224 protein-coding genes, 3 tRNA genes, 1 pseudogene and 3 riboswitches (2 of these 231 running past the window's edge) are annotated in these 224,910 nt (G+C 75.0%); of the genes and pseudogenes, 123 read left to right on the top strand and 105 right to left on the bottom strand.

Features of this window, described 5'->3' with window-relative positions; genetic code table 11:
* A protein-coding gene (locus HLA93_RS02555) for a transglutaminase family protein (protein WP_222192687.1) crosses the window boundary here: on the top strand, nt 1-426 show its end. 498 nt of this gene lie to the left of the window's left edge; only the last 426 of its 924 coding nucleotides appear in the window; the start codon falls outside the window, past its left edge; the stop codon is at nt 424-426.
* Here the strand turns inward: HLA93_RS02555 and HLA93_RS02550 are convergent.
* Together HLA93_RS02550 and HLA93_RS02545 are read right to left on the bottom strand one after the other, a co-directional pair.
* On the bottom strand, nt 423-761 hold the full coding sequence (locus HLA93_RS02550; RefSeq protein ID WP_222192686.1) for a winged helix-turn-helix domain-containing protein: 339 nt from the start codon (nt 759-761) through the stop codon (nt 423-425). The two genes, HLA93_RS02555 and HLA93_RS02550, sit on opposite strands and share 4 nt — an antisense overlap.
* On the bottom strand, nt 758-1,183 hold the full coding sequence (locus HLA93_RS02545) for a hypothetical protein (RefSeq protein WP_222192685.1): 426 nt from the start codon (nt 1,181-1,183) through the stop codon (nt 758-760). The genes HLA93_RS02550 and HLA93_RS02545 overlap by 4 nt, the downstream gene beginning before the upstream one ends.
* A 154-nt stretch (nt 1,184-1,337) precedes the next feature.
* Between HLA93_RS02545 and HLA93_RS02540 the strand changes: the two genes are divergently transcribed.
* Nucleotides 1,338-1,982, top strand: a complete 645-nt coding sequence (locus HLA93_RS02540; protein WP_222192684.1) for a dihydrofolate reductase family protein — start codon at nt 1,338-1,340, stop codon at nt 1,980-1,982.
* 43 nt (nt 1,983-2,025) lie between these two features.
* Nucleotides 2,026-3,876 (top strand): ABC-F family ATP-binding cassette domain-containing protein, encoded by a 1,851-nt coding sequence (locus tag HLA93_RS02535; protein ID WP_222192683.1) that lies wholly within the window; start codon nt 2,026-2,028, stop codon nt 3,874-3,876.
* A gap of 94 nt (nt 3,877-3,970) precedes the next feature.
* On the opposite strand, the gene HLA93_RS02530 is transcribed toward HLA93_RS02535, so the two are convergent.
* Complete coding sequence (locus HLA93_RS02530) at nt 3,971-4,663, bottom strand: hypothetical protein (protein ID WP_222192682.1); 693 nt, start codon at nt 4,661-4,663, stop codon at nt 3,971-3,973.
* 144 nt (nt 4,664-4,807) lie between these two features.
* On the opposite strand from HLA93_RS02530, the gene HLA93_RS02525 reads away from it, so the two are divergent.
* The 9 genes from HLA93_RS02525 (at nt 4,808) to HLA93_RS02485 (ending at nt 14,322) form a co-directional block, all read left to right on the top strand.
* A complete protein-coding gene (locus HLA93_RS02525; protein WP_222192681.1) occupies nt 4,808-5,983 on the top strand; it encodes a sensor histidine kinase in 1,176 nt (391 codons plus the stop codon).
* On the top strand, nt 5,980-6,639 hold the full coding sequence (locus HLA93_RS02520) for a response regulator (protein WP_222192680.1): 660 nt from the start codon (nt 5,980-5,982) through the stop codon (nt 6,637-6,639). Before HLA93_RS02525 ends, HLA93_RS02520 begins: the two co-directional genes overlap by 4 nt.
* 96 nt (nt 6,640-6,735) lie before the next feature.
* Complete coding sequence (locus tag HLA93_RS02515; protein ID WP_308127907.1) at nt 6,736-9,666, top strand: Na+/H+ antiporter subunit A; 2,931 nt, start codon at nt 6,736-6,738, stop codon at nt 9,664-9,666.
* Entirely contained in the window at nt 9,663-10,190 is a 528-nt protein-coding gene (locus HLA93_RS02510) for a Na(+)/H(+) antiporter subunit C (RefSeq protein ID WP_222192679.1), read from the top strand. The genes HLA93_RS02515 and HLA93_RS02510 overlap by 4 nt, the downstream gene beginning before the upstream one ends.
* A complete protein-coding gene (locus HLA93_RS02505) occupies nt 10,187-11,935 on the top strand; it encodes a Na+/H+ antiporter subunit D (RefSeq protein WP_222192678.1) in 1,749 nt (582 codons plus the stop codon). The genes HLA93_RS02510 and HLA93_RS02505 overlap by 4 nt, the downstream gene beginning before the upstream one ends.
* Nucleotides 11,932-12,516 (top strand): Na+/H+ antiporter subunit E, encoded by a 585-nt coding sequence (locus tag HLA93_RS02500; RefSeq protein ID WP_222192677.1) that lies wholly within the window; start codon nt 11,932-11,934, stop codon nt 12,514-12,516. The genes HLA93_RS02505 and HLA93_RS02500 overlap by 4 nt, the downstream gene beginning before the upstream one ends.
* Nucleotides 12,513-12,848, top strand: a complete 336-nt coding sequence (locus tag HLA93_RS02495) for a monovalent cation/H+ antiporter complex subunit F (RefSeq protein WP_222192676.1) — start codon at nt 12,513-12,515, stop codon at nt 12,846-12,848. Before HLA93_RS02500 ends, HLA93_RS02495 begins: the two co-directional genes overlap by 4 nt.
* Complete coding sequence (mnhG, locus tag HLA93_RS02490; RefSeq protein ID WP_222192675.1) at nt 12,845-13,318, top strand: monovalent cation/H(+) antiporter subunit G; 474 nt, start codon at nt 12,845-12,847, stop codon at nt 13,316-13,318. The genes HLA93_RS02495 and mnhG overlap by 4 nt, the downstream gene beginning before the upstream one ends.
* A gap of 95 nt (nt 13,319-13,413) precedes the next feature.
* Nucleotides 13,414-14,322: a serine hydrolase gene (locus tag HLA93_RS02485; protein WP_222192674.1), complete on the top strand. Its 909-nt coding sequence runs from the start codon at nt 13,414-13,416 to the stop codon at nt 14,320-14,322.
* A 30-nt stretch (nt 14,323-14,352) separates the two neighbouring features.
* Here HLA93_RS02485 and leuA read toward each other — a convergent pair whose 3' ends face one another.
* From leuA to HLA93_RS02470, 3 genes are all read right to left on the bottom strand, one after another.
* Nucleotides 14,353-16,086, bottom strand: coding sequence for a 2-isopropylmalate synthase (leuA, locus tag HLA93_RS02480; RefSeq protein WP_222192673.1), 1,734 nt, complete (start codon nt 16,084-16,086; stop codon nt 14,353-14,355).
* A gap of 226 nt (nt 16,087-16,312) precedes the next feature.
* The gene (locus HLA93_RS02475) at nt 16,313-17,017 is read right to left on the bottom strand and encodes a helix-turn-helix domain-containing protein (RefSeq protein WP_222192672.1); all 705 of its coding nucleotides are present in this window, start codon (nt 17,015-17,017) and stop codon (nt 16,313-16,315) included.
* 535 nt (nt 17,018-17,552) lie between these two features.
* A complete protein-coding gene (locus HLA93_RS02470; RefSeq protein WP_308127906.1) occupies nt 17,553-19,142 on the bottom strand; it encodes a phospholipase D family protein in 1,590 nt (529 codons plus the stop codon).
* Between the two features lie 83 nt (nt 19,143-19,225).
* Here HLA93_RS02470 and HLA93_RS02465 point away from each other — a divergent pair, with 83 nt between their 5' ends.
* Both HLA93_RS02465 and HLA93_RS02460 read left to right on the top strand, forming a co-directional pair.
* Entirely contained in the window at nt 19,226-20,491 is a 1,266-nt protein-coding gene (locus HLA93_RS02465) for an aspartate kinase (protein ID WP_222192670.1), read from the top strand.
* Nucleotides 20,488-21,519, top strand: a complete 1,032-nt coding sequence (locus tag HLA93_RS02460; RefSeq protein WP_222192669.1) for an aspartate-semialdehyde dehydrogenase — start codon at nt 20,488-20,490, stop codon at nt 21,517-21,519. The genes HLA93_RS02465 and HLA93_RS02460 overlap by 4 nt, the downstream gene beginning before the upstream one ends.
* Nucleotides 21,520-21,536: 17 nt before the next feature.
* On the opposite strand, the gene HLA93_RS02455 is transcribed toward HLA93_RS02460, so the two are convergent.
* The 9 genes from HLA93_RS02455 to HLA93_RS02415 all read right to left on the bottom strand — a co-directional run bounded on the left by HLA93_RS02455 (nt 21,537) and on the right by HLA93_RS02415 (nt 31,074).
* Nucleotides 21,537-22,367 (bottom strand): ABC transporter ATP-binding protein, encoded by an 831-nt coding sequence (locus HLA93_RS02455; protein WP_222192668.1) that lies wholly within the window; start codon nt 22,365-22,367, stop codon nt 21,537-21,539.
* Between the two features lie 22 nt (nt 22,368-22,389).
* Nucleotides 22,390-23,442 (bottom strand): FecCD family ABC transporter permease, encoded by a 1,053-nt coding sequence (locus tag HLA93_RS02450; RefSeq protein ID WP_222192667.1) that lies wholly within the window; start codon nt 23,440-23,442, stop codon nt 22,390-22,392.
* Nucleotides 23,439-24,482 carry a FecCD family ABC transporter permease gene (locus HLA93_RS02445; RefSeq protein WP_222192666.1) on the bottom strand — a complete coding sequence of 348 codons (1,044 nt, stop codon included), beginning with the start codon at nt 24,480-24,482 and terminating at the stop codon, nt 23,439-23,441. The genes HLA93_RS02450 and HLA93_RS02445 overlap by 4 nt, the downstream gene beginning before the upstream one ends.
* Nucleotides 24,479-25,504, bottom strand: coding sequence for an iron-siderophore ABC transporter substrate-binding protein (locus HLA93_RS02440; protein ID WP_222192665.1), 1,026 nt, complete (start codon nt 25,502-25,504; stop codon nt 24,479-24,481). Before HLA93_RS02440 ends, HLA93_RS02445 begins: the two co-directional genes overlap by 4 nt.
* A gap of 153 nt (nt 25,505-25,657) precedes the next feature.
* A complete protein-coding gene (locus HLA93_RS02435; RefSeq protein WP_222192664.1) occupies nt 25,658-27,457 on the bottom strand; it encodes a S9 family peptidase in 1,800 nt (599 codons plus the stop codon).
* 4 nt (nt 27,458-27,461) lie between these two features.
* The gene (locus HLA93_RS02430; RefSeq protein ID WP_222192663.1) at nt 27,462-28,553 is read right to left on the bottom strand and encodes a hemolysin family protein; all 1,092 of its coding nucleotides are present in this window, start codon (nt 28,551-28,553) and stop codon (nt 27,462-27,464) included.
* Entirely contained in the window at nt 28,550-29,917 is a 1,368-nt protein-coding gene (locus tag HLA93_RS02425; protein WP_222192662.1) for a hemolysin family protein, read from the bottom strand. Before HLA93_RS02425 ends, HLA93_RS02430 begins: the two co-directional genes overlap by 4 nt.
* Nucleotides 29,918-30,019: 102 nt before the next feature.
* Nucleotides 30,020-30,096 (bottom strand) — tRNA-Pro (locus HLA93_RS02420).
* A 72-nt stretch (nt 30,097-30,168) separates the two neighbouring features.
* On the bottom strand, nt 30,169-31,074 hold the full coding sequence (locus tag HLA93_RS02415) for a metallophosphoesterase (protein ID WP_222192661.1): 906 nt from the start codon (nt 31,072-31,074) through the stop codon (nt 30,169-30,171).
* A gap of 68 nt (nt 31,075-31,142) precedes the next feature.
* Between HLA93_RS02415 and HLA93_RS02410 the strand changes: the two genes are divergently transcribed.
* On the top strand, nt 31,143-31,595 hold the full coding sequence (locus tag HLA93_RS02410) for a GatB/YqeY domain-containing protein (protein ID WP_222192660.1): 453 nt from the start codon (nt 31,143-31,145) through the stop codon (nt 31,593-31,595).
* A gap of 114 nt (nt 31,596-31,709) precedes the next feature.
* Here HLA93_RS02410 and HLA93_RS02405 read toward each other — a convergent pair whose 3' ends face one another.
* The 4 genes from HLA93_RS02405 to HLA93_RS02390 form a co-directional block, all read right to left on the bottom strand.
* Nucleotides 31,710-33,971 (bottom strand): transglycosylase domain-containing protein, encoded by a 2,262-nt coding sequence (locus HLA93_RS02405; RefSeq protein ID WP_222192659.1) that lies wholly within the window; start codon nt 33,969-33,971, stop codon nt 31,710-31,712.
* Between the two features lie 132 nt (nt 33,972-34,103).
* On the bottom strand, nt 34,104-35,228 hold the full coding sequence (locus tag HLA93_RS02400) for a fatty acid desaturase (RefSeq protein WP_222192658.1): 1,125 nt from the start codon (nt 35,226-35,228) through the stop codon (nt 34,104-34,106).
* Between the two features lie 175 nt (nt 35,229-35,403).
* Nucleotides 35,404-36,618: an ArsA family ATPase gene (locus tag HLA93_RS02395; RefSeq protein WP_222192657.1), complete on the bottom strand. Its 1,215-nt coding sequence runs from the start codon at nt 36,616-36,618 to the stop codon at nt 35,404-35,406.
* On the bottom strand, nt 36,615-37,571 hold the full coding sequence (locus tag HLA93_RS02390; RefSeq protein WP_308127905.1) for an ArsA-related P-loop ATPase: 957 nt from the start codon (nt 37,569-37,571) through the stop codon (nt 36,615-36,617). The genes HLA93_RS02395 and HLA93_RS02390 overlap by 4 nt, the downstream gene beginning before the upstream one ends.
* A 109-nt stretch (nt 37,572-37,680) precedes the next feature.
* Here HLA93_RS02390 and HLA93_RS02385 point away from each other — a divergent pair, with 109 nt between their 5' ends.
* The 3 genes from HLA93_RS02385 to HLA93_RS02375 all read left to right on the top strand — a co-directional run bounded on the left by HLA93_RS02385 (nt 37,681) and on the right by HLA93_RS02375 (nt 39,279).
* Entirely contained in the window at nt 37,681-37,854 is a 174-nt protein-coding gene (locus HLA93_RS02385; RefSeq protein ID WP_222192655.1) for a DUF4177 domain-containing protein, read from the top strand.
* Nucleotides 37,855-37,862: 8 nt separating this feature from the next.
* The gene (locus HLA93_RS02380; RefSeq protein ID WP_222192654.1) at nt 37,863-38,333 is read left to right on the top strand and encodes a RidA family protein; all 471 of its coding nucleotides are present in this window, start codon (nt 37,863-37,865) and stop codon (nt 38,331-38,333) included.
* Nucleotides 38,334-38,472: 139 nt separating this feature from the next.
* On the top strand, nt 38,473-39,279 hold the full coding sequence (locus tag HLA93_RS02375; protein WP_222192653.1) for an NUDIX hydrolase: 807 nt from the start codon (nt 38,473-38,475) through the stop codon (nt 39,277-39,279).
* Nucleotides 39,280-39,446: 167 nt separating this feature from the next.
* On the opposite strand, the gene HLA93_RS02370 is transcribed toward HLA93_RS02375, so the two are convergent.
* Nucleotides 39,447-40,145 (bottom strand): Crp/Fnr family transcriptional regulator, encoded by a 699-nt coding sequence (locus HLA93_RS02370; protein ID WP_439957948.1) that lies wholly within the window; start codon nt 40,143-40,145, stop codon nt 39,447-39,449.
* Between the two features lie 138 nt (nt 40,146-40,283).
* Nucleotides 40,284-40,640: a hypothetical protein gene (locus HLA93_RS20650; RefSeq protein ID WP_308127904.1), complete on the bottom strand. Its 357-nt coding sequence runs from the start codon at nt 40,638-40,640 to the stop codon at nt 40,284-40,286.
* A gap of 312 nt (nt 40,641-40,952) precedes the next feature.
* Here HLA93_RS20650 and nth point away from each other — a divergent pair, with 312 nt between their 5' ends.
* Genes nth through HLA93_RS02340 form a run of 5 tightly spaced genes read left to right on the top strand, consistent with a single transcriptional unit; the run spans nt 40,953 to nt 44,806 of the window.
* Nucleotides 40,953-41,765 carry an endonuclease III gene (nth, locus tag HLA93_RS02360; protein ID WP_222192651.1) on the top strand — a complete coding sequence of 271 codons (813 nt, stop codon included), beginning with the start codon at nt 40,953-40,955 and terminating at the stop codon, nt 41,763-41,765.
* Nucleotides 41,762-42,358, top strand: coding sequence for a TlpA family protein disulfide reductase (locus HLA93_RS02355; protein WP_222192650.1), 597 nt, complete (start codon nt 41,762-41,764; stop codon nt 42,356-42,358). Before nth ends, HLA93_RS02355 begins: the two co-directional genes overlap by 4 nt.
* Nucleotides 42,355-43,122: an NUDIX hydrolase gene (locus HLA93_RS02350; protein WP_222192649.1), complete on the top strand. Its 768-nt coding sequence runs from the start codon at nt 42,355-42,357 to the stop codon at nt 43,120-43,122. Before HLA93_RS02355 ends, HLA93_RS02350 begins: the two co-directional genes overlap by 4 nt.
* Nucleotides 43,119-43,619 carry a cupredoxin domain-containing protein gene (locus HLA93_RS02345; RefSeq protein ID WP_222192648.1) on the top strand — a complete coding sequence of 167 codons (501 nt, stop codon included), beginning with the start codon at nt 43,119-43,121 and terminating at the stop codon, nt 43,617-43,619. Before HLA93_RS02350 ends, HLA93_RS02345 begins: the two co-directional genes overlap by 4 nt.
* A gap of 5 nt (nt 43,620-43,624) precedes the next feature.
* A complete protein-coding gene (locus HLA93_RS02340; RefSeq protein ID WP_222192647.1) occupies nt 43,625-44,806 on the top strand; it encodes a MarP family serine protease in 1,182 nt (393 codons plus the stop codon).
* Nucleotides 44,807-44,895: 89 nt separating this feature from the next.
* Here HLA93_RS02340 and HLA93_RS02335 read toward each other — a convergent pair whose 3' ends face one another.
* The 4 genes from HLA93_RS02335 to acs form a co-directional block, all read right to left on the bottom strand.
* Entirely contained in the window at nt 44,896-45,825 is a 930-nt protein-coding gene (locus HLA93_RS02335) for an alpha/beta fold hydrolase (RefSeq protein WP_222192644.1), read from the bottom strand.
* 15 nt (nt 45,826-45,840) lie between these two features.
* Nucleotides 45,841-46,353, bottom strand: a complete 513-nt coding sequence (locus HLA93_RS02330) for a phage holin family protein (protein ID WP_308127903.1) — start codon at nt 46,351-46,353, stop codon at nt 45,841-45,843.
* Between the two features lie 118 nt (nt 46,354-46,471).
* Complete coding sequence (locus tag HLA93_RS02325; protein ID WP_222192633.1) at nt 46,472-47,158, bottom strand: helix-turn-helix domain-containing protein; 687 nt, start codon at nt 47,156-47,158, stop codon at nt 46,472-46,474.
* 387 nt (nt 47,159-47,545) lie between these two features.
* Complete coding sequence (gene acs, locus HLA93_RS02320) at nt 47,546-49,516, bottom strand: acetate--CoA ligase (protein WP_222192632.1); 1,971 nt, start codon at nt 49,514-49,516, stop codon at nt 47,546-47,548.
* A 114-nt stretch (nt 49,517-49,630) separates the two neighbouring features.
* On the opposite strand from acs, the gene HLA93_RS02315 reads away from it, so the two are divergent.
* The gene (locus HLA93_RS02315) at nt 49,631-50,353 is read left to right on the top strand and encodes a (2Fe-2S)-binding protein (protein ID WP_222192631.1); all 723 of its coding nucleotides are present in this window, start codon (nt 49,631-49,633) and stop codon (nt 50,351-50,353) included.
* A gap of 46 nt (nt 50,354-50,399) precedes the next feature.
* Here the strand turns inward: HLA93_RS02315 and HLA93_RS02310 are convergent, their stop codons facing one another.
* The 14 genes from HLA93_RS02310 to HLA93_RS02245 form a co-directional block, all read right to left on the bottom strand.
* Nucleotides 50,400-51,722 (bottom strand): alpha/beta hydrolase, encoded by a 1,323-nt coding sequence (locus HLA93_RS02310; protein WP_222192630.1) that lies wholly within the window; start codon nt 51,720-51,722, stop codon nt 50,400-50,402.
* Between the two features lie 76 nt (nt 51,723-51,798).
* Nucleotides 51,799-52,047, bottom strand: coding sequence for a helix-turn-helix transcriptional regulator (locus HLA93_RS02305; RefSeq protein ID WP_222192628.1), 249 nt, complete (start codon nt 52,045-52,047; stop codon nt 51,799-51,801).
* Entirely contained in the window at nt 52,044-52,898 is an 855-nt protein-coding gene (locus HLA93_RS02300; RefSeq protein WP_222192626.1) for an ABC transporter permease, read from the bottom strand. Before HLA93_RS02300 ends, HLA93_RS02305 begins: the two co-directional genes overlap by 4 nt.
* Entirely contained in the window at nt 52,895-53,833 is a 939-nt protein-coding gene (locus HLA93_RS02295) for an ABC transporter ATP-binding protein (RefSeq protein ID WP_246625486.1), read from the bottom strand. Before HLA93_RS02295 ends, HLA93_RS02300 begins: the two co-directional genes overlap by 4 nt.
* Nucleotides 53,834-53,984: 151 nt before the next feature.
* Nucleotides 53,985-55,232 carry a uroporphyrinogen-III C-methyltransferase gene (cobA, locus tag HLA93_RS02290; RefSeq protein WP_308127902.1) on the bottom strand — a complete coding sequence of 416 codons (1,248 nt, stop codon included), beginning with the start codon at nt 55,230-55,232 and terminating at the stop codon, nt 53,985-53,987.
* Nucleotides 55,229-56,269, bottom strand: a complete 1,041-nt coding sequence (gene cobT, locus HLA93_RS02285; protein ID WP_308127930.1) for a nicotinate-nucleotide--dimethylbenzimidazole phosphoribosyltransferase — start codon at nt 56,267-56,269, stop codon at nt 55,229-55,231. The genes cobA and cobT overlap by 4 nt, the downstream gene beginning before the upstream one ends.
* A gap of 44 nt (nt 56,270-56,313) precedes the next feature.
* Entirely contained in the window at nt 56,314-57,774 is a 1,461-nt protein-coding gene (gene cobC / locus HLA93_RS02280; protein ID WP_246625685.1) for an Rv2231c family pyridoxal phosphate-dependent protein CobC, read from the bottom strand.
* A complete protein-coding gene (locus HLA93_RS02275) occupies nt 57,774-58,619 on the bottom strand; it encodes an energy-coupling factor ABC transporter ATP-binding protein (protein ID WP_222192624.1) in 846 nt (281 codons plus the stop codon). The genes cobC and HLA93_RS02275 overlap by 1 nt, the downstream gene beginning before the upstream one ends.
* Nucleotides 58,616-59,347, bottom strand: coding sequence for a cobalt ECF transporter T component CbiQ (gene cbiQ / locus HLA93_RS02270; RefSeq protein ID WP_222192623.1), 732 nt, complete (start codon nt 59,345-59,347; stop codon nt 58,616-58,618). Before cbiQ ends, HLA93_RS02275 begins: the two co-directional genes overlap by 4 nt.
* Nucleotides 59,344-59,652: an energy-coupling factor ABC transporter substrate-binding protein gene (locus HLA93_RS02265; protein ID WP_222192621.1), complete on the bottom strand. Its 309-nt coding sequence runs from the start codon at nt 59,650-59,652 to the stop codon at nt 59,344-59,346. The genes cbiQ and HLA93_RS02265 overlap by 4 nt, the downstream gene beginning before the upstream one ends.
* Nucleotides 59,649-60,425, bottom strand: a complete 777-nt coding sequence (locus HLA93_RS02260) for an energy-coupling factor ABC transporter permease (protein WP_246625485.1) — start codon at nt 60,423-60,425, stop codon at nt 59,649-59,651. Before HLA93_RS02260 ends, HLA93_RS02265 begins: the two co-directional genes overlap by 4 nt.
* The gene (locus HLA93_RS02255; RefSeq protein WP_222192620.1) at nt 60,412-61,791 is read right to left on the bottom strand and encodes a cobyrinate a,c-diamide synthase; all 1,380 of its coding nucleotides are present in this window, start codon (nt 61,789-61,791) and stop codon (nt 60,412-60,414) included. The genes HLA93_RS02260 and HLA93_RS02255 overlap by 14 nt, the downstream gene beginning before the upstream one ends.
* 106 nt (nt 61,792-61,897) lie before the next feature.
* Nucleotides 61,898-62,512 (bottom strand): cob(I)yrinic acid a,c-diamide adenosyltransferase, encoded by a 615-nt coding sequence (gene cobO, locus HLA93_RS02250; protein WP_222192619.1) that lies wholly within the window; start codon nt 62,510-62,512, stop codon nt 61,898-61,900.
* A gap of 1 nt (nt 62,513) precedes the next feature.
* The gene (locus tag HLA93_RS02245) at nt 62,514-64,610 is read right to left on the bottom strand and encodes a putative cobaltochelatase (RefSeq protein WP_222192618.1); all 2,097 of its coding nucleotides are present in this window, start codon (nt 64,608-64,610) and stop codon (nt 62,514-62,516) included.
* A 46-nt stretch (nt 64,611-64,656) separates the two neighbouring features.
* A riboswitch (adenosylcobalamin (AdoCbl) riboswitch) is annotated at nt 64,657-64,768 on the bottom strand.
* Nucleotides 64,769-64,846: 78 nt separating this feature from the next.
* Here HLA93_RS02245 and HLA93_RS02240 point away from each other — a divergent pair.
* The 5 genes from HLA93_RS02240 (at nt 64,847) to HLA93_RS02220 (ending at nt 67,569) form a co-directional block, all read left to right on the top strand.
* The gene (locus HLA93_RS02240) at nt 64,847-65,293 is read left to right on the top strand and encodes a hypothetical protein (RefSeq protein ID WP_222192617.1); all 447 of its coding nucleotides are present in this window, start codon (nt 64,847-64,849) and stop codon (nt 65,291-65,293) included.
* A gap of 29 nt (nt 65,294-65,322) precedes the next feature.
* Nucleotides 65,323-65,784, top strand: a complete 462-nt coding sequence (locus HLA93_RS02235) for a hypothetical protein (RefSeq protein ID WP_222192616.1) — start codon at nt 65,323-65,325, stop codon at nt 65,782-65,784.
* Nucleotides 65,781-66,074 (top strand): transcriptional regulator, encoded by a 294-nt coding sequence (locus HLA93_RS02230; protein ID WP_222192614.1) that lies wholly within the window; start codon nt 65,781-65,783, stop codon nt 66,072-66,074. Before HLA93_RS02235 ends, HLA93_RS02230 begins: the two co-directional genes overlap by 4 nt.
* A 100-nt stretch (nt 66,075-66,174) precedes the next feature.
* Complete coding sequence (locus HLA93_RS02225; RefSeq protein WP_222192613.1) at nt 66,175-67,227, top strand: AbrB family transcriptional regulator; 1,053 nt, start codon at nt 66,175-66,177, stop codon at nt 67,225-67,227.
* Nucleotides 67,228-67,269: 42 nt separating this feature from the next.
* Nucleotides 67,270-67,569 carry a hypothetical protein gene (locus HLA93_RS02220; protein WP_308127901.1) on the top strand — a complete coding sequence of 100 codons (300 nt, stop codon included), beginning with the start codon at nt 67,270-67,272 and terminating at the stop codon, nt 67,567-67,569.
* A gap of 14 nt (nt 67,570-67,583) precedes the next feature.
* Here the strand turns inward: HLA93_RS02220 and HLA93_RS02215 are convergent, their stop codons facing one another.
* Entirely contained in the window at nt 67,584-68,204 is a 621-nt protein-coding gene (locus tag HLA93_RS02215; protein ID WP_222192611.1) for a type II toxin-antitoxin system PemK/MazF family toxin, read from the bottom strand.
* A 231-nt stretch (nt 68,205-68,435) separates the two neighbouring features.
* On the opposite strand from HLA93_RS02215, the gene HLA93_RS02210 reads away from it, so the two are divergent.
* Complete coding sequence (locus HLA93_RS02210; protein WP_222192610.1) at nt 68,436-68,636, top strand: hypothetical protein; 201 nt, start codon at nt 68,436-68,438, stop codon at nt 68,634-68,636.
* Nucleotides 68,637-69,138: 502 nt separating this feature from the next.
* Nucleotides 69,139-69,759 (top strand): nucleotidyltransferase domain-containing protein, encoded by a 621-nt coding sequence (locus tag HLA93_RS02205; RefSeq protein WP_222192609.1) that lies wholly within the window; start codon nt 69,139-69,141, stop codon nt 69,757-69,759.
* Nucleotides 69,760-70,064: 305 nt separating this feature from the next.
* On the opposite strand, the gene HLA93_RS02200 is transcribed toward HLA93_RS02205, so the two are convergent.
* On the bottom strand, nt 70,065-70,688 hold the full coding sequence (locus tag HLA93_RS02200; RefSeq protein WP_222192608.1) for an MSMEG_1061 family FMN-dependent PPOX-type flavoprotein: 624 nt from the start codon (nt 70,686-70,688) through the stop codon (nt 70,065-70,067).
* A gap of 38 nt (nt 70,689-70,726) precedes the next feature.
* Between HLA93_RS02200 and HLA93_RS02195 the strand changes: the two genes are divergently transcribed.
* Nucleotides 70,727-71,116 (top strand): acyl-CoA thioesterase, encoded by a 390-nt coding sequence (locus HLA93_RS02195; protein ID WP_222192606.1) that lies wholly within the window; start codon nt 70,727-70,729, stop codon nt 71,114-71,116.
* 146 nt (nt 71,117-71,262) lie between these two features.
* On the opposite strand, the gene HLA93_RS02190 is transcribed toward HLA93_RS02195, so the two are convergent.
* From HLA93_RS02190 to HLA93_RS02165, 6 genes are all read right to left on the bottom strand, one after another.
* Entirely contained in the window at nt 71,263-71,802 is a 540-nt protein-coding gene (locus tag HLA93_RS02190) for a hypothetical protein (protein ID WP_222192604.1), read from the bottom strand.
* Nucleotides 71,803-71,943: 141 nt separating this feature from the next.
* The gene (locus HLA93_RS02185; protein ID WP_222192602.1) at nt 71,944-72,318 is read right to left on the bottom strand and encodes a hypothetical protein; all 375 of its coding nucleotides are present in this window, start codon (nt 72,316-72,318) and stop codon (nt 71,944-71,946) included.
* A gap of 161 nt (nt 72,319-72,479) precedes the next feature.
* On the bottom strand, nt 72,480-73,991 hold the full coding sequence (locus tag HLA93_RS02180; RefSeq protein WP_222192600.1) for a cobyric acid synthase: 1,512 nt from the start codon (nt 73,989-73,991) through the stop codon (nt 72,480-72,482).
* On the bottom strand, nt 73,988-74,653 hold the full coding sequence (locus HLA93_RS02175) for a lysophospholipid acyltransferase family protein (protein ID WP_222192599.1): 666 nt from the start codon (nt 74,651-74,653) through the stop codon (nt 73,988-73,990). Before HLA93_RS02175 ends, HLA93_RS02180 begins: the two co-directional genes overlap by 4 nt.
* A 100-nt stretch (nt 74,654-74,753) precedes the next feature.
* On the bottom strand, nt 74,754-75,449 hold the full coding sequence (locus HLA93_RS02170; RefSeq protein ID WP_222192598.1) for a PAS and ANTAR domain-containing protein: 696 nt from the start codon (nt 75,447-75,449) through the stop codon (nt 74,754-74,756).
* 215 nt (nt 75,450-75,664) lie between these two features.
* Nucleotides 75,665-76,636 (bottom strand): cobalamin biosynthesis protein, encoded by a 972-nt coding sequence (locus HLA93_RS02165; RefSeq protein WP_222192597.1) that lies wholly within the window; start codon nt 76,634-76,636, stop codon nt 75,665-75,667.
* A 53-nt stretch (nt 76,637-76,689) separates the two neighbouring features.
* Between HLA93_RS02165 and def the strand changes: the two genes are divergently transcribed.
* From def to cobM, 3 genes are all read left to right on the top strand, one after another.
* Nucleotides 76,690-77,247, top strand: a complete 558-nt coding sequence (def, locus tag HLA93_RS02160) for a peptide deformylase (protein ID WP_222192594.1) — start codon at nt 76,690-76,692, stop codon at nt 77,245-77,247.
* Nucleotides 77,244-78,455, top strand: a complete 1,212-nt coding sequence (gene cbiE / locus HLA93_RS21930) for a precorrin-6y C5,15-methyltransferase (decarboxylating) subunit CbiE (protein ID WP_222192593.1) — start codon at nt 77,244-77,246, stop codon at nt 78,453-78,455. The genes def and cbiE overlap by 4 nt, the downstream gene beginning before the upstream one ends.
* Nucleotides 78,456-78,566: 111 nt before the next feature.
* On the top strand, nt 78,567-79,307 hold the full coding sequence (cobM, locus tag HLA93_RS02150) for a precorrin-4 C(11)-methyltransferase (RefSeq protein ID WP_222192592.1): 741 nt from the start codon (nt 78,567-78,569) through the stop codon (nt 79,305-79,307).
* A gap of 62 nt (nt 79,308-79,369) precedes the next feature.
* On the opposite strand, the gene HLA93_RS02145 is transcribed toward cobM, so the two are convergent.
* A complete protein-coding gene (locus HLA93_RS02145) occupies nt 79,370-80,452 on the bottom strand; it encodes a cobalt-precorrin-5B (C(1))-methyltransferase (RefSeq protein WP_222192591.1) in 1,083 nt (360 codons plus the stop codon).
* A 101-nt stretch (nt 80,453-80,553) separates the two neighbouring features.
* On the opposite strand from HLA93_RS02145, the gene HLA93_RS02140 reads away from it, so the two are divergent.
* Nucleotides 80,554-81,321 (top strand): cobalt-precorrin-6A reductase, encoded by a 768-nt coding sequence (locus HLA93_RS02140; RefSeq protein ID WP_222192590.1) that lies wholly within the window; start codon nt 80,554-80,556, stop codon nt 81,319-81,321.
* Here HLA93_RS02140 and HLA93_RS02135 read toward each other — a convergent pair.
* Nucleotides 81,284-81,682, bottom strand: coding sequence for a hypothetical protein (locus HLA93_RS02135; RefSeq protein ID WP_222192589.1), 399 nt, complete (start codon nt 81,680-81,682; stop codon nt 81,284-81,286). The two genes, HLA93_RS02140 and HLA93_RS02135, sit on opposite strands and share 38 nt — an antisense overlap.
* An 84-nt stretch (nt 81,683-81,766) precedes the next feature.
* Here HLA93_RS02135 and HLA93_RS02130 point away from each other — a divergent pair, with 84 nt between their 5' ends.
* On the top strand, nt 81,767-82,468 hold the full coding sequence (locus HLA93_RS02130; protein ID WP_308127900.1) for an HAD hydrolase-like protein: 702 nt from the start codon (nt 81,767-81,769) through the stop codon (nt 82,466-82,468).
* On the opposite strand, the gene HLA93_RS02125 is transcribed toward HLA93_RS02130, so the two are convergent.
* Nucleotides 82,465-82,839: a hypothetical protein gene (locus HLA93_RS02125; RefSeq protein ID WP_222192587.1), complete on the bottom strand. Its 375-nt coding sequence runs from the start codon at nt 82,837-82,839 to the stop codon at nt 82,465-82,467. The two genes, HLA93_RS02130 and HLA93_RS02125, sit on opposite strands and share 4 nt — an antisense overlap.
* A 103-nt stretch (nt 82,840-82,942) precedes the next feature.
* On the opposite strand from HLA93_RS02125, the gene HLA93_RS02120 reads away from it, so the two are divergent.
* From HLA93_RS02120 to HLA93_RS02110, 3 genes are read left to right on the top strand one after another with little or no spacing between them, the layout of a single operon-like run.
* Nucleotides 82,943-83,431: a hypothetical protein gene (locus HLA93_RS02120; protein ID WP_222192586.1), complete on the top strand. Its 489-nt coding sequence runs from the start codon at nt 82,943-82,945 to the stop codon at nt 83,429-83,431.
* A 60-nt stretch (nt 83,432-83,491) separates the two neighbouring features.
* Nucleotides 83,492-85,192, top strand: a complete 1,701-nt coding sequence (locus HLA93_RS02115) for a GTPase domain-containing protein (RefSeq protein ID WP_222192585.1) — start codon at nt 83,492-83,494, stop codon at nt 85,190-85,192.
* Nucleotides 85,189-86,772 (top strand): YfjP family GTPase, encoded by a 1,584-nt coding sequence (locus HLA93_RS02110; RefSeq protein ID WP_222192584.1) that lies wholly within the window; start codon nt 85,189-85,191, stop codon nt 86,770-86,772. The genes HLA93_RS02115 and HLA93_RS02110 overlap by 4 nt, the downstream gene beginning before the upstream one ends.
* A gap of 85 nt (nt 86,773-86,857) precedes the next feature.
* On the opposite strand, the gene HLA93_RS02105 is transcribed toward HLA93_RS02110, so the two are convergent.
* From HLA93_RS02105 to HLA93_RS02080, 6 genes are all read right to left on the bottom strand, one after another.
* Nucleotides 86,858-88,105: an MFS transporter gene (locus HLA93_RS02105; RefSeq protein WP_246625483.1), complete on the bottom strand. Its 1,248-nt coding sequence runs from the start codon at nt 88,103-88,105 to the stop codon at nt 86,858-86,860.
* 55 nt (nt 88,106-88,160) lie between these two features.
* Nucleotides 88,161-88,577, bottom strand: a complete 417-nt coding sequence (locus HLA93_RS02100) for a hypothetical protein (protein ID WP_222192583.1) — start codon at nt 88,575-88,577, stop codon at nt 88,161-88,163.
* Nucleotides 88,578-88,590: 13 nt separating this feature from the next.
* Nucleotides 88,591-90,084 (bottom strand): precorrin-2 C(20)-methyltransferase, encoded by a 1,494-nt coding sequence (locus tag HLA93_RS02095; protein WP_222192582.1) that lies wholly within the window; start codon nt 90,082-90,084, stop codon nt 88,591-88,593.
* Between the two features lie 37 nt (nt 90,085-90,121).
* Nucleotides 90,122-90,742 (bottom strand): precorrin-8X methylmutase, encoded by a 621-nt coding sequence (locus HLA93_RS02090; RefSeq protein WP_222192581.1) that lies wholly within the window; start codon nt 90,740-90,742, stop codon nt 90,122-90,124.
* Complete coding sequence (gene cobG, locus HLA93_RS02085; RefSeq protein ID WP_222192580.1) at nt 90,742-91,941, bottom strand: precorrin-3B synthase; 1,200 nt, start codon at nt 91,939-91,941, stop codon at nt 90,742-90,744. Before cobG ends, HLA93_RS02090 begins: the two co-directional genes overlap by 1 nt.
* Before the next feature lie 63 nt (nt 91,942-92,004).
* The gene (locus tag HLA93_RS02080; protein WP_222192577.1) at nt 92,005-92,691 is read right to left on the bottom strand and encodes a DUF4383 domain-containing protein; all 687 of its coding nucleotides are present in this window, start codon (nt 92,689-92,691) and stop codon (nt 92,005-92,007) included.
* Nucleotides 92,692-92,895: 204 nt separating this feature from the next.
* Between HLA93_RS02080 and HLA93_RS02075 the strand changes: the two genes are divergently transcribed.
* The gene (locus HLA93_RS02075; protein WP_222192575.1) at nt 92,896-93,222 is read left to right on the top strand and encodes a tetratricopeptide repeat protein; all 327 of its coding nucleotides are present in this window, start codon (nt 92,896-92,898) and stop codon (nt 93,220-93,222) included.
* A 74-nt stretch (nt 93,223-93,296) separates the two neighbouring features.
* Here HLA93_RS02075 and HLA93_RS02070 read toward each other — a convergent pair whose 3' ends face one another.
* From HLA93_RS02070 to HLA93_RS02060, 3 genes are all read right to left on the bottom strand, one after another.
* Nucleotides 93,297-94,700, bottom strand: coding sequence for an MFS transporter (locus HLA93_RS02070; protein WP_222192573.1), 1,404 nt, complete (start codon nt 94,698-94,700; stop codon nt 93,297-93,299).
* Between the two features lie 71 nt (nt 94,701-94,771).
* On the bottom strand, nt 94,772-96,361 hold the full coding sequence (locus tag HLA93_RS02065) for an alanine/glycine:cation symporter family protein (RefSeq protein ID WP_222192571.1): 1,590 nt from the start codon (nt 96,359-96,361) through the stop codon (nt 94,772-94,774).
* Complete coding sequence (locus HLA93_RS02060; protein WP_222192569.1) at nt 96,361-96,798, bottom strand: universal stress protein; 438 nt, start codon at nt 96,796-96,798, stop codon at nt 96,361-96,363. Before HLA93_RS02060 ends, HLA93_RS02065 begins: the two co-directional genes overlap by 1 nt.
* Before the next feature lie 193 nt (nt 96,799-96,991).
* Between HLA93_RS02060 and HLA93_RS02055 the strand changes: the two genes are divergently transcribed.
* Nucleotides 96,992-97,498 carry an FKBP-type peptidyl-prolyl cis-trans isomerase gene (locus tag HLA93_RS02055; protein ID WP_222192567.1) on the top strand — a complete coding sequence of 169 codons (507 nt, stop codon included), beginning with the start codon at nt 96,992-96,994 and terminating at the stop codon, nt 97,496-97,498.
* Between the two features lie 13 nt (nt 97,499-97,511).
* Nucleotides 97,512-97,949 carry a VanZ family protein gene (locus tag HLA93_RS02050; protein ID WP_222192565.1) on the top strand — a complete coding sequence of 146 codons (438 nt, stop codon included), beginning with the start codon at nt 97,512-97,514 and terminating at the stop codon, nt 97,947-97,949.
* A 10-nt stretch (nt 97,950-97,959) separates the two neighbouring features.
* On the opposite strand, the gene HLA93_RS02045 is transcribed toward HLA93_RS02050, so the two are convergent.
* Entirely contained in the window at nt 97,960-98,100 is a 141-nt protein-coding gene (locus tag HLA93_RS02045; RefSeq protein WP_222192564.1) for a hypothetical protein, read from the bottom strand.
* A gap of 25 nt (nt 98,101-98,125) precedes the next feature.
* Here HLA93_RS02045 and HLA93_RS02040 point away from each other — a divergent pair, with 25 nt between their 5' ends.
* The 5 genes from HLA93_RS02040 (at nt 98,126) to HLA93_RS02020 (ending at nt 104,012) form a co-directional block, all read left to right on the top strand.
* On the top strand, nt 98,126-98,533 hold the full coding sequence (locus tag HLA93_RS02040; protein ID WP_222192563.1) for a hypothetical protein: 408 nt from the start codon (nt 98,126-98,128) through the stop codon (nt 98,531-98,533).
* Nucleotides 98,534-98,594: 61 nt separating this feature from the next.
* Nucleotides 98,595-98,662: riboswitch (cobalamin riboswitch) on the top strand.
* 51 nt (nt 98,663-98,713) lie between these two features.
* The gene (gene cobN, locus HLA93_RS02035) at nt 98,714-102,337 is read left to right on the top strand and encodes a cobaltochelatase subunit CobN (RefSeq protein ID WP_222192561.1); all 3,624 of its coding nucleotides are present in this window, start codon (nt 98,714-98,716) and stop codon (nt 102,335-102,337) included.
* 60 nt (nt 102,338-102,397) lie between these two features.
* Nucleotides 102,398-102,607, top strand: coding sequence for a hypothetical protein (locus HLA93_RS02030; protein ID WP_222192559.1), 210 nt, complete (start codon nt 102,398-102,400; stop codon nt 102,605-102,607).
* A gap of 30 nt (nt 102,608-102,637) precedes the next feature.
* Nucleotides 102,638-103,717 (top strand): WD40/YVTN/BNR-like repeat-containing protein, encoded by a 1,080-nt coding sequence (locus HLA93_RS02025; RefSeq protein ID WP_222192553.1) that lies wholly within the window; start codon nt 102,638-102,640, stop codon nt 103,715-103,717.
* A 10-nt stretch (nt 103,718-103,727) separates the two neighbouring features.
* Complete coding sequence (locus HLA93_RS02020) at nt 103,728-104,012, top strand: MoaD/ThiS family protein (protein WP_222192551.1); 285 nt, start codon at nt 103,728-103,730, stop codon at nt 104,010-104,012.
* 3 nt (nt 104,013-104,015) lie between these two features.
* On the opposite strand, the gene HLA93_RS02015 is transcribed toward HLA93_RS02020, so the two are convergent.
* Genes HLA93_RS02015 through HLA93_RS02005 form a run of 3 tightly spaced genes read right to left on the bottom strand, consistent with a single transcriptional unit; the run spans nt 104,016 to nt 105,921 of the window.
* Complete coding sequence (locus HLA93_RS02015) at nt 104,016-104,792, bottom strand: adenosylcobinamide-GDP ribazoletransferase (protein ID WP_222192549.1); 777 nt, start codon at nt 104,790-104,792, stop codon at nt 104,016-104,018.
* 5 nt (nt 104,793-104,797) lie between these two features.
* A complete protein-coding gene (gene cobU, locus HLA93_RS02010; RefSeq protein ID WP_222192547.1) occupies nt 104,798-105,361 on the bottom strand; it encodes a bifunctional adenosylcobinamide kinase/adenosylcobinamide-phosphate guanylyltransferase in 564 nt (187 codons plus the stop codon).
* A complete protein-coding gene (locus HLA93_RS02005) occupies nt 105,358-105,921 on the bottom strand; it encodes a histidine phosphatase family protein (protein ID WP_222192546.1) in 564 nt (187 codons plus the stop codon). Before HLA93_RS02005 ends, cobU begins: the two co-directional genes overlap by 4 nt.
* A 101-nt stretch (nt 105,922-106,022) precedes the next feature.
* On the opposite strand from HLA93_RS02005, the gene HLA93_RS02000 reads away from it, so the two are divergent.
* Nucleotides 106,023-106,415, top strand: a complete 393-nt coding sequence (locus HLA93_RS02000; RefSeq protein ID WP_222192545.1) for a cupin domain-containing protein — start codon at nt 106,023-106,025, stop codon at nt 106,413-106,415.
* A gap of 52 nt (nt 106,416-106,467) precedes the next feature.
* A complete protein-coding gene (locus HLA93_RS01995; protein ID WP_222192544.1) occupies nt 106,468-107,265 on the top strand; it encodes an oxidoreductase in 798 nt (265 codons plus the stop codon).
* A 15-nt stretch (nt 107,266-107,280) separates the two neighbouring features.
* Here the strand turns inward: HLA93_RS01995 and HLA93_RS01990 are convergent, their stop codons facing one another.
* Complete coding sequence (locus HLA93_RS01990) at nt 107,281-108,147, bottom strand: HAD family hydrolase (protein ID WP_222192542.1); 867 nt, start codon at nt 108,145-108,147, stop codon at nt 107,281-107,283.
* A gap of 125 nt (nt 108,148-108,272) precedes the next feature.
* Here HLA93_RS01990 and ssd point away from each other — a divergent pair, with 125 nt between their 5' ends.
* The 7 genes and pseudogenes from ssd to HLA93_RS21755 all read left to right on the top strand — a co-directional run.
* A complete protein-coding gene (gene ssd, locus HLA93_RS01985) occupies nt 108,273-109,367 on the top strand; it encodes a septum site-determining protein Ssd (RefSeq protein ID WP_222192540.1) in 1,095 nt (364 codons plus the stop codon).
* Complete coding sequence (locus tag HLA93_RS01980) at nt 109,364-110,518, top strand: TadA family conjugal transfer-associated ATPase (RefSeq protein ID WP_222192538.1); 1,155 nt, start codon at nt 109,364-109,366, stop codon at nt 110,516-110,518. The genes ssd and HLA93_RS01980 overlap by 4 nt, the downstream gene beginning before the upstream one ends.
* Nucleotides 110,515-111,306 carry a type II secretion system F family protein gene (locus HLA93_RS01975; protein ID WP_222192537.1) on the top strand — a complete coding sequence of 264 codons (792 nt, stop codon included), beginning with the start codon at nt 110,515-110,517 and terminating at the stop codon, nt 111,304-111,306. The genes HLA93_RS01980 and HLA93_RS01975 overlap by 4 nt, the downstream gene beginning before the upstream one ends.
* Nucleotides 111,307-111,313: 7 nt before the next feature.
* On the top strand, nt 111,314-112,045 hold the full coding sequence (locus HLA93_RS01970; RefSeq protein WP_308127899.1) for a type II secretion system F family protein: 732 nt from the start codon (nt 111,314-111,316) through the stop codon (nt 112,043-112,045).
* 134 nt (nt 112,046-112,179) lie between these two features.
* Nucleotides 112,180-112,407 carry a DUF4244 domain-containing protein gene (locus HLA93_RS01965; protein WP_222192994.1) on the top strand — a complete coding sequence of 76 codons (228 nt, stop codon included), beginning with the start codon at nt 112,180-112,182 and terminating at the stop codon, nt 112,405-112,407.
* Nucleotides 112,408-112,413: 6 nt separating this feature from the next.
* Entirely contained in the window at nt 112,414-112,806 is a 393-nt protein-coding gene (locus tag HLA93_RS01960; RefSeq protein ID WP_308127898.1) for a TadE family type IV pilus minor pilin, read from the top strand.
* A pseudogene (locus HLA93_RS21755) lies at nt 112,803-113,150 on the top strand (Rv3654c family TadE-like protein); the annotation flags it as partial. The gene HLA93_RS01960 and the pseudogene HLA93_RS21755, both read left to right, overlap by 4 nt.
* A gap of 115 nt (nt 113,151-113,265) precedes the next feature.
* Here the strand turns inward: HLA93_RS21755 and HLA93_RS01955 are convergent.
* The 10 genes from HLA93_RS01955 to HLA93_RS01910 form a co-directional block, all read right to left on the bottom strand.
* Nucleotides 113,266-115,119 carry an ABC transporter ATP-binding protein gene (locus HLA93_RS01955; RefSeq protein WP_222192535.1) on the bottom strand — a complete coding sequence of 618 codons (1,854 nt, stop codon included), beginning with the start codon at nt 115,117-115,119 and terminating at the stop codon, nt 113,266-113,268.
* A complete protein-coding gene (locus tag HLA93_RS01950; RefSeq protein WP_222192533.1) occupies nt 115,116-116,822 on the bottom strand; it encodes an ABC transporter ATP-binding protein in 1,707 nt (568 codons plus the stop codon). Before HLA93_RS01950 ends, HLA93_RS01955 begins: the two co-directional genes overlap by 4 nt.
* A 298-nt stretch (nt 116,823-117,120) precedes the next feature.
* Nucleotides 117,121-117,309 (bottom strand): LxmA leader domain family RiPP, encoded by a 189-nt coding sequence (locus HLA93_RS01945; protein WP_222192532.1) that lies wholly within the window; start codon nt 117,307-117,309, stop codon nt 117,121-117,123.
* A 75-nt stretch (nt 117,310-117,384) separates the two neighbouring features.
* The gene (locus tag HLA93_RS01940) at nt 117,385-117,573 is read right to left on the bottom strand and encodes an LxmA leader domain family RiPP (protein WP_222192531.1); all 189 of its coding nucleotides are present in this window, start codon (nt 117,571-117,573) and stop codon (nt 117,385-117,387) included.
* Nucleotides 117,574-117,895: 322 nt separating this feature from the next.
* A complete protein-coding gene (locus HLA93_RS01935) occupies nt 117,896-118,066 on the bottom strand; it encodes an LxmA leader domain family RiPP (RefSeq protein WP_222192529.1) in 171 nt (56 codons plus the stop codon).
* Between the two features lie 80 nt (nt 118,067-118,146).
* Nucleotides 118,147-119,478, bottom strand: coding sequence for a M16 family metallopeptidase (locus HLA93_RS01930; protein ID WP_222192527.1), 1,332 nt, complete (start codon nt 119,476-119,478; stop codon nt 118,147-118,149).
* Nucleotides 119,475-120,728, bottom strand: coding sequence for a M16 family metallopeptidase (locus tag HLA93_RS01925; RefSeq protein ID WP_222192526.1), 1,254 nt, complete (start codon nt 120,726-120,728; stop codon nt 119,475-119,477). The genes HLA93_RS01930 and HLA93_RS01925 overlap by 4 nt, the downstream gene beginning before the upstream one ends.
* Entirely contained in the window at nt 120,725-121,369 is a 645-nt protein-coding gene (locus HLA93_RS01920; protein WP_222192524.1) for a GPP34 family phosphoprotein, read from the bottom strand. Before HLA93_RS01920 ends, HLA93_RS01925 begins: the two co-directional genes overlap by 4 nt.
* A 178-nt stretch (nt 121,370-121,547) precedes the next feature.
* Nucleotides 121,548-122,003 (bottom strand): hypothetical protein, encoded by a 456-nt coding sequence (locus tag HLA93_RS01915; RefSeq protein WP_222192522.1) that lies wholly within the window; start codon nt 122,001-122,003, stop codon nt 121,548-121,550.
* On the bottom strand, nt 122,000-122,284 hold the full coding sequence (locus HLA93_RS01910; protein WP_222192521.1) for a helix-turn-helix transcriptional regulator: 285 nt from the start codon (nt 122,282-122,284) through the stop codon (nt 122,000-122,002). Before HLA93_RS01910 ends, HLA93_RS01915 begins: the two co-directional genes overlap by 4 nt.
* A gap of 140 nt (nt 122,285-122,424) precedes the next feature.
* Here HLA93_RS01910 and HLA93_RS01905 point away from each other — a divergent pair, with 140 nt between their 5' ends.
* Genes HLA93_RS01905 through HLA93_RS01885 form a run of 5 tightly spaced genes read left to right on the top strand, consistent with a single transcriptional unit; the run spans nt 122,425 to nt 127,121 of the window.
* Nucleotides 122,425-123,372 (top strand): ABC transporter ATP-binding protein, encoded by a 948-nt coding sequence (locus tag HLA93_RS01905; RefSeq protein WP_222192520.1) that lies wholly within the window; start codon nt 122,425-122,427, stop codon nt 123,370-123,372.
* The gene (locus HLA93_RS01900; protein WP_222192518.1) at nt 123,369-124,592 is read left to right on the top strand and encodes an ABC transporter permease; all 1,224 of its coding nucleotides are present in this window, start codon (nt 123,369-123,371) and stop codon (nt 124,590-124,592) included. Before HLA93_RS01905 ends, HLA93_RS01900 begins: the two co-directional genes overlap by 4 nt.
* 26 nt (nt 124,593-124,618) lie before the next feature.
* On the top strand, nt 124,619-125,599 hold the full coding sequence (locus HLA93_RS01895; protein ID WP_222192516.1) for an LLM class flavin-dependent oxidoreductase: 981 nt from the start codon (nt 124,619-124,621) through the stop codon (nt 125,597-125,599).
* The gene (locus HLA93_RS01890) at nt 125,596-126,216 is read left to right on the top strand and encodes a flavoprotein (RefSeq protein ID WP_222192515.1); all 621 of its coding nucleotides are present in this window, start codon (nt 125,596-125,598) and stop codon (nt 126,214-126,216) included. Before HLA93_RS01895 ends, HLA93_RS01890 begins: the two co-directional genes overlap by 4 nt.
* 2 nt (nt 126,217-126,218) lie before the next feature.
* Nucleotides 126,219-127,121 (top strand): hypothetical protein, encoded by a 903-nt coding sequence (locus HLA93_RS01885; RefSeq protein ID WP_222192514.1) that lies wholly within the window; start codon nt 126,219-126,221, stop codon nt 127,119-127,121.
* Between the two features lie 37 nt (nt 127,122-127,158).
* Here the strand turns inward: HLA93_RS01885 and HLA93_RS01880 are convergent, their stop codons facing one another.
* The 11 genes from HLA93_RS01880 to HLA93_RS01830 form a co-directional block, all read right to left on the bottom strand.
* Entirely contained in the window at nt 127,159-127,911 is a 753-nt protein-coding gene (locus HLA93_RS01880; RefSeq protein WP_308127897.1) for a response regulator transcription factor, read from the bottom strand.
* An 11-nt stretch (nt 127,912-127,922) separates the two neighbouring features.
* The gene (locus HLA93_RS01875) at nt 127,923-128,696 is read right to left on the bottom strand and encodes a class I SAM-dependent methyltransferase (RefSeq protein WP_222192513.1); all 774 of its coding nucleotides are present in this window, start codon (nt 128,694-128,696) and stop codon (nt 127,923-127,925) included.
* Nucleotides 128,693-129,682, bottom strand: coding sequence for a T3SS effector HopA1 family protein (locus HLA93_RS01870; protein WP_222192511.1), 990 nt, complete (start codon nt 129,680-129,682; stop codon nt 128,693-128,695). The genes HLA93_RS01875 and HLA93_RS01870 overlap by 4 nt, the downstream gene beginning before the upstream one ends.
* Complete coding sequence (gene lxmK, locus HLA93_RS01865; protein ID WP_222192510.1) at nt 129,679-130,824, bottom strand: class V lanthionine synthetase subunit LxmK; 1,146 nt, start codon at nt 130,822-130,824, stop codon at nt 129,679-129,681. Before lxmK ends, HLA93_RS01870 begins: the two co-directional genes overlap by 4 nt.
* A 157-nt stretch (nt 130,825-130,981) precedes the next feature.
* Nucleotides 130,982-131,740, bottom strand: coding sequence for a hypothetical protein (locus HLA93_RS01860; RefSeq protein ID WP_222192509.1), 759 nt, complete (start codon nt 131,738-131,740; stop codon nt 130,982-130,984).
* Between the two features lie 180 nt (nt 131,741-131,920).
* Entirely contained in the window at nt 131,921-132,658 is a 738-nt protein-coding gene (locus HLA93_RS01855) for a response regulator transcription factor (RefSeq protein ID WP_308127896.1), read from the bottom strand.
* Nucleotides 132,655-133,953 (bottom strand): sensor histidine kinase, encoded by a 1,299-nt coding sequence (locus HLA93_RS01850; protein WP_222192507.1) that lies wholly within the window; start codon nt 133,951-133,953, stop codon nt 132,655-132,657. Before HLA93_RS01850 ends, HLA93_RS01855 begins: the two co-directional genes overlap by 4 nt.
* A complete protein-coding gene (locus tag HLA93_RS01845; RefSeq protein WP_222192505.1) occupies nt 133,950-135,605 on the bottom strand; it encodes a DUF4135 domain-containing protein in 1,656 nt (551 codons plus the stop codon). Before HLA93_RS01845 ends, HLA93_RS01850 begins: the two co-directional genes overlap by 4 nt.
* A 145-nt stretch (nt 135,606-135,750) precedes the next feature.
* On the bottom strand, nt 135,751-135,936 hold the full coding sequence (locus HLA93_RS01840) for a hypothetical protein (RefSeq protein WP_222192502.1): 186 nt from the start codon (nt 135,934-135,936) through the stop codon (nt 135,751-135,753).
* Nucleotides 135,937-136,082: 146 nt separating this feature from the next.
* Nucleotides 136,083-136,316 (bottom strand): hypothetical protein, encoded by a 234-nt coding sequence (locus HLA93_RS01835; protein WP_222192501.1) that lies wholly within the window; start codon nt 136,314-136,316, stop codon nt 136,083-136,085.
* Nucleotides 136,317-136,466: 150 nt separating this feature from the next.
* Nucleotides 136,467-139,055, bottom strand: a complete 2,589-nt coding sequence (locus tag HLA93_RS01830; protein WP_308127895.1) for a DEAD/DEAH box helicase — start codon at nt 139,053-139,055, stop codon at nt 136,467-136,469.
* 165 nt (nt 139,056-139,220) lie between these two features.
* Between HLA93_RS01830 and HLA93_RS01825 the strand changes: the two genes are divergently transcribed.
* The 5 genes from HLA93_RS01825 to HLA93_RS01805 all read left to right on the top strand — a co-directional run bounded on the left by HLA93_RS01825 (nt 139,221) and on the right by HLA93_RS01805 (nt 147,347).
* A complete protein-coding gene (locus HLA93_RS01825) occupies nt 139,221-141,512 on the top strand; it encodes a sodium-translocating pyrophosphatase (protein WP_308127894.1) in 2,292 nt (763 codons plus the stop codon).
* 138 nt (nt 141,513-141,650) lie between these two features.
* Nucleotides 141,651-141,974 (top strand): hypothetical protein, encoded by a 324-nt coding sequence (locus tag HLA93_RS01820; RefSeq protein ID WP_222192499.1) that lies wholly within the window; start codon nt 141,651-141,653, stop codon nt 141,972-141,974.
* Nucleotides 141,971-143,500 carry an alpha/beta hydrolase gene (locus HLA93_RS01815; RefSeq protein ID WP_222192497.1) on the top strand — a complete coding sequence of 510 codons (1,530 nt, stop codon included), beginning with the start codon at nt 141,971-141,973 and terminating at the stop codon, nt 143,498-143,500. Before HLA93_RS01820 ends, HLA93_RS01815 begins: the two co-directional genes overlap by 4 nt.
* 195 nt (nt 143,501-143,695) lie before the next feature.
* On the top strand, nt 143,696-146,584 hold the full coding sequence (gene topA / locus HLA93_RS01810; protein ID WP_222192496.1) for a type I DNA topoisomerase: 2,889 nt from the start codon (nt 143,696-143,698) through the stop codon (nt 146,582-146,584).
* 19 nt (nt 146,585-146,603) lie between these two features.
* Nucleotides 146,604-147,347 (top strand): class I SAM-dependent methyltransferase, encoded by a 744-nt coding sequence (locus HLA93_RS01805; protein ID WP_222192495.1) that lies wholly within the window; start codon nt 146,604-146,606, stop codon nt 147,345-147,347.
* A gap of 18 nt (nt 147,348-147,365) precedes the next feature.
* Here the strand turns inward: HLA93_RS01805 and HLA93_RS01800 are convergent, their stop codons facing one another.
* Nucleotides 147,366-148,184, bottom strand: a complete 819-nt coding sequence (locus tag HLA93_RS01800) for a trans-aconitate 2-methyltransferase (RefSeq protein WP_222192494.1) — start codon at nt 148,182-148,184, stop codon at nt 147,366-147,368.
* Between the two features lie 228 nt (nt 148,185-148,412).
* On the opposite strand from HLA93_RS01800, the gene tmk reads away from it, so the two are divergent.
* The 3 genes from tmk to HLA93_RS01785 all read left to right on the top strand — a co-directional run bounded on the left by tmk (nt 148,413) and on the right by HLA93_RS01785 (nt 152,045).
* Nucleotides 148,413-150,686 (top strand): dTMP kinase, encoded by a 2,274-nt coding sequence (gene tmk / locus HLA93_RS01795; RefSeq protein WP_308127893.1) that lies wholly within the window; start codon nt 148,413-148,415, stop codon nt 150,684-150,686.
* Between the two features lie 14 nt (nt 150,687-150,700).
* Nucleotides 150,701-151,903, top strand: coding sequence for a DNA polymerase III subunit delta' (locus HLA93_RS01790; RefSeq protein ID WP_308127892.1), 1,203 nt, complete (start codon nt 150,701-150,703; stop codon nt 151,901-151,903).
* Nucleotides 151,904-151,972: 69 nt separating this feature from the next.
* A tRNA-Thr gene (locus HLA93_RS01785) sits at nt 151,973-152,045 on the top strand.
* Nucleotides 152,046-152,221: 176 nt separating this feature from the next.
* Here the strand turns inward: HLA93_RS01785 and HLA93_RS01780 are convergent.
* Nucleotides 152,222-152,710 (bottom strand): inorganic diphosphatase, encoded by a 489-nt coding sequence (locus HLA93_RS01780; protein ID WP_222192492.1) that lies wholly within the window; start codon nt 152,708-152,710, stop codon nt 152,222-152,224.
* Nucleotides 152,711-152,857: 147 nt separating this feature from the next.
* Between HLA93_RS01780 and dacB the strand changes: the two genes are divergently transcribed.
* The 10 genes from dacB to HLA93_RS01730 all read left to right on the top strand — a co-directional run bounded on the left by dacB (nt 152,858) and on the right by HLA93_RS01730 (nt 163,847).
* Entirely contained in the window at nt 152,858-155,851 is a 2,994-nt protein-coding gene (gene dacB / locus HLA93_RS21925; protein WP_222192491.1) for a D-alanyl-D-alanine carboxypeptidase/D-alanyl-D-alanine endopeptidase, read from the top strand.
* Nucleotides 155,852-155,995: 144 nt separating this feature from the next.
* Nucleotides 155,996-157,087, top strand: coding sequence for a zinc-dependent metalloprotease (locus tag HLA93_RS01770; RefSeq protein WP_222192490.1), 1,092 nt, complete (start codon nt 155,996-155,998; stop codon nt 157,085-157,087).
* Nucleotides 157,088-157,101: 14 nt separating this feature from the next.
* Nucleotides 157,102-158,109 carry a tRNA lysidine(34) synthetase TilS gene (gene tilS, locus HLA93_RS01765; RefSeq protein WP_222192489.1) on the top strand — a complete coding sequence of 336 codons (1,008 nt, stop codon included), beginning with the start codon at nt 157,102-157,104 and terminating at the stop codon, nt 158,107-158,109.
* A gap of 5 nt (nt 158,110-158,114) precedes the next feature.
* Entirely contained in the window at nt 158,115-158,714 is a 600-nt protein-coding gene (gene hpt / locus HLA93_RS01760) for a hypoxanthine phosphoribosyltransferase (RefSeq protein WP_222192488.1), read from the top strand.
* A 225-nt stretch (nt 158,715-158,939) separates the two neighbouring features.
* Nucleotides 158,940-160,946, top strand: a complete 2,007-nt coding sequence (gene ftsH, locus HLA93_RS01755) for an ATP-dependent zinc metalloprotease FtsH (protein WP_222192487.1) — start codon at nt 158,940-158,942, stop codon at nt 160,944-160,946.
* Entirely contained in the window at nt 160,943-161,632 is a 690-nt protein-coding gene (folE, locus tag HLA93_RS01750) for a GTP cyclohydrolase I FolE (RefSeq protein ID WP_439957947.1), read from the top strand. The genes ftsH and folE overlap by 4 nt, the downstream gene beginning before the upstream one ends.
* Entirely contained in the window at nt 161,629-162,489 is an 861-nt protein-coding gene (gene folP, locus HLA93_RS01745) for a dihydropteroate synthase (protein WP_308127891.1), read from the top strand. Before folE ends, folP begins: the two co-directional genes overlap by 4 nt.
* Nucleotides 162,482-162,841, top strand: a complete 360-nt coding sequence (gene folB, locus HLA93_RS01740) for a dihydroneopterin aldolase (RefSeq protein ID WP_222192486.1) — start codon at nt 162,482-162,484, stop codon at nt 162,839-162,841. The genes folP and folB overlap by 8 nt, the downstream gene beginning before the upstream one ends.
* Nucleotides 162,841-163,344, top strand: a complete 504-nt coding sequence (gene folK / locus HLA93_RS01735; protein WP_222192485.1) for a 2-amino-4-hydroxy-6-hydroxymethyldihydropteridine diphosphokinase — start codon at nt 162,841-162,843, stop codon at nt 163,342-163,344. Before folB ends, folK begins: the two co-directional genes overlap by 1 nt.
* Nucleotides 163,341-163,847 carry a DUF3180 domain-containing protein gene (locus HLA93_RS01730; protein ID WP_222192484.1) on the top strand — a complete coding sequence of 169 codons (507 nt, stop codon included), beginning with the start codon at nt 163,341-163,343 and terminating at the stop codon, nt 163,845-163,847. The genes folK and HLA93_RS01730 overlap by 4 nt, the downstream gene beginning before the upstream one ends.
* Nucleotides 163,848-163,916: 69 nt before the next feature.
* Here HLA93_RS01730 and HLA93_RS01725 read toward each other — a convergent pair whose 3' ends face one another.
* The gene (locus HLA93_RS01725) at nt 163,917-165,110 is read right to left on the bottom strand and encodes an ABC transporter ATP-binding protein (RefSeq protein ID WP_222192483.1); all 1,194 of its coding nucleotides are present in this window, start codon (nt 165,108-165,110) and stop codon (nt 163,917-163,919) included.
* Nucleotides 165,111-165,157: 47 nt separating this feature from the next.
* Between HLA93_RS01725 and HLA93_RS01720 the strand changes: the two genes are divergently transcribed.
* The 3 genes from HLA93_RS01720 to HLA93_RS01710 all read left to right on the top strand — a co-directional run bounded on the left by HLA93_RS01720 (nt 165,158) and on the right by HLA93_RS01710 (nt 167,703).
* On the top strand, nt 165,158-165,835 hold the full coding sequence (locus tag HLA93_RS01720; RefSeq protein WP_246625482.1) for an ABC transporter permease: 678 nt from the start codon (nt 165,158-165,160) through the stop codon (nt 165,833-165,835).
* On the top strand, nt 165,832-166,554 hold the full coding sequence (locus tag HLA93_RS01715; RefSeq protein WP_222192481.1) for an ABC transporter permease: 723 nt from the start codon (nt 165,832-165,834) through the stop codon (nt 166,552-166,554). The genes HLA93_RS01720 and HLA93_RS01715 overlap by 4 nt, the downstream gene beginning before the upstream one ends.
* A 147-nt stretch (nt 166,555-166,701) precedes the next feature.
* Nucleotides 166,702-167,703 (top strand): glycine betaine ABC transporter substrate-binding protein, encoded by a 1,002-nt coding sequence (locus tag HLA93_RS01710; protein WP_222192480.1) that lies wholly within the window; start codon nt 166,702-166,704, stop codon nt 167,701-167,703.
* Nucleotides 167,704-167,798: 95 nt separating this feature from the next.
* On the opposite strand, the gene HLA93_RS01705 is transcribed toward HLA93_RS01710, so the two are convergent.
* Entirely contained in the window at nt 167,799-168,407 is a 609-nt protein-coding gene (locus HLA93_RS01705) for a DUF1684 domain-containing protein (protein WP_222192479.1), read from the bottom strand.
* Nucleotides 168,408-168,491: 84 nt separating this feature from the next.
* Between HLA93_RS01705 and HLA93_RS21920 the strand changes: the two genes are divergently transcribed.
* Both HLA93_RS21920 and HLA93_RS01695 read left to right on the top strand, forming a co-directional pair.
* Nucleotides 168,492-168,677 (top strand): hypothetical protein, encoded by a 186-nt coding sequence (locus tag HLA93_RS21920; RefSeq protein WP_222192478.1) that lies wholly within the window; start codon nt 168,492-168,494, stop codon nt 168,675-168,677.
* On the top strand, nt 168,674-171,004 hold the full coding sequence (locus HLA93_RS01695) for a DUF6779 domain-containing protein (RefSeq protein WP_222192477.1): 2,331 nt from the start codon (nt 168,674-168,676) through the stop codon (nt 171,002-171,004). The genes HLA93_RS21920 and HLA93_RS01695 overlap by 4 nt, the downstream gene beginning before the upstream one ends.
* Before the next feature lie 36 nt (nt 171,005-171,040).
* On the opposite strand, the gene HLA93_RS01690 is transcribed toward HLA93_RS01695, so the two are convergent.
* Entirely contained in the window at nt 171,041-171,793 is a 753-nt protein-coding gene (locus tag HLA93_RS01690; protein WP_222192476.1) for an SDR family oxidoreductase, read from the bottom strand.
* Nucleotides 171,794-172,107: 314 nt separating this feature from the next.
* Between HLA93_RS01690 and HLA93_RS01685 the strand changes: the two genes are divergently transcribed.
* From HLA93_RS01685 to HLA93_RS01645, 9 genes are all read left to right on the top strand, one after another.
* Nucleotides 172,108-173,073, top strand: coding sequence for a Rossmann-like and DUF2520 domain-containing protein (locus HLA93_RS01685; protein ID WP_222192475.1), 966 nt, complete (start codon nt 172,108-172,110; stop codon nt 173,071-173,073).
* Nucleotides 173,070-173,924 (top strand): pantoate--beta-alanine ligase, encoded by an 855-nt coding sequence (gene panC, locus HLA93_RS01680; RefSeq protein WP_222192474.1) that lies wholly within the window; start codon nt 173,070-173,072, stop codon nt 173,922-173,924. Before HLA93_RS01685 ends, panC begins: the two co-directional genes overlap by 4 nt.
* A complete protein-coding gene (gene panD, locus HLA93_RS01675; RefSeq protein ID WP_222192473.1) occupies nt 173,921-174,346 on the top strand; it encodes an aspartate 1-decarboxylase in 426 nt (141 codons plus the stop codon). Before panC ends, panD begins: the two co-directional genes overlap by 4 nt.
* Before the next feature lie 17 nt (nt 174,347-174,363).
* Entirely contained in the window at nt 174,364-176,010 is a 1,647-nt protein-coding gene (locus tag HLA93_RS01670; RefSeq protein ID WP_308127890.1) for an L-aspartate oxidase, read from the top strand.
* Nucleotides 176,007-176,975 (top strand): carboxylating nicotinate-nucleotide diphosphorylase, encoded by a 969-nt coding sequence (gene nadC, locus HLA93_RS01665; RefSeq protein ID WP_308127889.1) that lies wholly within the window; start codon nt 176,007-176,009, stop codon nt 176,973-176,975. The genes HLA93_RS01670 and nadC overlap by 4 nt, the downstream gene beginning before the upstream one ends.
* Before the next feature lies 1 nt (nt 176,976).
* On the top strand, nt 176,977-177,801 hold the full coding sequence (locus tag HLA93_RS01660) for a type III pantothenate kinase (protein WP_222192471.1): 825 nt from the start codon (nt 176,977-176,979) through the stop codon (nt 177,799-177,801).
* A gap of 10 nt (nt 177,802-177,811) precedes the next feature.
* Complete coding sequence (lysS, locus tag HLA93_RS01655) at nt 177,812-179,317, top strand: lysine--tRNA ligase (protein WP_222192470.1); 1,506 nt, start codon at nt 177,812-177,814, stop codon at nt 179,315-179,317.
* 142 nt (nt 179,318-179,459) lie between these two features.
* On the top strand, nt 179,460-179,813 hold the full coding sequence (locus tag HLA93_RS01650) for a histone-like nucleoid-structuring protein Lsr2 (protein WP_222192469.1): 354 nt from the start codon (nt 179,460-179,462) through the stop codon (nt 179,811-179,813).
* Between the two features lie 342 nt (nt 179,814-180,155).
* A complete protein-coding gene (locus HLA93_RS01645; RefSeq protein WP_222192468.1) occupies nt 180,156-182,699 on the top strand; it encodes an ATP-dependent Clp protease ATP-binding subunit in 2,544 nt (847 codons plus the stop codon).
* Nucleotides 182,700-182,924: 225 nt separating this feature from the next.
* On the opposite strand, the gene HLA93_RS01640 is transcribed toward HLA93_RS01645, so the two are convergent.
* Nucleotides 182,925-183,830: an A/G-specific adenine glycosylase gene (locus tag HLA93_RS01640; protein ID WP_308127888.1), complete on the bottom strand. Its 906-nt coding sequence runs from the start codon at nt 183,828-183,830 to the stop codon at nt 182,925-182,927.
* Between the two features lie 179 nt (nt 183,831-184,009).
* Between HLA93_RS01640 and HLA93_RS01635 the strand changes: the two genes are divergently transcribed.
* Complete coding sequence (locus HLA93_RS01635) at nt 184,010-184,711, top strand: MucR family transcriptional regulator (RefSeq protein ID WP_222192467.1); 702 nt, start codon at nt 184,010-184,012, stop codon at nt 184,709-184,711.
* 56 nt (nt 184,712-184,767) lie between these two features.
* On the opposite strand, the gene disA is transcribed toward HLA93_RS01635, so the two are convergent.
* The 3 genes from disA to HLA93_RS01620 all read right to left on the bottom strand — a co-directional run bounded on the left by disA (nt 184,768) and on the right by HLA93_RS01620 (nt 187,974).
* Complete coding sequence (gene disA, locus HLA93_RS01630; protein WP_222192466.1) at nt 184,768-185,850, bottom strand: DNA integrity scanning diadenylate cyclase DisA; 1,083 nt, start codon at nt 185,848-185,850, stop codon at nt 184,768-184,770.
* A gap of 113 nt (nt 185,851-185,963) precedes the next feature.
* Nucleotides 185,964-187,331 (bottom strand): DNA repair protein RadA, encoded by a 1,368-nt coding sequence (gene radA, locus HLA93_RS01625; protein ID WP_308127887.1) that lies wholly within the window; start codon nt 187,329-187,331, stop codon nt 185,964-185,966.
* Nucleotides 187,332-187,386: 55 nt separating this feature from the next.
* Nucleotides 187,387-187,974 carry a copper chaperone PCu(A)C gene (locus HLA93_RS01620; protein WP_222192465.1) on the bottom strand — a complete coding sequence of 196 codons (588 nt, stop codon included), beginning with the start codon at nt 187,972-187,974 and terminating at the stop codon, nt 187,387-187,389.
* A 103-nt stretch (nt 187,975-188,077) separates the two neighbouring features.
* Here HLA93_RS01620 and HLA93_RS01615 point away from each other — a divergent pair, with 103 nt between their 5' ends.
* On the top strand, nt 188,078-189,655 hold the full coding sequence (locus HLA93_RS01615) for a cryptochrome/photolyase family protein (protein WP_222192464.1): 1,578 nt from the start codon (nt 188,078-188,080) through the stop codon (nt 189,653-189,655).
* Here the strand turns inward: HLA93_RS01615 and HLA93_RS01610 are convergent.
* Entirely contained in the window at nt 189,652-190,458 is an 807-nt protein-coding gene (locus HLA93_RS01610) for a UbiA family prenyltransferase (protein WP_246625481.1), read from the bottom strand. The genes HLA93_RS01615 and HLA93_RS01610 overlap by 4 nt on opposite strands.
* 184 nt (nt 190,459-190,642) lie before the next feature.
* Here HLA93_RS01610 and HLA93_RS01605 point away from each other — a divergent pair, with 184 nt between their 5' ends.
* The 5 genes from HLA93_RS01605 to rlmB are packed head-to-tail and all read left to right on the top strand — an operon-like array spanning nt 190,643 to nt 194,706.
* Nucleotides 190,643-191,125 (top strand): CarD family transcriptional regulator, encoded by a 483-nt coding sequence (locus HLA93_RS01605; RefSeq protein ID WP_091057700.1) that lies wholly within the window; start codon nt 190,643-190,645, stop codon nt 191,123-191,125.
* 38 nt (nt 191,126-191,163) lie between these two features.
* Nucleotides 191,164-191,829, top strand: a complete 666-nt coding sequence (ispD, locus tag HLA93_RS01600) for a 2-C-methyl-D-erythritol 4-phosphate cytidylyltransferase (protein ID WP_222192462.1) — start codon at nt 191,164-191,166, stop codon at nt 191,827-191,829.
* Nucleotides 191,826-192,329, top strand: coding sequence for a 2-C-methyl-D-erythritol 2,4-cyclodiphosphate synthase (ispF, locus tag HLA93_RS01595; protein ID WP_222192461.1), 504 nt, complete (start codon nt 191,826-191,828; stop codon nt 192,327-192,329). Before ispD ends, ispF begins: the two co-directional genes overlap by 4 nt.
* On the top strand, nt 192,326-193,744 hold the full coding sequence (gene cysS / locus HLA93_RS01590; RefSeq protein ID WP_222192460.1) for a cysteine--tRNA ligase: 1,419 nt from the start codon (nt 192,326-192,328) through the stop codon (nt 193,742-193,744). Before ispF ends, cysS begins: the two co-directional genes overlap by 4 nt.
* Complete coding sequence (rlmB, locus tag HLA93_RS01585; protein WP_222192459.1) at nt 193,744-194,706, top strand: 23S rRNA (guanosine(2251)-2'-O)-methyltransferase RlmB; 963 nt, start codon at nt 193,744-193,746, stop codon at nt 194,704-194,706. Before cysS ends, rlmB begins: the two co-directional genes overlap by 1 nt.
* A gap of 184 nt (nt 194,707-194,890) precedes the next feature.
* Here rlmB and HLA93_RS01580 read toward each other — a convergent pair whose 3' ends face one another.
* The 3 genes from HLA93_RS01580 to HLA93_RS01570 all read right to left on the bottom strand — a co-directional run bounded on the left by HLA93_RS01580 (nt 194,891) and on the right by HLA93_RS01570 (nt 198,660).
* Nucleotides 194,891-196,171 carry a DUF445 domain-containing protein gene (locus HLA93_RS01580; RefSeq protein ID WP_222192458.1) on the bottom strand — a complete coding sequence of 427 codons (1,281 nt, stop codon included), beginning with the start codon at nt 196,169-196,171 and terminating at the stop codon, nt 194,891-194,893.
* Nucleotides 196,172-196,304: 133 nt separating this feature from the next.
* Nucleotides 196,305-197,783, bottom strand: coding sequence for a trypsin-like peptidase domain-containing protein (locus HLA93_RS01575; RefSeq protein ID WP_222192457.1), 1,479 nt, complete (start codon nt 197,781-197,783; stop codon nt 196,305-196,307).
* A gap of 112 nt (nt 197,784-197,895) precedes the next feature.
* A complete protein-coding gene (locus HLA93_RS01570; RefSeq protein ID WP_222192456.1) occupies nt 197,896-198,660 on the bottom strand; it encodes an ABC transporter permease in 765 nt (254 codons plus the stop codon).
* Between the two features lie 158 nt (nt 198,661-198,818).
* Between HLA93_RS01570 and HLA93_RS01565 the strand changes: the two genes are divergently transcribed.
* On the top strand, nt 198,819-199,469 hold the full coding sequence (locus HLA93_RS01565) for a hypothetical protein (RefSeq protein ID WP_222192455.1): 651 nt from the start codon (nt 198,819-198,821) through the stop codon (nt 199,467-199,469).
* Between the two features lie 15 nt (nt 199,470-199,484).
* Here HLA93_RS01565 and HLA93_RS01560 read toward each other — a convergent pair whose 3' ends face one another.
* Entirely contained in the window at nt 199,485-200,339 is an 855-nt protein-coding gene (locus HLA93_RS01560) for an NAD(P)-dependent oxidoreductase (RefSeq protein ID WP_222192454.1), read from the bottom strand.
* Nucleotides 200,340-200,501: 162 nt separating this feature from the next.
* Between HLA93_RS01560 and HLA93_RS01555 the strand changes: the two genes are divergently transcribed.
* From HLA93_RS01555 to HLA93_RS01540, 4 genes are all read left to right on the top strand, one after another.
* Nucleotides 200,502-200,795 carry an SCO4225 family membrane protein gene (locus tag HLA93_RS01555; RefSeq protein WP_222192453.1) on the top strand — a complete coding sequence of 98 codons (294 nt, stop codon included), beginning with the start codon at nt 200,502-200,504 and terminating at the stop codon, nt 200,793-200,795.
* A gap of 5 nt (nt 200,796-200,800) precedes the next feature.
* Nucleotides 200,801-201,721, top strand: a complete 921-nt coding sequence (locus HLA93_RS01550) for an NADP-dependent oxidoreductase (RefSeq protein WP_222192452.1) — start codon at nt 200,801-200,803, stop codon at nt 201,719-201,721.
* 31 nt (nt 201,722-201,752) lie between these two features.
* Nucleotides 201,753-201,827 (top strand) — tRNA-Thr (locus tag HLA93_RS01545).
* A 76-nt stretch (nt 201,828-201,903) separates the two neighbouring features.
* On the top strand, nt 201,904-202,113 hold the full coding sequence (locus HLA93_RS01540) for a dodecin (protein ID WP_222192451.1): 210 nt from the start codon (nt 201,904-201,906) through the stop codon (nt 202,111-202,113).
* Nucleotides 202,114-202,160: 47 nt separating this feature from the next.
* On the opposite strand, the gene HLA93_RS01535 is transcribed toward HLA93_RS01540, so the two are convergent.
* Entirely contained in the window at nt 202,161-202,559 is a 399-nt protein-coding gene (locus tag HLA93_RS01535) for a DUF5313 family protein (protein WP_222192450.1), read from the bottom strand.
* 254 nt (nt 202,560-202,813) lie between these two features.
* Here HLA93_RS01535 and rarD point away from each other — a divergent pair, with 254 nt between their 5' ends.
* From rarD to HLA93_RS01505, 6 genes are all read left to right on the top strand, one after another.
* Nucleotides 202,814-203,728 (top strand): EamA family transporter RarD, encoded by a 915-nt coding sequence (rarD, locus tag HLA93_RS01530; protein ID WP_222192449.1) that lies wholly within the window; start codon nt 202,814-202,816, stop codon nt 203,726-203,728.
* Nucleotides 203,729-203,867: 139 nt separating this feature from the next.
* The gene (locus HLA93_RS21915) at nt 203,868-204,293 is read left to right on the top strand and encodes a DUF3263 domain-containing protein (RefSeq protein WP_222192448.1); all 426 of its coding nucleotides are present in this window, start codon (nt 203,868-203,870) and stop codon (nt 204,291-204,293) included.
* 56 nt (nt 204,294-204,349) lie between these two features.
* Complete coding sequence (locus HLA93_RS01520; RefSeq protein WP_222192447.1) at nt 204,350-205,786, top strand: LytR C-terminal domain-containing protein; 1,437 nt, start codon at nt 204,350-204,352, stop codon at nt 205,784-205,786.
* A 53-nt stretch (nt 205,787-205,839) separates the two neighbouring features.
* Nucleotides 205,840-208,713, top strand: coding sequence for an alpha/beta fold hydrolase (locus tag HLA93_RS01515; protein ID WP_222192446.1), 2,874 nt, complete (start codon nt 205,840-205,842; stop codon nt 208,711-208,713).
* Nucleotides 208,710-209,612, top strand: coding sequence for an ABC transporter permease (locus tag HLA93_RS01510; RefSeq protein WP_246625479.1), 903 nt, complete (start codon nt 208,710-208,712; stop codon nt 209,610-209,612). The genes HLA93_RS01515 and HLA93_RS01510 overlap by 4 nt, the downstream gene beginning before the upstream one ends.
* A gap of 23 nt (nt 209,613-209,635) precedes the next feature.
* The gene (locus HLA93_RS01505) at nt 209,636-209,812 is read left to right on the top strand and encodes a hypothetical protein (protein ID WP_222192445.1); all 177 of its coding nucleotides are present in this window, start codon (nt 209,636-209,638) and stop codon (nt 209,810-209,812) included.
* 55 nt (nt 209,813-209,867) lie between these two features.
* Here the strand turns inward: HLA93_RS01505 and HLA93_RS01500 are convergent, their stop codons facing one another.
* Nucleotides 209,868-210,692 carry an HAD family hydrolase gene (locus HLA93_RS01500; protein WP_222192444.1) on the bottom strand — a complete coding sequence of 275 codons (825 nt, stop codon included), beginning with the start codon at nt 210,690-210,692 and terminating at the stop codon, nt 209,868-209,870.
* 59 nt (nt 210,693-210,751) lie between these two features.
* Nucleotides 210,752-210,880, top strand: a riboswitch (SAM riboswitch).
* A gap of 12 nt (nt 210,881-210,892) precedes the next feature.
* Between HLA93_RS01500 and thrC the strand changes: the two genes are divergently transcribed.
* The 3 genes from thrC to groL all read left to right on the top strand — a co-directional run bounded on the left by thrC (nt 210,893) and on the right by groL (nt 214,542).
* Entirely contained in the window at nt 210,893-212,194 is a 1,302-nt protein-coding gene (thrC, locus tag HLA93_RS01495) for a threonine synthase (protein WP_222192443.1), read from the top strand.
* A 221-nt stretch (nt 212,195-212,415) separates the two neighbouring features.
* Complete coding sequence (locus HLA93_RS01490) at nt 212,416-212,616, top strand: cold-shock protein (protein ID WP_222192442.1); 201 nt, start codon at nt 212,416-212,418, stop codon at nt 212,614-212,616.
* A gap of 294 nt (nt 212,617-212,910) precedes the next feature.
* Entirely contained in the window at nt 212,911-214,542 is a 1,632-nt protein-coding gene (gene groL, locus HLA93_RS01485) for a chaperonin GroEL (protein WP_222192441.1), read from the top strand.
* Nucleotides 214,543-214,702: 160 nt separating this feature from the next.
* Here the strand turns inward: groL and HLA93_RS01480 are convergent, their stop codons facing one another.
* Entirely contained in the window at nt 214,703-215,092 is a 390-nt protein-coding gene (locus tag HLA93_RS01480; protein WP_222192440.1) for a VOC family protein, read from the bottom strand.
* Nucleotides 215,093-215,116: 24 nt separating this feature from the next.
* On the opposite strand from HLA93_RS01480, the gene HLA93_RS01475 reads away from it, so the two are divergent.
* Nucleotides 215,117-215,956, top strand: a complete 840-nt coding sequence (locus HLA93_RS01475; protein ID WP_222192439.1) for a DUF72 domain-containing protein — start codon at nt 215,117-215,119, stop codon at nt 215,954-215,956.
* On the opposite strand, the gene HLA93_RS01470 is transcribed toward HLA93_RS01475, so the two are convergent.
* Nucleotides 215,914-216,909 carry a Gfo/Idh/MocA family protein gene (locus HLA93_RS01470; protein ID WP_222192438.1) on the bottom strand — a complete coding sequence of 332 codons (996 nt, stop codon included), beginning with the start codon at nt 216,907-216,909 and terminating at the stop codon, nt 215,914-215,916. The genes HLA93_RS01475 and HLA93_RS01470 overlap by 43 nt on opposite strands.
* Nucleotides 216,910-216,940: 31 nt before the next feature.
* Here HLA93_RS01470 and HLA93_RS01465 point away from each other — a divergent pair, with 31 nt between their 5' ends.
* Nucleotides 216,941-217,216 (top strand): DUF4031 domain-containing protein, encoded by a 276-nt coding sequence (locus HLA93_RS01465; RefSeq protein WP_222192437.1) that lies wholly within the window; start codon nt 216,941-216,943, stop codon nt 217,214-217,216.
* Here the strand turns inward: HLA93_RS01465 and HLA93_RS01460 are convergent.
* A complete protein-coding gene (locus tag HLA93_RS01460) occupies nt 217,188-217,814 on the bottom strand; it encodes an HD domain-containing protein (RefSeq protein WP_222192436.1) in 627 nt (208 codons plus the stop codon). The two genes, HLA93_RS01465 and HLA93_RS01460, sit on opposite strands and share 29 nt — an antisense overlap.
* 50 nt (nt 217,815-217,864) lie before the next feature.
* Here HLA93_RS01460 and HLA93_RS01455 point away from each other — a divergent pair, with 50 nt between their 5' ends.
* Nucleotides 217,865-218,590: a phospholipid scramblase-related protein gene (locus HLA93_RS01455; RefSeq protein WP_222192435.1), complete on the top strand. Its 726-nt coding sequence runs from the start codon at nt 217,865-217,867 to the stop codon at nt 218,588-218,590.
* A 249-nt stretch (nt 218,591-218,839) separates the two neighbouring features.
* On the opposite strand, the gene HLA93_RS01450 is transcribed toward HLA93_RS01455, so the two are convergent.
* Complete coding sequence (locus HLA93_RS01450) at nt 218,840-220,264, bottom strand: glucose-6-phosphate dehydrogenase (protein ID WP_308127886.1); 1,425 nt, start codon at nt 220,262-220,264, stop codon at nt 218,840-218,842.
* A 158-nt stretch (nt 220,265-220,422) separates the two neighbouring features.
* Here HLA93_RS01450 and HLA93_RS01445 point away from each other — a divergent pair, with 158 nt between their 5' ends.
* The 5 genes from HLA93_RS01445 to HLA93_RS21340 form a co-directional block, all read left to right on the top strand.
* Nucleotides 220,423-220,962 (top strand): DUF7282 domain-containing protein, encoded by a 540-nt coding sequence (locus HLA93_RS01445; RefSeq protein ID WP_222192434.1) that lies wholly within the window; start codon nt 220,423-220,425, stop codon nt 220,960-220,962.
* Between the two features lie 49 nt (nt 220,963-221,011).
* Entirely contained in the window at nt 221,012-221,542 is a 531-nt protein-coding gene (locus HLA93_RS01440) for a DUF7282 domain-containing protein (protein ID WP_222192433.1), read from the top strand.
* Nucleotides 221,543-221,622: 80 nt separating this feature from the next.
* Nucleotides 221,623-222,921 carry an MFS transporter gene (locus tag HLA93_RS01435; protein ID WP_222192432.1) on the top strand — a complete coding sequence of 433 codons (1,299 nt, stop codon included), beginning with the start codon at nt 221,623-221,625 and terminating at the stop codon, nt 222,919-222,921.
* 126 nt (nt 222,922-223,047) lie between these two features.
* A complete protein-coding gene (locus tag HLA93_RS21345) occupies nt 223,048-223,173 on the top strand; it encodes a hypothetical protein (RefSeq protein WP_281424991.1) in 126 nt (41 codons plus the stop codon).
* 9 nt (nt 223,174-223,182) lie between these two features.
* On the top strand, nt 223,183-224,910 hold the 5' portion of the coding sequence (locus tag HLA93_RS21340; RefSeq protein ID WP_308127885.1) for a helix-turn-helix transcriptional regulator. The gene runs 1,290 nt beyond the window's last position; the window shows 1,728 of its 3,018 coding nt (coding positions 1-1,728); it begins with the start codon at nt 223,183-223,185; the stop codon falls past the right edge of the window.

Below are 224,910 nucleotides of genomic sequence, written 5' to 3'. Positions count from 1 at the left end.
GCCGGGCAACTGGTGTGCCGGTTCGTGCACGGGCACATGGAGTACCTGACCGGCTCGACGAACGTGAAGACCAACGCGATGCAGGCCTGGACCACCGGCAAGGGCGTCTGCCAGGACATCTCGCACGTCTCGGTCGGCCTGCTGCGCGCGCTGGGCCTGCCGGCCCGCTACGTCTCCGGCTACCTGCACCCCAGGCCATCGGCCGGCATCGGGACGGCGGTCACCGGGGAGAGCCACGCCTGGGTGGAGTGGTGGGACGGCGGGTGGTCCGGCTTCGACCCGACGAACGTCGCCGAGATCGGCCCCCGGCACGTCACGCTCGGCCGGGGCCGGGACTACTCCGACGTCCCGCCGCTCAAGGGCATCTTCTCCGGCCCGCGCAGCGAGGGCTCGACCGTGACCGTGGAGGTCACCCGGCTGGCCTAGCCGCCCTCGTGCGATGCCGCACCGGCCCGGGGTGCGGGCGTGGCGGTGCCACGGGCCCGAGCGACGAGCTCCTCGAGGTCGGTGAGGTAGGCGTCGAAGGCGGCGCGGCCGCCAGGGGTCATCCGCGCCGACGTGCTCCGGTGCGCGGACCGGTCCTTGCGCACCTCCACGTAGCCGGCGGTCTCCAGGGCGCTGAGCTGCTTGCTCAGAGCCGAGTCGCTGGTGCCGATGGTGTCGCGCAGGAACGCGAAGGTGACCCATTCGGCCGGGGCGAGCAGGGACATGACGCTCAGTCGCGCGGGGGTGTGCAGGAAGTCGTCGAGCGGTCGGGTCATCCGCGCAGGCTCCGCGCTTCCCGCGCCTGGAGGGGGCCGACGCCGAACACGACCACCAGCGCTGCCACCACGCCACCGATCGTGCCGGGCAGCGGCCAGTCCGCGGTGCGGGCCAGGTGCATGACGACGACGCCCAGCCAGCCGGCCCCGATGAGCGCCGCCCCCCAGGCCACCGCCCAGCGGCGCGACCGCCCGGTCCGGGGCAGCCGGACACCGCGCAGCTGCGAGGCGAGCCCGAGCAGGATCACCATCCACGGGACGAGCCAGTTCATGTCCGCGTCGCGGGCCGCGCCGATGGTCAGGCAGGCCAGCACCAGGGCGGCGACGAACCGCCGGGGCCACGGCGCGCTGCCCTCGTCCAGGGCCTGCGCGCGCCGCCGGCGCACCTCGGTCAGTGCGCCCTGCGGGTCCAGCTCCGGCACGGTGGTCTCCTCTCCCTCGTGTTTCCTGTCAGGAAAGTACGCCCTGTTTTCCTGTGAGGAAAGCCCGACCCGCAGTGCGGGACGCCGGGGCGGCGATGAGTTCCGGGGCCCGCGGCGGTCTCTCCAGGCAACGACCACGTCAGAGGAGGGACACGTGCCGCAGCTGCTCAGGGTCCACAACTTCATGCTCTCCAGCGACGGCTTCGGCGCGGGGGAGGGGCAGAGCCTGGAGCGGCCGTTCGGCCACGCCGACCCGCAGGTGCTGGGCGCCTGGGCGTTCGCCACCGCGAGCTGGCCCAACCGCACCGAGCCCGGCGGCACCCGCGGCCTGGACGACCACCTCATGCGCGAGTTCGGGCGCAACATCGGCGCCGAGATCATGGGCCGGAACAAGTTCGGCCCCCAGCGCGGCCCCTGGCGCGACCACGAGTGGCAGGGGTGGTGGGGCGACGAGCCCCCGTTCCACACCCCGGTGTTCGTGCTGACCCACCACGAGCGGCCGTCGTTCTCGCTGTCGGACACGACGTTCCACTTCGTCAGCGGCGAACCGGCCACGGTCCTCGAGCAGGCGAAGGCTGCCGCGGGTGGCCGCGACGTCCGGCTCGGCGGGGGAGCCACCACCGTCCGGGAGTTCCTGGACGCCGATCTGGTCGACACCCTGCACGTGGCGGTGGCGCCGGTGGAGCTCGGCGCGGGGTCGCGGCTGTGGACGTCGTCCGACGAGCTGCTCGACCGGTTCCACCGGGAGGTCGTGCCCAGCCCGAGCGGGGTGACGCACCACCTGTTCTGGCGACGCTGACACCCCGTCGGCCGCCCCGGCGCACCTGGGATGCTGGGCGGTGATGAGCGCACCCCTGAACCTGGTCAACCTGGAACGGGTGTCGAAGGCCCACGGGACGACGGTGATCCTGGACGACGTCTCCCTGGGCGTCGCCGCCGGCGAACGGATCGGTGTCGTCGGCCGCAACGGCGGCGGCAAGTCCACCCTGCTCGGCGTCCTCACCGGCACCCAGGAGCCCGACTCCGGCCGGGTCACCCGCCGCGGGGACCTGGCGATGGGCGTCCTCGACCAGACCGGCACCCTCCCGCCCGGGACGACGGTGCGCGACGTGGTGCTGCCGGCCTCCCGGTTCGCCGCCGAGCACGAGTGGGCCGGTGACGCCGCCGTCCGCTCGGTGCTCACCGGCCTGGAGCTCGACCGGATCGGGCTGGACTCCCCGGTGGCCCCGATGTCCGGCGGCGAGCGGCGCCGCGTGGCGCTGGCCGCCCAGCTGATCCGGCCGCTGGACCTGCTGGTGCTCGACGAGCCGACCAACCACCTGGACGTCGAGGGCGTGGCGTGGCTGGCCGAGTACGTGAAGGCCCGCACCGGCGGGCTGATCGTGGTGACCCACGACCGCTGGTTCCTCGACGAGGTCTCCACCACCACGTGGGAGGTCGCCGACGGGAGCGTGCACGCCTACGAGGGCGGCTACTCGGCCTACACCCTGGCCCGGGCCGAGCGGGCCCGGATCGCGAACGTCACCGAGGAGCGCCGGCTCAACCTGGTGCGCAAGGAGCTGGCCTGGCTGCGCCGTGGCCCGCCGGCCCGCACCAGCAAGCCGAAGTTCCGGATCGAGGCGGCCCAGGCGCTGATCGCCGACGAGCCGCCCGCCCGCGACACCATGGCGCTGGCCGGCTTCGCCGCCCGGCGGCTGGGCAAGACGGTCTTCGACGTCGAGGACGTGACCTACACGGTGCGCGGCCGCGGCGAGGACGCCGAGGACCCAGCGGGTCCGGCCGACCCGGACGGGCCGCGGGAGCGCACCCTGTTCCGCGACCTGACCTGGCACGTCGGCCCGGGCGACCGGATCGGCGTCGTCGGGGTGAACGGCGCGGGCAAGACGTCGCTGCTCAAGCTGCTGGTCGGGGAGGCACAGCCGGACGCCGGCCGGGTCGTCGTCGGCCAGACGGTGTCGGCGGCGTACCTGTCCCAGCACGTCACCGAGCTCGATCCCCGCCAGCGCGTGCTGGAGGCGGTGCAGGACGTCGCCCGGATCGCCAAGATCGGCAACCAGGAGATCTCCGCGTCCACGCTGGCCGAGCGGTTCGGCTTCGCCGCGAACCGGCAGTGGACGCCGGTGGGCGACCTCTCCGGTGGCGAGCGGCGCCGGCTGCAGCTGCTCCGGCTGCTGATGGCCGAGCCGAACGTGCTGCTGCTCGACGAGCCGACCAACGACCTGGACATCGACACCCTCACCGCGCTGGAGGACCTGCTCGACGGCTTCCCCGGCACGGTGCTGGTGGTCAGCCACGACCGGTACTTCGTCGACCGGGTCTGCGACTCGGTGGTGGCGCTGATGGGCGACGGCTCGCTGGCCGCGCTGCCCGGCGGGGTGGAGGAGTACCTGCGGCGGCGCGCCGCCGGCGAGGCCGCGCTGCCCGGGTCGGGGTCGGCGGCCCCGGTCGGCAGCAGCTCGGCGCCCGCCCACAGCGCGGCGGACTCGCGGGCGGCCCGCAAGGAGGCCTCCCGGCTGGAGCGCCGGATGCTCAAGCTCGACGCCGACGAGAAGGCGCTGCACGAGCAGCTGGCCGCCGCCGCCACCGACTACGGCAGGGCGGCCGAGCTGGACGCGCGGCTCAAGGCGGTCCAGGCGGAGAAGGAGCAGGTCGAGACCGACTGGCTGGCCGCCGCGGAGATCGCCGAGGGCTGACCCCCGCCCGGGGCCGGGTGACCTGATCGTGCGTGCTCCTGGCTCACCGCAGGAGGTGGGCCAGGAGCACGCGAGGTGGGCCACGACGGCGTCGTCAGGCGGCACCGGCCCGGGCGCGCTGCAGCATCCGGAGCCCGACCACCACCGCCGGCACGGCCCCCAGCAGTGCCAGGGCGGCGTACGGCAGAGGCGAGAAGGTCAGCGCGAAGGACAGCCCGAGGCCGATCAGTGCCGGCGCGAGCAGCCACCAGCCGGTGACCCCCGCCCGGGCCAGGCCGGCGCAGACCACCAGCGGTCCGAGCAGGCCCAGCACGGTCACGGTGCCGACGACGGCCATGCCGGGTGCGGCCTGCACGGTGTCGAACAGCGAGACCGCCGTGTCGGCGGGCAGCTCGCGGCCCAGGGCGCCGGTCCAGAAGTCCGACAGGACCATGCCCGCGACGCTGACCATGCCCAGGACGGCCATGAGCGCGCCGGCGACGGTGGTCAGCCGGCCGCGCCGGCCGCGGACCAGAGCCGGGGCGGCGAGCCAGCCCACGCCGGTGGCGAGGGTGCCGTAGTGCAGCAGCAGGGCGGACAGGGCGGTGCGTCCCTCGTCGCGGGCCAGCGCCTCGACGTAGTCGGCGGAGGCCATCGAGTCCTGGGGCGGGGACGTCGCCATGCCGGCCGCGTAGAGCAGCTGGCCCACGATCAGCGCGCCGCCGGCGATCGGCAGCAGCAGCGAGCCGGCGCTGCGGGGAGTGCGGGAGTCGGTCGCCGGGGGAGAGGGGATGAGGTCGGTCGTCATGGCGGCAACGCTAGGAACGGCCCGCTGACCTGCGCGTCCGTCGTGAGGCGCCCACCTGGTCCCCCCGTGCGGCGGACGGCCCGGGTCCCGCGGTCCGTCGCGCGGTGGATGCCCGGCGGTGCGTGCGGCCCCTAGCGTGCTCCCATGGCCCGCTGGACCGCCTCCCCGCTCGCCCGACGCCTGTTCTGGCCGGGTGTCGGGCTGCTGCTGGGGGTCATGTCCCTCGTCGAGTGGGCGATCGAGGGCATCACCCGCTACCAGGCCGGCATCACCGTGCCCGGAGTCCTCGTCGGGGTGCTGCTGGCGGTGAGCCAGCGCTGGCCGGCCGGGACGGCGGTGCTCGGTGCGCTCACGGTGCTCGGCAACCTGCTCGCCGGCGCACCCGGCCCCGGTGGGTCCCAGCTGATCGGCATGGGCCTGCTGGTCGGCCATGCCGTCGCGGTGCTCCCGGCCCGCCGCGGTGCGACGGTGGCGGCCGCGGCGGCGGCGCTGGCCACCGGGGTGGGTGCGACCTTCGCGCCTTCGCCGTGGGAGTCGGTGTTCTATCTGCTGGTGTTCGGCGCCTCCGGCGCCGTCGGCGCGCTGGTGGCCCAGTCGCGGCGGCGGGCGCACGAGCTGCTGGTGCTGGCCGCACGGCTGGCCGAGCAGCAGGAGACCGTCGCCGCGGCCGCCACCACCGCCGAGCGCGCCCGGATCGCCCGCGAGGTGCACGACTCGGTCGCCCACGCGGTGAGCGTGATGGTCCTCCAGATGGGCGGGCTCCGCCGGCTGCTCCCGGACCACCCCGAGGCGCAGGAGGTGCTGCGGGGCCTGGAGCGGCTGGGCCGGGACTCGGTGGAGGAGATGCGCCGCGTGGTCGGCATCCTGCGGGAGCAGCCCGACGGCGAGCCCGCGCCGCTGCCGTCGCTGTCCCGGCTGGACGCCGTCCTCGACGAGCTGCGCACCGGGGGCATGCCCCTGGAGCTGGTGGTGACCGGGGCGCCGGTGGAGCTGCCGCAGCTGGTCGACGTCTCCGCCGTCCGGGTGGTGCAGGAGGCGTTGTCCAACGTGGTCCGGCACGCCGGGGCGGCCGCGACCCGGGTCGAGCTGGCGTGGCGCCCTGACCGGGTGACGGTGACGGTCACCGACGACGGCCGGCCGCGGACGACCGGCCCGGTCGAGCAGGCCGCCCCGGGCGGGTTCGGGCAGCTGCACATGCGCGAGCGGGTCGCGGTCGCCGGCGGCAGTCTGGAGGTGGGCCCGGTGCGGGGGGGCGGTTACCGGGTGCGGGCCACCTTCCCGGTGGCCGGGCGACAGGCGGTCCAGGCGGTGGGGGCGTGACCATCCGGGTGGTGCTCGTCGACGACCAGGCGATGGTGCGCACCGGGCTGCGCATGGTCCTGGCCGCCGAGCCCGACGTCGAGGTCGTGGGCGAGGCAGCCGACGGCTTGGAGGGCGTCCGGGCGGTCACCGCGCTGCGGCCCGACGTCGTCCTGCTCGACGTCCGGATGCCCGGCGTCGACGGGCTGGAGGCCGCCCGCCGGATCATCGCCGCGGGGCTGCCCACCCGGGTGGTGGTGCTGACCACGTTCGACGAGGACGAGTACGTGACCGCTGCGCTGCGGGCCGGGGTGAGCGGGTTCCTGCTCAAGGTGGCCCCTCCGGAGGACCTGGTCGCCGCGGTGCGCACCGTCGCGGACGGCGGTGGCCTGCTGGACCCCGCGGTGACCCTGCGGGTCATCGAGTCGTTCGCGACCGCGCCGGCTCCCGACCCGGTGCGCGCCGCCGCGCTCGGGCAGCTCACCGAGCGGGAGACCGAGGTGCTCTCCCTGGTGGCCGCCGGGTTGTCCAACGCCGAGATCGCCGGCCGGCTGTACCTGGGGGAGGCGACGGTGAAGACACACGTCAGCCGGGTGCTGCTGAAGCTGGGCCTGCGCGACCGGGTGCAGGCGGTCGCGTTCGCCTACGAGAGCGGGCTGGTCAGGCCGGGAGGGTGACCTCGCCGCCGTCTGCGGTGATCTCCCCGAGTCGCCGCGGACGGCGATCACCGGGAGGATGGAACCCAACGCTTCGATCGCGCCGCACCGTGGTGCGTGCACCAGCACGCCCGGCCGACGACGACCGGAAGGGACCCGTTGGGCCTGCTGCTGCTCCTCCACCTCGTCGCCGCGGTCGCCGCGCCGCTGCTCGTCCGCTGGTGGGGTCGTCAGGCGTTCCTGGCCCTCGCGCTGGTCCCCGGAGCCGCCTTCGGCTGGGTGCTGACCCGGCTGGGCACGGTGACCGGCGGGGGCGAGGTCACCGAGACCGTCTCCTGGATCCCCGCGCTGGACCTGCAGGTCGCGCTGCGGCTGGACGCGCTCGCGCTGACCTTCGCCGCCCTGGTCACCGGGGTCGGCGCGCTCGTGCTGGTCTACTGCGCCCGCTACTTCGAGCCGGACGACGAGGGCATCGGTCGCTTCGCCGGGGTGATGACCGCCTTCGCCGGGTCGATGCTCGGGCTGGTGCTCGCCGACGACGTGCTGGTGCTCTACGTGTTCTGGGAGCTCACCACCGTCTTCTCGTTCCTGCTGATCGGCGGCTCGGGCGCCAAGCTGGCCGGACGGCGGGCCGCCAGCCAGGCGCTGCTGCTCACCACCGCCGGCGGCCTGGCGATGCTCGTCGGGCTGCTGATGATCTCCTCGGCCAGCGGCAGCCGGTTGCTGTCGGAGATCGTCACGGCCCCGGGGAGCGGGCCGGTGATGGTGGCCGGCACGATGCTCGTGCTGGCCGGTGCGGTGACCAAGTCGGCGATGGTGCCCTTCCACTTCTGGCTGCCGGCCGCCATGGAGGCGCCGACCCCGGTCAGCGCCTACCTGCACGCCGCGGCGATGGTGAAGGCGGGCATCTACCTGGTCGCCCGGCTGGCCCCGGGGCTCGCCGACGTCCCCGGCTGGCGGCCGGTGGTGCTGGGCCTGGGCGTGGCCACCATGCTGATCGGCGGCTGGCGCTCGCTGCGGCAGAACGACCTGAAGCTGCTGCTGGCCTTCAGCACGGTGAGCCAGCTGGGCTTCCTGATCACCATGGTCGGCGCCGGCAGCGAGGAGCTGGCCGCCGCCGGGCTGGCGATGACGGTCGCGCACGCGCTGAGCAAGTCGACGCTGTTCCTCTCCGTCGGCGTGGTCGACCACGCCACCGGGGTCCGTGACCTGCGGCTGCTGTCCGGGCTCGGACGGCGGATGCCGGTGCTCGCCGTCACGGCCTCCCTGGCCGCGGCCAGCCTGGTCGGGCTGCCACCGTTCCTGGGCTTCGTGGGCAAGGAGGCCGCCTTCACCGCCCTGTGGGACGGCGGGCTGCCCGACCGGCTCAGCGCGGTCGTCGTCCTGGTCGGGCTGGTGCTGGGCTCGGTGTTCACCGCGGCCTACTGCGCCCGCTTCCTGTGGGGTGCCTTCGCCCGCAAGCCGGGCCTGCCGGACAGTGCACCCGAGGAGCTGGAGCACCACCCCGGGCCGCTGTTCCTCACCGCCCCGGCCGTGCTCGCCCTCGCCGGGCTGGCGGCGGGGCCGGCCAGCCCGCTGCTGGACGAGCTGGTGGTCCGGTACGCCGAAACCCTGCCGCTGATCGCCCCGGAGGCCGAGCACCTGGCGCTCTGGCACGGTGTGCAGCCGGCGCTGGGGCTGTCCGCGGTCACCCTGCTCGGCGGCGCCGCGCTCTTCGCCCTGCGCTCGCAGTTCACCCGGCTGCAGCACCGGGTGGCCGTCGGGGCCTCCGCCGACGAGGGCTACTGGAACACCCTGCAGGCCCTCGACCGGGTCGCCGTCGGCGTCACCGGGACGACGCAGCGCGGGTCGCTGCCGACCTACCTGGGCACGATCCTGGTCGTCGTCCTGCTGCTCCCGGGCTCGGTGCTGCTGGCCCGGACGCCGTGGCCGGACGAGTGGCGGGCCTGGGACACCCCGCTGCAGGCGCTGGTCGGCGCGATCGTGCTGGCCGCGGCTGTGCTGACGATCCGGATCCGGCAGCGGCTGTCGGCGGTGCTCGCCGTCGGGGTCACCGGGTACGGGCTGGCACTGCTGTTCGTGCTGCACGGCGCCCCCGACCTGGCGCTCACCCAGTTCCTGGTCGAGACGCTGAGCCTGGTCGTCTTCGTGCTGGTGCTGCGCAAGCTGCCCAAGGACATCGGCGACCGGCACCGGCCCGCTGAGCGCACGGTGCGGGCGGTCATCGCCGTCTGCGTGGGGCTGGTGATGGCCGGGGTCGGGGCCGCGGCGCTGAGCGCCCGCACGGCCACCCCGGTCTCCGCCGACATCCCCGAGCTCGCGCTGGAGGAGGGCCACGGGGAGAACGTGGTCAACGTGATCCTGGTCGACATCCGCGCCTGGGACACCCTGGGCGAGCTGTCGGTGCTGGTCGTGGCGGCCACCGGGGTGGCCAGCCTGGTGTTCCTGCGCCGCCGTACCGGCGCGGTCGACCGGGCCGGTGAGGAACACACCTCCGGTCACGACGACACCAACGCGCGCCGGGCGCCGCGCCGCCGGTGGCTGTCAGCGTCCTCCACGCTCGCTCCGCAGCGGCGTTCGGTGGTGCTGGAGGTGACCACCCGGTTCCTCTTCCACACGATCGTGGTGTTCGCCCTCTTCCTGCTCTTCTCCGGCCACAACGACCCCGGCGGCGGGTTCGCCGGTGGGCTCGTCGCCGCGCTGGCCCTGGTGCTGCGCTACCTGGCGGGTGGCCGCTACGAGCTCGGCGAGGCAGCTCCGATCGACCCGGGCGTGCTGCTCGGCGCGGGGCTGCTGCTGGCCGGCGGCACCGGCGGGGTCGCGCTGCTGCTCGGCGGGCAGGTGCTGGAGTCGGCCTACCTGGAGGCCGACCTGCCGGTCCTCGGCCACGCGAGCCTGCCGACCGCGCTCTTCTTCGACATCGGCGTCTTCCTCATCGTGGTCGGGCTGGTCCTCGACATCCTGCGCAGCCTGGGCGCCGAGCAGGACCGCCAGGAGGACGAGGACGACCCGGCCGACGCCGCTCCCGACGAGGTGATCGTCCGATGACCCCCACCATCGTGCTGCCGGTCGTCATCGGCGGCCTCTACGCCGCCGGGGTCTACCTGCTCCTGGACCGCAGCCTCACCCGGGTGATCCTGGGGTTCCTGCTGCTGGGCAACGCCACGAACCTGCTGCTGCTGTCCGCCAGCGGCCCGTCCGCGCTCGCGCCGATCTTCGGGTACGCCGAGGCCGAGGAGATGAGCGACCCGCTCCCGCAGGCCCTGGTGCTGACCGCGATCGTGATCACCTTCGGGGTCACCGCGTTCCTGTTGGCGATGGTGCAGCGGTCCTGGCAGCTGGTCCGCCAGGAGGTCATCGAGGTCGACGAGGAGGACCGCCGGGTCGCCACCCGGGAGGGCATGGACGCCGACGACATGGACCCCGACGACCTCCCGACCGAGGACCGGCCTGCCGGGAAGGGGAACACCCTGCACTCCGACGTGGACGTCGAGGAGCGGCTCGCCCAGCGCTACGAGGGCATCCCCTCCGACGACATCGCGCTGCCACCGACCGGTGGGGGCCGGTCGTGATCGGGGTGCTGGCACCGCTGCCGGTCCTGCTGCCGCTGCTGGGCGCCGCGGCGGCGCTGCTGGTCGGGCGGCACGCGAAGCTGCAGCGCGCCCTCAGCATCCTGGTGCTCGCCGCGATCGTCGCCGTCTCCGTGGCGCTGCTGCTGATCGCGGACGCCAACGGGGCCGCGGCGGTGGCCGTCGGCGACTGGCCGGTCCCGGTGGCGATCATGCTGGTGGTCGACCGGCTCTCCGCGCTGATGCTGATCGTGGCCAGCACGGTGGGCCTGGGCGTCCTGGTGTTCGCGGTCGGGCAGGGGGCCGCCGACGGCGACGAGAACACCCCGCTGTCGATCTTCCACCCGACGTTCCTGGTGCTCATCGCCGGCGTGAGCTACGCGTTCCTGGCCGGTGACCTGTTCAACCTCTACGTCGGCTTCGAGGTGTTGCTGACCTCCAGCTACGTGCTGCTGACCATGGGCGGCTCGGCCCCACGGATCCGCGCGGGGATCACCTACGTGGTGGTCAGCCTGCTCAGCTCGCTGCTCTTCCTGGCCTCGATCGGGCTGGTCTACGCGGCGACCGGCACGGTGAACCTCGCCCAGCTGGCCGGCCGGCTGGGCGACCTGCCCGACGGCACCCAGCTGCTGCTGCACAGCCTGCTGCTGATCGCCTTCAGCATCAAGGCGGCGGTCTTCCCGCTGTCGGCCTGGCTGCCCGACAGCTACCCGACGGCGCCGGCGCCGGTCACCGCGGTCTTCGCGGGCCTGCTGACCAAGGTCGGCGTCTACGCGATCATCCGCACCCAGACGCTGCTGTTCCCCGACGGCGCGCTGGACGACGTGCTGATGTGGGCGGCGCTGGCGACCATGCTGATCGGCATCCTCGGCGCCGTCGCGCAGAGCGACATCCGCAGGCTGCTGTCGTTCACGCTGGTCAGCCACATCGGCTACATGGTGTTCGGGATCGCGCTGGGCTCGGCGGCCGGGCTGGCCGGCGCGATCTTCTACGTCGTCCACCACATCGCCATCCAGACCACCCTGTTCCTGGTGGCCGGGCTGATCGAGCGGCGCGGCGGGACGATGGCGGTCGACCGGCTCGGTGGGCTGGCCACCGCCTCGCCGCTGCTGGCGGTGCTCTTCTTCGTCCCGGCGATGAACCTGGCCGGGATCCCGCCGTTCTCCGGCTTCATCGGCAAGGTCGGCCTGCTCGGGGCCGGGGTGGCCGACGGCGGCTGGGGCGCCTACGTGCTGGTCGGCGGTGCGGTCGTGACCAGCCTGCTGACCCTGGTGGCGATGTCCCGGGTCTGGACCCGGGCCTTCTGGCGGCCGCCGGCGCAGGCTCCCGCCGCTGACTCCGCAGCGGCCGCTGCCCGGGACGCCGGCCCCGACGACGGGCCGGACGAAGCCCCGCCGGGCACCGACGAGCCGGACGACGCGGTCGACGAGCACGCCGGGGGCGCCACCTCCACCCTCGCGGCCCGGCGGACCGGTCGCCGTGGCGCCTGGGCGCGGCACGTGGCCGTGGCCACCGAGGCACCCGAGGGTGGTGAGGGCCGGCCGAGCGGCGGGGCCGAGGACAGGGCGCCGTCGCTGCAGCCGCTGCCGGGGGTGATGACCGCGGCCACCGCGGTGATGGTGGCGCTCACCGTCGGCCTCACGGTGATCGCCGGCCCGCTGTACGGCATGACGGACCGGGCCGCGGGCGACCTGCTCGACCGCACGCCCTACATCGAGGCCGTCTACGGCGAGGAGGCCGGGCGGTGAGCGGCGCGCTGCGGTTCCGGCACCAGCTGCCGGTGCTCACCTGGCTGGTGCTGATCTGGATCCTGCTGTGGGGCACCTGGTCCTGGGCCAACCTGCTGTCCGGGATCCTCGTCGCGGTCCTGGTGACCAACGTGCTGCCGCTGCCCGCCGTCGTCGGCGGCGTGCGGGTGCACCCGGTGGCACTGCTGGTCTTCACCTGGTACTTCCTCAAGGACCTGGTCGTCTCCAGCGCGCAGGTGGCGTGGCAGGCGATCCGGCCCAGCGGCATGCAGCAGGGGGCGATCATCGCCGTCCAGCTGCGCACCGACTCCGACCTGCTGCTGACCATCATCTCCGAGGCGCTGACCCTGGTCCCGGGGTCGATCGTGCTGGACCTGGACCGGCCCCGGCGCACCCTGGGCATCCACCTGCTGCACGTGGACGACGCCGACGACGTCGAGCACCAGCGCGCCGGGGTGCTGATGATGGAGGACCGGGTCGTGCGCGCGTTCGGGACGGCGGAGGACATCGCCCGGCTGGACCACGACGGCCCGGTGTCGGAGCTGTCCCCGGGCTCGGACGGGCCGGAGGTGCCGCGGTGACCGTCTTCTCGATCGTGGTCTACACGATGCTCGGGGTGGGCGCGGTGCTCGCGGTCGTCCGGCTGGCGCTGGGGCCGTCGCTGCTGGACCGGGTGGTCGCCACCGACACCCTGCTGGTGATCATCACCGCGGGGCTGGCCGTGTACGCGGCGCTGCAACGGGACCCCACGATCGTGCCGGTGCTGGTGGTCGTATCGCTGCTGGCCTTCGTGGGCTCGGTGGCGGTGGCGCGCTACGTCGGCGGCATGCTGATGCGCTCACCGACCGACGACGGCGAGGAGTCCGGGCTGGCCCCGCCCGGCGCCGCACCGACCGGGGAGGCGACCTCGTGAACGACTTCGACTCGGTGCCCGACTGGATCGCCGCGGCCTGCCTGCTCATCGGCGCCTTCCTCTGCCTGACCGCCGGGCTCGGCGTGCTGCGCTTCCCGGACGTGCTGTCCCGGATGCACGCCGGCACCAAGCCGCAGGTGATGGGCGTCCTGCTGATCATGGTCGGTGGCGCCATCCGGCTCACCGGCTGGTCGGCGACCTGGATGCTGTTGCTGGTCGCGGCGTTCCAGCTGATCACCGCCCCGGTGAACGCGCACATGGTCAGCCGGATCGCCTACCGCCGCCGGCACGTGCGCCGCGACCTGCTGGTGGTCGACGAGCTGGTCGACGCGCAGCGGGGGGCCGAGCTCCGCGCGGGGCAGGAGGGGATGAGCGGCGACCAGCCGGCCGACGCCCCCGAGCACACCCGGACGACCGACGCGGAGCGACGCCGGACACCGGAGGACCTGGACCAGGCACTGCCCGACTGACCCGGACGCCGGCCGGGCCGGGACCGTCCCCGGTCGACCGCGAGCCGGGGCGGCGGGGCTTGGCACCGGGGCGCCGGCGGGCCACCATCGGTGACATGGTCGGCAGCCGCGCGCGGATCGCGGGCGTCGCGGTGACCGGTGTGCTGGTGGCAGGTCTCCTGGTCAGCCCGGTGCTCTGTTCCGCCGGCTCTGCGCGCACCCCGGACGAGACGCTGCCGGTGACGTCGCTCCGTCAGCTGGAGCGGCCGTCGGCCAGGGTCCCTCTCGCCACCACGCCACGGCCCCCGGTCGACCGGGACGCGGTGCTGGCCGGGCTGCAGGCAGCCGCGCTGCCGGCCGGGGTGGCCCTGGACGCGGTGGTCCTGGACCGGGACGCTGCGGTGCTGGTGAGCACGCCCGCCGCCGACCGGCCGGTGCCCAGCGCGTCGCTGGTCAAGCTGCTGGTCGTCCAGCAGCTGCTGGCCCGCGCGGCGGTCGGCGTCCTCACCCTCGGGCCGGCCGACCTGGCCCGGATGGAGCGGGCGGTCACCGCCTCGGACGACACGGCGATGAGCCTGCTCTGGGACGCCCACGACGGCGCCGACCTGGTCCGGTCCGCGGCAGCGACCTTCGGCCTGACCGGCACCGCACCGCCGGCCGAGTCGGGGCAGTGGGGAGAGGCGTCGATGTCCGCCGCGGACACCGGCCGGTTCCTGGCCGCGCTGACCGCGGGTGCGCCCGGCGCGGAGGTGCTGCTCGGGTGGATGCGCAACGCCACCGCCACCGCGGCCGACGGGTTCGACCAACGGTTCGGGCTGCTGGCCGCGGGGCCCGGCGGCGGGGTGGCGGGCAAGCAGGGCTGGATGTGCTGCGTGGCCGGGCAGCGGCACCTGCACTCGGCCGGCGTGCTCGGCGACGGGCGGACCGTCGTCCTGCTGGGTGAGGCGCCCAGCTCGGTCTCGTGGACCCGGGCCCGGCGGGCCCTGGACGAGGCCGCCGCAGTGCTGGTGGCCGGCACGGCGTGACGCCGTGCCGGCCGTGCTCCGGCGGAGCGGTCAGCGCTCGGCGCGGTTGACCGCCGAGACGATCGCCCGCAGCGAGGCGGTGAGGATGTTCTCGTCGATGCCCACGCCCCACAGCACCCGCTCGCCCACGGCGCACTCCACGTAGGAGGCCGCCCGGGCGTCACCGCCGGCGCTGAGGGCGTGCTCGGCGTAGTCGAGCACCCGGACGTCGACGTCCAGCGTGCGCAGCGCGTCGACGAACGCCGCGATCGGCCCGTTGCCCCGGCCCTGCACGGTCACCGGCACGCCACGGTCCACCAGCTCGACGCTGATCTGGTCCGGTCCGTTGCCCGAGGCGGTGTGCTCGTGGCCGGAGAGGGCGAACCGGCCCCAGGGCGCGTCGGCGTCGGGCAGGTACTCGCTGCTGAACGCCGTCCACATCTGGGCGGCGGTGACCTCGCCGCCCTCGTCGTCGGTGTGCCGCTGGACCACCGCGCTGAACTCGATCTGCAACCGGCGCGGCAGGTCCAGGTGGTTCTCGGTCTTCATGATGTAGGCGACGCCGCCCTTGCCGGACTGGCTGTTCACCCGGATCACGGCCTCGTAGCTGCGGCCGACGTCCTTGGGGTCGATCGGCAGGTACGGCACGGCCCACGGGATCTCGTCGACCGTCTTCCCGGCGGCCTCGGCGTCGGCCTTCATGACCGCGAAGCCCTTGTTGATCGCGTCCTGGTGGGAGCCGGAGAAGGCGGTGTAGACCAGGTCGCCGCCGTAGGGGTGCCGCTCGTGCACGCCCAGCTGGTTGCAGTGCTCGACGGTGCGCCGGATGTCGTCGATGTCGGAGAAGTCGATCTGCGGGTCGATGCCCTGGCTGAACAGGTTCAGCCCCAGGGTGACCAGGTCGACGTTGCCGGTGCGCTCGCCGTTGCCGAACAGACAGCCCTCGATGCGGTCCGCGCCGGCCCGGTACCCCAGCTCCGCGGCGGCGACGGCGGTGCCCCGGTCGTTGTGCGGGTGCAGGGACAGCACGACGGCGTCGCGGCGGCCCAGGTTGCGGTGCATCCACTCGATCTGGTCGGCGTAGACGGTCGGCTCGGCCATCTCCACCGTCGCCGGCAGGTTGAGGATCGTCGGCCGGTCGACGGTGGGCTCCCACACGTCGGTGACGGCGTTGCAGACCTCGACGGCGAACTCCAGCTCGGTGCCGGTGAACGACTCGGGGGAGTACTCGAAGCGGATCTCGGTCTCCCCGGCCTGCTCGGCCAGCTTGCGCACCAGCTGTGCGCCGTGGACGGCGATGTCGGTGATCCCGGCGCGGTCGGAGTTGAACACGACCCGCCGCTGCAGGGTGGAGGTGGAGTTGTACAGGTGCACGATCGCCTGCTTCGCCCCGCGCAGGGACTCGAAGGTCCGCTCGATCAGCTCGTCGCGGGCCTGGGTCAGCACCTGGACGGTGACGTCGTCGGGGATCAGGTCGTCGGTGACCAGCTGACGGATGAAGTCGTAGTCGGTCTGGCTGGCCGCCGGGAAGCCGACCTCGATCTCCTTGTAGCCCATCCGGACCAGCAGCTCGAACATCCGCCGCTTGCGGTCGGGGGTCATCGGGTCGATCAGCGCCTGGTTGCCGTCGCGCAGGTCGACCGCGCACCAGCGCGGGGCGGCGGTCGTGACCTTCTCCGGCCAGGTGCGGTCGGGCAGCGCGACCGGGGTGAACGGCGCGTACTTGCCGATCGGCATCGGCGAGGGGCGCTGGGGGTTGCGGGCGTGCGGGTGGTTCTCGGACATGGGGGCTCCTCTGGCGGGCTGCGGGGCAGCACCGGGATGCGGTCAGCTGGCGCCCACCGGACGCGCGATCACCGCGGCGAGGGAGCCGACCTAGGAGAGGGCCTCGCCGCGGCTGATAAGCAGGAGGCTGCCGCGCACGCCGTCACGGTAACAGCGCGCGCCTGCGGCAGGCACCTCCGGCGGGGCCTCCGTCCGGTGGCGGTGCGTCGGCCGGGCCGGCCGGGGCTCATGCGGTGTCGCAGCGGCAGGGGCAGCGGTCGACGTGTGGTGGCCGCCCCGGGGTGTCGACGCGGACGTCGTCCAGCAGGTCGTCACAGTCGGGCGGGCAGGTGCAGACCAGCTCAGGCGCTGGTGGGCGCGGGCTCTCGGCCGCCAGCCGGCTCAGCCGTTGCCGGTGGCGTGCCCAGGCGGCTGCCCGCCGGGCCCGGGACCGTTCCTCCAGCGCATCGCCGGGGCGGGGGAGCAGGTGGTCCTCCGGCGTCCCCTGCGTCCGGCGCTTCCGGTCGCGGCGGGCGCGGTCCCGGTCGAACGTGTAGGTCGGCTGTCGGCGGGTGTAGCGCTCGGGACCGGCCCACCAGTCCTCGTCGCCGTGCCGGGTGTCCAGGTGCGCCGGGAAGCGCCGGCCGCCACCGTCCCGGGCTGCGCTGTCGGACATGTCGGCCACGTCCCGGCCGTCCGTGTCGAGCAGCGCCAGGCGCACGCCGCCCAGCTCGGCGGCCCGGCGGAGGAGCGTGACCGGCAGGTCGCGCCGGCCGGCCTCCGCCTGGGAGATGACGGAGGCGGAGACGCCGAGCGCGGCAGCGAGCTGGCGCTGGGAGAGGTCGGCCAGCCGGCGGACCCGGCGCAGCGCCCCCGCGACCGTGAGGGGCCCGGTTGTGTGGTCCAGGGCAGCATCCGGCTCCGGGTCGCCACGTCCGGTGCGGGTGTCCACGTCCGTCACCGTCGTGCACCGGACGTGCGGGCGGGAGGCCCGCCGCCAGGTTGTGGACGGCGAACCGGGTCGGTGGACCGCTCGGTCACCAGGTCGGGTGGCAGCCGGGGACCGTCACCCCCGAGCGTCGTGAGCCCGGGTGTGGCGGCCCCGGGTGTGGTGGCCCCGGGTGCGGTGGCCCCCGGGCGTCTTCTGCCTGGACGCCTGCCCGAGCGCAGACGCCGTCCGCTCGAGGGCGTGCCGCTCGTCCCAGGGGGGCCGGTGTCCGTTCTCCACACGCTCGTGCTCTGCGTCGTCCTCGCACGCAGAGCACGAGCGTCCGGATCGGACCTGTCGCCACCGGTTCCCCGGTCGACGGGGGCGTCCTAGAGCGTTCCGCATGGGCCTTGCGGGACGGGACCGCCCACAGCGGCATCGAGCCGACGGGCCATGAGGCGGGGCCGGGCGGGGACGGGTCTACCGGTCGGAGGTGGGCGAGCAGGGACCTGCGGGTCCGAGCCGAGGTGGTCGCGGGCGCGGGTGCCGGGTGGGGAGGTCAGAAGAGACCGCGGCGGCGCATCCACCTCGGCCGGTCGTCCGGGTCGTGCAGCACCCGGTACACCGGCACCGCCCACAGCCGCCCCCGCCGGGACAGCCCGGCCTGGACGTGCGGCCGCAGCCGGCCGGGCGGGCGAGGACCGCGACGCCCACCGGCGTGCCACGCCTCCAGCGCGGCGGCGGTCGCCTCCAGCGCGGCGACGAACGAGCCGGGGTCGAGGAGGTCGTCGTCCTGGCTGCCGTCCGGCGCACGGTCCAGGTGCTCCCGGGCCAGTGCCAGCCGCAGCTCGCGGGCGATCACCCGCGCGCCGTCCCCGCGGCCGGCCGGGTCCCGCGGCTCCCGGGGGTCCGGGGTCGGGTCCAGCACCGCGCCGCAGAGCTCGCTGTCGTGCGTCCACGAGCGGCGGTCGACGTTGTCGCTGCCCACGGCGGCCCACACGTCGTCGACCACCTCCACCTTCGCGTGCACGTAGACCGGCAGCCCGTCGGGCGACTCGACGTCGAACACGTGCACCCGCCCGCCACCGGCCTCGCGCAGCAGGTCCAGCGCGGCGCACCGGCCCACGCGCTCGGCGCGGGAGACCACCCCGTCCTGCTGGGAGCGCCGGGGGAGCACCACCACCAGGTGCAGGTCCGGCTCGCGACGCAGGGCGGCGGCGAACGGCGCGGCCGCGTCGGCCGACCAGAGGTACTGGTCCTCCCGGTACACCAGCCGGCTCGCGCGGGCGAGTGCCTTGACGTGTCCGCGGGCGACCGACCGCTCACCGCGCGGCGCGAACGGGTACCGGCTGCGCGTCTGCGGGTAGGTGCGCAGCAGCTGGACCTGGTGCGGGCCGGCGGCCGGCGGCGCGGGCAACGGGTCGGGCAGCGGCTCGGGGTGCAGCCGGGCACCCCGCAGCACACCGCGCAGCCAGGCGATCGGGTTGTAGGCCACCGGGCTGGTCGGGTCCGACCAGCGCTCCCGGAAGACGGCGTCCACGTCGGCCACCACCGGCCCCCGCACCTGCAGCTGGACGTCGTGCCAGGCCGGCCGCGGTCCGAACGCCGGGGACATCCCCACCGGCTGGGGGTCGCCGCGGTGGCCAGCGTCGTCCCGGCGGCTGTGGCACAGGTCGATGCCGCCCAGGTAGGCGACGTCCCGGGTGGGGTCGTCCTGGTGCCGGAGGACGACGAACTTCTGGTGGTGGCTGCCGAAGGCCCGCACCCGCTGGTCGAGCACCACCCGGCCGCCGCCGGCCTCCACCTCACGGTCCAGCGACCGGTTCTGCGCCTTGCTGAACGACAGGCCGTCCCAGTGCGAGCGCCAGACCAGCCCGCGCACGTGCACGCCCCGGGCGGCCGCGTCGCTGAACAGCTCGGCCACCGTCGGGCCCTCGGGGCGCAACCGCTCGTCGGGGTCGCCCCGCCAGTCGGCGAAGAAGAGGTGGTCGCCGGGGGTCAGTGCGCGGACCTCCTCGACCAGCCGGTCGAAGTAGCCGGCGCCGTGCACGAGGGGCTCGGCGAGGTTGTCCGGACGCCAGGCCGGCAGCCGGGTGGCGGCGTTCGCCCGTTCCCGCTCGGACAGCAACCAGAGGTCGGTACGGGGCACCTGGGCATCCCACCTGCTGGACATCCCGGCGGCAAGCGGTGCGCGCGCGCCGGGCCCCAGGTCACCGCCGGTAACCTGGTCCCGTGGCCCTGGTGGTACAGAAGTACGGCGGTTCCTCCGTTGCGAACGCCGAGCGCGTCAAGCGCGTGGCCGAGCGCATCGTCGAGGCGAAGAAGAACGGCGACGACGTGGTCGTCGTCGTCTCCGCGATGGGCGACACGACCGATGAGCTGCTCGACCAGGCCAGCCAGATCACCGCCGACCCGCCCGGCCGCGAGCTGGACATGCTGCTGACCGCCGGCGAGCGCATCTCCATGGCGCTGCTGGCCATCGCCATCTCCACGCACGGCTACGAGGCACGCTCGTTCACCGGCTCGCAGGCCGGGGTGATCACCACCTCCAGCCACGGCAAGGCGCGGATCATCGACGTCACGCCCGGCCGGCTGCGCGACGCCCTGGACGACGGGTCGATCGTGATCGTGGCCGGGTTCCAGGGCGTCAGCCAGGACACCAAGGACGTCACCACGCTCGGCCGTGGCGGCTCCGACACCACCGCCGTCGCGGTCGCCGCCGCCCTGCGCGCCGACGTCTGCGAGATCTACACCGACGTGGACGGCGTGTTCACCGCCGACCCGCGGATCGTGCCCAACGCCAAGCGGCTGGAGACCATCACCTACGAGGAGATGCTCGAGCTGGCCGCCTCCGGGGCCAAGGTGCTCATGCTCCGCTGCGTCGAGTACGCCCGGCGGTACGGCATCCCGGTGCACGTGCGCAGCTCCTACTCACAGCTCCCCGGCACGACCGTGACCGGTTCGATGGAGGACCTCACCGTGGAACAGGCGATCATCACCGGCGTCGCGCACGACCGGAGCGAAGGCAAGATCACCGTCTCCGGTGTCCCGGACCGGCCGGGCGAGGCGGCCCAGATCTTCCGCGTGCTGGCCGACGCCGAGATCAACATCGACATGATCGTGCAGAACGTCTCGACCGAGGCGAAGCTGACCGACATCTCCTTCACGCTGCCCAAGAGCGACGGCCCCACCGCGATCGCCGCGCTGGAGCGGGTCAAGCACACCGTGGGCTACACCGGCGTCAGCTTCGACCAGCACATCGGCAAGGTGTCCCTGGTGGGCGCCGGGATGCGCTCGCACCCGGGCGTCTCGGCGAAGTTCTTCGGCGCGCTCGCCGACGCCGGGGTCAACCTCGAGCTGATCAGCACCTCGGAGATCCGCATCTCCGTCGTCTGCCGCGACACCGACGTCGACCTCGCCGTCCGCGCGGTGCACGACGCGTTCGACCTCGGCTCCGACCAGGCCGAGGCAGTCGTCTACGGAGGGACCGGACGATGAGCCGCCCGCTGCACCTGGGGATCGTCGGCGCGACCGGTCAGGTCGGCGTGGCCATGCGTTCGATCCTGGCCGAGCGCGACTTCCCGCTGGCCTCCATCCGGTTCTTCGCCTCCGCCCGGTCGGCGGGCCGCACCCTGCCCTGGGGAGACGGGGAGGTCGTCGTCGAGGACGCCGCCACCGCCGACCCGACCGGGCTGGACGTCGCGCTGTTCTCCGCCGGTGCCACCACCTCGCGGGCCCAGGCACCGCGGTTCGCCGCCGCCGGGGTCACCGTCATCGACAACAGCTCCGCGTTCCGCCGCGACCCGGCGATCCCGCTGGTCTGCAGTGAGGTCAACCCCGGGGACATCGCGCTGGCCGCCGAGGGCCGGATCATCGCCAACCCCAACTGCACCACGATGGCCGCGATGCCGGTGCTCAAGCCGCTGCACGACGAGGCCGGGCTGGTCCGGATCGTGGCCAGCACCTACCAGGCCGTCTCCGGCAGCGGGGTCGCCGGCGTCGAGGAGCTGCACGGCCAGGTCAAGGCGGTCGTGGACAAGGCCGACGCGCTGGCCTACGACGGCAGCGCGGTCACCTTCCCCGCGCCGGTGAAGTACGTGGCGCCCATCGCGTTCAACGTGCTGCCGATGGCCGGCACGGTCGTCGACGACGGCAGCTTCGAGACCGACGAGGAGCAGAAGCTCCGCAACGAGAGCCGCAAGATCCTCGGCATCCCCGACCTGCGGGTTTCCGGCACCTGCGTGCGCGTGCCGGTCTTCACCGGCCACTCGCTGTCGCTGAACGTCGAGTTCGCCCAGCCGCTCTCGGTGGCCCGGGCGACCGAGCTGCTGTCGAGCGCGCCGGGGGTGCAGCTCTCCGACGTCCCGAACCCGCTGCAGGCCGCCGGCACCGACCCCAGCTACGTCGGCCGGATCCGGCAGGACGGCGACCACGGCCTGGCCCTGTTCGTCAGCAACGACAACCTGCGCAAGGGCGCGGCCCTCAACACCGTGCAGATCGCCGAGCTCATCGCCGCCGCGGTCTGACCCCGCCGGTCGCCGGTTCAGCCGGCGGCGTCCACGGTCTGGACGGCGGCGTCGGTGTGGTGCCGGCCCAGCGGCAGCATCAGCGGCTTGCCCGACGTCGGGTCGACGACGACCCGGCTGTCCAGGCCGAACACGGCGCGCACGCACTCCTCGGTCAGCACCTGGTCCGGGGTCCCGGTGGCGTGCACCCGGCCGCCGGCCATCGCCACCAGGTGGTCGGCGTAGCGGGCGGCCATGTTCAGGTCGTGCAGCACCATCACGATGGTCGTGCCGCGCGCGCGGTTCAGGTCGGTGAGCAGGTCGAGCACCTCGATCTGGTGGCTCACGTCCAGGAACGTGGTCGGCTCGTCCAGCAGCAGCAGGTCGGTCTGCTGGGCCAGCGCCATCGCGATCCACACCCGCTGGCGCTGCCCCCCGGAGAGCTCGTCGACCGCCCGGTCGGCCAGCTCGGTGGTCTGCGTCGCCTCCAGGGCAGCGGCCACCGCGGCGTCGTCCTCGGGCTTCCAGCGGGAGAAGACGCCCTGGTGCGGGTTGCGACCGCGGCCGATCAGGTCGGCGGCGGTGATGCCCTCCGGCGCGATCGGGGACTGCGGCAGCAGGCCCAGTGTGCGCGCCAGCTCCTTGGCCGGCAGCCGGTGCACGGCCTTGCCGTCGAGCAGCACCCGGCCGGCGCGCGGGGCCAGCAGCCGGGTCATCGAGCGCAGCAGCGTCGACTTGCCGCAGGCGTTGGCCCCGACGATCGCGGTGATCCGCCCCGGCGGCACGGCCAGGTCCAGGCCCTCGACGACGGTCCGCTCGCCGTAGCCGAGGGTGAGGTCCTCGGCCCGCAGTGCGTGCTCGGTGGTCACGGTTCTCTCCGTCCGCTCGCGCTCACAGCGAGCCTCCCGCGCGGTTGGTGCGCACGATCAGATAGATCAGGTACGGGGCGCCCAGCACGCCGGTGACGACGCCGACCGGGAAGCGGGTGCCGAACGCGAACTGGCCGCACAGGTCGGCCACGAGCACGAGCAGGGCCCCGACCAGTGCGGCGGGCACCAGCAGCGAGCCGTTCGGCCCCACGAGGCGTGCCGCGATCGGACCCGCCAGGAAGGACACGAAGGCGATCGGACCACACGCGGCGGTGGCGAAGGCGAGCAAGCCGACCGCGGCGATGATCGCGATGATCCGCGTGCGCTCGACCCGGACCCCCAGCGCGGAGGCCGTGTCGTCACCCAGCTGCAACGCGGACAGCGCCCGGGTCTGCCTCAGCAGGACCGGTCCGAGGACCAGCAGCGCGAGCAGCGCCGGCACGGTGGCCTCCCAGGTGCTGCCGTTCAGGCTGCCGGTCAGCCAGCGCAGCGCCTCCGCGAAGTCCCACGCCCCCGCCTTCGACAGCACGTAGGAGGTGACGCTCTTGCCCATCGCGGCGACGCCGATGCCGATCAGGACCAGCCGGGTGCCGGCGACGCCGTCCTTGAACGCCAGGCTGTAGATCAGCAGTGCCACCCCGAGCGCCGACACGATCGCGGTGACCGACACCGCCGTGCCCGACCAGCCCAGGACCACGATCGCGAAGGCCGCCGCGGCACTGGCGCCCGAGGTGATGCCGATGACGTCGGGGCTGGCCAGCGGGTTGCGCAGCATGGTCTGGAAGGTGACGCCGGCCAGGCCGAAGCTGAGCCCGGCCGTCACCGCGAGGACGGCGCGCGGCAGCCGCAGCGTGCCGACCGTGAACGACGCCCCGGGGACGTCGGAGCCGAGGACGACGCGGAGCACGTCCCCCGGCGGGTAGAAGGTCCGCCCCACCATCAGCGTCACCGCGAAGGCGACCAGGACGGCGAGCGCGAGCAGGGTGGTCACCAGCCGCCGGCGCGCGGCGCGGCGGACCCGCCCGCGGGCGACGGTGTCGACCGTCGAGGGCGTTGGGGTGAGGACGGCGGTCACAGCTCGCGCACCTTCTGCCGGCGGACGATCGCGATGAAGAACGGGGCCCCGATGATCGCGGTGAGGATGCCGACGTCCAGTTCGGTCGGGCGGGCCACGATCCGGCCGAGCACGTCGGCGCCGGTGAGCAGGCACGCGCCGGCGAGCGCGGAGAAGGGGAGCAGCCAGCGGTGGTCCACGCCCACCAGCAGGCGGCAGAGGTGCGGGACGACGAGCCCGACGAACCCGATCGGCCCGGCGACCGCGGTGGCCGCGCCGCACAGCAGGACCGACCCGGACGCGGCCACCCCCCTGGCGAGGGCGACCCGCTCGCCGAGGCCGGCGGCGAGCTCGTCGCCGAGCGCGAGGGAGTTGAGGCTGCGCGCGGACAGCAGGCTGATCAGCAACCCCGCGACGAGGAACGGCGCCACGGTGCCGATGCCGGCGAAGGTGGCTCCGCCGACGCCACCGATCTCCCAGGACACGATGCTCTCGGCGATGTCGCCGCGCGGCAGGGCCACCGCGGTGATGAACGAGGTCAGCGCAGCCGAGGTCGCGGCCCCGGCGAGGGCGAGCTTCAACGGGGTCGCCCCACCCCGGCCCAGCGAGCCGACGGCGTAGACGAAGACCGCCGCGACGGCAGCGCCGACGATCGCCGTCCAGACGATGCTGGTCGCCGAGAACAGGCCGAACCAGGCGATCCCGGCGACCACCGCCAGCGAGGCGCCCATGTTGATGCCGAGCACCCCCGGGTCGGCCAGCGGGTTGCGGGTCACACCCTGCATGACCGCGCCGGAGAGGCCCAGCGCAGCGCCGACGACGACCGCCAGGAGGGTGCGCGGGATCCGCTTGGTCACCGCCGCCTGCCCGATGTTGTCCGTCGACCCGCCCAGTGCGGCGAGGATGTCGGACCAGCCGACCCCGCGGGAGCCGATCGCGACCGAGGCGGCCATCAGCAGGACCAGGACGGCGGTGACCGCGAGCAGCCAGAGCAGACGGACCGGCACCGGACGCCGCACGGTGGCGGCGTCCGGTGCCGGACGGGTGTCGATCGAGGTCACGGCGCCTTGGCGGCGGCCTCGGCGAGCATCGAGACGTAGTCCTCGAGCACGTAGTTGATCGCCAGCGGGGTCGGGTTCGCGGCGGTGCCCAACGGGGTGTCCGGCAGCAGCACGATCGAGCCGTTGGCCACCGCGGGGATCTTCGACAGCAGCGGGTCGGCGTTCAGGGCGTCGACGAGGGCCTGGTCGCCGTAGGTGACGATGATGTCGACGTCGTCGAACTGGTCGACCTGCTCGGCGCTGATCGTGCCGGAGAACTGGGTCTCGTCGGTCGAGGCGGCCTGGACGCTGGCCGGCGTCGTGAGCCCGAGGTCACCGAAGAAGGCGCTGCGGGTGTCGTACGGGGTGTAGAAGCTGACCTCGCTGAGGTCGGTGGTGTCGACGTGGGTGAGGAACATCGTCGACTTGCCCTCGAGCTCGGGGTGCTCGCCGACGGTGTCGGCGATGTCCTGCTCGAGGTCGGCGATGAGCTGGTCACCCTCCTCGGCCATGCCCATGCCGGCCGAGTTGACCTCGATCATCTCGCGCCACGGGGTGGCCCAGGGGCCCTCGGGGTAGGCCACGACCGGCGCGATCTCGCTGAGGGTGTCGTAGTCCTCCTGGGTCAGGCCCGAGTAGCCGGCGAGGATGACGTCGGGGTCGGTGTCGGCGACCGCCTCGAAGTCGATGCCGTCGGTCTCGTCGAACAGCACCGGCGTCTCGGCGTCCAGCTCCTCGAGCCGTTCCTCGACCCAGGGCAGCAGGCCGTCGCCGTCGTCGTCGCCGAAGTTGGCCGCGGCCATGCCGACCGGGACGACGCCCAGTGCCAGCGGCACCTCGTGGTTGGCCCACTGCACCGTGGCCACGCGCTCGGGCTGGGCCTCCAGCGTCGTCGTGCCGAACGCGTGCTCGATCGTCACGGGGGTGAAGTCCCCGGAGTCCGCCGCGGCGGCGGAGTCCGACGAGTCCGACCCGCAGGCGGCGAGCCCCCCGGTGAGCAGGGCTGCGGTGGTGATCGCGACGAGTCGCGGTGCGCGGCGCATGGTGTCCTTCCAGTTCGAGGGGCCGCGCCGTGATCGGGCGCGACCGGGTGGGCGACGCCCAGGTGAGGCTTGCCTCACCGAACTTAGGGTGCCCTACCCCCGGCTGTCGATCACGACTGGGTCACGGTCTGGCGGGTCGCCCCGTGACCCATCTCACGGCGTGACGTGCCGCAGCGCGAACGACAGCGCGACCTCGACCTGGCGGATCGTCTCCTCGATGACCAGCGACCCGTGCCCGGCGTCGAAGCGGTAGACCTCGTGCTCCTTACCGCGCTCGGTCAGCGCGGCCAGGTAGTTGTCGATCTGCCGGATCGGGCAGCGCGGGTCGTTGGCGCCGGCGACCACCAGCACCGGGGCGGCCACCGCGTCGACGTAGGTGAGCGGCGAGGAGCGCACGTAGACGTCGTGCACCTCCTCCGGGGAGCCGCCGAACAGTGCCCGGTCGTAGGCCCGCAGGCCCTCCATCTCGTCCTCGTAGGCGGCCAGGTAGTCGGCCACCGGGACCTCGGCGATCCCCGCCGTCCAGCGCTCGGGCTGGGTGCCCAGGCCCAGCAGGGTCAGGAAGCCGCCCCACGACCCGCCGGTGAGGATCGTGCGGGCCGGGTCGACCACGCCCTCGGCGACCAGGGCGTCGAGGACCGCGCCGATGTCCTCGAGCTCGGTGAGCCCCGGTCGGCCGGTCAGCGCGTCGCGCCACTCGCTGCCGTAGCCGGTGGAGCCGCGGTAGTTCACGTGCACCACGGCGTAGCCGGCGTCGACGTAGGCCGCCCGGCGGGCGCGGTAGGAGTCGTCGTCCTGGGACTCCGGGCCGCCGTGCACCAGGAAGGCGGTGGCGAACGGGCCTTCGCCGGCCGGCCGGACCAGCAGCGCGTGCACGTCCCCGCCCGGGCCGGGCACCCAGCGGTCCTCGACCGGGTAGGCCGCCGGCGGCGCCTCACCCGGCGCGGCGAGCACGACCGGGCCGTCGGCCCGGCGGATCACCGGCGGCAGCTCGGAGGACGACCAGGCCAGCTCGACCGAGCCGTCGGGGCGGGCGGTGGCCCCGCGGACGACGCCGCGCGGGGTGTCCAGCTGCTCCAGGGTGCCGGTGGACAGGTCGTAGCGGTACAGCTCGCTGCGGGCGGCGTGGTCGTGGCCGACCAGCAGCGCGGAGCCGTCGGGGTACCAGCCGGCCGTGACGTCGCCGGGCAGGTCCAGCCGCAGCTCGGCCTCCTCGCCGGTGGCGACGTCCCAGATCAGCAGCTCCTCGCGGCCGCGGCGCTCGTGCCCGACCAGCAGCCGCTGGTCGCCGCTGACGGGGGAGAAGCTCAGCGCGTGCAGGCCACGCCCCTCGCCGTCCCACTTGTCCGCGACCAGCGACAGGTCGGCGGTGCGCAGCACGCGCAGCGCCGGGTAGCGAGGGTCGCCGTGCTCGGAGTGCGAGTAGACGAGCAGGGTGTCGTCCTGGGACAGCGCCTCGACGCCGGCGGTGTCGGGGGAGGAGTAGAAGACCGACGGGGTGCCGCCGACGGGGGCGATCCACAGCTCGCTGCCGTCGTCGGTCGAGCGGCCCACGGCGACCACGGAGTGGCCGATCTCCAGCCCGGCCGGGTAGGCGGGCCCGACCTCGGGGAGCGCGACGCTGTCCGGGCCGCCGGCGAAGGGCTGGGTCATCCAGACGCCGAACTCGTCGCCGTCGGTGTCGGCGAACCACCAGATCGTCTTGCCGTCGGGGCTCAGCGTGGCCGCCAGGGTGCCGTTGGCGCGGTCGGTGACCTGCCGGTGGACGTCGGTCTCCCGGTCCCACGCGTACTGCTCGACGACGCCGCTGACGTCGGAGGCGTAGAGGCTGTGCTGCGGCGCGTCGTCGGCCCAGTCCGGCAGGCTCACCCGCGGCGCCCGGAACCGGGCCTGCCAGCGCGCGGTCACCTCCTCCGGGAGGGCGGGGGCGGAGGACGTCGGCTCAGCGGTCACCGGGTCATCTTCCCCCTGCGCCGGCCCCGGCCTCCGCGGCGGGCGGTCGCCCCGCGGCCGGCCGCTCGACCCCGGCGTCCCGGACGTCGCCGATCAGCCGCTCCAGCACGTCCTCCAGCGCCACCAGGCCGAGCACCCGGTCGCCGTCGCGCACCAGACCCAGGTGCGCACCGCTGCGGCGCATCTCGCGCAGCACCTCCGGCAGCGGCTCAGCCGGGCTCAGCTCGACGAAGTCGATCACCGCCTGGTCGGGCACCGGCTGGTCCCGCGACGTGGGCCCGGTGCCCAGCACGTCCTTGACGTGCACGTAGCCGACCAGCGAGCCGTCCTCGGCGGACATGGGGTAGCGGCTGTAGCCGTGCTCGGCGACGACGCCCTCCATGTCCCGGGGGGTGGACGACCGCGGCACGGTGATCAGCGAGTCGGGCGACAGCAGCACCGAGCTGACGTCGTGCTGCTCGAAGGTGAGCGCGCCGGCGGCCAGGTCGCTGACCTCGGCACCGAGCAGCCCCTCGCGCCGCGACTGGGTGATCATCGACTGGATCTCGTCCTGGTCGAAGCTGGCGGACACCTCGTCGGTGGGGGTGACGCCGAACAGCCGCACGAACGCGTTGGCCACGGTGTTGAAGAACCAGATGAAGGGCTTGAGCACCCGCACCAGCACGGCCAGCGGCGGGCCGAGGGCGATCGCCGCCCGGTCCGGCCCGGCGATGGTGATGTTCTTCGGCACCATCTCGCCCAGCACCATGTGCAGCACGGTGACCAGCGACAGCGCGATCACCAGGGCGATCGGGTGCAGCAGCGCCTCCGGGGCGCCGACGGCCTCCAGCGGCACCTCGATCAGGTGCGCGACCGCGGGCTCACCGATCGCGCCGAGCCCCAGCGAGCACAGCGTGATGCCCAGCTGGGCGCCGGCCATCATCTGGCTGACGTTGCGCATCGCGGCCAGCGTCTTCTGGGCGCGCACCGAGCCGGCCTCCGCGCGTGGCTCGATCTGGTCGGCGCGGGCCGAGACCAGGGCGAACTCGGCAGCGACGAAGAACGCGTTGCCCAGCAGGAGGGCGACCAGGACCAGCAGGCTCAACCCGTCGCTCACGCCTGGGCCACCTCTCGCTCGGGGCGGACGGCGGTGGCGCCGGCCGGTCGGCCGACGTCCTCGACCTGGGCGTCGTCCGGGGTGGGGGTGGCACGCAGGCGGGCGACGCGCCGTCCCTCGATCTCGTCGACGGTGAGCCGCCAGCCCTCGACGTCCACCGACTCGCCCTCCTCCGGGAGGTGGGCCAACTGCTCCACCACGAACCCGGCGACGGTCTCGTAACGGCCCTCGGGCACCGTGATGCCGGTGCGCTCGCGCAGCTCGTCGGGGCGCAGCAGGCCCGACAGCAGCCAGTCGTCGGCGTCCCGGCGCAGCTGGCGCAGCGGCCGGTCGGTCTCGTCGGCGATCTCCCCGACGAGCTCCTCGACGATGTCCTCCAGCGTCACGATGCCGTGCGTGGCGCCCCACTCGTCGACGACCAGTGCCAGCTGGAGCCCCTGCTCGCGCAGCAGGTCCAGCAGCGGGTCGAGGTGCAGCGAGGACGGGACGGCGAGCACCGGCTCGGCCAGCTCGCCGGCGGTGCGCTCGAGCCGTTCCTCGTCGGGCACGGAGACCGCGTGCTTGACGTGCACGACGCCGGTCACCTCGTCCAGGTCGGCGCCGTAGACCGGGAAGCGGGAGTTGCCCGATCGGATGGCGGCGTCGATGACGTCGGCCGCGGTCGCCGCAGAGCTGAGCGTCCACAGCCGCGTCCGCGGGGTCATCACGTCGGTGGCGAACTTCTCGCGGAGCCCCAGGGACCGGGCCAGCAGCCGGGCGGCGACGGGGGAGAGGTCGCCCTCCTCGGCCGAACGCCGGGCGACCGCGGCCAGGCCCTCGGCGTCACGGGTGTCGTCGAGCTCCTCGCGGGGCTCGAAGCCCAGCCGGCGCACGATCGCGTTGGCCAGCCGCTGCAGGGTGCGGACCACCGGGCCGCTCACCGTGGTGAACAGCCGCATCCCGGGGGCGACGAGCGAGGCGGTCGGCAGCGGCCGGGCGATCGCCAAGTTCTTCGGGCCCAGCTCGCCGATGATCATCTGCAGGAACGTCGCCAGGAAGATGGCCAGCGCGATGGCGACCGGGCTCGTCGCGCTCTCCGGGAGGCCGATCGCCTCCAGCACCGGCTCCAGCAGGCCACCCAGCGCCGGCTCGGCGAGGAAGCCGACCACCAGCGTGGTCAGCGTGATCCCCAGCTGGGCCGCGGACAACTGGGTGGACAGGCCCCGCAGTGCCGTGACGACGCCGGCCGCGCCGGTGTCCCCGGCCGCTGCCGCCTCCTGCGCCTTGCCGCGGTCGACGGTGGTGAGGGAGAACTCGGCCGCGACGAAGAACCCGGTGAGCGCGGTCAACAGCACGGCCGCCAGCAGGAGCAGCCATTCGGTCACCTGGAGCCGGTGCCCGGGAGAGGGTGGGCGGAAACGGGCCGCCGACGTGACCTGTGCCCCGAACGCACTCAGGGACCGCCGGATCGGCGGTCCCTGAGTGGATGGTCGGGGTGACAGGATTTGAACCTGCGGCCTCGTCGTCCCGAACGACGCGCGCTACCAAGCTGCGCCACACCCCGAGGTGCGTCGACAACTGTAACCGATGCCCGACCGGGCCCTGCGCCCCCCTTCGGCCCAGCGGCCGCGGTCCCTCAGCGGGCGACCAGCGTCAGCAGCGTGGCCTCGGGCGGGCAGGCGAACCGCAGCGGCGCGTACGGGCTGGTGCCCAGCCCGGCCGAGACGTGCAGCCAGGTGCCGGTCGGGTGCCCCGCGGACGGCGGCGCCCACTGGTGCAGCCACCGGACGTGCTGCCGGTCGATGCCGCAGTTGGTGACCAGCGCCCCGTAGAAGGGCACCCGCAGCTGGCCGCCGTGGGTGTGCCCGCACAGGAGCAGGTCGTAGCCGTCGGCGGCGAACCGGTCCAGCACCCGGGGCTCGGGGGAGTGGACCAGCCCGATCCGCACGTCGGCGGCAGCGTCGGCCGGGCCGGCGACGTCGTCGTAGCGATCCCGCTGCAGGTGCGGGTCGTCGACCCCGGCGAAGGCGATCCGGGTGCCGGCCACGGTCAGCGCGCCGGTGTGGTTGGTCAGGTCCAGCCAGCCCCGGCCGGTCATCCCGTCGCGCAGCGCGCGCCAGGGGAGCTCCTCGCCGTGCACCCGCTTGTGGTTCGTCTTGAAGTACTTGAGCGGGTTCTTCGGTCGCGGGGCGTAGTAGTCGTTGCTGGCGAGCACGAAGGCGCCGGGTGAGTCCATCAGCGGTTCCAGCGCCCGCAGGGTCGCCGGGACGGCGTCCATCCCGGCCAGGTTGTCACCGGTGGTGACCACCAGGTCCGGGCGCAGGTCGGCCAGGCCGGCCACCCACTCCTGCTTGCTGCGCTGGCCGGCGGTCATGTGCAGGTCCGACAGCTGCAGCACGGTCAGCGGCGCGGAGCCCGGGGGGAGGACGGGGACGTCGAAGCGGCGGAGCGTCCAGTGCGTCCGCTCGACGAGGCCCGCGTAGGCGACCGTCGCGGCGCCGGTGGCCACGAGAGCGGCGGGGACGGCGGTGGTGGCGCGCATGCGCCGAGCCTAGGGGGAGGCCAGAACTGCATCGTCCCGGTCGGGCCGGAGGTGGCAGGCTCTGAGCCGTGCCTGAGCTGAAGGACCGACTGCGCAACGACCTGACCACCGCCATGAAGAGCCGCGACGAGCTGCGCACCGCCACGCTGCGCATGGTGCTCGCCGCGGTGAGCGCCGAGGAGGTCTCCGGCAAGGAGGCCCGCGAGCTGGCCGACGACGAGGTGCAGGCCGTGCTGCGCCGGGAGGCCAAGAAGCGCCGCGAGGCGGCCGAGGCGTTCGCCGGCGCCGGCCGCGCCGAGCAGGCCGACCGCGAGCGGGCCGAGGAGGGCGTGCTGGCCACCTACCTGCCCGCCCAGCTCACCGACGCCGACCTCGCCGCCCTGGTCGCCGACGTGGTCACGCGGACCGGAGCCAGCGGGATGAAGGACATGGGCAAGGTGATGGGCGCCGTGCAGGGCCAGGTGGCCGGCCGGGCCGAGGGCGGCCGGGTGGCCGCAGAGGTGCGCAAGCAGCTCGGCTGAGCCCGGGTCCCGGCCGGCGAGGGAGCCGAGCGCCGGGTCGGCGGGGTGTGGAACCCCAGGACGACGGAGGGGGCCGGGGCCCGAGGGCCCCGGCCCCCGCCGGTGGGTCGCTGGTCAGCCGGGCTGGCCGTCCCCGTTCAGGTCGGGCTGGGCCGCGGGATCGGCCGGTGCACCGGTGTCGGCCGGTGGCGTGGCGGGCGTCGACGAGTCGGGCGCCGGTGCCGAGGAAGAGCTCGCCGCGCCGCCGGTGTTGCTGCCCCGGTTCCGGCTGCTGGAGCTCTCGTCGTCGTCGCTGGACGACGACCGGACCGGGGTGGGAGTGGCGTCGACACCGCGGCCGGCGTACTTCGGGTCGGCCGGCGGGAACTCCGCGGTCGGCTGGTTGCTCAGGATCGGCAGCATGGCGTCGTGCCAGATGGTCGCCGGCTTGCCGCCGCCGTACCCGCCGACGCTCTCGTTGCCGAGGGGGCGGAAGACCATGACGCTGGCCGTGTACTCCGGCGTCGAGCCGACGAAGGTCACCGAGTCGTTCTTGTTCACGGTGCCGGTCTTGCCGGCGATCTGGTGGCCGGAGATGTAGGCGGCCTCGCCGGTCTGCAGCCGGTTCCCCGGCTCGACGTCCTTGCGCATCATCTGGTTGAGCGTGTTGGCGATGCCCGGCTCGAGCACCTGCGCGCACTGGTCACCCTTCACCAGCGGCTGGCCGTCGTCACCGGTGACCTGCTGACCGTCGAACCGGGTGATGCCCACCACCGGCGTCGGCTCGCACTTCACACCGCTCGCCGCGATGGTCGCGTAGGCGTTGGCGAGGTCCAGGGGGCTGACCCCGTCGGTCCCGTAGGCGAAGGAAGGACGGTTCTCGTCGATGATCGTCTGCGCCGGGGTCTGGGTGGCCGAGTAGTCGAACGTCATGCCCAGTCGCTGGGCCATCTCGACCGCGGGCTCGATCTTGCCCAGGGCGTCCTCCAGGGCCAGGAAGTAGGTGTTCGAGGACATGTAGAGCGCCTGGGTCATGGTCAGGGTGTTCGGGTACGAGCTGCCGACGTTGCCGATCGAGTAGGGCTCGATCCGGCGGCTCTCGGGGTCGTAGCTCTTGTACACCCGAGACGTGTAGGGCTCGGGCGTGGTGATCGTGTGGCTGGCCGGCAGACCCTTCTCCAGGGCTGCGGCGGCCACGAAGGTCTTGAACGTCGAGCCGGATCCCTTCGTCGGGACGCTGGCGAAGTTGACCGACTCGCACTCGGGGGCCGCATCGCCGCAACCGAACACCCGGTTCACGCTCATCGCCAGCACGTGCCCGGTGCCCGGCTCGATCGCGTCGTACACCCCGACCACCTCGTCGCCCATGCCCACCGTGTTGAGCACGGCCTGGTCGCCGGCGGCCTGCATGTCCGGGCGCAGCGTGGTCTGGATGGTGTAGCCGCCGTTGTCGAGCTGGGTCTGGGTGAGGCCCAGCTCGTTGATCAGGTAGCCCTGCAGGTAGTCGCAGAAGAACCCGCCGGTGACCGCCTGGGCGCAGCCGTTCGGCGGGTTGGCGCCGACGGCGAGCGGGATCGGTGCCGCCGTGACGTCGGCGTGCTCCTGGTCGGTGATGTGGCCGAGCTCGTGCATCCGGGCCAGCACCTGGTTGCGCCGGGCCGTCGCCGCATCCACGTTGTTGATCGGGTCGGTGTTCCCCGGGCTCTGCACCAGGCCGGCCAGCACGGCGGCCTGGGGGAGCGTGAGGTCGATGGCGTTGACGCTGAAGTACTTCTGCGCGGCGGCCTGGATGCCGTAGGCGCCGGCACCGAAGTAGGCGATGTTCAGGTAGCGGGTGAGGATCTCGTCCTTGGAGTAGGTCTCCTCCAGGGCGAGGGCCAGCCGCACCTCGCGCAGCTTGCGGCCCACCGTCTCCTCGTCGGCCGCCTCCCGCTCCTCGGGGGTGTCTGCGGTCTGCAGCAGTGTCTGCTTGACCAGCTGCTGGGTGAGCGTCGAACCGCCCTCCTGGACGCTGCCCGCGGCGAGGTTCTTGACCAGGGCGCGCATCGTGCCCTCGACGTCCAGGCCGTTGTGCTCGTAGAAGCGCGAGTCCTCGATGTCGACGAGGGCCTGCTTCATCACGTCGGACACCTGGTCGGGGGTCACCGGCGTCCGGTTGTTCGTGTAGAACTCCGTGATCAGCGACCCGTCGGCGGCCAGCACCCTGGTGTTGCCGTTGGGTGTCTCGTCGGTCAGCTCGACCGGCAGGGCGTCGAGCAGGCTGGTGGAGTTGCGGGCGACGAGGCCCGGCCCGCCCACCCAGGGCAGCAGCATGGCGGCGACGAGGGCACCGGCGACGACGATCGTCACGGCCAGCTTGACCAGGGCGCCCAGACGGGGGTTCGCAGACTCGGACATCGCAGGCCAAGGTACCTGTCCGCGGGCCCGGCGTCCGGTGCCTCGGACGCCGACGCGCGGGGTGGTCCGGTGGCGCCCGGCGCGTCGCCCGGGGCGTGCCGGGGAGCGCCCCCGGTCACGCCCCGGACGAGGTCAGCCGTTGTAGCGGTTGGCCCGCTTGAAGGTGCCCATGTCGTTGAAGCGGACGCCGTTGGCGGCGAGCACCGGGTGGATGTCCCGCTCCATCAGCTGACGCACGTAGAACGGGTCGGCCACGTAGAAGTGGTGGATCGGGTGCGTGCTGCCGAAGTTCAGGCAGAACACCTGGAACGGCACCAGGTACCAGCGGTTGAACACCTGGGTCTGCTGCAGGACGTTCCCCTGCTCCACGTCGCCCTGGTAGTGCATGTTGCTGCTGATGAAGTGCAGGCAGAAGCCGCGCCAGACGTTCGGGCCCACCCAGACGACGGTCAGCACGGTGAGCGCGTGCAGCCAGCCCGACGGCACGTCGGCGCCCAGCCAGGACGCCACGTGCAGGCCCAGGAACGCGTACCAGATGGTGATCGCCACCGGGGTCAGCCCGATGCTGGCCTTGAGGATGGTCTGCCGCCAGAGGGCGTCCTCGGCGTCCTTCGGCTTGGTGGTGACGATCCGGATCAGCGCCGGCACGTAGGGGTCGAGCAGGCTGTAGAGCCGGACGGCGCCCCACGGCTTGCCGTTGGTGATCGACACCTCCTCGATGTCGTCGGGGAGGCCGGAGTAGGCGTGGTGCCGCAGGTGCAGCCGGATCCGGTAGACCGGGTTGATCGTGTAGGGCCGGATCGCCCAGACGCCGAACAGCAGCGCGTAGCGGATGCCCTTGCGGCGGCGGAAGTAGAGCGCGTGGATCAGGTCGTGCTCCACCTCGTGCCCGATCGCGGCGAAGGCGGCGGAGACGAAGAGCGTCACGTACCAGGGCAGCACCCCGGTGAGGTAGAGCGCGCCGCTGCCGACGAAGCCGAGGACCGCGACGCCGAACGCGGCCAGCCCCAGGGCGTCCTGGTGCCGCAGCACCGGGTGCTCGGCGCGCAGCTCCTGCGACCGGCGGCGGATCGCCGAGGTGATGACCTTAGTGCGGACCTTGTCGTCGGCCGAGAGCCCGACGGTGTCGACCGGGATCTCGACGGGGAGGTCCGCGGCTGCGGGGACGACGGTCGGGACGGCGGTGCCGGTGCCGAAGAGGCCGGCCGGCGGCGACGTGGTCGCGGTGCTCCGGTCCAGCTCGGGTGCGGTGCTCATGCCTGGTGTGTCATCCCTCCGACGGAACGGTCGGGCGGACGCTAACCGTGCGTCACCAACAGAGCCAGGCCCCCGGGCAGCGCAGACACGAACAGGTGACGCGCGGGCTCGCTTCCTGCACCGCGCACCCCTCCCGCCCCACGCGGCGCCGGGTCAGGCGGCGGGGCGCACCCGGTCAGCCGGCCGTGGGGCGGAGCGGGAGGACCCGGCTGCGCGGCGTGCCCGTGCCGGTGTCCGCCTCGGCGGCGAGCAGCGCCTCGCCCATCAGCCGGAGCCCGTCGAGGTCGTGCACGTCGCCGGCCGCGGCCGGGACCGCGCGGATCGGTACCTCCGGGTGGGCGCTGGTGAACCGGTCGGCCAGCCGCTGCTCCCGGGCGGCCACCGTCATCCGGTCGGCGTGCACCCGGAGCGCCCCGGCGGCCAGCTGCGACCCCGGCCCACCGGCCTCGGCGACGGCCTCGGCCGCGGCCTCCGCGCGGGTGGCAGACAGGGCGGTCGTCGCCGGCGGGTGGGTGCGGTTGAGCACCAGACCGGCCAGCGGCATCCCCTCGGTGGAGAGCCGGTCGACGAAGTAGGAGGCCTCGCGCAGCGCGTCCGGCTCCGGGGCGGCGACCACCACGAACGACGTCCCGGGCTGGCGGAGCAGCTGGTACGTGGCGTCGGCGCGCTCCCGGAACCCGCCGAACATGGTGTCCAGCGCGGAGACGAAGGCGGAGATGTCGTTGAGCAGCTGTCCGCCGAGGATCTTGCTGATGATCCGGCTGAACAGCGAGAAGCCGGCCCCGACCAGCCGCACCCCGGCCCGGCCGCCGGCCCGCGCCGGGGCGGTCAGCAGCCGGATCATCGTGCCGTCGAGGAAGCGGGACAGCCGGTTCGGGGCGTCCAGGAAGTCCAGCGCCGAACGGGACGGCGGGGTGTCGACGATGACCAGGTCCCACCGGTCGCTGGCCCGCAGCTGCCCCAGCTTCTCCATCGCCATGTACTCCTGCGTCCCGCCGAAGGAGGACGACAGCGCCTGGTAGAAGGGGTTCTCGAAGATCACCTGCGCCCGCTCGGGCGTCGAGTGGGCGGACACGACGTCGTCGAACGTCCGCTTCATGTCCAGCATCATCGCGTGCAGCTCACCGGCCGCCCCTGGCGTCTCGACCAGCCGCGGCTCGTTGTCCAGCTCCACCAGACCCAGCGACTGGGCCAGCCGGCGGGCCGGGTCGATGGTGAGGACGACGACCTCCCGGCCGGCCTCGGCCGCGGCCAGCGCGAGCGCCGCCGACGTCGTCGTCTTGCCCACCCCGCCGGAGCCGCAGCACACGATGATCCGGGTCTCCCGGTCCTCGACCAGGGCCGCCAGGTCCAGCGCCGGGGCCACCGCGGGGCGTCGCGGGGCGCTCACGCCGCGGCCTCGGTCCGCAGGTGGCCGTCGAGCCGCTCGGCCAGTTCGAACAGGCAGCCCAGGTCGATCGGTGAGGACGACAGCGGGAGCTCCACGACCGGACGGCCCAGCGCCTCGACCTTCCCGCGGAGTGCGTCCTGCGCGACCCAGCGGCGCGCGTGCTCGACGGCCTCGGCGGCCAGCCCTTCCGCGACCTCCGAGGCGGCGGGGACCTGCGCGGCGGTCAGTGCCGGCAGCAGGTCGGTCGCGGTGAGCCGGCCCTCGGCCGTGCGGGCGATGCTCGCGGCCGGCAGCAGCGGCTCGGTGGCCATGTTCACGATCACCGACCCCACCGGCAGCTGCGCGGCGGTCAGCTCGGCGATCGCGTCGGCGGTCTCCTGCACCGGCATGTCCTCCAGCAGGGTCACCAGGTGCACCGCGGTCAGCGGCGAGCGGAACACCGCCATCACCCCGTCGCTCTGCGCCTTGATCGGCCCCGAGCGGGCCAGCCCGGCCACCTCGTTCGTCACGTTCAGGAACCGGGTGATCCGCCCGGTCGGCGGGGCGTCGACCACGACGGCGTCGTAGACCGGTCGGCCGTCGTGCCGGCGGGTCACCGCCTCCTTGATCTTCCCGGTCAGCAGCACGTCCCGCAGGCCCGGGGCGATCGCGGTGGCGAAGTCGACCGCGCCCATCTTGCGCAGCGCCCGGCCGGCCCGCTTCAGGTTGTAGAACATGTCCAGGTACTCGAGGAAGGCCGCCTCGACGTCGATCGCCAGGGCCTTCACCTCACCGCCCCCGCGGGCGACCGCCACCCGGCGCTCCTCGTAGGGCAGCGGCGGGGTGTCGAACAGCTGGGCGATGCCCTGCCGGCCCTCGGTCTCCACCAGCAGCACGTGCCGCCCGTCGGCGGCGAGGGAGAGCGCGAGGGCGGCGGCCACGGTCGTCTTGCCGGTGCCCCCCTTGCCGGTCACGACATGGCACCGCACGGAGGTTGCGCCGGACGGGGGAGCGGAGGTCACCCCACCGAGACTACGAGCGGTGGCCGATCCCGGCCTGTCCCAGCTGCGCTAGCGTCGCGGCATGAGCGAAACCGCCCGCCGTACCTGGGAGTACGCGACCATCCCGCTGCTCACCCACAACACCAAGGCGATCCTGGACTCCTGGGGCGTCGACGGCTGGGAGCTGGTGACCGTCGTCCCCGGCCCGGGCGGCGGCGACCAGCTGGTGGCCTACCTCAAGCGCCCGAGCAGCTGAGGACGACGATGAGCGCCCCCACGAACAGCTGGCACGCCCGCCTCGCCGAGCTCGGCGTCCGGCTGCCCCCCGTCGCCGCCCCGGTCGCCGCCTACGTGCCGGCCGTCCGCACCGGCCAGCTGGTGTTCACCTCCGGCCAGCTGCCCTTCGTCGACGGCGGGCTCCGCCGCACCGGCAAGGTCGGCGGCTCGGTGGACGCCGAGGACGCCGCCGCCGACGCCAAGGTCTGCGCGCTGAACGCGCTGGCCGCCATCGACGACCTGGTCGGGCTCGACTCCGTCGCCCGCGTCATCCGGGTGGTCGGCTACGTCGCCAGCGCCGAGGGCTTCTCCGGCCAGCCGCGGGTGGTCAACGGCGCCAGCGAGTTCCTCGGCCGGGTGTTCGGCGAGGCCGGGCAGCACGCCCGCAGCGCCGTCGGCGTCGCCGAGCTGCCGATGAACGCCCCCGTCGAGGTCGAGCTCACCGTCGAACTGCGGTGACTCTGCGATCCTCCGGATCGCACCGCGGCCAGGGGGCGGTGCGGGTTGCGGCGAGCGTGTCGCCGTGTCCCCGGCGGGGAGCCTCCGGCCCCCGCGCCGGGGCCACCGCCTCCTTCGTCGGCGTCCGTACGGACGAACGGTGAGCTCGCCTGCCCCCGCTGCGATCCGGCAGGCGGCGACGGTGTTGTTGTTGCGGGACGCCGCTGCGGGGCTGGAGGTGTACCTGCTGCGCCGGACGCGGGGGATGCCGTTCGCCGGGGGGATGAGCGCCTATCCCGGGGGCGGGGTCGACGAGCGGGACGGCGACACCGACCTGGCCTGGATCGGGCCGCCGCCGGCCGACTGGGCGGCCGCGTTCGGCTGCGACGAGCGGCTGGCCCGGGAGCTGGTCTGCGCCGCGGTACGGGAGACGTTCGAGGAGGCCGGCGTGCTGCTGGCCGGCCCGGACGACGGCGCCGGTGTCGTCCCCGACGTCTCCGGCGACGACTGGGAGGCCCAGCGGCAGGCGCTGCTGGCCCACGAGCTGTCCCTCGCCGAGCTGCTCGCCGGCCGCGGCCTGGCGCTGCGCGCGGACCTGCTGCGCCCGTTCGCGCACTGGATCACCCCGCCCGAGGAACGACGGCGCTACGACACCAAGTTCTTCGCCGCCCTGCTGCCCGCCGGCCAGGAGGCGCGGGACGTCTCCGGCGAGGCGGACGAGGCGGTGTGGACGACACCCGCAGCGGCGCTCGACGAGCACGCCGGCGGCACCCGGCCGATGCTCCCGCCCACCATCCACACCCTCGGCCAGCTCGCGCCGTTCCCCGACGCGGCCGCAGCGCTGCTCGGCTCACCCCCGGCGCCGCTGGAGCCGATCATGCCGACGTTCGCCGAGGGCCCGGACGGCCGCTGGGCCCTGCTGCCCGACGGCACCCGGATCCGGATGGTCGTGCCGCTTCCTTCGTGATCCTCCGGGCCACACCGCGGCCAGGGGGCGTGCCCGGCGGGCGCTGAGCCGTTTCCGTCGTCCCCGGGAGGACCCTCCGGGCCCGTCCCGGCGCCGCCGTACCTGGCCGTCGGACGCGAGCGGCCCAGGACTCGGTGAGTCCTGGGCCGCTCGCGTTCAGTACTGCGTCAGCGGGCGCGGCGGCGGAGGCGGTCCTCGTCGAGGACGACCACCGACTTGCCCTGCAGCTGGATCCAGCCGCGGTGCACGAAGTCGGCCAGCGCCTTGTTCACCGTCTCGCGGGAGGCGCCGACCAGCTGGGCCAGCTCCTCCTGGGTCAGGTCGTGCTTGACCCGCAGTCCGTCGGTCTCCCGGCTGCCGAACCGGTCGGCCATCTGCAGCAGCGCCTTGGCCACCCGGCCGGGCACGTCGGTGAAGATGAGGTCGGCGACCGAGTCGTTGGTGCGGCGGAGCCGGCGGGCCAGGACCCGCAGCAGCTGCTCACCGATCTCCGGGTGCGCGGTGATCCAAGGGCGCAGCATCTGGTTGGGCATCTTGGCCAGGCGGACGTCGGTGACCGCAGTCGCCGTCGCCGTGCGCGGACCCGGGTCGAACACCGAGAGCTCACCGAACTGGTCGGAGGGGCCCATCACGGCCAGCACGTTCTCCCGGCCGTCGGGCGCCCGGCGGGAGATCTTCACCTTGCCGGAGAGGACGACGTAGAGGCTGTCGCCCGACTCGCCCTCGTTGAAGACCACGCGACCGCGGGGGAGCGTCACCGTCTCCAGCGAGCTCGCCACCGGCTCGGCAGCCTCCTCCGACAGCCCCTGGAAGAGACCGGACTGGGCAAGTACCTCGTCCACGTGCACCTCTCGCAACGTCCTCACGGGTGCGATGGCGACCCGCGCTGCCGAAGAGTCTAGGGCCTGTGGCTCGGCTCACCAGTGCACTCCGTCACCGGCCTGCCCACTCTGAGTGGTAGGGGGTGGTCAGGGCTTCCTCCGGCGGGCCGATCGTGCCCGAGCTCAGTCGGCGTCCGGGCCCGGAGCAGACGGTCCGGGGGCGCGCTCGGTGAGGACCGGACGGGGGGCGCTGCGGGCTCGGCCACGGCGCCGGGCACGCCAGCGGCTCATCGCCCGGCGGATGCCGGAGTTGGCGAGCGTGCCGACCTCGGCCGCCGTGGCGCTGCCGAGGAAGTCCTCGACCTCGCGCTGGGACGTCGGACGGCGCAGCGGCTCCTCGACGCGCTCCATGACCAGCAGGAACGCGATCAGCAGCGGGGGGAACAGGATCACGATGAGGGCGACCACGAGCACCTCCTCGGCGACGTCTCCGGGCGGGGAGGCCCGGGGGAGAGACGAAGTCGTCGTGCGGTCGGGCACGGACCGGTCCGGCGTGCCACCTGCACCGAGTATGCCGGTCGCCGCCCTCCCCGCCGCGGCGGCACGGCCGGACGGGGTCGCAGTGGCGCGGCCGGACCGGCACAGCGGGGCATCCTGACGGCATCGTCTCGGCACGGCCTGACGGCATCGTCTCGGCACGGCCTGACGGCATCGTCTCGGCACGGCCTGACGGCATCGTCTCGGCACGGCCTGACGGCATCGTCTCGGCACGGCCTGACGGCATCGTCTCGGCACGGCCTGACGGCATCGTCTCGGCACGGTCTGACAGGGCCGACGCCTACCCTCACGTGCGTGTCCCGGTCAGCGACGTCACCCGATGCCCTCCCGGCCTACACCCGCCCCGTCCGTGCCCGCCGCCCCGGGCCGGTCGCGCGGTTGGGCGTGTCGCCCTTCGACCCGGAGGAGAGCCCGCTGGCCCGCACCCGCCGGGCCCGGCGGATGGCCCGGGAGCTGGCGGTGATCCACCCCGACGCGCACTGCGAACTGGACTTCACCACCCCGCTGGAGCTGCTGGTGGCCACCGTCCTGTCCGCGCAGACGACCGACAAGACGGTCAACAAGGTGACCCCGGTGCTGTTCGCCCGCTACCCGGACGCCGCCGCCTACGCGGGGGCCGACCGGGCCGAGCTGGAGGAGGTCCTGAAGCCCACCGGCTTCTTCCGGGCCAAGGCCAACTCGGTGATCGGGCTGGGGCAGGCGCTGGTGGAACGGTTCGACGGGGAGGTGCCCGGCCGGCTGGCCGACCTGGTGACGCTGCCCGGGGTGGGGCGCAAGACGGCGAACGTGGTGCTGGGCAACGCCTTCGGCGTCCCGGGGCTCACCGTCGACACCCACTTCGGTCGGCTGGTCCGCCGGTTCGGCTGGACGGCGGAGGAGGACCCGGTCAAGGTCGAGGCCGAGATCGCCGAGATCGTCCCGAAGAAGGAGTGGACGATGTTCTCCCACCGGGTGATCTTCCACGGCCGCCGGGTCTGCCACGCCAAGAAGCCCGCCTGCGGGGCCTGCGGGCTGGCCGCGTGGTGCCCGTCGTACGGCATCGGGCCGCTGGACCCCGAGGCGGCGGCCAAGCTGGTCAAGACCCCCGCCGCATCGGACACCGAGTGAGCCGCGCCGCGCGGTCCCTGGTGGCCGTCCTCGCCCTCGGCGCGGCCCTGCTGGCCGGCTGCACCTCCGACGAGCCGGACGACGTCGCGGCGCCCAGCTCGGCGAGCAGCGAGCTGCCCGACGTGGAGACGGACCTGGTCGCCTGTCCCGAGCAACCCGACGTGCCGGCCGCCGACAGCGACCTGCCGCCGACGGTGTTCGAGTGCTTCGGCGGCGGCACGCTCGACCTGAGCCGGGCACCCGGCGTGCCCACGGTGCTCAACCTCTGGGCCAGCTGGTGCGCGCCCTGCCGCGAGGAGCTGCCGCTGGTGCAGGAGCTCGCCGACGTCGCCGGTGACCAGGTGCGGGTGCTCGGGGTGGTCAGCGTCGACGGCGTCCCGCAGGCCGCCTCGTTCGCCGAGGACTCCGGCGTCACCTTCCCCAGCGCCTTCGACGCCGACGGCGAGGTGATGAGCTCGCTGGGGGTCAACAACCTGCCGCACACGGTCTTCCTCGCCGCCGACGGGTCCGTGGCCCACCTGCAGATCGGCCCGGTCCACTCGCTGGAGGAGTTCGAGCAGCTCGTCGCCGAGCACCTGGACGTGCAGCTGTGACGGTCTCGGACACCGAGCTGGCCGACCTCCCGGAACACCTGCAGCGACTGGTGGCCAACGCCGGCCAGCTGCCGCTGTGGCACCGGCACGGGCAGCCGTCGGCCAGTGCGCGGCGCTCGGCCGTGCTGATCCTCTTCGGGGAGGGTCCGGGGGGCCCGGACGTGCTGCTGATCGAGAAGTCCGCGCACCTGCGCAGCCACGCCGGCCAGCCCGCCTTCCCCGGCGGCGGCGCGGACCCCGGCGACGAGTACCCGGTGGGGACGGCGCTGCGCGAGGCGCACGAGGAGGCCGGCGTCGACCCGGCCGGCGTGCGGGTGCTGGCCACCCTGCCGGCGCTGTTCCTCGGCCCGTCGGACAACCTCGTCGTCCCGGTCATCGGCTGGTGGGACGACCCACGGGACGTGACCACCGGTGACCCCCGCGAGGTGGCACGGGTGGCCCGGGTGCCGTTGAGCGAGCTGGTCGACCCGGTCAACCGCTTCCGGGTGCGCCACCCGGCCGGCTACGTCGGTCCGGCGTTCGGGGTGGCCGACATGGTCGTCTGGGGGTTCACCGCGGCCCTGCTGGACGCCGTTCTCGAGGCGGCCGGGCTGGCGCGGCGGTGGAACGCCGACGACGTGCGGCCACTCGCCGGTCTGGCGGCGTCGGCGCCGGCCGACAGCGAGGAGGAGCCCATCGACTCCGACCTCGCCGACCGCGCCGCGCCGACCGTGGCCGACGGCGCCGCCGGAGGCGGGTCCACGCGTACGGTCCCAGGGCGATGAGCGCGACTGTGCCCGGCGTGGGAGCCGCGCGACGACCTGACGGCCGAGCCGTACGACCGGGCAGGCTGCTGGCCGGCCTGCTGCTGACCCTGACCACGCTGCTGGGTGTGCTGACCGGCTGCAGCAACGAGCAGCCGACGCTGCCGGAGGCGACGCGCACCACCGGTGGTGAGGTGGGCGCGGTGCGCACCGCTGCGGACGGCGTCCAGGAGGTCACCCTGGAGACCGGGGACGACTACGTCTTCACCCCGGACACCTTCACCGTCGCCCCCGGACAGGTGCGGCTGACCGTGCGGAACGTCGGTGACCAGCTGACCCACAACTTCTTGTTCACCGCCGACGCCGGCCCGGAGGAGATCACCGAGCAGATCCCCTACCTGGCGCCGGGGCAGAGCGAGACGATCGAGTTCGCCGTCACCGTGCCCGGCGACCATCCCTTCGAGTGCAGCTTCCACGTCGCGCTGGGGCAGGTCGGCACCATGACGGTGAGCGGCTGAGGGGCATGTCCGTCGTCGACGTCGCGCTGATCGTCCTGGCGCTGCTCTTCGCGCTCTCCGGGTTCCGCCAGGGCGTGATCGTCTCCGCGACGTCCTTCGTGGGGTTCTTCGGGGGCGCGGTGCTGGGCGCGCAGCTGTCCGGCCCGATCGCCGACGACCTCGCCGACTCCTCGGTGACCCGGGTGTTCGTGGCGCTGGTCGTGGTGCTCGCCGGCGCTCTCCTGGGTCAGCTGCTGGCCGGGCTGATCGGCCGCGCGGTGCGCAAGCGGGTCACCTGGGAGCCGGCCGAGATGGTCGACGCCGTGGCCGGGGCGGTGCTCTCGGCGGCCGCTGTCCTGCTGGTGGCCTGGATGGTGGCCACCCCGCTGGCCAGCTCGCCCTTCCCGGGGGTGGCCAGCTCGGTGCGCCAGTCCGCCCTGGTGCAGGCCGTCGACCGCACCGTGCCCGACCAGGTGCGCACGCTGTACGACTCGCTGCGCGAGGCGATCGACCGCAACGGGCTCCCGGACGTGCTCGACCCGCTCACCCCGACCCAGGCGCGGGAGGTGCCGGCGCCGGACCAGGCACTGCTGGCCAGTCCGGTGGTCGCGCAGGTGTCGGGGTCGGTGGTGCAGATCCGGGGCGTCGCCCAGTCCTGCTCCCGGCAGATCGACGGGTCCGGGTTCGTGTACGCCGACCAGCGGGTGATGACCAACGCCCACGTGCTGGCCGGGGTCACCCAGCCCTCGGTGATCGCCGAGGGGGAGAGCTACGAGGCGACGCCGGTCTACGTCGACGAGGAGACCGACGTGGCGGTGCTCGCCGTCCCCGGCTTGCCGCAGGAGCCGCTGTCCTTCTCGCCGGCCGCGGCGGACACCGGCGACGACGCGATCGTCATGGGCTATCCCGGTGGCGGCCCGTTCTACGTGGGCCCGGCGCGGGTGCGGGACCGGGGTGAGATCAGCGGCCCGGACTTCCGGGCGACGCGCACGGTGCAGCGCGACGTCTACGCCCTCTTCGGCCAGGTGCGGGCCGGCAACTCCGGTGGCCCGCTGATCGCCCCCGACGGCACGGTGCTGGGGGTGGTCTTCGCCTCGGCGATCGACGACCCGGACACCGGCTACGCGCTCACCGCCGCGCAGGTCGCCGAGGCGGCGGCCGCTGGCGCCGGCGCGGTCGCCGCCGCCGACACCGGCCCCTGCGAGTGAAAGGACCCCTGTGCCCCCCGCCACTCGCAGGCTCGCGGCGGGCCCCTGCACAGGGGCCGACGACTGGGCGCAGTCCGGGCTGAGGCCCGCTAGGCGCCGGCCCAGGCGGCGATGGCGGTGGTGACCTCGTCGGGGTCCTCCTCGTGCGGGAAGTGCCCGGCGCCGGGCAGCTCCCGCCACTCGTACGCGCCGGCCACGTAGCGGCCCGAGCCGAGGGCGGTGGAGGGCAGGACGCACGGGTCCAGCGCCCCGTGCAGCTGCAGGGTGGGCGCGGTGATCGGGGCGGCCATCCGTCGGGCGAAGCGGAGCCCGTCCGGGCGCAGCTGGGAGCGGCCGGCCCACCGGTAGTACTCCATCGCGCCGTAGGCGGCCTGTGGGATGCGGGCGGCCTCCCGGTACCGGCCGACCGCCTCAGCGAAGTCGGCGGTCTGGGCCCAGGACGACCCGGACCAGCGGCGCATCAGCTCGGCGACCGGGTCGTCGTCGGCGCGGGTCAGCCGCCGCTCGGGCAGCCGGGGCAGCTGGAAGGCCAAGGTGTGGGCCAGCGCCCGGCGCTGCCGGGCATCGGTGATCGAGCCGCGCAGCCGCCGCGGGTGGGCGGCCGAGACGACGACCAGCCGGCGGACGCTGCGGGGGTGCAGGGCGGCCATCGTCCAGCCGACCAGGCCGCCCCAGTCGGCGCCGACCACCACCGCCTCGGTCTCGCCCAGCGCCCGGACGACGGCGGCGGCGTCGGCGGCGGCCGTGGGCAGGTCGTAGCCCCGGGGTGGCTTGTCGCTGGCTCCGTAGCCGCGCAGGTCGGGCGCGACCACCCGGAAGCCGGCAGCGGCCAGCCCGGTCAGCTGGTTGCGCCAGGACCACCAGAACTGCGGGAAGCCGTGCAGCAGCAGCACCAACGGCCCCTCGCCCGCCTCGGCGGCGTGCAGCCGGACGCCGTTGGCCGAGATGTCCCGGTGTGCCCAGGGACCGGGCAACAGGACGCTGGTCGCGTCGGGCTGCCCGGCCGCCGGCGGCCTCACGTCAGCGCAGGCCCGTCAGCGCAGGCGGGTGTGCGGGTCCTGCCGGACGACCTGGCCGTTCCGGACGGTCGGCAGGTCGTGCTGGCGCTGGCCCGGGGCCTCGCGGCGCATCACGTCGGGGAGGTCCTGCAGCGTCTCGATCGTGCGCTCGGGCTTCTGGATCTTCTTCAGCTGCCGGAAGCCGATGAAGGCCACGATGCCGGCCGCGACGACCAGGAGGGCGAAGACGATCAGGTAGGAGATCCAGCGGGCCAGGCCCAGCCAGGTGAGGAACTCCGCCAGGGCGATGAAGAAGAAGATCGCCGCGAAGGCGAGCATCACGCCGGCGGCGGCGAAGGCGGCCGCGCCGATCCCACCGCGCTTGGCCGAGGTGGTGACCTCGGCCTTGGCCAGCTCGATCTCCGAGCGGATCAGGGTGGACATGTCGGCCATCGCGCTCTTGGCCAGTGAGCCGACCGACGGCTCGACCGGGCCGGCGGTGCGGCCGGCCAGTGGCGTGCCGGTCGTCGTCGAGACACTGTGGGCCACAGGTGGCTCCTCCCTCATCAGCGCCGATCGGCGACGCGGTTCCTCGGGTGATCGTGCCGCATGATCGTCCGCGCCGCCGTCCGGGTCACCCTGCCGAGGGGCTGAGCGGGGCCTGGGCTCAGGCGATGTCGCAGCGGCAGGCGCAGTCGTCGACGTGCGGGACCGCGTGCTGTCGCCCCGGGAGGGGCTCCTCGGCGACGAGCAGTTCGTCGCAGGCGGCCGGGCACGTGCAGGCCAGTACGAAGGTGCCGGGGTAGCCGAGACGGCGCTGCTCCGCGGCGTAGGCGGCCAGCTGCTCGGCCCGCCTCGTGGCGGCGGCCAGGTCCCTGGCACGTGCCCGGTCGAGCGGGTCGTCGCCGGGCCCGGGACGCTGGTGGTCGGCGGGGGCCCCGTGGAGCCTCCGGACCTCGTCGCGGGCCTGCCGTCTCCGGTCGAACGTGTACCAGGGCTGCGGGCGGCTGTACCGCTCGCTGCCGTGCCACCAGTGCTCGTCCCCGTGGCGGACGTCCAGGTGCGCAGGGAAGCGGCGTCCCACGCGGTCCCGAACGGCGGAGGCCGCCATCCCGGGCACCTCCCGGCCGTCGGCGTCGACGAGCCCGACCCTCAAGCCGGCCAGTTGCGCGGCTCGCACCAGTGCCCGGGCCGGTAGGTCCCGTGCGCCGGTCTCCGCCCGGGCCACCGTCGAAGCAGCCACACCCAGGGCGTCCGCCAGCTCGCGCTGGGACAGGTCGGCCGTTCGGCGGATGCGGCGCAGCATCGTGCCCAGGTGGGTGTGCACCGGGTCGCCCTCGAGCTGCTCTGCCACGACGGCCAGGGTGCCGGCCCGCCGGGTGTCGGAGGTGGTGACGGCGCGAGCTGTGGACGGCGGGGGCGTCCGTGGAATCCGTGGGCCGGTGATGACTCGAGGTCGGGTCGCACCGCGAGGTGAGGGGCCCAGCCAGCCAGAGGCAGCCGAGGGGGTCGGCGGCACCTGGAGGTACTAGTGCTCTGCTGCCTGGGAGGCAGCAGAGCACTAGTACCCAGCAGCATCGGCTGACTGCCGTGACTCGGCCGGCACCGGGACGAGCAGTCCGGCTACGAGCCGGCCTCCCGGGCCCACGTGGGGGGCGGCCCAGCTCCGCCTCCTGGCCAGCACCTCGACTCCTGGCCAGGAGCCGTGGCCCCGGTACGCCCGCCCGGACGGCGGGTCTGCTCAGTCCTCGCTGGGGGCGGCCGGCAGCTTGGCGCTGATCAGGTCCATCACCGAGGAGTCGGTGAGGGTGGTGACGTCGCCGAGGTCCCGGTTCTCCGCCACGTCCCGCAGCAGCCGCCGCATGATCTTGCCGGAGCGGGTCTTGGGGAGCTCCTGCACGACCATGATCTGCCGCGGGCTGGCGATCGGCCCGATCTCCTTGCGCACGTGCTGGCGCAGCACCTTCACCAGGTCCTCGCCGGAGTCGACGGCGTCCCCTCGCAGGATCACGAACGCCACGATGCCCTGGCCGGTGGTCGGGTCGGTGGCGCCGACGACCGCCGCCTCGGCCACCGTCGGGTGGCTGACCAGCGCCGACTCGACCTCGGTCGTGGAGATGCGGTGCCCGGAGACGTTCATGACGTCGTCGACCCGGCCGAGCAGCCAGATGTCGCCGTCCTCGTCGAGCTTGGCGCCGTCGCCGGCGAAGTAGATCCCCTGGCCGTACCGGCTCCAGTAGGTCTCCTCGTACCGCTCGTCGTCACCCCAGATCGTGCGCAGCATCGACGGCCAGGGCTCGGTGAGCACCAGGTAGCCGGTGGCGCCGGGCTCGATCGGGTTGCCCTCCTCGTCGACCACCTTCGCGCCGATGCCCGGCAGCGGGCGCTGTGCCGACCCGGGCTTGAGCGTGGTGACGCCGGGCAGCGGGGTGATCATGTGGGCGCCGGTCTCGGTCTGCCACCAGGTGTCCATGATCGGGCAGCGGCCGCCGCCGATGTGCTCGTGGTACCAGAGCCACGCCTCGGGGTTGATCGGCTCACCGACCGAGCCGAGCAGCCGCAGCGAGGACAGGTCGTACCCGGCCGGGACGCTCTCGCCCCACTTCATGAACGTGCGGATGGTGGTGGGTGCGGTGTAGAGGATCGTGACGCCGTACTCCTGCACGATCTCCCACCAGCGGCCCTGGTGCGGGGTGTCCGGGGTGCCCTCGTACATCACCGAGGTCGCCCGGTTGGAGAGCGGGCCGTAGACGATGTAGCTGTGGCCGGTGACCCAGCCGACGTCGGCCGCCGTCCAGAAGACGTCGGTGTCGGGCTTGAGGTCGAAGACGGCCGAGTGCGACCAGCTGACCTGGGTCAGGTAGCCGCCCGAGGTGTGCAGGATCCCCTTCGGCTTCGCCGTCGTGCCCGACGTGTACATGATGTAGAGCGGGTGCTCGGCGTCGAAGGCCTGCGCCTCGTGCTCGGTGGACTGGCCGGCGACCAGGTCGTGCCACCAGACGTCGCGGCCCTCGGTCCACTCGACGTCCTGCTCGGTGCGCTTCACGACGAGCACGCTGCGCACGCCCTCGGTCTTGGTCAGCGCCTCGTCGACGTTGGGCTTGAGCGCACTCGGGGCGCCGCGCCGGTAGCCGCCGTCGGCGGTCACGACGACCTTCGCGTCGGCGTCGGTGATCCGGCTGGCCAGCGCATCGGGGGAGAAGCCGCCGAAGACCACCATGTGGACGGCGCCGATCCGGGCACAGGCGAGCATCGTGACCACGGTCTCCGGGATCATCGGCATGTAGATCGCCACCCGGTCGCCGGCCTGCACCCCGAGCTCGGTCAGGGCGTTGGCCGCACGGCAGACCTCGTCCTTGAGCTCGGCATAGGTCAGGGTGCGGGTGTCGCCCGGCTCACCGATCCAGTGGTAGGCGACCTGCTCGCCGTGCCCGGCGTCGACGTGCCGGTCGACGCAGTTGACCGCCACGTTGAGCTTCCCGCCGACGAACCACTTCGCGAACGGGGGGTCGGTCCAGTCCAGGGCGGTCTCCCAGGGCTGCGCCCAGTCCAGCCGGCGGGCGGCGTCCTCCCAGAAGCCGATGCGGTCAGCGGCCGCGCGCTCGTAGACGTCGGGGCCGACGTTGGCGGCCGCGGCCAGCTCCTGGGGCGGGGGGAACCCACCTGCCGGCAGTCGGCTGGACAGGTTCTGCTCGTCGGTCGTCTCGCTCACGCGCACCTCCGTGGTCCGGGCGCCGCCTCGCCTGGTGGCGGCGCTGCCTCGAGACACAACCTATGGCCCCGGTCACCCTCTCGTCAGGTCCGGTGCGCACGGCACACTCGCCGGGTGACCGACGACGGAGCCCAGGCGGCGGTCGCCGCCCGGGTGCCGGGGGCGGCGGCACTGGGCTTGCTGGCCCCGCCGGGGGCTGCCGTCGTCCCCGCCGTCCGGCTCGCCGACCCGGAGTGGACGGCGCAGGTGCTCACCGCGCGCGCCGTCCGCCAGCGCACCGGCGACCGGCGGGTGCTCGCGACGCTGTGGTGGTACTCGGTGTCCAGCGTGCTGCTCACCCCGGTGCTCGCCGGGCTGGCCACCGGGGTGCGGCTGTCGGCCGAGCTGGCCGACACCCGGCTGCACGTGCTCGGCGGCGGGACGCCGGTCGCGGCGACCACCCGGGCCGGGCGGGGAGAGCTGGGGCCGGAGCTGCGGACCGCCCTGGCCGCGGTGGTGGCCGCCGTCGCCGAGGCGGGGCGGATGCGGGAGCGGCCGCTGTGGGCGATCGCCACCGACTCGCTGGCCAACCGGCTGCTCGCGGTGGGCCGGGCGGTCGGGGACGTCGAAGCGGTGACCGCGCTGGCGGCGCCGCTGGCCACCGCGGTCGGCAGCCCACTGCCCGGCCCCCGGTACGTGGACGTCGCCGCGCCGGCCGGGGGCGCCGCCCGGTTCACCCGCCGGGCGTCGTGCTGCCTGCTCTGGCAGGTGCCGCACGAGGTGGTCTGCACCTCCTGCCCGCGTCGGCCGCCGGCAGAGCGACAGGTGCTGCTCGAGGACCTCGCCGAACGGATGTGAGCGGGCGCCGGGGATCGCCGCCTGGCGAGCCCCCGGCGCCCGGAGGTCAGCAGACCTGGGTGTCGTAGACCCGCTGCGGCATCGTGAAGCGGCAGCCGTAGCGCCGGTCGGCCACCACCGCCGGGTCGAGCACGTCGTCACCGGCGGGCTTCACGCCCTCCTCCACCCAGGTGACCAGGTCGCTGAAGGCCTGCTGGTACTCCTCGGCGCTGAAGTCGCAGTGTCCGACGGCGCGGATGGCCCGCTGTACCAGCAGGTCGCTGTTGCCCCGGGCGGCGGCGTCCCGGGCGTACTCCTGCTCCATGCTGAAGGGCACGAACAGGTCGCCGAGGCCGTGCATGGTCAGCACCGGGATCCGGAACCGGCCGTCGATGGTCGGCACGCCGTCGAGCCCGCGGTGGCTGCGGGCCGCCTCGACCCGGAGCACCTCGGCGTTGAGCGCCTTCTCCTCGGCGGTGAGCCGGGGGTCGGCGTCCAGCTGGTAGACGGTGTCGGCGTTGCCGCCCACGGCGCCGGGCTCCTCACCCAGCCCCGGGAAGACCGGGTACACGGTGAACAGGAAGTCGGCGAAGCTGGCGAAGCCGGCCTCGAACAGCGGCCGCTCGCCGCCGGTCCGCTGCTCGGTGACCGCGCGCAGGTCCTGGCCGGCCTCGGTGAGCACGGCCGGGTAGGGCGTGCCCAGCTCGGTCTTCATCTGCGCGGCCGTGGTGGTGACGTAGTCCGCCGGGGCGGGGTAGACCGGTGGGGTGTCGGTGAGCGCCTGGGCGACGGCGTTGTAGTCCAGGAACGTGTCGAACAGCCGGCGGTCGCCCATCACGCCGCACACCGGCATCGCGCCGTCGTACTCGGCGCGGTGGCGCTCGATCGTGACGCCGGTGACGTGCCCGCCCATCGACACCCCGGCGATGTAGCGGAGGTCGGGCTTGCCGACGGTCCGGTCGAAGAACCGGCCCAGGTCGTGGGTGCTGTCCACGCCGGCGTCGACGTCGTAGCCGTTCTCCGTGTAGCTCGAGGCCGCCCAGGCGTAGCCCTGCTCGACCAGGTGCTGCCGCAGGCCGGTGGGCGGGGTGTCCACGGTGAGCTCCGGGCCGGTGCCGCGGTAGCCGTGCGCCCACATCACCAGGTCGCCGTTCCAGTCCGCGGGCACCTCGATCCGGTAGCCGGCGCCGTCCAGGACACCCCACTGGCGGGTGGTCGTGGTGCCGGGGAGCGCCTCGAACGGCAGCTTCGCCTCGTCGACGAAGTACTCGACCTCCGCGGGCTGGGGGTAGTCCGGCTGCGGTGGCCGGGCGCCGGCCGGGCTGACGAACGCGGTGCTGACCAGCGCGAGTGCCGTGGGCACCAGCAGCAGGCGGAGAGGGCGTCTCATGGGGGCCTCCGGAGGACGTCGTCGTTGACGGTCCTCGGACGCTAGCTCCCGGTGGTGTGGATCACACAGTCGGGTCTCAGCCGGACGATGCGCGGGGTGCCGCGTCGCTGATCCGCGGGAACGGCGTGGTGGAGAAGACGGTCTCCACCGGCAGCCCGAAGAACTCCGCGATCCGCAGCGCCAGGTGCAGGCTCGGGGCGTACTCGCCCCGCTCCAGGTAGCCCACCGTCTGGTAGTGCACGCCCAGGGCGTCGGCCAGCTCCCGCCGGCTGACGCCCTGCTCGGCCCGGAGCAGGCCGATGCGGTTGAAGACCCCGTCGTTCACCGCACCCACTGCAGAGCCGTCTCCCGTGCCGCCTCGACCGTCGACCCCGACTGCTTCCGGGCCATCCGGCGCAGCACCCGCGGGGCGACCACCAGGCCGGCCACCGCCCAGGCGCCGAGGACCAGCAGCATCGGGCCGGTCCGCCAGGAGTCTCCCAGCTCGTTGACCACCGCCTCCGGGGGGAGGAACGCCGAGCGCATGCCCAGGCCGAGCCAGTAGACCGGGAAGACCTGGGCGACCGCCTGTACCCAGCCCCACATCGCCTGGATCGGCACCAGGACGCCGGAGGTGGCCATGAGGAGGATGACCGGCAGCATGCCCCAGGTGCCCACCTTCTGGACGCCGGGCACCACCGAGCCCAGGACCATGCCCCACGGCATCGTCGCCAGCATGCCGAGCACCACCAGCCCGAGGACGGCGAGCCAGCCGCCGGCGCCGCCCTGCATCACCCCGTCGAAGAGCAGCAGGCTGGGCAGCAGCACGATGAGCAGGCTCGGAGCGAGGCTCAGCGACTGCAACGTCAGTTGCCCGGTGACGTAGCCCTCCATGCCGTGCGGGAGGGCCTTGTGCCGCAGCAGGGTGCCGTCTTCGCGCTCCATCGCCAGCGAGTACGCCGGTCCGATGACGACGCCGAACACCAGCAGCGCGGCCAGCACGCTGGGCAGTGCGAACGTGGGGTAGGCCAGGCCGGTCGTGCCCACCTCGTTGTCCCGGTTGATCCAGAGGACGCCGAGGGTGACGACCCCGGTGAACAGGTAGAAGCCCTGGTCCTGCGGGCTGCGCAGGCTCTGTACGAACTCCGTCCAGCCACGGCGCAGGCCCTGGCGGACCGCCTGCCGGGAGGCGCTCACCGGGCCACCTCCGCCAGGTGCCGCCGCGGCCGGGACTCGAAGCGCTGCACCATCGCGATGTAGGTGTCCTCCAGGTCGGCCCGGCGCACCTCGAGGTCGGTCAGCTCGTCGCCGTGCTGGGCCAGCAGCTGCCGGACGAAGGGCACCACCTCGTCGGTGGCGTGCACGAAGTGCTCGCCGTCCCGGCACCAGCGGACCTCGCTGGTGCCGGCCACCTGCCGGGTCAGCTGCTCCGCGCTGCCGTCGGCCACGATCCGCCCGTCGGCGAGGATGATGATCCGGTCGGCCAGCCGCTCGGCCTCGCCCAGGTCGTGCGTGGTGAGCAGGATGGACGTGCCCTCCAGGTCGGACAGCCGGTGCACCAGGTCGTGGAAGTCCCGGCGGGCCTGCGGGTCGAAGCCCGCGGTCGGCTCGTCGAGGAACAGCAGCTCGGGCCGGCCGATCAGCCCGACGGCGACGTCGAGCCGCCTGCGCCTGCCGCCGGAGAGGGTGGCGATCTTCCGGTCGGCCTCCTCGGTCAGCCCCACGATGACCAGCAGGTCCTCGACGTCCCAGGGGCGCGGGTGCGCCGGGGTCGAGTAGGGCTCGTAGTAGCCGGCCAGGTAGGCCAGCAGCCGCCGCGGCGTCCAGCGGGGGTGGTCGCGCCAGGACTGCAGCACCACCCCGATCCGGGCCCGCCAGGCGTCGTCCCCGGTGGCGGGGTCGACGCCGAGCACCTCGACGGTGCCGGCCGAGGGGAGCCGGAAGCCCTCCAGGACCTCGATGGTGGTGGTCTTGCCGGCCCCGTTGGGGCCGAGCAGGCAGACCACCTCGCCCCGGTGGACGTCGAAGTCGACGCCGGTGAGCACCTGGTGGTCGCCGTAGCTCATCCGCAGGTCACGGACCCGGACGGCGGGAGGGTCGACGGTGTCGTGCGGGACGGGTGACGCGGCCATGGAGCACGCTCCTGCGCGGGACGACGCTGATGCCGAGGAGAGTAGGAGTGCTGCCTCAGTAGCACAAGTACTACATACGCGACCGTTGTCGATCGAGCCCGGGCGGTCAGGCGCCGGGATCGGGCGCAGTGGGGGCTGGGTGCAGCAGAGGTCAGGCGCCGAGGGCGACGACGTCGCCGACGACCCAGACCGCCGGCGGGCGCACGCCCTCGTCGGCGATGGTCCGGGCCAGGCCGGCCAGCGTGGTGCGCAGCGTGCGCTGGGTCGGCATCGCCCCGTCGGTGACGACGGCGACCGGGGTGTCGGCCGGCCGGCCGTGCTCGACGAGCGCGGCGGCGATCGCCGGTGCGGTGTCCACGCCCATCAGCACCACCACGGTGCCCCGCAGCCGGCCGAGCGCCGCCCAGTCGACCAGCGAGGCCGGGTGGCCAGGGGGCACGTGCCCGGAGACGACCACGAACTCGTGGGTCAGCCCGCGGTGGGTGACCGGGACGCCGGCCAGCCCGGGGACGGCGATCGCGCTGGTGATCCCCGGGACGACCTCCACCGGCACACCGGCGGCGGCGCAGGCCTCGAGCTCCTCGTAGCCGCGGCCGAAGACGAACGGGTCGCCGCCCTTGAGCCGCACCACCCGGCGGCCGGCCAGCGCGTGGCTGACCAGCAGCTCGTTGATCTGCTCCTGGGCCATCGACCGCCCGCGCGGCAGCTTGGAGGCGTCGATGACCAGCACATGGGCGGGCAGCGAGGCCAGCAGCGCCTGCGGGGCGAGGTGGTCGGCGACGACGACGTCCGCGCTGGCCACCGCCTGCCGGCCGCGCACCGTCACCAGCCCGGGGTCACCCGGCCCGCCACCGACCAGGACGACGCTGCCGGCGGCCACCGAGGGTGCCCGGGAGGCGCGGTCGGCGATGGAGCCGTCGGTCAGCCCGGCCAGGACGGCGTCCCGGACACCGACGGCCCGCTGCGGGTCACCGCCGCCGTGCACGCCGACGACGAGGTCGCCCTGCCGGCCGACGGCGGGGGTCCAGACGCTGGAGGCGGAGCGGTCGTCGGCGCGGGCGCAGAACACCCGGTCGCGCTCGGCCTCCGCGGCGACGGCGGCGTTGACCGCCGGGTCGTCGGTGGCCGCGACGGCGTACCAGGCGCCGGCCAGGTCACCGGGCTCGTAGCGCCGCGGGTGCCAGGTGACCGAGCCGGGGGCGACCAGCGCCTCCAGGGCCGGGGTCACCTCCGGGCTGACCACGGTGACCTGGGCGCGGGCCTCGAGCAGGCCGGCGACGCGGCGGTGCGCCACCTGCCCGCCGCCGACGACGACGACCCGCCGGCCGGACAGCCGCAGGCCGACGGGGTAGACGCTCGCCGGGTCGGGGGTGCCGGGCAGGCCTGGGGTGCTGGTCACTTCTCGGTGACACCCGCCGAGTCGAAGGTCGCGACGTCGCGCAGGGCGCGGGCCGCGCTGGCCACGAGCGGCAGCGCGAGCAGCGCGCCGGTGCCCTCGCCGAGCCGGAGGTCGAGACCCAGCAGCGGGCGCAGGCCGAGGGCGCGCAGCGCCAGGGCGTGCCCGGGCTCGGCGGAGCTGTGCCCCGCCAGGGCGTGCTCCAGGGCCGCGGGGGAGAGGGCGGCGGCGACCAGCGCGGCCGAGCCGGCGATCACGCCGTCCAGCAGCACCGGCACGCGGGCCGCGGCCGCGCCGAGGACGAAGCCGGCCAGGGCGGCGTGCTCCAGGCCGCCGACCTCGGCCAGCGCGGCCAGCGCCTGCTCGGGGGAGGTCGGGCGGACCGGCACCCGGGCGGCGGCGCGGGTGACGACGTCGACCTTGCGGGCCAGCGTGGGGTCGTCGACGCCGGTGCCCCGCCCCGTCGCCTCGGCCGGGGCGGCGCCGGTGAACGCGCAGACCAGGGCGGCGGAGGCGGTCGTGTTGGTGATCCCCATGTCGCCGGTGACCAGGCAGCCGTGGTCGGCGGCGAGCGACGTGGCCACCTCGATGCCCACCTCGACCGCCCGGCGGGCCTCGTCCAGGGTCATGGCCGGACCCACCGCGAGGTCGGCGGTGCCCCTGCGGACGTTGCGCTCCAGCAGGGCCGGGGCGGGCCCGACCGGGGTGGCCACGCCGACGTCCACGACGACGACGTCGGCGCCCACCTGGGCGGCGAAGGCGTTGACCACCGCGCCGCCGGCCGCGAGGTTGGCGACCATCTGCGCGGTCACCTCCTGCGGCCAGGGCGTGACGCCCTGAGCGTGCACCCCGTGGTCGCCGGCGAACACCGCGACCGCCGCGGGGGTGGGCAGCGGGGCGGGGCACTGCCCCGCGGTGCCGGCCAGCTGGGCGGCGACGTCCTCGAGCACGCCGAGCGAGCCCGGCGGCTTGGTCATCCGGTCCAGGCGCTCCCGCGCGGCACGCTCGGCGGCCACGTCCCGCGGCCGGACGGCGGCGATCGTGGCGCCCAGCAGCGTGCCGGGGAACGAGGACGGATCGGTGCTCAGCGGGTCTCCTCAGGGATCTGGGCCTCGGCAAGGATCGCAGCCAGCACCTCGGCGAACGCACGGGAGGTCCCGGGGTCCCGGACGGCGACCCGCAGGTGGTCGCCGTCCAGGCCGGGGAAGGTGTCGCCGCGGCGCACCGCCCAGCCGCGCTCCCGCAGCCGCTCCCGCACCCGTGCCCCGCCCGGGACGCGCAGCAGCACGAAGGCGCTCGCCGGCTCGCCGACCACCTGGACGCCGTCGGGCAGCGCGGCCAGCAGGGCGTCCCGGTGGACGGTGAGCCGGCGGGCCACCTGGTCGGCCTCGGCGCGGGCCGCGGGCGTGGTGCAGGCGGACAGCGCGGCCAGCGCGGGCGTGGAGACCGGCCAGTGCGGCTGCTGGGCGGCCAGGGCGGCGACCAGGTCGGCCGGGCCGAGGGCGTAGCCGACCCGCAGCCCGGCCAGGCCCCACGTCTTGGTCAGGCTCCGCACCACCAGCAGGCCGGGCAGGTCGGTGCGGCCGGCCAGCGACTCGGTCTCGCCCGGCACGGTGTCGGCGAACGCCTCGTCGACCACCAGCACCCGCCCCGGCCGGGCCAGCGCGGCCACCACGGCGGCCGGGTGCAGCACGGACGTCGGGTTGGTCGGGTTGCCCAGCACCACGAGGTCGGCGTCGTCCGGGACGCCGGAGAGCCGGTCGTACGGCGGGTCGAGCAGCACCCGCTCCACCGGGTGCCCGGCGGCGCGCAGCGCGGCCTCCGGCTCGGTGAACGACGGGTGGACGACGACCGCGCGGCGGGGGCGCAGCGCCCGGGCGAGCAGGGTGAACGTCTCGGCGGCCCCGGCGGTGAGCAGCACCTCGGCCTCGTCCCGGCCGTGCGCGGCGGCGACCGCGGCACGGGCCGGGCGCGGGTCGGGGTAGCCGGCGCTGGCGTCGACCGCCCGGTGCAGCACCTCGCGCAGCCAGGCCGGGGGTGCGTCGGCGCGCACGTTCACCGCGAGGTCGACCAGCCCGGGGCCGACCTCGGCGTCGCCGTGGTGTCGGAGGTCGACGTCCTGCTGACGGGGGTCGACGGCGGGGCGCTGGGGCGGGACGTCGTGCTGGTGCTCCGGGTCGTCGCGGACGGCGACCGCGACCGTGACCCGGCCGTGCGCCGTCTTGCCGAGCAGCAGCTCGCCGCCGCCGAGCAGGGCGGCGGCCTCGGCGACCGAGGCGGTGCCCACCGCTGCGGCGACCCGGTCCGAGGGTGCGGGCACCGGGACGGCGGCCAGCGCGGCGGCCGGGTGCCCGGTGAGCGGCCAGCCCAGGCGCCCGGCGGCCTCGCGCACCCCCGGCTCGGCGGCCCGGGCGTCCAGCGTGGCCAGCCGCAGCGGGCCGGCCGCGGCGAGCAGCTGGGCGTCGACCGTGGCCAGCGCGGCGTCGATCGCGGCCAGCACCTCCTCGGCGGTCGCGCCGGTGGACGCGCCCACGCCCACGGTCATCACGTGCGCACGCCCGGGCGGTCGGGCAGCGCGGCCAGCAGCGCGTCGGCGTCGCGGGGGAGGGCGCCGTCGGGGAGCAGGCCGAGCTCGCGCAGCCGGGCACCGACGGTGAGCGCCCACGGCCGGTCCAGCCGGGCCCGGGCCAGCAGCGCGTCGTCGCCGAGGACGACGTCCGGTGCGCCCTGCACCACCCCGCCGTCCACCACCACGGCGACCTCGTCGGCCCAGCGCAGGGCCAGGTCGACGTCGTGGGTGCTCATCACCACCGTGGAGTCGGCCTCCTGCAGCCGGGCCAGCGCGGCCAGCGCCTCACCGACCGCGGTCGGGTCCAGGCCGGCGGTCGGCTCGTCGAGCAGCAGCACGCAGGGCCGCATCGCCACCGCACCGGCGATCGCCACCCGCTTGCGCTCGCCGTAGGACAGCTGGTGGGTCGGCCGCCCCGCCAGGTGCGCGACGGCGAGCAGGTCCAGTGCCTCGGCGACCCGGGCCCGCACCTCGGCCTCGGGCAGGCCCAGGTTCACCGGCCCGAAGGAGACGTCCTGGGCGACGGAGGCGCTGAACAGCTGGTCGTCGGGGTCCTGCAGCACGAGCTGCACGGCCTGCCGGTGGGCCCGCAGCCCGGCCCGGGTGTGCCGCAGCTCCGCGCCGTCCAGGGTGACCCGGCCGCGAGCCGGCTCCAGCGCCCCGGACAGGCAGCGCAGCAGCGTCGTCTTGCCCGAGCCGTTGGCGCCCAGCAGCGCGAGCCGGCGGCCCGGGGGCACGGTCAGCGCGGCGCCGTCCAGCACGCGCGAGCCGCGCTCGTACCCGGCGACCAGGCCCTCGGCGGCCAGCGTCAGGTGGCTCATGCCAGGACGCTCACCGTCACCAGGGCCGCCAGCCCGGCGAGAGTGGCCGCGACGAACCGGCGGGACGACGGCAGCACCTCCGGCAGCACCCGCAGGCCGACCTCCATGCCACGGCCGGCCAGCCCGTCCTGCAGCCGGCGGGCCCGGTCGAAGGAGCGGGTGAGGACGGCGGCGGCCAGCATCCCCGCCGAGCGGTAGGAGGCGCGGACGCCCGCGTGCCCCATCCGCGCCGTCTGTGCCTCCCGGATCGTCGACAGGCTGGTGAGCAGCACGAACAGCATCCGGTAGGTCACCGACGCGACCTCGATGACGGCGTCGGGCACCCGGAGCCGGTGCAGCGCGGGCAGCAGGTCCGACATCGGCGTGGTCGTCGCCAGCAACAGCACCGCCGCGCTGCCCGCCACCGCGTGCCCGACGAGCTGGCCGGCCTGCGCGGCGGCGTCCGGCGCCCACCCGAGCCCGCCGCCGACCTGGACGACGGCGGTCAGCGCACCGACGGTGATGAACAGCAGCGGCACCCGGACCGCGCGGCCGAAGGTCCGGGCCGGCACCCGGGCCGGGCCGAGCGCCAGCGTGACCGCGGCGAGCCCGACCAGCACGCTGCCCGGCCACGCGGGCAGCGCCAGCGCGCAGACGACCAGCCCACCGCAGAGCAGCAGCTTGTCGGCGGGGGAGCGCAGCCGCCAGGCGCTGGCCCAGGCGGCGTCGTCGATCGCCAGCCCGGTCACGGCTCCGCGGGTGGCGCGGGCACCCGCTCCGCCGTCCGGCGGCCCTTCAGCCGGCCGAGGACGTAGCCCAGCACGCCACCGCCGAGCGCCGCCTGCAGCGCGAACAGGCCGGACTCCACCTCCGACGAGCCGGGGGAGAAGACCGACTCGAACCACGGTTCGTAGCCGGGGTCGGACTCCTCGATCAGCGCGGTGGCCTGGCTGTCGGTGCCGGCGTACTCGCTGCCGCCGTCCAGCAGCAGCGGGGTGGCGAACAGCGCGATCACGGCCAGCACCAGCAGTGCGGTGACCAGGTGCCGCCTCATCGCTCGCCGCCGTGCGGCGCATCCGACGCTTGCGCGCGCTGATCCTCGTGCACGTGGTCGCGCGAGAGCGCCGGTGCTTGATCGCGCGAAAGTGCGTGGGGGGCGTCCGGGGCGGGGCGGAGGACGCCGAGGCGCTCCAGCTCCGGACGGGCGTTGACCGTCAGCACCCGGAACAGCAGCACGCCGAGCAGCCCCTCACCGACGGCGAGCGGGATCTGGGTGACCGCGAAGACACCCAGGAACTTGGCCGCCGCCCCGGCGAAGCCGCTGCTCGCGTCCGGGTGCGCCCAGGCCAGCTGCAGGGCCGTCGTCACGTAGGTGGCGAGGTCGGCGACTGCCATGCCGGCGAAGACCCCGCCGAGCAGCCCACCGCCCAGCCGCCGGGTCAGCCGGTAGGCGGCGTACCCGGCCCACGGCCCGACGACGGCCATCGAGAAGGCGTTGGCGCCCAGCGTGGTGAGGCCGCCGTGGGCCAGCAGCAGGGCCTGGAACAGCAGCACCACCGTGCCCAGCAGGGCCATCACCGGTGGCCGGAACAGCACCGCGCCCAGCCCGGTGCCGGTCGGGTGGCTGGAGCTGCCGGTGACCGAGGGCAGCTTGATCGCGCTCAGCACGAAGGTGAACGCGCCGGCCGCGCCCAGCAGCAGCGTCGACTCAGGGTGCTCGCGCACCTCCTTGACCACGCACCGCGCGCCGTGGACGACGAACGGGGCGGCGGCGATGGTCCAGCCCACGGCGTGGACCGGGGGCAGGAACCCCTCAGCGATGTGCATGGAGCGCTCCCAGCGGGACCCGCGCGGCGGCGGCGACGAAGCGGGAGGCCATCCCCGGGGACCCGGCCCAGTTCAGGTGCAGGTAGGAGGCGTGCACGTTCGCCGTGACGAAGCCCTCCGGCCCGTCGGCGTTCCACTGCCAGGCCGGGGTCGCGCCGGCGGCCGGACCCGCGGTCGTGCGGTGGAACTCGTGCCCGCGCACCCGGGTGCCGGCCGGGGCCAGCACGCTGTCGGTCAGCGCGACCGCGGCCCGGTAGCCCAGCGTCAGCCGCGGGTGCATCGCCGTCGACGTGGGCAGCACGCCGCACATCGGTTCGCCGTCCAGCTCCTGGGAGAGGTAGAGCAGCCCGGCGCACTCGGCGGCGATCGGCGCCCCGGACCGGGCGAGCTCGGCGATCGCCGTCCGCAGCCCGACGTTGGCGCTCAGCGCACTCGCGTGCACCTCGGGGAAGCCGCCGCCGACGACCAGCGCGCGGGTGCCCTCGGGCAGGGCGCCGTCCCGCAGCGGGTCGACCGTGACCACCTCGGCGCCGGCCGCGGTGAGCAGCTCGGCGGTCTCGGCGTAGCCGAAGGTGAACGCCGGGCCGCCGGCGACGGCGACCACCGGCCGGCCCTCGACCCGGGTGACCTCGGCGGCCGGGTCCCAGGGGTCGCCGGCCAGGTCGGGTGCGGTGCGGGCCAGCCGCAGTACGGCGTCCAGGTCGATGCTCGACTCGACGACCGCGCCCAGCGCCCGCACCGTGCGCACCGCCTCGGCCGACCGCTCGGCGGCGGGCACCAGGCCCAGGTGCCGGGACGGTGTCTGCAGCTCCTCGATCCGGCGGACCGCACCCAGCACCGGCACCCCGGCCGCGCCCAGCGCCTCGCGCAGGATCGCCTCGTGCCGGTCGGTGCCGACCCGGTTGAGGACGACACCGCCGATCCGCACCGACGGGTCGAAGGTGGCGAACCCGTGCACCAGCGCGGCGACGCTCCGGGCCTGCGAGGCGGCGTCGACGACCAGCACGACCGGGGCCTGCAGGTGGGTGGCCAGCTGGGCGGTGGAGCCGTAGCCGGGCTCGACGCTGGCGTGCGCGGCGCCGTCGAACAGCCCCATCACGCCCTCGACCACCGCGACGTCGGCTCCGCGGGAGCCGTGCAGGAACAGCGGGGTGATCCGGTCGTCGCCGACCAGCCACTTGTCCAGGTTGCGGCCCGGGCGGCCGGCGGCGAGGCCGTGGTAGCCGGGGTCGATGTAGTCCGGCCCGACCTTGTGCGGGCTCACGCTGAGCCCCCGGGCGGTCAGCGCGGCGATCAGCCCCGTGGTGATCGACGTCTTCCCGGCGTTCGACGACGGCGCCGCCACGACGATCCGCGGCATCCTCATCGCCCGACCCCCTGGGCGGCCATGTTGGCCAACATGGCCGGTCCGGAGGACCGGTGCGGTCGGGCGGCCGCGGCCATGTTGGCCAACATGGCCGCCGGGAGGCGGGTCACCACTCGATCCCCCGTTGGCCCTTCTGGCCGGCGTCCATCGGGTGTTTGACCTTGGTCATCTCCACGACCAGGTCGGCTGCCTCGACGAGTGCCGGCGGGGCGTCGCGGCCGGTGATGACCACGTGCTGGCTGCCCGGGCGGTTCGTCAGGGTCTCGACGACGTCCTCGACCTCGACCCAGCCCCACTTCAGCGGGTAGGTGAACTCGTCGAGCACGTAGAAGCGGTGCGCCTCCGCGGCCAGGTCGCGCTTGATCTGCGCCCAGCCCTCGACGGCGTCGGCGGCGTGGTCGGTCTCCTCGCCGTGCTTGCGCGACCACGACCAGCCCGAGCCCATCTTGTGCCAGACCACCGGGCCGCCCTCGCCGGTCTCGGCGTGCAGCCGGCCCAGCGCGGTCAGCGCGTTCTCCTCGCCGACCTTCCACTTGGCGCTCTTGACGAACTGGTAGACCGCGATCGACCAGCCCTGGTTCCACGCCCGCATCGCCATCCCGAAGGCGGCGGTGGACTTGCCCTTCATCTCCCCGGTGTGCACCGCCAGCAGTGGCCGGTTGCGGCGCTGCCGGGTGTTCAGCCCGTCCTGCGGTACGACCGCGACCTGTCCCTGTGGCATGTCAGGCGGCCTCTCGCACCGAGCGGACGACGCCGGACAGCGCCTCGGCGCCCAGCTCCTCCAGCCGCATGGTCTGGGCGCCCAGTGCGGTGCCCAGCGAGGCGGCCAGGCCCAGCCGCACCGGCCCGGACTCGCAGTCGACGACGATGCTCGCCGTCCCGGCCGCGGCCAGCAGCCCGGCGGCGCGGCGGGCGTCGGCGAGGTGGTCGCCACCGCGTGGGCCGGTCGCCCGGCCGTCGGTGACGACGACGAGCAGCGGACGGCGCTGCGGGTCGCGCACCCGCTCCAGCCGCAGCGTCTCGTGCGCCCGCAACAGCCCGGCGGCCAGCGGGGTGCGGCCGCCGGTGGGCAGGCTGGTCAGCCGGGCGGCCGCCGCCTCCACCGACCAGGTCGGCGGCAGGGTCAGCTCGGCGTCCCCGCCGCGGAAGGTGATCAGCCCGACCTTGTCCCGGCGCTGGTAGGCGTCCATCAGCAGCGAGAGGACGGCGCCCTTCACCGCCGCCATCCGGGAGCGGGCGCCCATCGAGCCGCTCGCGTCGACGACGAAGAGGACGAGGTTGCCCTCGCGGCCCTCCAGCGTGGCCTGGCGCAGGTCGGCGCGCTCGACCCGCAGGCCGGTGCCGCTGCGGCCACGGGCCCGCTGGTGCGGAGCCGCGGCGAGCACGGTGTCCACCAGGTGCAGCTTGGTGACGCTGCCCTCGGGTCGCTTCGAGCCCACGACCCGACCGCGTTCGCTGCGGGCCCGGGAGCGCCGGCCGGCCGCGCCCGCGCCGATGCCGGGCACCTCCAGCCGCTGCACCCGGAACGGGGCGTCGGGGGTGACGGCTGCCTTGTCCGGTGCGGGCGCAGCGTCGGTGTGCCCGCCGCCCTCACCCCGCGGCGCCGTCGTCGGCCCCTGCTCCCCGCCGTCCTCAGGGCCATGTTGGCCAACATGGCCGGACTCCTGGCCGGGCTCCTGGCCGGACGACTGGTCGCCTGGGTCGTCCGAGCGGCCATGTTGGCCACCATGGCCGTCGGGGGAGTCGTCGGGGCCGCCGTCGGTGGGGTCGGTGCCCTCGGGCGGGGTGGGGTCGTCGTCGGGCGGAGAGTCGGGGCGGGAGTCCTCCAGCGCCTGGTCGAGGGTCTCGTCGTCCAGGCCGGGGGCGTCGAAGGGGTTGCGCCGGCGGCGGTGCGGGAGGGCGAGCCGGGCGGCGACCCGGACGTCGTCCTCGGTCACCTCCTCCCGGCCGCACCAGGCGGCGTGCGCGATCGCGGCGCGGGCGGTGACCAGGTCGGCGCGCAGCCCGTCCACGTCGAAGGCGGCGCAGACGCTGGTCACCTGGCGCAGCGCGGCGTCGGAGAGGACGACGCGGGGGAGCCGGGCGCGGGCCTCGGCGATCTGCCGGGCCAGCGCGGACTCCTCGTCCGCCCAGGCGGCGGCGAAGGCGGCCGGGTCGGCGTCGTAGCCGAACCGGCGGCGGACCACCTCGGCGCGCAGGTCGGCGTCCCGGGGGGCGGCGACCTCCACGGTGAGGCCGAACCGGTCCAGCAGCTGGGGGCGGAGCTCGCCCTCCTCCGGGTTCATGGTGCCGACCAGCAGGAAGCGGGCGGCATGCCGCACGGAGACGCCCTCGCGCTCCACGTAGGCCCGGCCCAGCGCGGCGGCGTCCAGGAGCAGGTCGACCAGGTGGTCGTGCAGCAGGTTGACCTCGTCGACGTAGAGGACGCCGCGGTGCGCGCCGGCCAGCAGCCCGGGCTCGAAGCTCTTCACGCCCTCGGTGAGCGCGCGCTCCAGGTCCAGCGAGCCGACCAGCCGGTCCTCCGACGCGCCGACCGGCAGCTCGACCAGTTTCGCCGGCCGGGTGACCGCCGGGGAGTCGGACGGGTGCGGGCCGTCCGGGCACTCCGGGTCGGGGGCCGCGGGGTCACAGGCGAAGCGGCAGCCGGTGACGACGTCGACCGGGGGCAGGACGGCGGCCAGGGCGCGCACCGTCGTCGACTTCGCCGTGCCCTTCTCGCCGCGCACCAGCACGCCGCCGACGGCGGGGGAGACGGCGTTGAGCAGCAGGGCCAGCCGCATGTCGTCCATGCCGACGACGGCGCCGAAGGGATAGGTCATGAAGAGACCACAGGTCCTCTCCCCGGGTGTCCACGCCCGGAGGTGGCAGGAAGCGACGGCGGGAGTTCCTGACTCCCCGGTCGGGACCGGGTCACAGTGGCGGGACCGCGCCGGAGTCGCACCGGGCTTCCTCCACTGCCGTCGCAGTTGGAGCGTCATCAGACCACGGGCACCCCGGGTGAGGACAGGGGCGTGTCTCTTGACGGATTGGAAAGTGATGCGCCACTCTTTCCGCCATGGAAAGCAAGGGGATCGACCGGGACGCCGCCACCGCCCAGCTGGCCGCGCTGCAGGCGGACCGCGCCGCACTGGCCGACCGGGTCGTGCCGCCGTGGTGGTACGACGTCACGCTGGGGCTGCTGCTGTTCGGCTTCCTGTCCTCCTATGCCTTCGACTCGCTGTGGGTGACGTTCCCGGCGCTGGTCGTCTTCCTCGGCGGCCTCGGCGTCATGGTCTCCGCCTACAAGCGGATCACCGGTGTCTGGGTGAACATCGACGGCCGGTCCATGGTGGTGTGGTGCGCGATCTACCTGCCGGTGCTGATCGGAGCCCTGGTGCTCGCCGAGGGGTACGGCCAGGGGTGGGCGATGGTCGTGGCCGGCGCGGTCCTCGGCATCGCGGTCACCCTCTTCGGCCGGCACTGGAGCCGGGCCTACGCCGCCGAGCTGCGGGGCCAGCAGTGACCGGGTCCGCGCCCCTCGGGGACGGGGCGGTGGCCGACCCCGACCAGGCAGCCGCCCAGCTCGCGGCGCTGCGCGCGGACCAGGTGGCGCTCGCCGGGCGGATCGTCCAGCCGTGGTGGTGGGACGTCGCACTGGGACTCCTCTTCGCCGGGTTCATCAGCAGCTACTCCGCCCACAGCGGCTGGGTGATCGGCGCAGCGCTGCTGGTCTTCCTGGCAGGGGTGCGCGCTCTGGAGGTCACGTACCGGCGGATCACCGGGGTCTGGTGGGACGCCCGCGAGGTCGGCCCGGTCCAGGACCGGGTCCGCCGGGCGGCACGTTGGTGGCTGGTCGGCTACCTCGGTGTCATGGCCATCGGCGCCGCGGCTGAGTTCCTGCTCGACGTGCGCGGCGCGATGGTCGCCGTCGGCGTGGTGCTCGGGGTCGGGGTCGCCCTGAGCTCCCGCTGGGTCACCCGGATCTACGTCGCCGGCCTGCGGACGGGCCGGTGACCGCCGTCGAGCCGCGGTTCGACGCCGTGGTGCACGCCCCACCGCGGCTGCAGATCTGCGGGCTGCTGGCGGTGGTCGACACGATGGAGTTCGCCGCCGTCCGGGACGCGGTGCAGGTGAGCGACTCGGTGCTCTCCAAGCACGTCAAGCAGCTGGAGGAGGCGGGCTACGTGCAGGTCCGGAAGTCGACCATCGCCTCCCGGCAGCGCACCAGCCTCGCGCTGACCAAGGCCGGTCGCGTCGCGTTCGACGCGCACGTCGCCGAGCTCCGCCGCATCGCCGGCGTCTAGGGGGCCGCCGGCCCGGCTCGGGCCCCCGGCGGGCCGCCGTCCCCGGCCGTGAGCAGCGAGCCCCCGGACGACGTCGGGACGGCTGGGGCAGAGTGCGCACGTGGCGGACCGGCGGCGGGTGCTCGACTGGGCCGCGGTGCTCGCCGTCGGGGTCGGCGTCAGCTGGGCGTTCGAGCTGCTCGGCGTCCCGTCTGCCGCGCTGTTCGGCGGCCTGGTCGCGGGCCTCGGCCGGGCCCTGCTGGGCCGCACCTCGCTCACGCTGCCCGGGCGGGCCGGCACCGCGGCGCAGGCGGTCATCGGGGTCTCGATCGGCGCGCTGGTGCAGACCGACACCCTGCGTACCGTCGCCGAGCACTGGCTGCCGGTGCTGGGCGTCACCGTCGCCACCCTCGGCGTCAGCCTGGTCGCCGGCCAGCTGATGCGGCTGCAGCGGGGGATCAGCCCGGTCACCGGCGCCTTCGCGATGATCGCCGGCGGCGCCTCCGGCATCACCGCGATGGCCCGCGACCTGGGCGCCGACGAGCAGGTGGTCGCCGTCCTGCAGTACCTGCGGGTGCTGCTCATCGTCGTCGCGATGCCGATCGTGGCCACCACGGTCTACGGCGCCTCCGGCGGCGCGGGGACGGCGCCGGCCGCCGACGGCCCCGGCTGGCCCGCCGGCCTGCTGTTCACCGTGGTCTGCGTCGTCCTCGGGCTGCTGCTGGGCCGGCTGAGCCGGCTGCCGGTCGGCGCACTGCTCGGGCCGCTGGCGGTGGCCGCGGTGCTGGACGTGACCGGCCTGGCGCACGGGGCGTCGGTGCCGGACCTGGTGGAGGCGGCCGGGTTCCTGGCCATCGGCCTGCAGGTCGGCCTGGGCTTCACCCGGTCGAGCCTGGCGCTGGTCGGTCGGGCGCTCCCGCTGGCCCTGCTGCTGATCGTGGCCGCGGTCGTCGCCTGCGCCGGGCTGGGCGTCGTGCTCTCCCGCACCGCCGGGGTGACGTTGCTCGACGGCTACCTGGCGACCACCCCGGGCGGCCTCTACGCGGTGCTGGCCACCGCGACCGGCAGCGGCGCAGACGCCACCTTCGTGCTCGCCGTCCAGGTGCTGCGGCTGTTCGTGATGCTGTTCACCGCACCACTGCTGGCCCGGCTGCTGCGGCCGCGCGCGGGGTGACGGTGGGCCCGCGGGGCGGGTCACGCGCCTACCCTGGTCCGGGTGCGCCAGCCGAGCCAGGGAGGACCGCTGTCCGAGGAAGCCGTGACCACGACCGACGCCGACGCCGTGGGCTCACCGGCCGAGGACGACGCGGTGCTGCTGTTCGTGGGCGGCCCGCTGGACGGCCGGGTGGAGATCCGCGAGGCCCGGCACGGTGAGCCGCTGCCGACGATCACCCACGTGCACCTGCACGGCGGGCCGAAGGTCGTGCACCGGTACGACCTTCAGGCGCTGACCGGATCGGCCGGGGTCTACCACCTGCGCGCGCGCACCCCGCGGGACGACGACCAGCAGGCCTGACCCCGGGGCCGGTGTCACCGCCGGAAGCGGCGCACTCCCTCGGCGACCGCGTCGAACTCCCGGCGCCCCAGGGCCGCGCCCTCCCGGCGGACGTCGGCCGGGTCGATCCGCAGCACCCGGTCCACCCGCACCTCGCTCGGCCGGCCCTGCCGGTCCCAGCCGCCGGTGCCCACGTCGACCCAGTGCCGGCCGTGCCGCGCCTCGTCGGCGGCGTCCAGGTCGTGGTCCTTGCTGCTGAGCATCAGGCCGAGCAGCCCGTCGCCGTCCCGGCCGATGACCAGCACGGGGCGGTCCTTGCCCCGGCCGTCGCCCTCCTCGAAGGGCACCCAGGCCCAGACGATCTCGCCGGGGTCGGGGTGCTGGTCGTCCCGCGGGGCGTAGCCCAGCTCGACCGGGCCGGTGTACTCGGTGGCCTGGCCCGAACCGCGGCGCGGCGGTGCCGCCGGGGGGAGCGGAGCGCGCTCGGGGACGCCGGCGTCGTGCGCCGCGTCGGTCCACGGTGCGAGGTCGGCGGGGGCGCCCACCCACGAGGTCACCGGCGGGGTCGGCGCACCCCGGCCCGGCTTCCGTGTGCCGCTCGGACGGACGACGTCCGCCAGTCGACCCAGTGCCCTGCGCCAGCTGCTGCCCGCCACCCCCGGCACGCTAGGCGATGACCCTCACGGCGCGCCCACGCGGGACACGCCGGACGCCGCCGAGCGACCCCGCGGGTCGGCCACCAGCGGAACGACACGCGTGTGATTCTGGTGACGGATGGTGCGCGGCAGGGGACGAACCGGTCACAACGGCGGTTCAGCCGGCCGTCGCAGGGTCACACTCGTACCGGCGGCCCGCCCACCGGTCCGCCAACGGGGGAGAGGGTCGAGATGACCACAGTGCAGCCGGTCAACCCGGCCGAGGCCTTGGTGTCGCCGGTCGTGCGGGCGAGCGCGCTGGCGGCCTGGCAGCTGGTGGAGGACGCCCGCTACCGGACGCCGGAGCGCCGCCGCCGCAACGAGCGCCGGCGGCTGCTCGCCCAGCGCGCGGTGGCCGACCGCAAGGCCGAACGGGAGCGCCGCACCAGCTGAGGAAGGACCAGCTCTCCCCCCACCCCGCGCTCCGCACGGGGCGGCGGGCCCCTGGGAGGGGGCCTACAGCTCCTGGGCCAGCTCCGCGCGGATCGTCGCGTCGTCGGGCAGCGGGGTGTCCAGCCGGCAGTGCTCCCGCAGCACCTCGCCGAACGGCGTCATCGTCGACCGGTCCACGTGCGTGGCCGGGTCCCAGAGGCCTGAGCCTATTGGCGTGGGGCGGCGTCCGACCCGCCTGGCGGGTGGCTCCCGTCGGTGAGGAGCGAAGGCAAGTGAACGCGGAACTCAGAGAATCCCGCGTCAGCTGGATGTGCAGCCCACCCGTGCTAGTTGTGCAGCGCCAAGTGCCGTGCAGCACCAAGTGCCACTGCCCGTCGTCGGCCCGTGGACGGTCGGGTATCGGTCAGTTCGATGATGTGGGTCGTCGGTCATCGGCCCCAACGCAGGAAACCTGTAACAACTGAGATTTGCTCGATGTCGAACGAGCTCAGACACTGCGGACGTGCGTCGGACAGCTGCGCAGGGTGAGCACCCGTCAATCGAATCCGAGGATGTCCTCGCATTTCTGGAGCTGGCGGCGTGCGTCGGGGCGACGATCTGGCTGGATGGAGGTTGGGGAGTCGACGCGCTACTGGGGCGGCAGACCCGACCGCATTCCGACCTGGACGTCGTGGTCGAGCAACGCCATGTGCAGGCACTGGAGGAGCTCTTGGTCGCACATGGTCACCGGCGAGTGGACCGTGAGCGTGAACGTCCCTGGAACTTCGTACTGGCCTCCCGCACCGGTCGCCGGATCGATTTCCACGTCGTCGTCCTGGACGACGACGGGAATGGCAACTATGGGCCGCCGGAGGTTGGTGAGCAGTACCCGGTCGCCGCCTTGACTGGCCGCGGCACCGTAGCCGGCCGGTCAGTGTCCTGCATCAGCCCTGAGTGGCTGGTTCAATTCCACACCGGCTACTCCGTCGACGATCATGACTGGGCAGACGTGTCCGCCCTGTGCGCACGGTTCGATCTGCCGGTGCCCGCCGATTACAAACGCTGGACCGCAGCACAGGCGCCCGCGCCGCTGGAGCCGCCGTCCGGGCAAGGGGGTCGGCCAAGGCCAACAGGACGCCGATGAGGCCCGGTCGGTCAGGCGGTTCGAGCTTCGACAGGCGATAGATGCTCGTCGGTGTGAGGTCGCTAGTCGATCGCCCCCGGTAGGCCGGCGGCCGCACAGGACCCTGCGCCGGTCGGCGGTGCCGCGGGCGTTCCGGTGGCGTTGATCGTGACCGTGGCAGCGGGAGAGCACGGGCCGATCGCGAGCGCGGCCGTGCCGGGCCATGCGTCAGCGGGGATGGTGACGTCGATGGTCGCTGTTGACCGGCACGAGTGCCCACCCGTTCAAGGTCCTGCGCGGATCCCCGCCAGAGTGGGGGACCGGCCCTATAGCTCCTGGGCGAGCTCCGCGCGGATCGTCGCGTCGTCGGGCAGCGGGGTGTCCAGCCGGCAGTGCTCGCGCAGCACCTCGCCGAACGGCGTCATGGTCGAGCGGTCCACGTGCGTGGCCGGGTCCCAGAGGCCGGAGCGCATGACCGCCTTGCCGCACTGGAAGTAGGCCCGCTGCACCTGGACGACGAGCACCGAGCGCGGCGCCCGGCCGAACTCGGTCAGGTCGATGCCCAGGTCGTCCGGGCCGACCAACGACGTCGTCCCGAAGACCTTGAGCGTCTCCTCGGCGCCGGGCACGAAGAACAGCAGCGCGACCCGCGGGTTCCCGGCCAGGTTGCGCAGGCTGTCGACCCGGTTGTTGCCGGTGCGGTCGGGCAGCGCCAGGCGGTGCTCGTCGAGCACCCGCACGAAGCCCGGGTCGCCGCCGCGGGGGCTGATCTCCGGCCACCCCTCGGCGCTGGCCGTGGAGAGCGTGGCGAAGGGGGAGAGCCCGATGAACGCCGCGCAGTGCCGGTCGATCCGGTCGATCTCCTTGTCCAGCACCAGCTGGCTGGGGGCGCGGTAGCCGTCCAGCACCGCTCGGTCGGCAGCGGCAGGGGCGGCGGCGTCGACGGTCACTGCTCGACGGTAGCTGCCGCTGGGTAGCCTGCCCCCTCGTGCCCGACGTCTGGAGTGCTCCCGTCCGTTTCGCCGAGTGCGACCAGCAGGGCGTCGCCTTCAACGCCCACTACCTGACCTGGGCGGACGAGGCGGTCAATGCCTGGTGGGCGGGGATCGGCCTGCCGTACGGCGCACTGGCGGCCCGGGGGATCGAGTACTACGTCAAGGCCACCGCGCTGGACTGGGTGTCCTCGGCCCGGTACGGCGACACCGTGTCCGTCGACGCCGAGCTGGACCGGCTGGGCCGCACCAGCCTGACGCTGCTGTTCACCGTCCGGGTGGGCGAGCGGGTCTGCTGCACCGTGCGCACCACCTACGTGGCCACGAGCGACGGTCGTCCGACGCCCTGGCCGGACGACGTCCGGGCCCGGGTCAGCGCGGGCTGAGTGCGGCGGCACGAGTTGCTCTAGGTGGGGGAGTCCGGTACGACTCGATCGGCGCAGCCCCTGGTCGGGGTGCCCCTGTCGGAGATAGCGGCCCCGGGTGCCTCGGGGCCTTCCGTACCGCCACTCGAGCGGGCTACCGCGTCGAGTCAGTCCGCGCCACGGCGAACTGGATAGTCGAGCCCACCCGGGTCGAACGTCCACTCGTTCAGGTCATCGTCCGCTTCCTCCACGACCTGGACGTCAGACAGGACGTACACCCCGGTCCCGCTGCCGACCCCGTCCGCGACGAAGGACGTCGTGCCCGTCTGACCAGGGGAGTCGTCCAGATGGTGGACCAGCGTGGCCAGCTCGCCGGAGGACCCCTGCCCCGGTGCGGCGGGCAACCGCACCAGTGAGCCGGGCCGAGGGAGCTCTGCTGGAGGAGTGCCTGCCCGCTGCGCGAAGACCCAGTGCACGGTCTCACCGTGAACGCCGTACTCGATCGTCTCGCCGGGGTACCACACCACCCAGGTCGGCCCGGTGACGTCACGTCGATCTCCGCCGCGGTCTCGCACCCGCATCCGTCCGGACAGGAGGATCAGCAGCACCTTCTGCGACAGCCGCCGCGAACGCACCGGCAGCCGGGTCGACGAGCTGAGGCTGACGTCGTCGCCGAACGCCTCGATGTGCATGTCGCCATGGGACATCGGTCCACTGAGTCGGGGCAACCAGCCGGCATCCCTGGCCCCACCGACGTGCGGCCAGCGAAGACGAGGGTGCGTCTCCCCGGGCGCAAGTCGGTAGCCGGAGTCAGGGCACCGCCGAGGCGACGCAGCGTCCTTCAGCCCTCAGGCCGTGACTCGATGCCGGCGGCTGCGCCAGCCGACGGCTGCCACCCACGCCAGTCCGGACACGAAGGTCACCCCGGCCAGGACGGTCGGCGTCCATGCCGGTTCCTGACGGATGACGTTGCCGGTGGTCGGGTCGGTCCAGGTGCAGGTGACACCCAGCGGAAGCCAGGATCCAGCGGCCTGGACGCCCCAGCTCTCGTAGGGCGGTGCGTACGGCACTCCGCGGTCGAGGCAGACCTGGCTGCGGCCATCTCCGATCGCCGGTGCCCACGCGACCGCGAGCGTGCCCACTGTCAGCACCGCGGCCAGCAACACGAGCGCCAGGCCCGGACGTGCCCGCCGACGGGGCGGCCCGGTGATCGGTTCCGTCATTCCGTGCGACCGATGGGCCGTGGGCCGTTCGCCGTCGTCACGACAGTGAGGATGCCGGGCGATCCCGCCGCAGCACGGCAGAAACGCGTCGGCAGTGCTGCGGTCTCATGCTCCCGGACGTCGCCGGACTCGCGCACATCAGTCGCACCCTGCTGCCGGACTCAGCGCGGGCTGAGCCCGCTCGCCAGCACGGGCAGCCCGGTCGGCGGCCCGGACTCCACCAGCCGCCAGAGCGCGTCGGTGTCGGCGTGCTCGGCGATCAGGTCACCGAGCACGTCCAGCCGCGCCTCCCGGACGGCGGCGAAGTCGGTGTCCGGCGCGACGGTGAACCGGCGGCCGGCGATCCGGGCGACCTCGGTGAGGAAGGCCCGGCGGAACCCGTCGGACTCCAGCGCCCCGTGCCACGTCGTCCCGAAGACCGCGCCGGCCCGGGCACCGTCCAGGAACGGCTCGGCGCCGTCGTCCACGACCGCGATGCCGTGGTGGATCTCGTAGCCGCGCACCGGCTGGCCGAGCGCCGCCCCCGCCGGCCGGCCGAGGGTCTTCTCCGGGGCGAAGGTGACGTCGGAGGGCAGCAGGCCCAGCCCGGGGACGACCCCGGCCCGGGACTCGACGTCGTCGCTGATCGTGCGGGCGAGCATCTGGTGGCCGCCGCAGATGCCCAGCACCGCGCCGCCGGCGGCAGCCCGGCGGGACACAGCGTCGGCCAGCCCGGTCTCCCGCAGCCACCGCAGGTCGGCCACGGTCGACCGGGTGCCGGGCAGGACCACCAGGTCGGCGTCGGCCAGCTCCTCGGGGCGGGTGGCGTAGCGCAGCAGCACGCCGGGCTCGCTGGCCAGCGCGTCCAGGTCGGTGAAGTTGGACAGCCGGGGGAGCCGGGCGACCGACACCCGGAGCACGTCCTCGCCGTGCGGCGGCCCGGCGGGTGCACGCGCGGCGTCGACGCCCAGGGAGTCCTCGACGTCCAGCTCCAGGCCGCTGCGCCAGGGCAGCACCCCCAGCGTCGGCCGGCCGGTGAGCGCGGCCAGCTGGTCCAGCCCGGGGGCGAGCAGCCGGGCGTCGCCGCGGAACTTGTTGACCAGGAACCCGGCCACCAGCGCCTGGTCGGCCGGCGGCATGAGCGCGACGGTGCCGTAGAGGGCGGCGAAGACCCCGCCGCGGTCGATGTCGCCGACCACCACGACCGGCAGCCGCGCGGCGGTGGCCAGCCCCATGTTGGCGATGTCGTCGGCCCGCAGGTTGATCTCGGTGGGGGAGCCGGCGCCCTCGCAGACCACCACGTCGAACCGGGACCGCAGGTCGGCCAGGCAGGCCAGTGCCTGCTCCAGCAGCCCCGCCTTCATCGGCCGGTAGGACAGCGCGGTCACGTCGGCCACCGGTCTGCCGAGCACGACGACCTGGCTGGCGTTCTCCCCGCCCGGCTTGAGCAGCACCGGGTTCATCGCGGCCTCGGGCTCCACCCGCGCGGCCGCGGCCTGCATCACCTGCGCCCGGCCGATCTCCGCGCCGTCCGCGGTGACCATGGAGTTGTTGCTCATGTTCTGCGCCTTGAACGGCGCCACCGAGACGCCCTGGCGCACCAGCCAGCGGCAGATGCCGGCGGTGACCACCGACTTGCCGGCGTCGGAGGTGGTGCCGGCGACGAGCAGAGCCCCGTTCGAGCGGGTGCTCACGCCGCGGTCGGGGCGTCGCCCCAGCCGGCCTTCTCCTGGCCGGAGAGCTCGGCGATCGCCTCCATCACCTGGTCGGTGACCTCGCGTCGGGCCTTGCCCTTGCCGGCCATGCCGCGGTGCTCGGGGAAGGTCAGCGGCTCCCCGAAGGTGACCGAGACCCGGTGCGGCCGGGGCCACCGCGCGCCGACCGGCTGCACCTTGTCGGTGCCGCGCACGGCGACCGGGACGACGGGGCAGTCGGCGGTCAGCGCGAGCCAGGCCACCCCGGTCTTGCCGCGGGCGAGCCGGCCGTCGCGGGAGCGGGTGCCCTCCGGGTAGATGCCGAACGCGCCCCCGGCCCGCAGCACCTCCATCGCGGTGTCCAGCGCGGCCTGGGCGGCCCGCGAGGCCTCCCGCTCGACCGGCAGCGCGCCGAGGGCGGTGAACAGCGTCCGGGACACCCAGCCGCTGAAGCCGGTGCCCCGCCAGTACTCGGCCTTCGCCAGGTAGGCGACCCTGCGGGGAGCCACCAGCGGGATGCCGATGCTGTCGATGAAGGACAGGTGGTTGCTGGCCAGGATCACCGGGCCGGTCAGCGGCACGTTCTCGCGGCCGATGACCGTGGGCCGGAAGACCACGAAGACCAGTGGCCGCAGCACGAACCGCACGAGCAGGTAGAACACCGCCGCCGTCCCCCTCCCTCGTCCCGGCCCGGCCGCGCACAGGCGTCGGGCGATCCCGGCATCCTCTCCTGCGCGCGCCTGACCGGGGAGGGCGGGTGCGTCAGACCGTGCTGCGGGCCGGCGGGCAGGCGTCGTGCAGGATCTCGCGCACGTCGTCCGGCAGCTGGGACCGGCCGCTGGCCGACTCGACGATGGCGACGGCGACCTCGCGCACCTTGCGGTGGGTGTGGCTGGAGATGTGCGCCAGCAGGTCGAACGCGACCTGGTCGCCACAGCCCATCAGCAGCATGAGGATGCCCTTGGCCTGCTCGATCGAGGCCCGGCTGGCCATCGCGCTGCGCAGCTGCTCCACCTCGGTCTCCAGGTGGCGCAGCTGCTCGTCGTCGTCGGCGGCCGGCCGGCTGCCGGTGAGGTCGAGGACGAGCCCGGTCAGGGCGGTCACCGTGCCGTCCGGGTCGACCTCCGGCTCGCAGACCAGCAGGACCGGGCGGGCGGAGCCGTCGGCCAGCAGCACCCGGTGCTCCCGGGCGGAGGGCGCCCCGGTCCTGCTCGCGGTCGCCAGAGCCGCCCCGACGGCGGGCCGGTCGTCGGGGTGGACGGCGGAGAGCAGCCCCTCGACCGACGGCCGCACGGAGCCGGTGGCCAGCCCGAGCAGCGCGTGCAGTTCAGGGGACCACCACCACTGGTCGGTGGCGAGGTCACCGCGGAAGCGGCCGGCCGCGGGGCCGCACGCAGCCGGCCGGCGGGCCTGGCCCGCGGCCGCGTGCTGGCGGGACGGAGCTGTGGTGGCGGACATCATCGACCCGCTCTCTGCAGGCGCACCGCGTTTCTGGTGGTGAGGACGTCGTGCCGTGGGCTCGACCGGCGCCCCATCGCTCCCGGGGGACACGACCGCATCTGGTGATCGTCAAGTTACCGCTGGGCTCCGCCGGGTGCCCACTCGTCGCAGGCGTCGCGACGCCACCACGACCTGCGCTCACGCCTCGTGAACGAATGGTCACGAGACCGTGGTCAGCTGCGGAGGGGGAGCCGGCTCACCGCGGCCAGGACGGCGGCCCCGGTCCAGACCGCCCGGGACAGCCGCACCGCCCGGCGGACGTCGGCCCGGACCGGCGGCCGGCCGTCGCCCAGCGTCGGGCGCTCCTCGACCCGGGTGCCGTAGACGTTGCGGCCACCGAGCCGCAGGCCCAGCGCACCGGCGAGCGCTGCCTCGCAGCGGCCGGCGTTCGGGCTGGGATGCGCAGCACCGTCCCGGCGCCAGACGCGCCAGGCCGCGCCGGCCGAGCCCCCGGCCACCGGGGCCGTCGCGACGGTGAGCGCGGCGGTGAGCCGGGCGGGCACCCAGTTGACGACGTCGTCGAACCGGGCGGCCGCCCAGCCGAACCGGGCGTAACGGTCCGACCGGTACCCGACCATCGCGTCCAGGGTGTTCGCCGCCCGGTAGCCGAGCAGCCCCGGCAGCCCGGCGACCGCGCCCCAGAACAGCGGTGCGACAGCGGCGTCCGAGGTGTTCTCCGCGACCGACTCGACGGTGGCCCGCACCAGCTCGGGCTCGCCCAGACCGCTCGGGTCCCGGCCGGCCAGGCTCGACAGGTGCGCGCGGGCAGCGGGCAGGTCGCCGGCGGCCAGGTGCTGCTCCATGGTGGTGGCGACCCGGCCCAGCGAGGTGCCACCGAGCACGGCCCAGGTCGCGACGGCGGTGACCGCGGTGCGCGCCCCCGGCCGGTCGGCGGTGACCCGGTGCAGCACGGCGCCCAGGGCGGTCGCCGTCCCCACGCACGCCGTGGCGTACGCGACCCCGGCGGCGCGCGAGTCCCGCCAGGTGAGCCGCTCCAGCGCGCCGGCCGCCCGGCCGAGCCCGGCCACCGGGTGCCCCCGGCGGGGATCGGCGAACAGCAGGTCGGCGGCGGCCCCGAGCGCGAGGCCGGCGGCGGTCGCCGAGCTCGCCGCGGGGAGCAGCGCACGTGCAGCGAGGGAGGACATCGGCGGCCACTGTAGGGAGGCGCGGCCGGCGGGGGTCCCTAGGATCGACGGTCATGCGCCTGCCCGGCCGTTACGACGGCGTCGCCCGGCCGATCGTCACCTACGGCAGCAACCCCGTGCTGCACCGTCCCTGCACCCCGGTCACCGAGTTCGACCGCCCTCTGCGGCACCTCGTGCTGGACATGTTCGCGAGCATGACCGCCGCCGACGGGGTCGGGCTGGCCGCCAACCAGATCGGTGTCGACGCCCGGGTCTTCGTCATCGACTGCCCGGACGCCGACGGCGAGGACGTGGTCGGCTACGTGGTCAACCCGGTGCTCACCGTGCTCGAGCCGGTCGGTGACGAGCCGGCGGTCGAGGTGACCGAGGAGGGCTGCCTGTCGGTGCCCGGTCCCTACGCCGAGCTGGAGCGGGCCTTCCGCGCCCGGGTCGACGGGGTCGACCTCAACGGTGACCCGACCGCCATCGAGGCCACCGGCATGGCCGCCCGCTGCCTGCAGCACGAGGTCGACCACCTCGACGGCACCGTCTACGTCGACCGGCTGCCGGCGGACGTGCGCGAGCGGCTGCTCGCCGAGGCGGCCGGCCCCGAGGGCGACCTCCCCGCGTGAGCACGTTCGCGGTGACCGTCGTCGGCATCGGCGCCGACGGGTGGGACGGGCTGTCCCCGGCGGCCCGGCGGACGGTCGCGGCCGCCGAGGTGCTGCGCGGCAGCGCCCGGCAGCTGGGGCTGGTGCCCGGCGAGGTCATCGCCGAGCGGGTGCCGTGGCCCTCGCCGATGGCCCCGGCCCTCGCCGCGCTGCCCACCGAGCACCCCGGCCGGCGGGTCGTGGTGCTGGCCAGCGGTGACCCGATGCTCTCCGGCGTCGGCACCTCGCTGGTGCGGCTGTTCGGCGCGGATGCCGTCCACGTCGTGCCGCACCCCTCGTCGGTGAGCCTGGCCTGCGCCCGGCTGGGCTGGGCGGTCGAGGACACCACGGTCGTCTCGGTGGTCGGCCGGCCGGTCTCGCTGGTCCTCCCGCACGCCACCCCCGGCCGGCGGCTGCTGGTGCTCGGCTCTGACACCCGCACCCCGGCCGACGTCGCCGCGCTGCTCGCCGGTTCCGGCTCCGGCGCCAGCCGGCTCACCGCCCTGGCCCAGCTCGGCGGCGACGCGGAGCGGCGGTTCACCGGCACCGCCGCGGAGTGGGCGCACCCGGAGACCGACCCGCTGGTGGTCACCGCCGTCGAGGTCGTCGCCGATCCGGGCACCGTGCCGCTGCCCACCGTCCCGGGACTGCCCGACGACGCCTTCGAGTCCGACGGCCAGCTGACCAAACGCGACGTCCGGGCGGTGACGCTGGCCCGGCTGGCCCCGCTGCCCGGCCAGCTGCTCTGGGACGTCGGCGCCGGCGCCGGCTCCATCGGCATCGAGTGGATGCGGGTGCACCCGTCCTGCCGGGCGGTCGCCGTGGAGGCCGACCCGGAGCGGGCGGCGCGGATCGCCCGCAACGCCGACCGGCTCGGCGTCCCCGGTCTGCAGGTCGTCCGCGGTGAGGCGCCCGATGCACTCGTCGAGCTGCCCACCCCGGACGCCGTCTTCGTCGGGGGCGGCGCGACCACCCCGCTGCTGCTGGACACCGTCTGGGCCGCGCTGCCACCCGGCGGACGGCTGGTGGTGAACGCGGTGACGCTGGAGAGCGAGGCGGTGCTCGCCGAGTGGCACGGCCGCTGCGGCGGCTCGCTGACCCGGCTGTCGGTCGCGCACGCCCAGCCGGTCGGCGGCTTCCAGGCGTTCCGGCCGGCCCTCCCGGTGACCATCTGGAGCGTGCAGAGATGACCGCCCACGCTCTCGCGCGCGTGAGTACGCACGCTTTCGCGCGCGTGAGTACGCACGCTTTCGCGCGCGAAAGTGCGTGCGGATTCGTGTGCACTGGTGCGGAGTGATGTCGTGACCGTGCACTTCATCGGGGCTGGGCCCGGGGCTGCGGACCTGGTGACCGTGCGGGCGGCGCGGCTGATCGCGTCGTCGCCGGTCTGCCTCTACGCCGGGGCGCTGGTGCCCCGCGAGCTGCTGGACACCGCCCCCGCCGGCGCCCGGCTGGTCGACACCGCCGACCTCGACCTGGACCAGATCACCGCTGAGCTGGTCGCCGCGCACGAGGCCGGGCTGGACGTCGCCCGGCTGCACTCCGGCGACCCCTCGGTGTACAGCGCGATGGCCGAGCAGATGCGCCGGCTGGACGCGGCGGGGGTGCCCTACGACGTCGTCCCCGGGGTGCCGGCGTTCGCGGCGGCGGCCGCGTCGCTGAAGCGCGAGCTCACCGTGCCGGGGGTGGCGCAGTCCGTCGTCCTGACCCGGACGTCGGCCCGGTCGACACCGATGCCGCCGGGGGAGCAGCTCGCCGCCTACGCGGCGACCGGCGCGACGCTGGTGCTGCACCTGGCCGTGCAGCGGATGGACGTCCTGGCGCCGGAGCTGGCCGCGCACTACGGCGCCGACTGCCCGGTGGCGGTGGTCGCCAGGGCCAGCCGGGACGACGAGCTGGTGCTGCGCGGCACGCTCGCCGACATCGCCCGGCAGGTCAGCGACGCCGGGGTGCGACGGACGGCGGTGGTGGTCGTCGGCCGGGTGCTGGCCGCCGAGCAGTTCCTGGACAGCCACCTCTACTCGACCACCCGGACCCGATGACCGGCCCCGCTGCAGGGGCCCGCCGCGAGCTTGCCAGCGGTGGGGGGCAGCGGGGTCCTTCGTCAGGCACGGCCGACGATGGTGCCGGCGCGGTCGATCACCACGACGTCGACCTCGACCGGCGCCTCGCGGAGCACGCCCTCCGCCGTCCGGCGGGCACCGGCGGCGACCAGGTCGCCCAGGGGCAGCCCGGCGGCCTGGCACTGGTGCAGCGCGTCGAGCGCAGTGTTCGCCGTCCGGACGCCGTCGACCAGCTGGGGGCTGCCGCCCGCCTGGCCCACCAGGGTGGCCAGGGCGGCGAAGGAGACCTGCGAGCGGGCGGAGTGCAGATCCAGGTGGCCCTCGGCGAGCTTGGCCAGCTTGCCGATGCCCCCGGCCACGGTCAGCCGGGGGACGGGGTGACGGCGCAGGTACTTGAGCACCGCGCCGGCGAAGTCGCCCATGTCCAGCAGGGCGTCCTCGGGGAGCCCGTGCAGCTCCTGCGCCACCCGCTCGCTGGTCGACCCGGTGCACCCGGCGACGTGGTCCCGCCCGGCGGCGCGGGCCACGTCGATGCCGCGGCGGATCGAGTCGATCCAGGACGAGCAGGAGTAGGGGACGACGACCCCGGTCGTCCCCAGGATGGACAGCCCGCCCAGGATGCCCAGCCGCGGGTTCCAGGTGCGGCGGGCCAGTTCGGCCCCGTTCTCCACCGACACCTCGACGACGACGTCCCCGGTGCCGCCGTGCGCTCGCGCGACCGCGGCGACGTGCTCGCGGATGAACTGCCGGGGCATCGGGTTGATCGCCGGCTCGCCCACGGCCAGCGGCAGCCCGGGCTTGGTCACCGTGCCCACGCCCTCCCCGGCTCGGAAGACCACCCCGCTGCCCGGCGCGCCGTGGGTGACCCGGGCGCTGACCAGCGCTCCGTGGGTGACGTCGGGGTCGTCGCCGGCGTCCTTGACGATGCTCGCGCCGGCCTCGCCGTCGGCCAGGTGCTCCTTGGCGAGGGCGAAGGCCGGGTGCCTGCCGCCCGGCAGGTCGATCGACACCGGGTCGGGGAACTCGCCGGTCAGCAGCGCGGTGTAGGCGGCGGTGGTGGCCGCGGTCGCGCAGGCGCCCGTCGTCCAGCCGTGCCGCAGCCCCGCGCTGCCGTCCCTGCTCACGGCACCATCCTCCCTGGTCGTGCCACTCGTCGAGGTACGGCTCGATGCGGTGTCCGGCCGAGCGGTCACCGCGGCCAGCCGATCCTCGGTGCGGAGACGGCGTGAGCGGTCAGGTGCTGGTGCTGGGCGGGACGGGGGAGGCTCGCCGGCTGGCCGCCGCGCTGGTCGAGCGGGACGTCGACGTGCTGTCCTCGCTGGCCGGGCGGGTCGCCGATCCGGTGCTCCCGGCGGGGCGGGTGCGGATCGGCGGGTTCGGGGGCGCCGACGGGCTGGCCGCCTGGCTGGCCGAGCACCGGCCGCGCGCCGTGGTCGACGCCACCCACCCGTTCGCCGCGCAGATCACCGCCTCGGCGGCCACCGCCGCAGCTGCCCACGGCACCCCGCTCCTGCGGCTGCAGCGCCCGGGCTGGACCCCGCAGCCCGGGGACACATGGCGACATGTCGACTCGCTGGCCGCTGCGGCCGAGGCGGTCGCCGGGTACCGCAGCGTCTTCCTCACCACCGGTCGGCAGGGGATCGGTGCCTTCGCCGCACTGCCCGGCCGGGTGCTGGTGCGCTCGGTGGACCCGCCGGACGAGCCGCTGCCGCCCGGGGCGACCCTGCTGCTGGACCGCGGCCCGTTCAGCGTCGCCGACGAGCTGGCGCTGATGCGCGAGCACGACGTGGACGTCGTCGTCACCAAGGACTCCGGCGGGCACCTGACCGAGGCCAAGCTGACCGCCGCCCGCGAGCTGGGCGTGCCGGTGGTGCTGGTGCGCCGGCCGCCGCTGCCGGCGGGGGTGCCGACCGCGGCGACCGTCGAGGAGGCGCTGACGTGGCTGGACGAACGGCTCAGGGCACCTGGCGTCGCTGGAACGCCCAGGCCGTGACCCAGACCGTGCCGACGGCGAGGACGAGCGACCCGGGGACGTGCGCGGCCATGTCCCCGGCGTCGCCGATCGCGGCCTGCACGAATCCGGCGACGAACACGGCGCCGGCCACGACCACCGGCCACCGCGCACCACCGGCGCGGGCGTGCAGCAGCGTGGCGGCCACGAGCAGCGCGCCGGCCACGTGCAGCGCGATCGCCCCGGCGCCGTGGGCGTCCATCGCGTCGGCCTCGCTCATCACCTGTCCGGCGGTGGCGAACTGCCAGAGCAGCACCACCACGGACACGACCGCCGCGGCCCGGACGGCTCGGATCATGTCGGCGTCGCGGGCGGTGGTGGGTGCGGGCTGGGTCCGGGTCATCGCGAGGGTCCTCCGAGGGGTGTCAGTTACTTGAAGCTTCATGGAACCAGCTCGTTGGTCGGACGGGAAAAGGCCGGTCGGCTGGTGCTCTTCGACCTCGACGGCACGCTGGTCGACTCGACCCCGAGCATCTGGGCGTCGATCCGGGTCGCCGTGGCGGAGCTCGGCCTGCCCGAGCCCACCGAGGACCAGCTGCGGTCGATGGTCGGTCCACCGCTGTGGGAGGGGTTCGCCGCCGCCTTCGGCCTGCGCGGGGACGACGTCGACCGCGCGGTGGTCGCCTACCGGTCGCACTACACGGGCGGCGCTGCGCCCGATCAGCCGCCGGGCCCGGGCGCCCCCGCCGCTGTGACCGGTCGGCCGCCGGGTCGCGCCGCGATGCTCGAGGCTCCGGTCTACCCCGGCATCCCGGAGCTGCTGTCCGCGCTGCGGGCCGACGGGGCCGTGCTGGCCGTGGCGACCAGCAAGCCCGAGCCGTTCGCGCTGCGGATCCTGGCGCACGTCGGCCTGCTCCCCGAGTTCGCCAGCGTGCACGGCGCGACACTGGACGGCGCGGTGCGGCACAAGGAACAGGTGGTGGCCGCGGCGCTGGCCGCGCACCCGGACGGCGAGCGGCCGGTGCTGATCGGCGACCGGTCGCACGACGTGCTCGGCGCGCGGGCGCACGGGGTGCCCTGCATCGGCGCCGGCTGGGGTCCGGCCCCGCCCGGCGAGCTCGCCACCGCCGGGGCGGTCGCCGTCGCCGCCAGCCCGGCCGACGTCCGGGAGGTCCTGGCGCAGCTCTAGCCCGCAGCTCGCCGGACCAGCCGCTCGTGCCGTTGCTGGGCGGCCTCGGCGTCGTCCAGCCCGGACGCCTCGGCGATCTGCGACCAGGTCGCCCCCTCGCCCCGGGCCATCGTCTGGAGCCCGATCTCCAGGTCGTCCAGCTCGGCGCGCAGTCCCGGCAGGAGGCTGAGCGCGGCGAGCAGGTCGGCGTCCTGGACCTGGGGCTCGGCGTCGTCGGTGTAGGCCAGGCTCCCGCCGCCGAGGCCGGCCACCAGCCGTACCGCCTCGCCCGGGCTCAGCATGTGCGGGTTCACCAGCCGGGCGCGCGCGGCTGCGGTGGCCGCGTAGCGCTCTTGGATGCGGAACAGGGCTGCGTGCTCGGGACCGGCCACGCGGCCAGCATGGCGCCTCGGCGCGACGCCGAGAAGCGTCGCCGGCTCGGTTCTGTCGGACGGCGGGTGCACAGTTGGGGCCGACGCGAGGAGGTGGCCGGCGGTGATCGGTGGACCACGGGCAGCCGACCTGGACCTGGTCGACGTGGAGAGCGCGCTGTTGCGTGCCGCGGTCGGCGACTATGCGGCCGAGGCGGCGGTGCTGTTGCTGGCCAACTCCGGGTCGTGGCTGTCCCGACTGCAGGCGGCCGGGCTGATCGACATCGCCCTGGACGAGGACGCCGCAGACGGTGGCCCGTGGGCGGCGGTGCTCTGGGGCGACCTGGACCAGGCGCTGCGCACCGGGGCCATCGCAGGCACGGGTGGTGAGCTGCGCCTGCTGCGGGCCGCGGCCAGCCTCGCCGACGGGCAGCCGGTCGACCTCGCCGACCTGACCGCGGGCGTCGACCGGGCCGAGCTGACCCTGTTGCTGGCCGCGGTGGCCCATGCGGCCGGCAGTCACGAACAGGCGGACGAGGCCCGGGGCCCGGACGGCCTGGTGCTCGACGGTGGCCTGCTCGGCCCGGTCGTCGCCTGGCCGGTCCGCGACTGAGAGGTCCGAGGGCTGAGACCGCGAGGGGTGAGCGGACGGCGTCCCGGGCAAGATCCGGGCATGACCACCCCGACCGGGCTGCCCGACGCCCTCCAGCTGCTCCGCGACCGGGTCGCTGCGGCACCGCTGGGCCTGGACACGTCCGGCCGGGACGCCGCCGCCCGCACCGCGCACGCCGTCGTCGACCAGGTCGACGACTACCTGCTCCCGCGCCTGCGCGACCTGGACGCCCCGCTGCTCACCGTGGTCGGGGGATCCACCGGCGCCGGCAAGTCGACGCTGGTCAACAGCGTGCTGCGGGCCCGGGTGACCACCCCCGGCGTGCTCCGCCCGACGACCCGGGCGCCGGTGCTGGTCTGCGCGCCGGCCGACCGGGCCGCGTTCGCCGGCGACCGGGTTCTGCCCGGGCTCACCCGCACCACCGGTGGCGAGGCCGGCCCCGGTGGGCTCCAGCTGGTCACCCACGAGGGCCTGCCGCCGGGGCTGGCGCTCATCGACGCCCCGGACGTCGACTCGGTGGTCGAGGCCAACCGCGACCTGGCCGGGCAGCTGCTCGCCGCGGCCGACCTGTGGGTGTTCGTCACCACCGCGGCCCGCTACGCCGACGCCGTTCCCTGGGACCTGCTGCGGACGGCGCAGGAGCGGGGCACCGCGCTGGCCGTCGTCCTGGACCGGGTGCCGCCGGAGGCGGTGCGCGAGGTGGCCGACGACCTGGCCGGGATGCTGCAGCGGGCGCGGCTGGCCGGCGCCCGGTTGTTCGTGATCGAGGAGCGGCCACTGGTCGACGGCTTCCTCCCCGAGGACCAGGTCGCCCCGCTGCGCGACTGGCTGCACGGGCTGGCTGCCGACGCCGAGCAGCGCGCCGCCGTCGTCCGGCAGACCCTCGCCGGGGCGCTGGAGAGCCTGGGCGACCGGGTGGACGTCGTCGTCGCCGGTGTCGAGGAGCAGGCGGTCGCCGCCGAGGCGCTGTCCACCGCCGCCGACGCCGCCTACGCGCGGGCCCGCGCGGCGATCGACGAGGCGGTCGGCAACGGGAGCCTGCTGCGCGGGGAGGTGCTGTCCCGCTGGCAGGAGTTCGTCGGCACCGGCGAGTGGATGCGCAGCCTGCAGGGTCAGGTCGGCCGGATCCGCGACCGGGTGACCGCTGCGTTCACCGGCCGCGCGACGCCCGCCGCCGACCTGACCGGGGCCCTGGAGTCCGGGGTGGAGCTGCTGCTCCGCGCCGAGGCCGACCGGGCGGCGGAGACGACGGTGACCAGCTGGCGCACCCTGCCCGGCGGCATCAGCCTGCTGGACGGCCGGGAGATCGAGCTGGACGGCGTCTCGCCCTCCTTCGCCGGCGCCTCGGCCGACGAGGTGCGGGCCTGGCAGGGCCACGTGCTGGAGCTCGTGCGCAGCGAGGGCGCGGGGAAACGCTCCCGGGCCCGGCTGCTCTCCTGGGGCGTCAACGGCGCGGGCGCGGTGGTCATGGTCGCCGTCTTCGCCTCCACCGCGGGGCTGTCCGGGGCGGAGGTCGTGGTCGCCGGCGGCACCACCGCGATCGGCCAGCGGGTGCTGGAGGCGGTGTTCGGGGACGCCGCGGTGCGCGAGCTGGCCGCGCGTGCCCGGGCCGACCTCGACGCCCGGGCCGCGCGGCTGCTGCGCGCCGAGCAGGGCCGGTTCGACGCGCTGCTCGACGACGCCGCACCGCAGCCGGGTGCGGCTGCCGAGCTGCGTGCCGCGGTCGCCGCGCTGACCGACGCCCGCCGGGCCGTCGCGTGAGGCGTCGGGAGGTCTCCCTGACCGATCGGCTGACCGCGCTGCGCGAGGCGGTGGAGGTCGCCGAGGGTCGGCTCGAGGTGCCGGAGGTGGGCAGCGCCCGCGCGCTGCTGGCCAAGGCCGGTGCCCGCGAGGCGCTGGGCGACGCCTCGGTCGTCGCGCTGGCCGGGGCGACCGGGAGCGGGAAGTCCACGCTGTTCAACGCGCTGTCCGGCGCCGAGGTGAGCACACCCGGCGTCCGCCGGCCGACCACCGGCGTCGCGCACGCCAGCGTGTGGGGCCCGGACGGCGCGGACCGGCTGCTCGACTGGCTCCAGGTGCCCCGGCGCCACCGGGTCGAGGCGGGCGACCCTGCGCTGGACGGGCTGGTGCTGCTCGACCTGCCCGACCACGACAGCATCCGGCTGGAGAACCGGCTGGAGGTCGACCGGCTGGTCGAGCTGGTCGACGTGCTGGTCTGGGTGCTCGACCCGCAGAAGTACGCCGACGCAGCGGTCCACCAGCGGTACCTGGCGCCGCTGGCCGGGCACGCCGGGGTGCTGGTGGTGGTGCTCAACCAGGTCGACCGGCTCGACGAGGCCGCCGCCGCGGCCTGCCTGGCCGACCTGCGCGGGCTGCTGGACCGGGAGGGGCTGGCGGCGACGCCGATCGTGCCCACCGCCGCCCGCACCGGCGCCGGGCTGCCCGAGCTGCGCGCCGAGCTGGCCCGCCGGGTGTCCGCCCGCCGGGCCGCCACCGACCGGCTGGCCGCCGACGCCCGGGGCGCGGCGCGGGCCCTGTCGGCCCACTGCGCACCGGACGCCGGGGACGACCGCAGCCGTGAGCCGGCCGAGCGCGCGGGGCTCACCGCGGCCCTCGCCGACGCCGCCGGCGTGCCCGCGGTGGTCACCGCCGTGGAGCGCTCGGCCCGCCGCCGCGGCAACCAGCACACCGGCTGGCCGGTGCTCCGCTGGACGTCGAAGCTGAAGGCCGACCCGCTCAGCCGGTTGCACCTGGGCAGCGAGGCCGCGCGGAGCTCCCTCCCGCAGGCCGGGGCCGTGCAGCAGGCGGCGCTCGGTGCGGCGCTGCGCCGGGCCAGGGACGCCGCCGGGCAGGGGCTGCCGCAGGCCTGGCGGGACGAGCTGCGCCGCACCGCGGAGTTCTCCGAGGAGCGGCTGGCCGACCAGCTCGACCGCGCCGTCGCCGGCACCGACCTGGGCCCGGACCGCACTCCGCTGTGGCAGCGCACCGTCGGCGGGCTGCAGTGGGTGCTGGTGCTGGTCGCGCTGGCCGGGGCGCTGTGGCTGCTCGGCCTGGTCGGGCTGGGCCTGCTCCAGCTGGACGACGTCGTGCCGCTGCCCCGGGTCGAGGGCATCCCGCTGCCCACGCTGCTGCTGGTCGGCGGCCTGCTCGCCGGCCTGCTGCTGGCGCTGGTGGCCCGGCCGCTGGTCCGGGCCGGGGCCAGGCGGCGGGCCCGGCAGGTGCGCCGCCGGCTGCTTGACCGGGTCGGCGAGGTGGCCGAGGCCGAGGTGATCGAGCCGCTGGGCGAGGCCCGCGCCGACCATGCCCGCTTCTGCGCGGCGGTGACCCGCGCCGGCAGCTGACCGGCCGCGGGAGTCGAGGGGCGATGACGCTTGTGCTCTGCTGCCCAGGGGGCAGCAGAGCACAAGCGTCGCCAGAGGGTCTCGGTCAGTCCGCGGAACTGCGCGCCAGGGCGGGGAGCGTCGTCGAATCGGCGGCCGGGCGGCGCGCGTGCACGGCCAACCCGGCCACCGCCAGCAGCGCCAGCACGATCACGGCGACCCCGTAGACCTGCGCCGTCCGTTCCAGGCCGACGTGCCCCGCAGCGACGCCCGCCGCGATCGCCGGCACGCTGAAGGCCAGGTAGCTGGCGGTGAAGACCGCCGACAGCAGCGCGGCCCGCTGGCCGGGGGCCACGCCCTGGGTCACGGTGGACATCGCGCCGAGGAAGGCGGCGCCGAAGCCGAAGCCGGAGACCACCGTGGTGACGAAGAAGGCCGGCAGTGACCCGGCCGTGAGCGCGGCGACCGTGCCACCGACCCCGCCGGCGAACACCAGTGCGCCGGTCACCATCGCCTTCGCCGGGGCGACGCCGCGCGTGGACAGCGAGCCCACCAGGCCGGTGCCGTTGAGCGCCAGGATCACCAGGCTGCCGACCACGTGGTCCTGCACGTCGAAGACACCGGCCACCAGCGACGGGCCGAGCGAGGCGTACAGCCCACCGAGCGCCCAGGTGGCGACCAGGCAGGGCAGGACGACGAGGAACACCCGCCGCTGCGAGGCCGGCACGTGCACGGTGGGCCGCAGCGACGCCCGGGCGCCGGGCAGCCGCGGCGAGGACTCCGGCAGGAACACCCACACGCCGACGGCGGCGACCAGGCACAGCGCGGTGAGCAGGCCGAACACCCAGCTGGTGGGCGAGGGCAGGAACTCGACGGCCACCCCGGCGCCGACCGCGCCGAGCGAGAGCCCCAGCCCGGGGGCGGCGGAGTTGACCAGCGGGCCGAGCGGACGCTCCGGGCGCTGCAGGTCCAGCAGTGCGGCGCCGAACGCGCCGGTCATCGCGCCGGTGGCCAGCCCCTGGACCACCCGGGCGGCCAGCAGCCAGCCCACGCCGTCCGCGGCCAGGAACAGCACCATCGACACCGCCTCCAGCACCAGGGCGGCGGCGAGCACCGGCCGGCGGCCGACGTGGTCGGACAGCGCGCCGACCACCAGCAGTGACAGCAGGAGGGCGAAGGCGTAGACGGCGAAGACCACGGTGATCACGCCGGAGCCGAACCCGAACCGCTCGGCGTACACCCGGTACAGCGGTGAGGGGACCCCGGACGCGGCGAGCATCAGCACCAGCAGGACGGCGACCGTCCAGAAGGCGGCGGGCCGGGCGAGTTCACGACGGGGCACGACGTGGTGCAAGCACCAACGGTCCCGCGCTGTTCCGGCGAGGGGCCGAAGTCGCGACTTCGGCCCCTCAGGTGCGGAGCCGGCCGTCCGGGGTCGCGTGCAGCTCGGGCAGGACCGTGGTCTGCCCGCAGCCGGGGCCGTTGGGTTCGACCACCTCGGTGTCGACGGCCGCCGAGCCTGCCCACAGCTGGGTGCCGGCAGGGTCGGCGAGGGTGAGCGAGATCTGCACCGTCTCGAGGTCCGGGACGTCGCGTCCCCACCACACGCCCTGCGGGTAGAAGGAGAGAGGGTCGGCGCCGACGACGACGTCCGTGCACTCGTCGTCCAGGCAGACCCGCCCGGTCGCCCCGGCCGGCAGGTCGAGCGCCGTGGTGTCCACGCGCACGTCGACCATGACGGCCATCTCGGTGCAGGCGCGCCCGATGGGCCCGGTGCAGCCGGTCAGCACCACGCCGAGCAGGAGGAGCACGAGACCGGCGCGCACGATGGTCCCCTCGTCAGCCCGGGTAGCGGCGGGAGGTGAAGACCTGACCGGACGGTGTCACCCGGGTCTGTGACGAGCCGACCATCACCAGGCAGCGCATGTCGACCGTCTCTGGGTCGAAGTCGCCGAGGGTGGTGACGGTGAGGGACTCCTGCGGCCCGCCGACGTCCCGGCCGACCACGACGACGGTCTCCGGCGGCTTCACGTCCAGCAGCACCTTCGTCGCCTCGCCCAGCTGGTGCGGCCGGGCCTTCGACCGTGGGTTGTAGAGGGCGACCACCAGGTCGGCGGTGGCCACGGCGCGCAGCCGGTCGAGCACGACGTCCCAGGGCTTGAGCACGTCGGACAGCGAGATGACCGCGAAGTCGTGGCCGAGCGGGGCGCCCACCTTCGAGGCCACCGCCTGGGCGGCGGTGAGCCCTGGGAGCACCCGTACCTCGACGTCGGGGAAGCTCTCGGCCGCCACCTCGAGCACCGCAGCGGCCATCGCGAAGACGCCCGGGTCACCGCTGGAGACCACGGCCACCCGGCGTCCGGAGCGGGCCAGCTGCAGCGCGTGCGCGGCCCGCTCGGCCTCGACACGGTTGTCGCTGGGGTACCGGGCCTGCCGCGGGTTGGCCGGCACCCGGTCCAGGTAGGGCCCGTAGCCGATCAGGTCGTCGGCCTGGGCCAGCGCCTCGGCGGTCTCCGGCGTCGTCCAGGCGCGCTTGCCCGGCCCCAGCCCGACGACGACCACCTCGCCGGTGCGCGGCAGGGTGTCCTCGGTGCGCTCGGGGTCGTTGCCCGGGCCGGTGAGCTGGCTGGGCAGCAGGGCCAGCGAGAAGTAGGGGACGGTCTCCGGGTCGACCTCGGCCAGCGGCGCCACCCGCTGCCGGTCGGTGGTCGCGCGCTCCACGTACCAGGCGCGGTCGAGCACCCCGGCCGCGTCGAACGCCTCGCGGACGTTGGTGAACGTGCGGCCCAGCTTCATCACCGCGGCCGAGTCGGTGGTCGCCAGCCACTCGGCGAGCTCGTCGGCGGGGAGCGTGCCGGGCAGCACGGTGAGCACCTCGTCCCGCTCGACCAGCGGCCGGCCGAGCACCGCGGCGGCGCCGCTGACGCTGGTCACGCCGGGCACCACCTCGGTCGGGTACCGGTGGGCCAGCCGCTTGTGCATGTGCATGTAGGAGCCGTAGAAGAACGGGTCGCCCTCGGCGAGGACGACGACGTCCCGGCCGGCGTCCAGGTGGGCGGCCAGCCGGGCGGCGGCGGTCTCGTAGAACTCGTCGATCGCGCCCTGGTAGCCGCCGGGGTGGTCGGTGGTCTCGGTGGTCACCGGGTAGACCAGCAGCTCCTCGACCTGCCCCTCGCGTAGGTACGGGGCGGCCAGGCCGCGGGCGACCGAGCGGCCGTGCTGGGCGGCGTGGAAGGCCACGACGTCCGCCGCACCGATCAGCCGGGCGGCCTTGACCGTCACCAGCTCCGGGTCGCCGGGCCCCAGCCCGACCCCGTACAGCCGCCCGCTCACGCGGCACCCCGTCCGGCCATGTTGGCCAACATGGCCGTCATTCGGCGGTGCTCGCGATCGCGTTGACGGCGGCGGCGGTGATCGCGCTGCCCCCGCGCCGGCCGCGGACGACGAGGAACTCCAGGTCCGAGACGGTGAGTGCCTCCTTCGACTCCACCGCGCCGATGAAGCCCACCGGGATGCCGATCACCGCGGCCGGGCGGGGTGCGCCGTCGCGGATCATCTCCAGCAGGTGGAACAGCGCGGTCGGGGCGTTGCCGATGGCGACGACGGCGCCGTCCAGCCGGTCGCCCCACAGGTGCATCGCCGCCGCGGTGCGGGTGGTGCCCATCTCCCGGGCGAGGTCGGGGGTGCGCGGGTCGTTGAGGGTGCAGACGACCTCGTTGAACGCCGGCAGCCGCTTGCGGGTCACCCCGGAGGCCACCATCTGCGCGTCGCAGAGCACCGGGGCGCCGGACTCCAGCGCCTTGCGACCGGCCCGGACGACGTCCGGGGAGAACGCCACGTCGGCGACCAGGTCGACCTGCCCGCAGGCGTGGATCATCCGGACCGCCACCTGGGCGACGTCCTCGGGCAGCCCGGAGAGGTCCGCCTCGGCCCGGATGGTGGCGAAGGACTGCCGGTAGATCTCGGCGCCGTCGTGCTCGTAGTCGTACATCAGTCCTTCTCGATCCGGATGTCGTAGCCGGCCGGTGTCGCGACGACGTCGACGACCCCGCCCTGTGGTCGGCCGCAGCGGCGTTCGCAGCCGGCCCAGTGCTGTCGGGCGCCGCCGGCCGGCAGTGCCCGCGAGGCGACGGCGGCCATCGCGTCGGCACGGACGTCGGCCAGGGACTTCGCGCAGCCCGGACGGCCGGCGCAGGTGGTCACCTGCAGCCAGGGGCTGGCCTCGTCGAAGACGATCCCGGTGCGGAAGAGGTCGACGGCGGCGTCGTCCACCGCGTCCTCGGCCAGGTCGGGGACGACGACGCTGCGCCACGGGGTCAGCTGCACCTCCGCGGCGAGCCGGGCGAGCAGGTCGGCCTGGTCGGCGGAGAGCCGCCCGAGCGGGACGACGCCGATCAGCGCCGTCCGCCCGTCGACCTGCATCGCCGCCCCCACCGGCCCCACCACCGGCGCCGCGGGCACCGGCACTGCCCGGCCATGTTGGCGAACATGGCCGGGGGCGAGGTGGGCGTCGACGCGGGCCGGGCCGTCGGTGAGCTCGGTCAGCCGCCAGGCGGTGGAGCCCTGGGCGGCCCGCTCGGCCAGGAAGGCGCGGGCGGCGTCCAGCGCGAGCGCGACCGCGTCGTCCGGGGCGCAGTGCAGACCGGAGTCGACCCCGCCGAGCAGCAGGGCCACGGTGGTCGGGGAGAGGGCCAGCAGTCCGACGTCCCCGGCGAGGCCGGCGACGTCGCCGCGGCCGTCGTCCAGGGTGGCCAGGAAGCGGCCGGGCAGCTCGGCCAGCGCCGGGTCGGCGCGCAGTCCGGCGTCGAAGGCGCGGACCCACGGCCGGACGTCGACGTGCCCGCCGCCGGTGCGGCCCGACAGCGTGCTGGCCAGCACGTTGCGCACCCGCTCGTGGGTGTCGCTGGGCAGCAGCCCGGCGGCGGCGAGCCGGCCGCCCAGCTCGCCCTCGGCGCCGACCGGCAGGCCGCGCAGCTGCAGGTTCCCGCGGCTGGTCAGCTCCAGGTGCCCATCGCCCAGCTCGCGGGCGGCCGCGGCGAGCACCCGGAGCTGCTCGGCGGTCAGCACCCCGCCCGGGACGCGCACCCGCGCCAGGCCTCCGTCGGCGGCGGCGTGGGTCTGCAGCGCGCCGGGACAGGCGTCGGCGCGCTCGCGCACGGGCGCGACGACGGGAGCGGGGGAGGACGACATGGCGTCCGCGAGGCTACTTCCCACCGGCGACCGGACCCCGCGCCCGCTGCCGGGCGACCGCTCTCAGCGGGTGGGCGCGGGGTCGAACGACATCCACACGGCGCGACGGTCACCACGGGTGCGCACCCGGGCCATGGCCGTCACCCGCCGCTGCTGGTCCTCGGTGGCCCGGTGCCCGATGACGGCCAGCTCCGCCTCGCGCATCGCCCGCTCCGCGGCCTGCTCGGCCGGCGTCTCGGGCAGCTGCTGGCCGGTCTCGTCGTCGTCCGGGGTCGCGTGGCCCTCGGCCCGGTACGGGCTGTCGGTGGGGAGGTTGCCGCTGACCCGGCCGTAGGCGCCCAGGGTCAGCAGCACCAGGCCTGCGACGACGGAGAAGATGACGTTGGCCATGGAGAACGCCAGGAAGTTCAGCTCGCTCTCCAGCACCGCGAGGTTGGCCAGCGCGGAGACCAGGAACAGGGCACCGACCACCAGCATCGTGGTCGAGGCGACCCGGGAGCCGCGCAGCGCGGCCGCGACCAGGACGGCGGCGGTCACCAGGGAGATGGTGGACAGCAGCCCGTTGGAGGACAGGCCGGCGATCCGCTCGCCGTCGGTGGAGAAGTAGGCCAGCCCGTCGAGCAGGCCGAGGACGCCGAAGGTGGCGATGACCGCGGCGACGACGAGCGCGCCGAGCCGTTGGACTGCGGGCACCCGGCCCTTCTCCGCGGGGTCGGTGGTGGAACCGGGCAGGTGTAGGGCGTGGCTCATCGCAGAACTCCGGGGAGGAGTCGGGTGCCGGGCCGGGCGGACTCCGGCGGGGTCGACATACCCAGCCGGTCGACAGCCACTCGATTGTGCGCGTCCTTTCTCGTTTCGTGGCTGGATGAACACGAGGCGTCGATGAACGGCTGCACCGGCGTGGGGAAGGTCTGCGACCGGCTCGCTGTTGGCGCGCGGTGGAAGGAGCACGAGATGACCCAGCACGAGACCGACCTCCACTCCGAGTTCCAGCGCGCCGACCTCTTCCTCGCCATGGGGCAGCCCGCCGAGGCCGCCCGCGTCCTCGAGGGCGTGCTCGCCGCCGAGCCCGACGACCAGGCGACCATGGAGCTGCTGGCCCGCAGCTACTTCGCCTCCGCGCAGCTGGGCCGTGCCGAGCAGCTGCTCACCCGCCTCGTCGAGGTCGCCCCGGCGAACGCGTGGGCCCGCCGCGCCCTGGCCCGCACGCTGGAGCGGCAGAGCCGCGCGGACGACGCCGCCGTCCACCACCGGCTGGCCGACGCGCTCGGCGCCGCCTGACCGCCGACCGCGCGCCGACCCCCGGGTCGACCCTCCCGGCCTGACGTGGAGCCGCGCCGTGACGCGGCTCCACGTCAGGTGGCCCGGGTCAGCCCGTCCGGCTGGCCGGACCGCCGCCGGGACGCCGCGGCGGTGAGGGCGGCGACGACCGCGGTGAGCGCGAGCGCCCCGCCGATCGCCGGCCGGGCCTCGGCGCCGAGGGTGACGGCGAGGGACCAGCTGCCCGCCCCCAGCAGCGAGCCGAACGCCACGGCCGTGGTCTCGGCGAACGCGACGGCGGTGGCGACCGCGGCCACCCGCTCCGGCGGCAGGGCGTCGAAGGACTGGGCGGACAGCCGCGTGTAGGCCAGCCCCATGCCCAGCCCGGCGAGCCCCCAGGCGCCGACCAGCAGGACCAGCGCCCAGGTGCCGGTCAGCAACCCGGTCTGGGACAGCGCCGCCGCGACCAGGGCCGGGCAGAGCAACGCCGTCCCGAGGGTGGCCGGGTCGGGGCGTCGTCCCGGTCGGGGCGGCCGCGCGCCGGCCACCGACCAGGCGACCAGCCCGGCGGTGATCGCCACCGAGGTCGCTGTGACCCCGCGGCCCAGCCCCTCCGCCACGGCGAGCGGCACGAGGCCGTCGGCGGCGAAGAAGGCGACCACCAGGCCGGTGAAGCACAGCAGCACCCGGGTGCGCGGCCGGTCTCCGGTCGTCGCCCGGGACACCACCCGCGCGCTGCCGGCAGCGGCCAGGAGCAGGCCGCCGGCCAGCAGCGGTGCGCCCCAGGTCCCGCTGCCGCTGGCGGCCGTGGCGAGCACCAGGCCGGCCACCACGAGCAGCCCCGCGCTGACCGCCACGGTCCGGCGCCCGGTCTGCCAGGGCACCAGGTCGACGTCCCGGCCCATCAGCACCCGGGCCACCACGACCACGGCGGCCGGCCAGGCCATCGCCCACCGCCAGTCGCTGGCCGCGGCAATCGCCCCGTTCAGCGCCGGGCCCACCAGGGAGGGCAGCAGCCAGACCAGGGAGAACAGGCCCATGACGCGCGGACGCAGCGCGTCGTCGTAGAGGCCGCCGATGGCGCTCAGCCCGAAGGCGACCAGCAGGCCCCCGGCCAGCCCGCGCAGCGCGCTGCCCGCCAGCAGCCAGCCCATCGCCGGTGCGGTGGCGGCCAGCAGCACCCCGACGACGTAGACGGCCGTGGCGACCAGCAGGGTGGCCCGGGGGCTGAGCCGGGCGGTGAGCCCGGGGCCGGCGGCCAGCGCGAGCACGGTGACCAGCGTCCCGGCCGCCAGGGTCGCGCCGTAGAGCCGGCTGCCGTCAAGCTCGCGGGAGGCGAGCGGGAGCACGGTGGCGTAGGCGATGCCCTGCACCGCGGCGGCGAACTCGGCCAGCAGCAGCGCGACCAGCAGTCGCCCGCGACGGCCGGCGAAGACCGCGCGCAGCGAGGTGTCCGGATCGGTCGCCGGCGCTGCCGCGTCACGGTCCTCGGTGGTCACCGGCGCAGTGAACCGGCTCGAGGGGGCTGGAGGTCAACCGTGCCCGCGGCGCGTCACCGGGGACCTGACGGTCAGCGCGGGTCGGCGGTCGGGGGCGGGGTCGGGTTCGTGCCGTCGAGCCCGGTGCTGGCGGCGGTGCTGCCCCCGGCCGCGGGCTGGGTGACGCCCCGCTCCGCGAGCGGCAGCACCTTGCCCTCGGCCAGGCGCTTGCGGTAGCCGAACAGCTCCCGCTTCACCACCCCGGCCATGATGTAGAGCCCGATGATGTTCGCCAGCGACATCGCGAAGATCATGCTGTCGGAGAAGCCGATCACCGCGTCCAGCGTGGACGAGGCGCCGATGACCACGAACACGCAGAAGATCACCTTCCACGTCCGGTCGACGACCATCGACTCGCCGAACAGGTAGGTCGCCGCCTTCAGCCCGTAGTAGCTCCAGGCCAGCATCGTGGAGTAGGCGAAGAGGACCACCGCGAGGGCGAGCACGTAGGGGAACCAGGAGGCGACGGTCTCGAACGCCGCCGACGTCGTCTGCACGCCCGGGGCGCTGGAGTCGTCGGCGTAGGTGCCGGTGATCACGATGGCCAGCGCCGTCATGGTGCAGATGACGACGGTGTCGACGAAGGGCTCCAGGACGGCGACGTGCCCCTCCGTCGCCGGCTCGTGGGTCTTCACCGCCGAGTGCGCGATGGCCGCGGACCCCAGCCCGGCCTCGTTGCTGAACGCCGCCCGGCGGAAGCCCTGGATGAGCACGCCGACGATGCCGCCGAGGCCGGCCTCCGGGCTGAACGCCTCGGTGACGATCTCGCCGAGCGCCCCGGGGACCTCGGAGAGGTTGGCGACCAGCACGGCCAGGCAGGCCACCACGTAGAAGACCGCCATGAACGGGACGATCTTGTCGGTGACCCGGGCGATGCTGCGGATGCCGCCGATGATCACCGCGCCGACCAGCAGGGCGAGCACCAGGCCGAAGACGGCGCCGGCGGCGCCGAAGCCGAGCAGACCGTCCTCGCCGCCGGTCACCGACCGGGCCTGGCTGAACGCCTGGTTGGACTGGAACATGTTGCCGCCACCGACCGCCCCGCCGAGGGTGAAGATGCAGAACGCGATGGCCAGGACCTTGCCGAGGGTGCCCATGCCCTTCTCGGCCAGGCCCTTGCTCAGGTAGTACATCGGTCCGCCGGACACGCGGCCGTCGGGGTAGACGTTGCGGTACTTGACGCCGAGGGTGCACTCCACGCCCTTGGTGCACATGCCCACCAGCCCGGCGACGATCATCCACAGCGTGGCGCCCGGCCCGCCGAGGGAGATGGCGACGGCGACCCCGGCGATGTTGCCCAGCCCGACGGTGCCCGACACGGCGGTCGCCAGCGCCTGGAAGTGGGTGACCTCCCCGGCGTCCTCGGGGTCGTTGTAGTCGCCCTTGACCAGCTTGATCGCGTGGCCGAAGGCGCGGAACTGGAAGCCGCGCAGGTAGATGGTGAAGAAGATCCCGGCCACCACCAGCCAGACGACGATCAGCGGCAGCTCGACGCCCTCGTCGATGAAGTCCAGCGGGACGGCGAAGAAGACGATGCCGGTGATGACCTCCGAGATCGGCGCGAAGACGTTGTCGACCTGCTCGTCGAACGAGGCGGCCAGGACGTTCACGGACGAGGTCATCACGGCACCACCAGGACGGGGACGGGGGAGAGCTGGATGAGGCTGCTGGGGGTGGAGCCGAAGAGCAGCGTCCGGACCCGGCTCTGGCCGATGCGGCCGACGATGATCCAGACCGCGTCGTGTTCGCGGGCCAGGGAGACGAGCGTCTCGGCCGGGTGACCGTGCCGGACGACGCCCTCCATCTCGACGTCGCTGCTGGCCGAGAGTCGGGCGAGGGCCGGGTCGAGCACCCGCTCGCGCGCCGCCCTGGCCTCCCGTTCCTTCTCGATCGACCGCCGCTCGTTCTCCTCAGCGCTGGTGAACGCGTACGGCGACCAGGGGACGACGCAGGCCAGCACGAGCCGCAGGTGGTGGTGCCGGGCCGCGTCGGCCGCGGCGTCCGCCGCCCGCCCGCTCGCCTCGCTGCCGTCGAGCCCGACGATGATCGAAGCGGACATCGGGTGACCCCCAGCCGTCGAGGACGTTGCGGGAAAGCTAGTGGCTCCCATGGGTGCCCGCACCCCGAGCGCCCCTCCGTCACCGGACCGACACCTCCCCACGGCCGGTGCCCGGCGGCGGCTGCGCGGCCTACGTAGCGTGGTGGTCCCCGCAGTCACCGATCCGAGCTCCTGCTCGGTCACGAGGAGCTCGATGAACCGCCGCACCGTCCGACGCACGCTGGTCGCCGTCCCGCTGTCGATCGCCCTGTCGCTGCCGCTCGCCGCCTGCGGCAGCAGCGAGACGGCCGGCTCGGCGGTGGCTGCCGAGGTGTCCGCGGACCTGGGCGTGCAGCCCGAGTTGCCGCCGACGGACGAGTCGGCCCCGGAGGAGCTGGTCACCGACGACGTCGTCGTCGGCGACGGGGCCGAGGCGGTCGAGGGGACGACGGTCGCGGTGAAGTACGTCGGCGCCTTCTACGAGACCGGCGAGGAGTTCGACTCCTCGTGGAGCCGCGGGGAGGACGAGGTGCTGACGGTGACCCTCGGCGCCGGTCAGGTCATCCCCGGCTTCGATCAGGGGGTCACCGGCATGCAGGTGGGCGGCCGGCGGGTGGTCACCATCCCCAGCGACCTGGGCTACGGCCCGACCGGTCAGGGGCCGATCCCAGGTGACGCGACGCTGGTCTTCGTGATCGACCTCGTCGAGGTCAGCGCCTGACGGTGAGCCGGACGTGACCGGCCGACCCGACCCGCCCGGCCGGGCGCAACGGTGGTCGCGCGCCCTGCTCGCGGCCTACCTGCTGGCCGGGGCGTGGCTGACCCTGCGCCCCTCGCCGATGGGGCGGGTGTCGCGCCCGGTCATCCGGGCCGTGCACGACCTCAGTGGTCTGTCCTGGCAGGTCAGCGGCCGGCTGGCCGAGCGGGGCGGCAACGTGTTGTTGTTCGTCCCGCTCGGCCTGCTGCTGTGCTGGGCGCTGCCGCGGCTGCGCCGGCGCACGGTCTGGTCGCTGTGCGTCGCGGCGTCGGTGGGCATCGAGGTGACCCAGTACCTGTTCCTGCCGGCCCGGTACCCCTCGCTGGTGGACATCGCCACGAACAGCACCGGCGCGGCCGTCGGCGTCGGCCTGCACTGGCTGCTCACCCGCCGGCGCACCACGCCCACCGACTGAGCCGCGCGGATCACGTCCAGCCCGATGGTCGTCTTCGGTCGACCTCGTCGGCGTCCCAGCTGAGGGAGTCGCCCGGACGCAGCTCCAGCGCCTCGAGCACCGGGTGCGCCAGCAGCTCGTCGATCAGGGCGCAGCTGCCGCCGACCAGCATCGAGTCCGGGTGGGAGGCTCGCCCGATGTCGAACCCGTCCAGCGGCTTCGCCGTCCGCGTCGAGCACCTGCCGGACCGGCGGTACCGGCTCTGGCTCCAGTTGCCCGGTGGTCCCCTCGACCTGGGGATCTCCGAGCGGACGAGGGACATCGGCCCCGACGTCCAGCAGCGGGTGGCGGCACACGCCGGGATCCCGCCGGACCAGCTGGGCGCGGTGGACATCGACCTGCCTGCGCCGCCGTACGCCCGCACGGGGCAGCCGGTGCTCGCCTACGAGGACGACGGGCGGTGGCTGCCGGCCTACGTCGTCCTGTACGCCCAGGGCGGTTTCCACCTGGACACCCCGGAGGGGATCGGCATCTACCCGCCCGAGGAGATCGACTTCGATCCGCCGGCCGAGGCGATGACCTACCTGGGGCGCCACCGCGAGTGACTGCCGCGGCGCTGGGGCCGCAGACGGGCGGTAGCGTTCGCGGCAACCACGGCAGTGCAGCGAGGAAGCCGGTGCGAACCCGGCGCGGTCCCGCCACTGTGAGCCTCACCTGGGGCGAGCCAGACACTCCGGCTGCCGTGCCCGACGACCCGGGGCGCGGACCCCGAGGGAGGCACTGCCTTGAGCTCACGCACCTTCACCCTGCTCTCCACCTCCGACACCGACCTGCTCTCGGCCCGGTCCAGCTCGGCCGAGTGGCGGCTGGGCAACCCGGCCCGGCTCGGTGCGGAGGGGATGGTCGCGCTGGCGGCCGGCAGCGACCTGGTCGTCGTCCGGATCCTCGGCGTGCGCCGGCAGTACGAGGAGATGCTCGCCCCGCTGCTCGCCGGGCCTGCGCCGGTCGTCGTCCTGGGTGGGGAGAACGTGCCCGACGCCGAGCTGATGGAGCTCTCGACCGTGCCGATGGGCGTGGCCACCGAGGCACACGGCTACCTGGCGCAGGGCGGCCCGGACAACCTCGAGCAGCTGCACCGCTTCCTCGGCGACACCGTGCTGCTGGAGGGCGAGGGCTTCGAGGCGCCGTCGGTCGCGCCGGAGTGGGGCGTGCTGGAGCGCTCGCCGCGCACGACCGAGGGCCCCACCGTCGCCGTCCTGTACTACCGGGCGCACCACCTGTCCGGGAACACCGGCTTCGTCGAGGCGCTGTGCACCGCGATCGAGGACGCCGGCGGCCGCGCGCTGCCGGTGTTCACCGCCTCGCTGCGCACCGTCGAGCCGGGCCTGGTCGAGCTGTTGCGCACCGCCGACGCGCTCGTCGTGACCGTGCTCGCCGCCGGCGGCTCCAAGCCGGCCACCGCCCAGGCCGGCGGGGACGACGGCGCCTGGGACGTCGGTGAGCTCGCTGAGCTGGACGTCCCGGTCGTCCAGGGCCTGTGCCTGACCTCGAGCCGCGCCGACTGGGCGGCCAACGACGACGGGCTGTCCCCGCTCGACGTGGGCAACCAGGTCGCCATCCCGGAGTTCGACGGCCGGCTGATCAGCGTGCCGTTCTCCTTCAAGGAGGTCGACGCCGACGGGCTGACCTCCTACGTCGCCGACCCCGAGCGGGCCGCCCGGGTCGCCGGCACCGCCGTGGCGCACGCCCGGCTGCGGCACACCCCGCCCGCCGAGCGCCGGATCGTGGTGATGCTGAGCGCCTACCCGACCAAGCACGCCCGGATCGGCAACGCCGTCGGCCTGGACACCCCCGCCTCGGTGGTGCGGCTGCTCGCGGCCATGCACGGCCAGGGCTACGACATCGGCCCGTTCGACGGCGAGGGTGCGCTGCCCGGCGTCGCCGAGCTGGACGGCGACGCGCTGGTGCACGCGCTCATCGCCGCCGGTGGCCAGGACGAGAACTGGCTCACCGAGGAGCAGCTGAGCGGCAACCCGGTGCGGATCAGCGCTGCCGAGTACCGCCGGCACTTCGACACCCTCCCCGCCGAGCTGCGCGAGGCGATGGTCGAGCACTGGGGCGAGGCGCCGGGTTCGCTGTTCGTCGACGACGACCACATCGTCTTCGCCGCACTGCGCGCCGGCAACGTCGTCGTCATGGTCCAGCCGCCCCGCGGCTTCGGGGAGAACCCGATCGCGATCTACCACGACCCGGACCTGCCGCCGTCCCACCACTACCTGGCCGCCTACTGGTGGCTGCGCAGCGTCTTCGGGGCGCACGCGATGGTGCACGTGGGCAAGCACGGCAACCTGGAGTGGCTGCCCGGCAAGACCGTCGGGATGTCCGCGGCCTGCGGCACCGATGCCGCGATCGGCGACCTGCCGCTGGTCTACCCGTTCCTGGTCAACGACCCGGGCGAGGGCACCCAGGCCAAGCGCCGGGCGCATGCCACGCTGGTCGACCACATGGTGCCGCCGATGGCCCGGGCCGACTCCTACGGCGACATCGCCCGGCTGGAGCAGCTGCTCGACGAGCACGCCAACATCGCCGCGATGGACCCGGCGAAGCTGCCCGCCGTCCGGCAGCAGATCTGGACGCTGCTGCAGGCCGCGAAGCTCGACCACGACCTGGGGCTGAACGAGCGGCCCGAGGACGACCACTTCGACGAGATGATCCTGCACGTCGACGGCTGGCTCTGCGAGATCAAGGACTCCCAGATCCGCGACGGCCTGCACGTGCTCGGCACCCCGCCGTCCGGGCAGGACCGCATCGACCTGGTGCTGGCGATGCTGCGGGCCCGGCAGATCTGGGGCGGTGCGGTGGCGCTGCCCGGGCTGCGGCAGGCGCTCGGCCTCACCGAGGACGGCACCGCCGGGCTCAAGGAGACCGACCGGGTCGAGGCGCTCGCCGAGGCGCTGGTGACCGGCATGGAGGCGCGCGGCTGGACCGCCACCGCGATCACCGACGTCGTCACCGGGGTGCTCGGCACCGCCGACGCCGACGTCGAGGCCGTGCTGCGGTTCGCCGCCGAGGAGGTGGTGCCGCGGCTGGAGCGCACCACCGACGAGCTGGACATGACCCTGCACGCCCTGGACGGCGGCTACGTGCCGGCCGGGCCGTCGGGCTCCCCGCTGCGCGGGCTGGTCAACGTGCTGCCGACCGGCCGCAACTTCTACTCCGTCGACCCGCGGGCGATCCCGTCCCGGCTGGCCTGGGAGACCGGGTCGGCGATGGCCGAGTCGCTGGTCGACCGGTACCGGGCCGACCACGACGGCCAGTTCCCGCCCTCGGTCGGGCTCTCGGTGTGGGGCACCTCGGCCATGCGCACCGCCGGGGACGACGTCGCCGAGGTGCTCGCGCTGCTCGGCGTCCGCCCGGTCTGGGACGACGCCTCCCGGCGGGTCACCGGGCTGGAGCCGATCGACCCGGCCGAGCTGGGCCGGCCGCGGATCGACGTCACCGTGCGGATCTCCGGCTTCTTCCGGGACGCCTTCCCGCACGTGGTGACCATGCTGGACGACGCCGTCACCCTGGTGGCGGGGTTGTCCGAGACGCCTGAGCAGAACTTCGTGAAGGCCCACGTGGACGCCGACGAGGCGACCCACGGGGACCGCCGCCGGGCCACCACCCGGGTGTTCGGCTCCAAGCCGGGCGCGTACGGAGCCGGGCTGCTGTCGCTGATCGACTCCCGCGACTGGCGCGGGGACGCCGACCTGGCCGAGGTCTACGCGGTGTGGGGCGGCTACGCCTACGGCCGCGACCTGGACGGCGTGCAGGCCCGCCCGGACATGGAGGCGGCCTACAAGCGGATCGCGGTCGCGGCGAAGAACATCGACACCCGCGAGCACGACATCGCCGACTCCGACGACTACTTCCAGTACCACGGCGGCATGGTCGCCACGGTGCGCGCGCTCACCGGCTCCTCGCCGGAGGCCTACATCGGCGACTCCACCCGGCCCGAGCAGGTGCGGACCCGGTCGCTGGTCGAGGAGACCTCCCGGGTGTTCCGCGCCCGGGTGGTCAACCCCAAGTGGCTGGCCGCGATGCGCCGGCACGGCTACAAGGGCGCCTTCGAGCTGGCCGCCACCGTCGACTACCTGTTCGGCTACGACGCCACCACCGGCGTGGTCGCCGACTGGATGTACGAGAAGCTCGCCCAGACCTACGTGCTCGACCCGGAGAACCGGGAGTTCATGGAGAAGTCGAACCCCTGGGCACTGCACGGCATCGCCGAGCGGCTGCTGGAGGCCGTCGACCGGAAGATGTGGGCCGAGCCGGATCCGGCGCTGCTGGCCGAGCTGCAGCAGGCGTACCTGGACACCGAGGGCGACCTGGAGGGCGGGGAGACCCCGGCCCAGGCCCAGGCCTGACCTCGCCCGGCTTCTCCGACGGCCGCTGACACCCGGCTCGGCCGGTGGCATGGTGGGGCCATGGCTGGGAACCGGCAGCTCGTCCAACGTGCGGCGGCTCGCGAGACAGCAGTACAGGTGTGCCTGGTCCTGGCGATGTTCGTCGTCGTGTACCTCGTCCAGGAGGTCGTCTACCGGGCCACCGACTGGCCGCGGTTGTGGATCCTGCTGGTGCTCTACTCGCTCGGCTGGGCCGGTGTCGCCGCGGTGAACCGGGCCCGCCGCCGATGAGTTCGCCGGCAGCCGGCGGTCTGTCATGGCATGACCACCACGCTGCTGGCGATCGGCACCCGCAAGGGGCTCTGGCTCGCGACGAGTGAGGACCGGGGCAGCTGGTCGCTCTCCGCACCGCACTTCCTGATGACCGAGGTGCCGAGCATCGGCATCGACACCCGCGCCGGCCGCACCCGGCTGATGATCGGCGTCCGGTCGGAGCACTTCGGCCCGACGGTCGTGCACTCCGACGACCTGGGCGTCACCTGGACCGAGCCGGCCGACGGGGCGATCCGCTTCCCGGCTGACACCGGCGCCGCCGTCGAGCGGATCTGGCAGCTGCGCCCGGACGCCGACGACCGGCCCGGGGTGGTGTGGGCCGGTTGCGAGCCGATCTCGGTGTGGCGCTCGGACGACGGCGGCGAGCACTTCGAGCTGTGCCGGGGGCTGTGGGACCACCCGCACCGCGCCGAGTGGGGCGCCGGCTACGGCGGGGCGGCCGCGCACTCCGTCGTCCCGGGGCCCGGCGGCACGGTGCACGTGGCGATGAGCACCGGCGGGGTCTACCGGACCCGGGACGGCGGGGCGTCCTGGCAGCCGCGCAACACCGGCATCTCCGCCTACTTCCTGCCCGGCCCGGCGCCGGAGTTCGGTCAGTGCGTGCACAAGATCGCCCGGGACGCCGCCGACCCGCGGCGGCTGTACGCGCAGAACCACCACGGCGTGCACCGGTCGGACGACGACGGCGACACCTGGACCTCGATCGCCGACGGGCTGCCCTCGGACTTCGGTTTCGTGATGCTGGCCGACCCCCGCCGGGGCGGGCGGATCTGGGTGGTCCCGCTGGTCGCCGACGGTCAGCGCATCCCGCCGGACGGGCGGCTGGCGGTGCACCGCAGCGACGACGCGGGCGGGACCTGGCAGCGGCTGGCCGACGGGCTGCCGACCGACGAGTACAACGCGGTGCTGCGGGACGCCGCCTGCGTCGACGCCGGCGACCCGGTGGGCGTCTACGTCGGCACCCGCGGCGGGGAGGTCCACGCCAGCGCCGACGCGGGGAAGTCGTTCACCCAGGTCGCCGGCCACCTGCCCGACGTGCTCTGCGTGCGGGCCGCGGTGCTGTCGTGAGGTGGCTGCCGTGACCGTGCGGGTGCTGCTGCCCCGCATGCTGGCCGACTGCACCGGCGGCCGGACGTCGGTGTCGCTCGACCTCATCGACGGCGCCACCGTGTGCGCGGTGCTCGACGCGCTGGCCGCCGAGCACCCGGTGTTCGACCGTCGGGTGCGCGACGAGACCGGCGCGCTGCGCCGCTTCGTGAACGTCTACGTCGACGGCGACGAGGTGCGCCGCCTGGCCGGGCTGGCCACGCCGGTGCCCGCCGGAGCCGAGGTGATGGTCGTGCAGTCCGTCGCCGGGGGCTGAGCGTCAGCCGAGCAGCACTGCGGCGGTGAGCAGGGTGACCGCGGCGGCCACCTCGCCCATCGCGCCCATCACGTCGCCGTTGACCCCGCCCAGCCGGGCGACGGCGCGGGCGAACAGCGCCTCGGAGGTACCCAGCCCCGCCGCGACGGCGGCGGCCAGCACCAGCGCGGCGGTCGGGCCGTCGGAGCCGATCAGCAGGGCGGCGCCCGCAGCTGCGGCCACGGTGAGCAGGGCGCAGGCGGCCAGCCAGGCGCGGGAGACGGTGCCGGCCACGGCCTGGCCGAGTGAGGAGCCCTCGGCGATCGGCACCCCCGGCAGGCCGGTGCGGGCCATCGCCAGCCGGGCGGTCACGACCGCCGCCGGCAGGGCGAGCCAGCCGCCGTCCACGGTGAGCAGCTGCGCCAGGCAGGCGACCTGCAGGAGGAGCGCCAGCACGAGCGTGACCACGCCGAAGGGCCCGACGTCGCCGGCGCGCATCACCTGCAGCGCCCGTTCCCGGCCGCGCAGCGGACCCAGCCCGTCGGCGGTGTCGGCCAGCCCGTCCAGGTGCAGTCCGCGGGTCAGCCAGGCCAGCACCGCTGCCCCGAGGACGGCGCCCACCAGCGGGCTCGCGGCGCGGCCGGCGGCCCAGGCGACCGCGGTGGCCACCGCGCCGAGCACCAGCCCGACCAGTGGCGCCCAGGGCAGCACCCCGCGGGCGGAGGCGGCGGCCGGCACCCGCAGGCTGGTCAGCAGCGCGAACGACTCCGCGGGCCCGGCCCACCGGGACCGCTCCGGCACCTGGCTCACCGCAGCCGCTGGGGCAGCCCGGCGACGACGAACCACACCTCGTCGGCGGTCGCGGCCAGCCGCTGGTTCACCGTGCCCAGGGTGTCCCGGAACAGCCGCCCGGCCCGGGTCTCGGGCACCACGCCCAGCCCGACCTCGTCGCTGACCGCGATCACGTGCGCCGGCGTCATCACCCAGTTGTCGACCAGGGCGTCACAGCGGGCGGCGAGCCGGTCGCGGGCCGCGGCGGCGTCGGTGGGAGAGCCCGCGGCGTGCGCGCCGGTGGTGTCCAGGGTGTCCCAGATGCCGGTCTCGTCCATCAACGCGGCCACCCAGGTCGTGACGCTGTCCACGAGCACCGCGCCGGCCCGGATCAGCTCCGACGGCGCCGTCGTCTCCAGCGTCGTCCACCCGGCGGGGCGGCGGGCCCGGTGGGCGGCGACCCGGGCGGCCCACTCGGCGTCGGCGTCGTCGACCCGGGAGGTGGCCAGGTAGGTGACCTCGGTCCAGCTCTCCAGCAGCTGCTCGGCGTGCGCGGACTTGCCCGACCGGGAACCGCCGAGCACCAGCACGCGGGTCACGGGAGCACCAGCCTCGTCACCGTGCCGTTGTGCGGCGTCACGCCCGGCAGCTGGTCCGGGCCGAGCCCGGCGACGACCGCCTGGGCGGCGCGGATGGTGTCGCCGTGGGTGACCAGCGCGACGACGTCGGCCGGCGGGTCGGCGCGCAGGCCCTGCAGGTAGCCGGCGACCCGGGCGTGCAGCGCGGCGAGGCTCTCCCCGCCCTCGGCCGACCAGTGCGGGTCGGTCCAGTCGACGAGGTCCCACAGCTCGCGCGAGGGCCGGCCCTCCAGCACGCCGTAGCCCTGCTCGCGCAGCGCCGGGGTGGTGGACAGGGTCAGCCCGGTGGCGGCGGCGCAGTGCTCGGCGGTCTGCACGGCCCGCAGCAGGTCGCTGGAGACCAGGGCACCCGGGCCGGCGCCGTTGCGGGTGAGCGCGGCCAGCTCGGCCGCGGCCTGCGCCGCCTGGCAGTGGCCGAGCTCGGTGAGCGGCACGTGCGCGGTCTGCCCCTGCATCAGCCCGGCGGCGTTCCACTCGCTCTGTCCGTGCCGGACGAGGAGGAGGGTGAGCGGGCCGGTCATCGCCAGGCAGCCTAGGCGGCGGGCCGGCAGCTGCCCGCCGAGGGCCGATCCCGGTCAGGAACGTCAAAGCAGGCGGACGTGCGGGGGAGGAGGGTGGCGGGATGACGACACCCGCCCCGGTGAACCTGACCGACGCCCTGGCCACCTTCGACGAGGTCTACAGCCCACGCATCGTGGCCCGGGTCAACGACTACGACGTCCGGATCGCGCACACGGCGGGCGAGCACGTCTGGCACGTGCACGAGGCCACCGACGAGTTCTTCCTCGTCCTGGACGGCCGGTTCGACGTGGCCCTGCGCGACCCCGACGGCACCGAGACCACCGTCCAGTTGCACCGGGGCGACACGTTCGTGGTGCCGCGCGGCACCGAGCACAAGCCGTCCTCGCCCGGCGGCGCGATCCTGATGTTCGAGCCGACCGGCACGGTGACCACCGGGGACACCGACGTCACCGTCCCCGCGCACGTGGACCGGACCACCGGCCACCAGCTCTGAGCGCCGGTGGGCGGTCGACGACCAGCCGGGCGCGGCTCGTACCGTCGCAGGCGTGACGATCCCGCTGCGCCCCGGCGCCGGCCGGGCCCCCCGGCCCGCCGCCCGCCCGACCGGCCCCGACCCGCTCGCGCCGCTGATGGAGCTGTCCGGGGTCGCCGAGGCCGCCGAGGGGGCCCGCGCCGCCGTCGACAGGCTGCTCGGGCACAAGGTGCTCCGCCGGGAGTCCGCCGGGGTCAGCGCCGAGTCGGCGCTGCGTGGCGCCCGCGCGTCGGCCGCACTGCAGGGGGTGGACCTGCCGCTGGGTCAGCTGCGGTCCGGTGAGGTGAGGGACCCCGTCGTCCAGGGGGCGCTCCGGGTCTCGGTGGGGCTCGGCTCGATGGTGGAGACCTGGGAGCGGGCGCCGGGGCAGGTGCTCGCCCGGCTGCACGTGCTGGCAGCCACCGACCTCGCCGACCCCGCAGACCTGGGGCGACCGAACGGTGCGGCCGGGTCACGGCTGGGCGGGCTCTTCTCGATCATCACCGGGGCCACCACGGTGCCGGCGGTGGTGGTCGCCGGCGTCGTCCACGGCGAGCTGGCTGCGCTGGCCCCCTTCGGCGTGCAGGACGGCGTGGTCGCCCGCGCCGCCGGCCGGCTGGTCGGGATCACCCGGGGCCTGGACCCCAAGGCCGTGTCGGTGCCCGAGGTCGGGTTCGCCGAACTGGGCGCGGACGCCTACGGCGCGGCGCTGGAGGGCTACCGCTCCGGTGGCCCCGCCGGGGTGGCCGGGTGGCTGGTGCACTGCTGCCGGGCGACCGAGCACGGCGCCACCGAGGGCCTGGCGATCTGCGAGAGCCTGCTCCGCGGCTGAGCCCTCGGGCGCCGGTCAGGCGCCCCGGGGGCGCCGACGTCCGATCGGGGGAACCGGAGCGGGCAGCGCGACGGCCGCGACCACGCCGCCGGCGGGCGTCCGCAGGGCGCGTCGCCGGGCGTACCAGGCGATCCCGGCGACGGCCGCGCCCACGCCCATCGCGGTGCCGGTGACCACGGGAGTCCGAGCCGCTGCCGAGCGGGACCGCAGCGTCACCGGGCGGGTGAACTCCAGCACCGGCCAGCCCCGCTCGGCGGCGGCCTTGCGCAGGCCCCGGTCGGGGTTGACCGCCGTGGGGTGGCCGACCGCCTCCAGCATCGGCAGATCGGTGACCGAGTCGCTGTAGGCGAAGCAGTCGGCCAGGTCCCAGCCCTGCTCGGCCGCGAGGTCCCGCATCGCGGTGGCCTTGTTCTCGCCGTAGGCGTAGAACTCGATCTCGCCGGTGTACTGCCCGTCGCGGGTGACCATCCGGGTGGCCACCACGCGGTCGACGCCGAGCATCTCGCCGATCGGCTCGACCATCTCCGCACCGCTGCTGGAGACGATCACCACCGCACGGCCTGCGGCCCGGTGCGCCTCGATGACGTCGGCGGCCTCGTCGTAGATCAGCGGGTCGACGATCTCGTGCAGCGTCTCCCGGACGATCTCGTGCACCACGGCGACGTCCCAGCCGGTGGTCATCGCGGTGATCTGGCGGCGCATCCGCTCCATCTGGTCGGCGTCGGCGCCGGCGAGGGAGAAGACGAACTGCGCGTAGGCGCCCTTGAGGACGGCCCGTCGGTTGATCAGCCCACCCTGGAAGAAGGGTCGTCCGAAGGCCAGGGTGCTGGACTTCGCGATGACCGTCTTGTCCAGGTCGAAGAACGCCGCAGCGCGGGTCATGTCCCACACGGTAAGAGGATCGGCAGGACGGGCGGCCGGGTGCAGCGGAATCCACACCACGATGGGTGGTCCACAGATCCGCTGCCGGGCTGTCCTGCCGCCCTCCCGTGGGCTGCGCTGGCGCGGTGTCCACTGCCAGCCGCGCCGCCGGTCCCGTCCCTGCCCGTCCGCTCGTCGTCAGCACCGACCCGCTGCTGCTCGACGACCTGCTCCGGCTGCTGGCCGCCGCCGGCAGCACCGGTGAGCTGACCAGCGGCGGGGGGCCGCTGCGCCGCGCGCACCGCGACGCGCCGCTGGTGCTGCTCGGCGCCGAGGTGCTGGGCAGCGCCGCGGTGCGCGCGCTGCCCCGGAGGCCCGGGCTGCTGGTCGTGGCCGTCGGTGACCCGGGGCCGGAGGTGTGGCCGGCGGCGGTCGAGCTGGGCGCCGAGCGGGTGGTGGTGCTGCCGCGGGACGAGACGTGGCTGGTCGAGCGGGTCGCCGCCGCCGTGCGGGCACCGGCCCGGCCGGGGTGGCTGGCCGCGGTGGGCTCGGCCTGCGGCGGCGCCGGTGCCAGCACCCTGGCCACCGCGCTGGCCCTCACCGCCCGCGCCCGGGCCGGCGACGACGTGCTGCTCGTCGACGGTGACGGCTGGGGTGCGGGTCTGGACCTGCTGCTCGGCGCGGAGCGGGCACCCGGGCTGCGCTGGCCCGAGCTGGCGGGGGTCAGCGGACGGGTCGCCGGCCCGGCGCTGGCCGCCGCGCTCCCGGAGGCCGCCGGGGTCGCCGTCCTCGCCGCCTCCCGCGAGCAGCCGCAGCCGGTGGGCACCGAGGCGTTGCTCGCGGTGGCCGCCGGCGCCCGGGACAGCGGCTGCGGCGTGGTGGTCGACCTGCCGGCGCACAGCGACGGCGCCGGGGAGCTGCTGGCCGAGGCGGACCTGTCGGTGCTGGTGGTCCCGGCCCGGCTCCGCGCATCGGCGGCCGCCCGCGCCCTGGTCCGGGGCCCGGACGGCGAGCCACGGCCCTGGTCGGCCGCCCTGCTGGTGTGCCGCCCGGTCCCCGGCGGGCTGACCCGCGCGCAGGTGGCCGACGTGGTCGGCCGGCCGGTCTTCGCCGAGCTGGCCGCCGACCGGTCGGCGGTGGCCCGCAGCGAGCGGGGCGAACCGCCGTCGATCGCCGCGCGCGCCCCGTTCGGGGTCCTCGGCCGGCTGCTGCTGGCCCAGCTGCCGGGGCGTGCGGCGTGAGCGCGGAGGTCGCGTCGCCGCTGGTCGAGCGGGTCCGGGCGCGGCTCGCCGCCGCCTCCGGGCCGCCCAGCCCGGCCGCGGTCGCCGCGCTGGTCCGGGAGGAGTCCGGCGGACTGCTCGGCGACCGGGGGGTGCTGGACGCCGTCCGGGCCGCGACCGACGAGCTGTCCGGGGCCGGCGCGCTGGAGCCGCTGCTGCGCACCCCCGGGGTGACCGACGTGCTGGTCAACGGGCCGGACTCGGTGTGGATCGACCGGGGGAGCGGCCTGGAGCCGGTCGACGTCCGGTTCGTCGACGAGGGCGCCGTCCGCCGGCTCGCGGTGCGCCTGGCGGCGTCGGCGGGCCGGCGGCTGGACGACGCGTCCCCGTGGGTGGACGCCGGGCTGCCGGACGGCACCCGGCTGCACGCGGTGCTGCCACCGGTGTCCGGGTCGGGCACCTGCCTGTCGCTGCGCGTGCTGCGCCGGGCGGTGCTGTCCTTCGCCGACCTGGCCGCGCGCGACGCCTTCCCAGGTGCCGCCGCCGACCTGCTGGTGGCCGCGGTGCGGGCCCGGCTGGCGTTCCTGGTGACCGGTGGCACGGGCACCGGCAAGACCACGGTGCTCTCCGCGCTGCTCGGCCTGGCCGACCCGGGCGACCGGGTGGTGCTCTGCGAGGACGCCCCGGAGCTGACGCCCCAGCACCGGCACGTCGTCCGGCTGCTCACCCGGCCGCCGAACGTGGAGGCCGCCGGTGCCGTGACGCTGCGCGACCTGGTCCGGCAGGCGCTGCGCATGCGGCCGGACCGGTTGGTGGTCGGTGAGGTGCGCGGTGCCGAGGTGGTCGACCTGCTGGCGGCGCTGAACACCGGGCACGACGGTGGCTGCGGCACGGTGCACGTCAACCGTGCCGCGGACCTGCCGGCCCGGCTGGAGGCCCTCGGCGGTGCGGCCGGGCTGGGCCGGGCGGCGGTGCACAGCCAGGCCGCGGCCGCGCTGTCCCTGGTGGTGCACCTGCGGCGGGGGCCGGCCGGGCGGCACGTGGCCGAGCTGGGCGTCGTGCGGCGGCGCGGGGAGCTGATCGAGGTCGCGGCCGGCTGGCGCGCGGACGGCGGCGACTGCCCGGCCCGGTCGGAGCTGGCCGACCTGCTCGGCGTGCGGGTGCCCGGGTGAGCCCGGCGCTGCTCTGCCTGGCGCTCGGGCTGCTGGCCTGGCCGTCCGGTGCCCGTCCCGGGCGACTCGCCCCGCGTCGCGGCGCCGGGGCCGGTCGCACGCCGGGCGCCGTGCTGGCCGGCCGCGGCAGGGTGCTGGTCCCGGCCGTGGCGGCTGTCGTCGCCGGCGCACTGGTCTCCACCCCGGTCGTGGCCGCACTGGCCGGGGTGTGCGCCGGGTCCGTCGGCCGGGCCGTCCAGGCGCGACGCCGCGCAGCGGCCGAGCAGCGTCGCACCCGGGCGCTGGTGGAGGCGCTGGGCGTGCTGACGGCCGAGGTGCGCGCCGGCCGTTCCCTGGCGGAGGCGACCGGCGCGGCCGTCGACGGGTGTCCGGACCCGGCGACCGCGACGGCGCTGGGGCCGGTGCTGCGCCTGGGGGATCCACCACCGGACGGGACGGACGGCGGGGACGCCGCGGCGCTGGCCCGGATCGCGGCGGCGGTGCGGCTCAGCGCGCACACCGGCTGCTCGCTGGCCGGGGTGCTGACCGCCGTGGAGGACGACCTGCGGGCGCGGCTACGGGCCGAGGAGGAGCTGCGGTCGGCCGTGGCCGGCCCGCGGGCCAGCGCGGCCGTGCTCGCCGGGCTGCCGGTGCTGGGCCTGCTGATGGGCAGCGGGGTCGGTGCCGACCCGTGGCGGGTGCTCACCACCACGGCGCCCGGCACCGCGCTGCTGGTCGTCGGGGTCGGCCTGGAGCTGGCCGGCACGGCCTGGTCGGCGCACCTGGTCCGGCGGGCGGTGCAGCGGTGAGCCGGCGGTGCTGACCGCGGCCGCCGTCGGGGCGCTGGCCGGGGCCCTGCTGCTGTGGGAGCCGACCGGGGCGGTCCGCCGGGACCGGCTGGAGGCCGTCGCGCCCCGCCCGCGACGCGCCGCCCCCCGGAGCCGCGAGCCGGACCGGCCGCCCGGGACGGCGCGACGCTGGGCCGAGGCCGCGATGGCCGGAGTGGCCGTCTTCCTCCTGCTCGGCGGCGGGACCCCGGCCGCGGTGCTGGCGGCCGTCGCGACGGGGCTCGCCGAGCGGCTGTTGCGCCGGGCCGGCGCGGCACCGGAGGACCCCGAGCGGCTCGCCCGGGACCTGCCGGTGGCCTGCGACCTGCTCGCCGTCTGCCTCACCGCCGGCACCCCGGTGGGTGCTGCGGTGGCCGCGGTCGGCGGCTCGGTGACCGGGCCGCTCGGCGAGCGGCTGGTCGCCGTCGGCGGGCTGTACCGCCTGGGCGCCGCCCCACGGCAGGCCTGGGCGGGGGTGCCGCCGCCGGTCGACGCGCTGGCGCGGGTGGTGGTGCGGGCGGGGGAGTCCGGGTCGGCCGTCGTCCCGGCCCTGCAGCGGCTGGCCGGGGACCTGCGCGCCGGCCAGCACAGCCGGGTCGAGGCCGCCGTCCGCCGGGCGGGGGTGTGGGTGCTGGCGCCGCTGGGGCTCTGCTTCCTGCCCGCCTTCCTCTGCCTGGGCGTCGTGCCACTCGTCCTGGGCATCGCCGCGGACGTCTTCTGAGGCCGTCCGCTGACCGGCGTCCACAACGGAGCTCGCGGTCCACAGCTGTCCGGCAGCCCTGGGCGGCCGGGGCCGGGGGCCACAGGCTCGGTCCCGACGGGCCGGCGGTCGGCCCGCGGGGAGGGGACGTGGCGATGGAGATCCAGGAGCAGAGCGGGACGACGACCGGGCGGGGAGCGCTCGCGCGGCGCTGGGTGCGCGCCCGGGTGCGGGAGGAGGACGGGATGAGCACTGCGGAGTACGCCGTGGGCACGGTCGCGGCCTGCGCCTTCGCCGCGGTGCTCTACCAGGTGGTCACCGGCGGCTCGGTCGTGTCGGCGCTGGGTGAGCTGGTGCAGTCGGCGCTCGCCACGCTGTCCTGAGTCGACGTGTCGACACGTCGACACCGGACGGCGGCCGGTCGGTACGACCGCGAGGCGGGGATGGTCACCGCCGAGACCGCGGTGGTGCTGCCGGTGCTGCTGATGGTCCTGGCCGGGGCGGTGGCGGCGGTCGTGGTGGTGGGGGCCCAGCTGCGCTGTGTGGACGCGGCCCGGGAGGGCACGCGGGCGGCGGCCCGTGGCGACGCGGACGGCCGGGTGGTGGAGCTGGCGGCCGCCGCCGCGCCGGACGGTGCCCGGACCGACGTGGCGGGGGACGGGGAGACGGTGCGGGTCACCGTCTCCGCCACGGTCTCCCCACTGGGCCCGCTGCCCTGGCGGGTCGAGGTGACCGCCTCCGCCACCGCGGTGCGGGAGCCGGCCGCGGGCGGCGGACCGTGACCGGCCCCCGGCCGGCGGACGACGGGGAGCGCGGGTCGGCCACCGTGTGGACCGTCGCCCTGGCCGCGGTGCTGGCCCTGATCGGCGCAGCGACCGTCCTGGTCGGTGCCGCCGTGGTGGCGCGGCACCGGGCCACCACGGCGGCCGACCTGGCGGCGCTCGCGGCCGCCGGCAGCGCCGTGCAGGGCGATCCGGCCGCGTGCCTGGTGGCCGGTGAGGTCGCCGGGGCGAACAGCGCCGTCCTCGACTCCTGCCGGCTCGCCGCCGGTGCCGTGGTCGAGGTGCGGGTGCACGTGCCGGTGCGCCTGGGCCCGCTCGGCGTGCTGGACGCCCACGCGCGCGCCCGTGCCGGCCCCGCACCTCCGGAGCCTCCGCCGGTGGGAGTGGCCGCCCGTGGCCGGCCGACCACCTCGGGCGCCGAACCGCCCTCCGGGCCCCCCGGCCCCGTGATCGACGCCCTCAGGCCGGGAGGAGCTGGGCGTCCTGCAGCCGGGCGTAGGTGCCGCCGCTGCTCACCAGGTCCTCGTGCGAGCCGACCTCGACCACCCGTCCGGCGTCCAGGACGACGATGCGGTCGGCGTGCCGGATCGTGGACAGCCGGTGGGCGATGACCAGGCACGTGCGGTCGTGCCGCAGCGTCGCCAGCGCCTGCTGGACGAGCATGGACGTGCGCGAGTCGACCGAGCTCGTCGCCTCGTCGAGGACCAGGACGCTCGGCTCGGCGACGAAGGCGCGGGCGATCGTGATGAGCTGCCGTTCGCCGGCCGACAGGTTCTGCCCGTCGACCTCCAGGAGCGTGTCCAGCCCGTCGGGCAGCGCATCGGCGAACTGCTCGACGCCGGCCAGGCGGGCAGCTCGCTCCACGTCCGCGCGGTCGGCGCCGTGCCGGCCGTAGGCGATGTTGTCGGCGATGCTGCCGGCGAACAGCCAGGTGTCCTGCAGGACCAGGCCGAACCGCGAGCGGAGGTCGGCCCGGTCCAGCCCGGCGATGTCCTGGCCGTCGAGCACGATGCGGCCGCGGTCGGGCTCGTGGAAGCGCAGCAGGAGGTTGACCAGCGTCGTCTTGCCGGCACCGGTCGGGCCCACGATCGCCACCGTCTCGCCGGGCTCGGCGCGGAACGTGAGGCCACGGAGGACGGGGCGGGCGGGGTCGTAGCCGAACTCCACGTCCTGGAACTCGATCCGTCCCACCGTCGGCCGGTCGGTGGGCACGCCGGCGTCCTCCTCGGGGCCGTCGAGGAACTCGAGCACCCGCTGCGCGGAGGCGACACCGGACTGCAGCTCGTTGAGCAACCCGGAGATCGCACTGATCGGCTGGGAGAACTGGCGGCTGTACTGCACGAAGGCCTGTACGTCCCCGATGGTCATCGTCCCGGTGGCCACCCGGAGCCCGCCGACGACGCAGATCACGACGTAGGAGAGGTTGCCGAGGAAGGCCATCACCGGCACCGCCAGCCCGCTGAGCGCCTGGGCGCGGAAGCTCTCCTCGGCGAGCCGGTCGTTGCGCCGCACGAAGTCGGCCACGTGGGCGTCGCCCCGGTGGAAGGCCGTGCTGACCTCGTGACCGGTGATGCTGTCCTCCACGGTCGTGGTCAGTTCCCCCAGCTGCTGCCACTGCGCGATGAAGCGCCCCTGCGACCGGCGCATCAGCAGCCGGGTGGCCAGCAGCGCCAGGGGCAGCGTCGCCAGGGTCGCGGCGGTCAGCACGGGGGACAGGTAGAGCATCGCCCCCAGGACCCCGGCCACCGTGAGCACCGCCGTGAGCAGCTGCCCCAGGCACTGGGTCATCGAGACGGTGACGTTGTCGATGTCGTTGGTGACCCGGGACAGCAGGTCGCCGCGGCCCCGCGCGTCCGCGGTGGCCACCGGGGTCAGGTTGATCTTCCGTTCCGCGCGGTCCCGCAGGTCGCGCATGACGAGGTGCAGGGCGACGTTCATCTGCCGGGCCGCGAGCAGCTGCACCCCGCTGGCGGCGCAGTAGACCAGCACGGCCAGCATCAGCAGCCGGGCCAGGCCGTCGAAGTCGATCCCCTGCCCGGGGACCAGGCCGGTGCCCGACACCACGCCGGCCAGCGCGTCCTGCCCGGAGGCGCGCAACTGCTCGACCACCTCGGCACGGGTGGCGTCCGCGGGCAGCCGTGAGCCCAGCAGGCCCTCGACGATGAGGTCCGTGGCACGCGCCAGCACGAGTGGCCCGACCGCCGTCAGCGCGACCCCGACCGCGGTGAGCACGGCGATGACGGCGACCCGGACCCGCACCGGACGCATCAGGGCGAGGAACCCCCGCACCGCAGGGGTGGGGCTGGTCGTCACGCGGGCACCTCCGTGAGGCTCTGGGAGTCCACGAACTCCAGGTAGGTGGGGCAGTCGTCGAGCAGCTGCTCGTGGGTCCCGTGGCCGACGACCGCCCCCCGGTCGAGCACGACGATCCGGTCGGCCCGCCGCACGCTGCTCAGCCGCTGCGAGACGCTGAGCACCCCCGCGTCGCGGGTCCACTCGCGCAGGGCGGTGAGCAGCGCCGCCTCGGTGCACGCGTCCAGGGCGCACGTGGCGTCGTCGAGCAGGTAGTGGTCCGGGCGGGCCACGAGCGCGCGGGCCAGGCAGATCCGCTGCCGCTGCCCCCCGGACAGGGTCGTGCCGCCGGCGAGGACGGGTGCGTCCAGTCCACCCGGCAGCGCGGCCACGACGTCGTCCACCTGGGCGGTGCGCAGCGCCGACCAGAGCAGGTCGTCGTCGGCCTCCGGTGCGCCGTACCGCAGGTTGCTGGCGATGGTGCCGGCGAACAGGTGGGCTCGCTGGGGAACCAGGGCCACGCGGCGGCGGGCGGAGCACAGGTCGGTCTGGTCGAGGTCGGTGCCGTCGAGGCGGGCCGACCCGCTGGTCAGGCGCAGCTGCCGGGAGAGCACCTGCAGCAACGTGGTCTTCCCGGAGCCGGTGGAGCCCACGACGGCGACGTGCTCCCCGGGGCGCAGGGTGAGGTCCACGTCCCGCAGCACGGGCTGCTCGGCGCCCGGGCGGTGCAGCGTGGCGTGCCGGAGCTCGAGGCCGGAGCCGGGGGTCGCCCAGGGACGTGGTCGCGCCGGCTGCTGCAGGTCCGGTTCGACGTCCAGCAGCTCGCGCAGCCGGGCGGCGGACACGCGGGCGCGGGGCAGCTGCATGACGATGGCCGAGGCCATCAGCACCGCCGACATCAACTGCAGCAGGTAGGCGATGAACGCCGTGACCGACCCGATGCCCATGTCGCCGGCGGCCACGCGGTGGCCGCCGAACCACACCACGGCCACCGAGGCCAGGCTCAGCAGGAGCGCGACGACCGGCCCGAGGGAGAGGTAGAGCCCGCCGACCCCGCGTGAGGTGCGGATGAGGGCGTCGTTGGCCTCGTCGAAGCGTCGTTGCTCGTGGCGTTCGCGGGTGGCGGCCCGGACGACGCGCAGCCCGGTCAGCTGCTCGCGCAGCACCCCGTTGACCTGGTCGATCTGCTCCTGCAGCCGACGGTGCCCGGGCAGCGACAGCCAGGCGAAGCCGACGACGACGGCGACCAGTGCGGGCACCGCGACCGCCATCAGCCAGGCCAGCCCGGGCTCCTCGCGCACCCCCATGACCACGGCGCCGACCGCGGTCAGCGGCACGCTCACCAGCACGGTGCAGACGGTGAGCACGAGCATCTGCACCTGGGTCACGTCGTTGCCCGAGCGGGTGATCAGCGAGGCCGGCCCGAAGCGGCGGACCTCCCCGGCCCCGAACCGCATGACCTGGGTGAACACGTCCGCGCGCAGGTCGCGCCCGACCAGGACGGCGATCCGCGAGCCGAGTGCCATCGCCAGGGCGGCGACCACCAGCTGGCCGAGGCTGAGCGCGAGCATCCAGCCGCCCAGCCGCCAGATGGTGGCCTGGTCCCCCTGCGCCACCCCGTCGTCGATCAGGTCGGCGTTCAGCCGCGGGAGCAGCAGCGTGCCGGCGACACCGGCCACGTGCAGCAGCCCGAGGAGGACCAGCGGGGCCGCGTGACGTCGCACGTGGGGCCGGAGGAGGGTCAGCACGGTCGGGCTCCGTCCTGGTCGGGGAGGCGGTCTGGCCGCCGCGGGCGGGGTGGTCGCGGCACCGGGCCCGGTTCCCACGCTAGGGACGCCCGGGCGGTCCCGGATCCGGCTCGGGGGCGAGGTCCGGGCTCGTCAGGTGGGAGGAGGGGCGGGTGCGCGGCTCCGTCCACAGGGGGAGGGCCGCCGCGGTCCGGGCCGGTGCGGGGGAGCCGCAGACGCGACCGGGGCGGCCCCACCGAGGTGGGGCCGCCCCGGAGGCGGGTGCGCGGAACGGTCAGCAGCCGTGCTCGATCGTGTTGTCCACGGAGGCGGCCGACGCCGCGGAGGCGGTGGCGGCGCAGAACGACGAGGACGTGGTGATCGTCGTGGTGGGCGAGATGGCCGGGGCGTCGCCCTGGGTGGCGCCGAGCTCGGTCACGTCGGTGTAGGCGGCGTAGCCGGCGATCAGGTCGTGGGTGCTCATCGGGTCTCCTGGGAGGGCTCGGGCCCGGGACGGCGTCCGTGGCGGACGCCGTCCCGCGGCATCACGATGGGGCTGTCAGCAGCCGTGGTCGAAGGTGTTGTCGACGCTGGCGCCGACCGACGCGGCCGAGGTGGCCACGCAGAAGGACGACGACGTGGTGATCGTCGTGGTGGGCGAGATGGCCGGGGCGTCGCCCTGGGTGGCGCCGAGCTCGGTGGCGTCGGTGTAGGCGGCGTAACCGGCGATCAGGTCCGAGGTGCTCATCTGCTTCTCCTCTGTCGTGATGACTCGGAGGGCGGGAACCCTCCCCGAGGCCCTGTTGACCTCATGGCGAGAAAGCTATGAGCCGGCGGTGTGACCGCTCATCGTCCGTGCGGACCATCTCGGCGCCTCCTCCGTCCTCACGAGACCGGTGCGCGTGGGGGACCGCGGCCGGCCCGATCGCGCCGTCGCCGTCGCCGTCGCCGTCGCCGTCAGCCGGTCTCCGGCGCGGCGGTCCCCCGGTCGGGACGGGGGCCCCACGCACGACAGCGCCACGACCCCCGGCCGGGGGTCGTGGCGCTGTCGGGTGCGCGGAGGGTGCTGGTCAGCAGCCCTTCGAGACGGTGAAGTAGATCGAGGCGCCGACGCTGGCCGCGCACGGGTTCGACGAGGTGGTGGCGGTCGTCGGGGTCACCGCGGCGGCCTCCTCGACCGCGGCGAGCTCGCTGGGGTCGGTGTAGGCGGCGTAGCCGGCGATCAGGTCCTGGGTGTCCATCGCGTGCTCCTCGGTCCGGTGCGGTTCGGCTGTCGTCCTGCACTCACCACGCTAGGGAGGGGGCGACCGCCGGGCATCGGTCACGCGGACGATCCCTCGACCTCGTCGGGACGGCGGACGTCGGTGCCGGTGACCGCCGCCGCCGGTGCCGCGACGAGGTCGATCAGCGCCGAGGGGGACAGGTGGCGCTCGCCGGCGGCGGCGACCTCGGCCGGTCGCAGGGTGGCCGCGATTCCGGCCTGCCGGGCCCACAGGTCCAGGGTGTCCCCGCCGAACACCACCGACGCCCCGGCCCCCGCGAGGGCGGCCGGGGTCGCCATGCCGACGGTGACCGCGTTGGTCGAGTACCGCACCGCGGCGCGCAGCTCGTCCTCGCCGGGTCCGTCGCGCCGCAGGTCGGCGACGGTGTCGAGCACCGTGGCGTGCACGGCGTCGAGCCGGTCGACCGGGCACTCCAGCATCAGCACGAACGTCGCCGCCGTGGCCAGCACCTCGAAGCCGGTGCTGACCCCGTACACGTCGCCGCGGCGTTCGCGCAGCTCCTGGTTGAGCCGGGAGCCGAAGTAGCCGCCCAGCACCATGCCGAACTGGAGCAGCGCCGGGTGGTCGGGGTGCTGCCGTTGCGGGGCCGGCGACCAGAGCCGCACGGAGGCGGTGACCTCGTCGTCGCCGACCGGGACGAGCAGGCGCGGCACCTGCCGCGGCCCCGGGTCGCCCGGTGCCGGCGGGGCGGGGGCGCCGGGCCCGGCCGTGTCGAGCACGTCCCGCAGGGGGCCGACGGCGTCGGGCCAGCGACGCCCGCCGTCGGTGCCCAGGTCGCCGACCACCACGACGGTGGCCCCGTCCAGGGTCAGCCGGGCGTGCGCCGAGCGCGCCAGGGCATCGGGGTCGAGCTCGCCGTCCTCCTCGAGCCGTGCCAGGTCCTCGGCTGTCGGCAGCGGGTGGGCGTAGGGGTGCCCGGGACCCCAGCGACTGCGGGCGAGGACCCGGTGCACCTCGGTCTCGCGGTGCGCGGCAGCCCGGGTCAGCCGGGTGCGCTCGGCCCGGACGGCCTCGGCGACGGCGGTCGGCGTGAACGCCGGGGCGAGCACCCGGCCGACCAGGTCCTCGAGCGCCCAGCGCAGCTGGTCCGGCGGCACGGTGGCGCTGACGGTGACCCGGTCGACGCCACCGCCCGAGCTGACGCCGGCGCCGTGCTCGAGCATCCGCTCGTCGTGCGCGGCGAACCCGGCGTCGGTGGGGCCGAGGGGCAGCAGCCGCCCGAGCAGGTGGGCGAGCACCGCCGTCCGGGGGTCGGTGCGCAGCACCGGCAGCACCAGGCGCAGTTCGGTGAGGTCGGCGCCGGCCCAGTCGACCGCGACCAGGTCGGTCCCGCCGGCGGTGCGCTCGTGGTGGTGCGGTGGGAGCCTCACGGCGCCTCCCCGGTGCCGGCCGGCTCCACCAGCACGGAGGCGACGTGCTGGTCGAGGAGGTGCTCGGCGGCGTCGGCCAGCAGGTCGCGGTCCAGGGCGGCGGCGGGGTCGAGGGACTCGTCCAGCCGGGCGTCGCCGTACAGCAGCTGGCAGGCGCCCAGGCGCCGGGCCCGGTGCCCGAGCCGCTCGGCGCGCTGGTGCTGCACCAGCCGCAGGCGGGCGGCGGCGGTGCGCAGCACCGGCGGGGCCGGTGCGCGCCGACCCCACTGGGCCAGCAGGTCGCGCATGCCGGCGGTGAGCTGCCCACCGGTGACGCCTGGCCGGGGATGGGTGGAGAGCACCAGCGCGTCGGGGCTGCGGGCGTCGGCGGGGACGCCGTACCAGCCGCTCCGGGCGGTCAGCCGCAGCTCCGGCGCGTGCACCGGCAGCAGCAGGGTCAGTGCCGTGCACGCCGCGTGCAGCGCGGGTGAGCGCACCGGGTCGGGCAGCCGGAACCCCACCGCCCACACCGGCTCGGGCACGTTCCGGGCGGCCCGGACCTCGTGCCGGTCGGCCGTCAGGAGGGGCTCGTCGAGCCCGGTGGGGGGCAGCGGTCCCGTTCCGCGCCGCGGCACGGCGGCCAGCAGCTCGCGCGCCGCGTCGGCCGAGGCGGTCACGTCGCCCTCCAGCGTCACCACGACGCGACGCGGGTCGTACCAGGTGTCGAAGAAGCGCGCGCAGTCCTCGACCGTGACCTCCGCGAGCGCCGACACGTCCCCGTAGCCGTCGTGGGTGTTGCGGGGGGAGGGGTACATGACCGGGGGCAGGTACAGCCACGGGAAGCCGCCGTAGGGCGCGCCGGTGACCTGCTGGGCGACCTCGGCACGGATGACGTCGACCTGCGTGGCGAGGGTGTCGGGGGCCAGCCGTGGCCCGGCCAGCCGGTCGGCCTCCAGCCCGACGACGTCGGGCACCGCCTCGGCGGGCACGACGTCGAACAGCTCGGTGTGGTCCAGCCGGGTGTGCCCTCCGACGCGGCCGCCGACCGCCTCGACGGCGGCGAAGTGGCCGCCCGGCTCCACGTGCGCGCTGCCGGCGAACATCAGGTGCTCGAAGAGGTGGGCGAGCCCGGACCAGGCGGCCGGCTCGGCGCGGGAGCCGACGCCCACGTGCACGGCCACGGTCGCGACGCCCGCGGTGACCGCGGGCGCCACGACCAGGGTGAGGCCGTTGGGGAGCGTCTCGACCGACGGCGTCGGTCGCGCGGTCACTCGCTGATCACGGTGGTGTAGACGACGGTGACCATGGCGATGTCCACCGCGCTCATCGCGGCGGGTGCCGGCGTGCTCGCGGGCGCGCGCTCGGACAGCTGCTCGAGCGCGGTGCGCTCCGCCCGGCCGAGTCCACCGCGCAGGTGCAGCCGGGACTTGACCAGCAGCCTGGCGAGCACTGCGGCACGGGGGTCGGCCTCCGCCCCGGGGCCGGTGAGGTGCTCGAGCAGGGCCTGCCGGACGGCGGGGTCGACGGTGTTGGTCGAGTAGGGGATCAGCCCGGCCAGGCGCTTGCGGTCCTGGACCAGGACGCCGCGGGCGGCCGCCTCGGCCTGCTGGGTGTCCAGCGCGCCGTCGCGCCGCTTGACCCAGGTGGCGATGTCGGTCGCGCGGCCGGCCAGCTGGGTCGTCAGCTCGCGGATCCAGGCCCGGTCGCTGGCGGCGGGGCCGTCGACGACCAGCTGGTCGCCGTCCGGGCCGGTCACCCGGGCGTGGCCGCCGGCGATCAGCTCGGCCACCTCCGCGGCGGCGGTGAGTGCACCGGGCTTGGCCGTCTCGTAGGGCCGCCCGTTGTCGGCGTGCAGGAAGGCCATCAGGGCCTCGGGGACGGTCAGCTCGGGGGTGTGCACGTGCGGGCTCATGTCAGGACGCTCCTGTCGTCGAGTGGTTCGACCTGGTCGTCGTGCGGATGTGCCGTGGTGCGGATGTGCCGTGGTGCGGATGTGCCGTGGTGCGGATGTGCCGTGGTGCGGGTCTGCGGTGGTGCGGGACGTGCGGTGGTGCGTCTGGTGCGGTGGTGCGGATGGCGGTCGGTGGCGGCTACTCGCCGGGGTCGGCCTGGTGCCGCAGGCGCCAGGCGACCAGGAACGAGGGCCCTGCGGCGGCCGGCAGGAAGGCGGCCAGCACGAGCTGGTGCGCCTGGAGGAGCAGCTGGTCGTGGCCCCGTTCGGCGAGCTGGCCGGCCACCGCGAGGACCACGTAGAGCACGAGGGCGGCGACGAGGGCGGCGACGTAGCCGGCGTTGCGGGCCACGTTGCGCTGGGCCAGCTCGTACTCGTCGACCTCGTGGGCGCGGCGTTCGGCGATGTCCCTGGTGAGCACGCGAGCACCGGCCCATGCCGCGCCCAGCACCGCGAGGCTCACCACCCACGCCGGGGAGTAGGCCTCCCCGGCCACGCTGAGTGCGGTCAGGGCCAGCCATGCCGCCACGCCCGTGAGGACGACGCCGGTGGCCCGACGGGCGGCGGGGTGTGTTGCCTCGGGCCGGGTGGTCACTGGTCACCTCTCGGGTCGGTCTGTCGGTAGCCGGCGGTGATCGACCGGAACGGCGCGCGGCTGAACAGCGCCTCGACCGGGAGGTCGAACACCTCGCAGATGCTCATCGCCAGCTGCAGGCTCGGGTAGTGGTCGCCACGTTCCAGCGCGCCGATCGTCTGCGGGTTCACCCCGACCAGCCGGGCCAGCTCCGCGCGGGACATCCCGACCTCGGCTCGGACCACGTTGACGCGGTTGTGGATGCGGCGCGGTTCGCCGTCCTTCCGAGTCCGTTCGGCCATGCGCTGACGTTATCCCGCGGTTCATGCCCCAGACAAGACGAACCGAGATGTTCTTCCTACGAGGTGTTGTGTAAACCCAACGACCGTGCCTACGGTGGGGTCACGGCAGGAACCCCCGTCCCCACAGTCGAGGAGGAGCCGTGCTGGCTCTCGACCAGATCAGCAAGGCCTACGGGTCCCACCAGGTGCTCGACGACGTCTCCCTGCAGGTGCGCCGCGGTGAGGTGCTCGGCTACGTCGGCGGGAACGGCGCCGGCAAGACGACGTCGATGCGCATCGTGCTGGGCGTGGCGACCGCCGACAGCGGCCGCGTGACGCTCGACGGCGTGCCGGTCGACGCGGCCGCCCGCGCCCGGATGGGCTACATGCCCGAGGAGCGTGGCCTCTACCCGACGATGCGGGTGCAGCAGCAGCTGGAGTTCTTCGCCGAGCTGCGCGGCCTCTCCCGCCCGGACGCCGCGCGCGCCGCCACCTACTGGCTGGACCGGCTGGGCGTCGGCTCGCGCCGGGACAGTGCCCTGGAGGACCTCAGCCTGGGCAACCAGCAGCGGGTCCAGCTGGCCGCGGCGCTGGTGCACGGGCCCGAGGCGCTGGTGCTCGACGAGCCCTTCTCCGGTCTCGACCCGCTCGCGGTGGACGTGATGGCGGAGGTGCTCCGGGAGGAGGCGGCCCGGGGGGTCCCGGTCGTCTTCTCCAGCCACCAGCTGGACCTGGTGGAGCGCACCTGCGACCGGGTCGCCGTCCTGCACGGCGGCCGTCTCGTGGCCGACGGCACCGTCGAGGGGCTGACCGGCGGGGACGGTCGGCGCTGGCTGCTGCGCAGCGACGCGTCGCCGGCTGCCTGGGCCGCTGACCTCGACCCGGACACCCGGGCCAGTGTCGAGCCCGCCCACGGCGACGCCGTCACCGTGCGCCTGGCCGGCGACGAGGACCTCGGACGGGTCGTGGACGCCGTGCGCCGCCACGGGACCCTGCGTGAGCTGCGGCCGTGGCGTCCCTCGTTGACCGAGGTCTACCGCGACGTCGTCCACCCGGGGCCGGTCGAGACCGGCCCCGCCCACCACGAGCTGGAGGAGCAGGCAGCATGAGCACCCAGACGCCCACCCGCCCCGAGGTGTCGGCCGACCCGCACCGGATCCGGGGGCTCGGCGGCGTGCGGATCGTCCTCCGCCGCGAGCTGGCCACCAAGTTCCTCACCAAGGCCTTCCTGGTGAGCACCCTGCTCTTCGCGCTGACCGCGCTCGCCGGGCCGCTGCTGGCCGGCGGCGGCGAGGACGACGCGCCGGTCCTGGCGCACACCGGTCCGACGGCCGACCTGGCCGCCGCGGTCGGCGCGGTCGGCGGGGACGTCGTCTCGCTGGAGCAGGTGGCCGACGAGGCCGCCGGCCGGCAGCTGGTCGAGCAGGGCGAGGCGGACGCCGTCCTGCTCGCGGCCGACGACGGCGTCCGGGTGCTGGTCGAGGACTCCCTGGACCCCCAGCTCGGAGCGCTGCTCCAGGCCGCGGTGCAGGACCGCTCGCTCCGCGAGGCGGCCGGGGCCGCCGGTGTGGACCCACAGCTGCTGACCGAGGCGACCGGTGCGGCGCAGGCCACCGTGGACGTGGTGGCCGTCGGTGAGGACCTCGCCATCGCCGACGTCATGCTGGGCCTCGGGTTCGCCGCCGGCGCGGTGGTCGTCGTCCTGCTGTGGGGCATCCCGCTGGCGACCGATGTGATGCAGGAGAAGGTCTCCCGCGTGGTGGAGGTGCTGCTGACCAGCGTGCGTCCCTGGCAGCTGCTGGCCGGCAAGGTGCTGGCCACCACGGTCATCGGACTGACCCAGCTGGTGGTGGTGCTCGGCGCGGGGCTGGGCGCCCTCGCGCTGACCGGCGGGCTGCCCGACGTCACCGGTGTCTCCTGGACCGTCCTCGCGGCCGGTGTGGTCGGCCTGGTCCTCAGCATCGTCATCTGCAACACGTTGATGGCCGGGCTCGCTGCCCGCGTGGAACGCCAGGAGGACCTGAGCAGCGCCCTCCAGCCGGCCCTGGGTGCGGCCCTGGTCCCGATGGCCGCCGCGTTCTACCTGGTGTTCGAGTTCGCCGAGACCCGCTGGCTGGACGTCGCGTCCATGGCGCCGGTCCTCTCCACCTTCGTGATGCCGGCGCGGCTGGCCGTCGAGCCCGTGCCGGTCTGGCAGCTGGGCACCGCGCTCGCCGTCGCCCTGGCCACCGCGGTCGCCGCCTTCGCCGTCGCCGGCCGCGTCTACGCCGGCTCCGTGCTCCGCTCCGGCGGCCAGGTCCCGTTGCACGAGGCCCTGCGCAACCGCTGACCCGTCACCCTCCGGAAGGACGACCGATGACCCGTCCCGTGCACCGCTCCGACTGCTCGGTGATGTACCCCAGCTCGCCCGTGGACCCGGTGGAGCTGAAGACCTTCGCCTCCTTCGTCGAGCTGGCCGGCATGCGCCGGCTGTACTGCGGCCAGACGATGGTGTTCGAGCCGCACACCACCTTCTCCCGGCTGCTCGCCCAGGGCAGCACCACACCACTGGGCACGGCGGTGACCCTGATGCCGTTCCGGCACCCGGTGCTCGCCGCGCTGCACGCACGCGAGCTCTCGGTGTTCTCCGGGTCCACGTACGTCGCCGGGCTCGGCCTGGGGTCGCGGCAGTTCAACGAGGCGATGACCGGGTCGTGGCCGGCCAGCCCGCTGACCTACGTGCGCGAGTACGCCACCATCGTGCGCGACCTCCTGCGGGGCGAGGCCGTCGAGCTCGACGGCGACTACTTCTCCGTGCGGTCCCGGCTGAACCCCGACCTGGGGCAGTCGGTCGAGCTGGGGCTGGGGGTGCTGCGGCCCCGGATGACCGAGCTTGCCGGCGAGCTGGCCGACGTGGCCATCTCCTGGCTGACCCCACCGGAGTACTGCGCGGAGCAGCTGCTGCCCTCCCTGGCCAAGGGCGCGGTGGACCGGGACGACCCGCCGCGCCTGGCCACCGTCGTGAACGTCGCCGTCGACCGGCCGGGCCGCGACCCGGTGCAACTGGCCCTGGCCGGCCTGGGCAACCACCTGGCCGCCCCGCACTACGGTGATGCGCTCACCAGGGCGGGGTACGACATCGTGGTCGGCGACCGCGACCACAACGCGGCCGAGATCGTCCGGCGCGGGCTCTACGTGCACGGCACGCCGGCCGAGATAGCGACCGCCCTGTCCGCCTACCTGGCGGCCGGCGTCGACGAGATCCTGCTGAACGTCGGGGGCGTCCACCTCAGCCGGGGGCCCGTCGAGGCCCTGCAGGACCTGCACGACATCAGCCAGGCACTGGAGGAACGGTGACCGGCGCCGTCCCCGACCCGGGCAAGGAGTTCGCCGACGTCCTCGCCGGGCTGGGTGGCCGCCGGGTGGCGCTGGTGGTCACCGGATCGCTGAGCGCCGCCTTCCTGCCCTACTGGCTCAACTTCGTCGAGCAGCTCCCGCACCCCCCGGAGCTGCGGGTGCTGCTCACCCGCAGCGCGACCGGGATGGTCAGCCCGGCCGTGGTCGGCGCGCTGCTGGGCAGGGAGGCGGAGATCGACGCCTGGGACGCCGTCGGCGCCGGGCACGCCGCCCACGTGGAGCTGGCCGAGTGGGCCGAGGGCTTCCTGGTGCACCCGTGCACGTTCTCCTACCTGGGACGGGTGGCCAACGGCCTGGCCGACACCCCCGGCCAGCTGGCCCTGCAGTGCTCGACCAGGCCGGTCGTGCTCTGCCCGGCTCTGCCGCCGGGCACGCTGGAGAGCCCGGCCTACCGCCGGCTCCGGGCGCTGCTGGACGAGCGCGAGGACGTCACCGTGCTCGACCCTGGGGTGGGCCGGAGCGCGGCCACCGGGCGCCAGGAGGGGCTGCCGCCGGTGCAGTTCCCGGTCGCGCTGGCCGCCCTGGCGACGGTGCTGGCCGAGGGCCGGAGCCGGTGACGATGGTCCGCAGCACCGAGACCGGTCACCTGCGCACCACGACCCGGCGTGCCGACTCGGCACCCGGGTTCGTGCTGCACCGGGCGGCCGGTCCGCTGCGGCAGCACGAGCTCCAGCTGCCGGCCGAGCTCGCCGCCCGGGTCGCCGGCCTGCCGGTCGACGGGCTCGTCTGGTCACCCGGCCGCCCGGCCGGTGACGGGCTGGAGCACGCGGTGCCCGGGGAGGCCTCGGTGGCGACCCTGGTGCTGGCCGGGATGCCACTGCCCGCCGTGGCCCGGATGGTCGCGCCCGTCGGGGCCGCGCTGGCCGCCGTCCACGCGCTGCCGGCGACCAGCGGTGCTGCGCCCTCCGGTCTCCGGCGGCTGGAGGCCTGGCTGCACACCGGCCAGGGGCCGGGCGACGCGGCGCGGCTGCACGCGCTGCTGGCGGACGTGCCGGGGCTGACCGCCCGCCTGCGCGACTGGGTCGACGACCTGCGGACGGCGCCGGCCCGGCTGGCGCTGGGCGCCCCGGGCATGAACACGCTCTACCCGGACCCGGCCGGCGACCGGACCGCGGTGCTGGTCACCGACGAGCTCGCCGACGCCGCACCCGAGTGGGACCTGGGATGGCTGCTCGGTGAGCTGCTGGAGCTGGCCAACGACCCGCACCGCACCGCTGCGCCGGTGCCGCTGGAGGGCCACCCGGTGGCCGAGGTGGTACTGGCGGGCCACCGCGGCGCGGACCGGCAGGGCCCGGGGGCCGCGCTGGACCGGGGTCGGCTGTCGCGGGCCGCCGTCCTGCGCTGGGTCGTGCACCTGCACGACTACGTCGCCTACGTCGACTGGGCCGAGGACCTGCCGGCCCGCCTGCAGCGGGTCGGGCTGCTGGCCGCGGACCCGGACCGGCTGCTCGCCCGGTGGTGAGCCGGGCGGGCGGGCCGGTCCTCGCGGCCGGGGGAGGTCAGGAGGCGATGTCGCCCGGGCGCACCAGCCCGCTCTCGTAGGCCAGGGACACCGCCTGCACCCGGTCCCGCAGCCCCGTCTTGGTCAGGATGTGCGACACGTGGGTCTTGGCGGTGCACTCGCTGACGAACAGCTCCGCGGCGATCTCCGCGTTGGACAGCCCGCGGGCGATCAGGCCGAGGACGTCGCGCTCCCGGCTGGTCAGCGACGCGACCAGCCGGGGCTGGAAGGTGCCGCCCGTCGTCCGGTTGCTGAAGTGGCGCAGCACGGTGCTGGTCACGTCCGGCGACATCAGGGCCCGCCCGGCGTGCACCGTGCGCACGGCGTCGACCAGCGTCTCGCCCTCGCTGACCTTGAGCAGGTAGGCGCTGGCGCCGGCCTGCAGGGCGGGGAACACGGAGTCCTCGTCGTCGAAGGTGGTGAGCATGACGACCCGCGACTCCGTCTGCTGCACGATCCGGCGGGTCGCCTCGATGCCGTCGAGCGCGCCGGGCATCGAGATGTCCATCAGGACGACGTCCGGCCGCAGGTCCAGGGCTGCGGCCACGGCCGACTCGCCGTCGCGCACCTGGCCGACGACGGTGAGGTCCGCCTCGTGCTCGACGATCATCGCGACGCCGCTGCGGACGAGGTCCTGGTCGTCGGCGAGCAGGACCGAGATCGTCCCGGGACCCGGGGCCGCCCCGGCCCCGGCGTCCAGGTCCTGGTGCGCGCAGGGGCGGGCCCGGTGGCTGGGGTGTGCGCAGTGCACGTCGTCCCTCCTCACACCGCGACGCGGTAGGTGGAGACGTGCCGGATGCTGTGCGCGTTGAACGGCGTGCCGTTCCAGTCCTCCGACCGCTCGACCAGCTCCAGGCCGGCCAGTCGCGCCATCAGGTCCAGCTCGGCGGGGAAGGCGTAGCGCACCACCTCCTTGACCGTCTCGTGCCGGCCCCGGTCGATGGTGGTGTGGCTGACGACGATCAGCTGCAGGCTGCGCTCCACCGCCGTGGTGTCGATCATGAGCGAGCCGTCCGGGAACGGGTGCGTGTCGGTCCGCACCTCCGACAGGGCGTGGTAGTCGCGCGGCTCGAAGGCCTCGACGACCACGTGCCCGCCGTCGGCCACCTGCTCGCGCATGAGCCGCATGGTGGCCAGCTGCGCCTCCTGGGTGCGGCCCACGAAGAACGTGGACAGCGGCACGTACACGACGTCGAAGGTCTCCCCGGTGCTCTGCGAGGTGAAGTCGAGCAGCAGGGTGCGGATGCCGCTGTCGGGGTGCCGTTCGTGCAGGGTGTCCAGCATCTTCTGCGAGGCGTCGACGCCGGTGAGCCGCACCCCGGCGGCCGCGGTGAACGCCGCCACCCGGCCGGTGCCGACGCCCAGCTCCAGCGCGGTCCCGCCCGGACCGGCCAGCCGGGCGACGTGCTCCCCGGCGCTCTGGGCGTCGGGCGTGGTCGGGTACATGAAGTCGTAGACGGCCGCGAGCCCGTCGCCGTAGGTGTTCTCCCCGAACGCCTGGGGTCGGTCGTCCGTGCGGTCCTGGGTGGTGGTCATGCCGGGGTCCTCTCCGTGTGCGGGGTCTGGTTGAACGCGAGGTCGTCGGGGTCGACGGCCGCCTTCTGGCACTCCTCCGCCAGCAGCTCGGCGAGGTCGGCGGTGGGGTCCTCGGCGTGGCGCATCAGCGCTGCGGCGGCGAGCGAGCAGCGGTGCTCGCCGAAGCTGAGACCGCGGTACTGCGGGCGCGGGTCGTGGGGTTCGTCGGCGACGGCGATGCCGGGCGCGATGCGGTGGGCGAAGGCCGAGACGTCCTCGCCGAGGCCCGGGCAGCCGGCGACGGCCGCGGACACGTCCTGCACCAGGTGCGCCTCGGTGGCCGGCAGGTAGACCACGACGGCATCGCGACGCGGGTAGCCGTCGCGGTGCGACAGCGTCTTGGAGCGGTAGTGCACACCGGCGGCGTTGAGCACCTCCAGCGCCCGCCGCCACGCGGTGGCCGCGGACTCCGGGTCCTGCGCGTGCACGTACAGGCGGCGGAGCGGTGTGGCGCCGGGTGGCTGCGCGCCCCGCGGACCGTCGACGAGGAAGAACCCGTAGGAGAGCCCGGGCCGGGCAGCGGGCAACCGGAGCTCGGTGACCTCGTCGACGGCGACCCCGGCCGGCGTCAGCTCGGCGGGCAGCCGCACCCGGACGTCGCCCAGGTCGACGACCGCGCCGCCGTCGTCCTCCCGGCGCAGCAGGCGGGCGCGGCGTGGCGCGGTGTCGTGCGGCAGGCTCGCGGCGAGCACCTGCTCGACGTCGCCCTCGCGGACGATCCGACCGAGGTCCTTCTCCTCGGCGCGGCCGGCGTGCAGCACCTCGTACATGGCGCCGACCAGCTGCGGTCGCAGGTCGGCCGGGCTGCCGCCGGACAGCTCGCGGCGGCCGACCCGCGCCGTCCAGGTCGACGCGTCGACGCGCACCGCGTCGAGCGCCGCCAGGACGCCGGTCAGGGACGAGGGGACGGTGGTCGCGGCGGGGCGCGCGACGGTGACGGTGGTCATGCGGCGAGCTCCTCCAACTGGGCGGTCGGGGCGAGGGCGGGCAGGCCCAGCGCGGGCGCAGCGGCGCGGGGGTGCAGCAGGGCCTGGCGGCCGATGCCGGCCGCAGCCCAGTGGACGGCGGAGATCCGCGAGGTGTACTCGGCCACCGCGATCAGCCGGTCGAACAGGTGCCAGCCGGCGAAGCGGGTGACCCGGTCGACGAAGCCCGGGTCGTCGCTGCCGCCGCCGGCGGCTCGGTAGGAGTCCCAGAAGGCCGTGATCACCGGCCGCCGGCGGTCGAGTGCGGCGGCGCCGGCGGCCAGCACGTCCTCGTGGCTCAGCTCCAGGTCGGCCACCGCTGCGCCGGCCGGGGTGGGCACGTGGTCGGCGACGATGTCGAGGGTGGCGCGGTGCAGCCACTCGCCGACCATCGCGCCCAGGTCGCGGGCCACGTCGCCGCGGCGGAACTCCTCGACGTCGATCAGCCGCAGGACGTCGTCCCGGCCGACCAGGAACTGGTCGAGGCGGACGTCGCCGTGGATCGCCGTCGGGGCAGCCGCGGCCTCCTCGGCCCGCAGGGTGTGCAGGGCCTCGGTCACCGCCGGGTCGCGCTGCAGGCGGTGCCAGACCTGCAGCACCGGTGCGGAGGCGTTGGCGTAGAGCTGCCAGGGCAGGGCGTCGAGGAACGCGACGGGCGGCATGTGCGGCTGGGCCTCCCGCTCGGGGACCCGGTCGACGTCGAGGGCGTGGACGGCGGCCATGATCCGGCCGAGCGCGGGGGCGTGGTGGGCGACGGCCTGGTCCCGCGCACCGCCGTCCCGGCTGTGCTCCCGGGCGATCTCCGCCAGGCTGGCCGCGCCGGTGACGGCCTCGTAGGCCAGGAACCCCCGTTCGGCGTCCGTGGCGACCAGGGGTGCGGTGCCCAGCGCGGCGCGGATGGCGGGGTCGTCCTGGCGCAGGGTCTCGAAGGCGACGCAGGCGCTGAACCGCTCGGCGGCGTCGGTGCTGCCCATCCGGATCCGCTTCACGAACAGCGGCCGCCCGGTGGTGGTGACCACCAGGAAGTTCGCGTTGCGCCCGTTCTGCTCCTTGGTGGTCTCGGGCCGCACGCGGCCCAGGCCGTGCGCCTCCAGGAAGTCGTCGATCCGGGGGTCGATGCGCATCTCACGTCCTCGGCTCTCTCGCGTGTGGATGCCCATCACCCTCGTCCCGGCGGCGGCCGGGTCACATCGGTCAGCCGGATGAGATCCGCCCGGTGCCGTCTCGGTCGCGCGTGTGAGCCGGCCCACGGAGGCTCTCCTCCTCGCGGGGGAGGGGCGTCTAGCGGCGGGCGCCGGCCGCCCAGCACTGCTCGACCAGGTGCTGGGCCAGACGGAGGTCCAGTGCGGCGTCCTCGGGGGCCACCTCGTCGGTCACCCGCGAGAGGACCCGCAGCGCGGCGGCCCGGTAGGTGTCCAGCCCGTCGCCGGCGACGGCGGGCTCACCGATCAGGCCGCGGTAACCGCTGAGGAAGGCGGCCAGCAGGCGCTCGAACGGCGCGGGGTCCCGGCCGTGGGCGCGGGCCCGGTGCACCAGCTCGATCAGGTCGCCGGTCACCCAGCCCACGTCGACCGCCGGGTGGGTGGCAGCCAGCCCGCCGGGGGCGAGGACGACGAGGTCGCCGGGTGGGGCGGTCACCCAGCCGACGTGGTCGAGCCCCAGTCGGCCGTGCGTCGTCGGACCGGGGGTGCCGGGCGGGGCGGTGAGCAGCTCGGCCCACTGGCGCAGCGAGGTCCAGTGCGCCCGCGGCAGCGGCGGCCAACCGGTCGCGGGTGGGGGCGGCGGACCGGCGGCGAGGCGCTCGCGCAGGGCGTCGACCGCCCCCACCGGGGCGCCGTCGGCGGACTGCTGCGCGCGCGGGGGGACGGCGTCGCCGCGGTGGAGCCGGCGCACCCAGTCGCCGAGCAGCCGCAGCCGTTCCAGCCCGTACCGCTGTGCCCACCGTTCGCCCGGCCGCGGCCACAGGGTGTCCGCCAGCCCGAGGCTGCCCGCGGGGGCCTGCTCCCGGGTGGTCAGGACGACCACCGGCGGGCGGCACATCGACGGGTCTGCCCGTCGAGGGGGTGGGTTGCTGTCCATGGTCGTCGGCGTGGGGCCGCTCCTCCCGGTCGTCGGGGCTCGCCCGGCGGGCACACAGGCACGGTAGGAGGCCCGGGCGTCGTCCGGGGAGGGTCGTGCGACCGATCCTGCGGGATCGGTCGTGCGGGGGACGCAGAGGGCTCAGGGCCCGGTCGGGTGCTCCCCGGCCCGGGTGGCCGGCGGCTGGTCCACCAGCCCGGACTCGAAGGCGAAGACCACCAGCTTGACCCGGTCGCGGAGCTGCAGCTTGTGCAGGCAGCTGGAGACGTGGGTCTTCACCGTGGCCTCGCCGACGACCAGGTGCGCGGCGATCTCCGCGTTGGACATGCCGCGGGCCACCAGCCCGAGCACCTCCCGTTCCCGCTCGGTCATGCTCGCCACGGCGCGCTGGGTGTCGGCGGAGACGGCAGGAGGCGTGGCCTCGGGGCCGACGCTGCGGTGGATGACCTGGCGGGTCACCTCGGGGGCGAGCAGCGCGTGCCCCTGTGCCGCGGCGAGGACGGCGTGCACCAGCTGTGCCGGGTCGGTGTTCTTCAGCAGGAACCCGGACGCGCCGGCCTGCAGGCTCGACAGGACGCTCTCCTCGTCGTCGAAGGTCGTCAGCATCAGGATCGTGGCGTCCATCTCGGCGGTGATGCGGCGGGTCGCCTCGATGCCGTCCATGACCGGCATCTGCACGTCCATGAGGATCACGTCCGGCCTCGTCCGGCGGGCGACCTCGATGGCCTCGACCCCGTTGCACGCCTCGCCGACGACCTCCAGGTCCGCCTCGGCGCCGAAGATCATCGTGAACCCGGCCCGGACCAGCTTCTGGTCGTCCACGAGCAGCACCCGCACCGGTCCGGACCCGGTGGCCGGGCCCTGCGGGACGTCGCTCACGCGCGTTCCTCCGTCCAGCTCAGGCAGACGGCGACCTGGAAGCCGCCCTCCTCGGTCGTGCCGGTCCTCAGGGTGCCGCCGTGCAGCTCGACGCGCTCGCGCATCCCGAGCAGGCCCACCCGGCTGCCCGACGTGCCGCCCCGGGGGCGGCCGTTGTCGGTCACGGTCAGCCGCACGGTGCGCGGCCCCTCCCGGTCACCGGTCTCGAGCCGGACGTGCACCTGGTCGGCGGTGGAGTGCCGCCGCACGTTCGTCAGCGACTCCTGCAGGATCCGGTGCAGCGCCAGCCCCACGGTGGTCGGGACGGCGTCGAGGTCCCCGCAGCGGTGCAGGTCGACCCGCAGCCCCAGCGCGGTGAACGACTCCACCAGCGCGTCCATGGCCTGGGCGCCGTGCAGCGGGGACACCCCGGGCGCCTCGTCGTTGCGCACCCGCAGCGCGCTGAGCAGCAGCCGCAGGTCGTGGGTGGCCGACCGTGCCGATCGCTCGACCTGGAGCATCGCCTCGGTGGCCTGGTCCGGCGTGCTGGTCAGCACCCGGCGGGCGGCTCCGGTCTGGATCCCGATGACCGCGATGTGGTGGCCCACCACGTCGTGCAGCTCGCGGGCGATGCGCAACCGCTCCTCGCTCACCGCGCGCTCGCTCAGCTGCGCGGACTGCTGGGCGATGAGCACCGCCTGCTCCCGCGCCTGCGCCTCCCGGCGGGCGCTCCACCAGGTCAGCACGCCGCCGACGGTCGCGCTGAGGTAGAAGACCAGCGTCGACAGGAGCACCTGCAGCACGGCCGCGGTGGTGGGGGAGAAGGGGCCCAGCTCCGGCAGCCCCTCCAGCGGCGCCAGGCTGTCGCGCACCACGAAGTCGGCCAGCACCCACGCCACGGCGACCAGCCCGAACCCGACCGTCATGGCCAGCGCGGCACGTCGGTGCCGGGACCAGGAGATCGCGTTGAACAACGCGAAGAAGTAGTAGATCTGGACGAAGAAGACCGGGGAGAGCGCGGGCTCGACGACCGCGGTCACCACCAGGTGCGCGGTGGCCACGACGAGCACGAGCAACGGGAGCACCCGGCGCACTGCCAGGGTCAGGGCCGGCACGACCAGCCACAGGTACTGCCACGGCCGGCTGGTCCCCACCTGGGCCAGCGAGCCCAGGCTGCGGGCGGTGTCCAGGGAGAGCACCGCGCAGGCGCCGAAGACGACGGCGACCACCAGGTCGACCCGCAGCGCACGCGCCCGGTGGAGAGGGCGTTCCCACCCCTCGTGCGCCCCGAACGCAGTGAGGAGCCGCGAGGTCATGCGCGAGGTCCGGCGTCACCGTCGGGAACGGTGTCCCAGGCGGCGAGACTGGTGTGCACGGCTGCGGCTTCCCTCCTCGCGTCTGAGTCGGTGAGCCGGCGCACGGCATCGAGGCAACGCGCCAGCGGGGCCTGGCGGCACCGTGCTCCCGTCTCGTCGCCGAGCCCGTCGAGGACGCTAGTACCGCGCAGCGGCACCCGGAAACTCGGGAGGTCACCCAGATCCAGCTGGCGGATCTCGGAGGCGAGCAGGGGCCACGGTGTGGCGGGACCGAGCACGGCGAGTCGGCCCAGGGCGCGCCGCCGGTCGGCGCGGGTGACGAACGTCGGGTGCGTGGCCATCCGGAGCACCTGCGCGTAGAGCATCGTCGGACGGTGGATGTAGCGCACCGAGGCGGCGGGGTCGTCGGGCATGGCCGTGTCGATCCGCCCGATGGTCCGCTCCCGGTGCGCCAGCACCCAGCCGAGCACGTCGGAGAACCCGCGTTCCAGCTCGTCCCGGTCGGCGGCGGTGCGGTGCCGCGCGGCTGCCGCCGGGCCCGGGTGGTCGACCCGGACCGGCGCCATCTCCAGCCGCATGTCGTCCCGGCCGGGGCGCACGACCTGCCAGCTGCGGAAGGGGGAGACCGCGCCGGGGGTGTAACCGAGCGCCCCCGGGTCCAGCTCACCGTCACCCGGGCCGGCCTGCTCCCGGCGCAGCGACAGCATGCCGGTGGCCACCACCCCGAGCAGGCCGTCGTCCGGCCGGTCGGTGCCCTCCAGCCGCGGGGTCAGCAGCGTCTCGGCGTCCACCACGACGGGCAGGCCCGCGCGGTCGACGAGCAGGTTCTCGTAGTGCACGTCGGTGGCGTCGAGCAGGTGCAGCGCCGCCAGCAGGACACCGGTGGCCCGCAGGTACGTCGGCGCCGGCGGGGCGGTGCCCGGCCCGACGTGCTCCACCCACCCGTGGCCGTCCGCCGACCAGCCGGTCAGGCGCGGCAGCTCCACGCCGACCTGCTCGCCCAGCCAGGACGCGACCGTGCCGAAGGCCTGCTCGACGCCCAGGTGGCGGGGCTTGACGACCACGGCGCCGCCGGAGTCCAGCCGCAGGACGGCGACGCTGCGGCCCCGGCCGTGGGTGTCACCGGCACCGAGGTCCACCCCGGCGACCCGGTCGCCGGGGTGGACACCGGCCACCGTGGCCGCCACCGTGGGCCAGTGCCGGTCCGTGGCCGTCAGCAGGTCGGCCACCGCGTCCAGCCGCAGGCCCACGACGGCCCGGACCCAGGCGACCAGGTCCGGCTGCTCGGCGACCAGCCCGGCCAGGCCCGCCGGTGACGCGAGCTCGGCGACGAACGACGCGTGGCGCTCCTCGGCCGTGCTCCCGGTCAGGCTCCCCGCCCGGCGGCGGTGGTCGAGGCGGCGGAGCACGGAGCGGGCGGCCAGGGTGCTGGCCAGGTGCACGGCGTGGGCGGTCACGGTCTGCACCACGGCGTCGGGGTCGGCGAGCAGGCGCAGGGGGCGCAGCCGGCCGGCGGTGTCCTGCAGCTGGTCGGCGACCAGGCCGGTCATCACCTCGCCGAACAGGGCAGCGGGGACCGGCGCCGCGGCCGGCGAGGAGACCGAACCGGGGTGGGGCGGGGCGGGGAGCGGGTCCAGCTCGATCGCGTCCACCCGGCTCAGCAGGTCGGTCAGCTCTGCGGGGTCGGCGACCTCGGGGAAGACCGTCGTCCAGTCCGTGATGACACCGTCCTCGCAAGGGCCGAGACCACCACGGCTGGGCCGTGGTGGTCTCGGGAAGGGAGAGGGGCGGCGGTCCTCAGAGCGTCGGCAGCTGGTGCGGGGCCAGCCGCGAGGTGACGCAGTGGAGGGTGGAGATCCCCGGCATCCCGGTGAGCACGGCGACGTCCTGGCCGACGCGCTGCTCGGCGAGCTCGAGCTCCAGCTCGCCGGCCACGTCGAGGTCGGCGTCCGGAGCGGTGGGCTGGGTGAGGACTGCGGTCATCTGCTGTCTCCCGGAGGGTTGATCGGCTGGTGCGCTGTCTCGGCCACGACGCTAACGGGGGGCGGTGGCGGTCGCCTCGGCCTTACGGCTGAACCTGTGCCGGATCATCTCCTCCTCGCGAGGGAGACGCCCCGGCGCCGCCCGGCTCAGGTGCCCCGTGACGCGGCCTCGCGCTCGGGCTTGCTCCACAGGTGCGCGACCACGACGCCCAGTGCCGGCCCGATGGCCAGGCTGGGCACGCCGAGCGGGTCGGTGTCGCTGAACACGACCCCCAGCGCGGCACCGATGCCGACGCAGATCGCCAGCTTCATCATGTCGAAGGTCTTGCTGCGCGGACGTGCCGGGCGCCTGTTGCCCGGGGAACTGCTCGACGGGGCCATCGCTGCCTCCTGGGTGGTGGGCGGGAGCTCTCGGTCACCGTCGACGCTAGGCAGCGGGACAGCCGGGCACATCGGCCGTACGACGGAGCTCCGGCCCCCTCCGCACGGGGGAGAGCGGACCGCGGAGCGGTCCTCCGCCGCCGGACCGGGTCAGAAGACCAGGTCGTCGACCGCCGCCTCGGCCTCGGGACGGCCGGCCCCGGGCCCGGCCGCGGAGGCCGCGGGCGACTGCGCACGCGGCGTCCGGCGGCGAGCTGCCCGGGTGTGCACCGGCGGGGTGGCGTCCCGCGTCCGGGCGGCCTCGGGCGCCGCCTCGGGCACCCCCTCGCCGGGCGACCCGGTGCCGGGTGCCTCTCCGGTGGAGGCCAGCTCGTCCAGGACGACGTCGAGCACCCGGACCGCGCCGGCCTTGTCCAGCGGCTCGTTGCCGTTGCCGCACTTGGGCGACTGCACGCACGACGGGCAGCCCGACTCGCACTCGCAGCTGGCCACGGTGGCCCGGGTCGCCTGCAGCCACTCCCGCAGCACCGCGTAGCCGCGTTCGGCGAAACCGGCACCGCCCGGGTGCCCGTCGTAGACGACGATCGTGGCCGCGCCGGTGTCCGGGTGCAGGGCGGTGGAGACGCCGCCGAGGTCCCACCGGTCGCAGGTGGCCAGCAGCGGGAGGATGCCGATGGAGGCGTGCTCGGCGGCGTGCAGCGACCCGGGGAGAGCAGCGTCGTCCACGTCTGCGCGGGCCACGGCCCGTTCGTCCAGCGTCAGCCAGACCGCGCGGGTGCGCAGCTGCCGGGCGGGGAGGTCCAGCGGGAACTCCGCGAGGACCTCGCCGGTGCCCAGCCGGCGCCGCTGGTAGGCGACCACCTGGTTGGTCACGTCGACGACGCCGGTGTGCGCGGTGACCGCCCCCAGTGCCCGGGTGCGGTCGATGGAGACGATGGACAGGTCGACCAGGTCCCGGGCCACCGTCGTCCACTCGGGGCTCTCCGGGTGCACCACGGCACAGGAGTCCTCGACGTCGAACTCGTCCACCACGTAGCTCTCGCCGCGGTGCACGTACAGCGCGCCGGTGTGCACGGTGGCGTGCGAGGCGTCGCCGTCGACCGTGCCCAGCAGCCGCCCGGTCGCGCCCTCGATGATCGAGACCGGAGCCTCGCCGCTGCCCCGGATGTCGACGTCCGGCCGCCCCCGGCCGGCCCAGTACCAGCCGGTCGGGCGGGCGCGGAGCAGCCCCTCGGCGACCAGTTCGGCCACCTGCGCCTCGGCCACCTCGCCGCCGAAGTCCGCCAGCTCGTCGGCGCGCAGCGGCAGCTCGGCCGCCGCGCAGCACAGCTGGGGGCCGAGCACGTAGGGGTTGGCCGGGTCGGTGACGGTCGCCTCGACCGGCCGGCCGAACACCGCCTGCGGGTGGTGGGCGAGGTAGTGGTCCAGCGGGTCGTCGCGGGCCACGAACACCACCAGCGACTCCCGCTGCGCCCGGCCGGCCCGGCCCGCCTGCTGCCACATCGAGGCCAGCGTGCCGGGGTAGCCGGCGAGCACCACGGCGTCCAGCCCGGCGATGTCGATGCCGAGCTCCAGGGCGTTGGTGGTGGCCACGCCCAGCAGGTCGCCGACCGACAGTGCCCGCTCCAGCTCCCGGCGCTCCTCGGGCAGGTAGCCGCCCCGGTAGGAGTCCACCTTCCGCACGAGGTCGGCCCGGCCGCGCGAGCGGAGGAGCGCCCGGGCCTGCTCGGCCACCGACTCCGCCGACCGGCGGGACCGGACGAAGGCCAGCGTGCGGGCGCCCTGCTCGACCAGGTCGGCCAGCAGCCCCGCGGCGTCCGCGGCGGCCGAGCGCCGCAGCGGCGCCCCGTGCTCGCCGGTCCGCTCCGTCAGCGGCGGCTCCCACAGGGCGAAGGTCGCGCCCGGCCGCGGCGAGCCGTCCTCGGTCACCGCGGTCACCGGGGCGCCGACCAGCCGGCTCGCGGCCGCGGCGGGATCGGCGACGGTGGCCGAGGCGAGCACGAAGACCGGTTCGGCGCCGTAGCGCCGGCAGACCCGGCGCAGCCGGCGCAGCACGTGGCCGACGTGCGAGCCGAACACCCCGCGGTAGGCGTGGCACTCGTCGACCACCACGTAGGCGACCCGGCGCAGCGTGCTGGACCACTTCTGGTGGGCCGGCAGGATCCCGCGGTGCAGCATGTCCGGGTTGGTGACGATCCACCGCGAGTGCCGCCGCACCCACTCCCGCTCCTCGCCCGGGGTGTCCCCGTCGTAGGCGGCCGGCCGCACCGAGGGGTCGGCCAGCGCGGCCACCGAGGCCAGCTGGTCGCGGGCCAGGGCCTTGGTGGGGGCGAGGTAGAGCACGCAGGCCCGGGGGTCCTCGGCCAGCGCGGTGAGCGCGGGCAGTTGGTAGGCCAGCGACTTGCCCGACGCCGTCCCGGTGGCGACGACGACGTGGTTGCCCGCGTGGGCCAGCTCGGCGGCGGCCACCTGGTGGCTGAACGGCGCCAGCACGCCCCGTTCGGCCAGCCGCTCGCGCAGCGGGGCGGCCACCCACTCCGGCCACGGCGCCGTCCGGCTCTCCCGGACCGGCAGCCGGTGCACGTGGGTCACCGGGTCGTCGTCGTCCTCGGTGTCGGCGAGCAACGCGGCGAGCAGCTCGGTGCCGGGCGGCGCGGCCACCGGCCGGTCCTCCTCGGGGTCGGGCCCGGCCGCCGTGGGGGCGTCGCCGGGGAGCCGCGCGGAGCGCAGGGACGTCACCACCCCACTGTCACACCGCCGCGCAACCGCCCGCCGCGGGGGCCGGTCGGATGACCGTCCGTGTGAACGGGATCACATCGGGGTCTGGCGGTGCGCGGTCGGCTGCGGCACAGTGCGTGCCACGCCGGGCCCTCCCCCGAGCGAGAACGGGGGGACGCCGGGCCGGTGCGCGCCCACCTCGCCGCGGAGGACCACATGCCCGACACCGACCTGTCCGGAGGAGACCTCGCCCTCGTGGCGATCGCCCTCCTCATCTCCCTCGCCGCCCTGGGCTTCGCCGCCTGGCTGGTCCGCGCCGTGCTCGCGGCCGACCAGGGCACCGCCTCCATGCAGGAGATAGCGAGGGCGGTCCAGGAAGGTGCCGTCGCCTACCTGCAACGGCAGTTCCGCACCCTCGCCGTCTTCGCGGTGATCGTCTTCGTGCTGCTGCTCCTGCTGCCGGTCTCCGACGGCGGCCTGGGCACCCGGCTGGGGCGGGCCGCCTTCTTCCTGGTGGGCGCCGCCTTCTCGGCCAGCGTCGGCTTCATCGGGATGACCCTGGCCACCCGCGGCAACGTCCGGGTCGCCGCGGCCGCCGCGGCCGGCGGGCACCGCCCCGCCTTCCGGATCGCCTTCCGCACCGGTGGGGTGGTCGGGATGATCACCGTCGGTCTGGGCCTGTTCGGCGCGACGCTGGCGACGCTGCTGTTCCAGGAGACCGCGCCGGTCGTGCTGGAGGGGTTCGGCTTCGGTGGCGCGTTGCTGGCGATGTTCATGCGGGTCGGTGGCGGCATCTTCACCAAGGCCGCCGACGTCGGCGCCGACCTGGTCGGCAAGGTCGAGGCGGGCATCCCCGAGGACGACCCGCGCAACGCCGCCACCATCGCGGACAACGTGGGCGACAACGTCGGTGACTGTGCCGGCATGGCCGCGGACCTGTTCGAGTCCTACGCCGTGACGCTGGTCGCCGCGCTGATCCTCGGCCAGGTGTTCTTCGGTGCCGTGGGCATGGTGTTCCCGCTGGTCGTCGCGGCGGTCGGGGTGATCGCCTCGGTGGTCGGCATCCTGGCCAGCAACCCCGGTGCCCACGACCGCAACTGGATGTCCCCGATCAACCGCGGGTTCTTCGCCTCCGCGGCGGTCTCCCTGGTGCTGGTCGCGGCCGCGTCCTTCACCGTGCTGCCCACCATCTCCGACGGCCTGGACGTCTCGGTCAGCCCGCAGGTGCTCGGCTTCGTCTCCGTGCTGGTGGGCATCGTGCTGGCCGCCGCCATCCAGCAGCTCACCGGCTACTTCACCGAGACCGCCCGCCGGCCGGTCAAGGACGTCGGCCGCAGCTCGCTGACCGGCCCGGCGACGGTGATCCTGTCCGGCGTCTCGCTGGGCCTGGAGTCGGCCGTCTACGCCGCGCTGCTGATCGGGGCGGCGGTCTACGGCGCCTTCCTGATCGGCGGGGCCGCCGCGCTGTACGCCGTCGCGCTGGCCGGCTGCGGGCTGCTCACCACGGCCGGGGTCATCGTCGCGATGGACACCTTCGGCCCGGTGAGCGACAACGCCCAGGGCATCGCGGAGATGTCCGGGGAGATCGACGAGGAGGGCGCCCAGGTGCTCACCGACCTCGACGCGGTCGGCAACACCACCAAGGCGATCACCAAGGGCATCGCCATCGCCACCGCGGTGCTGGCGGCCACCGCGCTGTTCGGCTCCTACAACGCCAGCATCCTGCTGGCCCTGGACGACGCCGGCTCGGTCCTCGGGGACGCCTTCACCCTGGTGTCACCGAACAACGTGGTGGGCGCGGTGATCGGTGCCGCCGTCGTCTTCTTCTTCTCCGGCCTGGCGATCAGCGCGGTCTCCCGCGCCGCCGGCCGGGTGGTGTTCGAGGTGCGCAAGCAGTTCCGCGAGCACCCCGGGATCATGGACCGCACCGAGCGGCCGGACTACGGCGCCGTCGTCGACATCTGCACCAAGGACTCGCTGCGCGAGCTGGCCACGCCCGGCCTGCTGGCGGTGCTGGCGCCGGTCGCGGTGGGCTTCGGCCTGGGCTTCGGGCCGCTGGCGGCCTACCTGGTCGGCGCGATCGCCACCGGCACCCTGATGGCGGTCTTCCTCTCCAACTCCGGCGGCGCCTGGGACAACGCCAAGAAGATGGTGGAGGACGGCGCCTACGGCGGGAAGGGCAGCGAGGCGCACGCGGCGACCGTCATCGGCGACACCGTCGGCGACCCGTTCAAGGACACCGCGGGCCCGGCGATCAACCCGCTGATCAAGGTGATGAACCTGGTGGCGCTGCTGATCGCCCCGGCGGTCGTCTCGCTCTCCGTCGGGGCCGACGCCAACACGCCGGTGCGGGTGGGCATCGCGGTGGTCGCGACCCTGGTGATCGTGGTCGCGGTCGTGGTGAGCAAGCGCCGCTCGATCGTGGTCGGCGGGGAGACCGACGCCACCACCGGGGCGCTGACCACCAGCGCCCCCTGACCGTCAGGCGCGGCGATGGCGCCCGGTTGTGGACACCAGGACCCGGTGTGGACGACGGGGCCCGGACCGGCCGCCGGGCTCCCTAGCGTCCGCCGCATCGGTCCCTCCCCGGGGCCGCCGTCGCGCCGGGAGGCCTCCGTGTCCCACCTGATCTCCGTCCAACTCGACGCCCTCGGCACGTTGCTGGCGGAGCTCACCGCGCTGGGTGCTGAGCTGGGGGAGGAGGGGCAGCTGACCGCGGCGACGGGCCGCTCCCTGGGCACCGCCCTGGCCGGGCCGGTCGGCGCCGGTGCCGCGGAGGTCGGCGCCGGCTGGGCGGAGCTGCTCACCGCCCTGGCGGCCCGCACCCTCGCGGTCGCCGCCACCCTGGACGGCGCACTGGAGGCCTATCGCCGCGCCGACGCCGGGATCGCCGGGCAGCTCGGCCCGGGGCGGATCGGGTCCGTGCCGGTGCCCCGGTGACCGGCACGACGCTCACCGAGCTCGCCGGCTGGGACGTCCCGCAGCTGCGTGGGTGCGTCGGCACGCTGGGCGTGGTGGCCGACCGGCTGCTGCCGTGGCGGGCCCGGCTGGACGCGCTGGGCCGGGAGCTCGGTGCCGCGGAGTGCTGGTCGGGTCCGGCCGGGACGGTGGCCGCGGCCGCCCTCGTCGAGCTCTCCACGGTCGCCTCCGGGGTGTCGGGTGCACTGGCCGCCTCGGCGGCCGACCTGGACGGGCTGGTCGCCGCGGCCGCCGAGGCGGCTGAACGGGCCGCGACGGCGCAGGCCGTCGCCGGCTCCGCCGGCCTGCGGCTGGACGGGCAGGGGACGGCGGTCGGGGTGCCCGCCGCGCCGCTGCCGGTGATGGCCGCCGACCAGGTCGCCGACGTCACCGCCGCACGCACCGCGGCCGCGGCGGCCGGGGCGATCGCGGCCGATGCGCTGGCCGCCGGTGGGCGAGCCGCGGCGCACGCGGTCGCGGCGGCGGGACCGCTCGCCGGGCTGGGGGTGCCGGGCGCCGGCCCGGTCGACCTGGCCGGCCTGGTGGCCCGCCTGCCGGAGCCGGTCCTGTCGCTGCCCTCGGGCCGGGAGCCGGGGGCCGTGGCCGACTGGTGGGTCGGGCTGGCGGCGGGGCAGCAGTTGCAGGCGATCGACAGGTGGCCGGGTGCGGTCGGTGCGCTGGACGGGCTGCCGGCGTGGGCTCGGGACCGGGCCAACCGCCTCGAGCTGGCCGCGGCGCTGCGCCACCTGCCACCCGGTTCGGCCGGTCACGACATCGCCCGGGCCGTCCAGTCCGCGCTGGAGGAGGTGACCGACGCCGGGGAGGTGACGCAGTTGCTGCAGTTCGACCCGGCGGAGGGTCTGGTGGCGATCAGCCGGGGCGACCTGGACACCGCCGAGGCCGTGGGCGTGCTGGTCCCCGGGATCAACACCACAGCCGCCTCGGACCTGCGAGGGATGCTCGGTGACGCGGCCGACGTCGCCGCGGCCGCGGTCGCCGCCGCACCGGGCCTGGCCGTGGCGACCGTGGCGTGGCTGGGCTACCGCACCCCGATCACGCGGGAGGCGGTCGAGCTCAGGGCCGCCCGCACCGGCGGTCCGGCGCTCGACCGCGTGCTCGACGGGCTCGCCGGTGCACGGACGGCCCCGGGCGCGCCGCCCAGGCCCCGGGTGACGGTCGTCGGGCACAGCTACGGCACGGTCGTCACCGGGCAGGCCGCCCGCGCTCCGGGGCGTCTGGCCGCCGACGCCGTCGTGCTGCTCGGCAGCCCGGGCACCAGCGTGGGGGGAGCAGACCGGCTGGAGGCAGCGGAGGTCCACGGCGCCTGGTCGGTCGCCGACCCGATCTCCACGAGCGGGTTCCACGGCTCCAGTCCGCACAGCCCCGGCTTCGGCGACGTCCCGCTGCCGACCGAGCTCACCCAGGGGCACACCGACTACTACGACCGGGACCGGCCCACCCTGGCGGCAGTGGGCGAGGTCGTCGCGGGCACCCGGGCGCCCCGATGACCTGCGACGACGCCGCCGGGAACCGGCGTCGTCCTCATCCGTTGGAGTCAGGACGGCGCGCCCGTGCTGACTCGCCGCCCGGCCTCCCCGCCGCGCGGTGGCCTACCGTGGCCTCGCCGAACGGGTGCAGCTCACACTGCCCCGTGTGCGTCCGGGTCCACCCGGCGCCTGCACCAGCACCCCGACAGGAGCACCGTGCCGCCCACCAAGACCACGAAGTCAGCCACCAGCACCGGGAGCCGCGCGCCGCGCAAGCAGGCCGCTGCCGCCGGCGGCAAGCCGCTGGTCATCGTGGAGTCGCCGACCAAGGCGAACAAGATCGCGGGCTACCTCGGCAGCGACTACGTCGTGGAGGCCAGCGTCGGGCACATCCGCGACCTGCCGCGCAACGCCGCCGACGTGCCCGCCGCGCACAAGGGCGAGTCCTGGGCGCGGCTCGGCGTCGACGTGGACAACGGCTTCTCCCCGCTCTACGTGGTCAGCCCCGACCGCAAGCAGCAGGTCACCCGGCTCAAGCAGCTGGTGAAGGAAGCCAGCGAGATCTACCTCGCCACCGATGAGGACCGCGAGGGCGAGGCCATCGCCTGGCACCTGATCGACACCCTCAAGCCGACCGTGCCGATCCGCCGGATGGTCTTCCACGAGATCACCCGCGAGGCGATCGCCCGCGCCGTGGCCAACCCCCGTGAGCTGGACACCGCGCTGGTGGACGCCCAGGAGACCCGCCGCATCCTCGACCGGCTCTACGGCTACGAGGTCAGCCCCGTGCTGTGGAAGAAGGTGCTGCCGAAGCTGTCGGCCGGCCGCGTGCAGTCGGTCGCCACCCGGATCGTGGTCGAGCGCGAGCGTGCCCGGATGCGGTTCACCGCCGCGGACTACTGGAGCCTGGACGGCGTCTTCGAGGTCGCCGAGAAGCGGGCCGGCGCCGACGCGGGGGAGCCGACGACCCTGCGGGCGCGCCTGGTGACCGTCGACGACAGCCGCGTGGCCACCGGCCGCGACTTCGACGCCGACACCGGCACGGTGACCAGCGACGTCGTCCACCTGGACGAGGCCGGCGCCCGTGGCCTGGCCGCGCGCCTGGAGGGTCGCGCGGTCACCGTCAGCCGGGTCGACGAGCGGGACTACACCCGCAAGCCCTACGCGCCCTTCATCACCTCCAGCCTGCAGATGGAGGCCGGCCGCAAGTTCGGCTGGTCCTCGGCGCAGGTCATGCGGGTGGCGCAGCGGCTGTACGAGAACGGCCACATCACCTACATGCGGACCGACTCGACCAACCTGTCCAACGAGGCGATCACCGCCGCCCGCAGGCAGGCCGCCGAGCTCTACGGCGACGCCTACGTGCCGGCCGAGCCGCGCCGGTACGACAAGAAGGCCAAGGGCGCCCAGGAGGCGCACGAGGCGATCCGCCCGGCCGGTGACTCCTTCCGCACGCCCGGGCAGCTGGCCGGGCAGCTGGCCCGGGACGAGTTCCGGCTCTACGAGCTGATCTGGCAGCGCACCATCGCCTCGCAGATGGCCAACGCCGTCGGCAAGACCCTCAGCATCCGGCTCGCCGGCAGCTCCAGCACCGGCGAGGCCGTCGAGTTCACCGCCTCCGGGCGCACGATCACCTTCCCCGGGTTCCTGCGGGCCTACGTCGAGGGCAAGGACGAGGGCTCGGGCAACGAGGACGAGGCCGACGACAGCGAGCGCCGGCTGCCGCGCGTGGAGCAGGGGCAGCGGCTGGACACCCGGGAGCTGGACCCCAAGGGCCACACCACCAGCCCGCCGGCCCGGTACACCGAGCCGAGCCTCACCGCGCGGCTGCAGGAGCTGGAGATCGGCCGGCCCTCGACCTACGCGTCGATCATGCAGACCATCCAGGACCGCGGGTACGTGTGGAAGAAGGGCTCGGCGCTGGTGCCGTCCTTCATCGCCTTCGCCGTGGTGAACCTGCTGGAGCAGCACTTCGGCCAGCTGGTCGACTACGACTTCACCGCCTCCCTGGAGCGCGAGCTCGACGAGATCGCCGCCGGTCAGCTCGGCCGGGTCGACTGGCTCACCGAGTTCTACTTCGGCGGCGAGGGCCAGCACGCCGGCGGCATCGGCGCCTCCGGTGGGCTGAAGTCCGTCGTCGGCCAGCGGCTGGAGGAGATCGACGCCCGCGGCGTCAACTCCATCCCGCTGCGGGCGGTGGCGCCCAACGGCGACCCCGTGGTCGTCCGCGTCGGCCGTTACGGGCCCTACCTGCAGGCCGGCGGCGAGGACGGCGCCCGGGTGAGCATCCCCGAGGACATCGCCCCCGACGAGCTGACCAGCGAGAAGGTCCTCGAGCTGCTCAACGCCCCCTCCTCGGACCGCGAGCTGGGCACCGACCCGGAGTCCGGCTTCCCGGTGGCGGTCAAGGCCGGCCGGTACGGGCCCTACGTCACCACGCTGGTGCCCGAGGGCAGCAAGGAGCAGCCGCGCACGGCGAGCTTGTTCAAGTCGATGGCCCCGGAGACGGTCACGCTGGAGCAGGCGCTCCGGCTGCTGACGCTGCCGCGCACGGTCGGCAAGGACGCCGACGGCGAGGAGATCCAGGCGCTCAACGGCCGGTACGGGCCCTACATCAAGAAGGGCACCGACTCGCGCTCGTTGGAGAGCGAGGAGGCGCTGTTCACCATCACCCTCGACGAGGCGCTGGCGATCTTCGCCCAGCCCAAGCAGCGGGGCCGGGCCGCGGCCAAGGCGCCGCTCAAGGAGCTGGGCGCAGACCCGGTCAGCCAGGGGCAGGTCACGGTGCGCGAGGGCCGCTTCGGCCCCTACGTCACCGACGGCGAGCACAACGCCAGCCTGCGCAAGGGCGACGAGGTCGAGACGATCACCCTGGAGCGGGCGGCCGAGCTGCTCGCCGACCGTCGTGAGCGGGCGCCGGTGAAGAAGAAGGCGACCAAGAAGGCGGCGGCGAAGAAGGCCCCCGCGAAGAAGGCCGCCGCCAAGAAGGCGACGGCCACGTCCACCGCGAAGACCACGGCGGCCAAGACGACGAAGAAGGCGGCGGCGACGAAGGCGCAGCCCACCGCCGCCGACGTCGTCGAGTCGGTGCCGGCCGGCAGCTGAGCCGCGGACAGGGGCAGCGGTGGACGGCTGGCAGCAGCGGCGCACCTCCTTCGGGTCGGTGGCGGCGGACTACGCCGCGCTCCGCCCGGGCTACCCCGCCGACGTGGTGCCGCTCCTGGTCGGGACGGCGCCACGCCGGGTGCTCGACCTGGGTGCCGGCACCGGGCTGCTGACCGAGGGGCTGCTGGCCGCCGGCCACGAGGTGGTCGCCGTCGACCTGTCCGAGCAGATGCTCGACCAGCTGCGGGCCCGGCTGCCGGGTGTCACGGCGGCCGTGGGTGGTGCCGAGGCGGTCCCGCTGCCCGACGGTGACGTCGACGCGGTGGTCGCCGGGCAGGCGGCGCACTGGTTCGACGTCGTCCCCGCCGCCGCCGAGCTGCGCCGGGTGCTCCGCCCGGATGGGGTGGTCGGCCTGGTGTGGAACACCCGTGACGAGCGGGTGCCGTGGGTGCACGCCCTGGGGGAGCTGCTCGCCGACGAGGCGCGCGACCACGAGGCCGACCAGACGGTGGTGGCCCGGTTCGCCGCCGAGCTGCCCGCCGAGGTCGAGGTCCTCGACTCCGCGGTCACCCAGCTGGCCACCCCCGACCAGGTGGTCGCCGGCATCGGCACCCGCAGCTACGTCGCCACGATGGACCCGGACCGGCGCGGCGGGTTCCTCGGCCGGGTCCAGGACCTGCTGGCCACCCACCCCGACACCCGGGGCCGGGCCCAGCTGGAGCTGCCCTACACCACCCGGGCGTACCGGCTGGCCCCGCGCTGACCCCCGCCGCCGGGCGCGTCAGGGCCGTCGGTGGCCGACCGCGAACACCCGGCGGAAGGGCAGCACGGTCGTGCCGTCGGCCCGCACCGGGTGGGCCGCGCGCAGGGCGGCGGCGTACTCGGCGGTGAGCTCCGCGGCGTCCCCGTCGTCCAGCCGGGCCAGCACCGGGCGGAGGACCGTGCCGGACACCCAGCGCAGCACCGGGTCCGGCCCGCTCAGCACGTGCAGGTACGTGGTCTCCCAGGCGTCGGCGGCCAGGCCGGCTCCGGTCAGCAGCTCCAGGTAGCCGCGGGGGTCCAGCACCGCAGCCGGGTCCAGCACCGCAGCCGGGTCCAGCACGGCGTCGTCCCCGGGCGCGAGCCGGGCCGCCCACCGCGGTGAGCCGATCAGCTCGGCGAGCAGCGCGTGCGTCGGGGCGGCCTGGTTGCCGGGCACCTGGACGGCCAGCCAGCCGTCCGGTGCCAGACCGGCGGCCCACCGGCTGATCAGCCGGGGGTGCCCGGGCACCCAGTGCAGCGCGGCGTTGCTCACCAGGACGTCGACCGGTTCGGTGGGCGTCCAGTCGCGCAGGTCGCCCTGGACGAACTCGAGGCGGCCGGGGACGGCGTGGTCGGCCGCTGCCCGCAGCATCTCCGGTGAGCTGTCGACGCCGGTGACCTGAGCGTGCGGCCAGCGGCGGGCCAGCGTCGCGGTGGCCGACCCGTCGCCGCAGCCCAGGTCGACCACTCGTGCCGGGGCGTCGGCACCGATCCGGGCGGTCAGTTCGGCGTGGGGCCGGGCACGTTCACCGGCGAAGCGCAGGTAGCTGCCGGGGTCCCAGCCGCCAGCGTCGTCCACCGGCAGAACGTAGCCGCCGGTGGGGCGCGACGCGCTGATCCGGTGCAGTGGACATGCGGAACAGGGCGTCCGGTGCCGGCTGTGCCCGGTACGGTGGCCCCGCCGAGCCGCGGCCGGACACATCGGCAGCACCGACCGCGCAGCCACACCCTGGGGGTCCCGATCAGCTCCGACCCGACGGACCGCCCGTCTCCGGGCGGGTCGTCCGATGCCGGCGTCCCTGACGCCGTGCCCGGTGCGGGTTCCGGGGGCGTCGTCGACGGCGACCCGGGCCGGACGCCGGGGTCGGTGCCCGCCGACGGTCTGCCACCGGCCGGCTCGCCCACGCCGGACGGCGCGGGCGTGCCGCTGTCGGAGTCGCCCGACGCCGCCGTGGGTGAGGACCGCTCCGGCGCCGGCGAGGACGCCCACCCCGGAGCGGGGGCGGTGAGCCAGGTCGCCAAGATCCGCGCGGTGCTGCGGGTCCGCGACTTCCGCAAGCTCTGGCTGTCCACGGCCCTGTCCAGCTTCGGTGACTGGCTCGGCCTGCTGGCGATCACCTTCACGGCGTACTCGCTGGTCGACGGCTACGCGGCCAACTTCGCCCTCGGTGGGGTGCTGGCGTTCCGGCTGCTGCCGGCGATCCTGCTCGGGCCGGTGGCCGGGGCGTTCGCCGACCGGTTCGACCGGCGCAAGACGATGGTCGTCTCCGACCTCCTGCGGTTCGGGCTGTTCGCCTCGATCCCGCTGGTCGGCGAGCTGTGGTGGCTGTTCGTCGCCCAGTTCCTCATCGAGGCGATCAGCCTGTTCTGGATCCCGGCGAAGGACGCCGCGGTCCCCAACATGATCCGCAGGGACCAGTTGGAGCCGGCCAACCAGCTGTCGCTGGTCACCACCTACGGGTTCACCCCGGTGCTGGCCGCGGCGGTCTTCGCGGTGCTGACCGCGGCCGACGGGCTGGGCCAGCTGATCCCCGGGCTCGACGAGGCCGACCTCGCCCTCTACGTCAACGCGCTCACCTTCCTGGTGGCCGCGGTGGTCATCTGGAACCTGCCCTCGATCAGCGGCCGTCGGGCCGCCCGCGCCGAGGTCACCGGCGACAGCTTCCTGCGGTCGCTGCGCGAGGGCTTCTCCTTCGCCGGGCACACCCCGCTGGTGCGCGGTCTGGTCGTCGGCATCACCGGGGCGTTCGTCGCCGCCGGGGTCGTCATCGCCACGGCGCAGGCCTTCGTCGTGTCCATGGGAGGCGGCGCGGCGGCCTACGCCCTGTTGTTCGGCGCCGTCTTCATCGGACTGGGCCTGGGCATCGCGCTGGGGCCCAGCGTGGCGCGCGACCTGTCCCGGGAACGGCTGTTCGGGGTGGCGATCGTCGGCGCCGGTGCCGCTCTGCTGCTGCTGGTCTGGACCTTCACCCTGTGGCTGGCGCTGGTGCTCGTCATCGGGATGGGGTTCTTCGCGGGCATCGCCTACCTGGCCGGCTTCACCCTGCTGGGCACCGAGGTCGACGACGAGCTCCGCGGCCGCACGTTCGCGCTGGTCCAGTCGCTGGTCCGGGCGGCGCTGATCCTCAGCCTGGCCGTCGCGCCGTTCGGGGTCGGGCTGATCGCCCGGCACACGATCGACCTGGGCCCCGTGGCGTTCACGGTCACCGGAGAGCGGCTCATGCTGGGCGTCGCCGGGCTGCTGGCCGTCGCCGTCGGTGTGCTGGCCTACCGCCAGATGGACGACGGCCGGCCGGTCCCGCTGCTCGCCGACGTCGTCACCGCGCTGCGCCGGGACACCACCGCCCGCCGCCGGCTCGCCGGAGGCGGGGCGTTCATCGCCTTCGAGGGCGGTGAGGGCGCCGGCAAGTCCACCCAGGTGCGCCGGCTGCAGGAGTGGCTGACCGAGGAGGGGCTGGTCGCCCGGACCACCCGGGAACCCGGCGGGACGGCGCTCGGCGGGAAGATCCGCGGGCTGCTGCTGGACCCGGCCAGCGCGGGGCTCTCCCCGCGGGCCGAGGCGCTCATGTACGCCGCCGACCGCGCGCAGCACGTGCACGACGTGCTGCGCCCCGCGCTGGACGCCGGCGAGGTGGTCATCACCGACCGGTTCGTCGACAGCTCGCTGGCCTACCAGGGCGCCGGCCGCACCATCCCGATGGACGACGTCCGGTCGATCTCCCGCTGGGCGACCCAGGGGCTGCGGCCCGACCTCACCCTGCTCCTGGACCTCCCGCCCGAGGTCGGCCTGGCCCGGGCCCGTGGGCGCGCCACGGCCGACCGGCTGGAGTCGGAGTCGCTGGACTTCCACCAGCGGGTCCGCCGCACCTTCCTGGCCCTGGCCGAGGCCGAGCCCGACCGCTACCTGGTGCTCGACGCCCGCCGGTCACCGGACGAGCTCGCCGCCGCCATCCGCAGCCGGGTCAGCGTGCTGCTGGAGGGGCTGCCGCTGCAGCAGCTCCCGGCCGACGTCCCCGTCCCGCGCGGCCGGCGGGGCGACCACGCCGTCCAGACCGGCCCGACACCCCAGTTGCACCCATGAGCGAGAGTGGGGCGGTGACCACCGCAGTGCCCGAGGTTGGCCCGGCGCCCGGGGTGTGGGCCGACGTGGTCGGGCAGCCGGCCGTCGTGGCCGAGCTCCAGGCCGCGGTCGCGCAGCCGGCCTCGATGACGCACGCGTGGCTGTTCACCGGCCCGCCCGGGTCGGGCCGTTCGGTCGCCGCCCGCGCGTTCGCCGCGGCGCTGCAGTGCCCCGCCGGGGGCGACGGCAGCTGCCACGAGTGCCGCACCGTGCTGGCCGGCAGCCACGCCGACGTGCACCGCGTCGTCCCCGAGGGCCTGTCGATCGGCGTCGCGGAGGTGCGGCAGATCGTCCGCACCGCCGGCCGGGCGCCGTCGCAGGGGCGCTGGCAGATCGTGGTGGTCGAGGACGCCGACCGGATGACCGAGCAGGCGTCCAACACGGTGCTCAAGATGCTCGAGGAGCCGCCGCCGCGCACGGTGTTCCTGCTCTGCGCCCCCTCGCTGCACCCCGACGACGTGCCGGTGACCATCCGGTCCCGCTGCCGGGTCGTGCCGCTGCGCACCCCGCGGATCGAGGCAGTCGCGGAGGTTCTGGTCCGCCGTGACGGGATCGACCCGGCGCTCGCCGCGTGGTCGGCCGCTGCCGCCGGAGGGCACGTCGGCCGGGCCCGGCACCTGGCCCGGGACGAGGCGGCCCGGCTGGCCCGCAAGGCGGTGCTGGACATCCCGCTGTCTCTCGTCTCGCTGGCCGCCTGCTTGAACGCCGCCGACGACCTGGTCGCCTCGGCCAAGGACGAGTCGGACAAGACGGTCGCGGAGGTCGACGCCGCCGAGACCGACGCGGTGAAGGCGAGCCTCGGGGTGGGTGCCCGCGGGCCGGGCGTCGCGGCGGCCAGCCGGGGCGCCGGCCAGCTCAAGGAGCTAGAGAAGCGGCAGAAGTCGCGGGCCACCCGACTGGGCCGCGACTCCCTGGACCGGGCGCTGGTGGACCTGGCGGCGCTCTATCGGGACGCGCTGGTGATCAGCGCGTCGGCCGACGCGGGCAGCGAGCTCACCGTGCCGCTCGCGCACCCCGACCGCCGGGCCGACGCGGTCGAGCTGGCCCGCCGGATCGGCGCGGAGGGGGCGCTGCGCCGGATCGACGCGGTGCTGGACGCCCGCACCGCGCTGGAGCAGAACGTGAAGCCGCAGATCGCGATCGAGGCGCTCACCGTGGCGCTGCGCCTGCCGGCCTGAGCCGCTCGGCACTCGGGCGGGGGGTCGCAGCGGGGCCGAGGCGGTGCCGTAAGCTCACCCGCGCAGTCCGCCGCCTTAGCTCAGTCGGTAGAGCATCTCACTCGTAATGAGAAGGTCGTCGGTTCGATTCCGACAGGCGGCTCTCCTCCAGCCTCCTCAGCCAGCCGCAGGTGCACTGCACCGCGGTCGGCCGAACCCCGCTGCCCGCCGAGGCGCGCCAGCCCGCAGATGCGGAACGGCGGCGCGCCCCCGGAGGGGCACGCCGCCGTCTGGGTCGGTGCGTGTTCGGCGAGGACCGCCTCGATCAGTGGTGCTGGGTCAGTGTCCGGCGTCGAGCGCGCGCTGGCGGGAGGCCTCGATCTCGGCCTCGGCCTCGGCGCGGCCCACCCACTCGGCCCCCTCGACCGACTTGCCCGGCTCGAGGTCCTTGTAGGTCTCGAAGAAGTGCTGGATCTCCAGCCGGTCGAACTCCGAGACGTCGTTGATGTCCTGCAGGTGCGCGACCCGCGGGTCGGTGGCCGGGACGGTGAGGACCTTGTCGTCCCCGCCCTTCTCGTCGGTCATCCGGAACATCCCGATCGCCCGGCACGTGATGAGGCACCCGGGGAAGGTCGGCTCCTCCAGCAGGACGAGTGCGTCCAGGGGGTCACCGTCCATCCCGAGCGTCTCCTCGATGTACCCGTAGTCGGCGGGGTACCGGGTCGAGGTGAACAGCATCCGGTCCAGGCGGATGCGTCCGGTGGCGTGGTCCAGCTCGTACTTGTTCCGCTGGCCCTTGGGGATCTCTACCGTCACGTCGAACTGCACGCCGATAGTGTGTCGTACGACTGGCCGTCGCGTCGGCGGAGGTCACTCCAGGGGGTGGGAGAGATCGCGTCGAGTCCGCGCGAGGAGTCGTCCGAACAGCCGGCAGACGCGGTTGGACAGCCCTCCGCCGACGCACCGGACGACGGCGTGTCCACCGCTCAGCCGCCGTCCGAGGGCCGGCCGGACCCGGCGCCGCCAGTGACGGGTGGGGACGACGCGACGGCTGGGGCGACGGCCTCGAACTCACAGGGGACGCCCCCGGTCGCCGGCGACGCCGACGCACAGGTGACCGACGAGGCGGCCGCGGCGGCGCCGGACGAACCGACCGAGGAGCCGACGCAGGACCCGGCGGACACCGCAGCACCGCCGGTGGCCGAGGAACCGGCCCCCTCGGCCGAGAAGGCCACTGCCGCCGACCGGACGACGCCTGCCGAGCCGACCACTCCGGCCGACCGGACGCCTTCTGACGAGCCGGCCACCTCGGTGGAGGCGCCGACCACTCCGGCCGACCGGACGCCTTCTGACGAGCCGGCCACCTCGGTGGAGGCGTCGTCCGGGGTGGCGACGGACGGACCGGTGGGGGAGGTGCCCACGGCGGCCGACGTGCCCACCGCTGCCCCGGAGGGCACGGGCGTGCCGACGGCCTCGGACGCCGTGACTGCGCTCACGGGTGCGCCGGAGGTGAGCGAGCAGCCGGCTGCGGCGACGGTCGCGGACGCGACGGTGACCCCGGACGCGGGCGACACCCCGGACGTCGATGGCGCCCCGGACGCCGATGTGGTCCCAGCCGACGGCGCCGCCTCGGAGCCCGGCACGGCCCCGGAGAGCGCGACTGCGCCGGACGGTGCGACTGCGGACGACACCGCCTCCCCGGAGGAGAGCCCGGTCCGGGTGGACAGCGCAGCCCCGGACGACGGCGCAGCGCCGCAGGCGCCGGCCGAGGCCACGCGCGACACGACGGCCGGCGCTCCCGACCGGGCGGGCCGTGCGGACGGGCCGGTCGAGGACCCCGCCGCGGCCGAGCGGGCAGCCGCCGAGCAGGCAGCCGCAGCCCAGGCCGCTGCCGACCTGGCGGCGGTCAAGGAGTGGGCGGCGCAGCGCGCGGCCGCGGAGCAGGCGGCTGCCGCCCAGGCCGAGGCCGACCGCCAGGCAGCCGAGCAGCTCGCCGCGGACGAGGCAGCGGCCGAGCGAGCCGCGGCCGAGCAGGCCGCCGCCGACCTGGCCGCGGTCCGGGAGTGGGCCGCACAGCGTGCGGCCGCCGAGCAGGCCGCCGCAGAGCAGGCCGCGGCGGCAGCCACCGCAGAGGCCGCCGCGCGGGCGGCGGCCGAGCAGGCCGAGGCCGACCGGCTGGCGGCCGAGCGCACCGCCTTCGACCAGGCCGAGGCCCAGCGGGCGGCCGCGGCCGAGCAGATGGCCGCCGAGCGGGCCGCGGTCGCCGCACAGATCGCGGCCGAGCGGGCAGCCGCGGAGCGCGCGGCGTCGGAGCAGGCGGCCGCGGCCGAGCGCGCGGCCATCGAGCGGGCAGCGGCTCAGCGGGCCGCCCAGCAGGCAGCGGTGGAGCGGGCTGCCGCGCAGCAGGCCGCCGCCGAACGGTCACCCGTGCAACGGGCGGCGACGGAGCAGCAGGCAGCGGGGCAGCCGGCTGCCGTGCGCCCCACCCCCGGTCGCCGGCGGGCGGCCGAGGACGACACCCGGTCCCGGGGAGAGCGCCGGCGGGCGGGTGCCACGGCCGCTGCGCCCGCCGAGGGGGGCCGCTCCGGGGGGCGCCGGCTCACGAAGGTGCTCGTCGCCGCCGTCCTGGCCCTGGTGCTGGTCGCGGCGGGCGTGGTGCTGGCCGTCCAGCTCACCGGTGGCACCGGTGACCCGGGCGTCGCAGCGGACGCCGAGCAGGTGCCCGACGCCGTCCTGCCCCAGCTCGGCGACCCGGCACCGGTCCTGGCCGCGCTGTCGGCCGAGGCGCCGGTGCCCGACCCGGCTGCGCTGGCCGCGGTGCTCAACCCCTTGCTCGATGCGCCGGCGCTGGGCAGCGGCCTGTCCGCCGAGGTGGTGGACGTCGCCACCGGCCAGGTCCTGCTCGAGCGCGACGCCACCGATCCGAGCACGCCGGCCTCCACGACCAAGCTGCTGACCGCACTGGCCGCGGTGACCACGCTGGGCCCGACCGAGCGGATCGACACGACCGTGGTGGCCGGCAGCACACCGGGCGAGGTGGTGCTGGTCGGTGGCGGCGATCCCACGCTGTCCACCACCGCACCCTCGGTCGACTACCCGGGTGCGGCGACCGTGGCCGACCTCGCCGCCCAGGTGCAGGAGGCGCTCGCCGGGCAGCCCGTCACCCGCGTCGTCGTGGACAATTCACTGTTCACCGGCCCGCTGACCGCCACCGGCTGGGGAGAGGGCGACGCGCCCTCGACCTACGCGGCACCGGTCACCGCCACCGCGGTGGACGGCGCCCGGGTCACCCCCGGTGAGACCCAGCGCAGCGGCCAGCCGGGCACCGACGCCGGCCGGGCCCTGGCCGCGGCGCTCGGGGTGCCCGGCGCCCCCGTCGCTCTCGGCACCGCCCCGGCCGGGGCCCGCACGCTGGGCACCGTGCAGTCCGCGCCGGTCGGGCGGCTGGTGGAGCAGGCGCTCACCGCGTCGGACAACCTGCTCGCCGAGACCCTGGCGCGGCACGTCGCCATCGCGCGTGGGCTGCCGGCCACCTTCGACGGTGCGGGCGCCGCGGTGACCGCGGCGCTGGCCGAGGCGGGGCTGGACACGACGGGGCTGAGCCTCGCCGACGCCAGCGGGCTCTCCCAGGACGACCGGGCGCCGGCCCGGCTGCTGGTCGACGTGGTGCAGGCGGCGGCCGACGGCAGCATCCCGGACGCCGACGTGCTGCTCTCCGGTCTCCCGGTGGCCGGCTACGACGGCACGCTGGCCGAGCGGGCGGCGGACGGCGCGGGCAGCCCCGGTGCGGTCCGGGCCAAGACCGGCACCCTGCAGAGCGTCAACGACCTCGCCGGCACGGTGCAGACCGCCGACGGCCGGTTGCTGGCCTTCTCCGTGCTGGCCGACGGGGCCGCCGGCAACATCGGCGCGGCCGAGGACGCGCTCGACGAGGTGGCCGCCGCACTGGCCGGCTGCGGCTGCCGTTAGGCCCCGTCCCGGGGCTCGCCCCGAGCTTGCGAGGGGTGAGGAGGACGGGGTCCTTCCACCTGCTGCCCCCACCCCTCGCAGGCTCGGGGCGGGCCCCTGCAGCAGGGCCGAACGGCGAGCGGTCCCGCCGCGTACGGTCGGGCCATGAGCCGAGCCTCGTCACTGGTCGACTGGGACCTCGCCGGCCGCACCGCCCGACGCCTGGTGAGCTCCGGGCCGGAGACCTCGCGCGACGAGGCCGCGGCGGTCGTGGCGGAGCTGCACGAGGCCGCGGCGACCGCGGTCGCCCACGTCGAGGCGCTGACCGGCCTGCGCCCGGTGCCGGGTGGTCCGGTGCCGACCGTCGCCGTCGTCGACCGGCCCGGCTGGGTCGAGGCCAACACGGCCGGCATGGCCGCGCTGCTGGACCCGCTGTCCGATGCGCTGCAGAAGGCTCAGGACCGCACGCCCGGCCCGCTGGCGACCGCGATCGGATCCCGCGCCACCGGCGTCCAGGCCGGCGGCGTGCTGGCCTTCCTCTGCACCCGCGTGCTGGGTCAGTACGAGGTGTTCGGTTCCGGTGGCCGGCTGCTCCTGGTCGCGCCCAACATCGTGGAGACGGAGCGGCGGCTGGGCGTGGACCCCAGCGACTTCCGGTTGTGGGTCTGCCTGCACGAGGTCACCCACCAGCTGCAGTTCACCGCGGTCCCCTGGCTGCGCAGCTACCTGGAGGAGCAGATCGCCTCCTTCGCCGAGGCCACCGACCTGACCCCCGACGTGCTGCGCGATCGGCTCACCGACCTGGTGCGCAGCCTGGGCGACGCGGTGCGCGGCAACCAGGACGACGATGCGCCCCAGGGCCTGATGGCGCTGGTCCGCGACCCCGAGCAGCGCGCCGCCCTGGACCGGGTGACCGCGGTGATGAGCCTGGTGGAGGGGCACGCCGAGTACGTGATGGACGGCGTCGGGCCGGACGTCGTCCCCTCGGTGCGCACGCTGCGCAAGCGCTTCGCCCAGCGGCGGAAGGGCCGCGGCCCGATCGACCGGGTGCTGCGCCGGTTGCTGGGGCTGGAGCAGAAGATGCAGCAGTACGCCGACGGCCGGGTGTTCGTCGCCGGTGTCGTGGACCTGGTCGGGATGGACGGGTTCAACCAGGTGTGGGCCGGGCCGGAGAACCTGCCGCTCAAGGACGAGCTGACCGACCCCGCCCGCTGGGTGACCCGGGTCCTGGAGACCCGGCCGGCCTTCCCGGCCTGAGCCGGCGACCCGGGATGGCCGGACCCGACCCTGCTGTCGCCGCCCTGCGCACCGCGGTGCGCCCCGGGCTGGCCGTGGGCACCGGCCCGGTGCTGGTGGCCTGCAGCGGGGGAGCGGACTCGGTGGCGCTCGCGGCCGCGCTCGCCTTCGAGGCGCCCCGGGCCGGGCGTGCGGTGGGCGCGGTGACCGTCGACCACGGCCTGCAGCCCGGCTCCGCCGACCAGGCCCGCCGCACCGCGGCGCTGCTGGAGTCGCTGCGGTTGTCCCCGGTGCTGGTCGTCCCCGTCTCGGTGGGCACGGACGGCGGGCCCGAGGGCGCCGCACGGGCCGCGCGCACGACGGCGCTGGCCGCTGCGGCGGCCGCGCACGGCGCGACCGTCGCGCTCGGCCACACGCTGGACGACCAGGCCGAGACGGTGCTGCTCGGGCTGGCCCGGGGCTCCGGCCCGCGGTCGGTGGCCGGCATGGTGGAGCACCGGCCGCCGTTCTGGCGCCCGCTGCTGGGGGTGCGCCGGGAGACGACCCGGGCGGCCTGCGCCGCCCAGCAGCTGCCGGTCTGGGACGACCCGTGGAACACCGACCCCGCCTACACCCGGGTCCGGCTGCGCACCGAGGTGCTGCCGCTGCTGGAGGAGGTGCTCGGCGGCGGGGTCGCCCCGGCGCTGGCCCGCACCGCCGGGATGGTCCGGGAGGACCTGGACGCCCTCGACGCCCTGGCCGCCACCGAGGCGGACGCGCTCGTGGGGCCGGACGGCGGGCTCCCGGCCGCGCCGCTGGCCGAGCTCCCGGCGGCCGTGCGCCGGCGGGTGCTGCGCAGCTGGCTGCGGGGGGCCGGGGTGCCGGACCTGCAGGCGACGCACCTGGCGGCCGTCGACGCGCTCCTCACCCGGTGGAGGGGGCAGGGGCGGGCCGACCTGCCCGGTGGTCACGGGGTGGTCCGGGCGTCTGGCAGGCTGACGGTGCAGCTCGGCCCTGGTCGCCGCGCCGCGCCTCCCGACGACGTCCCCCCAGAGGAGCCCTGACAGCCGTGAGCGAGCCCGCCACCACCGGAGCGCAGGCACCAGGACCGTTGGGCCCCGACCACGGCTACGGCCCGGACATCGACCACGTGCTGCTCTCCCAGGAGCAGATCCAGGACAAGATCACCGAGCTGGCCGGGCAGATCGCCCACGACTACGCCGGCCGCGAGGTGTTGCTCGTCGGCGTCCTCAAGGGCGCGGTGCTGTTCATGTCCGACTTCGCCCGGGCGCTGCAGCTGCCCACCCAGATGGAGTTCATGGCGGTCTCCTCCTACGGCAGCGCGACCAGCTCCTCCGGCGTGGTCCGCATCCTCAAGGACCTGGACCGGGACATCGCCGACAAGCACGTGCTGGTGCTCGAGGACATCATCGACTCCGGGCTGACCCTGTCCTGGCTGCTGAAGAACCTGGGCAGCCGGCGGCCGGCGTCCCTGGAGGTGTGCACCCTGCTGCGCAAGCCGGACGCGGTGAAGGTCGAGGTGCCGGTGAAGTACGTCGGCTTCGACATCCCGAACGAGTTCGTCGTCGGCTACGGCCTCGACTACGCCGAGCGCTACCGCGACCTGCCCTACATCGGGACGCTCAAGCCGGAGGTCTACTCCTCCTGAGGCAGGGCCTGGCCGCCCCCCGCGACACGCTCCGCGCGCCGTGGGTCCCTGCGGCCAGGCCGGGGACCGGCGCAGGCAGCTGTTCCACAGGCCCCGCGGTGTACCTTCGTGCCCAACGACGTCGCCCCGTGACGGGGTGTTCCCCGCCGGTCGCGGGCGGCGTCCTGCGACGATCAGGAGGGTCGACGGGCGAAGCCGGGCGTCCCCGGTGCCCGGCCACGGTGTATGGAACGTAAGAAGCTCGTCCGGAACGTCTGGTTCTGGATCGCCATCGTCGTCGTGCTGGGCCTCGTGGGCTCCAGCTTCTTCCGCGGGAACGGCGGCTACGACGAGGTGTCGACGTCCACCGCGTTGGACCAGCTCGCCAGCGGCAACGTCTCCTCGGTCACGATCAACGACAAGGAACAGACGCTCGACCTCGACCTGGAGAACCCGGTCGACGGCAGCAGCCAGATCACCGCGTCCTACCCGCTCGGCGCCTCCGACGACGTCTTCGACCTCGTCCGCGGCGCGGGGGACGAGGACGGCGGCGGCGCCGGCTCGTTCGACACCAACGTCACGCAGGACAACCTGCTGGTCTCGATCCTGGTCAGCTTCCTGCCCTTCGTGCTGCTGCTCCTGCTGCTGTTCTGGCTGTTCAACTCCATGCAGGGCGGCGGCCGCGGCGTCATGGCCTTCGGCAAGTCCAAGGCCAAGGTCGTCAGCAAGGACACCCCGAAGACGACGTTCGCCGACGTCGCCGGTGCCGACGAGGCCATCGAGGAACTGCACGAGATCAAGGACTTCCTGCAGAACCCGGTGAAGTACCAGGCGATCGGCGCGAAGATCCCGAAGGGCGTGCTGCTGTTCGGCCCGCCCGGCACCGGCAAGACGCTGCTGGCCCGCGCCGTCGCCGGCGAGGCCGGGGTGCCGTTCTACTCGATCTCCGGCTCGGACTTCGTCGAGATGTTCGTCGGTGTCGGGGCCAGCCGGGTCCGCGACCTGTTCACCCAGGCCAAGGAGAACGCCCCGGCGATCATCTTCATCGACGAGATCGACGCCGTCGGCCGGCAGCGCGGCGCCGGCATGGGCGGCGGGCACGACGAGCGCGAGCAGACGCTGAACCAGATGCTCGTGGAGATGGACGGCTTCGACGTCAAGGGCGGCGTCATCCTCATCGCCGCCACCAACCGGCCCGACGTCCTGGACCCGGCGCTGCTGCGCCCGGGCCGCTTCGACCGCCAGATCCCGGTCGACCGCCCCGACCTGCAGGGCCGGACGGCGGTGCTGAAGGTGCACGCCACCGGCAAGCCGCTGGCCGAGGACGTCGACCTGGAGACCGTGGCCCGGCGGACCCCCGGCTTCACCGGCGCCGACCTGGCCAACGTGCTGAACGAGGCCGCGCTGCTCACCGCCCGCCAGAACGGGACGGTGATCACCGACGAGCTCCTCGAGGAGGCGATCGACCGGGTGATCGCCGGCCCGGAGCGCAAGACGCGGGCGATGAGCGAGAAGGAGAAGAAGGTCACCGCCTACCACGAGGGCGGCCACGCCCTGGTGGCCCACGCGATGCCGCACCTGGACCCGGTGCACAAGGTGACGATCCTGCCGCGCGGCCGGTCGCTGGGGCACACCCTCGTGCTGCCGACCGAGGACAAGTACACCCAGACCCGCTCGGAGATGATCGACACCCTGGCATACGCCCTGGGCGGCCGGGCGGCGGAGGAGCTGGTCTTCCACGAGCCGACCACCGGGGCCGGCAACGACATCGAGAAGGCCACCTCGATGGCCCGGGCGATGGTCACCCAGTACGGCATGAGCGCCAAGCTGGGTGCGGTGAAGTACGGCAGCGCCGACTCCGAGCCGTTCCTCGGCCGGGACATGGGCTCGCGCCCGGACTACTCCGACGCGGTGGCCGCCGACATCGACGGCGAGGTGCGGGCGCTCATCGAGGCCGCGCACGACGAGGCGTGGGAGATCCTGGTCGAGTACCGGGACATCCTCGACCGGCTGGTGCTGGAGCTGCTGGAGAAGGAGACCCTGTCCCGCGAGGACATGGACCGGATCTGCGCCGGCATGGACAAGCGCCCCTCGATGGCCCCCTACAACGGGTTCGGCAAGCGCACCCCGTCGCAGCGTCCGCCGGTGCTCACCCCCGCCGAGGCGGCTGCGGCCAACGGCACGGGTGCGCACCTGAACGGGTCCTCGTCGTCCCCGGTCGGCGACGTCGGCGCACCGGTCCAGGGCCGGTGAGCGCGGCACTCGGGGGAGTGGAGTCGGGGCAGGGGTCGGACGGGCAGCCGTCCGACCGGGTCGACGCGCTGGGCCAGGACCGGCGGACGGGCGACCCGGTCGCCGACCTGGCCGACGGCCGGGTGGACACCGCCCGGATCGAGGCGGCTGTCCGGGAGGTGCTGCTCGCCGTCGGTGAGGACCCCGACCGGCCCGGTCTGGTGGACACCCCCGCCCGCGTGGCCCGCGCCTACGCGGAGACCTTCGCCGGCCTCGCCCAGGACCCCCACGAGGTCCTGGCGACGACGTTCGACGAGGACCACGACGAGATGGTGCTGGTCAAGGACATCCCGATGTACTCGACCTGCGAGCACCACCTGGTGCCCTTCCACGGCAAGGCGCACGTCGGCTACATCCCCGGCACCGACGGCCGGGTGACCGGGCTGTCGAAGGTGGCCCGGCTGGTCGAGGTCTACGCGCGGCGCCCGCAGGTGCAGGAGCGGATGACCCGGCAGGTGGCCGACGCCCTCTACGAGGTGCTGCAGCCGCGCGGCGTGATCGTGGTGATCGAGGCCGAGCACCTGTGCATGGCGATGCGCGGGGTCCGCAAGCCGGGGTCGACGACCATCACCTCGGCGGTGCGCGGGATCTTCCGGGAGAACGCGGCCACCCGCAGCGAGGCGATGAGCCTCATCCTGGGCAGGTGAGCGCCCTCCTGCCGCGGCCGGGTCGCTGCCTGGTGATGGGCGTCCTCAACGTCACGCCCGACTCGTTCTCCGACGGCGGCTGCTGGGCCGACGCCGGAGCGGCGATCGCGCACGGTCTGCAGATGCACGCCGCCGGCGCCGACTACGTCGACGTGGGCGGGGAGTCGACCCGCCCCGGCGCCGACCGGGTCGATGCGGCCGAGGAGTGCCGCCGCGTCGTCCCGGTGGTGCGCGAGCTGGCCGACGCCGGCGTCCGGGTCAGCGTGGACACCACCCGCGCCGAGGTGGCCGCCGCCGCCCTCGAGGCCGGGGCCGTGCTGGTCAACGACGTGAGCGGGGGGCTGGCCGACGAGGGCATGGCCCGGCTGGTCGCCGACAGCGGCGTCCCGTGGGTGCTGATGCACTGGCGCGGGCACAGCCGGGAGATGTACGCCGCGGCGCGTTACGGGGACGTCGTCACCGAGGTGGCGGCGGAGCTGACCGCCCGGGTGGAGGACGTCGTCGCGGCCGGCGTGGACCCCGGCCAGCTGGTGCTGGACCCGGGGCTCGGCTTCGCCAAGAACGCCGAGCACAACTGGGCGTTGCTGGCCGGGCTGGACCGGCTGGTCGCCCTGGGCCTGCCGGTGCTGGTCGGCGCCTCGCGCAAGACCTTCCTCGGCCGGCTGCTGGCCGCCCCCGACGGGCAGGTCCGCCCGGTCGAGGGCCGCGAGGCCGCGACCCTGGCGATCTCGGTGCTGGCGGCGCAGGCCGGCGCCTGGGGCGTGCGGGTGCACGACCCGGTGCAGTCACTGGACGCGATCGCGACCGTGGCCGCCGTGCAGGCGGCCCGCCGCACAGGAGGAGGAGAGCGTGCCTGACCGGATCACCGTGCACGGCCTGACCGGGCACGGCTTCCACGGGGTCTACCCGGCCGAGCGCGAACGCGGCCAGACCTTCCGGGTCGACGCGGTGCTCGAGCTGGACACCGCGCCGGCCGCGGCCGCCGACGACCTCACCAGGACGGTCAACTACGCGGAGCTCTCCCAGCGGCTGCACGCCGTGCTCGTCGGCGAGCCGGTCGACCTGCTGGAGACGCTGGCCCAGCGGCTGGCCGACCTGTGCCTGGCGTACCCGGTGGTCGAGGCGGTCGAGATCACCGTGCACAAGCCGGACGCCGACCTGGGGGTCCCCGCCGCCGACGTCACGGTCGCGATCCGGCGCGGACGCTGATGTCCCGGGCCGTCCTGTCCCTCGGCGGGAACCTCGGTGACCGAGCCGCGACCCTGCGGCAGGCCCTGGTCGCGCTGACCGACCACGGGCTGGTGGCCCGGTCGACGCTGTACGAGACCCCGCCCTGGGGCCCGGTGGCGCAACCGCCCTACCTGAACGCGATCGCCGTCGTCCGGGGTGACCGGGACGCTGCCGGCTGGCTCGCGCTGGCGCACGAGCTGGAGCAGGCCGCCGGGCGCACCCGGGAGGTGCGCTGGGGTGCGCGCACGCTGGACGTCGACGTCGTCACGGTCACCGGGGACGACGGGACGCCGGTGCGCTCGGACGACCCGGCTCTCACCCTGCCGCACCCGCGGGCCGCGGAGCGGGCGTTCGTGCTGGTCCCGTGGCTGGCGCTGGACCCGGCCGCGACCCTCCCCGGGCACGGTCCGGTGGCCGACCTGGTCGCCGCGCTGCCGGCCGAGGAGGTCGCCGCGGTGACCCGCTGGGAGCAGCTGGCATGACGCCGGTGCGCCGCCGGGACCTGGTGTTCCTGGGCGTGGCCGTCGCGGTCGCCGTCTGGCTCGTCGTGCGCGCCGCCTACGGCGACCTGCCACCGTTCCGGTGGTGGCTGCCGGTCCCGCTGGGCGTGCTCGCCGTCGCCGAGGCGCTCGGCGCCCGCACGCTGCGGGCGCGGCTGTCCGCGGAGCGGGAGGGCCGCCCGGCTCCCGGGCGGTCGGCGGCGGCCGCCCGGCCGGTGGAGCCGCTGCTGGTGGCCCGGGTGGCGGTGCTCGCCCAGGCCAGCGCCTGGGTCGGTGCCGTGCTCGCGGGCGCCTGGGCGGGGCTGCTGCTGCACACCGCACCGGCGCTCGGCCGGCTGGCCTACGCCCGCGGCGACACGGTCACCGGCGTGATCGGTGTGCTCGTGGCCGTCGGTCTGACCGTGGCCGCGCTGTGGCTGGAGCACGTCTGCCGGGTCCCGGCCGACCGGGACGACGAGGACCCGCCGCGGGGCGCCCGCGCCTGAGGGAGGGCCACCCCGTCACCCGTCACCGCGCCGTCCGCGCACTGGCGGCGGGCTCCTGCGGGTGCGCCGTCAGGACAGTGCGGCGCCGGCGGTCTCGGGCACCTTCCCCTGGACGGAGCGCCGCAGCGCCGCGTGCAGCGACTCCGGGGTGAGGACGCCGCAGAACCGGTCGCCGTCCAGCACGGCCACCCAGCCGGCCTCCAGCTGCAGCATGGTGGAGAACGCCGTCTTGAGGGTCGCGTCGATCGGCACCCAGGCCTCCATTCGGCGCGCGGCGTCGCGGACGGTGCCGCTGCCGGTGGCGCGCTCGAAGGAGATCCAGCCGTGCAGTGCCTGCCGGTCGTCCAGGACGACGGCCCATCGGGCGCCGGAGCGCTCGAGCGCAGCGCGGGCGTCGGGGAGCCGGTCGTCGACGTGCACCACCGGTGGCTGCTCGAGGTCGGCCATGTCGATGCGGGTGACGGCCAGCCGCTTGAGCCCGCGGTCGGCGCCGACGAAGTCCGCGACGAACGGGGTGGCCGGTGCGCCCAGCAGCTCTGCGGGCGCGGCGAACTGCTCGACCGTGCCGCCGGCGCTCATCACCGCGATCCGGTCGCCGAGCCGCACGGCCTCCTCGATGTCGTGGGTGACGAAGACGATCGTCTTGCGCACCGTGTCCTGCAGCCGCAGGAACTCCGTCTGCAGCCGCTCGCGGACGATCGGGTCGACGGCGGAGAACGGCTCGTCCATCAGCAGCACCGACGGGTCGGCGGCGAGTGCCCGGGCGACGCCGGCGCGCTGCCGCTGGCCGCCGGAGAGCTGGTGGGGGTACCGGTCGCCGTGCGCCGCCGGGTCCAGCCCGACCAGCTGCAGCAGCTCCTCGACCCGGTCGCGGGTCCGGGCCCTGTCCCAGCCCAGCAGGCGGGGGACCGTGGCGACGTTGCGGCGCACCGTCTGGTGCGGGAAGAGGCCGACGTTCTGGATGACGTAGCCGATCCGGCGGCGCAGCTGCACGGGGTCGACCCGGGTGACGTCGTCGGAGCCGAGCAGGATCCGGCCGCTGCTGGGCTCGATGATCCGGTTGATCATCTTCATCGTGGTGGTCTTGCCGCAGCCGGAGGGGCCCACCAGCACGGTCAGCTCGCCGGCGGCGAAGGTCAGGTCCAGCTCACGCACGCCGACGGTGCCGTCGGGGTAGACCTTGCCGACGCCCTCGAGCCGGATCTCCTCGGCGCCGGAACCGGCGGGCGGTGCGGACTCGGTGGCAGGCGCAGTAGCGTCCACGGCGTGGCCTTCCTGGCAGGCGCCCGGTGCTGAGCGCGGCGAGCACCATGGTCCTCGCAGTCGATGCGGCGCCGAACCCGTGGTTCGACCCCTCCTACGTGTCGGGCAACTGGGACACCATCCTGCCCCTCCTGGGCGAGCACGTCCGGTTGACCGTGGCCGCGGTCGTGCTCGGCACGGTGCTGGCGTTCCCGCTGGCCCTGCTGGCCCGGCGGAGCCGGTGGCTGGCCGGGCCGGTGCTCGGGCTGTCCACGCTGATCTACACGATCCCGTCACTGGCGATGTTCGCCTTCGTCGCGCCGGTCACCGGTCTGACGGCGACCACCGTGCTGATCGGGCTGGTCCTGTACTCGCTGGTGATCCTGGTGCGGAACTTCCTGGCCGGGCTGCAGTCCGTGCCGGCCGACGTGCGTGAGGCAGCGCTCGGCATGGGCTACGGCAGGGCGCGCACCCTCTGGCAGGTCGAGGTGCCGCTGGCCCTGCCCTCGATCATGGCCGGCCTGCGGGTGGCCACCGTCTCCACGGTCGCGCTGGTGACGGTGGGTGTGATCGTCGGTCACGGCGGCCTCGGGCAGCTGATCACCGGCGGGTTCGCCGCGAACTTCTACCGGGCCGAGATCGTCACCGGCGCGGTCGGCTGCGTGCTGCTGGCCCTGCTGGCCGACCTGCTGCTCGCCTGGGTCGGCCGGGCGCTGACCCCCTGGTCCCGTGGAGCGCGGTCGTGAACCTGCTGCAGGACGCCGTCCGCTACCTCAACGACCCGTTCAACTGGACCCGGGCCAACGGCATCGTCGAGCTGCTCGGCCAGCACCTGCGCATCTCGGCCCTGGCGGTGCTGGCCGCGATGGCGATCGGCATCCCGGTCGGGGCGCTGCTCGGGCACGTCGGGCGCGGCGGGGGCTTCGCGGTCGCGCTGTCCAACGTCTCGCGCGCCGTCCCGACCCTGGCGCTGTTGACCGTCTTCGCGGTCACCCCGATCGGCTTCGGGCCGACCGCGACCACCATCGCGCTCGCCCTGTTCGCCGTGCCGCCGGTGCTCACCAACACCTACGTCGGTTTCCGCGGCGTCGACCGGGACGTCGTCGAGGCCTCCCGGGCGATGGGGATGAGCGGCCGGCAGGTCCTGCTGCGCGCCGAGCTGCCGTTGGCGACCCCGCTGATGATGACCGGGGTGCGCACCGCCGCCGTCCAGGTGGTCGCCACCGCCACGCTGGCCGCCCTGGTGGCCGGCGGCGGACTGGGCCGGATCATCACCCTGGGCTTCCGCCAGCAGGACTACGGCGCCGTGCTGGCCGGGGCGATCGTGGTCGCGGTGCTCGCCCTGCTGACCGAGCTGCTGCTCGCCGCGGTCAGCTGGGCGCTCACCCCGGGGGAGAAGCGCCTGCCGTTCGGCCGGGTGCGCGCCCGCCGGGCCGCCGCCGCCGGGGCGGCCGCCCAGCGCTGACCGCTGCGCCGCAGGTCAGGACGGTGGTGCACAACGGACTTGCCACGGGCTGGTCCGGGGAGTTGGATCGACCGCTGCGGGAGCCCTCCCGCCAGACACGCGTGGCCGTCCAACAGCGGGCACCACGGGACACAGAAGGCGGAGCTGATGCGCGCACGCGCCCGATTCCTCACCCCCCTCGCACTGGCCGCAGTCCTCACCACCGCCGCGTGCGGTGAGTCCGGCTCCTCCGGCACCGGCGGCAGCGCCGACTCCGGCGGCTCCGCGGCCGGCGGCGACGCCTGCGCGCCGGTCGCCGGCGACCAGCTGGTGGTGCTCGAGGACGACCAGCAGCTGCAGAACGCGGACAACATCATCCCGGCGGTCAACGCCGCGGCTGCCGCGGCGAGCCCGGCGCTGCTGGAGGCGCTCAACAGCGTCTCCGAGGTGCTCACCACCGACCAGCTGGTCGAGATGAACGCCGCCGTCGACGTGCAGCGGCAGAGCGCCGAGGACGTCGCCGCGGCCTACGTCGCCGAGCAGGGCCTGGACGCCGGCGTCTCCGGTGGCAGTGGCCCGATCGTGGTCGGCGCCGCCGACTTCACCGAGTCGCAGGTGCTGGCCAACGTCTACGCCGACGTGCTCACCGCCGCCGGCTTCTCGGCCACCGTGCAGACCGTCGGCAACCGGGAGCTCTACCTGCCCGCGCTGCAGCGCGGTGAGATCCAGGCGTTCCCCGAGTACCTGGCCACCGTCACCGAGTTCATCGAGGGCGACGACGCGACCCAGGTCGCCTCCGGGGACGTCGACGAGACCGTCGCTGCGCTCACCCCGCTGGCCGAGCAGGCCGGCCTGGTGTTCGGCGAGCCGGCCGAGGCCGCCGACCAGAACGCGTTCGCCGTGACCACCGAGTTCGCCGACTCCCTCGGGGTCAGCACGCTGTCCGAGCTGGCCGACGCCTGCGGCGACGGCTCGCTGGTGCTGGGCGGCCCGGGCGAGTGCCCGGAGCGCCCGCAGTGCCAGCCGGGCCTGGAGGAGACCTACGGCCTGGACTTCGCCAGCTTCAGCGAGCTGGACGCCGGTGGCCCGCTGACCAAGGCCGCCATCCAGCAGGGCGAGGTCTCGATCGGCCTGGTCTTCAGCTCCGACGGCGCTCTCGCCCAAGGCTGACGGAGGACCTGCCCGCCCTCCACCGCGTGCGGGTGGCCCCCGTGCAGGGGCCCGCCGCGAGCCTGCGAGCGGTGGGGGGCACGAGGGTCCTTCCTTCAGTACCAGCCGCCGGGGGGCAGCTGCTCCCCGGCGGCGACCGGGGTGTCCACCCGGTTGCCCTCCGGGGCCAGCGGGCAGGTCCAACGCGGGTCGTAGGCGCACGACGGGTGGTAGGCGAAGTTGAGGTCGACCACCAGCCGGCCGCCGGCGCTGCCCAGGTCGGCGCTCTTGATCGTGTCCAGCAGGTAGCGGCCACCGCCGTAGGTCGTCGTCCCGACGCTGCCGTCGCGCAGCGGCAGGAAGAGCCCGCCGGCGTAGCCGCCGATCCACCAGACGTCCAGCCGGCCGACGTCGCCCAGGGTCACCCGGCCGATCCGGTCCAGCACCACGACGCCGTCGGCGGCGGTCGGCACCTCCCGGCGCTCGGCGTCGACGTCGGTGTCCACCGGGACGACGAACCGCAGCTCGGGGTCGTAGGGGGCGAACGGCAGCCCGGTGAAGGCATCCCGGGCCGCGGTGCCCAGCGGCGAGTCGGGGTGACCGGCGAGCAGGGCGTCGCGGCCGGTCCGCCAGGTGTGCCAGCCGGCCTCCGGGTCGTCCGCCGCCCGGACCTCGGCGTAGAGCTCGGACACCTGGCGCCGCCAGGTCAGCAGGGAGAGGGTCACCGGACCCACCCTGCCACCGCCCGGGCGGCCGACCTGCCGCCCACCGGCGCGGATGACCCCACGAATGCGGTGGGTGACCTTAAGGTGACGGCATGGCGGGCGGTCGGGGCGGCAGTGGTCCCGCAGGGGGCCCGCTGCCACCGGTTCCGCAGCGCCCGGGTGCTGCCCGTCCGGCCGCGACTACCGCTGCCGCCGACGCCCCGCTCGCCGGCCGCCCGGCTGCCGGCCGCGCCGCGGTGGGGAGGGCCGCCGTGGGGAGGGCCGCCGTGAGCCGCCCTGCCCTCGACCGCGAGTCCCGCGACCGCGCCGCCGTCGATGCGCCGCTGCCCGAGCTCGGTGAGCCCGGTGACGACCCGGTGACCGGGGGGCACCACCGGGGCTGGCTGGCCGCGGGGCTGGTGCTGGCCGGCGGTGCGACCGTGGCCGTCTTCTTCACCGACGACCCGCTGTACCTGCGGGTCGCGCTGCTCGCGGTCTGCTGGGCCTTCCTGATCGCCGCCTTCGTGGCCGGGGGCCGGCGCGCCGACCAGGCGGCCGCCGCCGCCCGGGAGGCGGAGCTCCGGCACGCCTACGACCTGGAGCTCGAGCGCGAGGTGGCCGCGCGGCACGAGCACCAGCTGCAGCTGGAGAGCCGGCTGCGGCAGGAGAGCGAGCAGGCGATGCGGGACGAGCTGGGCCGGCTGCGCACCGAGCTCGCCGGGCTCGCCGAGCTGAAGGACGACCTGGCCGCGGTGACCGAGCTGCGCACCGAGCTCACTGCCCTCGCCGAGGTCCGCGGTGAGCTGGCCGGACTGGGGCAGGTGCGCGCCGAGCTGGCCGGGCTGGCCGAGCTGCGCGCCGACCTGGGCCGGATGCGCAGCGAGCTCACCGACCAGTTGTCCGGCGAGCTGCTGGTCGAGCGCATGGTCATGCGCGCCCAGTCGGTCCGCGGCCCCGCGCAGTCCTCCCCGGACGCCGGGAGCGCGCGGCCGCTGGACGTCTCGCCCTGGGAGTCGCCCGCCGTGGCCTGGGACGTCGACCACTGGGAGTCCACGAGGGTCGACCTGGCGGCACCGGCGCCGGCCGACCCCGCGCCACGGGTCATCGCCGCGCCGCCGCCGGTGCCCCCGCCCGCTGTGCCGCCCCGGGCGGCGGTCGAGCCGCCGCCCTCGCCGTTGGCGTGGCTGGTCGAGGAGTCGGTGCTGGAGCCGTGGGTCGAGCCCAGCCCCAAGTCGCCGCTGGAGTGGCTGGGCGACAGGGCCCTGATCGACGACGCCCGCCCGCAGGACGCTCGGCAGGGACTCCTGGACGGCGCGCCGGGGGAGGGCGCCCGCCGGGACGAGGTGCGGCCCGACGAGGCGCTGCTGCACGAGGTCGGTCGCTCGATCGGTGGGCTCCCGGCCGTCCCGCCGCCCGTGCCGCCCCGCGAGCCCGTTGCACCGGTGCCGTCCCGCGAGCCGGAGCCGGCAGTGTCGGTCGACCCGCCGCGGCGTCGGCACCGCCGGGCCGCCGAGCCCGACGACGAGGGCACGGCCCGCCCGATCGCACCTCGGCGCAGCCACGCCGCGGACGAGGAGACGCCGGGCACCGCAGCCGACCGGACGGCGCCGTGGACGCCGTCCGTGAGCGCCGTCGAGACGCCGAGCGAGACGCCCTGGTGGGAGTCGAGCGCGCCCTCCCAGGATCCGGCGCCTGCGGCCGGTGGGCCGGCGGCGGTCTCGTCGGCGGGGGAGCCGCCCGCGCCGTGGGACTCGCCCTCCTGGGGCGAGCCGTCGTGGCAGACGCCGAGCGAGACGCCGTCGTGGGCGACGCGGTCCGTGAGGTCGTCGGCGTCTCCCGAGTCGCCCACCGAGGTGGGTCCGGGGTCGCCGTACGTGTCTTCCGCCGCTGGGGCGCCCCAGGGAGAGACGCCCTCCTGGTCGACGCCCTCGTGGGAGGGGTCCGCATGGGGGACGACCACCGAGGGGGCGTCGCGCGGGTCGTCGTCGTGGGACGCACCTCGGCCCGAGGCGTCCGACCACGGCGCGTCGTCGGGGGAGGCCGCGTCCGCCGGGGCGCCGTCGTGGCTGGCGTCGTCCGAGCCCGCTCCGGGCTCGGGGGCCCGGGCCGGTGGGAAGCCGTCCTGGGGCGAGTCGCAGTGGGACACGTCGTCGTCCGAGGCGCTCTCGGACGGGCAGTCCTCGTCCGATGCGTTCTCCTACGGAGCGTCCTCGGAGACCCCGCCGTCCGGGTTCCCGGCCCCCGACGGCTCGGCCGACGGGGCGCGGTGGTGGGAGAACGCGTCCGACGACGAGCCGTCGTGGCGGCGTGCGTCCGACGCAGTGAGCGCCGACCCGACGCCGTCGACCGGGGCGACGTCCTGGTCGGGTGCTGCGGCCGATCCGGCGGGCGACGCGTGGTCGGCGCCGTCGTGGTCGGCCGGACCCGCCGAGGCCCCGCCGGCCGTGGCACCGCCCGTGGCGGAGCCTCCGGCGCAGGGTCACGCGCGGCTGGAGCAGATCCTGGCCGAGAGCGGGGTCGAGGCGCCCAGCGGTGCGCGGTCCCGGCGGCGGCGCTACCGGGAGGAGGGCGAGGACGCCGCCGACGACGTCCTCGCCCGGGTGCTCGGCCAGCGCTAGCCGGCCCTCGAGCCCCCGATCTCGCCCGGCCCTTCCTCAGATGGGGCCGCGGGAGAGCGCGCCGCCGTCCAGCACCAGCGTCTGGCCGGTGACCCAGCCGGCCTGGTCGCTGAGCAGGTAGGCGGCCGCCTCGCCGATGTCCTCGGGCACGCCGAGCCGGCCCACCGGGTACTGGCCGCCCAGCTCGTCCTCGCGGCCGGTGAACAGCGCCTCGGCGAACCGGGTCTTCACCACGGCCGGGGCGACGGCGTTGACCCGCACCTTGGGGCCCAGCTCGACGGCCAGCTGCGTGGTCAGGTTGATCAGCGCCGCCTTGCTCACCCCGTAGGCGGCGATGCCCTCGCTGGACTTGAGCCCGGCGACCGACGCCACGATCAGCACCGAGCCGCCGTGCTCGGACATCCACGCCTTCCACGCCTCCTGCACCAGGCCGAGGCTGGAGACGACGTTGGTGTCCAGGATCTTGCGGAAGGCGTCCAGCGGGGCGTCCATCAGCGGCCCGAACACCGGGTTGATGCCGACGTTGCCGACCAGCACGTCCAGGCTGCCGAAGGTGTCGATCGCGGTGCGGACGGCCTCCGCGCGGTGCTCGGCGTCCCCGGCGTTCCCCGCGACGGCGACCGCCTTCTCCGGGCCGCCCAGGGTCTCCACCGCCTCGGCGAGCGCCTCGGGCTTGCGGGCGGTGATCACCACCCGGGCGCCGCGGTCGACCAGTGCCTGGGCGATGCCGAGGCCGATGCCCCGGCTCGCACCGGTCACCAGTGCGGTGCGTCCCTCGAAGCTGCTCACCGTGCTCCTCCTGCTGGTCCGAGCCGGCTCCGCTGCCGGCGCCGGCACAACGTAACCGGCCGTGCGGTAGCCCGTCCGGGCACCCGGGTGAGTCAGGACACACCCCGGCAGCGTTGCCGGGGGGACCGGCGAGGCAGAGACTCGCCTCCGGCGGCACCCCCGCGTGGCACACCTCCCGGTGGCCGCAGCGGACCGGGCCGCCGGGCTCTGCAGCGACACCGCACCACCAGCTCCACCTGCGGTCCACGACGACGTGGGCCGACGCGATCCGAGTCCGGTACCCGCCAGGGACTGGAACGAGAGGTGGCACCGGGATGTCGAACCGTCCCTACCGCGCGGCTGCCCCCGCGCGCCCCGCCGTCCTGCCGGCCGCGGGCCTGCTGCCCGCCGAGGCCGCGCCCGCCCGCCTCCGGGTCGGCGTCGTCGGCGCCGGCCGGGTCGGTGCAGTGCTCGGCGCCGCGCTCGCCGCCGCCGGCCACGACGTGGTCGCCGCATCCGGCCTGTCCGCCGACTCGCACCGCCGCGCCGCCCGGCTGCTGCCCGGGGTGCCGCTGCTGCCCGCCGACGCGGTGGTCGCCACCAGCGACCTGGTCGTGCTGGCCGTTCCGGACGACACCCTGCCCGGGCTGGTCGCCGGGCTGGCCGAGACGGGCGCCTGGCGCCGCGGCCAGCTGCTCTTCCACACCTCCGGCGCGCACGGCCTGGCCGTCCTCGCGCCGGCCGAGCGCGCCGGCGTCCTCTCCCTCGCCCTGCACCCGGTGATGACCTTCACCGGCGGGCCGGAGGACCTGGACCGGCTGGTGGCCGCTCCCTTCGGGGTGACCGGCCGGCCGGAGCACCGCGCGGTCGCCGAGACCCTTGTGCTGGAGATGGGCGGCGAGCCGGTGTGGGTCGCCGAGGCCGACCGCGGGCTGTACCACGCGGCCCTGGTCACCGGGGCCAACCACCTGGTCACCCTGGTCGCCGAGGCCGCCGACCTGCTGCGCACCGCCGGGATCGACGACCCGGCCCGGGTGCTCACCCCGCTGCTGACCGCCGCGCTGGAGGGCGGCCTGCGTCGCGGTGACCAGGCGCTCACCGGCCCGGTCAGCCGGGGGGACGTCGGCACGGTCGCCGCCCACCTGCAGACGCTCACCGAGCGGGCGCCGTCCTCGGTCGACGCCTACGTGGCCCTGGCCCGGCGGACCACCGAGCGGGCGCTGGCCTCCGGCCGGCTCCGCCGGCACGAGGGGACGCCGCTGCTCGACCTGCTCGACTCGGCCGAGGAGACCGCGCGATGACCGTGACCACCCACCCGACGGTGGCCGAGACCACGGCCGAGCTGCACGCCCTGCGCGCCACCCTGCCCGGCCCGGTGGTGCTCGTGCCGACCATGGGCGCGTTGCACGAGGGGCACCGCACGCTGGTGCGCGCGGCCCGGGAACGCGGCGGCAGCGTGGTCGTCTCGGTGTTCGTCAACCCCACCCAGTTCGGCCCAGGGGAGGACTTCGACCGCTACCCGCGCACCTGGGACGCCGACCTCGCCGTACTGGCCGAGGAGGGCGCCGACCTGGTCTTCCACCCGCCGGTGCACGAGGTCTACCCACCGGGCTCACTGGGCGTGACCGTGCAGCCCGGCCCGCTGGGCGACGTCCTCGAGGGCGCCGTCCGGCCCGGGCACTTCGCCGGTGTGCTGACCGTCGTGGCGAAGCTGTTCGGGCTGGTCCGGCCGGACGTCGCGGTGTTCGGCGAGAAGGACTACCAGCAGCTCACCCTCATCCGGGCGATGGCGCGCGAGCTGGCCCTGGGCATCGAGGTGGTCGGCGTGCCGACGGTCCGCGAGGACGACGGCATGGCGCTGAGCTCCCGCAACCGCTACCTCTCCGCGGAACAGCGCAGCACCGCGGCGGCGTTGTCCGCAGCACTCCGGGCCGGGGCCGCCGCCGGGCCGGACGGTGCCGACGCCGTCCTCGCCGCCGCCCGGCAGGTGCTGGCCGCCGCGCCCGGGCTGCTCCAGGACTACCTCGAGCTGACCGATCCAGATCTCGGGCCGCCGCCGCCGAGCGGCCCCGCCCGGCTGCTGGTCGCCGCCCGCGCCGGCAGCACCCGACTCATCGACAACACGGCTGTGGAACTGGGGAACCTCCGATGATGCGCACCATGCTCAAGAGCAAGATCCACCGGGCCACGGTGACCCAGGCCGACCTGCACTACGTCGGCTCGGTCACCGTCGACGAGGACCTGATGGACGCCGCCGACCTGCTGGCCGGGGAGCAGGTGGCGATCGTCGACGTCACCAACGGCGCCCGGCTGGAGACCTACGTCATCCCCGGCGAGCGGGGCACCGGCGTGCTCGGCATCAACGGCGCCGCGGCGCACCTGGTGCACCCCGGCGACCTGGTGATCCTGATCAGCTACGGCCTGATGGACGAGACCGAGGCGAAGTCCCACCTGCCGAAGGTGGTGCACGTCGACGCCGACAACCGCGTCGTCGAGCTGGGTGCCGACCCCTCCGCCCCGGTGCCCGGGGCCGAGGACCACCAGCGGAGCCCGCTCGGCGTCCCGATCCGGTGACCCCTGCCGCGGAGCCGGTGACCGGCCTGCCCCTGCGGCTGCGCGCCCCGGCCCCGGGCTGGGAGCTGACCGCGGACGTCTGCGTGGTCGGGTCCGGGGTCGCCGGGCTCTGTGTGGCGCTGCACGCCCGCGCCGCCGGGCTGTCGGTCGCCGTCGTCACCAAGGTCGAGGTGGACGACGGCTCCACCCGCTGGGCGCAGGGCGGGATCGCCGCCGTCCTGGACCCCGCCGACACCCCGGCCGCGCACGCCCGGGACACCGAGGTGGCCGGGGTCGGCCTCTGCGACCCGGCGGCGGTCCAGGCGCTGGTCACCGAGGGGCCGCAGCGGCTGCACCAGCTGATCAGCTGGGGCGCCGCCTTCGACCGCGACCCCACCGGCCGGCTGCTGCTCACCCGGGAGGGCGGGCACTCCACCGACCGCATCGTGCACGCCGGCGGCGACGCCACCGGCGCGGAGGTGCAGCGCGCGCTGCGCGAGGCGGTGGCCGCCGATCCCGGGGTCACGCTCGTGGAGCACGCGATGGTGCTGGACCTGGTGCGGGACGCCGACGGGCGGGCCGCCGGGGTCACCCTGCACGTGCTCGGCGAGGGCAGCGCGGACGGCGTCGGCGCGGTGCGCTCGCGGGCGGTGGTGCTGGCCACCGGCGGGATGGGGCAGGTCTACGCGGCGACCACGAACCCGGGCGTCTCCACCGGCGACGGGGTGGCGCTCGGCCTGCGGGCCGGGGCGGTCGCCACGGACCTGGAGTTCGTCCAGTTCCACCCGACGTCCCTGTACCTGGGCCCGGACGCCCGCGGGCAGCAGCCGCTGGTCTCCGAGGCGCTGCGCGGCGAGGGCGCGGTGCTGCGCGACGGGGCCGGCGAGCGCTTCATGACCGGCGTCCACGAGCTCGCCGAGCTGGCCCCCCGGGACGTCGTCGCCAAGGCGATCACCCGGGTGCAGCTGCGCGACGGCGTCGACCACGTCTGGCTCGACGCCCGCGCGGTGCCCGGCCTCGCCGACCGCTTCCCGACCATCGTGGCCCGCTGCCGGGCGGCCGGCATGGACCCGGTCACCGAGCTGGTGCCGGTCACCCCGGCCGCGCACTACGCATCCGGCGGGCTGGCCACCGACCTGACCGGCCGCACCACCGTCCCGGGCCTCTACGCCTGCGGGGAGGTGGCCTGCACCGGCGTGCACGGGGCCAACCGGCTGGCGTCGAACTCGTTGCTGGAGGGCCTGGTCTTCGCCGGCCGGATCGGTGCTGCGCTGGCCCGCGAGCTGCCGGTGCCCGCCCCCGCCGCCCCCACCGACGACCGGCCCGAGGGCCTGGTCGACGTGGCCGCCCGCGGCCCGCTGACCGCGACCATGTCCGGCTGGGTCGCCGCGCTGCGCAGCGGTCCCGGGCTCGCCGAGGCGGCCGGCCGGCTCGCGGCGCTGGCCGAGCGGACCACCGCCGTCCCGGGGGTGCCGGGCTGGGAGACCACCGACCTGCTCACCGTGGCCACCGCGATCACCGCCGCGGCCGCCGCGCGGCAGGAGACCCGCGGTTGCCACTGGCGGGAGGACCACCCCGACGCCGTCGACGACTGGCGGGTGCACCTCGACGTCCGGCTGGACGCCGACGGCGGGGTCCAGCTGACCCGCCGTCCGGTCGGTACTCCCGTGGCGGTGGACTGGTGAGCGAGCATGACCCGGTGACCACACCGGCGAGCCGCGCGCTGCCCACCGACCCCACCGACCTGACCGGCACCGGCCTGGCCGCCGGCTGGGTCGACGAGCTGGTCGAGCGCACCCTCACCGAGGACCTCACCGGCGGCGCCCCGCTGCCCAGCGCCCCCGACGTCGCCGTCGGCTACGACGTCACCAGCGCGGCGACCGTGCCCGGCACCCGGTTCGGCACCGCAGACCTGGTCGCCCGCGCCGACGGCGTCGTCGCCGGGCTGCCGGTGGCCGCCCGGGTGTTCACCCGGCTCGCCCCCGGGGCGACCCTCACCGCCGGGGCCGCGGACGGCGACCGGGTCCGGCGCGGCGACGTGCTGCTCACCGTGCGCGGGCCGGTGCGGGCGCTGCTGGCCGCCGAGCGGAGCGCGCTCAACATCGCCAGCCGGGCCAGCGGCATCGCCACCGCCACCCGGGCGTGGGTGGACGCGGTGGCCGGCACGGGCGCCGTCGTGCTGGACACCCGCAAGACCACGCCGGGGCTGCGGCCGCTGGAGAAGTACGCGGTGCGCTGCGGCGGCGGGTCGAACAAGCGGATGGGCCTCTACGACGTCGCGATGGTCAAGGACAACCACGTCGCCGCCGCCGGGTCGGTGGCCGCGGCCGTGGCGCTGGTCCGCGAACGGGCGCCCCGGGTCACCGTGCAGGTCGAGTGCGACACCCTCGACCAGGTGGGTGAGGCGCTGGACGCCGGTGGTGACTTCCTGCTGCTGGACAACATGACCCCCGACCAGCTGCGGGAGGCCGTCACCATGGTGGGCGACCTGGACGTCGACCTGGAGGCCACCGGCGGGCTGACCCTGGACGTCGCACGGGAGGTCGCCGACACCGGCATCGACTTCCTCTCCGTCGGCGCGCTGACCCACTCCTCGCCGATCCTCGACCTCGCCCTCGACCTCCGGGCCCTCGACCTGCGGACGGACTGACGTGCTGCTCACCGTGGACGTCGGCAACAGCCAGACGGTGCTGGCCACCTTCGACGCCGACCGGCGGGTGGACTGCTGGCGGGTCACCACCGCCCCGCACGCCACCGCCGACGAGCTGCACATGCTCTGGCGGGCGCTGCTGCGCGACACCGAGGTCACCGGCGTCGCCGCCTGCTCGACCGTGCCGGCCCTGCTCCCGGCGCTGCGCCAGCTGCTGGACCGGCTCGCCGTCCCGGTGACGCTGATCGGTCCGGGGGTGCGCACCGGGGTGCCGCTGCACGTGGACAACCCCCGCGAGGTCGGCGCCGACCGGGTGGTCACCGCGCTGGCCGCGCACGAGCTCTTCGGACGGCGCCCCGACGGCACCGGCCGGCCGGTCGTCGTCGTGGACTTCGGCACCTCGACCAACGTGGACGCGATCGGGCCCGACGGGCAGTTCCTCGGCGGCGCGCTGGCCCCCGGGGTGGAGGTGAGCCTGGAGGCGCTGGCCACCCGGGCCGCCCAGCTGCGGTCGGTGGAGCTCACCGTGCCACCGCACGCGATCGGCAAGAACACCGTGGCCGCCCTGCAGTCCGGGCTGGTCCTGGGCTTCGCCGGGCTGGTCGACGGGCTCGTCGCCCGGATCGCCGCGGAGCTGGTCGCGCAGTTCGGCTCGGCGCCGGTGGTCGTGGCCACCGGCGGGCTGCACCGGCTGGTCGCGGACAGCTGCCGCACGATCGGTGAGCGTGAGCCCGATCTCACCGTGCACGGACTGCGGCTGGCCTTCGCCCGCCACCAGTCCTCCGCTGGGGCCAGCGGTGGTGGGGCGCCGTCGGGACGCCCGTAGGCTCGGGCCCGTGAGTGAGGAACCGTCCAGCCTGCCCGACGACGAACTCCCGGAGCAGCTGCGGGTCCGGCGGGCCAAGCTGGACCGGCTGCGCGAGGCCGGCGTCGACCCCTATCCGGTGACCGTCGCCCGCACGACGGGCCTGGCCGAGGTCCGCGCCGCGCACCCCGACCTGGAGCCGGACACGATGACCGGTGAGCAGGTCGGCGTGACCGGGCGGGTGATCTTCTCCCGCAACACCGGCAAGCTCTGCTTCGCGACGCTGCGCGAGGGCGACACCGAGCTGCAGGTGATGCTGTCGATCGACCGGGTGGGCGAGGAGGCCCTCGCCGCCTGGAAGGGCGACGTCGACCTCGGCGACCACGTGCTGGTCACCGGCGAGGTCGGGACGTCGCGCCGCGGCGAGCTGTCGGTGTTCGCCGACTCCTGGCAGCTGGCGGCCAAGGCGCTGCGGCCGCTGCCGGTGGCGCACAAGCCGATGAGCGAGGAGCTGCGGGTCCGCCGCCGCTACGTCGACCTGATCGTGCGCGACGAGGCCCGGCGCACCGTCCAGCAGCGCGCCACCGTCAACGCCACGCTGCGCGCCGGGCTGACCCGGCGGCAGTTCCTCGAGGTCGAGACGCCGATGCTGCAGACGGTGCACGGTGGCGCCACCGCCCGGCCGTTCCGCACGCACATGAACGCCTTCGACCTGGACCTCTACCTGCGCATCGCCCCCGAGTTGTTCCTCAAGCGCTGCATCGTCGGCGGGCTCGACCGGGTCTTCGAGATCAACCGGAACTTCCGGAACGAGGGCGCCGACTCGTCGCACTCGCCGGAGTTCGCGATGCTCGAGTTCTATGCCGCCCACGGTGATTACACCGACGGCGCCCGCATCACCCGGGAACTCATCCAGGAATGCTGTGAGGCCCTGTTCGGCGACCAGGTGGCGCGACACAACGACGGAACCGAGGTCGACCTGTCCGGAGAATGGCCACAGGTCAAGCTGTACTCGGTGGTCTCGGACGCCGTCGGTGAGGAGGTCACCCCGCAGACCCCGGTCGAGCGGCTGCGCGAGATCGCCGCCCGGCACGAGGTGGGCGTCGACCCCGCGTGGCTGCCCGGCAAGGTGGTCGAGGAGCTGTTCGAGGCCCTGGTGCAGGACACCCTCCAGGCGCCGACCTTCGTCATCGACTACCCGATCGACACCTCGCCGCTGACCCGCGCCCACCGCACCGACCCCGGTGTGGCGGAGAAGTGGGACCTCTACATCGGCGGGATCGAGCGCGGCACCGGCTACTCCGAGCTGGTCGACCCGGTAGTCCAGCGGGAGCGGTTCACCCAGCAGGCACTGCTGGCCGCAGCCGGTGACCCCGAGGCGATGCAGCTGGACGAGGACTTCCTGGAGGCGCTCGAGTACGGGATGCCGCCGACCGCCGGTGTCGGCATGGGCATCGACCGCCTGATGATGACCCTCACCGGACTGGGCATCAGGGAGACGATCCTGTTCCCTTTGGTGCGCCCACTGCACCAATAGGTCACCTGTCCGGGTCACTTTCCTGGGGAAATGCAACGGGATTGGCGAAATTGGCACCCACTGTGGTGCAATGGCTGGCGTCGAACACGGGGCAGCAATGACGACAGTCCACATGCCCGTAGCAACAGGAGTGAGCAGACAAATGGCACGCAAGGTCCAGGTGATCCTGAGCGACGACCTCGACGACAGCATCTCCGCTGACGAGACGGTCTCCTTCGCCCTCGACGGGACGACGTACGAGATCGACCTGTCGGAGAAGAACGCCGCGGAGATGCGTGACGTCTTCGGCAAGTACGTCTCGGCGGCGCGCAAGGTGAGCAGCCGCGGCACCCGCGCCTCCGGTGCCGGCCGTTCCCGCGCGACCGGCGGCGGTGGCCGGATGGACCGCGAGCAGGCCGGCGCGATCCGCGACTGGGCGCGCAAGAACGGGCACGAGGTCAGCGACCGCGGCCGCATCCCGGCCAGCGTCGTCGAGGCCTACGAGGCCGCGCACTGAAGAAGGACCCCGCTACCCCCCACCCTTCGCAAGCTCAGGGCGGGCCCCTGTAGCGGGGCCGTTCCAGCACGTCACCACGACGGCCCGGCACCTCATCGAGGTGCCGGGCCGTCGTGCGTCCGCTGATGGCGTAACCGCGGCGGAACACCACTCCTGGGACGACAGTTGTCTCCATCGAGCCCCCCGACCCGGTCCGACGGCCTCGTCTCGACGCCGATCGGGTGGTGCGAACTACAGTGGAGCGACCGGTGCCCCAGCGCGCCGACGTACGTCGGGTGTCCACCGTCCCCTGCCGGGGACACGAGCACAGCAGGTCCAGCCGGTCAGAGGGAGATACAGCAGATGTTCGAACGGTTCACCGACCGAGCCCGTCGCGTGGTCGTCCTGGCCCAAGAAGAGGCCCGGATGCTCAACCACAACTACATCGGCACCGAGCACATCCTCCTGGGCCTGATCCACGAGGGTGAGGGCGTCGCTGCCAAGGCGCTGGAGTCGCTCGGCATCTCGCTGGAGGGCGTCCGCCAGCAGGTGGAGGAGATCATCGGCCAGGGCCAGCAAGCCCCGTCCGGTCACATCCCCTTCACGCCGCGCGCCAAGAAGGTCCTCGAGCTGTCGCTGCGCGAGGCGCTGCAGCTCGGCCACAACTACATCGGCACCGAGCACATCCTGCTGGGCCTGATCCGCGAGGGTGAGGGCGTCGCCGCGCAGGTGCTGGTCAAGCTGGGTGCCGACCTCAACCGTGTCCGCCAGCAGGTCATCCAGCTGCTCAGCGGTTACCAGGGCAAGGAGCCGGCCGCCGCCGGTGGCCCCGCCGAGGGCACCCCGTCGACCTCGCTGGTCCTCGACCAGTTCGGCCGCAACCTGACCCAGGCCGCCCGCGACTCCAAGCTCGACCCGGTCATCGGGCGGGCCAAGGAGATCGAGCGGGTCATGCAGGTGCTCTCCCGCCGCACCAAGAACAACCCGGTGCTGATCGGTGAGCCCGGGGTCGGCAAGACCGCCGCCGTCGAGGGCCTGGCCCAGGCCATCGTCAAGGGCGAGGTGCCCGAGACGCTGAAGGACAAGCAGCTCTACACCCTCGACCTCGGCGCCCTCGTCGCCGGTTCCCGCTACCGCGGTGACTTCGAGGAGCGGCTGAAGAAGGTCCTCAAGGAGATCCGCACCCGCGGCGACATCATCCTGTTCATCGACGAGATCCACACCCTCGTCGGGGCGGGCGCCGCCGAGGGCGCGATCGACGCCGCCAGCATCCTCAAGCCGATGCTGGCCCGCGGTGAGCTGCAGACCATCGGCGCCACCACGCTGGACGAGTACCGCAAGCACCTGGAGAAGGACGCCGCTCTCGAGCGCCGTTTCCAGCCCATCCAGGTCAGCGAGCCGACCCTCGCCCACACGGTGGAGATCCTCAAGGGCCTCCGTGACCGCTACGAGGCGCACCACCGGATCAGCATCACCGACAGCGCCCTGGTGGCTGCCGCGACGCTGGCCGACCGGTACATCTCCGACCGCTTCCTCCCGGACAAGGCGATCGACCTGATCGACGAGGCCGGCGCCCGGATGCGGATCAAGCGGATGACCGCCCCGCCGGACCTGCGCGAGTTCGACGACCGGATCGCCGGCATCCGTCGCGAGAAGGAGTCGGCGATCGACGCCCAGGACTTCGAGAAGGCCGCTGCCCTCCGGGACACCGAGAAGCAGCTGCTGGGCGAGAAGGCCGAGCGCGAGAAGCAGTGGAAGGCCGGCGACATGGACGTCGTCGCCGAGGTCGACGACGAGCAGATCGCCGAGGTCCTCGCCAACTGGACCGGCATCCCGGTGTTCAAGCTCACCGAGGAGGAGACCTCGCGTCTGCTCCGCATGGAGGACGAGCTCCACAAGCGGATCATCGGCCAGGAAGAGGCCATCAAGAGCGTCAGCCAGGCGATCCGGCGCACGCGGGCGGGCCTGAAGGACCCCCGCCGTCCCGGTGGCTCGTTCATCTTCGCCGGCCCCTCGGGTGTCGGTAAGACCGAGCTGGCCAAGGCGCTCGCGCAGTTCCTCTTCGGCGAGGACGACGCGCTCATCCAGATCGACATGGGCGAGTTCCACGACAAGTTCACCGTGTCGCGGCTCGTCGGTGCCCCTCCCGGCTACGTCGGTTACGACGAGGGTGGCCAGCTGACCGAGAAGGTGCGGCGCAAGCCGTTCTCGGTGGTCCTCTTCGACGAGATCGAGAAGGCGCACGCCGATGTCTTCAACACGCTGCTCCAGGTGCTGGAGGACGGCCGGCTCACCGACGGCCAGGGCCGGATCGTGGACTTCAAGAACACGATCCTGATCCTGACCACGAACCTCGGAACGCGGGACATCTCCAAGGCCGTCGGCCTCGGCTTCCAGGCCGGGAACGACAACCAGAGCAACTACGAGCGGATGAAGCTCAAGGTCAACGAGGAGCTCAAGCAGCACTTCCGGCCGGAGTTCCTCAACCGCATCGACGACATCGTCGTGTTCCACCAGCTGACCGAGAACGAGATCATCCACATCGTGGACCTCATGCTCGGCCGCCTGGAGACGCAGCTGTCGAACAAGGACATGTCCCTCGAGGTCACCCCGGCGGCGAAGAAGCTCCTCGCCGCCCGTGGCTTCGACCCGGTCCTGGGTGCCCGGCCGCTGCGCCGGACCATCCAGCGGGAGATCGAGGACGCGCTCTCGGAGAAGATCCTCTACGGCGAGCTGACCGCTGGTCAGATCATCGTGGTGGACGTCGAGGAGAACGCCGACCCGACCGCCTCGACCTTCACCTTCCGCGGTGAGGCCAAGCCCGTCGACCTGCCCGACACCCCGCCCGTCGCCCTCACCGGCGCCGACGGCGAGGACGACGGCCCGGCGGCAGCTCAGGCCGAGTGACACAGCGCCCGTCCTCGGACGGGCCATGACGAAGGGCCGTCCTCCGCAGCTGCGGGGGGCGGCCCTTCGTCGTGCCACCCCGCCGTCGGGAACTCCCGCGCTTTCGCGCGATCACGCTCCCGCGCTTTCGCGCGATCACGCTCCCGCGCTTTCGCGCGATCACGCACCCGCGCTTTCGCGCGATCAAGCACCCGCGCTTTCGCGCGATCACGCACCCGCGGCGGGTCAGTGGGGAAGCGCGAAGCGGCCGTCGGGCGTCTGCTCGACCAGGCCGTCGACCAGCAGTGAGTCCAGACACCGCGACCGCTGCACGGCGTCGTCCCACGCCGGGGTGAGGGCTTCGGCCGGCACCGGCTCCGGGGCTGCGCGCAGCACGTCCAGCAGCCGCCCGCGGACCTGCCGGTCGGTGCCGGCGAACTTCTGCACCCGCCGGGCCGGGCCGTCGTGGGCGGGGGAGCCGGCGAGCCGCCACGCGCAGCGCTCGCGCACCGGGCAGACCCCGCAGCGCGGCGTGCCGGCGACGCAGACGAGCGCCCCCAGCTCCATCACCGCGACCGAGAAGCGGACGGCGCGGGCGTCGTCGACCGGTGCGAGGGCGGTGATGTCGGCCAGGTCGGACGCACGGGCCGGGGCCGCCTCCGCCCGGCCGTGCACCAACCGGGCGACGACCCGGCGGACGTTGGTGTCCACCACGGGCTGGCGGCTGCCGTACCCGAAGCAGGCGACCGCCCGGGCGGTGTAGGTGCCGACCCCGGGCAGCGCCTCCAGCTCCGCGACGTCGGCGGGCACGACGCCGGCGTGCCGCTCGCTGATGGCGACGGCGGCCTCGCGCAGTCGGAGGGCGCGCCGCGGGTAGCCCAGCTTGCCCCAGGCGCGGATGACGTCGGCCGGGGTGGCCGCGGCCAGGTGGGCGGGCGTGGGCCAGCGCTCCAGCCACGCGCGCCAGACCGGCTCGACCCGGGCGACCGGGGTCTGCTGCAGCATCACCTCGCTGACCAGCACCGCCCACGGGTCGGTGCCGGGGGCCCGCCACGGCAGGTCCCGGGCGGCGCCGGCGTACCAGTCGACGAGCACCTCACCGACCGGGACGTCGACCGGGCCGAGGTCGGCCTCGGGCAGGGGAGTGCTCACGGGTGTCCAGTCTGCCCCGGATCGCGCGGCTACCGGCGCGATGGTGGTGGATCGCTCCACCACGCTGGGTCACCACTCGCCGCCCGGTGCCGTCGGCCGGCGTGTTCCTGATCGGGGAGCGCCCCGTGGACGTGGCGTGGCGTGCCGTCACGAGGCGGGCAGCCGGTTAGCGTCGCTGCGTGCTGCACCCGGTCGGCCCGCTGCCTGCCTCCGTCTACTGGCGGCGACGTCTGCTGGCCCTCGGCTGTGCCCTGGGCGTGCTCGGCGGTGGCGGCTGGGTGGCCGTGGCCGCCGCGACCGGCGACGCGGAGACCTCGACGGACGCCGCCGGGGAGCCCGGGGCCGAGCCCACGCCGATCCCGGGTCTGGAGCAGGTGGTGCCCGCGCTGGCCGCCGTCCAGGTGCCGACGATCCCGCCGACGACCGCACCTGAGCCGACCGCCCCGGAGCCGTCGGCTGAGGTGCCCGCCCCACCGGCACAGGTGGCCGGTGGGCCGTGCGGTGACGACATGATCGCCGTCGAGGTGCGTCCCGACCCGGCCAGCGCACCGGTCGGCAGCAAGCCGACGTTCGACCTGGTCGTCACGAACACCTCGCCGGTGCCCTGCGTGCGGGACCTGGACAAGGCGCTGCAGGAGATCGTGCTGCTGGACGCGGCGAGCAACCGGGTGTGGGGCAGCAACGACTGCTTCCCGGAGACCACGACGGACCAGCGCACGCTGCAGCCAGGGGAGGCCGCGGCCTTCCCGGTGCTGTGGGGTGGGCTGACCAGCAGCCCGGGCTGCGCCGGCGACCGGGTGCCGCCGCCACCGGGTGACTACGTGTTGCGCGCCCGGCTGGACACCAAGACCAGCGCCGACGCCGCCTTCACCCTCACCTAGGCCCCGCCCAGGGCTCGTCCCGAGTCTGCGAGGGGCGAGGAGGGCGGGGGCCTCCATCAGCTGTAGCGGTCGAGGATCGAGGTCTCCGCGAGCCGGGACAGGCCCTCGCGGATGCCCCGCGCCCGGGCCTCGCCCACGCCCTCGACGGCCAGCAGGTCCTCGATGGTGGCGGCCAGCAGCTTCTGCAGCCCGCCGAAGTGGCTGACCAGCCGGTCGATGATGCTGGCCGGCAGCCGGGGCACCCGGGCGAGCAGCCGGTAGCCGCGCGGGCTGACCGGGGAGTCCAGGGCGTCGGGGGATGTCGGCAGCCCGTAGCAACGGGCGACGGCGGAGAGGTCGAGCAGCTCGGTGGCCGACAGCGCCCGCAGGTCGGCGAGCACCTCCTCGCCGGTGCGCTCCCGGCGGCCGCTGGGCAGGTAGTCGCGGACCAGCAGGCCGCGGTCCTCCTCGACCCCGGCGAGCATCTCGTCCAGCTGCAGGGCCAGCAGGCGGCCGTCGGTGCCGAGCTCGACGACGAAGCCCTCGATCTCGTCGGCGATGCGCCGGACCATCTCCAGGCGCTGGCTGACGCTCATCGCGTCTCGCACGGTGACCAGGTCCTCGATCTCCAGTGCGGAGAGGGTGCTGGCGACCTCGTCGAGGCGGAGCTTGTAGCGCTCGAGCGCGGCCAGCGCCTGGTTCGCCCGGGCGAGGATCGTGGTCGGGTGCTCGAGGGTGTAGCGGCGGCCGGCTACGTACACCGAGATGATGTGCATCGACTGGCTGACCGAGATGACCGGGAAACCGGTCTGCAGCGCCACCCGCTCCGCGGTGCGGTGCCGGGTGCCGGACTCCTCGGTAGGGATCGTCGGGTCGGGCATCAGGTGCACGCCGGCGCGGACGATCCGGGTGCCGTCGTAGGAGACGATCACCGCGCCGTCCATCTTGGCCAGCTCGCGGAGCCGGGTGGCCGACAGTGCGACGTCGAGGGCGAACCCACCGGTGCACAGCGACTCGACCACCCGGTCGTAGCCCAGCACGATCAGCGCTCCGGTACGGCCGGCGAGAATCCGCTCCAGGCCGTCCCGGAGGGCGGTGCCGGGGGCGATCCGACCGAGCAGTTCCCGCAGTGCGGCCTCAGAGTCCACAGCGGGGGGCACGAGCGCTCCTGACGGTCGGTGGTCCGGCCCACGATTCTACGGGGCGGGGGTGCGGCGCTGGCCACCTCGGGTCATCCGGAGGGCGGACGAGAGCTGGTGCCGGTCGCACAGCGTCACCAGAGCCGGGCGAACGCGGCACCGATGTCGGGCACCTCGATCAGCCGCAGGCCCTTGGGTGCCGGCCCGGAGTCCTCGGGCACGAGGGCGGCGGTGTAGCCCTGCCGGGCGGCCTCGGCCAGCCGGCGGCCCATGCCGCCGACCCGACGGATCTCGCCGGACAGCCCCACCTCGCCCAGGGCGATCACGCCGTGCGGCAGCGGGCGGTCCTTGGACGCCGACGCGATCGCCAACGCCAGCGCCAGGTCCGCGGCGGGCTCCACGATGCGCACGCCACCGACGGAGGCCGCGAACACGTCCGCGTCGGCCAGGCGCACCCCGCCCCGCCGTTCCACCACCGCGTTGACCATCGCGACCCGCTGCGAGTCCAGCCCGCTGACCGCCCGCCGGGGCGAGCCGCCACCACCCGCGGTGGCGACCAGCGCCTGCACCTCGGCCAGGAGCGGCCGGCTGCCCTCCATGGTGACCGTGACGCAGCTGCCGGGCACCGGGGCCGACCGGCGGGACACGAACAGGTGCGAGGGGTCGGGCACCCCGACGACGCCGCCGTCACCGATCTCGAAGCAGCCGATCTCGTCGGCCGGGCCGAACCGGTTCTTGGTGGCCCGGATCATCCGCAGCGTCGAGTGGCGCTCACCGTCGAAGGAGATGACCACGTCGACCAGGTGCTCCAGCGCCCGCGGGCCGGCGATCGCGCCGTCCTTGGTGACGTGGCCGACCAGGATCGTGGTCATCCCGCGCCCCTTGGCCACCGCGATGAGCGCGCTGGCCACCGCGCGGACCTGGGTGGCCCCGCCGTCGGTGCCGTCGACGGCGGGGGAGCGGACGGTCTGCACGCTGTCGAGCACCAGCAGGGAGGGGTTCACGTCGTCCACGTGGGAGAGGACGGCGGACAGCTCGGTCTCCGCCGCGAGGTAGAGGTCGTCGTGCAGGGCGCCGATCCGCTCGGCGCGCAACCGCACCTGCGCGGCCGACTCCTCGCCCGAGACGACGAGGGTGGGCCCGTTGGCCGCGGCGACCCGGTGCGCCACCTCCAGCAGCAGGGTGGACTTGCCGACGCCGGGCTCGCCGGCGACGAGCAGGACCGCCCCGGGCACCAGCCCGCCGCCCAGCACCCGGTCGAACTCGGCGATCCCGGTGGGCACGGCACGGGCCCCGGCCAGTTCGACCTGACCGATCGGGCGGGCCTTCGCGCTCACCGGGCCGGCGGAGACGGCGCGGAGCGAGGAGGCGACCGCCCCGACCTCCTGGATGCTGCCCCAGGCCTGGCACTCCGGGCAGCGACCGACCCACTTGGGGGAGGTGTAGCCGCACTCGGAGCACCGGTGGGCAGGACGGGCGGACTTCACACCGGATGCTGGCACGCCGCCATGGTGGCGGCGGGGTACGACAGTCCGGGGAGAGCAGACCGCCGGCGGGTCACTCGGACCCGCCGGCCTCCTCGCCCTCGCCGTGGTGGAAGTCGAAGCCCTCGCCGCGGGGGAGGTCGCGGGAGGCGATGCCGACCGGCACGGCGACGGTGACCTCGCCGGCCTCCTCGAAGGTGAAGGTGACGTCGACGTACTGGCCGACGCCGAACTCCTCGGCCAGGCCGAGGAGGGTGACAGCGGGGCCCGAGCCGTCGCTCAGGTGCAGCACGCCGTCGGCGGGCACGGTGAGGCCGAGGTCGTCGCTGGTGGCGCCGTCGGCGGCAGCCGCCTCGGCCGAGGGGTCGACGACCTCCACGTCGTCGAACGCCTCGCCGGTGATCGACACGAGCGTGTCGTCGCCGGCGGCCGTGCTGGCCACCGATCCGACCAGCCGGGCGTCGCTGCCGCTGGGGTAGAGCCCGCCGGTCGGGTAGGGCAGCTGCAGGTTGCGCAGGCTCAGCGCCCCGACGTCGGCGCTGTTGCCGATGTTCTGCTCCTGGGTGGCGGTCTGCGACACCTGGCCCGCGCTGCAGGCGGTGAGCAGGACCGGGGACAGCAGCAGGGCACCCATCGCGGCAGCGCGCAGTGCGCGGTTCACAGCGTCGACCTCCAGGAGACGTGATCGACCACCGAGGACGCCGGTGGACGAGTCGCGCAGAGCGTAACGGTCACCTGAGGATGTCCGCTGGGAGGTGAGGTCGATGGCGGCACGACGGTCTGCGCCTGGAGGCGGTCCGGGACCCGCGGCGGGGGACCCGGCGCTGGCGGACTTCCCAGCTCAGGCGCCGGACACGCGGCGCTGGTGCTTCGCCGACCAGCTCGGTCCGCACTTCCTCGACGCGCCCGGGCAGCCGGTGCTGCTGGTCGAGTCGCGCGGCGTGTTCCGCCGGCGGCGCTTCCACCGGCAGAAGGCACACCTGCTGCTCTCGGCGCTGCGGCACCGCGCCGCCGAGCTCGGGGAGCAGGCCCTGTTCCTGCAGACCGACAGCTATGCCGAGGCCCTGGACCAGGTCACCGAGCCGCTGTCGGTCTGCGCACCGACCACCTGGCCGGCCCGCGACTTCGTCCTGCGGCGCCGGGGCGTCACGGTGCTGGAGGCGCGTGGCTTCGTGACCCGGCAGGCGGACTTCCGCCGCTGGGCCGAGGGGCGGACCCGGCAGCGGCTGCTGATGGACGACTTCTACCGGGCGGCCCGTCGCGCCCACGACGTCTTGATGGACGGCGCCGAGCCGCTCGGTGGGACGTGGAACCTGGACCACGACAACCGCGAGCCACCGCCGGCCGACGGCCGGGTGCCGGCACCGCCGCCGGAGTGGCCGGTGGAGGACGAGATCGACGAGCAGGTGCGGGCCGACCTGGACGCCTGGGAGGCCGCCGGGGACGTCGCCTTCGTCGGCGAGGACGGTCCCCGGCTGTTCCCGGTGACGCACGCGGAGACCGTGCACCGGCTGGAGGACTTCCTGGCGCACCGGCTGCGGGCCTTCGGGCCGCACGAGGACGCCATGCTCGCCGGCGACCCGTGGCTGGCCCACTCGATGCTGTCCGCCTCGCTGAACCTGGGCCTGGTCGACCCCGCCGACGTCGTGGCCCGCGCCGAGCAGGCCCACCGCGCCTCGGTCGCCGAGGGCGATCCGCTGCCGCTGAACTCGGTCGAGGGCTTCACCCGGCAGGTGATGGGCTGGCGGGACTGGATCTGGCACCTCTACTGGCACCTGGGCCGGGAGTACCGGCACGGCAACGCGCTGGAGGCGTACGAGGAGGTGCCGGGGTGGATGGGCGAGCTGGAGGCCGAGGCGGTCGACGCGAACTGCCTGTCCTCGGTGCTCTCCGACGTCCGGGAGCGCGGCTGGGTGCACCACATCCCGCGGCTGATGGTGCTGGGCAACTACGCACTGCAGCGGGGCATCCGGCCGCTGGCGATCACCGACTGGTTCCACCGCCTGTTCGTCGACGGCTACGACTGGGTGATGGTCGCCAACGTGGTGGGGATGAGCCAGCACGCCGACGGCGGGGTCCTGGCGACCAAGCCCTACGCGGCCGGCGGGGCCTACATCGACCGGATGAGCGACTACTGCGGGGGCTGCCGGTACGACCCGAAGAAGCGGGTGGGGGAGGACGCCTGCCCGTTCACCGCGGGCTACTGGGCGTTCCTGGAGCGCAACCGGGAGCGGCTGGCGGGCAACCAGCGGATGCGCCAGCCGCTGAACGGGCTGGGCCGGCTCAGGGACCTGGAGCTGGTGGTGGAACAGGAGCAGCTCCGCGGGACCCAGGCTCCCTAGGTCAGCGCCGCGCCCCCCGCCAGCAGCAGGACGACGTCCAGCACCGTCAGCAGCATCACCGCGGGGAAGGCCAGCCGCCGGGCCCGCGGGTCGCCGGCCATCGCCGCGACCACCACGGCGGGGGCGGCCACGACGCAGGCGACCCAGCCCGCGGCCGAGGGGGACCCGGCCGGGCCGAGCACCAGCAGCAGAGTGGCGGCCCCCAGCAGCAGTGCACCGGCGACCGCGGAGGGCACCGGCCCGACCCGGTGCGGCAGCCCGCGCACGCCGGTCGCCAGGTCGTCGTCGACGTCGGGGGCGACGTTGGCGACGTGGGCGGCCCCGCCCAGGGCGGCACCGGCCGCGACCAGCCACCACGGGGCCAGCGGTGCGCCGGGGGCGGCGGCGACGACGCCGGCGGGCAGCGCGCCGAAGCCGGTCAGGTAGGGGAGCGGCGACAGCGCGGTCCGCTTGAGGCCCGCGTCGTAGGCCAGGCCGCTGGCGACCAGCACGAGCAGCAGGAGCCCCGGGACCAGGCCCAGCGCCAGCGAGGCCAGGACGGCGACGACGACGGCGGCCACGGTGGCGTTGCGCAGCATGGCCGGGCTGACCAGACCGCGGACGACGGGCTTGTCGGTGCGGCCGACGGCCCGGTCGCGGTCGGCGTCCAGCCAGTCGTTGCACCAGCCGATGGAGGCCTGACCTGCCAGGACGGCCATCCCGACCAGCGCCGTCCGGCCGGCGGGGACGCCCGCGGCGACGGCCAGCAGGACGGCGACCGTCGTCACGGCCAGCGCGGGCTCGAGGTGGGTCGCGCGGGCCATCGCCGCCGCCCTCGCGAGCGGCCGGGAGCGGCCCCCAGTGCCCGTCGACTGCACACCGACCACCTCCCTGTCAACCCCTCGCTGACCTCGGCCAGGCCGCTGACCAGCACTTTTGTCACGGTCTGCCGAGCCGGACGGCATTCTCCCGTGGTAACCTGGGGTGAGCGAAAGGGGTCACACACACATGGGCTTCACTGTCGGCGAGACCGTCGTCTACCCGCACCACGGCGCTGCGCTCATCGAGGCGATCGAGAAGCGGACCATCAAGGGCGAAGAGAAGGCCTACCTCGTGCTCAAGGTCGCCCAGGGCGACCTCACCGTGCGGGTCCCGGCGGACAACGCCGAGATCGTCGGCGTGCGCGACGTCGTCGGCCAGGAGGGCCTGAACAAGGTCTTCGAGGTGCTGCGTGCCCCCCACACCGAGGAGCCGACCAACTGGTCGCGCCGCTACAAGGCCAACCTCGAGAAGCTGGCCTCCGGCGACGTGAACAAGGTGGCCGAGGTCGTGCGTGACCTCTGGCGCCGCGACAAGGACCGCGGCCTGTCCGCCGGCGAGAAGCGCATGCTCTCCAAGGCCCGGCAGATCCTGGTCAGCGAGCTCGCGCTCGCCGAGGGCACCAACGAGGACAAGGCCGAGGTCCTCCTCGACGAGGTGCTGGCCTCCTGAGCGAGCGGTTCGACCACAGAACCACCCAGACCACTCCCGTGCACGCTGTCGGCATCGTCGCAGCGGCCGGGAGTGGTCTGCGTCTGGGCGCGGAGCTGCCCAAGGCGCTGGTCGCCCTCGACGGCCGGCCGCTGGTCTGCTGGGCGGTGGACGCGCTGCGCGCCGGCGGGGTGGCCGAGGTCGTCGTCGCCGTCCCGGCGCCCCAGCGGGCCGCCTTCACCGCCGTGCTCCCCGACGACGTGCACGTCGTGGTGGGCGGCGACACCCGGACGGCCTCGGTCCGCGCGGCGCTGGCCGCCGCGCGTGAGCACGCGGACGCGGTGCTGGTGCACGACGCCGCCCGCCCGCTGACCCCACCGGACGTCGTCGCCCGGGTGCTCGCCGCCCTGGCCGCAGGCGCCCGCGCGGTGGTCCCGGTCCTGCCGGTGGTGGACACCACGGTCGTCGTCGACGCCGACGGGGTGGTCGAGGCCGACGTCCCGCGGCCGTCGCTGCGCCGGGTGCAGACCCCGCAGGGCTTCGACCGGGCGACCCTCGTCGAGGCCTACGCCCGGTCGCACGGCACCGCCGCGGAGTTCACCGACGACGCCTCGGTTGTCCGCGCGGCCGGTGTGCCGGTGCAGACCGTTGCCGGTGACGAGCGCGCCACCAAGATCACCGTCGCGCACGACCTCGCGCTGGCCGAGCTGCAGGTGCGCTCGTGAACCTGCCCCGGGTCGGCATCGGCACCGACGTCCACCCGATCGAGCCCGGGCGGCCGTGCTGGCTCGCCGGGCTCGAGTGGCCGGACGCCGACGGCTGTGCGGGCCACTCCGACGGCGACGTGGTCGCCCACGCCCTCACCGACGCGCTGCTGTCCGCAGCCGGGCTGGGCGACATCGGCGGGTTGCTGGGCACCGACGACCCGCGCTGGGCCGGGGCCCGCGGCGCCGCCGTCCTCGAGCACGTGCGGGAGGTGCTGACCGCCGCCGGCTGGGCGATCGGCAACGCCTCGGTGCAGCTGATCGGCAACAGCCCGAAGGTCTCGCCGCGGCGCGCGGAGGCCGAGGCGGTGCTCTCCGCGGCGCTCGGCGCCCCGGTCACGCTGACCGCCACCACCACCGACGGGCTCGGGCTGACCGGCCGTGGCGAGGGGCGGGCGGCGGTGGCCACCGCGCTCGTGGTCCGGAGCACCGCCACGACGCCCGTAGAATCCGCTGGGTGACCCTCCGCCTGTACGACACGGCCGCCCGCGCCGTGCGTGACTTCACGCCCCTGCGTGCAGGACAGGTCTCCATGTACGTGTGCGGCCTGACCGTGCAGGGCCCGCCGCACATCGGGCACGTGCGCTTCGCCCTGGCCTTCGACGTGCTGCGCCGCTGGCTGCTGCACCGGGGCAACGAGGTCACGTACGTGCGCAACGTGACCGACGTCGACGACAAGATCCTGGCCAAGGCCGACGCCGCCGGGGTGCCGTGGTGGGCGTGGGCGTACGAGAACGAGCGGGCGGCCACCCGCGCCTACGACGTCCTCGGCACGCTGCCGCCCACCTACGAGCCGCGGGCGACCGGCCACGTGCCGGAGATGGTGCAGCTGATCGAGCGGCTGATCGCCGGCGGGCACGCCTACGCCGTCGACGGCGACGTGTACTTCGACGTCCGCTCGTTCCCCGGCTACGGGGAGCTGACCGGGCAGAAGCTCGGTGACCTGCAGCCGGCCGCCGACACCGAGACCGACGAGCGCAAGCGCGATCCCCGGGACTTCGCGCTGTGGAAGGGCGGCAAGGACGGCGAGCCGCTGACCGCCTCGTGGTCCACCCCCTGGGGGCGCGGCCGGCCCGGCTGGCACCTGGAGTGCTCGGCGATGGCCGAGAAGTACCTGGGTGCGGAGTTCGACGTGCACGGCGGTGGGCTGGACCTGCGCTTCCCGCACCACGAGAACGAGCGGGCCCAGTCCCAGGCCGCCGGTGACGGGTTCGCCCGCTACTGGCTGCACAACGGCTGGGTCACCATGGGCGGCGAGAAGATGAGCAAGTCGCTGGGCAACACGGCGCTGGTCGACGAGGTCGTCCGGCGGGTGCGCCCGGTCGAGCTGCGCTACTACCTCGTGGCTCCGCACTACCGCTCCACCATCGAGTTCACCGAGGCGGCGCTGGCGGAGGCGGGGGTCGCCTACCGGCGCATCGAGTCGTTCGTGACCCGCGCCCACGAGCGGGTCGCCGCCGGGTCGCCGGCGGAGTCGCTCGACACCTCCGACGTCCTGCCGGAGCCGTTCGTCGCGGCCATGGACGACGACCTGAGCACCCCGGCCGCGGTCGCGGCCGTCCACGACGCCGTCACCCGGGGCAACACCGCCCTGGCCGCCGGCGACGAGGACGGTGTGACCGCCGCACTCCGCGAGGTCCGGGGGATGCTCCGCGTCCTCGGCCTCGACCCGCTCGACCCGCAGTGGGCCGACGCCGGTGGCGACCGCCGCCTGGCCGAGGCCACCGACGGCCTGGTCCGCCTGGCGCTGGAGCAGCGTGCCGCGGCGCGCGCCCGCAAGGACTACGCCGCCGCCGATGCCATCCGTGACCAGCTCGGCGCCCTGGGCGTGCAGGTCGAGGACACCCCCCAGGGCACACGATGGGAGCTGACCTGATGGCCGGCAACAGCCAACGACGAGGCCGCACGAGCGGCGCGAGCAAGAAGGGCGCCACCGCCGGCACCGGTGGCAAGAACCGCCGGTCGCTGGCCGGTCGGGGCGCTACCCCGAAGGCCACCGACCGGCCGCACCACCCTGCGTACAAGGCGGCGAAGGCGGCGGCGGCCCGCCAGGACAACCGGCAGCGGGTGCAGCGGCGCAACGCCGAGGCCCCCGAGCTGCTGCTCGGGCGCAACCCGGTGCTCGAGGCGCTGCGCGCGAACATCCCGGCCACCGCGCTCTACGTCGTCACCGGCGACACGAGCCGTGGGGGGACCGACGAGCGGATCGCCGAGTCCGTGCAGCTGGCGGCCGACCGCGGGCTGCCGCTGCTCGAGGTGGGCAAGGCCGAGTTCGACCGGATGAGCGACCACGCGCTGCACCAGGGCATCGGCCTGATGGTGCCGCCCTACGACTACGCGCACCCCGACGACCTGCTCGACATCGCCCGCGACTCCGGCCGCCCGCCGCTGATCGTGGCGCTGGACGGCGTCACCGACCCCCGCAACCTGGGTGCGGTCATCCGCTCGGCCGCGGCCTTCGACGCGCACGGTCTCGTCGTCCCCGAGCGCCGAGCGGTGGGCATGACCGGCTCGGCCTGGCGCACCAGCGCCGGCGCCGCGGCCCGGCTGCAGGTGGCCCGAGCGGTCAACCTCTCCCGCGCGCTCGCCTCCTACCAGGACGCCGGCCTGCAGACCGTGGGCCTGGCCGCCGACGGTGAGATGGGCATCCACGAGTACGACGGCTTCGCCGACCCGATCGCGCTGGTCGTCGGGGCCGAGGGCGCGGGGCTGTCCCGGCTGGTGCGGGAGCGCTGCGACGTGGTGCTGTCGATCCCGATCACCAAGGACACCGAGTCGCTCAACGTCAGCGTGGCCGCCGGGATCGCGCTGTTCGCCGCGGCCTCTGCCCGGCGGTGAGCTGAGCACATCGCGACCCTCAGGGCCGCAACGCGGCCAGGTGGCCGTTCCCGGCCTGAGCTGAGCCGCTTCGTCCCCTCGGTCACGGACCCCCGGGCCCACTCCTCCGGGACACGGCCTGGCGGCCGGCGCCGTCCTCCCGCCGGGACGCAGCCGGGCGGTCGGTGACCGGTTCTCCTGCCGATCAGGACAGCAGCTGCGCCACCGTGTAGATCACCAGGCCCGCCAGGCCACCGACGACGGTGCCGTTGACCCGGATCCACTGCAGGTCGCGCCCCACCTGCAGCTCGATCCGGCGGCTGGTCTCCTCGGTGTCCCAGCGGGCCACGGTGGTGCCGACCAGGTCGGCGACGTCGCCGGCGAAGCGCTCGACGGCGTAGCCCGCGGCGCGCTGGGACTGCCTCTGCACCAGCTCACGGATCGTCGGGTCGGTCTGCAGCAGTCGCGCCGCGTGCCGGATCAGGCGCACCACCCGGGTGCGCAGCTCGGAGTCGGGGTCGGCGGCGGCGGTGACGACGGCGTCCTTCGCGGTGCCCCACAGCGACCCCGACCACGTGCGCACCGCCGGGTGGTCGAGCAGCTCCTCCTTGAACCGCTCGACCCGGGCCGCGGCCGCGGGGTCGGTGCGGAGCGCGTGCACGTAGGCCCGCAGTCGCTTGTCGTAGCTGCGTCGCAGCTCGTGGCGGGAGTCTGCGCCCACCTCGGCGAGGAAGCCCTGCAGCAGGTCGAACACCCGGTCGAAGACGCGGTCGTCGACCCAGTCGGGCACCCAGGCCGGCGAGGCGTCGCCCAGCCGGGCCCGGAAGACCACGCGGTTGTCGGCGAGGAAGGTCGCCAGGCCGGTCAGTGCCGCGGAGAGCACCTCCTGGTGCCGGTCGCCCTCGATGACCAGCTCGATGCCCCGGGCCACGGCGGGGGCGGCGGGGGTCTCGCGGAGCTTGCGGTCGACCAGCGCGGCGACGGCCGGCTGGACCTCGTCGTCCTCGATCAGGTCGGTCAGCGCGCCGAGCGCGGCACCGGCGTCGCCGGCCAGCCGCTCGGCACGCCCGGGTGACTCCAGGAAGGCGCCGAGCCGGCCCGGGACGTCGACGGCGGCCAGCCGCTCGTCGACCACCGCCCGGGTCAGGAAGTTCTCCTGGACGAAGGTGCCCAGGCTCGCGCCGATCTGGTCCTTCTTCCGCGGGATGATCGCGGTGTGCGGGATCGGCAGCCGCATCGGGTGGCGGAAGAGCGCGGTGACGGCGAACCAGTCGGCCAGCGCCCCGACCATCGACGCCTCGGCGGTGGCCCGCAGGTAGCCGACCCAGGCGCCGGTCTCCTCGCCCAGCAGCACGCAGCCCAGGAACACCGCGGCGGCCAGCACGAACAGGCCGGTGGCCAGCCGCTTCATCTTCGCCAGGTCGCGGGCCCGCTGGGGGTCGTCGAGCGACTCGGCCAGCGGTGCGGTCAGCTCGGGTCCGGGCACCCGACCGAGCGTAGGCGTCGGGTCGGGGTGGGTCTGCGCCCGGACGGGCGACGACCCCGGGCCGCGGGGGTCGGCGCCGGGGTCGTCGGTCGGAGGAGGTGGCCCCCCTGCACGGGAGCGCAGGGGGCCTTCCTCAGTCGGAGGTCTCGTCCAGGGTGACGTCGACCTCGGAGGTGTCCTGGCCGCGGCGGACGGTCAGCGTGACCGTGTCACCGGGCTGGGCGCTGCGGATGGCGGCGGTCAGCTCCGTCGAGGTGGTGATCGGCCGGTCGCCCACCGCGGTGACCACGTCGCCGGCCCGCAGCCCGGCATCGGCGGCGGCGGAGCCGTCCTGGACGGAGACCAGTTCGGCGCCGCTGCCCACCGCGGAGCCCGACTCGGCCGCGGTCCGGGCGGTGACGCCCAGCAGGGCGTGGGACGCCTTGCCGGTGTCGATGATCTGCTCGGCGATCCGCTGGGCGGTGTTGGACGGGATCGCGAAGCCCACGCCGATGTTGCCGCTCTGCGACTCCTGGCCGGGCAGGCCGGTGCTGGCCACCGAGGCGATCGCGGTGTTGATCCCGACCACCTCGCCCTCGGCGTTGACCAGCGCGCCCCCGGAGTTGCCCGGGTTGATCGCCGCGTCGGTCTGCAGGGCGTCGATCACCGTGCTGTCGTCCTGGGTCGAGCCGGTCTGCACCGCCCGGTCGGTCGCGCTGATGATCCCGTCGGTGACGGTGTTCGACAGCCCCAGCGGAGCGCCGATGGCGACGGCGAGGTCGCCCACCTGGACCGCGTCGGAGTCGGCGAAGGTCGCCGGGCTCAGCCCGCTGGCGTCGGCGAGCTTCACCACGGCCAGGTCCGAGGACGGGTCGGTGCCGACCACGGTCGCGTCGTAGAGCGTCCCGTCGGAGGTGCGCACCTGCACGGCGACGTCGCTGGTGCTGCTGTCCAGGCTGACCACGTGGTTGTTGGTGAGCACGTAGCCGTCCTCGGTGAGGACGACCCCGGACCCGGACCCCGAACCCGCGGCGGCGCTCACGTAGAGGGTGACCACGCTGGGTGCGGCCGCCGCGGCGGCCGCGGTGGTGCTGGTGGCGGTCTCGGCGTCCTTGATCACCACCGGCTGGGTGGTCGTGCCGCCGGCGGTGGCGACGGTGTCGCTGTCGGTCAGCGCGACGACGCCGGCGCCGGCACCGCCACCGATGAGCGCACCGGCCACCAGCCCGGCCACGCCCAGCCGCCAGCGACCGGCGCGGGCCGGGGCCGCGGGGGCGGGCGCCGCCTGGAAGGCCGGCGGCACGGCGCCGAGCGCACCCGCAGGGGCGCCGCCGACGGCGGTGTGGCCGGCCGAGGTGCCCCAGCCGAACGGCGGCCACGGCTGGTGCGCGGGAGCCGGGGCGGGGAACTGCTGGGTGCCGGACCCGGTCGGCTGACCGGTCAGGGGGAACTGCTGCGTCGGCTGGCCGGCGGTCGGCGGCCCGAACGCCGACCGGCCGTCGGTGGGGGCGCCCGGCGCCGGGAACTGCTGCGGGGTCGCCGGACCGGTGGGCTGCTGCGCGGCCCAGCTGACGTCGCCGTTCCGGTCGGTGCCGTGTCCGGTCTCGTCGGCCGGGCGGTTCTGCTCGCTCACGATCTGGTCCCTCCCCACGGCAGGACCTCCCTGCCGTGATGGGACAACTGTGCGTCCTGGTACTGGTCCGTGGCTGGTGGTGCGCTGTGAGTTCCCTGGACGTGTCGCCCGGTCAGTCGTGCAGGGTGCCGCGGGCCACCTGCTCGGTCACCACCCACACGGCGATCGCCTCGGCGGCGAGCAGGCCGACCAGCACCAGCAGCTGGGCGGCACCGGCCTGGAGCGCGCTGCCCCCGCCGAGCAGCACCCCGACGAAGGCGCCCGGCAAGGTGACCAGGCCGACCGTGCGGGTCTGGTCCAGCGCGGGGACCAGGGCGGTGGCGGCCACCGGACGGGCCACCTCGAGGACGGCGTCCCGGGCCAGGAACCCCAGGGCCAGGGCCGCGTCGACCTCGCCACGGCGCTGCGTCAGCTCGTCCCGCAGCCGTCGTCCGGCCAGGGAGGTCGCCGTCATCGCCCCGCCGATGACGATCCCGGCGATCGGCACGACCGCGGCACCGTGCCGGGGGACGGCCCCGCTGAGCAGCACCAGGGCGACCACGGGTGCGCACCCGGCCAGGATCGCCAGCCCGGTCGCGGTGGCCCGGCGGTGCGCCCCCGGGGCGCGCAGCGGGAGCCCGGTGACCCGGCCGGCGGCGGTGACCGCGGCGACGGTGAGCATCAGCAGCACGAACGCCGCTGACAGGACCAGCGACCGCAGCACCACCACCAGGACGGCGGACACCACGGCCAGCTGGACCGTGGCCCGGACCGCGGCGAGCACGACCGGCCGGTGCTGGCCCAGACCCGACCACGCGCCGGCCGCGGCGGCGAGGGCGGTCAGTGCGAGGAGGGCGACCAGGAGGCCCGGTCCCAGGTCGACGACGGAGCTGCCCACGGCGGGTCATCGTGCCGGGCCGCCGTCCCGCCGGGGCACGGGGGGACGGCGGCGGGCCGCCTGCCGGGACGGTGGGTGATCAAGCACCGGGTGGGGAAGGGACGGCTCGGTCGGCGCTCGCCGCGCCCGATCCCGCCCCATCGCCCCGGAGGCCGCCGGTGCCCGCTCGTCTGCTCCTCGCCCGGACCGGGCTCGCACTGCTGGTCCTCACCGGGGGTGTCCTCGCCGCGGTCGGCGGCGTCTCGCTCGGCCCGTCCGGGCTCGTCGCCGTCGTGCTGGCGGCGGTGGTCGCCGGCTGCCTGGGCGCGGGGATCGCCCGCGACGGCGACGGCCCGCCGTCCCGTCAGGCGGCGCTGGACGCCGCCTGGCACACCGCCGCGGTCACCGTGGCGGCGCTGCTGCTGCTCAGCGGGTCGGTGGTGGTGGCCGGCGGCGCCGTCACCCTGCTGCTGGTCGCCGGCGTCCTGGGTGGGCTGCTGGCCCGCTGGGCGCTGCGGTCGGTCCGGGGGACGCGGCGTGCCGGGGTGGCGCCGGTGATGCCGCTGCACGCGGCGGACGGCGGCTGGGCACGGCGTCTCTCGGTGCCGGCGCTCGGCCAGGAGTGGGTGCGCAGCTCGGCCGCCCTCCCGGTCACCTGGGACCCGGCTGCCCGCCAGGAGCTGGTGCGCCGCCGCCAGGAGGCCCTCGACGAGCTGGAGCGCCGGGACCCGGCGGGGTTCGCACGCTGGCTGGCGGACGGCGCCACCGTGGACAGCGACCCGGCGGAGTACGTCTCCGGCGACCCGGCCGCCGGGTCCGACGCGGCCTGAGGCCGGGCCGGGGCGTCAGAGCCCGGCGACGATCGCGCTGACGTCGACCGCGGCCGGGTCGTCGACGGCGGCCGCTGCGGCGTCCATGGTGGCGAGCACCGCGGCGTCCAGCCGGTCGGACACCCCCGCGGTCCGCAGGGCGGCCCGGATCAGCCGCGCGTCCTTCGCTGCCCCGGTCAGGCCGAAGCTGACCGGGTGCTCCCCGCTGAGCATCTGGGCGCCCTTGACGTGGGCGTAGGGGGTGTCCAGCGGGCCGCCGGCGATGGCCGACAGGAAGTCCGCCGGGTCGACGCCGAGCCCACGGGCCAGCGCGATCGACTGCGCCGCCCCGGCGGTGACCATGAACAGCCAGGCGTTGCAAGCCATCTTCAGCCGGCTGCCCGCGCCGGCCTCGCCCACCCACAGCGTCCTGGACCCCAGCGCGTCGAGCACCGGGGCCAGGCCCTGGCGGGTGTGCTCGGGCCCGGAGGCGAGCAGCACCAGGGCTCCCTGCTCGGCGGGCTGCCTGGTGCCCAGCACCGGGCAGTCGACGAGCACCAGACCGAGCTCGTCGGCCAGCGCCGCGGTCCGGTCGGCGCCCTCGACCCCCACCGTGCTGCACTGCAGCCACGTCGTCCCGGCCGGTGGGGCCGCCTGCCGCAGCACGTCGACCACCGCGTCGGCGTCGAAGAGCATGGTCAGGACGACGTCGGCGCCGGCGACCGCCTCGGCGGGGGAGCCGGCCGCCGTCGCCCCGGTGCCGGTCAGCGCCTGCGCGCGGGCCGGGTCGCGGTTCCACATCTGCACCGGGATCCCCGCCCGGCGCAGGGAGCGCACCATCCCGGCGCCCATCGTGCCCGTGCCCAGGACCGCCACCACCGGGTTCGTCATGTCCCGATCCTCACCCGGCGCCGCCGGTGCGGCAGCGCAGCGGCCGGTGGTGGCCGGCAGGAATGATCACGGTCGGCCCGGCCTTTCCCGGGCGCCGCGGTGGCCGGTCCCCGGTCACCGCGTGGTGGGGCCCGGGACAGGGCTCGGCAGGAGGTCATGGAGATGGACGGACGTCGGAACTGGCCGGTGTGGGTGGCCGGTGGGTACGTGGTGGCCGTGCTGGCCACCACGGTGTGGGTGCAGGTGGCCGCCGCCGGCGCCGACGACGCCAGCTTCGCCGGGATCTGGCTGATCGCCCTGACGCTGCCCGGGTCGCTGCTGGCCCTGCTGCTCGTCCCCGGCGAGCTGGGCTCCCTGCTGACCTTCACCGTGGTGGGGCTGCTCCAGGCGCTGGGCACCTGGTACCTGCTGGAGCGGCGGCGGGTGCGTCGCGCCGGCCGCCCGGTACGGGGTTGAGCGAGGTGGCCAGGGCAGTGCGGTTCAGCCGGTACGGCGGCCCCGAGGTGCTGGAGGTCGTGGACGTGCCCCGGCCGGCCGCCGGGGCAGGCCAGGTGGTGGTCGCGGTCGTCGCCGCGGCGCTCAACCCGGGGGAGATCGGCATCCGGGAAGGCGTCTTCGCCGAGCTGTGGCCGGCGACCTTCCCGGAGGGGCAGGGCAACGACTTCGCCGGCACGGTCGCCGAGGTGGGCGCCGGGGTGACCGGGTCCGCCGTCGGCGACGAGGTGCTCGGCTTCTCGCCGCGGCGGGCACAGGCGGAGTTCGTGGTCGTCGACGCCGACCGGCTCGCGGCCAAGCCGGCCGGCCTGGGTTGGGAGGCGGCCGCCTCGATCGCCGGCGCGGGGGCGACGGCGTGGGCGGCGGTCGAGGCGGTCCGCCCACGGGCGGGGGAGACGGTGGTGGTGTCCGCCGCGGCGGGCGGCGTGGGTGTGTTCGCCGCCCAGCTGGCCGGGCTGCGCGGCGCCCGGGTGATCGGCACCGCCGGCGACGGCAACGCCGACTTCCTCCGCTCGATCGGTGTCGAGCCCGTCCGGTACGGCGACGGGTTGGCCGAGCGGCTGCGGGCGCTCGCCCCGGAGGGCGTCGACGCCTTCGTGGACACCTTCGGGTCGGGCAACGTCGACGTCGCGATCGCGCTCGGCGTGCGGCCGGCGCGGGTCAACACCACCGCCGACGGCCGGGCGGTCCAGCGGTACGGCGTCCGCTCCCAGGCCCAGGAACAGGCCGACGAGCCGGCCATCTGGCGGCGGCTGGCCGAGCTGGTGGCCGCGGGGGACGTGGTCGTGCCCATCGCCAGCAGCCACCCGATGGACGAGGTCGTGCAGGCCTACCGGGAGCTGGCCGGCCGGCACGTCACCGGCAAGCGGGTGCTGCGCATCCGGTGACCCCACGGGCCCCGGTAACCTCCCCGGAGTCGCCCCATTAGCTCAGTGGTAGAGCACCCGCCTTGTAAGCGGAAGGTCGTCCGTTCAATCCGGACATGGGGCTCCACCTGCGCCCGGTGCCCCGGCGTGCCAGGCTCGGTGGGAGCGCTGCCGACCTGGGCAGCCTGCACCGAGGAGCACCCGTGAGCGACCACGTCTACCGGCTGAGCGAGATCGTCGGCAGCTCGACCACCAGCGTCGACGACGCCATCCGCACCGCGGTGCGCAAGGCCTCGCAGACGGTGCGCAACATCGAGTGGTTCCAGACCTCGGAGATCCGCGGCCAGGTCGTCGACGGCGACGTCGCCTACTTCCAGGTCACCATGAAGATCGGCTTCCGCGTCGAGGACTGAGCGAGGACCCGGTCCTCCGCACCCTCGCGAGCCGCTGGGCGGTGCCGTCAGTCGTAGCTGCCGGCGCCGCCCGACCGGTACCGGGCGCGCTTCTCGATCCGCTCCCGTTCGGCCCGTTCCGCCCGGCGGGCCGCCGTCGTCCCGGGCGGCCAGCCGGCCTTGACCGCACGGTGCTCGGTAGTCTCGGTCATGTAGGCGAGGGAGAACATCAGCCCGATGACCAGCCCGCCCCCGGCGGCGGTCACCCGGAACTCCAGCGGCACCGGCGGGACCAGCAGGCACAGCACGATCACCGGGGCGAGCTGGACGAGCGCGCGGGTGAGGTGGCGCAGCACCCAGCTGCTCCGGGTGGTGTCGTCGAGGACCCAGTCCGACAGCGAGCGGGGGAGCCCGCCACCGTAGGCGTACCAGAGCCACTGGGCCGGGTTCGGACGTCCAGCGTGCACGCCCCAACGGTAGGCCGGTCACGGCCGCCTGGGCGCGCCGGCAGGGGCCAGCGACGGGCCCCGGAAGCCGGCGGTGGCGCCGGGGCGGGGCAGAGCCGGGCCACACCGTCGTCGGGAGGCTCGTGCTCTGCGTCGCGGGCGCACGCAGAGCACGAGCATGAGCGGACCCCACGTGGTGGCCGTGCGGAGGCCGGCGCGCGCCGGCCCACCGCGCGCCGGATCAGGGCCCGGTCGGGCAGGCGTACGGTGCGCCGGTGGACGAACGCCGGGTCGGGGTGCTCGCCGGCCTCGGCGCCTACTCGCTGTGGGGAGTGTTCCCGCTCTACTTCCCGCTGCTCGAGCCGGCCGGCGGGCTGGAGATCGTCGCCCACCGGATCGTCTGGTCGCTGCTGTTCGTCGGCCTGCTGCTGAGCGTGCGCCGCGGCTGGGGGCAGGTGCGGCGGGCCGTGGGCGACCGTCGAGCGCTGCTCGTGCTCGCCACTGCCGCCGTCCTCATCGCGGTGAACTGGCTCGTCTACGTCTACGCGGTGAACTCCGGGCACGTGGTCGAGGCGTCGCTGGGCTACTTCATCAACCCGCTGGTCAGCGTGGTGCTCGGGGTGGTCGTCTTCCGGGAGCGGCTGCGCCGGCTGCAGTGGCTCGCCGTCGGCACCGCCGTGGTGGCGGTGGCCGTGCTCACCGTCGACCACGGCAGTCCGCCCTGGATCGCTCTCGCCCTGGCCTTCAGCTTCGGCCTGTACGGGCTGATGAAGAAGCTGGTGCGCGTCGAGGCGGCCCCGGGCCTGTTCGTCGAGACCGCGGTGGTGTTCGTCCCGGCGCTGGTCGTCATCGGCTTCCTGCAGGCCGACGGGCAGGCCGCCTTCGGGCACGACGGGGCCGGCCACGCCCTGCTCCTGGTGAGCTCCGGGCTGGCCACCGCCGTGCCGCTGCTGCTCTTCGCCGCGGCCACCCGGCGGGTGCCGCTGTCGACGGTGGGGCTGCTGCAGTACGTGACCCCGCTGATGCAGCTGTCCATCGGCGTCTTCGTCTACGACGAGCCGATGCCCCCGGCCCGGCTCGCCGGCTTCGCCATCGTCTGGCTCGCGCTGGCGGTCTTCACCGTCGACAGCCTGCGGCAGGCCCGGACGCACCGCCGGGGCGAGCCGGCCCCGTTGCCCGCCGGGATCTGAGACCCCCGTCGCGGTCCGCCGGCCCGGGGCGCCGGGTGCCCCGCGGACGGTCCGACGCGGCTACCGTCGACGGGGTCCGGATCCCCACGGGCCGCGCGCCGCGCGCCGCCCGACGCCCATCGACCGGAGGCCCGTCACCGTGAGCAGCGAGCCCGTCCCGACCGCCGGCCCGGAGCCGGACGGCGGGGTGCCGGCCCCGCCGGCCGTCGGCTCCGACACGGCGAGGCAGAGCTCCAGCACGGCGACGCAGACCGGCGAGGCCGGTGCCGGTGTGACGGATGGGGCGCCCGGGGACGACACGGCTGTGAACCTGCCCGCACGTGAGCGGGAGATGCTGGCCTTCGAACGGCAGTGGTGGCGGTTCGCCGGGGCCAAGGAAGCAGCGATCCGGGAGCGTTTCGGGATGACGCCCACCCGCTATTACCAGGTGCTCAACGCCCTGATCGACCGTCCGGAGGCGCTCGCGGCCGACCCGCTGCTGGTGCGCAGGCTGCGCCGGTTGCGGGGCGCGCGACAGCGGCAGCGCTCCGGTCGGGTCCTGGGCACGGACCCCGCTCGCGACTAGCCTCTCTCACCGTGGGGAGGCATGCGGCACCAGGCAGTGACGGAAGCGCGCCCGAGGTGTCCGCACCGACGGGTCGTCGCCGCGCCGATGCCCGCTCGGAGGACGCCGTCCCCAGCCGGCCCGAGGTCGACGAGCCGCTCGAGTCCCGGCCCACCGGTGCCCTGCAGCGGACGGCGCCCACCGGGCCGGACAGCGATGCCTCGATGACCATGCCGCGGCAGAGCCGGGCCGAGCGTCGTCGTGAGGGCCTGCTCCCTCCCGGCGAGGACCCGATGGTGCGCCGCCCGCCGGCTCGCCCGGAGACGCCGACCCCGGCCGCCGGTCGCCGTCGCTCCGACCTGCCTGCCGCCGCGCCCGGCCCCGACCGACGGGCGACCGGCGAGCGGACGCCCGCCCCGCGGACGGCGCCACCGATCTCCGGCCCGATGACCTCCGCTGCGCCTCGTCCGGGCGCGCCTCGCCCGGCCCCCGCCCCGTCGGCTCCGGCGACGACGGCCACCCCGCGTCCGGCGCCGCCCGCTCCTCCGGTCACGCCGCCCGCCGCGCGGACCGCCGGGGCGCCGGGCCGGTCGCCCGAGCCCCTGGACGTCACCCAGCGGGTCTCCGGGTCGGCGCCGGCCGAGTCGGCCTGGGGTGCGTCGACCACCACGGCCCAGCCCACGAACACCCCGCCCACCGGTGCGCCCGCACGGCCGGCTGCCGCGCGCACCGCCCAGCCGCCCGCCGCGCCGCCGGCCGCAGGCCGGCGCCCGGCGCCGCCCGCGGTCCCTGAGCTGCCGGCAGCCGGTCGCGCCGAGGCGGTCGAGGAGCCGGCGGCCCCGGCCCGCCGCGCCGTCGACGTCCCGGTGGGCGGGCGCGCTGCGCTCCGGCTGGAGCGCCAGGCAGCCGAGGCGGCCCGCAAGAAGTCCGGCGCCCGGCGCCCCGCCACCGAGGCGCCGCCGGCGCAGCCCCGGCCCGACCGGGACGACGTCCCCGTCGAGGGCGAGCGGCGTGGGCTGCGCCGCCTGGCCCAGGGGCTGGTCGCCGTCGTGGTGGTCGCGCTCGCGGTGCTGGGCTGGTGGTCCTTCGCCTCACCGGGCACCACCGAGACCGCGGCACAGACCCCGGCACCCAGCAGCGCGCCGGCGCCGGTCGCGACCCCGGTCCAGGAGAGCGTCGCGCCCGCACCGGAGATCACCCCGGCACCGGTCGGCCCGGTCTTCGCGCCGATCACCGTGCTGAACAGCACCACCATCAACGGTCTGGCCGCCGACGTCGGCGACCAGTTCGCCGCCGGTGGCTGGGAGGTGCTCGACACTGCGGCCTCGCCCGTCGACGACGTCGCCACCACCACCGTGTACTTCAGCGAGGGCAACACGGTGCAGCAGCAGGCGGCCACGCAGCTGGTCGAGCAGTTCCCCGACGTCTCTGGCCCGGTCGCGCGCTACTTCGAGGTGCCCGGTGTCGCCGACCCGGGTCTGGTCGTCGTGGCCACCGGGAACTGGCAGCCCTGACCTCGGCCGGCCCGGAGCGGAACCACTCCGCCGCGCCGTCCGTTGCCGCCTCCGTGCGCACCGCCCCCGGGCCGGCGCGGATCGGCCCGCGCTCCGGCGCCCGGCTGCTCCCCGCCGCCCTGCTCGCCCCCCTGCTCGCCGTCCCGGTCCTCGTCGGCACCGCCCTGCCCGCGCAGGCCGCCGAGGAGGTCACCACCACGGAGGCGACCGTCCCCTCCGGCACGGGCGCGGACGCGGTCGAACTGGACACCACGCTGTACCTGCCCGCCTCGGCCACGGCCGCGGAGCCGGCGCCGGCCCTGCTGCTCGCCCACGGGTTCGGGGGCAGCAAGGAGTCCGTCGCCACGGACGCGCGGGACCTGGCCGGCCGCGGCTACGTCGTGCTCGCCTGGTCGGCGCGCGGGTTCGGGGCCAGCACCGGCCAGATCGGGCTCGACGACCCGCGGTACGAGGTCGCCGACGTCAGCACGCTGCTCGACGTCCTGGCCGAGCGGGACGACGTGCTGCTCGACGGTCCTGGTGACCCGCGGGCCGGGGTCGCCGGCGCTTCCTACGGCGGCGCGCTGTCGCTGCTGGCCGCGGGCTACGACGAGCGGGTCGACGCGATCGCCCCGCAGATCACCTGGAACTCGCTGACCACCGCCTTCTTCCCCGACCAGACCGGGATCGCGGCCGACGCCGGCACCCCGGCCGCCGTCCCGCGCACCGAGGACGCCGGGGTGTTCAAGCGCACCTGGGCCGGCTTGTTCTTCGGCACCGGCTCGGTGCCCGGCGACGGCGGGCTGCTCGGCGGCCTGACCGGCAACGGCACGGCGGACGACGCGACGGCAGACGGCGCTGCCCCGGCGGACGGCGCTGCCCCGGCGGACGGCGTCGACCCGGCCGCGGTGCAGGCGCTCACCTGCGGCCGCTTCCGGGCCGACATCTGCGCGGCCTACGAGTCGGCCGCCTCGACCGGCACGCTGACCCCCGAGGTCGCCGCCGTCCTGGACCGGAGCAGCCCGGCCGGGGTGCTCGACCGGATCACCGCCCCCACCCTGCTGGTGCAGGGCACCCAGGACTCGCTGTTCGGGCTGGGCGAGGCCGACGCCAACGCGCGGGGGATCGCCGCCAACGGCACCGACGTGCGGGTGGTCTGGTACTCCGGCGGGCACGACAGCTCCGCCTCCGACCGGGTCACCGCCGAGCTGCGCGACGAGGTCGCCGGCTGGTTCGACCGGCACCTGCGAGACGGGTCCGGCGCCGCGGGCGGCTTCCGCTACCCGGCACCCACCGGCCTGGCCGGGGGGCTCAGCGCCCAGGGCGGCTCGCAGACGGTCTCCGCGGCCGAGTACCCGGGGATCGAGGGCGCGGCTGCGGTCGAGCAGCGGGAGATCGAGCTCGGCGGCGGCACCCAGCCGGTGGTCACCCCGGCCGGTGGCAGCCCCGCCGCGCTGTCGACCGTGCCCGGCCTGGGCGCGGTGTCGGCGGCGCTGGGCGGCAGCACACTGGAGATCCCCGGCCAGTTCGCCGCCTTCGACAGTGCCGCGCTCACCCAGGCCGTCGACGTGGTCGGCGCCCCCACCGTCACGCTGACGGTCGCCGCACCGGCCGGGACGGCGACGATGTTCGCCAAGCTCTACGACGTCGCCCCGGACGGCACGATGACGCTGCCCAGCGGCCTGGTCGCCCCGCTCGCGCTGACCGATCTGTCCGCGGAGCCGACCGAGGTCCCGGTGACCCTGCCGGCGATCGTGCACCGGTTCGAGGTCGGCCACACCATGCGCGTGCTGGTCTCCTCCACCGACCAGGCCTACGCCCTGCCCACGGCCTCCGCGGTGTCGACCGTGGGGCTCGCGGAGGGGACGACGCTCGCCGTCCCGCAGGTCGCCGGTGAGGTCCAGGCGACCGCCGGGTCGGGCCGGTGGTGGGTGCTGCTGGGCGTGCTGGCGGGCCTGGCCCTGCTGGCCTGGCTGGCCACGGTCCTCCTCGGCCGGCGCCGCCGCCGGCGGGTGTCGCAGTCCGCGCCCGACGGCGAGGACGTGCCGCTGCGGTTCGAGGGGGTCACCAAGGCCTACTCCGACGGCTTCGTCGCCGTCCGGGACCTCTCCTTCGAGGTGCGCCGCGGCCAGGTGCTGGGCCTGCTCGGGCCCAACGGCGCGGGCAAGACGACGTCCCTGCGGATGCTGATGGGCCTGATCCGGCCGACCGAGGGGCGGATCGAGGTCTTCGGGCACGCCGCCGGCCCCGGCGCCCCGGTGCTGTCCCGGCTCGGCTCCTTCGTCGAGGGCACGGGGCTGCAGCCGCACCTGTCCGGCCGGGACAACCTGACCCTCTACTGGGCTGCCACCGGCCGTCCGCCGGCCGACGCGCACATGGACGAGGCGATCGAGGTCGCCGGCCTGGGCGCAGCGCTGGACAAGCCGGTGCGCAGCTACAGCCAGGGCATGCGGCAGCGGGTGGCGATCGCCCAGGCGATGCTCGGCCTGCCCGACCTGCTGGTGCTCGACGAGCCGACCAACGGGCTGGACCCGCCGCAGATCCACGCCATGCGCGACGTGCTGCGCTCCTATGCGGCCACCGGCCGCACGGTGATCGTCTCGAGCCACCTGCTCAGCGAGATCGAGCAGACCTGCAGCCACGTCGTCGTCATGGCCAAGGGGCAGAAGATCGTCCAGGGCACGGTCGAGGAGATCGTGGGCACCGGGGGTGCGGTGCTCATCGGCCTGGCCGACCCCGCCGACACCGACCGGGCGGTCGCCGTGCTCGCCGGGCTGCCCGGCGTCGGCGAGGTCGAGCGGACGGCGGAGGGCCTGGTCGTCGACCTCGGCCAGACCGGCCGGGCCGCCGCGGTGGCCGCACTGGTCGAGGCCGGGATCGGTGTCGACCAGCTCACCCCGCGCCGCCGGCTGGAGGACGCGTTCCTGTCACTGGTGGGGGAGTCATGACCGCACGACCGACCGACGACCCGGCCATGTTCGCCGACATGGCCGGAGCTGGGACGGGGGCGGCGGCCGGGTACCGGCCGGAGCGGACGCTGCGGCTGGGCGTCGAGCTGCGCCGGCAGTTCAAGCGCCGCCGGACCATCGGCGTGTTCGTGCTGATGGCCGCGCTGCCGCTGATCCTGATCGGTGCGCTGCAGCTGGGCGGCACAGAGGAGGCCGAGGAGAACAGCCGGGTCAACCTGGTCGACGTCGCCTCGGCGAGCGGGCTGAACCTCACCCTGTTCACCCTCTTCGCCACCACCGGCTTCTTCCTGGTGGTCGTCTTCGCGCTGTTCTTCGGCGACACCGTGGCCAGCGAAGCCTCGTGGGGGTCGCTGCGCTACGCGCTGGCCACCCCCGTCCCGCGGGCCCGGCTGCTGCGGCAGAAGTGGCTGGCCGCGTTCCTGCTGTCGGTCGGCGCGATGGTGCTGCTGGTCGCCGTCTCGGTCGTCGCCGGCGGCATCGCCTTCGGCTTCGGTGACGTACAGACGCCGGTCGGCCTGGCGCTGGACCAGGGGACGGCGCTGGTGCGGCTGGCCGGGATGGTCGGCTACCTCGCCGTCCACCTGCTCGTGGTGGGCGCGCTGGCGTTCTGGCTGTCCACCGTCACCGACGCACCGCTGGCCGCGGTCGGCGGGGCGGTGTTCACCACCGTGGTGTTCGCGGTGCTGGAGCAGGTCGAGCAGCTGGGTGGGGTGCGCGACTGGTTCCCCACGGCGTTCAACTACGCCTGGACCGACCTGCTGCAGACCCCGGTCGACTCCGGTGACCTGTTCCGCGGCGTCGTCCAGGGGCTGGTCTACTCCGCCGTCTTCACCGCGCTCGCCGTCCGGCACTTCGCCCGCAAGGACGTCACCAGCTGACCTGCCGGCGGTAGCGTCCCCGCATGACCGGACTCCGCGGGCTCGTGGCAGGGATCGCCAGCTTCGTCGTGCTGCTCCTCCTGGCGCCGCTGCTCGGCGTCATCGGCAGCGTGGAGCTGGCGGTCATGGTCGGGGTCGCGGTCCTCGTCGGCGTGCTGGTGGCCCGGCGCGCCCGTACGCGGGGGCACCGGACCAGCTGAGGCCCCGTCCGGAGGGTCGCCCCGAGCTCGCGAGGGGTGAGGGGGACGGGGTCCTTCAGCAGAGCGAGGCCAGCACCGCCTGGGCCCAGCCCTCGCCCATCGGGGCGTCGGTGACCGTGGCGTTCGGGACGGCGGCGATCCGGTCGGCCATCCCGGCCACGGCCGCGCCGTTGGCGGTGACCCACAGCCGGCCGACCGCCGGGGCCATCTCCAGGTCGCTGACGCTGTCGCCGACGGCCACCGCGTCCTCGGGGCTCAGCCCGCGGCGGGCGAGGTCCCAGCGGATCGCCTCGCCCTTGGAGATCCCGCGGGGCATCAGGTGGTAGACGTGCGGCGGCAGGGCCTCGGCGTCCAGCGTCATGCGCGGGGTGGCCGGCACCGCGCCGTTGTCGTTCATGGTCAGCCAGCCCCAGCCGCGTTCGGCCAGCCAGCGGTCGACGGCAGCGGCGTCCACCCGGCCCCGCAGCAGCGCGTCGGCGGAGTGGGTGGCGTGCCAGGGCTCGTGCCACTCGATCCGCCCCGGGTGGGCGGCGATCAGCTCGTCCACCACGCCGAGCTCGGCCAGCACGTCCATCGGCGTCCGGCCGGCGTACTGCTCGGGCAGGTCGCCGGTCAGCAGGTGGGTCTCCCGGCCGCCGGCCCAGCTGACCAGCGAGCCCAGCTCGGCGATCGCGCCGTCGGCGGCGAAGATCCGCCCCGCCTCCAGCAGCTGGGCGTGGGTGCGGCCGCTGACCAGCACCAGCGGCACGCCGGCCCGGTGCAGCTCCAGGAGCGCGCCGGCGGGGGAGGCGGTCGGCACGCGGTCGGCGGTGTGCCAGAACGAGCCGCGCGGACCGACCATCGTGCCGTCGAGGTCGGTGTAGACGATGCGGGTGGCCACTGGCCCATCCTGTCGGTGCCCGGCGGGCGGGGCGGCTCCGGGTAGAGTCGGTGACGTTCCACTCATCCAGAGGGGCAGAGGGACACGGCCCGATGAAGCCCCGGCAACCGCCGTCTGTGCACATGCGCAGCGGGAGGTGCCAATTCCGTCCCGCACGGCTCGACGGCCCGGTGCGGGGAAGATGAGGAGGTAGTCGTCGAATGACCCTGACCGCTCCCGGTTCCGCCCAGGCAGACGTCCACGCCGGTGGCCCCGTCCCCCCGAACCCCGCCAAGGGCCTGGTCTGTCGCAACTGCGGCGCCACCTTCGGCCTGATCGCCGAGCACGCCTGTGCCGAGTGCTTCGGCCCGCTCGAGGTCGACTACGACAAGGACCTCATGCGGGCGGTGACCCGCGAGCAGATCGAGGCGGGCCCGCAGAACATCTGGCGCTACGTCGCCCTGCTGCCCGTGGGGCAGGACCCCGCGGACCGGGTCACCCTCGACCCGGGCATGACGCCGCTGGTGCGCGCCGACCGGCTGGCCGCCGAGCTGGGCCTGACCGGCGGGCTGTGGGTCAAGGACGACTCGGCCAACCCCACGCACTCGTTCAAGGACCGGGTGGTCAGCCTGGCGGCCACCGCGGCGAAGAGCTTCGGCTACGCCAAGATCGCCTGCGCCTCGACCGGCAACCTGGCCAACTCCGTGGCCGCGCACGCCGCCCGGATGGGCCTGCCCTCCTTCGTGTTCGTGCCCAGCGACCTGGAGCCGGGCAAGATCACCCAGTCCGCGGTCTACGGGCAGGCACTGGTCGCCGTCGACGGCTCCTACGACGACGTCAACCGGCTGACCAGCGAGCTCGCCGAGACCGACGAGTTCGAGGACACCGCCTTCGTCAACCAGAACGTCCGGCCCTACTACGCCGAGGGCTCCAAGACGATGGGCTACGAGATCGCCGAGCAGCTGGGCTGGCGGATCCCGGCCCAGGTGGTCATCCCGATGGCGTCGGGGTCGCTGCTCACCAAGGTCGACAAGGCCTGGCGGGAGCTGGTCGCCGCCGGCATCGTCGCCGACACCGGCTGGAAGGTCTTCGGCGCGCAGTCCGCAGGCTGCGACCCGATCGCCACCGCCTTCGACAACGGCTGGGACGTCGTCAAGCCGGTCAAGCCCACCGGGATCGCCAAGTCGCTGAACATCGGCAACCCCGCCGACGGCCCGTACGCGCTGGACGCCATCCGGCGCACCGGTGGCTCGGTCGGCCGGGTCGGGGACGACGAGATCGTGGCCGGCATCCGCGACCTGGCCCGCACCACCGGGGTGTTCGCCGAGACCGCCGGCGGCGTGACCACCGCGGTGCTGCGGCAGCTGGTGGAGAAGGGGCTGATCGACCCGACCCAGGAGGTCGTGGTGCTCAACACCGGCGAGGGCCTCAAGACCCTCGACCCGCTGCTGCCGGTGGTCGGCCCCTCCCACCACGTGCAGCCGTCGCTGAAGTCGCTCCGCGAGGCCGGCCTCATCGCCTGAGGCCCCGTCCGGAGGCTCGCCCCGAGCTCGCGAGGGTGAGGGGGACGGGGTCCTTTAACACACGGGCGGGTGACCTGCGCGGGGAGCAGTGACCAAGAACACCCCGTTCCTGTACCGTTCCGCGCGGTTTCAGTTCCACGTTCGTGTTCGGCGGGCGGAAGGGCGAGACCCGGCTCCCGGATGCAGGGGGTCGTCCGCACGCACTGAACGTGGGAGCACACGTGGCACAGGGCACCGTGAAGTGGTTCAACGCCGAGAAGGGCTTCGGCTTCATCGCCGTGGACGGCGGGCAGGACGTCTTCGTCCACTACTCGGCCATCCAGATGGACGGGTACAAGAGCCTCGACGAGGGCCAGCGGGTCAGCTTCGAGGTCGTCCAGGGCGAGAAGGGGCCGCAGGCCGACGCCGTGCAGAGCGCCTGATCGGTTCGATCGTCCGACACCGAGGCCCGGCCCCCATCGGGGCCGGGCCTCGGTGCGTGGCGGGGTCGGCACGCCTCCGGCCAGCGGGAACAGTCCGCGACCACCCCCCGTTCTTGCACTCGCACAGGCCGAGTGCCAGACTCCTTCTTGGCACTCACGCCTGTCGAGTGCCAACCAGGTCGGAACGGTGAGGCACCGGGACGTGGGCCGCAGGAGCGTCCACGCCACCAGTGCCGTCCGTCGCGGGCGCCGGAGCCGGCCGTGCAGCGATCCACGCTCGGAGGACATCACCACATGGCCAAGATGATCGCGTTCAACGAAGAGGCGCGCCGCGGCCTCGAGCGAGGGATGAACACCCTCGCCGACGCCGTCAAGGTGACCCTCGGCCCCCGTGGCCGGAACGTCGTGCTGGAGAAGAAGTGGGGCGCCCCCACCATCACCAACGACGGTGTCTCCATCGCCAAGGAGATCGAGCTCGAGGACCCCTGGGAGAAGATCGGGGCCGAGCTCGTCAAGGAGGTCGCCAAGAAGACCGACGACGTCGCGGGTGACGGCACCACCACCGCCACCGTGCTCGCGCAGGCCCTCGTCCGCGAGGGGCTGCGCAACGTCGCCGCCGGCGCCAACCCGATGGCCCTCAAGAAGGGCATCGAGAAGGCCGTCGCCTCGGTCTCCGAGTACCTGCTGACCACCGCCAAGGACGTCGAGACCAAGGAGCAGATCGCGGCCACCGCCTCGATCTCCGCCGCGGACCCGGCCATCGGCGAGCTCATCGCCGAGGCGATGGACAAGGTCGGCAAGGAAGGTGTCATCACCGTCGAGGAGAGCAACACCTTCGGCCTCGAGCTCGAGCTCACCGAGGGCATGCGCTTCGACAAGGGTCACCTGTCGGCCTACTTCGTCACCGACACCGACCGCATGGAGACCGTGCTCGACGACCCGTACATCCTGGTCGTCAACAGCAAGATCTCCTCGGTCAAGGACCTGCTCCCGCTGCTGGAGAAGGTCATGCAGTCGGGCAAGCCGCTGGCCATCATCGCCGAGGACGTCGAGGGCGAGGCCCTCGCGACCCTGGTGGTCAACAAGATCCGTGGCACCTTCAAGTCGGTCGCCGTCAAGGCCCCCGGCTTCGGTGACCGCCGCAAGGCCATGCTCGCCGACATCGCCATCCTCACCGGTGGTCAGGTCATCAGCGAGGAGGTCGGCCTCAAGCTGGAGAACGCCGACCTGTCCCTGCTGGGCCGGGCGCGCAAGTTCGTCACCACCAAGGACGAGACGACCATCATCGAGGGCGCCGGTGACGCCGACCAGATCCAGGGTCGCGTCAACCAGATCCGCGCCGAGATCGAGAAGTCGGACTCCGACTACGACCGCGAGAAGCTGCAGGAGCGCCTGGCCAAGCTGGCCGGTGGCGTCGCCGTCATCAAGGCCGGCGCCGCGACCGAGGTCGAGCTCAAGGAGCGCAAGCACCGCATCGAGGACGCGGTGCGCAACGCCAAGGCCGCCGTCGAGGAGGGCATCGTCGCCGGTGGTGGCGTCGCCCTGGCGCAGGCCACCACCGTCGCGTTCGAGAAGCTCGACCTCGAGGGTGACGAGGCCACCGGTGCCAACATCGTGCGCGTCGCGCTCGAGGCCCCGCTGAAGCAGATCGCCGTCAACGCCGGCCTCGAGGGCGGCGTCGTGGCGGAGAAGGTCCGCAACTCCGACACCGGCTGGGGCCTCAACGCCGCCACCGGCGAGTACGTGGACCTGGTCGCGGCCGGCATCATCGACCCGGCCAAGGTCACCCGCTCGGCGCTGCAGAACGCCGCCTCCATCGCGGCGCTCTTCCTCACCACCGAGGCCGTCATCGCCGACAAGCCGGAGAAGAACGGCCCGCCCATGGGCGGCGGCGAGGGCGGCGGCATGGGCGGCATGGACTTCTGAGTCCACCGCTCGGCGCTCGCTGAGCACTGCACCACCAGCACTGCCCGGCAGGGGCGGTCCCGCACTCGCGGGGCCGCCCCTGTCGGCGTTCCAGGGGCGGGGGTCACCTCGGGTGCACCGGTGCCTGAGTGAGGTCGAGGCACCGGTGCACCCGAGGTGATCACCCGTCGTCGTCCGGGGTGAAGACGCAGAACTCGTTGCCCTCGGGGTCGGCGAGCACGTCCCAGCTGATCAGCCCGGTGGCGTGGTCGGCGGCGTCGACGTCGTCCCGGGCGCGCAGCAGGGTGGCGCCCAGGGCCAGCAGGGCGGCGGTGTCGCCGACGACGTCGTGGTGCACGCGGTTCTTGACCGTCTTCGGCTCGGGCACCGGGTTCACCCAGATCCGCGGGCCGGCACCGCTGGGGTCGACGATCAACACCGGGCCGGCGAGGTCGCCACCGGCCGGTGCGTGCCGGGTGTAGCCCATCGCGGCGCACCACCAGTCGGCCAGGGCCTGGTGGTCCACGGCGTCCAGGCACAGGTCCAGGAACCGGGCGGGGGAGTCGGTCATGGCCGAGCAGGGTAGGCGGCCGGGGTGACGGTGATCATCGGGACGTCGGGCTGGCAGTACCGCGACTGGCGCGGGCGCTTCTACCCGCCGGCGCTGCCCCAGCGGCTGTGGCTGGAGCACCACGCCGAGCACTTCGCCACCGTGGAGAGCAACAACGCCTTCTACCGGCTGCCCGAACGACAGACCTTCGAGCGCTGGCGTGAGCGCACCCCGCCGGACTACCGGTGGGCGGTCAAGGCGTCCCGGTTCCTCACCCACCTCAAGCGGCTGCGCGACCCGGCCGAGCCGGTGGCCCGGCTGATGGACCGGGTCGCCGGCCTGGGCGACCGGCTGGACGTCGTCCTGCTGCAGCTGCCACCCACCCTGCAGGCCGACGTCGGCCTGCTCAACGAGTGCCTCGGCCAGTTCCCGGCCGGCACGCGGGTGGCCGTCGAGCCCCGGCACGAGAGCTGGTGGACCGACGAGGTGCGGGCCCTGCTGGAGCGCTACCAGGCGGCGCTGTGCTGGGCCGACCGCGCCGAGCAGCCGGTCGCGCCGCTGTGGCGCACCGCCGAGTGGGGGTACCTGCGGCTGCACACCGGCCGCGACGGCTGGGACTACCACCCGGAGACGCTCCAGCTGTGGGCGCAGCGCCTGCGGGAGACCTACGGCGACGACGACGTGCTCGTGTACCTGAACAACGACCCCGGCGGTGCAGCCACCCGGGACGCGGTCACCCTCGCCGACGCCGTCCGGGCCGCCGGGGGCACGCACACCCGGGTGCCCACGATGGCCCAGGCCAGCGGAGAGGCCTGGCCGCCCAAGCCGCCGCCGAGGTCCCGTCAGAGGACGGCGGGGTCCTCGGCGAACGTCACGCCCAGCTGACCGGCGGCCTGCTCCAGCACCGACTGCACGGCCAGGGTGTCGGCCAGCGGCATCACCGTGCTCTCGGTGCGGCCGGCGCGCAGGCACTCGGTGACCTCGATCAGCTCGTGCGAGTAACCGCCGCCCAGCTGCGGGAGGGTGATCTCCTCGGCGTCCGCCCCTGCGCGGTGCAGCACGATCGTCTGCGGGTGGTGGAAGCGGGGGAGCACGTCGATCCAGCCCGCCGTGCCGAACACCCGGGCCTGGCCGGGCAGCGCGTTGCGCAGCGAGGTCATCAGCGTCGCCGAGCGGCCGTCGGCGTACCCCAGCAGCAGCGAGGCCTCGGCGTCCACGCCGGTCTCGAACCGCGAGCCGGTGGCGGTGACGACGTCCGGGTCGCCGAGCAGCATCTGGGCGAAGGAGACCACGTAGACGCCCAGGTCGAGCAGGGCGCCGCCGCCGAGCTCACGCGCGAACAGCCGGTCGGCAGGGTCGAAGTCGCGCTGCACGCCCAGATCGGCCTGCACCGAGCGGACCTCGCCGATCGCGCCGTCGGCGATCAGCTCCCGCAGCCTGACGACGGCCGGCTGGAACCGGGTCCACATCGCCTCCATCACGAAGACGTCCGTGGCCCGGCTCCGCTCGACGACCTCGCGCGCGCCGGCGACCGTGGCGGTGAACGCCTTCTCCACCAGCAGCGCCTTGCCCGCCTCGATCGCCCCGAGCGCGACGGCGTGGTGCTGCGGGTGCGGGGTCGCCACGTACAGCACGTCGACGTCCGGGTCGGCCAGGATCTCGGCGTAGGACCCGTGCGCGCGCTCGATGCCGTGCCGGCTGGCGAAGTCCCGCGCGCGGTCCAGCGACCGGGACGCGACGGCGACCGCCCGGGCACCGTCGACGACGGCGAAGTCCTCGACCACCTTCTCCGCGATGCGGCCCGGCCCGACGACTCCCCAGCGGATCTCCTCAGTCACGCCCTGACCGTAGCCGGGGCAGACTGTCCCGGTGGCACTGCTCATCGACACCCCCGTCTGGCCGTGGCGGGGGCGGCGCTGGTCGCACCTGGTCAGCGACACCGACTACGACGAGCTGCACGACTTCGCCCAGCAGCAGCTGGACATCCCGCGCCGGGCGTTCCAGGGCGACCACTACGACGTCCCGGAGGAGCTCTACGCCCGGGCGGTGGCCGCCGGCGCGGAGCCGGTGGGCAGCCGGGAGCTGCTCCAGCGGCTGCTCGCCGCCGGGCTGCGGATCAGGAAGAGCGCGCGCTCAGCAGGGTGAGCTCGGCGGTCAGGTTGGCCCGGGCCGGCTCGGTCCACCGCTCGGCCGCCGCCGGCACCCGGAACAGCGCCGGCAGGGCCAGCAACTGCTCAAGCACCGCGATCCGCCCGGCGGTGAAGTCGGCGTCCGAGAGGTGGCCGTACTCGGCGCGCACCGCGGAGGCGTAGCCGGCGTAGGCCGCCGGTGGGCTGGCCAGCACCGCCAGGTCGGCGTCGCACAGCACCGCGCCGTTGGCGTCGTCCGGCTCCGGGTCGTGCCCGGCGGTGAGCAGCACCAGCCGCTCGACCTCGGCGACGGTGTCGGGGGAGACCAGCCCCAGCAGCCCGATCCGGGCGCGGGCCGCGCTGACCTCCTCGTTGTCGCTGCGCTCCGGGTCGTAGGCGACGTCGTGGTACCAGGCGGCCAGCCGGACGGCGACGGGGTCGCTCGCGTGGCCGGCCAGCTGGTCGACGATGCTCAGGACGGCGGCCAGGTGCGCGAGGTCGTGGTAGCGGCGGTGCGGCTCGGACCAGGCGCCCACCAGGGCGGCCCACTCGGTGCGCGAGGTCTCGGAGTCCCCGGCCAGTGCCGCCCAGTCCTCGAAGCCGACGCCGCTCATGCGCGGGAGTCTGGCACGGCTGGGCGAACGGTCATGGCTACCGTCAGCGCGTGACGCAGCCACCCCCGCCGCCCGGCTGGTATCCCGACCCGGCCGGCGGGCCCGGCGTCCGCTGGTGGGACGGGCAGGACTGGACCGCACACGTGCAGCAGCCGCCGCAGACGTACGGCGGGCCGCGGTCGGTGCTCCTGGAGCAGCCGGTGCTGGTGGTCGAGCAGAAGACCAAGCTGGTCGAGCTCACCAACGAGTACGCGGTGTTCGACGGGCACGGGCAGCAGATCGGCGCCGTCGTCCAGGTCGGGCAGAGCGCGCTGCGCAAGGCGTTCCGGTTCGTCTCCCGGTACGACCAGTTCCTCACCCACCGGCTGGAGGTCCGGGACCCGACGGGCGTGGTCCTCGTGCTGACCCGGCCGGCGAAGCTGCTGCGCTCCCGGGTGCAGGTGAGCGGGCCCGACGGCCGGCCGGTGGGGGAGATCGCGCAGGCCAACGTCCTCGGTCGGATCCGCTTCGACCTGGTGGTCGGCGGTCAGCTGGTGGGCGCGATCCAGGCGGAGAACTGGCGGGCCTGGGACTTCGCGGTCACCGACGCCGGTGGGGTGGAGGTCGCCCGGATCACCAAGCGCTGGGAGGGCCTGGCCCGGACGCTGTTCACCACCGCGGACCGGTACGCCGTCCAGGTGCACCGCCGGCTGGAGGAGCCGCTGGCCGGTCTGGTGCTGGCCGCCGCGCTGACCGTGGACACCGCGCTGAAGCAGGACCAGCGTGGCCTCAACTGAGTTCCCCGCCACGTGTGTCCGGCGGGGGAGCGCGGGTACGGTGGACGACGTCCGGGCCGGGCGACCTGTGTCCCCGGGCTCCACTAGATAACTGCCGCTGGGGAACACCGCTCCGACCTCGGTCGGGGGTCTGGAGCCCCAGATGTGCAAACCGCCGCGAGGCGACCAGCGCTCGGTCCGGACCCACCACGCAGAACGGCCCCTCTCCTGCTCGGAGAGGGGCCGTCCTGCGTTCAGGGGTCTGCTGGCTCAGTCCTCGGTCTGGCCGAGCAGCCAGCCGTGCTCGCCGGCCAGCTCGTTGGCCGCGGCCGGGCCCCACGACCCGGGCGCGTAGGGCTGCACCTCGGGCCGGTCGTCGAGCACCGGCTGCAGCGCCCGCCAGGTCTGGGCCAGGCCCTCGCTGGTGGTGAACAGCGAGCGGTCACCGACCAGCACGTCGTGGATCAGCGAGACGTAGGGCGGCAGCGGGACGCCGCCGGGGATCTTGGACAGGTCCAGGGACACCCGGGCCGGGGCCATCGCCAGGTCCGGGCCCGGGCGCTTGGCCATCACGTCGATGTCGACCGCGCCGGCGCCGGCCAGCGACAGCGAGATGACGTTGCCGTTCGCCGGCACCTCGTTCACCGGGCCCTTCGGGCGGTGCAGCACCAGGCTCACCCGCTGCTGCTTGGCCGCCATCCGCTTGCCGGTGCGCAGCAGGAAGGGCACGCCCCGCCACCGGCCGGAGTCGATGAACAGCCGGGCGGCCACGAACGTGTCGGTGTCGCTGTCGTCCGGGACGCCGTCCAGCTCGCGGTAGCCGTCGAACTGGCCCAGCACGACGTCCTCGGGGGCCAGCGGGCGGAAGTTCTTCAGCACCGACTCACGGGCGGAGAGGATGTCGTCGGCGGAGAAGCTCACCGGCGGCTCCATCGCGACCTCGGCGGCCACCTGGAACAGGTGGGTGACCAGCATGTCCAGCGTCGCGCCGGTGGCGTCGTAGAAGTCCGCCCGGTCGGCGACGTCGAGGTCCTCGGGGACGTCGATCTGCACCTGGGCGACGTGCTCGCGGCTCCAGATGTGCTCGAACAGCCCGTTGGCGAAGCGCAGCACGTGCAGGTCCTGGGTGCCCTCCTTGCCCAGGAAGTGGTCGATGCGGAAGACCTGCTCCTCGTCGAACACCGAGTGCACGACGCCGTCGAGCTCACGGAAGCCGTCGGGGGAGTCGCCGAAGGGCTTCTCGTAGACCACCCGCGAGCCCTCGGCCAGCCCGTGGGCGCCGAGCGCCTCGGTGTAGCCGGTGAACGCCTTGGGCGGCAGCGACAGGTAGTGCACCAGCTGGGCGTCCTCGCCGACCTCGGCGCGGGCCTTCCCGACGACGTCCAGCAGCTGGCCGGGGTCGTCGGCGGTGAAGCCGCCGCCGGCGAAGCGCAGCCGGGTGCGGAACTCCTCCCACGGCCCGTCGTCGGGTGCGGGCCCGAACTCCTCCAGCGCGCCGCGCACGTGCTCGACGAACTCCTCGTCGGTGCGCTCGCCGCGGCCGCTGCCGATGAGTCGCCACTCGTCGGGCAGCAGGCCGTGCTGGGCGAGCTGGAAGAAGGCCGGCAGGACCATCCGCCGGGCCAGGTCGCCGGTTGCGCCGTACAGCACGAACACGGTGGGCGTCAGGTCGTTCGTCGTCCCGGTGTCGGACACGGGGCTCCTCTCGGTGGGCGCGGCAGGGCGCCGTCCAGTGGTTCGTCTGACCCCAGCGGCTGGTCACCACGCCGGTGGGGTGGACGACCCGTGGAGCTCGCCTCGTCGTCGAGGTCACTTGTGTGTGGAACCGCGGACACCCGGGCAGCAGTCCCGGTGTGACCCGACACCATCGTGCCCTGCTCGCCGTCCCGACCGCTGCGGTGGTCGTGCTGCTGTCCGCCTGCGGGTCCGGGGACGGCGCCCCCGTCGCCGACGGCGACGACGTGTCGCCGTCCTCCCCGGCCACGGCCGGGCAGACGACGGCGCTGCCGGGCGGCGAGGCCGGCAGCGGGCAGCAGGCCGACCTCGAGTTCGAGGACCAGTCCGGCGACGGCAGCACCGTCGTCGTGGACACCGTCTCCGCGCCGGAGGGCGGCTTCGTCGTGCTGACCGCTGACGGCGCCGACGACGTGGTGCTCGGCTGGGCCGACGTCCAGGTCGGGACGTCGAGCGACGTCGAGGTCTCCCTCGACCAGCCGCTGGGGGCCGACACCGACCTGGTGGCGACGCTCTGGGCGGACTCCGACCGGGACGGCTCCTTCGACCCCGAGGCCGACGAGGTGGTGCCCGCGCCGATCGACGGCGGGGACGCCGGCGACGACGTCTCCGAGCTGTCCGACCCGGTGCAGGACGACGCCCGGTACACCCTCGGCTGACCCGGACGCCGGTGGTTCCGCTCCGGGCGATCCGGGGCATGGCCGGAGCGTGAACCGTCTGCGCGCCGTCGTCCCGCTCGCCGCCACCGCCGTCCTCGCGCTCTCCGCCTGCGGAGGCGGCGAGGAGGAGGGCGACCCGGCCCCCGCCGTGGGCACCACGTTCGCCAGTGACGACTCCGCGGCCAGCTCGTCGGCGACCGCGACCGGCAGCGCAGCGGCCTCCGGGGACGTCGCCGACGTGGAGTTCGAGGACCAGTCCGGCGCCGGTGACTCCGCGGTCGTGGCCCGGGTCGTCCTGCCGGTGGCCGGTTTCGTGGTGGTCACCGCGGACGACGGGGACGACGCCTCGGACGACCTGCTGGTGGGCGCCGTCGCGCTGCCGGCCGGGGAGTCCACCGACGTCCGGGTGCCGCTGTCGCCGGTGCTGACCGAGGACACCGACCTCGAGGCCACCCTCTACGGCGACACCGACGACAGCGGGACCTTCGACCCGGAGATCGACCAGCAGGTGCCCGAGTCCGGCGACGAGGGGGACGACGACGGCGACGTGTCGGAGGACGCCGACTACGACGTCCGCTGAGCTCCGCCGGTCGAGATGCCGGAGGTGAGCCGGCTCACTACGGTGAGCCGGACGCCGCGGCACCGACGGAGGGCAGCCCCATGGCCGGCACGACAGAACAGGTCACCGGGACCGCCGAGCGGCACCGGCTGCCGGTCCGGACGCTGGTCTCGGCCAGCATCGGCAACGCGGTCGAGTGGTTCGACTGGACGGTCTACGCCACCTTCGTCGTCTACTTCTCCACCCAGTTCTTCCCGAGCGAGAACGAGGCGCTGGCGCTGATCGGCGCGACGTCGACCTACGCGCTGGCGTTCTTCTTCCGGCCGCTGGGCGGCTGGCTGCTCGGCCGGTTCGCCGACCTGCGCGGGCGCAAGGCCGGCATGCTGCTGACGATCCTGCTGATGGCCGGCGGCTCGCTGGTCATCGCGGTGCTGCCCACCTACGAGGCGGTGGGCTGGCTGGCGCCGGTCCTGCTGCTGCTGGCCCGCATCGCCCAGGGCATGTCGCTGGGCGGGGAGGTCTCCAACGCCTCTGCCTACCTCGCCGAGATCGCCCCGCCGGCCCGGCGCGGCCGGTACTCGGCCTTCTTCTACATCTCCACCGGCACCGCGCTGCTGGCCGCCTCGCTGCTGGGCGTGCTGCTGACCAACGTGCTCGACGACGACCAGCTGGAGTCCTACGGCTGGCGGATCGCCTTCGCCATCGGCGGGCTGCTGGGCTTCGTCGGGCTGTGGCTGCGCCGCTCGCTGTCGGAGACCGACCAGTTCGAGGAGAACGCGGCCAAGGCCCGGGCGGTGAAGAACCCGCTGTGGCTGACCGTGCGCGAGCACCCGCGGGCGGTGCTCCAGCTCTGCGCGTTCACCATGCTGTCGACGCTGTCCTACTACACGTTCTTCAGTGCGCTGACGCCGTTCGCGATCAACTTCCGGGACGCCGACGCCAGCGACGTCTTCGTCGCGCTGTCCATCGGGACGGCGCTGTTCGTGGCCTGCTGCTACCCGTTCGGCGCCCTGTCGGACCGGTTCGGCCGCAAGCCCCAGATGCTGGTGTGGGCGGCCGGGATCGCCCTGCTGATCGTGCCGCTGTCGTTCCTGGTGCGCGACAACCTGGGCTCGCTGATCGTCGTGTTCAGCACCGGCCTGGTGCTCTACGCGCTGCTGGCCTCGATCGCCCCGGCGGTGATGAGCGAGCTGTTCCCCACCGAGCTGCGGGCCACCGGCATCGGTGCCTGGTACAACCTCACCGTCGCCGTCTTCGGCGGGACGGCGCCCCTGGTGATCACCGCGCTGTCCGAGGCCGGGCACCCGCTGTGGTTCTTCTGGTACGTCGCGGTGGCGGCGGTGATCGCCTTCTGCGCGATCCTCACCCTCCGCGAGACCAAGGGCACCGAACTGCGCTGAGCTGAGGGGCCTCAGACCGCCGGTCCTCCCTGAGGGGCGCACGACTGCGTGGTCGGCCGATGCGCCGGCCACCCCCTCAGGACGAACGTCCTCCTCGTCCCGATCGCACGACACGAGGAGACGGTCATGAGGCAGTACCCGAACCCGGCGCTGGAAGCAGAGCTGGCCTACCGGCAGGAGCTGATCCGGGCGGCGTCGCGGCGCGAGGGGAGCCGCCGGGGCTCGTGGCTGGGCCGCCGGCGGGCGCACTGAGCACGCCGCGTGCCGGAGCTGCTGTCGGTGGTCTCTGCCACGATCGGCGCCGTGCCGCGCTGGGAGGACGCACCGCTCATCGGCCGGGCCGACGAACTGGCCCGGCTGATGGCGGCCGTCGACCGGGCGGGGCAGGGCCGTCCGTCGGCGGTGCTGGTCTCCGGCGACGCCGGGGTCGGCAAGACCCGGCTGCTCGACGAGCTGGCCCGCCAGGCCACCGCCCGCGGGGCGCGCGTGCTCACCGGGCACTGCGTCGACCTGGGTGACGTCGGCCTGCCCTACCTGCCCTTCGTCGACCTGCTGCGCCCGGTGGCCGCCGACCCGGCGCTGGCGGAGGTGCTGTCCGGCCACCCGGTCCTCACCGGCCCGCTGACCGGCCGGCCCGGTGCGGCGGTGCCGGAGAGCGCCGCTGCCGACCTCGGCCGGGCGCTGCCGGGGTCCGGGCTGCGCCCGCCGGACGACGACGGCCGCCTCCAGCTGTTCGAGTCGGTCGCCGCCCTGCTGGGCGAGCTGGCTGCCCAGCAGCCGCTGCTCGTGGTGCTCGAGGACCTGCACTGGGCCGACCGGTCCAGCCGCGACCTGCTGCGCTACCTGCTGGCCCGGCTGGTCGACCGGCACGTCGACGAGCCGGTCACCGTCGTCGCCTCCTACCGCGCCGACGACCTGCACCGCCGGCACCCGCTGCGGCCGCTGCTGGCCGAGCTGGTCCGGCTCCCCGGCGTCGAGCGGCTGCAGCTGGACCCGCTGCCGGACGCCGAGGTGGAGCAGTTGGTCCGTCGGCTGGCCGCCGAGTCCGGCGGGGCCGCGGCCGCCACGATCGAGGACGTCGTCGCCCGCGCCGAGGGCAACGCCTTCTACGCCGAGGAGCTGGTCGCCGCGGGGCTGGCCGGCGAGGTGCTCCCCGGCGGGCTCTCCGACGTCCTGCTGGCCCGGGTCGAGCAGGTGAGCCCGGCCGCCCAGCAGGTGCTGCGTGTCGCGGCGGTCGCCGGGCGCCGGGTGCGGCACGAGCTGGTGGCGGCGGTGAGCGGGCAGGCCGACGGTGCGCTGGAGCAGGCGCTGGCCGAGGCGGTGCACCACCACCTGCTGGTCGTCTCCGAGGGTGGCCGTTACCGCTTCCGGCACGCGCTGCTGCGTGAGGCGGTGCTCGCCGACCTGCTGCCCGGTGAGCGGGTCCGGCTGCACGCCGCCATCGCGGCCCAGCTGGCGGCCGAGCCAGGAGCGGGGACGGCGGCGGAGCGGGCCCACCACCTGCGGGAGAGCAACGACCTGCCCGGCGCGCTGAGCGCGTCGCTGGAGGCGGCGGACGCCGCCCGCCGGGTCGGTGCACCGGCCGAGCAGCTGCAGCACCTGGAGGCGGTGCTCAGCCTCTGGGCGGCGGTGCCCGACGCGGCCGGACGGGCCGGACGGCAGCAGTGGGCGGTCCTGCTGGACACGGCCGCGGCGGCCCGTGCGGTCGGAGACCTGCACCGGGCCGTGGCGCTGCTGCGGTCGGCCCAGGAGCTGCTGGGCGCCGACGGTGACCCCGAGGCGCGGGCGCGGGTGCACTACACGGCGGCCCAGGTCCTCGGCCGGATCGAGGAGGCGGCCGAGGCGCACCGGGAGAGCGCTGCGGCGATGGAGCTGGTGCCGGCCCAGCCGCCCTCGGTGGTGCGCACCTGGGCGGCGGCCACCCATGCCCGCACCAGCTACAGCATGGGGCTGGTGGCCGAGGCCGATGCGGCGGCGGAGGAGGCGCTG

The sequence above is a fragment of the Modestobacter italicus genome (genome assembly GCF_019799965.1).
Taxonomy (GTDB): Bacteria; Actinomycetota; Actinomycetes; order Mycobacteriales; family Geodermatophilaceae; genus Modestobacter; species Modestobacter italicus_A.
Note: the sequence above shows the minus strand (reverse complement) of the source record. Positions and strands in the feature narration are given on the sequence as shown.

Excerpts from the sequence above, each read along its gene's own strand:
- HLA93_RS01885 (WP_222192514.1), top strand. The coding sequence starts at position 126,219 with ATGGTCCGCAGCACCGAGACCGGTCACCTGCGCACCACGACCCGGCGT.
- HLA93_RS01645 (WP_222192468.1), top strand. The coding sequence starts at position 180,156 with ATGTTCGAACGGTTCACCGACCGAGCCCGTCGCGTGGTCGTCCTGGCC.
- HLA93_RS02115 (WP_222192585.1), top strand. The coding sequence starts at position 83,492 with ATGACCACCCCGACCGGGCTGCCCGACGCCCTCCAGCTGCTCCGCGAC.
- HLA93_RS01610 (WP_246625481.1), bottom strand. The coding sequence starts at position 190,458 with ATGGCCCGCGCGACCCACCTCGAGCCCGCGCTGGCCGTGACGACGGTC.
- panC (WP_222192474.1), top strand. The coding sequence starts at position 173,070 with ATGACCGTGACCACCCACCCGACGGTGGCCGAGACCACGGCCGAGCTG.
- HLA93_RS01870 (WP_222192511.1), bottom strand. The coding sequence starts at position 129,682 with ATGACCACCGTCACCGTCGCGCGCCCCGCCGCGACCACCGTCCCCTCG.
- HLA93_RS01560 (WP_222192454.1), bottom strand. The coding sequence starts at position 200,339 with ATGACGAACCCGGTGGTGGCGGTCCTGGGCACGGGCACGATGGGCGCC.
- HLA93_RS01990 (WP_222192542.1), bottom strand. The coding sequence starts at position 108,147 with ATGACCCGCGCTGCGGCGTTCTTCGACCTGGACAAGACGGTCATCGCG.
- folK (WP_222192485.1), top strand. The coding sequence starts at position 162,841 with ATGTCCCGGGCCGTCCTGTCCCTCGGCGGGAACCTCGGTGACCGAGCC.
- def (WP_222192594.1), top strand. The coding sequence starts at position 76,690 with ATGCGCCTGCCCGGCCGTTACGACGGCGTCGCCCGGCCGATCGTCACC.
- HLA93_RS02295 (WP_246625486.1), bottom strand. The coding sequence starts at position 53,833 with ATGGCCGCGTCACCCGTCCCGCACGACACCGTCGACCCTCCCGCCGTC.
- HLA93_RS02040 (WP_222192563.1), top strand. The coding sequence starts at position 98,126 with ATGTCGAACCCGTCCAGCGGCTTCGCCGTCCGCGTCGAGCACCTGCCG.
- HLA93_RS02485 (WP_222192674.1), top strand. The coding sequence starts at position 13,414 with ATGGTCGGCAGCCGCGCGCGGATCGCGGGCGTCGCGGTGACCGGTGTG.
- HLA93_RS02345 (WP_222192648.1), top strand. The coding sequence starts at position 43,119 with ATGAGCGCGACTGTGCCCGGCGTGGGAGCCGCGCGACGACCTGACGGC.
- HLA93_RS02340 (WP_222192647.1), top strand. The coding sequence starts at position 43,625 with ATGTCCGTCGTCGACGTCGCGCTGATCGTCCTGGCGCTGCTCTTCGCG.
- HLA93_RS02055 (WP_222192567.1), top strand. The coding sequence starts at position 96,992 with ATGAACCGCCGCACCGTCCGACGCACGCTGGTCGCCGTCCCGCTGTCG.
- groL (WP_222192441.1), top strand. The coding sequence starts at position 212,911 with ATGGCCAAGATGATCGCGTTCAACGAAGAGGCGCGCCGCGGCCTCGAG.
- HLA93_RS01615 (WP_222192464.1), top strand. The coding sequence starts at position 188,078 with ATGGCGGCACGACGGTCTGCGCCTGGAGGCGGTCCGGGACCCGCGGCG.
- HLA93_RS01910 (WP_222192521.1), bottom strand. The coding sequence starts at position 122,284 with ATGGCCGAACGGACTCGGAAGGACGGCGAACCGCGCCGCATCCACAAC.
- HLA93_RS01965 (WP_222192994.1), top strand. The coding sequence starts at position 112,180 with ATGGAGATCCAGGAGCAGAGCGGGACGACGACCGGGCGGGGAGCGCTC.
- HLA93_RS01555 (WP_222192453.1), top strand. The coding sequence starts at position 200,502 with ATGGACGGACGTCGGAACTGGCCGGTGTGGGTGGCCGGTGGGTACGTG.
- leuA (WP_222192673.1), bottom strand. The coding sequence starts at position 16,086 with ATGTCCGAGAACCACCCGCACGCCCGCAACCCCCAGCGCCCCTCGCCG.
- HLA93_RS01730 (WP_222192484.1), top strand. The coding sequence starts at position 163,341 with ATGACGCCGGTGCGCCGCCGGGACCTGGTGTTCCTGGGCGTGGCCGTC.
- HLA93_RS01860 (WP_222192509.1), bottom strand. The coding sequence starts at position 131,740 with ATGTGCCGCCCGCCGGTGGTCGTCCTGACCACCCGGGAGCAGGCCCCC.
- HLA93_RS02075 (WP_222192575.1), top strand. The coding sequence starts at position 92,896 with ATGACCCAGCACGAGACCGACCTCCACTCCGAGTTCCAGCGCGCCGAC.
- HLA93_RS02080 (WP_222192577.1), bottom strand. The coding sequence starts at position 92,691 with ATGAGCCACGCCCTACACCTGCCCGGTTCCACCACCGACCCCGCGGAG.
- cobO (WP_222192619.1), bottom strand. The coding sequence starts at position 62,512 with ATGCCACAGGGACAGGTCGCGGTCGTACCGCAGGACGGGCTGAACACC.
- HLA93_RS02260 (WP_246625485.1), bottom strand. The coding sequence starts at position 60,425 with ATGCACATCGCTGAGGGGTTCCTGCCCCCGGTCCACGCCGTGGGCTGG.
- HLA93_RS02065 (WP_222192571.1), bottom strand. The coding sequence starts at position 96,361 with ATGACCTCGTCCGTGAACGTCCTGGCCGCCTCGTTCGACGAGCAGGTC.
- lxmK (WP_222192510.1), bottom strand. The coding sequence starts at position 130,824 with ATGCGCATCGACCCCCGGATCGACGACTTCCTGGAGGCGCACGGCCTG.
- HLA93_RS01900 (WP_222192518.1), top strand. The coding sequence starts at position 123,369 with ATGAGCACCCAGACGCCCACCCGCCCCGAGGTGTCGGCCGACCCGCAC.
- HLA93_RS02265 (WP_222192621.1), bottom strand. The coding sequence starts at position 59,652 with ATGAGGCGGCACCTGGTCACCGCACTGCTGGTGCTGGCCGTGATCGCG.
- HLA93_RS01935 (WP_222192529.1), bottom strand. The coding sequence starts at position 118,066 with ATGGACACCCAGGACCTGATCGCCGGCTACGCCGCCTACACCGACCCC.
- HLA93_RS02415 (WP_222192661.1), bottom strand. The coding sequence starts at position 31,074 with ATGCGCGCCACCACCGCCGTCCCCGCCGCTCTCGTGGCCACCGGCGCC.
- HLA93_RS02030 (WP_222192559.1), top strand. The coding sequence starts at position 102,398 with ATGGCTGGGAACCGGCAGCTCGTCCAACGTGCGGCGGCTCGCGAGACA.
- HLA93_RS01505 (WP_222192445.1), top strand. The coding sequence starts at position 209,636 with ATGACCGGACTCCGCGGGCTCGTGGCAGGGATCGCCAGCTTCGTCGTG.
- HLA93_RS02185 (WP_222192602.1), bottom strand. The coding sequence starts at position 72,318 with ATGACGGAACCGATCACCGGGCCGCCCCGTCGGCGGGCACGTCCGGGC.
- HLA93_RS01460 (WP_222192436.1), bottom strand. The coding sequence starts at position 217,814 with ATGAGCGGCGTCGGCTTCGAGGACTGGGCGGCACTGGCCGGGGACTCC.
- HLA93_RS01710 (WP_222192480.1), top strand. The coding sequence starts at position 166,702 with ATGCGCGCACGCGCCCGATTCCTCACCCCCCTCGCACTGGCCGCAGTC.
- HLA93_RS02275 (WP_222192624.1), bottom strand. The coding sequence starts at position 58,619 with ATGAGCCACCTGACGCTGGCCGCCGAGGGCCTGGTCGCCGGGTACGAG.
- HLA93_RS02510 (WP_222192679.1), top strand. The coding sequence starts at position 9,663 with ATGACCCCCACCATCGTGCTGCCGGTCGTCATCGGCGGCCTCTACGCC.
- HLA93_RS02245 (WP_222192618.1), bottom strand. The coding sequence starts at position 64,610 with ATGACCTATCCCTTCGGCGCCGTCGTCGGCATGGACGACATGCGGCTG.
- HLA93_RS01510 (WP_246625479.1), top strand. The coding sequence starts at position 208,710 with ATGACCGCACGACCGACCGACGACCCGGCCATGTTCGCCGACATGGCC.
- HLA93_RS02045 (WP_222192564.1), bottom strand. The coding sequence starts at position 98,100 with ATGCTGGTCGGCGGCAGCTGCGCCCTGATCGACGAGCTGCTGGCGCAC.
- HLA93_RS01840 (WP_222192502.1), bottom strand. The coding sequence starts at position 135,936 with ATGACCGCAGTCCTCACCCAGCCCACCGCTCCGGACGCCGACCTCGAC.
- HLA93_RS02400 (WP_222192658.1), bottom strand. The coding sequence starts at position 35,228 with ATGAGCACCGCACCCGAGCTGGACCGGAGCACCGCGACCACGTCGCCG.
- HLA93_RS01435 (WP_222192432.1), top strand. The coding sequence starts at position 221,623 with ATGGCCGGCACGACAGAACAGGTCACCGGGACCGCCGAGCGGCACCGG.
- tilS (WP_222192489.1), top strand. The coding sequence starts at position 157,102 with ATGGCCGGACCCGACCCTGCTGTCGCCGCCCTGCGCACCGCGGTGCGC.
- HLA93_RS01875 (WP_222192513.1), bottom strand. The coding sequence starts at position 128,696 with ATGACCACCACCCAGGACCGCACGGACGACCGACCCCAGGCGTTCGGG.
- HLA93_RS02190 (WP_222192604.1), bottom strand. The coding sequence starts at position 71,802 with ATGTCCCATGGCGACATGCACATCGAGGCGTTCGGCGACGACGTCAGC.
- HLA93_RS01940 (WP_222192531.1), bottom strand. The coding sequence starts at position 117,573 with ATGAGCACCTCGGACCTGATCGCCGGTTACGCCGCCTACACCGACGCC.
- HLA93_RS02530 (WP_222192682.1), bottom strand. The coding sequence starts at position 4,663 with ATGACGACCGACCTCATCCCCTCTCCCCCGGCGACCGACTCCCGCACT.
- HLA93_RS02240 (WP_222192617.1), top strand. The coding sequence starts at position 64,847 with ATGGAAAGCAAGGGGATCGACCGGGACGCCGCCACCGCCCAGCTGGCC.
- HLA93_RS02255 (WP_222192620.1), bottom strand. The coding sequence starts at position 61,791 with ATGAGGATGCCGCGGATCGTCGTGGCGGCGCCGTCGTCGAACGCCGGG.
- HLA93_RS02405 (WP_222192659.1), bottom strand. The coding sequence starts at position 33,971 with ATGTCCGAGTCTGCGAACCCCCGTCTGGGCGCCCTGGTCAAGCTGGCC.
- thrC (WP_222192443.1), top strand. The coding sequence starts at position 210,893 with ATGACCCTGACCGCTCCCGGTTCCGCCCAGGCAGACGTCCACGCCGGT.
- HLA93_RS02380 (WP_222192654.1), top strand. The coding sequence starts at position 37,863 with ATGAGCGCCCCCACGAACAGCTGGCACGCCCGCCTCGCCGAGCTCGGC.
- HLA93_RS01650 (WP_222192469.1), top strand. The coding sequence starts at position 179,460 with ATGGCACGCAAGGTCCAGGTGATCCTGAGCGACGACCTCGACGACAGC.
- HLA93_RS02440 (WP_222192665.1), bottom strand. The coding sequence starts at position 25,504 with ATGCGCCGCGCACCGCGACTCGTCGCGATCACCACCGCAGCCCTGCTC.
- HLA93_RS02000 (WP_222192545.1), top strand. The coding sequence starts at position 106,023 with ATGACGACACCCGCCCCGGTGAACCTGACCGACGCCCTGGCCACCTTC.
- HLA93_RS01770 (WP_222192490.1), top strand. The coding sequence starts at position 155,996 with ATGAGCCGAGCCTCGTCACTGGTCGACTGGGACCTCGCCGGCCGCACC.
- HLA93_RS01480 (WP_222192440.1), bottom strand. The coding sequence starts at position 215,092 with ATGACCGACTCCCCCGCCCGGTTCCTGGACCTGTGCCTGGACGCCGTG.
- HLA93_RS01685 (WP_222192475.1), top strand. The coding sequence starts at position 172,108 with ATGTCGAACCGTCCCTACCGCGCGGCTGCCCCCGCGCGCCCCGCCGTC.
- HLA93_RS21345 (WP_281424991.1), top strand. The coding sequence starts at position 223,048 with ATGAGGCAGTACCCGAACCCGGCGCTGGAAGCAGAGCTGGCCTACCGG.
- HLA93_RS01835 (WP_222192501.1), bottom strand. The coding sequence starts at position 136,316 with ATGGCCCCGTCGAGCAGTTCCCCGGGCAACAGGCGCCCGGCACGTCCG.
- HLA93_RS02210 (WP_222192610.1), top strand. The coding sequence starts at position 68,436 with ATGACCACAGTGCAGCCGGTCAACCCGGCCGAGGCCTTGGTGTCGCCG.
- HLA93_RS01945 (WP_222192532.1), bottom strand. The coding sequence starts at position 117,309 with ATGAGCACCCACGACCTGATCGCCGGCTACGCCGCCTACACCGACGTG.
- HLA93_RS01720 (WP_246625482.1), top strand. The coding sequence starts at position 165,158 with ATGGTCCTCGCAGTCGATGCGGCGCCGAACCCGTGGTTCGACCCCTCC.
- HLA93_RS01920 (WP_222192524.1), bottom strand. The coding sequence starts at position 121,369 with ATGAGCCCGCACGTGCACACCCCCGAGCTGACCGTCCCCGAGGCCCTG.
- HLA93_RS02310 (WP_222192630.1), bottom strand. The coding sequence starts at position 51,722 with ATGAGACGCCCTCTCCGCCTGCTGCTGGTGCCCACGGCACTCGCGCTG.
- panD (WP_222192473.1), top strand. The coding sequence starts at position 173,921 with ATGATGCGCACCATGCTCAAGAGCAAGATCCACCGGGCCACGGTGACC.
- HLA93_RS02135 (WP_222192589.1), bottom strand. The coding sequence starts at position 81,682 with ATGACCCGGACCCAGCCCGCACCCACCACCGCCCGCGACGCCGACATG.
- HLA93_RS02525 (WP_222192681.1), top strand. The coding sequence starts at position 4,808 with ATGGCCCGCTGGACCGCCTCCCCGCTCGCCCGACGCCTGTTCTGGCCG.
- HLA93_RS01895 (WP_222192516.1), top strand. The coding sequence starts at position 124,619 with ATGACCCGTCCCGTGCACCGCTCCGACTGCTCGGTGATGTACCCCAGC.
- HLA93_RS02550 (WP_222192686.1), bottom strand. The coding sequence starts at position 761 with ATGACCCGACCGCTCGACGACTTCCTGCACACCCCCGCGCGACTGAGC.
- HLA93_RS01850 (WP_222192507.1), bottom strand. The coding sequence starts at position 133,953 with ATGACCTCGCGGCTCCTCACTGCGTTCGGGGCGCACGAGGGGTGGGAA.
- HLA93_RS02025 (WP_222192553.1), top strand. The coding sequence starts at position 102,638 with ATGACCACCACGCTGCTGGCGATCGGCACCCGCAAGGGGCTCTGGCTC.
- cobC (WP_246625685.1), bottom strand. The coding sequence starts at position 57,774 with ATGACCGTGGGCGTGGGCGCGTCCACCGGCGCGACCGCCGAGGAGGTG.
- rlmB (WP_222192459.1), top strand. The coding sequence starts at position 193,744 with ATGGCCGGCAACAGCCAACGACGAGGCCGCACGAGCGGCGCGAGCAAG.
- cobG (WP_222192580.1), bottom strand. The coding sequence starts at position 91,941 with ATGTCGTCCTCCCCCGCTCCCGTCGTCGCGCCCGTGCGCGAGCGCGCC.
- HLA93_RS02385 (WP_222192655.1), top strand. The coding sequence starts at position 37,681 with ATGAGCGAAACCGCCCGCCGTACCTGGGAGTACGCGACCATCCCGCTG.
- HLA93_RS01605 (WP_091057700.1), top strand. The coding sequence starts at position 190,643 with ATGGGCTTCACTGTCGGCGAGACCGTCGTCTACCCGCACCACGGCGCT.
- HLA93_RS02170 (WP_222192598.1), bottom strand. The coding sequence starts at position 75,449 with ATGTCCGCCACCACAGCTCCGTCCCGCCAGCACGCGGCCGCGGGCCAG.
- HLA93_RS02005 (WP_222192546.1), bottom strand. The coding sequence starts at position 105,921 with ATGACCGGCCCGCTCACCCTCCTCCTCGTCCGGCACGGACAGAGCGAG.
- ftsH (WP_222192487.1), top strand. The coding sequence starts at position 158,940 with ATGGAACGTAAGAAGCTCGTCCGGAACGTCTGGTTCTGGATCGCCATC.
- HLA93_RS02535 (WP_222192683.1), top strand. The coding sequence starts at position 2,026 with ATGAGCGCACCCCTGAACCTGGTCAACCTGGAACGGGTGTCGAAGGCC.
- HLA93_RS02090 (WP_222192581.1), bottom strand. The coding sequence starts at position 90,742 with ATGTACGACTACGAGCACGACGGCGCCGAGATCTACCGGCAGTCCTTC.
- HLA93_RS02460 (WP_222192669.1), top strand. The coding sequence starts at position 20,488 with ATGAGCCGCCCGCTGCACCTGGGGATCGTCGGCGCGACCGGTCAGGTC.
- HLA93_RS02060 (WP_222192569.1), bottom strand. The coding sequence starts at position 96,798 with ATGTCCGCTTCGATCATCGTCGGGCTCGACGGCAGCGAGGCGAGCGGG.
- HLA93_RS02165 (WP_222192597.1), bottom strand. The coding sequence starts at position 76,636 with ATGTCCTCCCTCGCTGCACGTGCGCTGCTCCCCGCGGCGAGCTCGGCG.